The sequence below is a fragment of the Mycobacteroides sp. LB1 genome (genome assembly GCF_013449725.1).
In the GTDB taxonomy this organism is placed as follows: domain Bacteria; phylum Actinomycetota; class Actinomycetes; order Mycobacteriales; family Mycobacteriaceae; genus Mycobacterium.
Genome location: NZ_JACCFF010000002.1, coordinates 57,672 through 288,357, shown reverse-complemented (window position 1 = coordinate 288,357; position 230,686 = coordinate 57,672). Strand labels below are relative to the sequence as shown.

General features: G+C 63.8%; 220 protein-coding genes, 2 tRNA genes, 4 pseudogenes and 1 riboswitch (2 of these 227 only partly in view). Of the genes and pseudogenes, 92 read left to right on the top strand and 134 right to left on the bottom strand.

Annotation, left to right across the window (positions count from 1 at the left end):
- Positions 1-868, bottom strand: the 5' end (the start) of a protein-coding gene (gene pheT / locus MLB1_RS12130; protein WP_180750063.1) for a phenylalanine--tRNA ligase subunit beta. Its footprint begins 1,628 nt before the window's first position; the window shows 868 of its 2,496 coding nt (coding positions 1-868); it begins with the start codon at positions 866-868; the stop codon falls past the left edge of the window.
- Positions 868-1,899: a phenylalanine--tRNA ligase subunit alpha gene (pheS, locus tag MLB1_RS12125; RefSeq protein WP_180750062.1), complete on the bottom strand. Its 1,032-nt coding sequence runs from the start codon at positions 1,897-1,899 to the stop codon at positions 868-870. Before pheS ends, pheT begins: the two co-directional genes overlap by 1 nt.
- A gap of 83 nt (positions 1,900-1,982) precedes the next feature.
- Here pheS and MLB1_RS12120 point away from each other — a divergent pair, with 83 nt between their 5' ends.
- Genes MLB1_RS12120 through MLB1_RS12110 form a run of 3 tightly spaced genes read left to right on the top strand, consistent with a single transcriptional unit; the run spans position 1,983 to position 4,439 of the window.
- On the top strand, positions 1,983-2,408 hold the full coding sequence (locus MLB1_RS12120; protein ID WP_180750061.1) for a DUF6653 family protein: 426 nt from the start codon (positions 1,983-1,985) through the stop codon (positions 2,406-2,408).
- Between the two features lie 49 nt (positions 2,409-2,457).
- The gene (locus MLB1_RS12115) at positions 2,458-3,939 is read left to right on the top strand and encodes an Ada metal-binding domain-containing protein (RefSeq protein ID WP_180750060.1); all 1,482 of its coding nucleotides are present in this window, start codon (positions 2,458-2,460) and stop codon (positions 3,937-3,939) included.
- The gene (locus MLB1_RS12110; RefSeq protein WP_180750059.1) at positions 3,936-4,439 is read left to right on the top strand and encodes a methylated-DNA--[protein]-cysteine S-methyltransferase; all 504 of its coding nucleotides are present in this window, start codon (positions 3,936-3,938) and stop codon (positions 4,437-4,439) included. The genes MLB1_RS12115 and MLB1_RS12110 overlap by 4 nt, the downstream gene beginning before the upstream one ends.
- Here MLB1_RS12110 and MLB1_RS12105 read toward each other — a convergent pair.
- On the bottom strand, positions 4,396-5,175 hold the full coding sequence (locus MLB1_RS12105) for a rhomboid-like protein (RefSeq protein ID WP_219602986.1): 780 nt from the start codon (positions 5,173-5,175) through the stop codon (positions 4,396-4,398). The genes MLB1_RS12110 and MLB1_RS12105 overlap by 44 nt on opposite strands.
- 18 nt (positions 5,176-5,193) lie before the next feature.
- Complete coding sequence (locus tag MLB1_RS12100) at positions 5,194-6,195, bottom strand: adenylate/guanylate cyclase domain-containing protein (protein ID WP_180750058.1); 1,002 nt, start codon at positions 6,193-6,195, stop codon at positions 5,194-5,196.
- Positions 6,196-6,425: 230 nt separating this feature from the next.
- Between MLB1_RS12100 and MLB1_RS12095 the strand changes: the two genes are divergently transcribed.
- The 3 genes from MLB1_RS12095 (at position 6,426) to MLB1_RS12085 (ending at position 9,182) form a co-directional block, all read left to right on the top strand.
- Positions 6,426-7,541, top strand: a complete 1,116-nt coding sequence (locus MLB1_RS12095; protein ID WP_180750057.1) for an oxygenase MpaB family protein — start codon at positions 6,426-6,428, stop codon at positions 7,539-7,541.
- 472 nt (positions 7,542-8,013) lie between these two features.
- On the top strand, positions 8,014-8,616 hold the full coding sequence (locus MLB1_RS12090; protein WP_255485922.1) for an MspA family porin: 603 nt from the start codon (positions 8,014-8,016) through the stop codon (positions 8,614-8,616).
- Between the two features lie 11 nt (positions 8,617-8,627).
- On the top strand, positions 8,628-9,182 hold the full coding sequence (locus MLB1_RS12085; RefSeq protein WP_180750055.1) for a hypothetical protein: 555 nt from the start codon (positions 8,628-8,630) through the stop codon (positions 9,180-9,182).
- Between the two features lie 75 nt (positions 9,183-9,257).
- Here the strand turns inward: MLB1_RS12085 and MLB1_RS12080 are convergent.
- The 6 genes from MLB1_RS12080 to infC all read right to left on the bottom strand — a co-directional run bounded on the left by MLB1_RS12080 (position 9,258) and on the right by infC (position 12,542).
- Positions 9,258-9,331, bottom strand: a tRNA-Cys gene (locus MLB1_RS12080).
- A 70-nt stretch (positions 9,332-9,401) separates the two neighbouring features.
- Positions 9,402-10,358, bottom strand: coding sequence for an oxidoreductase (locus MLB1_RS12075; RefSeq protein ID WP_180750054.1), 957 nt, complete (start codon positions 10,356-10,358; stop codon positions 9,402-9,404).
- A 66-nt stretch (positions 10,359-10,424) separates the two neighbouring features.
- The gene (locus MLB1_RS12070; protein WP_180750053.1) at positions 10,425-11,177 is read right to left on the bottom strand and encodes an RNA methyltransferase; all 753 of its coding nucleotides are present in this window, start codon (positions 11,175-11,177) and stop codon (positions 10,425-10,427) included.
- Between the two features lie 32 nt (positions 11,178-11,209).
- Positions 11,210-11,599 (bottom strand): 50S ribosomal protein L20, encoded by a 390-nt coding sequence (gene rplT, locus MLB1_RS12065; protein ID WP_180750052.1) that lies wholly within the window; start codon positions 11,597-11,599, stop codon positions 11,210-11,212.
- 63 nt (positions 11,600-11,662) lie between these two features.
- Positions 11,663-11,857, bottom strand: a complete 195-nt coding sequence (rpmI, locus tag MLB1_RS12060; RefSeq protein WP_180750051.1) for a 50S ribosomal protein L35 — start codon at positions 11,855-11,857, stop codon at positions 11,663-11,665.
- Between the two features lie 40 nt (positions 11,858-11,897).
- Positions 11,898-12,542, bottom strand: a complete 645-nt coding sequence (gene infC / locus MLB1_RS12055) for a translation initiation factor IF-3 (protein WP_180750358.1) — start codon at positions 12,540-12,542, stop codon at positions 11,898-11,900.
- Positions 12,543-12,858: 316 nt separating this feature from the next.
- On the opposite strand from infC, the gene MLB1_RS12050 reads away from it, so the two are divergent.
- The 4 genes from MLB1_RS12050 to MLB1_RS12035 are packed head-to-tail and all read left to right on the top strand — an operon-like array spanning position 12,859 to position 18,291.
- Entirely contained in the window at positions 12,859-13,230 is a 372-nt protein-coding gene (locus tag MLB1_RS12050; RefSeq protein WP_180750050.1) for a DUF1844 domain-containing protein, read from the top strand.
- Positions 13,231-13,287: 57 nt separating this feature from the next.
- Complete coding sequence (gene lysX, locus MLB1_RS12045) at positions 13,288-16,620, top strand: bifunctional lysylphosphatidylglycerol synthetase/lysine--tRNA ligase LysX (RefSeq protein ID WP_180750049.1); 3,333 nt, start codon at positions 13,288-13,290, stop codon at positions 16,618-16,620.
- 48 nt (positions 16,621-16,668) lie between these two features.
- Positions 16,669-18,045 carry an alpha/beta hydrolase-fold protein gene (locus tag MLB1_RS12040; RefSeq protein WP_180750357.1) on the top strand — a complete coding sequence of 459 codons (1,377 nt, stop codon included), beginning with the start codon at positions 16,669-16,671 and terminating at the stop codon, positions 18,043-18,045.
- A 24-nt stretch (positions 18,046-18,069) separates the two neighbouring features.
- The gene (locus MLB1_RS12035) at positions 18,070-18,291 is read left to right on the top strand and encodes a hypothetical protein (protein ID WP_180750048.1); all 222 of its coding nucleotides are present in this window, start codon (positions 18,070-18,072) and stop codon (positions 18,289-18,291) included.
- On the opposite strand, the gene MLB1_RS12030 is transcribed toward MLB1_RS12035, so the two are convergent.
- Both MLB1_RS12030 and uvrA read right to left on the bottom strand, forming a co-directional pair.
- Positions 18,288-19,769: an AMP-binding protein gene (locus tag MLB1_RS12030; protein WP_180750047.1), complete on the bottom strand. Its 1,482-nt coding sequence runs from the start codon at positions 19,767-19,769 to the stop codon at positions 18,288-18,290. The two genes, MLB1_RS12035 and MLB1_RS12030, sit on opposite strands and share 4 nt — an antisense overlap.
- A 10-nt stretch (positions 19,770-19,779) precedes the next feature.
- Positions 19,780-22,722 (bottom strand): excinuclease ABC subunit UvrA, encoded by a 2,943-nt coding sequence (gene uvrA, locus MLB1_RS12025; RefSeq protein WP_180750046.1) that lies wholly within the window; start codon positions 22,720-22,722, stop codon positions 19,780-19,782.
- Between the two features lie 185 nt (positions 22,723-22,907).
- On the opposite strand from uvrA, the gene MLB1_RS12020 reads away from it, so the two are divergent.
- Entirely contained in the window at positions 22,908-23,585 is a 678-nt protein-coding gene (locus MLB1_RS12020; RefSeq protein ID WP_180750045.1) for an MBL fold metallo-hydrolase, read from the top strand.
- A gap of 26 nt (positions 23,586-23,611) precedes the next feature.
- Here the strand turns inward: MLB1_RS12020 and MLB1_RS12015 are convergent, their stop codons facing one another.
- The 3 genes from MLB1_RS12015 to MLB1_RS12005 all read right to left on the bottom strand — a co-directional run bounded on the left by MLB1_RS12015 (position 23,612) and on the right by MLB1_RS12005 (position 27,146).
- On the bottom strand, positions 23,612-24,052 hold the full coding sequence (locus tag MLB1_RS12015; protein WP_180750044.1) for a universal stress protein: 441 nt from the start codon (positions 24,050-24,052) through the stop codon (positions 23,612-23,614).
- 175 nt (positions 24,053-24,227) lie between these two features.
- Entirely contained in the window at positions 24,228-25,697 is a 1,470-nt protein-coding gene (locus MLB1_RS12010; RefSeq protein ID WP_180750043.1) for a M20/M25/M40 family metallo-hydrolase, read from the bottom strand.
- Positions 25,698-25,709: 12 nt separating this feature from the next.
- Positions 25,710-27,146, bottom strand: a complete 1,437-nt coding sequence (locus MLB1_RS12005; RefSeq protein ID WP_180750042.1) for an MFS transporter — start codon at positions 27,144-27,146, stop codon at positions 25,710-25,712.
- Positions 27,147-27,225: 79 nt separating this feature from the next.
- Between MLB1_RS12005 and soxR the strand changes: the two genes are divergently transcribed.
- Positions 27,226-27,678 carry a redox-sensitive transcriptional activator SoxR gene (soxR, locus tag MLB1_RS12000; protein WP_180750356.1) on the top strand — a complete coding sequence of 151 codons (453 nt, stop codon included), beginning with the start codon at positions 27,226-27,228 and terminating at the stop codon, positions 27,676-27,678.
- Here the strand turns inward: soxR and uvrB are convergent, their stop codons facing one another.
- Entirely contained in the window at positions 27,679-29,847 is a 2,169-nt protein-coding gene (uvrB, locus tag MLB1_RS11995) for an excinuclease ABC subunit UvrB (RefSeq protein WP_180750041.1), read from the bottom strand.
- A gap of 79 nt (positions 29,848-29,926) precedes the next feature.
- Here uvrB and MLB1_RS11990 point away from each other — a divergent pair, with 79 nt between their 5' ends.
- From MLB1_RS11990 to MLB1_RS11975, 4 genes are all read left to right on the top strand, one after another.
- Positions 29,927-30,451 (top strand): DUF402 domain-containing protein, encoded by a 525-nt coding sequence (locus tag MLB1_RS11990; protein ID WP_180750040.1) that lies wholly within the window; start codon positions 29,927-29,929, stop codon positions 30,449-30,451.
- On the top strand, positions 30,444-31,442 hold the full coding sequence (locus tag MLB1_RS11985) for a Gfo/Idh/MocA family protein (RefSeq protein ID WP_180750039.1): 999 nt from the start codon (positions 30,444-30,446) through the stop codon (positions 31,440-31,442). Before MLB1_RS11990 ends, MLB1_RS11985 begins: the two co-directional genes overlap by 8 nt.
- Positions 31,443-31,483: 41 nt before the next feature.
- Positions 31,484-31,894, top strand: a complete 411-nt coding sequence (locus MLB1_RS11980) for a hypothetical protein (RefSeq protein ID WP_180750038.1) — start codon at positions 31,484-31,486, stop codon at positions 31,892-31,894.
- A gap of 62 nt (positions 31,895-31,956) precedes the next feature.
- Positions 31,957-32,421, top strand: a complete 465-nt coding sequence (locus MLB1_RS11975) for a DUF5078 domain-containing protein (protein ID WP_180750037.1) — start codon at positions 31,957-31,959, stop codon at positions 32,419-32,421.
- A gap of 140 nt (positions 32,422-32,561) precedes the next feature.
- Here the strand turns inward: MLB1_RS11975 and MLB1_RS11970 are convergent, their stop codons facing one another.
- From MLB1_RS11970 to MLB1_RS11955, 4 genes are all read right to left on the bottom strand, one after another.
- Entirely contained in the window at positions 32,562-35,555 is a 2,994-nt protein-coding gene (locus MLB1_RS11970) for an MMPL family RND transporter (RefSeq protein ID WP_180750036.1), read from the bottom strand.
- Positions 35,552-35,980, bottom strand: coding sequence for an MmpS family transport accessory protein (locus MLB1_RS11965; protein ID WP_180750355.1), 429 nt, complete (start codon positions 35,978-35,980; stop codon positions 35,552-35,554). The genes MLB1_RS11970 and MLB1_RS11965 overlap by 4 nt, the downstream gene beginning before the upstream one ends.
- 867 nt (positions 35,981-36,847) lie before the next feature.
- Positions 36,848-39,793 (bottom strand): RND family transporter, encoded by a 2,946-nt coding sequence (locus MLB1_RS11960; RefSeq protein ID WP_180750035.1) that lies wholly within the window; start codon positions 39,791-39,793, stop codon positions 36,848-36,850.
- The gene (locus MLB1_RS11955) at positions 39,790-40,212 is read right to left on the bottom strand and encodes an MmpS family protein (RefSeq protein WP_255485831.1); all 423 of its coding nucleotides are present in this window, start codon (positions 40,210-40,212) and stop codon (positions 39,790-39,792) included. The genes MLB1_RS11960 and MLB1_RS11955 overlap by 4 nt, the downstream gene beginning before the upstream one ends.
- A 335-nt stretch (positions 40,213-40,547) precedes the next feature.
- Between MLB1_RS11955 and MLB1_RS11950 the strand changes: the two genes are divergently transcribed.
- Complete coding sequence (locus MLB1_RS11950; RefSeq protein ID WP_180750034.1) at positions 40,548-41,213, top strand: TetR family transcriptional regulator; 666 nt, start codon at positions 40,548-40,550, stop codon at positions 41,211-41,213.
- 10 nt (positions 41,214-41,223) lie between these two features.
- On the opposite strand, the gene coaE is transcribed toward MLB1_RS11950, so the two are convergent.
- Together coaE and rpsA are read right to left on the bottom strand one after the other, a co-directional pair.
- Positions 41,224-42,411: a dephospho-CoA kinase gene (gene coaE / locus MLB1_RS11945; RefSeq protein WP_180750033.1), complete on the bottom strand. Its 1,188-nt coding sequence runs from the start codon at positions 42,409-42,411 to the stop codon at positions 41,224-41,226.
- 167 nt (positions 42,412-42,578) lie between these two features.
- Positions 42,579-44,024, bottom strand: coding sequence for a 30S ribosomal protein S1 (gene rpsA, locus MLB1_RS11940; protein ID WP_180750032.1), 1,446 nt, complete (start codon positions 44,022-44,024; stop codon positions 42,579-42,581).
- Between the two features lie 209 nt (positions 44,025-44,233).
- Between rpsA and MLB1_RS11935 the strand changes: the two genes are divergently transcribed.
- Both MLB1_RS11935 and MLB1_RS11930 read left to right on the top strand, forming a co-directional pair.
- Positions 44,234-45,397: a PrsW family intramembrane metalloprotease gene (locus MLB1_RS11935; protein WP_180750031.1), complete on the top strand. Its 1,164-nt coding sequence runs from the start codon at positions 44,234-44,236 to the stop codon at positions 45,395-45,397.
- Positions 45,398-45,430: 33 nt separating this feature from the next.
- A complete protein-coding gene (locus tag MLB1_RS11930) occupies positions 45,431-46,912 on the top strand; it encodes an NAD(P)/FAD-dependent oxidoreductase (RefSeq protein WP_180750030.1) in 1,482 nt (493 codons plus the stop codon).
- Between the two features lie 12 nt (positions 46,913-46,924).
- Here the strand turns inward: MLB1_RS11930 and MLB1_RS11925 are convergent, their stop codons facing one another.
- Positions 46,925-47,380 (bottom strand): MarR family transcriptional regulator, encoded by a 456-nt coding sequence (locus MLB1_RS11925; protein ID WP_358148765.1) that lies wholly within the window; start codon positions 47,378-47,380, stop codon positions 46,925-46,927.
- A 72-nt stretch (positions 47,381-47,452) separates the two neighbouring features.
- On the opposite strand from MLB1_RS11925, the gene MLB1_RS11920 reads away from it, so the two are divergent.
- The 4 genes from MLB1_RS11920 to MLB1_RS11905 all read left to right on the top strand — a co-directional run bounded on the left by MLB1_RS11920 (position 47,453) and on the right by MLB1_RS11905 (position 50,952).
- On the top strand, positions 47,453-47,956 hold the full coding sequence (locus MLB1_RS11920; protein ID WP_219602984.1) for an SRPBCC family protein: 504 nt from the start codon (positions 47,453-47,455) through the stop codon (positions 47,954-47,956).
- A gap of 117 nt (positions 47,957-48,073) precedes the next feature.
- The gene (locus tag MLB1_RS11915; RefSeq protein WP_371750611.1) at positions 48,074-48,310 is read left to right on the top strand and encodes a VOC family protein; all 237 of its coding nucleotides are present in this window, start codon (positions 48,074-48,076) and stop codon (positions 48,308-48,310) included.
- A gap of 74 nt (positions 48,311-48,384) precedes the next feature.
- Positions 48,385-49,713 carry an HNH endonuclease signature motif containing protein gene (locus MLB1_RS11910; protein WP_180750029.1) on the top strand — a complete coding sequence of 443 codons (1,329 nt, stop codon included), beginning with the start codon at positions 48,385-48,387 and terminating at the stop codon, positions 49,711-49,713.
- Between the two features lie 30 nt (positions 49,714-49,743).
- Positions 49,744-50,952 (top strand): FAD-dependent oxidoreductase, encoded by a 1,209-nt coding sequence (locus tag MLB1_RS11905; protein WP_180750028.1) that lies wholly within the window; start codon positions 49,744-49,746, stop codon positions 50,950-50,952.
- Here MLB1_RS11905 and polA read toward each other — a convergent pair whose 3' ends face one another.
- The 3 genes from polA to MLB1_RS11890 are packed head-to-tail and all read right to left on the bottom strand — an operon-like array spanning position 50,953 to position 54,517.
- Entirely contained in the window at positions 50,953-53,673 is a 2,721-nt protein-coding gene (polA, locus tag MLB1_RS11900; RefSeq protein WP_180750027.1) for a DNA polymerase I, read from the bottom strand.
- A gap of 32 nt (positions 53,674-53,705) precedes the next feature.
- Positions 53,706-54,104 (bottom strand): VOC family protein, encoded by a 399-nt coding sequence (locus tag MLB1_RS11895; protein ID WP_180750026.1) that lies wholly within the window; start codon positions 54,102-54,104, stop codon positions 53,706-53,708.
- Positions 54,105-54,112: 8 nt separating this feature from the next.
- Positions 54,113-54,517 (bottom strand): helix-turn-helix domain-containing protein, encoded by a 405-nt coding sequence (locus MLB1_RS11890; protein WP_180750025.1) that lies wholly within the window; start codon positions 54,515-54,517, stop codon positions 54,113-54,115.
- A gap of 116 nt (positions 54,518-54,633) precedes the next feature.
- Between MLB1_RS11890 and MLB1_RS11885 the strand changes: the two genes are divergently transcribed.
- From MLB1_RS11885 to MLB1_RS11870, 4 genes are all read left to right on the top strand, one after another.
- Positions 54,634-55,344, top strand: a complete 711-nt coding sequence (locus MLB1_RS11885; protein ID WP_180750024.1) for an SDR family NAD(P)-dependent oxidoreductase — start codon at positions 54,634-54,636, stop codon at positions 55,342-55,344.
- A gap of 69 nt (positions 55,345-55,413) precedes the next feature.
- On the top strand, positions 55,414-55,854 hold the full coding sequence (locus tag MLB1_RS11880) for an OB-fold domain-containing protein (RefSeq protein ID WP_180750023.1): 441 nt from the start codon (positions 55,414-55,416) through the stop codon (positions 55,852-55,854).
- Positions 55,851-57,065, top strand: a complete 1,215-nt coding sequence (locus tag MLB1_RS11875; protein WP_180750022.1) for a lipid-transfer protein — start codon at positions 55,851-55,853, stop codon at positions 57,063-57,065. Before MLB1_RS11880 ends, MLB1_RS11875 begins: the two co-directional genes overlap by 4 nt.
- Before the next feature lie 39 nt (positions 57,066-57,104).
- Positions 57,105-57,803, top strand: a complete 699-nt coding sequence (locus tag MLB1_RS11870; protein ID WP_180750021.1) for a TIGR02206 family membrane protein — start codon at positions 57,105-57,107, stop codon at positions 57,801-57,803.
- Here the strand turns inward: MLB1_RS11870 and MLB1_RS11865 are convergent.
- The 6 genes from MLB1_RS11865 to MLB1_RS11840 form a co-directional block, all read right to left on the bottom strand.
- A complete protein-coding gene (locus tag MLB1_RS11865) occupies positions 57,785-58,510 on the bottom strand; it encodes an ABC transporter ATP-binding protein (RefSeq protein WP_180750020.1) in 726 nt (241 codons plus the stop codon). The genes MLB1_RS11870 and MLB1_RS11865 overlap by 19 nt on opposite strands.
- Positions 58,511-59,425, bottom strand: coding sequence for an ABC transporter ATP-binding protein (locus MLB1_RS11860; protein WP_180750019.1), 915 nt, complete (start codon positions 59,423-59,425; stop codon positions 58,511-58,513).
- Complete coding sequence (locus MLB1_RS11855) at positions 59,422-60,591, bottom strand: branched-chain amino acid ABC transporter permease (protein WP_180750018.1); 1,170 nt, start codon at positions 60,589-60,591, stop codon at positions 59,422-59,424. The genes MLB1_RS11860 and MLB1_RS11855 overlap by 4 nt, the downstream gene beginning before the upstream one ends.
- Positions 60,588-61,658 (bottom strand): branched-chain amino acid ABC transporter permease, encoded by a 1,071-nt coding sequence (locus MLB1_RS11850; RefSeq protein ID WP_180750017.1) that lies wholly within the window; start codon positions 61,656-61,658, stop codon positions 60,588-60,590. Before MLB1_RS11850 ends, MLB1_RS11855 begins: the two co-directional genes overlap by 4 nt.
- Positions 61,659-61,699: 41 nt before the next feature.
- Positions 61,700-62,884, bottom strand: a complete 1,185-nt coding sequence (locus tag MLB1_RS11845; protein WP_180750016.1) for a branched-chain amino acid ABC transporter substrate-binding protein — start codon at positions 62,882-62,884, stop codon at positions 61,700-61,702.
- An 84-nt stretch (positions 62,885-62,968) separates the two neighbouring features.
- Positions 62,969-63,586 (bottom strand): ANTAR domain-containing response regulator, encoded by a 618-nt coding sequence (locus tag MLB1_RS11840; protein ID WP_180750015.1) that lies wholly within the window; start codon positions 63,584-63,586, stop codon positions 62,969-62,971.
- 114 nt (positions 63,587-63,700) lie between these two features.
- On the opposite strand from MLB1_RS11840, the gene MLB1_RS11835 reads away from it, so the two are divergent.
- Both MLB1_RS11835 and MLB1_RS11830 read left to right on the top strand, forming a co-directional pair.
- Positions 63,701-63,777: transfer RNA gene (locus MLB1_RS11835), tRNA-Leu, on the top strand.
- A complete protein-coding gene (locus tag MLB1_RS11830) occupies positions 63,750-64,376 on the top strand; it encodes a hypothetical protein (RefSeq protein ID WP_180750014.1) in 627 nt (208 codons plus the stop codon). The genes MLB1_RS11835 and MLB1_RS11830 overlap by 28 nt, the downstream gene beginning before the upstream one ends.
- Here the strand turns inward: MLB1_RS11830 and MLB1_RS11825 are convergent.
- Positions 64,373-64,744, bottom strand: a complete 372-nt coding sequence (locus tag MLB1_RS11825) for a hypothetical protein (protein ID WP_180750013.1) — start codon at positions 64,742-64,744, stop codon at positions 64,373-64,375. The two genes, MLB1_RS11830 and MLB1_RS11825, sit on opposite strands and share 4 nt — an antisense overlap.
- Before the next feature lie 145 nt (positions 64,745-64,889).
- Here MLB1_RS11825 and MLB1_RS11820 point away from each other — a divergent pair, with 145 nt between their 5' ends.
- From MLB1_RS11820 to MLB1_RS11800, 5 genes are all read left to right on the top strand, one after another.
- Positions 64,890-65,375 carry a nuclear transport factor 2 family protein gene (locus MLB1_RS11820; protein ID WP_180750012.1) on the top strand — a complete coding sequence of 162 codons (486 nt, stop codon included), beginning with the start codon at positions 64,890-64,892 and terminating at the stop codon, positions 65,373-65,375.
- 73 nt (positions 65,376-65,448) lie between these two features.
- Positions 65,449-66,711, top strand: coding sequence for a class I SAM-dependent methyltransferase (locus tag MLB1_RS11815; RefSeq protein ID WP_180750011.1), 1,263 nt, complete (start codon positions 65,449-65,451; stop codon positions 66,709-66,711).
- The gene (locus MLB1_RS11810) at positions 66,708-67,496 is read left to right on the top strand and encodes a glucose-1-phosphate cytidylyltransferase (RefSeq protein ID WP_180750010.1); all 789 of its coding nucleotides are present in this window, start codon (positions 66,708-66,710) and stop codon (positions 67,494-67,496) included. Before MLB1_RS11815 ends, MLB1_RS11810 begins: the two co-directional genes overlap by 4 nt.
- Positions 67,493-68,176 carry a PIG-L family deacetylase gene (locus MLB1_RS11805; protein WP_180750009.1) on the top strand — a complete coding sequence of 228 codons (684 nt, stop codon included), beginning with the start codon at positions 67,493-67,495 and terminating at the stop codon, positions 68,174-68,176. The genes MLB1_RS11810 and MLB1_RS11805 overlap by 4 nt, the downstream gene beginning before the upstream one ends.
- Complete coding sequence (locus MLB1_RS11800) at positions 68,173-69,198, top strand: SDR family oxidoreductase (protein WP_180750008.1); 1,026 nt, start codon at positions 68,173-68,175, stop codon at positions 69,196-69,198. Before MLB1_RS11805 ends, MLB1_RS11800 begins: the two co-directional genes overlap by 4 nt.
- 5 nt (positions 69,199-69,203) lie before the next feature.
- Here the strand turns inward: MLB1_RS11800 and MLB1_RS11795 are convergent, their stop codons facing one another.
- Entirely contained in the window at positions 69,204-69,761 is a 558-nt protein-coding gene (locus MLB1_RS11795; protein ID WP_180750007.1) for a dTDP-4-dehydrorhamnose 3,5-epimerase family protein, read from the bottom strand.
- On the opposite strand from MLB1_RS11795, the gene MLB1_RS11790 reads away from it, so the two are divergent.
- Complete coding sequence (locus MLB1_RS11790) at positions 69,750-70,889, top strand: methyltransferase domain-containing protein (protein WP_358148729.1); 1,140 nt, start codon at positions 69,750-69,752, stop codon at positions 70,887-70,889. The genes MLB1_RS11795 and MLB1_RS11790 overlap by 12 nt on opposite strands.
- On the opposite strand, the gene MLB1_RS11785 is transcribed toward MLB1_RS11790, so the two are convergent.
- The gene (locus MLB1_RS11785; RefSeq protein WP_180750005.1) at positions 70,886-71,920 is read right to left on the bottom strand and encodes a glycoside hydrolase family 6 protein; all 1,035 of its coding nucleotides are present in this window, start codon (positions 71,918-71,920) and stop codon (positions 70,886-70,888) included. The two genes, MLB1_RS11790 and MLB1_RS11785, sit on opposite strands and share 4 nt — an antisense overlap.
- Before the next feature lie 42 nt (positions 71,921-71,962).
- Here MLB1_RS11785 and MLB1_RS11780 point away from each other — a divergent pair, with 42 nt between their 5' ends.
- The gene (locus MLB1_RS11780) at positions 71,963-73,057 is read left to right on the top strand and encodes a glycosyltransferase family 4 protein (RefSeq protein ID WP_180750004.1); all 1,095 of its coding nucleotides are present in this window, start codon (positions 71,963-71,965) and stop codon (positions 73,055-73,057) included.
- On the opposite strand, the gene MLB1_RS11775 is transcribed toward MLB1_RS11780, so the two are convergent.
- The 3 genes from MLB1_RS11775 to MLB1_RS11765 are packed head-to-tail and all read right to left on the bottom strand — an operon-like array spanning position 73,022 to position 77,515.
- Positions 73,022-74,050 carry a glycosyltransferase family 4 protein gene (locus tag MLB1_RS11775; protein WP_371750619.1) on the bottom strand — a complete coding sequence of 343 codons (1,029 nt, stop codon included), beginning with the start codon at positions 74,048-74,050 and terminating at the stop codon, positions 73,022-73,024. The genes MLB1_RS11780 and MLB1_RS11775 overlap by 36 nt on opposite strands.
- A 14-nt stretch (positions 74,051-74,064) precedes the next feature.
- Positions 74,065-76,047: a glycosyltransferase gene (locus MLB1_RS11770; RefSeq protein WP_371750610.1), complete on the bottom strand. Its 1,983-nt coding sequence runs from the start codon at positions 76,045-76,047 to the stop codon at positions 74,065-74,067.
- On the bottom strand, positions 76,040-77,515 hold the full coding sequence (locus MLB1_RS11765; protein ID WP_180750002.1) for a flippase: 1,476 nt from the start codon (positions 77,513-77,515) through the stop codon (positions 76,040-76,042). The genes MLB1_RS11770 and MLB1_RS11765 overlap by 8 nt, the downstream gene beginning before the upstream one ends.
- 32 nt (positions 77,516-77,547) lie before the next feature.
- Here MLB1_RS11765 and MLB1_RS11760 point away from each other — a divergent pair, with 32 nt between their 5' ends.
- Entirely contained in the window at positions 77,548-78,630 is a 1,083-nt protein-coding gene (locus MLB1_RS11760) for a glycosyltransferase family 4 protein (protein WP_180750001.1), read from the top strand.
- On the opposite strand, the gene MLB1_RS11755 is transcribed toward MLB1_RS11760, so the two are convergent.
- The gene (locus MLB1_RS11755; protein WP_180750000.1) at positions 78,614-79,426 is read right to left on the bottom strand and encodes a WecB/TagA/CpsF family glycosyltransferase; all 813 of its coding nucleotides are present in this window, start codon (positions 79,424-79,426) and stop codon (positions 78,614-78,616) included. The genes MLB1_RS11760 and MLB1_RS11755 overlap by 17 nt on opposite strands.
- Before the next feature lie 131 nt (positions 79,427-79,557).
- Between MLB1_RS11755 and MLB1_RS11750 the strand changes: the two genes are divergently transcribed.
- The 8 genes from MLB1_RS11750 to MLB1_RS11715 all read left to right on the top strand — a co-directional run bounded on the left by MLB1_RS11750 (position 79,558) and on the right by MLB1_RS11715 (position 89,649).
- Positions 79,558-80,520 (top strand): hypothetical protein, encoded by a 963-nt coding sequence (locus MLB1_RS11750; RefSeq protein WP_180749999.1) that lies wholly within the window; start codon positions 79,558-79,560, stop codon positions 80,518-80,520.
- A gap of 12 nt (positions 80,521-80,532) precedes the next feature.
- A complete protein-coding gene (locus tag MLB1_RS11745) occupies positions 80,533-81,891 on the top strand; it encodes an O-antigen ligase family protein (RefSeq protein ID WP_180749998.1) in 1,359 nt (452 codons plus the stop codon).
- On the top strand, positions 81,888-83,225 hold the full coding sequence (locus MLB1_RS11740) for a glutamate-1-semialdehyde 2,1-aminomutase (protein ID WP_180749997.1): 1,338 nt from the start codon (positions 81,888-81,890) through the stop codon (positions 83,223-83,225). The genes MLB1_RS11745 and MLB1_RS11740 overlap by 4 nt, the downstream gene beginning before the upstream one ends.
- A 129-nt stretch (positions 83,226-83,354) precedes the next feature.
- On the top strand, positions 83,355-84,809 hold the full coding sequence (locus tag MLB1_RS11735; RefSeq protein WP_180749996.1) for a cytochrome ubiquinol oxidase subunit I: 1,455 nt from the start codon (positions 83,355-83,357) through the stop codon (positions 84,807-84,809).
- A 35-nt stretch (positions 84,810-84,844) separates the two neighbouring features.
- Positions 84,845-85,873 (top strand): cytochrome d ubiquinol oxidase subunit II, encoded by a 1,029-nt coding sequence (cydB, locus tag MLB1_RS11730; protein ID WP_180749995.1) that lies wholly within the window; start codon positions 84,845-84,847, stop codon positions 85,871-85,873.
- Positions 85,870-87,543 carry a thiol reductant ABC exporter subunit CydD gene (gene cydD, locus MLB1_RS11725; protein WP_180749994.1) on the top strand — a complete coding sequence of 558 codons (1,674 nt, stop codon included), beginning with the start codon at positions 85,870-85,872 and terminating at the stop codon, positions 87,541-87,543. The genes cydB and cydD overlap by 4 nt, the downstream gene beginning before the upstream one ends.
- Entirely contained in the window at positions 87,527-89,179 is a 1,653-nt protein-coding gene (cydC, locus tag MLB1_RS11720; RefSeq protein WP_180749993.1) for a thiol reductant ABC exporter subunit CydC, read from the top strand. The genes cydD and cydC overlap by 17 nt, the downstream gene beginning before the upstream one ends.
- Positions 89,176-89,649, top strand: coding sequence for a DUF4190 domain-containing protein (locus MLB1_RS11715; RefSeq protein ID WP_180749992.1), 474 nt, complete (start codon positions 89,176-89,178; stop codon positions 89,647-89,649). Before cydC ends, MLB1_RS11715 begins: the two co-directional genes overlap by 4 nt.
- Before the next feature lie 3 nt (positions 89,650-89,652).
- On the opposite strand, the gene MLB1_RS11710 is transcribed toward MLB1_RS11715, so the two are convergent.
- The 15 genes and pseudogenes from MLB1_RS11710 to MLB1_RS11640 form a co-directional block, all read right to left on the bottom strand.
- Positions 89,653-91,347 (bottom strand): hypothetical protein, encoded by a 1,695-nt coding sequence (locus tag MLB1_RS11710; RefSeq protein WP_180749991.1) that lies wholly within the window; start codon positions 91,345-91,347, stop codon positions 89,653-89,655.
- 56 nt (positions 91,348-91,403) lie between these two features.
- Complete coding sequence (locus MLB1_RS11705) at positions 91,404-92,813, bottom strand: phosphatidylglycerol lysyltransferase domain-containing protein (protein WP_180749990.1); 1,410 nt, start codon at positions 92,811-92,813, stop codon at positions 91,404-91,406.
- Positions 92,814-92,874: 61 nt separating this feature from the next.
- A complete protein-coding gene (locus MLB1_RS11700) occupies positions 92,875-93,060 on the bottom strand; it encodes a PLD nuclease N-terminal domain-containing protein (protein ID WP_180749989.1) in 186 nt (61 codons plus the stop codon).
- On the bottom strand, positions 93,057-93,926 hold the full coding sequence (locus MLB1_RS11695; protein WP_180750350.1) for an acyl-CoA thioesterase II: 870 nt from the start codon (positions 93,924-93,926) through the stop codon (positions 93,057-93,059). Before MLB1_RS11695 ends, MLB1_RS11700 begins: the two co-directional genes overlap by 4 nt.
- 14 nt (positions 93,927-93,940) lie before the next feature.
- Positions 93,941-95,359: a pyruvate kinase gene (gene pyk, locus MLB1_RS11690; RefSeq protein WP_180749988.1), complete on the bottom strand. Its 1,419-nt coding sequence runs from the start codon at positions 95,357-95,359 to the stop codon at positions 93,941-93,943.
- A gap of 81 nt (positions 95,360-95,440) precedes the next feature.
- Positions 95,441-95,755, bottom strand: coding sequence for a quaternary ammonium compound efflux SMR transporter SugE (gene sugE, locus MLB1_RS11685; protein WP_180749987.1), 315 nt, complete (start codon positions 95,753-95,755; stop codon positions 95,441-95,443).
- 110 nt (positions 95,756-95,865) lie between these two features.
- Positions 95,866-96,234 carry an NINE protein gene (locus MLB1_RS11680; RefSeq protein ID WP_180749986.1) on the bottom strand — a complete coding sequence of 123 codons (369 nt, stop codon included), beginning with the start codon at positions 96,232-96,234 and terminating at the stop codon, positions 95,866-95,868.
- Between the two features lie 18 nt (positions 96,235-96,252).
- Positions 96,253-97,287, bottom strand: coding sequence for a prolipoprotein diacylglyceryl transferase (gene lgt / locus MLB1_RS11675; RefSeq protein ID WP_371750609.1), 1,035 nt, complete (start codon positions 97,285-97,287; stop codon positions 96,253-96,255).
- The gene (gene trpA, locus MLB1_RS11670; RefSeq protein WP_180749985.1) at positions 97,284-98,114 is read right to left on the bottom strand and encodes a tryptophan synthase subunit alpha; all 831 of its coding nucleotides are present in this window, start codon (positions 98,112-98,114) and stop codon (positions 97,284-97,286) included. Before trpA ends, lgt begins: the two co-directional genes overlap by 4 nt.
- Complete coding sequence (gene trpB, locus MLB1_RS11665) at positions 98,111-99,370, bottom strand: tryptophan synthase subunit beta (RefSeq protein WP_180749984.1); 1,260 nt, start codon at positions 99,368-99,370, stop codon at positions 98,111-98,113. Before trpB ends, trpA begins: the two co-directional genes overlap by 4 nt.
- Before the next feature lie 39 nt (positions 99,371-99,409).
- Complete coding sequence (trpC, locus tag MLB1_RS11660) at positions 99,410-100,228, bottom strand: indole-3-glycerol phosphate synthase TrpC (RefSeq protein ID WP_180749983.1); 819 nt, start codon at positions 100,226-100,228, stop codon at positions 99,410-99,412.
- 94 nt (positions 100,229-100,322) lie between these two features.
- Positions 100,323-100,955, bottom strand: a complete 633-nt coding sequence (locus MLB1_RS11655) for a TIGR02234 family membrane protein (RefSeq protein ID WP_219602980.1) — start codon at positions 100,953-100,955, stop codon at positions 100,323-100,325.
- Positions 100,948-102,483, bottom strand: coding sequence for an anthranilate synthase component I (locus tag MLB1_RS11650; RefSeq protein WP_180749982.1), 1,536 nt, complete (start codon positions 102,481-102,483; stop codon positions 100,948-100,950). The genes MLB1_RS11655 and MLB1_RS11650 overlap by 8 nt, the downstream gene beginning before the upstream one ends.
- Positions 102,484-102,520: 37 nt before the next feature.
- Positions 102,521-103,714: pseudogene (locus tag MLB1_RS11645) on the bottom strand (HNH endonuclease).
- A 64-nt stretch (positions 103,715-103,778) separates the two neighbouring features.
- Positions 103,779-104,270, bottom strand: a complete 492-nt coding sequence (locus tag MLB1_RS11640) for a MarR family transcriptional regulator (protein WP_180749981.1) — start codon at positions 104,268-104,270, stop codon at positions 103,779-103,781.
- A 359-nt stretch (positions 104,271-104,629) separates the two neighbouring features.
- Between MLB1_RS11640 and MLB1_RS11635 the strand changes: the two genes are divergently transcribed.
- Genes MLB1_RS11635 through MLB1_RS11625 form a run of 3 tightly spaced genes read left to right on the top strand, consistent with a single transcriptional unit; the run spans position 104,630 to position 108,391 of the window.
- The gene (locus MLB1_RS11635) at positions 104,630-105,073 is read left to right on the top strand and encodes an MmpS family transport accessory protein (protein WP_180749980.1); all 444 of its coding nucleotides are present in this window, start codon (positions 104,630-104,632) and stop codon (positions 105,071-105,073) included.
- Positions 105,070-107,889 carry an MMPL family RND transporter gene (locus tag MLB1_RS11630; RefSeq protein WP_180749979.1) on the top strand — a complete coding sequence of 940 codons (2,820 nt, stop codon included), beginning with the start codon at positions 105,070-105,072 and terminating at the stop codon, positions 107,887-107,889. Before MLB1_RS11635 ends, MLB1_RS11630 begins: the two co-directional genes overlap by 4 nt.
- A 43-nt stretch (positions 107,890-107,932) precedes the next feature.
- A complete protein-coding gene (locus tag MLB1_RS11625) occupies positions 107,933-108,391 on the top strand; it encodes a peroxiredoxin (RefSeq protein WP_180749978.1) in 459 nt (152 codons plus the stop codon).
- On the opposite strand, the gene hisI is transcribed toward MLB1_RS11625, so the two are convergent.
- Genes hisI through hisD form a run of 8 tightly spaced genes read right to left on the bottom strand, consistent with a single transcriptional unit; the run spans position 108,365 to position 114,812 of the window.
- Positions 108,365-108,721: a phosphoribosyl-AMP cyclohydrolase gene (hisI, locus tag MLB1_RS11620; protein ID WP_180749977.1), complete on the bottom strand. Its 357-nt coding sequence runs from the start codon at positions 108,719-108,721 to the stop codon at positions 108,365-108,367. The two genes, MLB1_RS11625 and hisI, sit on opposite strands and share 27 nt — an antisense overlap.
- The gene (gene hisF / locus MLB1_RS11615; RefSeq protein ID WP_180749976.1) at positions 108,718-109,491 is read right to left on the bottom strand and encodes an imidazole glycerol phosphate synthase subunit HisF; all 774 of its coding nucleotides are present in this window, start codon (positions 109,489-109,491) and stop codon (positions 108,718-108,720) included. The genes hisI and hisF overlap by 4 nt, the downstream gene beginning before the upstream one ends.
- Positions 109,488-110,303, bottom strand: coding sequence for an inositol monophosphatase (locus MLB1_RS11610; RefSeq protein WP_180749975.1), 816 nt, complete (start codon positions 110,301-110,303; stop codon positions 109,488-109,490). Before MLB1_RS11610 ends, hisF begins: the two co-directional genes overlap by 4 nt.
- Position 110,304: 1 nt before the next feature.
- Positions 110,305-111,036 carry a bifunctional 1-(5-phosphoribosyl)-5-((5-phosphoribosylamino)methylideneamino)imidazole-4-carboxamide isomerase/phosphoribosylanthranilate isomerase PriA gene (gene priA, locus MLB1_RS11605; protein ID WP_180749974.1) on the bottom strand — a complete coding sequence of 244 codons (732 nt, stop codon included), beginning with the start codon at positions 111,034-111,036 and terminating at the stop codon, positions 110,305-110,307.
- Positions 111,033-111,680, bottom strand: a complete 648-nt coding sequence (gene hisH / locus MLB1_RS11600; RefSeq protein ID WP_180749973.1) for an imidazole glycerol phosphate synthase subunit HisH — start codon at positions 111,678-111,680, stop codon at positions 111,033-111,035. The genes priA and hisH overlap by 4 nt, the downstream gene beginning before the upstream one ends.
- Entirely contained in the window at positions 111,677-112,300 is a 624-nt protein-coding gene (gene hisB, locus MLB1_RS11595; protein WP_180749972.1) for an imidazoleglycerol-phosphate dehydratase HisB, read from the bottom strand. The genes hisH and hisB overlap by 4 nt, the downstream gene beginning before the upstream one ends.
- A complete protein-coding gene (locus tag MLB1_RS11590; protein ID WP_180749971.1) occupies positions 112,297-113,466 on the bottom strand; it encodes a histidinol-phosphate transaminase in 1,170 nt (389 codons plus the stop codon). The genes hisB and MLB1_RS11590 overlap by 4 nt, the downstream gene beginning before the upstream one ends.
- Complete coding sequence (gene hisD, locus MLB1_RS11585; protein WP_180749970.1) at positions 113,463-114,812, bottom strand: histidinol dehydrogenase; 1,350 nt, start codon at positions 114,810-114,812, stop codon at positions 113,463-113,465. Before hisD ends, MLB1_RS11590 begins: the two co-directional genes overlap by 4 nt.
- Before the next feature lie 143 nt (positions 114,813-114,955).
- Between hisD and MLB1_RS11580 the strand changes: the two genes are divergently transcribed.
- Positions 114,956-115,330 carry a nitroreductase family deazaflavin-dependent oxidoreductase gene (locus tag MLB1_RS11580; protein WP_180750348.1) on the top strand — a complete coding sequence of 125 codons (375 nt, stop codon included), beginning with the start codon at positions 114,956-114,958 and terminating at the stop codon, positions 115,328-115,330.
- A gap of 49 nt (positions 115,331-115,379) precedes the next feature.
- A complete protein-coding gene (locus MLB1_RS11575; protein WP_180749969.1) occupies positions 115,380-115,628 on the top strand; it encodes a nitroreductase family protein in 249 nt (82 codons plus the stop codon).
- On the opposite strand, the gene MLB1_RS11570 is transcribed toward MLB1_RS11575, so the two are convergent.
- Both MLB1_RS11570 and MLB1_RS11565 read right to left on the bottom strand, forming a co-directional pair.
- A complete protein-coding gene (locus MLB1_RS11570; RefSeq protein ID WP_180749968.1) occupies positions 115,612-116,280 on the bottom strand; it encodes a response regulator in 669 nt (222 codons plus the stop codon). The two genes, MLB1_RS11575 and MLB1_RS11570, sit on opposite strands and share 17 nt — an antisense overlap.
- The gene (locus tag MLB1_RS11565; protein WP_255485828.1) at positions 116,277-117,959 is read right to left on the bottom strand and encodes a sensor histidine kinase; all 1,683 of its coding nucleotides are present in this window, start codon (positions 117,957-117,959) and stop codon (positions 116,277-116,279) included. The genes MLB1_RS11570 and MLB1_RS11565 overlap by 4 nt, the downstream gene beginning before the upstream one ends.
- Before the next feature lie 142 nt (positions 117,960-118,101).
- On the opposite strand from MLB1_RS11565, the gene MLB1_RS11560 reads away from it, so the two are divergent.
- From MLB1_RS11560 to MLB1_RS11550, 3 genes are read left to right on the top strand one after another with little or no spacing between them, the layout of a single operon-like run.
- Positions 118,102-118,911, top strand: a complete 810-nt coding sequence (locus MLB1_RS11560) for an ABC transporter ATP-binding protein (protein ID WP_180749967.1) — start codon at positions 118,102-118,104, stop codon at positions 118,909-118,911.
- Entirely contained in the window at positions 118,901-119,767 is an 867-nt protein-coding gene (locus MLB1_RS11555) for an ABC transporter permease (RefSeq protein ID WP_180749966.1), read from the top strand. Before MLB1_RS11560 ends, MLB1_RS11555 begins: the two co-directional genes overlap by 11 nt.
- A 2-nt stretch (positions 119,768-119,769) precedes the next feature.
- Complete coding sequence (locus MLB1_RS11550) at positions 119,770-120,804, top strand: ABC transporter substrate-binding protein (RefSeq protein WP_180749965.1); 1,035 nt, start codon at positions 119,770-119,772, stop codon at positions 120,802-120,804.
- Between the two features lie 3 nt (positions 120,805-120,807).
- Here the strand turns inward: MLB1_RS11550 and nadC are convergent, their stop codons facing one another.
- From nadC to nadA, 3 genes are read right to left on the bottom strand one after another with little or no spacing between them, the layout of a single operon-like run.
- Positions 120,808-121,674: a carboxylating nicotinate-nucleotide diphosphorylase gene (nadC, locus tag MLB1_RS11545; protein ID WP_180749964.1), complete on the bottom strand. Its 867-nt coding sequence runs from the start codon at positions 121,672-121,674 to the stop codon at positions 120,808-120,810.
- Positions 121,668-123,221 (bottom strand): L-aspartate oxidase, encoded by a 1,554-nt coding sequence (locus MLB1_RS11540; RefSeq protein ID WP_180749963.1) that lies wholly within the window; start codon positions 123,219-123,221, stop codon positions 121,668-121,670. Before MLB1_RS11540 ends, nadC begins: the two co-directional genes overlap by 7 nt.
- Before the next feature lie 2 nt (positions 123,222-123,223).
- On the bottom strand, positions 123,224-124,252 hold the full coding sequence (nadA, locus tag MLB1_RS11535; protein WP_180749962.1) for a quinolinate synthase NadA: 1,029 nt from the start codon (positions 124,250-124,252) through the stop codon (positions 123,224-123,226).
- 83 nt (positions 124,253-124,335) lie between these two features.
- Between nadA and MLB1_RS11530 the strand changes: the two genes are divergently transcribed.
- Both MLB1_RS11530 and MLB1_RS11525 read left to right on the top strand, forming a co-directional pair.
- Complete coding sequence (locus MLB1_RS11530) at positions 124,336-125,043, top strand: NUDIX domain-containing protein (protein ID WP_180749961.1); 708 nt, start codon at positions 124,336-124,338, stop codon at positions 125,041-125,043.
- Between the two features lie 64 nt (positions 125,044-125,107).
- Positions 125,108-126,430, top strand: a complete 1,323-nt coding sequence (locus MLB1_RS11525; RefSeq protein ID WP_180749960.1) for a lipase family protein — start codon at positions 125,108-125,110, stop codon at positions 126,428-126,430.
- Between the two features lie 7 nt (positions 126,431-126,437).
- Here MLB1_RS11525 and MLB1_RS11520 read toward each other — a convergent pair whose 3' ends face one another.
- Positions 126,438-126,974 carry a TetR/AcrR family transcriptional regulator gene (locus MLB1_RS11520; protein WP_180749959.1) on the bottom strand — a complete coding sequence of 179 codons (537 nt, stop codon included), beginning with the start codon at positions 126,972-126,974 and terminating at the stop codon, positions 126,438-126,440.
- 81 nt (positions 126,975-127,055) lie between these two features.
- Between MLB1_RS11520 and MLB1_RS11515 the strand changes: the two genes are divergently transcribed.
- Together MLB1_RS11515 and MLB1_RS11510 are read left to right on the top strand one after the other, a co-directional pair.
- Positions 127,056-128,279, top strand: coding sequence for an FAD-dependent monooxygenase (locus MLB1_RS11515; RefSeq protein WP_180749958.1), 1,224 nt, complete (start codon positions 127,056-127,058; stop codon positions 128,277-128,279).
- Between the two features lie 144 nt (positions 128,280-128,423).
- Positions 128,424-130,055, top strand: a complete 1,632-nt coding sequence (locus MLB1_RS11510; protein WP_180749957.1) for a hypothetical protein — start codon at positions 128,424-128,426, stop codon at positions 130,053-130,055.
- Here MLB1_RS11510 and MLB1_RS11505 read toward each other — a convergent pair.
- Entirely contained in the window at positions 130,052-130,972 is a 921-nt protein-coding gene (locus tag MLB1_RS11505) for a LysR family transcriptional regulator (RefSeq protein WP_180749956.1), read from the bottom strand. The two genes, MLB1_RS11510 and MLB1_RS11505, sit on opposite strands and share 4 nt — an antisense overlap.
- 6 nt (positions 130,973-130,978) lie before the next feature.
- Between MLB1_RS11505 and MLB1_RS11500 the strand changes: the two are divergent.
- Positions 130,979-132,535 (top strand): annotated as a pseudogene (locus tag MLB1_RS11500) (malate:quinone oxidoreductase).
- On the opposite strand, the gene MLB1_RS11495 reads toward MLB1_RS11500, so the two are convergent.
- From MLB1_RS11495 to bioB, 3 genes are read right to left on the bottom strand one after another with little or no spacing between them, the layout of a single operon-like run.
- Complete coding sequence (locus MLB1_RS11495) at positions 132,519-133,226, bottom strand: DUF2567 domain-containing protein (protein ID WP_180749954.1); 708 nt, start codon at positions 133,224-133,226, stop codon at positions 132,519-132,521. The pseudogene MLB1_RS11500 and the gene MLB1_RS11495 sit on opposite strands and share 17 nt — an antisense overlap.
- Positions 133,223-133,450, bottom strand: coding sequence for a hypothetical protein (locus MLB1_RS11490; RefSeq protein ID WP_180749953.1), 228 nt, complete (start codon positions 133,448-133,450; stop codon positions 133,223-133,225). The genes MLB1_RS11495 and MLB1_RS11490 overlap by 4 nt, the downstream gene beginning before the upstream one ends.
- Before the next feature lie 17 nt (positions 133,451-133,467).
- A complete protein-coding gene (gene bioB / locus MLB1_RS11485; protein ID WP_180750346.1) occupies positions 133,468-134,478 on the bottom strand; it encodes a biotin synthase BioB in 1,011 nt (336 codons plus the stop codon).
- Positions 134,479-134,554: 76 nt separating this feature from the next.
- On the opposite strand from bioB, the gene MLB1_RS11480 reads away from it, so the two are divergent.
- On the top strand, positions 134,555-135,199 hold the full coding sequence (locus MLB1_RS11480) for a TetR family transcriptional regulator (RefSeq protein WP_180749952.1): 645 nt from the start codon (positions 134,555-134,557) through the stop codon (positions 135,197-135,199).
- On the opposite strand, the gene bioD is transcribed toward MLB1_RS11480, so the two are convergent.
- Genes bioD through MLB1_RS11465 form a run of 3 tightly spaced genes read right to left on the bottom strand, consistent with a single transcriptional unit; the run spans position 135,192 to position 138,392 of the window.
- A complete protein-coding gene (bioD, locus tag MLB1_RS11475) occupies positions 135,192-135,875 on the bottom strand; it encodes a dethiobiotin synthase (protein ID WP_180749951.1) in 684 nt (227 codons plus the stop codon). The two genes, MLB1_RS11480 and bioD, sit on opposite strands and share 8 nt — an antisense overlap.
- Complete coding sequence (locus tag MLB1_RS11470; RefSeq protein ID WP_180749950.1) at positions 135,872-137,014, bottom strand: 8-amino-7-oxononanoate synthase; 1,143 nt, start codon at positions 137,012-137,014, stop codon at positions 135,872-135,874. Before MLB1_RS11470 ends, bioD begins: the two co-directional genes overlap by 4 nt.
- A gap of 43 nt (positions 137,015-137,057) precedes the next feature.
- Positions 137,058-138,392, bottom strand: a complete 1,335-nt coding sequence (locus MLB1_RS11465) for an adenosylmethionine--8-amino-7-oxononanoate transaminase (RefSeq protein WP_180750345.1) — start codon at positions 138,390-138,392, stop codon at positions 137,058-137,060.
- Between the two features lie 123 nt (positions 138,393-138,515).
- Between MLB1_RS11465 and MLB1_RS11460 the strand changes: the two genes are divergently transcribed.
- Both MLB1_RS11460 and glgX read left to right on the top strand, forming a co-directional pair.
- A complete protein-coding gene (locus tag MLB1_RS11460) occupies positions 138,516-140,696 on the top strand; it encodes an acyltransferase family protein (RefSeq protein WP_180750344.1) in 2,181 nt (726 codons plus the stop codon).
- Between the two features lie 40 nt (positions 140,697-140,736).
- Complete coding sequence (gene glgX / locus MLB1_RS11455) at positions 140,737-142,878, top strand: glycogen debranching protein GlgX (protein ID WP_180749949.1); 2,142 nt, start codon at positions 140,737-140,739, stop codon at positions 142,876-142,878.
- A 9-nt stretch (positions 142,879-142,887) separates the two neighbouring features.
- On the opposite strand, the gene ilvA is transcribed toward glgX, so the two are convergent.
- Together ilvA and MLB1_RS11445 are read right to left on the bottom strand one after the other, a co-directional pair.
- A complete protein-coding gene (gene ilvA / locus MLB1_RS11450; RefSeq protein WP_180750343.1) occupies positions 142,888-144,132 on the bottom strand; it encodes a threonine ammonia-lyase IlvA in 1,245 nt (414 codons plus the stop codon).
- An 11-nt stretch (positions 144,133-144,143) separates the two neighbouring features.
- Positions 144,144-144,581, bottom strand: coding sequence for a nitroreductase family deazaflavin-dependent oxidoreductase (locus tag MLB1_RS11445; protein ID WP_180749948.1), 438 nt, complete (start codon positions 144,579-144,581; stop codon positions 144,144-144,146).
- Positions 144,582-144,739: 158 nt separating this feature from the next.
- Here MLB1_RS11445 and MLB1_RS11440 point away from each other — a divergent pair, with 158 nt between their 5' ends.
- From MLB1_RS11440 to MLB1_RS11430, 3 genes are read left to right on the top strand one after another with little or no spacing between them, the layout of a single operon-like run.
- Entirely contained in the window at positions 144,740-144,946 is a 207-nt protein-coding gene (locus MLB1_RS11440) for a hypothetical protein (RefSeq protein ID WP_180749947.1), read from the top strand.
- Between the two features lie 33 nt (positions 144,947-144,979).
- Entirely contained in the window at positions 144,980-145,738 is a 759-nt protein-coding gene (locus MLB1_RS11435) for a hypothetical protein (protein WP_180749946.1), read from the top strand.
- A 47-nt stretch (positions 145,739-145,785) separates the two neighbouring features.
- Positions 145,786-146,568, top strand: coding sequence for a DUF6498-containing protein (locus tag MLB1_RS11430; protein ID WP_180749945.1), 783 nt, complete (start codon positions 145,786-145,788; stop codon positions 146,566-146,568).
- Positions 146,569-146,584: 16 nt separating this feature from the next.
- Here the strand turns inward: MLB1_RS11430 and dnaE are convergent, their stop codons facing one another.
- The 4 genes from dnaE to lspA form a co-directional block, all read right to left on the bottom strand.
- Positions 146,585-150,142 (bottom strand): DNA polymerase III subunit alpha, encoded by a 3,558-nt coding sequence (dnaE, locus tag MLB1_RS11425; RefSeq protein ID WP_180749944.1) that lies wholly within the window; start codon positions 150,140-150,142, stop codon positions 146,585-146,587.
- A gap of 335 nt (positions 150,143-150,477) precedes the next feature.
- Positions 150,478-151,419, bottom strand: coding sequence for an EamA family transporter RarD (gene rarD, locus MLB1_RS11420; RefSeq protein ID WP_180749943.1), 942 nt, complete (start codon positions 151,417-151,419; stop codon positions 150,478-150,480).
- The gene (locus MLB1_RS11415; protein WP_180749942.1) at positions 151,416-152,333 is read right to left on the bottom strand and encodes an RluA family pseudouridine synthase; all 918 of its coding nucleotides are present in this window, start codon (positions 152,331-152,333) and stop codon (positions 151,416-151,418) included. The genes rarD and MLB1_RS11415 overlap by 4 nt, the downstream gene beginning before the upstream one ends.
- Positions 152,330-152,956: a signal peptidase II gene (gene lspA, locus MLB1_RS11410; protein ID WP_180749941.1), complete on the bottom strand. Its 627-nt coding sequence runs from the start codon at positions 152,954-152,956 to the stop codon at positions 152,330-152,332. The genes MLB1_RS11415 and lspA overlap by 4 nt, the downstream gene beginning before the upstream one ends.
- Positions 152,957-153,054: 98 nt before the next feature.
- Here lspA and MLB1_RS11405 point away from each other — a divergent pair, with 98 nt between their 5' ends.
- Positions 153,055-153,972 (top strand): asparaginase, encoded by a 918-nt coding sequence (locus MLB1_RS11405; protein ID WP_180750342.1) that lies wholly within the window; start codon positions 153,055-153,057, stop codon positions 153,970-153,972.
- Here the strand turns inward: MLB1_RS11405 and MLB1_RS11400 are convergent.
- On the bottom strand, positions 153,937-155,304 hold the full coding sequence (locus tag MLB1_RS11400; RefSeq protein WP_180749940.1) for a DNA polymerase IV: 1,368 nt from the start codon (positions 155,302-155,304) through the stop codon (positions 153,937-153,939). The genes MLB1_RS11405 and MLB1_RS11400 overlap by 36 nt on opposite strands.
- A 127-nt stretch (positions 155,305-155,431) precedes the next feature.
- Between MLB1_RS11400 and MLB1_RS11395 the strand changes: the two genes are divergently transcribed.
- Positions 155,432-156,001 carry a class I SAM-dependent methyltransferase gene (locus MLB1_RS11395; protein WP_180749939.1) on the top strand — a complete coding sequence of 190 codons (570 nt, stop codon included), beginning with the start codon at positions 155,432-155,434 and terminating at the stop codon, positions 155,999-156,001.
- 283 nt (positions 156,002-156,284) lie between these two features.
- Here MLB1_RS11395 and ileS read toward each other — a convergent pair.
- Together ileS and MLB1_RS11385 are read right to left on the bottom strand one after the other, a co-directional pair.
- Positions 156,285-159,362 (bottom strand): annotated as a pseudogene (ileS, locus tag MLB1_RS11390) (isoleucine--tRNA ligase); the annotation flags it as partial.
- Between the two features lie 216 nt (positions 159,363-159,578).
- Positions 159,579-160,826, bottom strand: a complete 1,248-nt coding sequence (locus MLB1_RS11385; protein WP_180749937.1) for an MFS transporter — start codon at positions 160,824-160,826, stop codon at positions 159,579-159,581.
- Between the two features lie 90 nt (positions 160,827-160,916).
- Here MLB1_RS11385 and MLB1_RS11380 point away from each other — a divergent pair, with 90 nt between their 5' ends.
- Positions 160,917-161,789 carry a LysR family transcriptional regulator gene (locus MLB1_RS11380; RefSeq protein ID WP_180749936.1) on the top strand — a complete coding sequence of 291 codons (873 nt, stop codon included), beginning with the start codon at positions 160,917-160,919 and terminating at the stop codon, positions 161,787-161,789.
- A gap of 15 nt (positions 161,790-161,804) precedes the next feature.
- On the top strand, positions 161,805-162,857 hold the full coding sequence (locus MLB1_RS11375; protein WP_180749935.1) for a putative nucleotidyltransferase substrate binding domain-containing protein: 1,053 nt from the start codon (positions 161,805-161,807) through the stop codon (positions 162,855-162,857).
- Between the two features lie 12 nt (positions 162,858-162,869).
- On the opposite strand, the gene MLB1_RS11370 is transcribed toward MLB1_RS11375, so the two are convergent.
- Entirely contained in the window at positions 162,870-163,235 is a 366-nt protein-coding gene (locus MLB1_RS11370) for a VOC family protein (protein WP_255485902.1), read from the bottom strand.
- 18 nt (positions 163,236-163,253) lie between these two features.
- A complete protein-coding gene (locus MLB1_RS11365; RefSeq protein ID WP_180749933.1) occupies positions 163,254-163,856 on the bottom strand; it encodes a hypothetical protein in 603 nt (200 codons plus the stop codon).
- A gap of 24 nt (positions 163,857-163,880) precedes the next feature.
- Here MLB1_RS11365 and MLB1_RS11360 point away from each other — a divergent pair, with 24 nt between their 5' ends.
- Positions 163,881-164,207 carry a hypothetical protein gene (locus tag MLB1_RS11360; RefSeq protein WP_180749932.1) on the top strand — a complete coding sequence of 109 codons (327 nt, stop codon included), beginning with the start codon at positions 163,881-163,883 and terminating at the stop codon, positions 164,205-164,207.
- 27 nt (positions 164,208-164,234) lie between these two features.
- On the opposite strand, the gene meaB is transcribed toward MLB1_RS11360, so the two are convergent.
- Genes meaB through mutA form a run of 3 tightly spaced genes read right to left on the bottom strand, consistent with a single transcriptional unit; the run spans position 164,235 to position 169,407 of the window.
- Positions 164,235-165,206, bottom strand: a complete 972-nt coding sequence (gene meaB / locus MLB1_RS11355; protein WP_180749931.1) for a methylmalonyl Co-A mutase-associated GTPase MeaB — start codon at positions 165,204-165,206, stop codon at positions 164,235-164,237.
- Between the two features lie 36 nt (positions 165,207-165,242).
- The gene (gene scpA / locus MLB1_RS11350; RefSeq protein ID WP_180749930.1) at positions 165,243-167,510 is read right to left on the bottom strand and encodes a methylmalonyl-CoA mutase; all 2,268 of its coding nucleotides are present in this window, start codon (positions 167,508-167,510) and stop codon (positions 165,243-165,245) included.
- A 1-nt stretch (position 167,511) separates the two neighbouring features.
- On the bottom strand, positions 167,512-169,407 hold the full coding sequence (gene mutA, locus MLB1_RS11345) for a methylmalonyl-CoA mutase small subunit (protein WP_180749929.1): 1,896 nt from the start codon (positions 169,405-169,407) through the stop codon (positions 167,512-167,514).
- A gap of 182 nt (positions 169,408-169,589) precedes the next feature.
- Here mutA and MLB1_RS11340 point away from each other — a divergent pair, with 182 nt between their 5' ends.
- A complete protein-coding gene (locus MLB1_RS11340; protein ID WP_180749928.1) occupies positions 169,590-170,321 on the top strand; it encodes a TVP38/TMEM64 family protein in 732 nt (243 codons plus the stop codon).
- Here the strand turns inward: MLB1_RS11340 and MLB1_RS11335 are convergent.
- The 6 genes from MLB1_RS11335 to MLB1_RS11315 all read right to left on the bottom strand — a co-directional run bounded on the left by MLB1_RS11335 (position 170,318) and on the right by MLB1_RS11315 (position 173,493).
- Positions 170,318-170,695 (bottom strand): DoxX family protein, encoded by a 378-nt coding sequence (locus MLB1_RS11335; RefSeq protein ID WP_180749927.1) that lies wholly within the window; start codon positions 170,693-170,695, stop codon positions 170,318-170,320. The two genes, MLB1_RS11340 and MLB1_RS11335, sit on opposite strands and share 4 nt — an antisense overlap.
- A complete protein-coding gene (locus MLB1_RS11330; protein WP_180749926.1) occupies positions 170,692-171,060 on the bottom strand; it encodes a DoxX family protein in 369 nt (122 codons plus the stop codon). The genes MLB1_RS11335 and MLB1_RS11330 overlap by 4 nt, the downstream gene beginning before the upstream one ends.
- Before the next feature lie 53 nt (positions 171,061-171,113).
- On the bottom strand, positions 171,114-171,245 hold the full coding sequence (locus MLB1_RS24070; RefSeq protein WP_255485825.1) for a hypothetical protein: 132 nt from the start codon (positions 171,243-171,245) through the stop codon (positions 171,114-171,116).
- 83 nt (positions 171,246-171,328) lie between these two features.
- The gene (locus tag MLB1_RS11325) at positions 171,329-171,466 is read right to left on the bottom strand and encodes a hypothetical protein (RefSeq protein ID WP_180749925.1); all 138 of its coding nucleotides are present in this window, start codon (positions 171,464-171,466) and stop codon (positions 171,329-171,331) included.
- A gap of 233 nt (positions 171,467-171,699) precedes the next feature.
- A riboswitch (M-box (ykoK) riboswitch) is annotated at positions 171,700-171,868 on the bottom strand.
- A gap of 11 nt (positions 171,869-171,879) precedes the next feature.
- Positions 171,880-173,037 (bottom strand): SPFH domain-containing protein, encoded by a 1,158-nt coding sequence (locus MLB1_RS11320; RefSeq protein ID WP_180749924.1) that lies wholly within the window; start codon positions 173,035-173,037, stop codon positions 171,880-171,882.
- A 30-nt stretch (positions 173,038-173,067) separates the two neighbouring features.
- Positions 173,068-173,493, bottom strand: coding sequence for an NfeD family protein (locus MLB1_RS11315; RefSeq protein ID WP_180749923.1), 426 nt, complete (start codon positions 173,491-173,493; stop codon positions 173,068-173,070).
- A gap of 65 nt (positions 173,494-173,558) precedes the next feature.
- Here MLB1_RS11315 and MLB1_RS11310 point away from each other — a divergent pair, with 65 nt between their 5' ends.
- Positions 173,559-174,386 carry a hypothetical protein gene (locus MLB1_RS11310; RefSeq protein ID WP_180749922.1) on the top strand — a complete coding sequence of 276 codons (828 nt, stop codon included), beginning with the start codon at positions 173,559-173,561 and terminating at the stop codon, positions 174,384-174,386.
- On the opposite strand, the gene MLB1_RS11305 is transcribed toward MLB1_RS11310, so the two are convergent.
- From MLB1_RS11305 to MLB1_RS11265, 9 genes are all read right to left on the bottom strand, one after another.
- Complete coding sequence (locus MLB1_RS11305; RefSeq protein WP_180749921.1) at positions 174,383-175,405, bottom strand: ferrochelatase; 1,023 nt, start codon at positions 175,403-175,405, stop codon at positions 174,383-174,385. The genes MLB1_RS11310 and MLB1_RS11305 overlap by 4 nt on opposite strands.
- A gap of 16 nt (positions 175,406-175,421) precedes the next feature.
- The gene (gene inhA, locus MLB1_RS11300) at positions 175,422-176,231 is read right to left on the bottom strand and encodes an NADH-dependent enoyl-ACP reductase InhA (protein ID WP_180749920.1); all 810 of its coding nucleotides are present in this window, start codon (positions 176,229-176,231) and stop codon (positions 175,422-175,424) included.
- 104 nt (positions 176,232-176,335) lie between these two features.
- Positions 176,336-177,073: a 3-oxoacyl-ACP reductase FabG1 gene (gene fabG1, locus MLB1_RS11295; protein WP_180749919.1), complete on the bottom strand. Its 738-nt coding sequence runs from the start codon at positions 177,071-177,073 to the stop codon at positions 176,336-176,338.
- Between the two features lie 76 nt (positions 177,074-177,149).
- The gene (locus MLB1_RS11290) at positions 177,150-178,160 is read right to left on the bottom strand and encodes a VWA domain-containing protein (protein ID WP_180749918.1); all 1,011 of its coding nucleotides are present in this window, start codon (positions 178,158-178,160) and stop codon (positions 177,150-177,152) included.
- Positions 178,157-179,116 (bottom strand): DUF58 domain-containing protein, encoded by a 960-nt coding sequence (locus tag MLB1_RS11285; RefSeq protein ID WP_180749917.1) that lies wholly within the window; start codon positions 179,114-179,116, stop codon positions 178,157-178,159. Before MLB1_RS11285 ends, MLB1_RS11290 begins: the two co-directional genes overlap by 4 nt.
- The gene (locus MLB1_RS11280; RefSeq protein WP_371750608.1) at positions 179,113-180,258 is read right to left on the bottom strand and encodes an AAA family ATPase; all 1,146 of its coding nucleotides are present in this window, start codon (positions 180,256-180,258) and stop codon (positions 179,113-179,115) included. The genes MLB1_RS11285 and MLB1_RS11280 overlap by 4 nt, the downstream gene beginning before the upstream one ends.
- Before the next feature lie 173 nt (positions 180,259-180,431).
- Entirely contained in the window at positions 180,432-181,118 is a 687-nt protein-coding gene (locus tag MLB1_RS11275; RefSeq protein ID WP_358148784.1) for an NlpC/P60 family protein, read from the bottom strand.
- A gap of 74 nt (positions 181,119-181,192) precedes the next feature.
- Positions 181,193-182,629 carry an NlpC/P60 family protein gene (locus MLB1_RS11270; protein ID WP_180749915.1) on the bottom strand — a complete coding sequence of 479 codons (1,437 nt, stop codon included), beginning with the start codon at positions 182,627-182,629 and terminating at the stop codon, positions 181,193-181,195.
- A gap of 316 nt (positions 182,630-182,945) precedes the next feature.
- Positions 182,946-183,503: a DUF6676 family protein gene (locus MLB1_RS11265; protein ID WP_180749914.1), complete on the bottom strand. Its 558-nt coding sequence runs from the start codon at positions 183,501-183,503 to the stop codon at positions 182,946-182,948.
- A 259-nt stretch (positions 183,504-183,762) separates the two neighbouring features.
- Here MLB1_RS11265 and MLB1_RS11260 point away from each other — a divergent pair, with 259 nt between their 5' ends.
- From MLB1_RS11260 to MLB1_RS11250, 3 genes are read left to right on the top strand one after another with little or no spacing between them, the layout of a single operon-like run.
- Positions 183,763-186,567: an aconitate hydratase gene (locus MLB1_RS11260; protein ID WP_180750340.1), complete on the top strand. Its 2,805-nt coding sequence runs from the start codon at positions 183,763-183,765 to the stop codon at positions 186,565-186,567.
- 25 nt (positions 186,568-186,592) lie between these two features.
- Entirely contained in the window at positions 186,593-187,165 is a 573-nt protein-coding gene (locus tag MLB1_RS11255) for a TetR/AcrR family transcriptional regulator (protein ID WP_180749913.1), read from the top strand.
- Complete coding sequence (locus MLB1_RS11250; protein ID WP_180749912.1) at positions 187,149-187,679, top strand: DinB family protein; 531 nt, start codon at positions 187,149-187,151, stop codon at positions 187,677-187,679. Before MLB1_RS11255 ends, MLB1_RS11250 begins: the two co-directional genes overlap by 17 nt.
- Here the strand turns inward: MLB1_RS11250 and MLB1_RS11245 are convergent.
- From MLB1_RS11245 to MLB1_RS11215, 7 genes are all read right to left on the bottom strand, one after another.
- Positions 187,676-188,290 carry a hypothetical protein gene (locus MLB1_RS11245; RefSeq protein WP_180749911.1) on the bottom strand — a complete coding sequence of 205 codons (615 nt, stop codon included), beginning with the start codon at positions 188,288-188,290 and terminating at the stop codon, positions 187,676-187,678. The genes MLB1_RS11250 and MLB1_RS11245 overlap by 4 nt on opposite strands.
- A gap of 33 nt (positions 188,291-188,323) precedes the next feature.
- The gene (locus MLB1_RS11240; protein ID WP_180749910.1) at positions 188,324-188,956 is read right to left on the bottom strand and encodes a hypothetical protein; all 633 of its coding nucleotides are present in this window, start codon (positions 188,954-188,956) and stop codon (positions 188,324-188,326) included.
- Positions 188,957-189,021: 65 nt separating this feature from the next.
- Positions 189,022-189,204, bottom strand: a complete 183-nt coding sequence (locus tag MLB1_RS11235; protein WP_180749909.1) for a helix-turn-helix domain-containing protein — start codon at positions 189,202-189,204, stop codon at positions 189,022-189,024.
- A 116-nt stretch (positions 189,205-189,320) separates the two neighbouring features.
- The gene (locus MLB1_RS11230; protein ID WP_180749908.1) at positions 189,321-190,952 is read right to left on the bottom strand and encodes an ABC-F family ATP-binding cassette domain-containing protein; all 1,632 of its coding nucleotides are present in this window, start codon (positions 190,950-190,952) and stop codon (positions 189,321-189,323) included.
- Between the two features lie 18 nt (positions 190,953-190,970).
- Complete coding sequence (locus MLB1_RS11225; protein WP_180749907.1) at positions 190,971-191,780, bottom strand: enoyl-CoA hydratase; 810 nt, start codon at positions 191,778-191,780, stop codon at positions 190,971-190,973.
- A gap of 74 nt (positions 191,781-191,854) precedes the next feature.
- Complete coding sequence (trxA, locus tag MLB1_RS11220; RefSeq protein WP_180749906.1) at positions 191,855-192,208, bottom strand: thioredoxin; 354 nt, start codon at positions 192,206-192,208, stop codon at positions 191,855-191,857.
- A 43-nt stretch (positions 192,209-192,251) separates the two neighbouring features.
- Entirely contained in the window at positions 192,252-193,379 is a 1,128-nt protein-coding gene (locus MLB1_RS11215; protein ID WP_180749905.1) for an NADH:flavin oxidoreductase, read from the bottom strand.
- A 106-nt stretch (positions 193,380-193,485) separates the two neighbouring features.
- On the opposite strand from MLB1_RS11215, the gene MLB1_RS11210 reads away from it, so the two are divergent.
- Together MLB1_RS11210 and MLB1_RS11205 are read left to right on the top strand one after the other, a co-directional pair.
- Positions 193,486-194,187: a hypothetical protein gene (locus MLB1_RS11210; RefSeq protein WP_371750607.1), complete on the top strand. Its 702-nt coding sequence runs from the start codon at positions 193,486-193,488 to the stop codon at positions 194,185-194,187.
- A gap of 141 nt (positions 194,188-194,328) precedes the next feature.
- Complete coding sequence (locus MLB1_RS11205) at positions 194,329-195,105, top strand: DUF5666 domain-containing protein (protein ID WP_180749904.1); 777 nt, start codon at positions 194,329-194,331, stop codon at positions 195,103-195,105.
- Here the strand turns inward: MLB1_RS11205 and MLB1_RS11200 are convergent.
- The 7 genes from MLB1_RS11200 to MLB1_RS11170 are packed head-to-tail and all read right to left on the bottom strand — an operon-like array spanning position 195,102 to position 201,326.
- Positions 195,102-195,446: a metal-sulfur cluster assembly factor gene (locus MLB1_RS11200; protein WP_180749903.1), complete on the bottom strand. Its 345-nt coding sequence runs from the start codon at positions 195,444-195,446 to the stop codon at positions 195,102-195,104. The genes MLB1_RS11205 and MLB1_RS11200 overlap by 4 nt on opposite strands.
- Positions 195,443-195,895 (bottom strand): Fe-S cluster assembly sulfur transfer protein SufU, encoded by a 453-nt coding sequence (gene sufU, locus MLB1_RS11195; protein ID WP_180749902.1) that lies wholly within the window; start codon positions 195,893-195,895, stop codon positions 195,443-195,445. The genes MLB1_RS11200 and sufU overlap by 4 nt, the downstream gene beginning before the upstream one ends.
- Positions 195,896-195,926: 31 nt before the next feature.
- Positions 195,927-197,183: a cysteine desulfurase gene (locus tag MLB1_RS11190; RefSeq protein ID WP_180749901.1), complete on the bottom strand. Its 1,257-nt coding sequence runs from the start codon at positions 197,181-197,183 to the stop codon at positions 195,927-195,929.
- 2 nt (positions 197,184-197,185) lie between these two features.
- The gene (gene sufC, locus MLB1_RS11185) at positions 197,186-197,953 is read right to left on the bottom strand and encodes a Fe-S cluster assembly ATPase SufC (protein ID WP_180749900.1); all 768 of its coding nucleotides are present in this window, start codon (positions 197,951-197,953) and stop codon (positions 197,186-197,188) included.
- A gap of 36 nt (positions 197,954-197,989) precedes the next feature.
- Positions 197,990-199,150 carry a Fe-S cluster assembly protein SufD gene (gene sufD / locus MLB1_RS11180; protein ID WP_180749899.1) on the bottom strand — a complete coding sequence of 387 codons (1,161 nt, stop codon included), beginning with the start codon at positions 199,148-199,150 and terminating at the stop codon, positions 197,990-197,992.
- The gene (gene sufB / locus MLB1_RS11175) at positions 199,150-200,577 is read right to left on the bottom strand and encodes a Fe-S cluster assembly protein SufB (protein WP_180749898.1); all 1,428 of its coding nucleotides are present in this window, start codon (positions 200,575-200,577) and stop codon (positions 199,150-199,152) included. Before sufB ends, sufD begins: the two co-directional genes overlap by 1 nt.
- Positions 200,574-201,326 carry a metalloregulator ArsR/SmtB family transcription factor gene (locus MLB1_RS11170; protein ID WP_180750338.1) on the bottom strand — a complete coding sequence of 251 codons (753 nt, stop codon included), beginning with the start codon at positions 201,324-201,326 and terminating at the stop codon, positions 200,574-200,576. Before MLB1_RS11170 ends, sufB begins: the two co-directional genes overlap by 4 nt.
- Before the next feature lie 154 nt (positions 201,327-201,480).
- Here MLB1_RS11170 and mptB point away from each other — a divergent pair, with 154 nt between their 5' ends.
- The 8 genes and pseudogenes from mptB (at position 201,481) to MLB1_RS11130 (ending at position 207,229) form a co-directional block, all read left to right on the top strand.
- On the top strand, positions 201,481-203,307 hold the full coding sequence (gene mptB / locus MLB1_RS11165) for a polyprenol phosphomannose-dependent alpha 1,6 mannosyltransferase MptB (RefSeq protein ID WP_180749897.1): 1,827 nt from the start codon (positions 201,481-201,483) through the stop codon (positions 203,305-203,307).
- Complete coding sequence (locus MLB1_RS11160) at positions 203,249-204,148, top strand: ABC transporter ATP-binding protein (protein WP_180749896.1); 900 nt, start codon at positions 203,249-203,251, stop codon at positions 204,146-204,148. Before mptB ends, MLB1_RS11160 begins: the two co-directional genes overlap by 59 nt.
- Entirely contained in the window at positions 204,145-204,939 is a 795-nt protein-coding gene (locus MLB1_RS11155; RefSeq protein WP_180749895.1) for an ABC transporter permease, read from the top strand. The genes MLB1_RS11160 and MLB1_RS11155 overlap by 4 nt, the downstream gene beginning before the upstream one ends.
- Positions 204,940-204,957: 18 nt before the next feature.
- Positions 204,958-205,048, top strand: a pseudogene (locus MLB1_RS24265) (DUF899 domain-containing protein); the annotation flags it as partial.
- A gap of 76 nt (positions 205,049-205,124) precedes the next feature.
- Positions 205,125-205,850 carry a hypothetical protein gene (locus MLB1_RS11145; RefSeq protein ID WP_255485824.1) on the top strand — a complete coding sequence of 242 codons (726 nt, stop codon included), beginning with the start codon at positions 205,125-205,127 and terminating at the stop codon, positions 205,848-205,850.
- On the top strand, positions 205,847-206,437 hold the full coding sequence (locus MLB1_RS11140; protein ID WP_219602976.1) for a cytochrome c oxidase subunit 3: 591 nt from the start codon (positions 205,847-205,849) through the stop codon (positions 206,435-206,437). The genes MLB1_RS11145 and MLB1_RS11140 overlap by 4 nt, the downstream gene beginning before the upstream one ends.
- A 7-nt stretch (positions 206,438-206,444) precedes the next feature.
- Positions 206,445-206,756 carry a cytochrome C oxidase subunit IV family protein gene (locus tag MLB1_RS11135; protein WP_180749894.1) on the top strand — a complete coding sequence of 104 codons (312 nt, stop codon included), beginning with the start codon at positions 206,445-206,447 and terminating at the stop codon, positions 206,754-206,756.
- A gap of 29 nt (positions 206,757-206,785) precedes the next feature.
- Positions 206,786-207,229, top strand: a complete 444-nt coding sequence (locus MLB1_RS11130) for a nuclear transport factor 2 family protein (protein ID WP_180749893.1) — start codon at positions 206,786-206,788, stop codon at positions 207,227-207,229.
- Positions 207,230-207,238: 9 nt separating this feature from the next.
- On the opposite strand, the gene MLB1_RS11125 is transcribed toward MLB1_RS11130, so the two are convergent.
- From MLB1_RS11125 to MLB1_RS11115, 3 genes are all read right to left on the bottom strand, one after another.
- Positions 207,239-207,802, bottom strand: a complete 564-nt coding sequence (locus MLB1_RS11125; RefSeq protein ID WP_180749892.1) for a TetR/AcrR family transcriptional regulator — start codon at positions 207,800-207,802, stop codon at positions 207,239-207,241.
- 100 nt (positions 207,803-207,902) lie between these two features.
- Complete coding sequence (locus MLB1_RS11120; RefSeq protein WP_358148526.1) at positions 207,903-208,118, bottom strand: hypothetical protein; 216 nt, start codon at positions 208,116-208,118, stop codon at positions 207,903-207,905.
- 17 nt (positions 208,119-208,135) lie between these two features.
- The gene (locus MLB1_RS11115; protein WP_180749890.1) at positions 208,136-209,209 is read right to left on the bottom strand and encodes an oxygenase MpaB family protein; all 1,074 of its coding nucleotides are present in this window, start codon (positions 209,207-209,209) and stop codon (positions 208,136-208,138) included.
- A 192-nt stretch (positions 209,210-209,401) separates the two neighbouring features.
- Here MLB1_RS11115 and MLB1_RS11110 point away from each other — a divergent pair, with 192 nt between their 5' ends.
- Complete coding sequence (locus MLB1_RS11110) at positions 209,402-210,388, top strand: COX15/CtaA family protein (RefSeq protein ID WP_180749889.1); 987 nt, start codon at positions 209,402-209,404, stop codon at positions 210,386-210,388.
- Here MLB1_RS11110 and MLB1_RS11105 read toward each other — a convergent pair.
- Together MLB1_RS11105 and MLB1_RS11100 are read right to left on the bottom strand one after the other, a co-directional pair.
- Entirely contained in the window at positions 210,341-211,306 is a 966-nt protein-coding gene (locus tag MLB1_RS11105; protein WP_180749888.1) for a hypothetical protein, read from the bottom strand. The two genes, MLB1_RS11110 and MLB1_RS11105, sit on opposite strands and share 48 nt — an antisense overlap.
- Positions 211,288-211,611 carry a hypothetical protein gene (locus MLB1_RS11100; protein ID WP_180749887.1) on the bottom strand — a complete coding sequence of 108 codons (324 nt, stop codon included), beginning with the start codon at positions 211,609-211,611 and terminating at the stop codon, positions 211,288-211,290. The genes MLB1_RS11105 and MLB1_RS11100 overlap by 19 nt, the downstream gene beginning before the upstream one ends.
- A 133-nt stretch (positions 211,612-211,744) precedes the next feature.
- Here MLB1_RS11100 and MLB1_RS11095 point away from each other — a divergent pair, with 133 nt between their 5' ends.
- Positions 211,745-212,722: a quinone oxidoreductase gene (locus MLB1_RS11095; protein ID WP_180749886.1), complete on the top strand. Its 978-nt coding sequence runs from the start codon at positions 211,745-211,747 to the stop codon at positions 212,720-212,722.
- Here the strand turns inward: MLB1_RS11095 and MLB1_RS11090 are convergent.
- Positions 212,719-213,642 carry a heme o synthase gene (locus tag MLB1_RS11090; RefSeq protein WP_180749885.1) on the bottom strand — a complete coding sequence of 308 codons (924 nt, stop codon included), beginning with the start codon at positions 213,640-213,642 and terminating at the stop codon, positions 212,719-212,721. The genes MLB1_RS11095 and MLB1_RS11090 overlap by 4 nt on opposite strands.
- 158 nt (positions 213,643-213,800) lie before the next feature.
- Between MLB1_RS11090 and tkt the strand changes: the two genes are divergently transcribed.
- Genes tkt through pgl form a run of 5 tightly spaced genes read left to right on the top strand, consistent with a single transcriptional unit; the run spans position 213,801 to position 220,317 of the window.
- Positions 213,801-215,984 carry a transketolase gene (gene tkt, locus MLB1_RS11085; RefSeq protein ID WP_219602975.1) on the top strand — a complete coding sequence of 728 codons (2,184 nt, stop codon included), beginning with the start codon at positions 213,801-213,803 and terminating at the stop codon, positions 215,982-215,984.
- A gap of 12 nt (positions 215,985-215,996) precedes the next feature.
- Positions 215,997-217,124, top strand: coding sequence for a transaldolase (tal, locus tag MLB1_RS11080; RefSeq protein ID WP_180749883.1), 1,128 nt, complete (start codon positions 215,997-215,999; stop codon positions 217,122-217,124).
- 3 nt (positions 217,125-217,127) lie between these two features.
- Positions 217,128-218,672 (top strand): glucose-6-phosphate dehydrogenase, encoded by a 1,545-nt coding sequence (zwf, locus tag MLB1_RS11075; protein ID WP_180749882.1) that lies wholly within the window; start codon positions 217,128-217,130, stop codon positions 218,670-218,672.
- Entirely contained in the window at positions 218,669-219,577 is a 909-nt protein-coding gene (gene opcA / locus MLB1_RS11070; RefSeq protein WP_180749881.1) for a glucose-6-phosphate dehydrogenase assembly protein OpcA, read from the top strand. The genes zwf and opcA overlap by 4 nt, the downstream gene beginning before the upstream one ends.
- Entirely contained in the window at positions 219,574-220,317 is a 744-nt protein-coding gene (gene pgl / locus MLB1_RS11065; RefSeq protein WP_180749880.1) for a 6-phosphogluconolactonase, read from the top strand. The genes opcA and pgl overlap by 4 nt, the downstream gene beginning before the upstream one ends.
- Here the strand turns inward: pgl and MLB1_RS11060 are convergent.
- The 5 genes from MLB1_RS11060 to MLB1_RS11040 form a co-directional block, all read right to left on the bottom strand.
- A complete protein-coding gene (locus tag MLB1_RS11060; protein WP_180749879.1) occupies positions 220,314-221,066 on the bottom strand; it encodes a hypothetical protein in 753 nt (250 codons plus the stop codon). The genes pgl and MLB1_RS11060 overlap by 4 nt on opposite strands.
- On the bottom strand, positions 221,053-221,388 hold the full coding sequence (locus tag MLB1_RS11055; protein ID WP_255485823.1) for a hypothetical protein: 336 nt from the start codon (positions 221,386-221,388) through the stop codon (positions 221,053-221,055). The genes MLB1_RS11060 and MLB1_RS11055 overlap by 14 nt, the downstream gene beginning before the upstream one ends.
- The gene (locus tag MLB1_RS11050) at positions 221,385-221,771 is read right to left on the bottom strand and encodes a hypothetical protein (protein ID WP_180749878.1); all 387 of its coding nucleotides are present in this window, start codon (positions 221,769-221,771) and stop codon (positions 221,385-221,387) included. Before MLB1_RS11050 ends, MLB1_RS11055 begins: the two co-directional genes overlap by 4 nt.
- Before the next feature lie 266 nt (positions 221,772-222,037).
- Positions 222,038-222,274 carry a preprotein translocase subunit SecG gene (gene secG, locus MLB1_RS11045; RefSeq protein ID WP_180749877.1) on the bottom strand — a complete coding sequence of 79 codons (237 nt, stop codon included), beginning with the start codon at positions 222,272-222,274 and terminating at the stop codon, positions 222,038-222,040.
- Between the two features lie 49 nt (positions 222,275-222,323).
- Positions 222,324-223,484 (bottom strand): neutral zinc metallopeptidase, encoded by a 1,161-nt coding sequence (locus tag MLB1_RS11040; protein ID WP_371750618.1) that lies wholly within the window; start codon positions 223,482-223,484, stop codon positions 222,324-222,326.
- 192 nt (positions 223,485-223,676) lie between these two features.
- Between MLB1_RS11040 and MLB1_RS11035 the strand changes: the two genes are divergently transcribed.
- Positions 223,677-225,332, top strand: coding sequence for a DUF2207 domain-containing protein (locus MLB1_RS11035; protein WP_180750334.1), 1,656 nt, complete (start codon positions 223,677-223,679; stop codon positions 225,330-225,332).
- 1 nt (position 225,333) lies between these two features.
- Here the strand turns inward: MLB1_RS11035 and tpiA are convergent, their stop codons facing one another.
- From tpiA to whiA, 5 genes are all read right to left on the bottom strand, one after another.
- Entirely contained in the window at positions 225,334-226,119 is a 786-nt protein-coding gene (gene tpiA / locus MLB1_RS11030; protein ID WP_180749875.1) for a triose-phosphate isomerase, read from the bottom strand.
- A 4-nt stretch (positions 226,120-226,123) separates the two neighbouring features.
- The gene (pgk, locus tag MLB1_RS11025) at positions 226,124-227,350 is read right to left on the bottom strand and encodes a phosphoglycerate kinase (protein ID WP_180749874.1); all 1,227 of its coding nucleotides are present in this window, start codon (positions 227,348-227,350) and stop codon (positions 226,124-226,126) included.
- Positions 227,351-227,354: 4 nt separating this feature from the next.
- Positions 227,355-228,377 (bottom strand): type I glyceraldehyde-3-phosphate dehydrogenase, encoded by a 1,023-nt coding sequence (gap, locus tag MLB1_RS11020; protein ID WP_180749873.1) that lies wholly within the window; start codon positions 228,375-228,377, stop codon positions 227,355-227,357.
- A 56-nt stretch (positions 228,378-228,433) separates the two neighbouring features.
- A complete protein-coding gene (locus MLB1_RS11015; RefSeq protein ID WP_180750333.1) occupies positions 228,434-229,678 on the bottom strand; it encodes an MFS transporter in 1,245 nt (414 codons plus the stop codon).
- A gap of 147 nt (positions 229,679-229,825) precedes the next feature.
- Positions 229,826-230,686, bottom strand: the 3' portion of a protein-coding gene (gene whiA / locus MLB1_RS11010) for a DNA-binding protein WhiA (RefSeq protein ID WP_180750332.1). It continues 117 nt past the right edge of the window; the window shows 861 of its 978 coding nt (coding positions 118-978); the start codon falls outside the window, past its right edge; its stop codon occupies positions 229,826-229,828.

The window sequence follows — 230,686 nt, the reverse complement described above, 5'->3', positions numbered from 1 at the left end:
GGGTCGCGAACCGCACCCGGAAATCGCCCTTGATCCGCGCCTTGTCATGAGCATGCATCGGGTGCCCGATTTCGAGCATCACGTAGTTGGTGACGTCGACGGCGGGCGAGATCGCACGGATACCGCAGAGCATGAGCCGCCGCTGCAACCACCATGGCGATACCGCCGACGGATCGATACCGATGACCGGGCGCAACCCGAAGCGCTTGACCCCGGTTCCGGTATCGATATGTACGGGCAGAGACGGCCTATCGGCCGCAAGTGGCGTTACCGCAGCGGGATCGGCGAATTCGAGGTCGTACGCGCACGCTAGATCGCGTGCCAGCCCGCGAACGGATAGGCAATATCCCCGATCGGGGGTGATCGACAGATCGAAGACCGCGTCGTCCAGCCCGACCACCTCGGTGGCGTCGGCGCCGGGCTCGGCGGTGCCCGGTGGCAACACCAGAATTCCAGAGGATTCAGCGCCCAAACCCAGCTCCGTCGTCGAGCAGATCATCCCGTCGGATGTGTGTCCGTAGGTCTTGCGGGTCGCAATGGTGAAGTCGCCGGGCAGGGTGGCACCCGGAAGTGCCACCACCACGAGGTCGTCGACAACGAAGTTGGTAGCACCACAGACGATTTCACGCGGCTGGGACTCTCCCACATCCACCAGGCAGAAGCGGATCGGCTTCTTGAACTCGGCAAGTTCGGTGATCTCGGCGACCCGTCCCACCACGAGCGGTCCCTTCACAGGGCCGGGAACGATCACCTCTTCGACCTCGTGGCCGATGCGAATCAGGGTTTCCTCGATACCGGCCGGGGGGGCCGAGAATTCCGGAGCGCCGACGCGGAGGACCTCGATCAGCCAGCTGTAGGGAATGCGCATCAGGCACTCACCCCGAACGGGAGGCTGAAGCGCACGTCACCCTCGATCATGTCGCGCATATCGGGTAAGCCGTTGCGGAACTGCAGGGTGCGCTCCAGGCCCATGCCGAACGCGAAACCGCTGTATTCAACGGGGTCAATACCGCTGGCCCGCAGGACATTTGGATTGACCATCCCGCAACCACCCCATTCGACCCAGCCGGCGCCGCCCTTCTTGTTCTCGAACCAGACGTCAACTTCGGCGGAGGGTTCGGTGAAGGGGAAGAAGTGCGGCCGCATCCGGGTGTGTGCCTGTGCCCCGAACATCGCCCGGGCGAAGGCGTCAAGGGTGCCCTTGAGGTTGGCCAGGGTCAGCCCGCGGTCCACGGCGATCCCCTCTACCTGATGGAAGGCCGGCAGATGGGTGGCGTCGATTTCGTCGGTCCGGAAGGCGCGCCCCAGGGAGATCACGTACACGGGCAGGTCGCGCGCCAACAGGGTGCGTACCTGAACCGGTGAGGTGTGCGTGCGCAGCACCTGTCGGGAGTCCTCGGGTGCGACGTAGAAGGTGTCCTGGGTACTGCGTGCCGGGTGATCCGGCAGAAAGTTCAGGGCGTCGAAATTGAAATGTTCGGTCTCGACCTCGGGGCCATCGGCCACCTCCCACCCCATCGCGACGAAGGTGTCGGCGATGTGTTCGGACAGAATAGTGATGGGATGGCGCGCTCCGATGGCCTGACGCGTCGAGGGCAGCGTCACGTCGACGCGTTCTGCCACGAGCACAGCAGCATCGCGCTCGGCGCGCAGCGCCTCCAGTCTGTCGTCATACGCTTGTTGTGCCTGTGTGCGTGCGGTGTTGACGAGCTTTCCGGCCTCGGACCGTTGATCCTTCGGCAGCGCGCCCAATGCCTGGCGGGCCAGCGCTAGCGGGGACTTCTCCCCCAGATGGTCGATCTTCGCCTGCGCGAGGGCGTCTAGGTCGCCTGCGGCGTCGAATGCGGCGCGAGCAGCACCAACGGCGCTGTTCAAGGATTCCTCAGAGTGATCAGCCACGGATGCCGATCATAGGGTAAGGCGAGTTAACCACCTTCCGGTCATACCGGAAGGGCACCATGGCAGTCGCCTAATGTCGAGATGTGAATGGCGCCGCAGTACGCCGCTGGATCTTCGACAGGCATTGCCACCCGGTGAGCGCGTGGTCACGCTGGGCGACAACACCGCTGTTGCTCTTCCCGGTGTGGACCCGGCGGTGGCGCTGGTCGCTCCCCATCATTGTCTGGCTGGTGATCAACCCCATCGTCACGCCACCGCCCCGCGATGGCAGCTCCTTCGCCACCCGAGCGATACGTGGCGAGGAAATCTGGATGACCAAACCCACATCGGATGCCGCACTCACCGGTTTGAGCGTCCTCGGAGGTATTGCGCTGTTATCGGCGCTTGCGGCCGCCTGGCGGCGCTCGGCGATCGGTGCGATAGCGGGAACAGCGATGTCGATGACGATCACCTTGCTGGCGTGGCGCCGCTACGCCCTGATCTGGGACGAGAACCAGTCCCAACGGTAATGTCCGATTTCCGCTAGCACTCCGCCGTGGGCGCGGGCATGCTCAAAGCATGGAGCTTGAAGCGGAGGCCTGTTATCGGGCAGTTCAGTCCCGCGATACCCGATTCGACGGACAGTTCTACACAGCGGTTCGCACCACCGGTATCTACTGCCGACCGTCCTGCCCGGCCATCACACCGAAACGTCAGAACGTCTCCTTCCATCCCACCGCGGCCTCCGCACAAGCCGCCGGATATCGCGCTTGCCGGCGGTGCCTACCGGATGCGGCGCCTGGATCTCCACTGTGGAACATCAAGTCCGACTTGGCTATCCGCGCGATGCGCCTCATCGGCGACGGCGTGGTTGAGCGTGATGGAGTCGACGGATTGTCGCGTGCGCTCGGATACTCGAGTCGCCAGCTCAACCGGGTACTGCTCGGCGAGCTGGGCGCGGGCCCACTGGCGCTGGCGCGGGCGAACCGGGCCACCACGGCTCGTTTGCTGATTCAGCGCACCGATCTGTCTATGTCTGATATCGCATTCGCCGCAGGCTTTTCCAGCATTCGGCAGTTCAACGACACGATCGCGGCCGTTTTCGCGACGACACCCTCGAAGCTGCGTACTGAAGTCCCCCGCAAAGACACTGCCGCGGCGGCGCCAATCCCTGGTGGAGTCAGCCTCAAACTCCCACTGCGGCTGCCCCATAACGTCGCATGGTCAACGTGGCTGTTGGAACATCATTGCGCTCGTGGGGTCGAGGATTTCTCCGACGGGCGGTACACGCGAGCGCTGCGGATGCCGCATGGCCCGGTCATCGCGACCTTGACGGTGTCGACGGATCAGGTGCGGGCGGACCTGCAGCTCACCGATATGCGGGACCTTGCTCCCTCGGTGGCGCGACTGCGTCACCTCCTCGACCTCGATGCCGATCCTGCCGCCGTCGACGACGCTCTGCTGTCCAATCCCGCACTGGCGCCCCTCGTCGCCGATGCGCCCGGTGTCAGGGTTCCCGGCACCGTCGATGGGTCAGAACTGCTGTTGCGCACCATGATCGGTCAGCAAATCTCCGTAGCCGCGGCCAATACCGCGACGGGATCTCTGGTTGCCGCGCTCGGTGAGCAGGTGACCGACACGACGGGTCGGGTGACGCACCTCTTTCCCACAGCCGACGCCGTCGCCGCGGCTGGAGCTGGGGTGATGGCGGGTCCCGCCGCGCGGATCGAGGCTGTCATACGGGCCGCCGAGAGTCTCGCGGCAGGCAAGCTGGAGCTGCATCACGGGATGACCGCCACAGATCTGCGTCGGCAGCTGTTGGACATCAAGGGAATTGGGCCGTGGACTGCCGACTACGTGGTGATGCGTCAACTCGCGGATCCGGACGTGCTGCTAGAACACGATCTGGTGTTGCGCCGCGGCGCAGCCGCCGAGGGTATCGACATCGCAGCCGCCCGCGGCTGCTCGCCGTGGCGGTCCTATGTGTCCATGCACCTGTGGCGCAAGGGAATCGCGGCCCAAGCTCGTCCACGCATCCGTAAGCCGAAAGGAACCTCATGAGCGACTACGCGACCCTTACCACCCCGGTGGGGCCATTCACCGCCATCGTCGACGGTGCGGGGACCGTTCTCGCATCGGGATGGACGGACTCCCCCGAACTGCTGCGCTCGCTGATTCATCCGACGTTGCGGCCGCAGACCCTGAGCCACAGGCGTGACCTCGGAAAGGTCACCAAGGCGGTCACCGACTACCACGCGGGCGATCTGACGGCCATCGACCCGATCCCCGTCGCCCAGCATTCCGGGGACTTTCTCGTGCATGCCTGGGACGTGCTGCGGATGGTCGGCCCGGAAGCGCCCATCACCTACAGCGAGTTCGCGGTGCGCGCCGGGCGGCCCGCCGCCATCCGCGCCGCCGCTAGCGCCTGTGCGCGCAACGCCGCAGCGTTGTTCGTCCCGTGCCACCGGGTCTTACGTATCGGCGGTGCACTGGGCGGCTTCCGCTACGGCCTTCCCGTCAAGCGATGGCTACTTGATCACGAGGCCGCCGCCGCGCGTTGACCCACTGGGTGACGAGCACGGCGGCAATAGCGGTGGGTGCCGCCGCCGCCAGCGTCGGGCCGTCCTCCGCGAACATCATCAGAGCAAACAGGCCGCCGAAAGCCAGCAGCGACAAGCGAAGTGCGGTCCAGTGCGGGGCGCGCCGCGGAAGAGGCGGCAGGGTCCTTGCGGCCAGCATCCCGAGGATCAGCGCTATCAGGTGTCCGACCTCGGTGAACATCTGGTTGCACGCGATGGACACCACGCCCACTGTGATCCATCCGATCACCCAGGACGCACGCCATCGCGATGGAATCGACGGCGTCAACGCCCCGAGGACTGCCGCGGTGCCGTAGCTCATCCCCACATCGCTGACCCGCGCGATGGATACCGGAGCCCAATGCAACCAGATCGCCAGGGCCAACCCGAGGCTGACGATGAGGGTTGTTCCGATATGCCCCAGCGCGAAGGTCAGTGCCAATCGTCCACTGTGCCATTGCAGTTCAGCGAGGGCGAGGATGCAGACAAGGCCTGGAAGCCACAGGTAGATCGGTCCGGCGTCGGTGACAAACGCGCTGCCGATAAGAGTGCCCAGGCGTCCCTGATGGAGATTGTGCAGATTGGTGCTCGCGTGCGCGACGACACGGTCCTGCATCCGCGGCCCCTCCAGGACCAGCACGGTGGCGACCGCGACCAGGGCGGCCGCATAACCGATGGTCACTCGTAGCCGGACTAGCGCGGCCCAGACTCTCCGCATGACCCATGATCGCACCGGCTAGACGCGACCGTCATCCCCCGCGGCTGGCAGTTCCCTGCGAGTTTCGAGCAGGTACATCTTCATGTTCTCGGGCACTCCGGCCGGCCTACTGGAGAACAGGGGGCGTCGTACGGGCGTCGGTGTGAGTCCCAGGTGATCGAGAAGCGCCAGGGGCACCTTGGCCAGCGCGGGTTGCGAGATGGCCAGCCCGCCCTTCGCGGCACTCTCCATGACACGGGCCGCGATGTTCACGTCGACTCCAAGCCAGTCCGAACCGATCCGCTGGGGCGTGCCCGAGTGGATACCAATCCGCATCACCGGCGTATATCCCTGGATCTCAACGTTTCTCAATGCCTCGCGGGCGGGAATGATTGCGCGCAGGGCGGTCACCGGGTCGTCGAAGACCGCCATGATGCCGTCGCCCATGCGCTTGACGACCTGGCCACCGGCATTGAGGATGGGCGGCTCGGCGACGGATGCGACGCGGCGCAGCAATTTGAGTGTCGCGTCGTCACCGGCTTCGAGTGCCCACCCCGAGAACCCGACGAGATCGGTGAAGACCAGCGTGACCTCGCGATTCGCCGGTTGCTTGCTGACCCTCTCGGTGAGGGCCTGCCAGAGCTGTAGGGCACCGAACCCGAACTCTCGGACCGCGGTATCCCTGTCGGTCACCAGCCGGTCCGCGGCGCGCGCGACGGCACTCGCCCCGCCAAAACCGCTGGTGGACAGCGGATCACCGAAATACGGATCGCCAGGCAGTGAACGCCGGGCACGACGTACCGCCGCCACCACCGCGGGGTCCCGATCCATCTTGCGAAACCAGATACCGGCTCGTGCGATATGGCGGGACGTGGGCTCCCCGGGGGTAACGGAGCCGTCCTCGGCCTCATCTGCATCTGGCGAGTCCAGGACGTGGTCATGCCGCACAGGCCCACGGGTGCGACCTCGCCTGCGCTTACGGACCTCAGAGTCATGCTCTCGGTCCGGTTCGGCATCGAGGCCTGACGGCTCGACATCCACGGGATCAGCCTATGTGCTGGGGTGGGTAGCGGCAATCTTGTAGTTGCCAGTGTCGCTATGTCCGCGCGCGTCTCCTCAACCACCCGGTTGCTATCTGTCGGTGCTGGTAGCGGCGACGTGGAGCTTTGGACACGGTTAACAAACGGTTCTCACCACCGTTGACGTACTCATTGACAACGTCAGTTGTCACCAATAACGTGCGTGATAGGCACCACAAAGGAGGGTCAACGATGACATCCGCCACTGCCGATCGGGGTACCCACAGGTCCGCGCCTGCGCGCTCGCCCGGCAGGCGTTCGATCGCAGAACCGTTGCGCGAAATCGATCAGGACGATGTTCCGCAACCACTTGGTCCAGATTCGCTAACGTGGAAGTACTTTGCGGATCTGCGCACCGGATTGCTCGGTGTGTGGATCGGGTCCATCCAGAACATGTATCCGGAGCTGGGTGCCGGTGTGGAGAACCATTCGATACTGCTCCGCGAACCCTTGCAGCGAGTGACACGCTCCGTCTTCCCCATTATGGGCGTGGTCTACGACGGTGATCGTGCCGCGGACACCGGACGTCAGATTCGCGGCTACCACGACACCATCAAGGGCGTCGATACGAAGGGGCGGCGATACCACGCCCTCAACCCCGAGACCTTCTACTGGGCGCACGCGACGTTCTTCATGCTCATCATCAACACCGCGGAGTACTTCTGCGGCGGGCTCACCGAGGCCGAGAAACGTCAGCTCTTTGCCGAGCACGTCCAGTGGTACCGGATGTACGGCATGAGCATGCGACCGGTGCCGAAATCGTGGGAGGAGTTCCAGGAGTATTGGGAGCGGGTTTGCATCGACGAACTGGAGATCAACCGCGCGACGCTGGATATCTTCCAGATCCAGATCCCCAAGCCGAGATACGTACTGATGCCGGACTTCCTCTGGCATCAGATGTGGGCGCCGGCCCGAGCATTCCAAAACTGGGTTGCCGCCGGGGTGTTCAATCCGTCGGTGCGTGAGAAGGCCGGAATGCGTTGGACACCAGGTGACGAAGTGCTGCTACGGCTGTTCGGTAAGGCGGTGCAGCTGGCGTTCAGCCCGCTGCCCGACGATATCCGGCTGCACCCCCGCGCGGTATCGGCATACAAGCGCTCCCGCGGCGAGTTGCCTCCCGATGCGCCCCTCGTAGAGGCGCCGAAGATCACCGCGCCGCCCAGGGACCGACGAGGGCTGCCGATGCACTACCTGCCGCAGTCAGCCCAGCCCAGGTCACTCATGGCACGCGCGGGCGAGTTATTACATGCCACCTTTTCGCTGGCATCTCCCCCGTGGGCAATTCGGGGTGCTCGCGAAGTCCCGTAACACCTGTTTACGCAGCTTTTACAGGGCCAAACTATGGCGTAGACCACATTTTCGCGGTAGGTATTTCTGTCGCCTGACAGACGAAATTAGCTCGTCCGGACAAGGGGTTTACTCCCCTGTGGGCGGTTCGACACGCGCCGTTCACTGGGTGATTGACGCAGCATAAGAACACATTCGGACAGCCTGTCCTTTGTTGATTGCCGGCGTCCAGCAACGCGTCATCAACTCACAATGAACGAAACTAGAAAGTGAGCACGAGTGTTCCCGACGGCGATTCCTGTGAGTGGCCTGTGAAAAACGATCTGCGGCGCCGTTTGAGCAGGCGTATCTTTCCGTCAGCTCACATAACGGACTCATCACACCGACACGTAATCGACGACGCTGCGATAGCTCCCAAACTCAGGTACCGGTCCATATCCGCAAGGGGAAACGAGGCACTCACATGGCAGTACTCCCACGCACGGCCGCCGTCATGGCGCTGTTCACCGCGATCTGCACTCTGGGAACGGCAACCGCGCACGCCGATCCGGTGACGATGGCGCCCCAGACCTACACCAAGGTAACTCGTGACGGGTGGACTCTGGTTATCCGAAGCGACCACGAGACGATCAACTCGGTGCCCAACCTGGCCGAGGCCTCCAACTCTCGGGAGGCGTTCGTGACCTTCGACGCGACCGCAATCGCCACCGGTGGGTCCGCGCCGATCACCGACAGCCTCTTTATCGCGGGATATCAACTCGGTTGTCAGACAGACGTTTCCAGTGGTCTGCAGATCGGTGGCACCGGAGGCCTGGCGGGATCGGCGGGCTATAGCGGCGGCCCGAGCGTCGGCGGCTCCGGCGGTGTGGCTGGTTTCGTGCAGACCATCCTGCAGCCCGGTGTGATCACCGATCTCCCCTTGGCCAATATGGCTCTGAGCGACGGTGGCAAGGCTATGCTCGATGTCGATAACCTGCACATCAAGGCGGATGCCTGCGGCGGCGATGTCACCATCCGGTCGTACGTCTACTTGCGGATCTCGACAGCCTCCGCCCACACCTCGTTCGCCGTTTACGGCGACCCGATGAAGATCTAGGGAGGGCTCTCGTGCCGAAACGAAAGATTATCGTCACTGCGGCCGGTGTGGCCGGGGCCCTGGCGCTGGCAGGGCTCACCGCGCCGATGGCGGCGGCCGACCCGCCAGGCATCCCATTTGTGCCTGGCGTCCCCGCTCCCCTGCCCGCCACTCCGGGAAGTTATACGTACATCTATAACAACTTCCCGGCCGTCGCTCCTGCCGCCGTGGACGCACGCGGTGTGAAGATCGCGGCCAACGCCGATCCTGCGGCGGGCGCTACTGGGCTCCCCGGGAGCAAGCTGGGCAATAGTGCCCACCCCGCCAACGTGTTGACCTCGTCCAGTACGCGATACGGAATCCAGGGCGGCGCAACGCCGGCCGCGCCGGCAAGCACCACGGGCGTCCAATTCGGCGCAGGGAACGAGAATCCGGCTTTGGAGGATCCGCATGGCCAGGCGCCAGAGAGCGCCGCAGCGGTCGAGCCCACGGCTCCCACAGTGATGCCAGGGGCACCAGCCGCTCCAACGCTGGAGTCCGCTGACGGACAGCCGCCGAAAGCGGCGGAAGCGCCCGCCGGCGGTTAGATCTTTAGATCTGGAGCCAGTGACCAACAGTTACGAATCATCGGGTCAGCCTTATCGGCTGACCCGATGATTCGTTGGAGCGAGTGACGGGACTCGAACCCGTGTGAACGGCTTTGCAGGCCGGTGCCTAGCCTCTCAGCCACACCCGCGTCGAGCAACGATGATGCCGAACTGCGGTGCGCGACACGAGTGTTGGACTCAGGGTGATCCCAGTGCGTCCTATCCGGTGAGGCGGGAGTAATCCGCGCCGGTGAGCTCCACCGACTTCTCCCATAACCGGGCCGCCAGCTGCGCGTCGCGTGACTCACCGGAACGGGGCGCGCGCCTCACCGGTCCACGCATACCTTGAAGCTGCGTGGGTCCGAGGTAATCGTCGGGCCGAACATCGGGCATGGACGCCGCGTACAGCTCGGACTCGGCGCCCTGGCGCTCGTCCTGCAGCACCACGCCCATGCCGAAGTAGAAGGCCTTCTGCAGCCCCGGAATCTTCGGGATCATGGAATCGAACAGGTTCGTCGCGGCCACACCGGGGTGCACATTCACCGACACCAGCGAGGACCCGGCGGTCGCGGCCTTGCGGGCCAACTCGGAGCCGAACAGCATGCACGCGAGCTTCGAGGCCCGGTAGGCCGTCATCCGGTTGTACCGACGCTTGGTGAAGTTCAGGTCATCGACCTTCAGGTTGTTGCGCCCTTGCGCGTGTGCGACGCTGCCCAGCGAGATGACCCGCGGTGCGTCAGCGGCCAGCAGCGAGGGCAGCAGCGCGTCCGTCAGCACGAAATGACCGAGGTGATTGACACCGATCTGCATCTCGAATCCTTCGGCGGTGCGCCGCAGCGGGATCGCCATGACGCCGGCGTTGTTGAGCAGCACGTCAATTGTGGGTGCCTGCGTGCGGATTGCATCCGCGGCGGAGCGCACGGACGCAAGGCTGGTGAGGTCCAGCTCCACGAGCGCATGGTCGGCATTCGGTCCGAGGGCGCGCACCTTGTCCAGGGCGGCTTTACCGGTCTCCTGGTTGCGGCAGGCCAGCACCACGCGGGCGCCGGCGCGGGCCAGGGCCTCGGCGGCCACGAGTCCCAGGCCGTTATTGGCGCCGGTGATGACGTGGGTCTTGCCGGACTGGTTGGGGACGTCCGACTCGCGGAAGCGCGTGATCTTCAGGGGCTCCGACATCAACATTCCTCAATCCATGGAAGTTACTAGTACTGGTTGTTACGGCTTTGTGGATAGTACTGGAGGCTATTGACCGCGGTGCATCCGAGCCGTGGCGTACAGGCAAATCGACGCAGCGCTGGCCAGATTGAGGCTCTCAGCTCCCCCGCGCATCGGGATGGTGATTCGGTGTGTGGCCAATGCGACCGTCCCCGCGTCCAATCCGTGCGCCTCATTCCCGAAGATCCACGCGCACGGGCCGGACAGGACGGTTTCGGCATCGTCGAGGGAGAGATCACCGTCGAGCGTGGTGGCTAGAATCGAAATATCCTGCCCCGAAAGCTCTTTGAGGATGCTGTCGACGCTGTCTTCGGCCACCACGGGGATATTGAAGATGCTGCCTGCCGAGGCGCGCAGGGTCTTGCCGTTGAACGGGTCGACGCTGTTTCCTGCGAGAATGACCGCGTCGGCGCCCATCGCGTCGGCAACCCTGATCAGCGTGCCTGCGTTGCCTGGTTCTGAAATATCAACCGCGACAACGATTAGTCGCGGGGAAAGTGCCGCGATCTCGGGCCATTGCCTCGCAATGGAGTGGCACACCGCCACCAACCCGACTGGGGTAACGGTGTCGGACAACGCCTTGGCGGCCCGATCGGTGACGAGACGGATGGGAGCTGCGGACAGCAGGTCTGCAAATCGATCTGCCGCGGACTCGGTGACGAAGACCTGTTCGACCGCGCCGGACCGCAGCGCGGCCTCAATGAGGTTCGGCCCTTCCGCCAGAAAAAGACCGGCCCGCCGACGCGCGGCGGGCCGGTGCAATTTGACCGCGTCGATCACTGTCTGTGATCGCTCGGTCAGAAGTGCGTCGCTCAGGCGGCTTCCCCGGCCGGAGCATTGACATCCTCGGGCAGCGCAGCCTTGGCGACCTCGACCAGCGCGGTGAACGCGGCCGCATCGCTGACGGCCAGCTCGGCGAGGATCTTGCGGTCGACCTCGACACCGGCGATCTTCAGGCCCTGAATGAAGCGGTTGTAGGTGATGTCGTTGGCGCGGGCCCCGGCGTTGATGCGCGAGATCCACAGCTTGCGGAACTCACCCTTGCGGGCGCGACGGTCCCGGTAGGCGTAGGTCAGCGAATGGAGCTGCTGCTCCTTGGCCTTCCGGTACAGGCGTGACCGCTGACCGCGGTAGCCCTTGGAGGCCTTCAGGATTGTCCGGCGCTTCTTCTGGGCGTTGACGGCCCTTTTCACGCGTGCCATATGTTTGTTCCTTCTAGTGATGCAGTGTGGTGCTGTGTGTTGGGGTGGTCGTGAACGCGACTGCTAGCCGGTCAGCATCTTCTTGACACGCTTGGTGTCGTTCGCCGCTACCACGGCACGGCCGTCGAGACGGCGGGTGCGAGTGGTGGACTTGTGCTCCATCAGGTGGCGACGGTTCGCCTTCTGGCGCACGATCTTTCCGCTGCCGGTAGTGCGGAAGCGCTTCGACGCACCGCTGTGGGTCTTGGCCTTAGGCATCTTGGTGTTCCCTGTTCTTCGTTGTGTCGGTACTTAGGTACTACGCCTGTTGAGTGGGCGCCTGGTCAACAGGCGTTTGCTCGACGGGCGCTTGCTCAGCCGGCGGGGCCGCCTGAGCCGGGGCCGGCCCTGCAGGAGCCTCTGCTTGCTGAGCCGCCTTGGCCCGGGTCTTCGCGCCCCGGTGCGGCGCCAGCACCATCGTCATATTGCGGCCGTCCTGCTTCGCGGAGGTCTCGACGAAGCCGAAGTCGGCGACGTCCGCGCCGAGCCGCTGCAGCAGCCGGTAGCCCAGCTCGGGCCGCGACTGCTCGCGTCCGCGGAACATGATCGTCACCTTGACCTTAGATCCGGCTTCCAAGAAGCGGACCACATGGCCCTTCTTGGTTTCGTAGTCGTGATCGTCGATCTTCGGCCGAAGCTTTTGTTCCTTGACGACTGTCTGCTGCTGGTTCTTGCGAGACTCGCGCTCCTTCAGAGCCGTCTCGTACTTGAACTTGCCGTAGTCCATGATCTTGCAGACCGGAGGCCTGGCGTCTGGGGCTACCTCGACAAGGTCGAGATCGGCGTCTGCGGCGACGCGAAGCGCATCTTCGATCCGAACGATTCCGACCTGCTCGCCTTTAGGGCCGATCAAGCGGACTTCGGGTACGCGGATGCGTTCGTTAATGCGGGTCTCAGTGCTGATGTGGCCTCCCTGGCTCGTCCTCTACTGTCTTAACCGAAACACAGGTCGACGGGGACAAAAAGCGGGTCCATCAGCACTCTGCTCATATTGAACAGACTCTGCTCCTATAGAACAGAGAAGCCCTGCGCATGGCAGGGCCCGTAGCCGACCGGTCACGACGAAAAACGCCGTTCTGCACCCCAAATGTTGAGGCAGAACAATCACCCGAGAGTGATTGCGACCGGACCGCGAGACCTTATGGTCAGCGGTGGGAGCGGGACTCCACTTGGTGTCCCCGGCGTTACCGGGAACGGTCGTGCATGGAAGTCTAGCAGCCGTGACCGATGACCTCGAAATTCACGACACCTCGTCCCGAGATGACGCCCCGAATGACGGCTCCGTGCGGGACCTGGCAGATATCCCTGCAATCGAGGTGATCACCAAGGCCATCGTGATGCTGATGAGCTCCAGTGCCGAAAAACTGGGACTGTCCTCCCCCGATCCCGACGAAAGTCCTCACCGCGACCTGGACGAGGCACGTCGGCTGATCACCGCGCTTGCCGGGCTGGTGGCCGCCTCGGTGGAGTACCTGGGCCCGCATGCCGCGCCGATCCGCGACGGGTTGCAGAGCCTGCAAAAGGCGTTCCGTGAAGCCAGCGCCGTCCCGGACGAACCGGGCCAAGGCCCCGGTGAGAAGTACCTGAGATAAACGCCCGGAACTCGTAACTCGCAGGGAACGTCAAGGCATGCCACTTATTCTCGCAAGGTGACATCCACCAAACCGGCAGCTGAACCACCCGCCCCGGAGCAATCCGCTGTCACAGCGCTCCCGGGTATAGGCGCGCGCCCAGCGGCGCGACCACCTATAACGTCGAGGTGGCGGTGGGTTCCGCCCTTCTTCGGCTGGCTCGTCGGCGTTTTGGCGATCCTGAATTTCCTCTCGAGCTTCTCCCCATTTGTTCGTATGGCGACCAGGCTGCCCCGGGAGTTCGTTGATGAGTATCTGTTCGGGTGGCCCGATAGCAGCCTGTCGTGGGCATGTGTGCTTGCGCTGCTGGCTGCTGCCCTCGCAGTGCGCAAGAGCATCGCGTGGTGGGTGCTGCTGATCGACTTGGTAGGTCGGTCGGCATTGAATGTCGGCGGCTTTATCGAGCACCGCGACACCGTGGAACTGATGGGCCTCGTCGTGCACGGCGCATTCATCCTGCTGCTGTTGCTTGCTCGAAAGGAGTTCTACGCGAAAGTACGACGGGGTGCGATCGTCAAGGCGGCGGTGGTGCTGGTCAGCGGGATGGCGGCGGGGACGCTGGTCGCGTGGGGCCTGCTGGAGCTCTTCCCCCGCACCCTGGTTCCTGACGATCGATTCTGGTGGGCGCTCAACCGTGTCGCGGGCTTCTCCATCGCATCACATCGCGATTTTGACGGCGTTCCACCGCATTTCCTGAACTGGTTGTTCGGATTGTTCGGCGCACTCGCGCTGATCACCGCGGCCATCGTGTTGTTCCGCTCACAACGAGCCGTCAACGCGTTGACAGGTGATGACGAATCACTGATCCGGGGTCTCCTGGAGCGTTATGGACAGGACGACTCCCTCGGATACTTCGCGACGCGCCGAGACAAGGCGGTCATCTTCGCGCCCAACGGTCGTGCGGCCGTCACCTATCGGGTTGAGGTTGGCGTCTGCCTCGTCAGCGCGGATCCCATCGGGGACAAATCGGCCTGGAGCCAAGCAATTTCGGCGTGGCTGCGGGTCTGCCAGGCCTACGGCTGGGCGCCGGCGGTGATGGGCGCGAGCGCCGAGGGTGCGCTGGCCTATCGCGAACATGGCCTGAACGCACTGGAACTCGGTGACGAGGCAATCCTGTACCCGCGCACCTTCTCGATCTCAGGTCCGCACATGGCGACAGTCCGCCAAGCCGTCAACCGTGCCCGGCGGTCCGGGCTCTCGGTGCGTATCCGCCGCCATCGCGAACTGTCGGCGGAGGAGACCAAACAAATCATCACCAACACCGACCTGTGGCGCGATGGCAATACCGAGCGTGGGTTCTCCATGGCGCTGGGCAGACTGGGTGACTCCACCGATGGCGACTGCCTGCTGGTAGAGGCGGTCGACCCCGATGGCAACGCCGTCGCCATGCTCTCGCTCGTGCCCTGGGGTCCCAATGGCGTGTCGCTCGAACTCATGCGCAGATCACGTCAGTCACCCAACGGCACAATCGAATTCATGGTTACCGAGCTGCTTACCCAGGCAGAAGGTATGGGCATTACCCGGGTCTCGTTGAACTTCGTGATGTTCCGCTCGGTGTACGCCGATGGCTCCCGGATTGGAGCCGGACCGGTGTTGCGGCTGTGGCGCTCGGTGTTGATGTTCGCTTCACGGTTCTGGCAGTTTGAGCAGTTGTACCGCTCGAACGTCAAATACCAGCCCGAATGGGTGCCCCGGTTCGTCTGCTACGAGGATGCTCGTCTCATCCCCCGAATCGGCATTGCGTCCGTGATCGCCGAGGGCTTCCTGGTGCTGCCCTTTGGCAACCGCGCCGAACCGCGGCACACCGGCCAATACAGCGCGGTGCCCCAATCGATCGTGGCGACCGGACTGCTGCACCACGACGGAAGCACCCCCGACCTGCTTCCACACGAGAAGCCGCAACAGCGGGTGCCCGAGCAGGTCAAGGTGCGACTGGGCAAGCTCGCCGCCTTGCAGGAACGGGGAATCGACGCATACCCGGTGGGTTCACCGCCGTCTCACACGGTCACCGAGGCGCTGGTGGCCGCCGACGGTACCGAGGTGATCATCAGTGGCCGCCTGCTGCGGATCCGCGACTACGGCGGCGTGCTGTTCGCGCAACTACGCGATTGGTCGGGAGAGGTGCAGCTGCTTATCGACGATCCGCTGCTGCACGACGAGTTCACCGCGACAATCGATCTGGGCGACCTGGTAGAGGCTAGTGGAGTCATGGGCCAGTCGCAGAACGGCACCCGGTCTGTGCTGGTGCGGTCCTGGCGAATCATCGGCAAGTGCCTGCACCCGCTACCCGACAAGCGCAAGGGTCTCATCGACCCGGAGGCCAGGGTCCGCGCCCGGTACCTCGACCTGGCGATCAATCCCGAGGCCCGCGATCAGATCGCGGCGCGTAGCGCGATCGTCACATCGCTGCGCAGTACCCTGCTCTCTCAAGGATTTCTGGAGGTCGAGACACCCATCCTGCAGCAGGTGCACGGCGGGGCCAATGCGCGTCCTTTCCTCACGCATATCAACGCGTACAACTTGGACCTATATCTGCGTATCGCGCCCGAGCTGTACCTCAAGAGGCTCTGCGTGGGTGGCGTGGAGAGGGTCTTCGAGCTCGGCCGAGCCTTCCGCAACGAGGGGGTCGACTTCAGTCATAACCCCGAATTCACGCTGCTGGAGGCCTACCAGGCCCACGCCGACTACCTGGTCTGGGCCAAGACGACCCAACGCCTCATCCAGAACGCCGCCAAGGCGGCGCACGGCAGCGAGGTGGTGATGCGGCAGGGTGAGGACGGGAAACTGGCGCCGATTGACATCAGCGGCGAATGGCCGATCATCCCTGTGCACGAGGCGGTCTCACGCGCACTCGGTCAACCGGTCGACTCGACAACGGAAGTACCTGCGTTGCGACGGCTCTGTGAATCGGTGGAGGTGCAGTTCAATCCACGATGGGACGCAGGCCATTTGGTGCTCGAACTTTACGAGCGGCTTGTCGAGAAGCGCACCACGACGCCCACCTTCTACAGCGACTTTCCAGTCTCGGTATCCCCGCTGACCCGCCCGCACCGAAGCACGCCAGGGCTTGCCGAACGGTGGGACCTGGTGGCCTGGGGTGTCGAACTTGGCACCGCCTACACCGAATTGACCGATCCGGTAGAGCAGCGTCGACGTCTGTACGAGCAGTCGCTACTCGCAGCGGGCGGCGACGCCGAGGCCATGGAACTCGACGAGGATTTCCTGCGCGCCATGGAGTACGCGATGGCGCCCACGGGTGGGATGGGCATGGGTGTCGACCGTGTGGTCATGCTCATTACCGGGCGCAGCATTCGTGAGACGCTGCCATTCCCGCTAGCCAAACCGCGGTAACCGACACGTCGGAAGCCTGACAGACAATTCACAGGAACCTACTCCATCATAGGTGTCGTGTCCGGACATGACATCTCCCTGTTACATGGGACTTTTCCCGTCTCCATGCAGGTCATTGCCGGTTTCGCGCTCGTCATCGCCATCGGGCTACGCACCCGGCGGTGGTTTCTGCGCTGGTTACCCATGGCGGTAGGCGTTGGTGCCGCGCTGGCCGGTTGGGCCTACTGGTACATCCAGTCAGAGGGCTGGGCCGACGGCGGAAACCCGGCTCCGCCGATGCTGTGGGTATGGATCGCGCTCATCGGCGTGGCCGCCACGGTCCTGGTGGTCGGCTGGGGATCGGCGCGCTGGTGGCGTCGCGCGATCGCGCTCAGCGCGGTGCCGCTCACGATCCTGTCCGGGGCACTGATGCTGAATCAGTGGACTGGATATGTGCGCAGCATCCAGTCCGGATGGGCACAGTTGACCGCAGGCCCGCTGCCCAACCAGGCCGATATGGCCACAGTGACGGCCGCCCGCGAGGAGCGCCGCGGACCGGCGATGACCAAGGGCAAGCTCGTACCCGTGGATATCCCGGCCGACGCCAGCGGATTCCGCCATCGCCAGGAGATCGTCTACCTGCCGCCGGCCTGGTTCGACTCCACCCGTACAGAGCTGCCGACGATCATGATGATCGGCGGCGAATTCAACACACCGAGCGACTGGATCCGTAGCGGAAACGCGGTCGATGTGGCCGATACCTTCGCGAGTCAGCACGGTGGAAACGCGCCGGTGATGGTGTTCGTCGACGCCGGTGGTTCGTTCAACAACGACACCGAATGCGTGAACGGTCCGCGCGGCAACTCCGCCGACCATCTGACCAAGGACGTCATCCCGTTCATGGTGTCGCGCTTCGGGGTTAGTCCCCGGCCGCAGAACTGGGGCGTCGTGGGCTGGTCGATGGGTGGCACCTGTGCGGTGACGCTGGCCGTCAAACACCCGGAGTCATTCAGCGCCTTCGAGGACATCGCCGGTGATATGTCACCGAACTCCGGTAACAAGACCCAGACCATCGCTCGGCTTTTTGGCGGCGACGCTGCCGCGTGGGAACAATTCGATCCGGCGACGCTGATGTCGCGCCACGGGCGGTACACGAACACCACCGGCTGGTTCGATGTCAACGGTCTGCACCGAGCGGGGTCCGGAGCCATCACCAGCACGGGTGCCGCGCCGGGCGCCGCGGCAGCCGCGCCGTTGAGCGACCAGGACCGCGCTGCCCACCGATTGTGTGAGCTTGGTGCGGCACAAGGAATCTCATGCACGGTGCAGCATAAGCCGGGTGAGCACAAATGGCCCTTCGCGCAGACGGCGTTCACCTCGGCGCTGCCATGGATGGCAGGACGGATCGGCACACCGACGGTGCCGGATATCCCGTTGCCGCGCTAGTCGACCGGAGTAGCGTCGACCGGTATGTCCGACAGACCTGATCCGGGATACACCGACGGTGGTGTGCCGACATTCGAATCGGTACGCGAGAAGATCGAAACCCGGTCCGGCACGGCCGCCGGGTCCGCCGAGTTGGACGCCGAAAGCGATGAGGGTCGCCAGCTCGACGAGCAATTCGAGGCGCGAGCCCGGGCGGCGGCCGAGCGGCTCGAAGAAATCCGCAAGTCGATGCGCGAGGAAACCTAGCGAGCACCGGTCCGGCGGGCGATCGCCTGCTCGCGGACGAGGCTGCGCCGCACCTTTCCGGAGTCCTCACGCAGGGGCTCTGCCACGAATTCCACCGCGCGTGGAACCTTGTACCGGACAATCTGGTCGAGCAGGTAGTCGCGCAGCTGATCCTCGGTCACGTTCGAGTCGGCTTGGACCACGGCGTGCACAATCTGTCCGAGGTCATCGTCTGGTAGGCCGACGACGACGCTGTCGATCACGCCGGGGTATCCATTGATGATCGATTCCACTTCTGCGGGAAACACATTCGCGCCACCGGTCACGATCATGTCGGTGCGGCGGTCGCTCATGTAGAGGTAGCCGTCGTCGTCTAGCCAGCCGAGATCGCCGATGGATTCCCAGGTACCGACCCGCTTGATCTCGGCGCCGAGGTACTTATACGGCTTGGGCATCCCCTCCCATGGGCGCATGAAGATCTCCCCCACCTCGCCGGGAGGCAACGGGTTTCCTTCATCGTCGAGGATCGTCAGTTCACCCAGGGCCGGCTTGCCGACGGAGCCGCGATGGGCCAGCCATTCCGGTCCGGTGATGATGGTGCCACCGATGGCCTCGGTGCCCGCGTACAGCTCCCAAATCACATTCGGGCCCAGCAGGTCGATCCATGCTTGTTTCAGCCATACCGGGCACGGAGCGGCCATATGCCAGAGCACTCGAATGGTGGACAGATCGAATCGTCCGGGGTGTTGCCGGAACTCGCGCAACATCCGCGACATCATCGTCGGCACCACCTGCAACCAGGTGACCTTATGCGAGTCGATGAGCTCAAGTGCCTGTAGGGCGTCGAACTTCGGCTGGACCACGAGGTGATGCCCCATGAGCAGGCCATACGACGAAAACATCAGTGGCGCATTGTGATACAGCGGACCGGCAACGAGTTGGGCATCCTCGGACTGCATGCCCATGACCTCACCCGCGGCGGTGCCGGTGATCGCCGCGGGGCTGGGTGCGAGGATGATCTTGGGTCGGCCGGTGCTGCCCCCGGATGTGGGCGCCTTCCAGGCGGGCGATACCAGCTCTGGCAGCGGCGGAGCGGCGATGTCTGCAGCCGTAGGCTCGAATCCCGCTGGGAGACATACCCGATCCGGATGGTCGGCCGCCTCCACCCCCACTACAAGCGCTGAATCGGCAAGCTCGACGATCGCGCGACGTTCGGCAAGCGGCAGCCGCCATGACACGGGCTGTGGAGTGGCGCCGACCTTCCACACCGCGATCTGCGCGGCGAAGAATTCCACCGAGTTGGGTAGTCCGATGGTGACGAGGTCACCCTGCCGCACGCCGAGACGCTGATAGGCATGCGCCAAAGCCGTGGCACGTCGCTCTAGTTCGGCCCTGGTCACCGACTCGGTACCGCAGGTGACCGCCGGGGCGTCGGGTGCGGCTTTCGCGAGGTTGGCGAGGATACGAACAAACGGTTCACCAACAGCCGCGTCATTCATGAGTGCCACCCTAGACCGGCGCAACAACCTTCCTGGTCCGCGACTTGGTGGGAGTCTTTCCGGTGGCCTTGCCGGGAGTCTTTCCGTTCCGGACCGGCTTGGGCAGTAAACCCACCAGGAACTCGCCGGTGTAGCTGCCCGGCGTCTGGGCCACCGTTTCGGGCGTGCCCTGTGCCACCACTGTGCCGCCACCGGAACCGCCCTCCGGCCCCATGTCGATGACCCAGTCCGAGGTCTTGACGACGTCCAGGTTGTGCTCGATGACGATGACGGTGTTGCCCTTGTCGATCAGGCCGTTGATCACGGTAAGCAGCTTGCGGATGTCCTCGAAATGCAGCCCGGTGGTGGGTTCGTCGAGGATGTAGACCGTCTTGCCGGTGGATCTCTTCTGCAGTTCGGCAGCGAGCTTGACGCGTTGTGCCTCACCACCGGAGAGCGTCGGGGCGGGCTGGCCCAGTCGCACGTAACCCAGGCCGACCTCGACCAAGGTCTTGAGGTAGCGGTGGATCGAGGTGATGGCTTCGAAGAATTCGGCGGCCTCCTCGATGGGCATATCGAGCACCTGGGCGATGGTCTTGCCCTTGTAGTGCACCTCGAGTGTTTCCCTGTTGTAGCGGGCCCCGTGGCACACCTCGCAAGGCACGTACACATCCGGCAGGAAGTTCATCTCGATCTTGATCGTGCCGTCGCCGGTGCAGGCCTCGCACCGTCCGCCCTTGACGTTGAACGAGAACCGGCCCGGCTGGTATCCGCGGACCTTCGCCTCGGTGGTCGCCGCGAAAAGTGTGCGGATCTTGTCGAAAACCCCGGTGTAGGTGGCCGCGTTGGACCGCGGGGTGCGGCCGATCGGCGACTGGTCCACCCGCACCAACTTGTCGACCTTGTCCAGACCTGTCACTCGGGTGTGTCGGCCGGGCACCTGCCGTGCACCGTTGAGCTTGTTGGCCAGCACCGTCGCCAGGATGTCGTTGACGAGCGTCGACTTTCCCGAGCCGGAGACACCGGTAACAGAGGTCAGCACGCCGAGCGGGAACGCGACGTCGATGTCCTTGAGGTTGTGCTCGCGCGCACCGACCACGATGACTTCACGCTTGGCGTCAACCGTGCGGCGCATCAAGGGCAGCGGGATGCTCTCCACCCCAGACAGATAGGCACCGGTGATGGACTTCTTGTTCTTGAGTAGTTCGGCGTAGGTGCCGCTGTGCACCACCTGGCCGCCGTGCTCCCCCGCAGCCGGGCCGATGTCGACGACCCAGTCGGCATGCTTGATGGTGTCCTCGTCGTGCTCGACCACGATCAGGGTGTTACCGAGATCCCTTAGTCGAGTAAGAGTTTCGATGAGTCTGCGGTTATCGCGCTGATGCAGGCCGATCGACGGCTCATCGAGCACGTACAGCACGCCCACCAGTCCCGATCCGATCTGGGTGGCGAGCCGGATGCGCTGTGCCTCACCGCCGGACAGTGTGCCCGCCGCTCGCGCCAGCGACAGGTACTGCAGACCGACATCGAGCAGGAAGCCAAGCCGAAACTGGACCTCCTTGAGAACCTGCCCGGCAATGGCCTGCTCGCGGTGGCCCAGCGTCAGCGAGTTCAAGAACTGAGCGCAGTCGGCGATCGACAGGTCACACACCTGCGCGATCGACTTGGTGCCGTGCTCCCCGGCGGTCAACGTGACGGAGAGGATCTCCGGCTTGAGGCGGGTGCCGTTGCACTCAGGACACGGGATGTCCCGCATGAAGCCCTCGTACCGCTCCTTGGCCCACTCGGACTCGGTCTGCTCCATGCGACGCTGCAGGAAGGCCAGTACGCCCTCGAATTCGGCGTAGTACGAGCGGGTGCGGCCATACCTGTTCTTGTATCTGACATGGACCTGCTCGGAGGACCCGTCCAGGATCGCCTTCTTGGCGGCCGTCGGGAGCTTCTTCCACGGGGTGTCCACATCGAAGCCGAGGGCATCCCCCAGCCCAGCCATGAGCCGGACGAAGTAGTCGGCGTTCTGTCCCATCGACCAGGGCGCGATGGCGCCCTCCGCGAGCGTCATATCCGGGTCGGGGACCACCAGCTCGGGGTCGACTTCCTTCTTGATCCCCAGACCGGTGCACTCGGGGCAGGCGCCGTAGGGTGAGTTGAACGAAAACGACCGCGGTTCAAGATCATCCACGGCGAGCGGGTGACCATTGGGGCAGGCGAGTTTCTCGGAGAACCTGCGCTCGCGCTGCGGGGAATCCTCGTCGGCGTCCACGAACTCCAGCACCACGATGCCGTCGGCGAGCCGCAGTGCGGTTTCCACCGAGTCCGTCAGCCGCTGTTTGGAGCTGGCCTTGACGGCGAGGCGGTCGATCACGACCTCGATATCGTGTTTTTCCTGCTTCTTGAGCTTGGGTGGGTCGGTGAGCGAATGCACCACACCGTCAACCCGAATACGGCTGTATCCCTGCGAGTTCAGCTGCTCGAACAGGTCGACGAACTCACCCTTGCGCGTGCGCACCACGGGAGCGAGCACCTGGAACCGCAGGCCCTCCTCCATGTCCAGCACCTGGTCGACGATCTGCTGCGGCGTCTGCTTGGCGATCTTCTCCCCGCACACCGGGCAGTGCGGGGTTCCGGCACGGGCGTACAGCAGACGCAAGTAGTCGTAGACCTCGGTGATGGTGCCTACCGTGGACCGGGGGTTGCGGTTGGTCGACTTCTGGTCGATCGACACCGCGGGCGAGAGACCCTCGATGAAATCGACATCGGGCTTGTCCATTTGCCCCAGGAACTGGCGGGCGTACGCCGAGAGCGATTCGACGTATCGCCGTTGGCCCTCGGCGAAAATGGTGTCAAAGGCAAGGCTCGATTTCCCGGAACCCGAGAGGCCCGTGAAGACGATAAGGCTGTCCCGGGGCAGGTCAAGGTCGATACCACGCAGGTTGTGCTCACGCGCGCCTCGCACGATCAGACGGTCGGCCACCTGTGTCCTTTCACGCTGCACCTTCCGGGTGTTTTCGCAAAGCTCAGCGGCTGTGTTCCCAAGCAGGAACCACGCCGGTTGAGTCGTCGACTCCATGCTAGGGCGAGGCACCGACAACCCTCGCGTCGATGTGCCCGGCCGACGCTCTTCGCGCCGAGCGCACATCACAACTACGGTGTGGACCTATGACCTCCATCACCATCGACGACAACTACTCCGGTCACATCGAACCCGGTTCCGGCGTGGCACGTCGCACCGTGGACGGCGCGACCATCATCAAGGCCTCGGTGGGGCCGATGGACAACAACGCATACATCGTGACCTGCACGAACACCGGAAAGTCGCTGCTGATCGACGCAGCCAACGACGCCGAGCGGTTGGCCACCCTGCTGGACGAGAACGCCCCGAACATCGATCTCATCGTCACCACACATCAGCATTTCGATCACTGGCAGGCCCTTGAGGCGATCGTCGACAAGACCCAATCCGCGAGTGCCGCACATGATTTGGACGCTGGACCGCTACCTGTGCAGCCCACGACGCTACTGGCCGGAGGCGACAGCTTCGATATCGGTGACCTGCACTTCGACGTGATCCACCTGCGCGGACACACACCGGGCTCAGTGGCGCTGGCGTTCACGGCAGGTGGTGTCACACACCTGTTCACCGGGGATTCGCTGTTCCCCGGCGGCGTCGGCAAGACATTCAATCCCGGAGACTTCGACCAGCTGCTCGACGATGTGAGCGAGCGGCTGTTCGGCGCGTATCCCGATTCCGCGATCGTGTACCCCGGACACGGTGATGACACCACTGTGGGCACCGAACGTGGATCGCTCGGCGAATGGCGCGAACGAGGCTGGTGAGCTCGCCCCGTTCGCGCTGGCCGGATTTACGTGGTGTGAACGATCAGCACATCGCACTTGGAGCGACGCGCCACATCTGAAGGAACCGATCCCAGAAGACGTCCGGCGATGGTGTTCAGACCGACATTGCCGACTACCAGCAAATCGGCCTTGGAATCCACCACCAGCTGCAGCAGCGCATCCACCGGCGCTCCCTCGATCGAGCGTTCTTCCACGCTCGTCGCACCCGCGGTCGCCGCGCGCTCGCGGGCGGTGCGCAGGATGTCGTAGACGGGTGCCTTGCCGGTGACCTTGTAGGCGTCATCCTTCAGGACATCGGCCGTTTGGGCGTTGTTCTCCGGGAAATACGCGGTTGCGACGATGAGCTTGGCGCCCGCCGCACCCGCGATGGCTCCAGCGCGGGCGACCGCCCGGTACGACGAATCCGATCCGTCAGTACCGACAACGACAGTGCTGTATGCGCTCATGAAAGGTCCTCCAGTTCCGTTTGACCAGGCCACGTGAGATTAGCCGGGAAGGACCCCGGCCATGCGCCATTTGGCTGATTGTGTCTGGCTATGCCCGTGATTTTCCCTTGTCGACTGCGCGGGTCAGTATGGCCTGCGCCTCAATCTGGTTATGAGCACCGTCACTCGGCGAGCATCAGGAACCGTTCGCGTACAGCTTGATGACTTGATAGAGAAATGCCCGACCGTCGTACAGCGACTTCACCTGGATGCGTTCGTCCAGGCCGTGTGCATGCGTCTCTCCCGGCTTGGCGAATATCCCACTGAGGCCGTAGACCGGGGTTTTCCCGAAGTAGATGGCATCGGTCGCTCCGGTCGACATGGTGGGTACAAGCGGCACACCCGGCCAGATTGATCCGGCGACGGCCTTGATGGGATCGACGATCTGTGGGGTCAAGGGCGGGACACTCGCGACGTTGGTGCGGAACGGTTCGGTGGGCTTCACCGCGATCTTGGGGTCGTTGATGGCCTTCACGATGGTCTCTTGAACGGCCGCTTGAACAGCCCCGGCGCTGCTGTCGGGCAGTATCCGGCAGTTCACATTCGCGGTAGCGCGCTGCGGCAGCGCATTGTTGGCATGCCCGCCTTCGATTTTCGTGGGGACACAGGTGGTTCGGAGCATCGCGTTGTACAGCGGGTTCTTGGACAGCACCGACGTCGCGGCCGGATCTTGCGGATTGGCGACGATTGCCGACATGGCCCGACCCACTTCACCCGGCTGCAGCGGAGCCTGCGCCGTGAAATATGCGCGGGTGACGTCGTTGAGCTGAACCGGGAACGGTGCGGCGGCGAGCCGGTCCAGACCGGCACCGAGTGCCCGTATTGCGTTGAACGGGCCGGGCTGGCTGCTGTGTCCGCCCTCGTCGGTGACCTCGAGGGTGAAGTCTTGATAAATCTTCTGGCCTGCCTGAATTTCGAGCAGGATGGGTTTGTTGTCTTCGCTCAGATCGCCGCCCGCGCCTTCGTTGACGACGAACTCGGCATCGACGAGCTCGGGTCGGTTTTGGTGCAGCCACTCGGCGCCGTTGACCTGCCCGCCGCCTTCTTCACCGCAGGTGAGCGCGACTCGGATCGGGCGCTTCGGGACGAACTTCTCTACGCGGTAACGAATGAGGTTATCGATGAAAATCGCGGCCATGGCCTTGTCGTCCTCGGCCCCGCGCGCGTAGAAGTATCCATTCTCCTCGACGAGGGCGAACGGATCGCGCTTCCAGTCCTCACGTTTGGCTTCGACCACGTCGATATGCGCCAGCAGCAGAATGGGTTTGGTTATCTGGCCCCCGGCATTACTCGCCCCGTCGAGTGTCGCTACCAGGCCGCCATCCTTGGGGCGATCAGGTGGGCTGAAAAGCACTAGGTCTTTGTCGGAGTACCCGGCGGCCTTGAGGCGATTGGCCATCTTCTGTGCGGCCTCGGTGCAACTCCCCTGCGACGCGGTCGTATTGGTCTCGATGAGTTCCCGATATACGTCACGAAACGCGCCACGATCATCAGTGCCCGACGGGGTGCCGGTGGCCGGCGAGCTGTGGTTCTCGGTTGTCCCACAGGCGGCGAGGGTAAGCACGGCGGCGGTAAGCGCGAGGATACGTTGCATGGTTTCGTTCATACACCGCGACCGTTACAAGGGAGCGCGAACTGTGTCTTCCTTGAACCCATCTGTCATCTCGGCCGCGGTGCCGGCGCGGAACACTCTGGAGGACACGAGAACACCCAGTACCACGACGGCGGCGAACCCCAGGAACAGCAGATGTGCGCCGTGCGTGGAGGATCCACCGAGATTGACGAGCACTCCCGCCAGTCCCGCACCGAATGCTCCCGCGATCAGTTGCACCGTGCTGATGGCAGCGGCGGCTGCCCCGCTCTCGGCCGGGTCGGAAGACACCGACATTGCCGCGGATGCCAGGTGTGGCCAGGCCATCCCGATACCGGCACCGGTGACTGCGAAACCGAGCGCCCACATGCCGATCTCGAGGCCAGTCGCGCCGTCGCGCTGCAATGTGCCGGCGAGGACCAGTCCCGCAGCCACCACGATGGGAGCGAACGTCACCACGCGTGCCACGCTCCTCGCGTCCGCCGACGCGCTAACCATCTCGCCGGCGGTCCACCCGAATGCCAACGTGGCGCCGAGGAATCCGGCGGCGACCGGGACCAGGTGGCCGAGGTGCTGGCCGAAGAACGGAATGAACGTCTCAACCATCGAGGCCAGCGCCAGCACAGCGATCGTCAGGTAGATCCACTTCAGGGGATTGCGCGCGAATACCGCCTTGGGCAGTACCCACGCCGACGAGCGGCGATCGAGGGCGACAAACACGACGACCAGAGCGGCCGCGCCGACGATCAACCCCACCATGATCGGCAGTGTCGATTGGACCGCGGCCACGGCCACCATGCCGGTCGCCGTCGTGAGCACGAGCAATGACCGCACGGGAATGCGGTGCCGAGCAGCATCGGAGTTCATGCCCTCGGCTCGCGTCAACACCATGGGCACCATCATGGCGATACCCACGGTGATCAGCGTCAGCGAGACGAATGCCCACCGCCAGAGTCCGAACTGAGCGAACAGCCCGCCGGCCGCGGGACCCACAAAGGTTCCGACACCCCACATGGCCGAGGTGAGTGCTGAGGCACGCGTCCATAGTCTTTGTGGCAGTGCAAGATTGATAACCGCATAGGCGAGGCCGGCCAGCAGCCCGCCCGCCGCGCCTTGCACCGCACGTCCGGCAAGCATGACCTGCATGCCCGGTGACACCGCGCACATCAGGGTGCCCGCGGCGAATGCGCCGAACGCGAAGAGGTATGCACGCCGCGGACCTGCCCAGCCGAGCAGTGGGCTCACCACCGTGGCCGTGCTCACCGAGGCGATCAGGTACACCGTTGTCACCCATGCGTAGAAACGCTCCCCACCAATGTCTGCGACCGCACTCGGCAGCAGACTGGTGGTGAGATACACATTGGTCGCGTACAGCGCCACCCCGCCTGCGAGCACCGTGATGATGCCGAGCTGCCTCCCGCCCAACAGATCCCGCCAACTGCCGGATTCCAGGTCGTCTGTCATGCCGACACGGTACGATCTAAAGTCCACTTGAGATCAACTCAGTATGGATCAACTCAGTGCGGCGATCGGAGGAGGCCTGGTGAAAGACAAGGCCGAGCTGCTGCCGATAGGTGAGGTGGCCAGACGTACCGGGATCGCGGTGTCCGCGGTTCGCTACTACGCCGATATCGGTCTGATCCCCGCCGAACGCACGTCGGGTAATGCGCGGGTGTTCCGCCGTCACGCGTTGCGCCGCATCTCGCTGATCCGTGTCGCCACCGGATTCGGCATCCCATTGTCGGAAGTCGCGGACGTACTGTCGAGCCTCCCGGACGGACGGACGCCCAATACCCGTGACTGGCAACGAATCTCCCGGCAGTGGCACGCACATCTGGAAGCCCGGAAGAACGCCATCGCCGACATGCAGGAGAAGCTCACCGGGTGTATCGGCTGCGGTTGCCTGTCGATGACGAAATGCACGCTGTTCAACCCCGGCGACGTCCTCGCCGAGGATGGCTCCACAGGTGCGCGACTGCTCGCCGATCCGGACTGACTACTTGAGGCCCGCCGCGTCCATGCCGCGCAGCTCCTTCTTGAGATCAGCGATCTCGTCACGGAACCGGGCGGCCAGCTCGAACTGCAGATCGCGCGCCGCCGTCATCATCTGCTCGGTCATGTTCTTGATCAAATCCGCCAGCTCCGCCCGCGGCATGCTCTTGGCATCGCGGCCCTCGAACACCCCTGCGCTGACCGCGCGACCGGGCTCTCCCTGTGCCCGCCGGCCGCGACTGGAGTTGCGGCCGGATCCGCCGATTTGGATCGCCTCACTGCTCTCCGTGTCAGAGGCTTCGCGGTACACCTGATCGAGAATGTCGGCGATCTTCTTGCGCAAAGGCTTTGGGTCGATACCGTTCGCCTCGTTGTAGGCGACCTGTTTGGCACGCCGTCGGTCGGTCTCGTCGATCGCTTCCCTCATGGAGTCCGTGATCTTGTCGGCGTACATGTGCACTTCGCCCGACACGTTGCGCGCGGCACGGCCGATGGTCTGGATAAGGCTGCGACTGGAGCGCAGAAACCCCTCCTTGTCGGCGTCGAGGATGGCGACAAGCGATACCTCGGGCAGGTCTAGGCCCTCACGGAGCAGGTTGATGCCCACGAGCACGTCATACTCGCCGAGCCGAAGCTGACGCAGCAGCTCCACGCGCCGCAGGGTGTCCACCTCGGAGTGCAGGTACCGGACCCGGATTCCCATCTCGAGCAGGTAATCGGTGAGATCTTCGGCCATCTTCTTGGTCAGCGTCGTCACCAGCACGCGCTCATCGACCTCGGTGCGCTGCCGGATCGAGGCGATGAGATCGTCGATCTGCCCCTTGGTCGGCTTGACGACGACCTGCGGATCCACCAGACCGGTAGGCCTGATCACCTGCTCGACGAACTCGCCTCCCGCCGCGCTGCGTTCATAGTTCCCAGGTGTCGCCGACAGATACAGGGTCTGCCCGATCCTCCCGGAGAACTCCTCCCAGGTGAGAGGCCGGTTATCGACCGCAGAGGGCAGCCGGAAACCGAAGTCCACGAGATTGCGCTTGCGGGACATGTCCCCCTCGTACATGGCGCCGATCTGCGGGACCGTCACATGCGACTCGTCGATGACAAGCAGGAAATCGTCGGGGAAATAGTCCAACAGGGTGGCAGGTGGCGTTCCCGCGCCTCGCCCGTCGATATGCCGTGAATAGTTTTCGATACCCGAGCAGAAGCCCACATTGCGCATCATCTCGATGTCGTAGTTGGTGCGCATGCGCAGCCGCTGAGCCTCCAGCAGCTTGCCGTGGCTCTCCAGGTCCGACAGCCGGTCCTCGAGCTCCTGCTCGATACCGACGAGAGCCTTCTCCATCCGGTCCGGACCCGCCACATAGTGAGTGGCAGGGAAGATCCGCAGGGAATTGGTCTGCCGGACAACGTCTCCGGTCAACGGATGCAGGTAATACAGCGCCTCGACCTCATCGCCGAAGAACTCGATGCGGACCGCCAGCTCCTCATACGACGGGATGATCTCGACGGTGTCGCCGCGCACCCGGAAGGTGCCCCGAGTGAACGACAGGTCGTTGCGGTTGTACTGCATTTCCACCAGCAGCCGCAGCAATGCGTCCCGCGGCACTTCAAGACCGACGTCGAGCTGCACGGACCGATCCATATACGACTGCGGGGTGCCGAGGCCGTAGATGCAGGACACGGATGCGACCACCACGACGTCACGCCGGGAGAGCAGATTCGACGTCGCCGAATGCCGTAGGCGTTCCACATCGTCGTTGATCGAGCTGTCCTTCTCGATATAGGTATCGGTCTGCGCGATGTACGCTTCCGGCTGGTAGTAGTCGTAGTACGACACGAAGTACTCGACAGCATTGTGCGGCAACATCTCCCGAAGCTCATTGGCGAGCTGCGCGGCGAGCGTCTTGTTGGGTGCCATCACCAGCGTCGGCCGCTGCAGCCGTTCGATCAGCCATGCTGTGGTCGCCGACTTGCCGGTACCCGTGGCGCCCAGCAGCACCACATCCTTCTCCCCCGCCCGGATCCTGCGCTCGAGGTCATCGATCGCGCCGGGTTGGTCCCCCGCGGGTTCGTATTCGCTGACCACCTCGAACCGCCCGTCGGTCCGCAGCACGTCGGTCACCGGGCGGTACTCGGAATGCGCAACGATGGGGTGTTCTGTTGCGAAAGCCATGCGCTCAGGGTAAGCCGAGGGTCTGACACGCGCCCGAAACCAACCCGGGAACCAACAAGGAAAGGGCGACTTAGACACGGTGCACCCACCCAAACGCGAGATCTTCGACGTCGACGCCATGACCAACACCGATCCCAAGGGGATTGTGCGGTCGGTGGACGAATACCGGGTAGAGCCGTGGGGGCTGTACATGGCCCGCTCGACGCCGGGGCGGGCACAGTTCCGTTACCTGGAGTCGTGGCTGCTCCCCACGCTGGGGCTGCGAGCGAATATCTTTCACTTCAACCCGGGGCATGAACGTGATCAGGACTTCTACCTGGACGTCGGTGAGTTCGTCGCCGGGCCATCGCAATGGACAGCCGTCGACCACTATCTTGACCTGGTGGTGCGCTGCGGACACGAAACCGAACTGGCGGATGTCGACGAGTTGCTCGACGCGCACAAGGACGGTCTGTTATCCACTGCCGCAACGGAACTCGCCATCCGTCGCGCAGCCGGTGCCATCGACGAGCTCGCCCAGCACGGACATGACTTGAACTCATGGCTCGCCGATGCCGGAATGCCGTTGACCTGGCGCGACCCGAACGGAGACGCCCATGTCTGAGACCATCCGCTGGGGAATCATCGGACCCGGCCGCATCGCCGGCAATGTGGCCCGCGACTTCCCGCTCACACCGGGTGCGGAGCTCGTCGCGGTCGCGTCCCGTTCGGCCGAACGGGCCCAGGCCTTCGCGGCGACACATGGGATTCCCGATGCCTACGGCTCCTATCGGGAGGTGCTCGCCGCCCCGGACGTCGATGCCGTGTACATCGCGACCCCGCATCCCCAGCATCGACAGATTGCCATCGCGGCGCTCACCGCCGGGAAAGCCATCCTGGTCGAGAAGGCCTTCACCGCAACGGTATCCGGGGCGCAAGAGGTCATCGATATTGCTAGGGCTCGTGGAGTTTTCGCGATGGAGGCGATGTGGACGCGATTTCAGCCCGCCATCGTCGCGGCCAAGGCCCTTGTCGACGACGGCGTTATCGGCGAGGTCCGGCAGGTCCAGGCAGACCTCGGTGTAGACCGCCCGTTCGATCCCGACGACCGATTGTTCAACCCCGCGCTAGGAGGCGGAGCGCTGCTGGATCTCGGTGTCTACGTCGTCTCGCTGGCCCAATACTTTCTGGGGGATCCGGCGGCGGTGGTGGCCCACGGTTCGTTGTTTCCCACCAATGTGGACGCCGAGGCCGGGTTGCTGCTGCGGTACGACGATGGTCGCGCCGCGACATTGCTGTGCTCGCTCTTGCATCCCACCCCCGGCCAGGCGCGCATATTCGGCACCGAGGGCTGGATCGACATCCTTCCCCGTTTCCATCACCCCCGCGAGATCGTGCTGCACCGCAAGGGATCTGATCCCGAGCCGATGGTGAAGCCACCCGTCGGCGGGGGCTACAGCCACGAACTCGCCGAGGTCACCCAATGCCTGCTCGGCGGCAGAGCACAGAGCGCGGTGATGCCGCTCGCCGACACATTGGCGGTACAGCGGGTGCTCAACACGGCCTGCGAACAACTAGGGGTGCATCACACCGAAGACCCCATTGACCTGGACTAATCGTGTTGCCGCCGTGTTCAGGGCACCGGTAGGATGCCGGTATGCGCCCCCACCTCCGCGGGCTAGGGGCTGCCGGGACAGCGGCGATAACTCTCGCGCTTCTGGCAGCACCAGCCTCCGCAGCCGAGCTGCACAACATCAGCTACATCGCCCGTGTCGACGGACTCGGCCGCGGTATCTCCGTCACGTTCAAAACCGATCCGGTGGAACGGCGGACCGAACAACCTCGCCTCTCCCCGGGTGAGACCTGGGAAGTGGACCTGGTGATGGACGACGCCCAGCAGGCCGGGATGACCGTTCGTGTGCTGCCTCCGTACGGTGTCGGATTGCACTGCGAGGTACAGGTCGACGATGTGGTGGTCGACTCCCAAGACCTGACCGTCCCGCCCGCCCTCGGGATCTTCAACGGGCCCGTCAACGACACCGTCACCTGCGGTCACTTCAACTCGTAACCGCGAGTCAAATTAGTCACTTCTGCACCCCGGACCTGCACGAAAACCGCTACAATAGCGCCATGCGCCTGAACTCCATTCGCCGTCCAATTCGCGCGGCGGGAATTGCGATAGTCACCGCGGGAATCGCCGCGAGCACCTTCCCCGCGATTGCCTCCGCCGACTCCACCGATGACTACCCAATTCCCCGGCGAATGCTGAAGACCACGTGTACCGCCGAGCAGTACCTCGCCGCGGTCCGCGATTATGACCCGATCTACTACACGCGGTACATGATCGACAAGAACAACAAGCCCGATTATGTGCAGCAGTCGACGATCGACCGGATCCACGAGTTCTTCGCCAAGGACTACACCGGCCGTCGTGCGGAGTCCGAGGTCTTTGCGGTGAACTACCCGCCGGAGGCATTGACATCGCAATGGCCCAACTGGGGCAAGATCTTCTTCAACAACAAGGGTGTCGTTGCCAAGGGCACCGAGAATTGCAGCAAGTACCCGTCCGATATGTCGGTCTGGGACGGGCCCTAACCAGGACAACAGAGAAACGCCCCGCGGTGACCACACACCGGCGGGGCGTTTTTTTTGCGCTGTTCACCGTGCGGCACGGAACACCCCACTAACGAGTTCGGCCCCCATGCACCAGGCATGGGGGCCGAACTCGTTAGTTGCTAGACCGAGGGTCTCGGGAACTCCGCGGTCACCGCGTCGTCATGCGCGGGACCTGGAGCGGGGCCGACCGGAACGGGTGCCGGAGGCGGCGGAACCGGTTGCTGTGCCGGGACCGGAGGTGCCGGCGGATCTGTGGCGTACTTGCTGACCTTCATGGGCCACCAGAACCACCGACCCATAAGCGCGGCGATCGCGGGTGTCATGAATGCCCGGATGATGAAGGTGTCGAAGAGCAGACCGAGACAGATCGCCGATCCCGCCTGGCCGATCGCGATCAGATCGCTGGTGATCATCGATCCCATCGTGAACGCGAACACGAGACCGGCCTGGGTGGCCACGCTCCCGGATCCACCGACACCTCGAAGGATCGCGGTGTTCAGACCACCGTGTAGCTCTTCCTTGAATCTGGACACGAGCAGCAGGTTGTAGTCCGATCCGACCGCCAACAGGATGATGACGGTGAACGGCAGCACGAACCAGTGCAGCTGCAACCCGAGGATGTGCTGCCACAACAACACCGACAGACCGAAGGATGCTCCGAGCGATATCGCGATGGTCCCGACGATCGTGAACGCCGCCACGATGCTTCGCGTGATGACCAGCATGATGACGAAGATCAGGCACAGCGATGCGATGACCGCGATCATCAGGTCGTACTTCACCATCTCGCCGATGTCGTGATACGTCGGTGCCGTGCCGCCGAGATAGAGCTTGGCCTCGTCCAGCGGGGTGCCCTTGATGGCGTTCTTGGCGGCCTTGAGCTCGACCTCCGTATTGGCCAGGGAATCTTTGCTGGCGTAGTCGCCCTCATGCGTGATGATGAACTGCGCGGCCTTACCGTCCGGCGCCATCATCAGCTTGACGCCCTTTTTGAAGTCCTCGTTATCGAAGGCTTCCGGCGGAAGGTAGAAGAAGTCGTCGTTCTTCGCCTCATCGAACGCTTGACCCATCACCGTTGCGGTGTCGGTCATGCGATCCATCTGGGTGATCATGCCGTTCATCGTGCTGTACATGGTCAGCATGGTGTTTCGCATGTTCTTGGTGATGGCGATCATGGGCGGCAGCTGTTCCACCATCTGCGGCATCAGCTTGTCCATGTTGTTCATGTCCTTGAGCAATCCCTGCATGCTCTCGGCAAGTTTGTCGATGCCATCGATGGTGTCGAATAGCGAGCGCATGGACCAGCACATTGGGATGTCGAAGCAGTGCTTATCCCAATAGAAGTAGTTGCGTAACGGACGGAATTGATCGTCGAAATTGGCGATGTTGTCCCGCATTTGATTGGTGACACTGATCATGTCAGGAGTGGTCACGGTCGCCATATTGTGCGTCACCGCGACAAGCTCTTTCATGATGCTGTACATGCGTTCCATGATCGCGATCATGGAACCCATATCGTCGGCCATTTTCAACATGTCCGACATGCTGTTCTTCAGGTAATTCATGTTCTCGGTCATCGACACCGATTGCATACTCACCTGGAACGGCACGGAACTGTGATCGATGGGTGCGCCCATCGGTCGGGTCATGCTCTGCACCTTGTTGATGCCCTCGGTGCGGAAGACGTTCTTGGCGATCCGGTCCAGCACCAACATGTTTGCCGGAGTGCGAAGATCCTTGTCCGCCTCGACGATCAGGATGTCGGGGTTCATTCTGGCCTTCGAGAAGTGCCTGTCGGAGGCCTGGAAGCCTTGAATCGACGGCAGGCCAGTCGGGATGTAATACCGGTCGTTGTAGTTCACCGAGTACGTCGGCAGGATGCCCAAGCCGACAATCGCGATGATCATCGTGACCGCCAGAATCGGTCCCGGCCAGCGCACGATGGCGGTGCCGATCTTGCGCCATCCCCGGCTCTTGATGGTGCGCTTGGATTCGAGCAGCCCGAACTTCGTCGCTATCAGGATCACCGAGGGGCCGATGGTGAGCGAGGCGGCCACCACCACCAGCATGCCGATCGCACACGGCACACCCAGAGATTCGAAATACGGCAGTCGCGTGAACTTCAGGCAGAACGTGGCGCCCGCGATGGTGAGACCCGAACCCAAGATCACGTGCGAGACACTGTGATACATGATGTAGAAGGATTCGAGCCGGTCCTTACCCTCGGCCCGCAATTCGTGATAGCGCCCGATTTGGAAGATCGCATAGTCGGTACCCGCGGCGATCGCCAGCGAGGTCAGCAGGTTCACCGCGAATGTCGACAGACCGATGATCTGGGCGTTGCCGAGGATCGCGACCACCCCGCGAGCGGCCCCCAATTCGACAAAGACCATGAACAGGATGAGCAGCACCGTGGTGATGGAGCGGTAGATGATCAACAGCATCACGGCAATGACCACGAACGTGATTGCCGTCATCTTGAGCATGCTCTTGTCGCCGGCGTCGTTCATGTCCATCGTCAGGGCGGCCTGGCCGGTGACGAAGACCTTGAGTCCGTCGGGGTAGGTCCCGGCCTTCTTGCTCTCGTCGATGAGCTTGCTGACGAGATCCTGGACCGCCGTGACGGATTCCTTACCCTCCGTCGTGCCTTGGTCTCCACGGAGATTCAGCTGAACGTAGGCGGATTTCTCATCGACGCTCTGCGCGCCGCCGGCGGTGATGCGGTCGCCCCAGAAGTCCTGGGCGTATTCCACATGCTTGGTCTCTGCCCGTAGGCGCTTGACCATCTCGCGGTAGAACGTGTGCGCCTTGTCGTTCATGTCGGTGGAGAACTTGGTGTCGCTCTCCATCAGGACCATGACCATGCTGTCGTCCTTGAACTGCTGGAACAGTTCACCTTGACGCTTGATGGCCTGATATGACGGTGCATCCTTGGAAGCCAGCGATACCGAGTGCGCTTTACCGACCTCTTCGAGCTGCGGCACCACCACGTTGACGATGACGGTCAGCACCAACCAGCCGAGAATGATCGGCACGGAGAACGTGTGGATGAATCGCGCTATGCGCGAGGGCTTCTGGGGAGCGCCGGGCGTAGGGGCGCTATGTGTACTCATGCGGATTTCACCATGCAGAAGACTTGGGCGTTGCGGTTGGACACGGTTTGTTCGTCCTTGACTTCGCCGTTGGACAGGATGCGGCAGCCGATTTCGTCGCTATCCCCCATTGCGACGACATTGGCGAAAACCGAGGTCATGGTCGTCGTGATGGTCAGTGACCACGGGAGGGTGGTGAACTGGGCGCGCTGCGGCTGCGCCCTGTCATCGAGGTAGTTGACTTCACCCTTTGTCCCTGCGGGACCGAAGATCTCGTAAACGATGTCCTTCGGGATGATGTTCTTCGAATCATCCTTGATGCCGATCGCCTGATTGATATTGGTGGAGCCAAACACGCCATGAAGTCGATAGACCCCGAAACCAGCGGCCGAGATGACCACTAGAACGACGAGCGGGACCCATACCCGCGCTAAGACCTTGAAAATCGTCCAACCCCTTCACCCGTGTGGCCCGGAGGCCAACAACTCGACTCTGACTATTTGTGTGCGGCGACACGTGACCGCGATCCACGCGCAAATAGTTACCGGCCAGTACGACACTGTCTTGTTTTTGCGGAGTCAGCGCGCATATGGGGTGTCCGCTCACATCGTCGGTTCATCCCACTTGGCTCCGCTCATGCCCGTTTTCTTAGTAATTCGTAAGGGATACTACATATGTTTGTCAGGGAACCGTACATGTGTTGTCAGTCACAACTTGCACATTTGTTCGCATGAACACCTGCAATAGCCTAGTTAGCTACAAGAAAATGTCAACAACCGATGACACGGTTCTATTCCCCGGTTCTTTTCGGGCATGTTACGAAACTGCCAGCTCGCACACCTAAGTTGGTGACTGATCGGAGAATCGCACCAGCTACCGGACCTACCCGGTATTTGCCATCGCTATCTTTTGACAGACTCCTGCATTGCGGCTTCCGTGCCTGAATGACCGTCACCCTCGCGTGCGCCGTGGCGATCAAAAGTGATGCACGTCCACAGGCTCCTCCGGGCGTGTCCTTCGCCACAATATGAGACATTTGTTCAGTAGTGGCGGGCGGCTGAGGGTCGCACACCGTGGGCGACATCAGCTCCAGCAAACAATTTGGCACGTCATTCAGCGCCCGCCGCCCGGTGATGTCGGCGATGCGTCGAGAAGTCCGAGTATTCGCATAGGGCGAATTACTCAAGCGCCTTTACTTATTCTGGTAAACACCAGTCTAGTGGGCCTCGGCGCCCGGGCAACGGTGTTTGAATCGCCCGTGAACGACCGATCGCCGCACCTCAGACGGAGGTACGGCGATCGGCATCACGCAATTAGACCGAGGGCCTAGGGAATTCGGTCGTCACCGGATCATCCCCAGGTCCTGAGCCGACCGGCACCGGACCAGGTGGGACGGGCTCCGAGGCCGTTGACACGCGGGGCGGCGGCACCGGCCTGGTCCGCACGTTCAGTGGCCACCAGAACCAACGACCGAGGATGGTCGCGATAGCCGGTGTCATGAAGGACCGCACGATCAGGGTGTCGAATAGCAGGCCGAGCGCGATCGTCGTACCGACCTGCCCGATGATGCGCAGGTCGCTGACCACCATCACCGCCATGGTGAAGGCGAACACCAGGCCTGCCGAGGTCACCACACTGCCCGTGCCACCCATCGACCGGATGATGCCCGTCTTCAGGCCGCCGTGCAGCTCCTCCTTGAGGCGGGATACCAGCAGCAGGTTGTAGTCGGACCCCACCGCCAGCAGCACGATGATCGCCATCTGCATGACGAGCCAGTGCAGTTCGATGCCCAGGATGTATTGCCAGATAATGACCGATAGGCCGAACGATGCACCCAGGGACAGCGCCACCGTGCCCACGATCACCAGCGATGCCACAAAGCTACGGGTGATGAGCAGCATGATCAGGAAGATCAGGCACAGCGCGGAAATGCCGGCGATCATTAGGTCATATCGAGCACCGTCGGACATGTCTTTGAACACGGCCGCAGTGCCGCCAAGTTCGATCTTGGCGTTCTCCAGTGGGGTGCCCTTGACCGCCTCGATCGCTGCTTGCTTGATCGGCTCCACATGCGCGAGCCCTTCGGGCGTAGCGGGATCCCCGCGATGCGAGATGATCATCCGGACCGCCTTACCGTCCGGTGAAAGGAACGACTTAAGGCCGCGCTTGAAGTCGGCATTGTCGAAGATCTCGGGTGGCAGATAGAACGAGTCATCATTCTTCGCGGCATCGAACGCCTTGCCCATGGCGGTCGAGTCCTTGCTCATCTCGTCCATCTGGTTATAGAACCCAGACATGGTGCTGTACTGCGTCAGCATCATCTTCTGCATGTCTTCCATGATCGGAATCATCTGCGACATGTCCGACACCATCTTGGGCATCAGCTGATCCATCCGCTCCATATTGACGACCATGCCGTCCATGGTTTCGGTCATCTCGTCGATCTTGTCCAGCACATCAAAGATTGATCGAATGGACCAGCACATCGGGATGTCGAAGCAGTGCTTCTCCCAATACAGATAGTTACGGATCGGCCGGAACCAGTCATCGAAATTCTCGATACTGTCCCGCATTTCGTGAATGGTGCCCTGCAAGGTGTGCATATCGCCGACCAGTGAGTGCGTGATACCCGCCATCGCGCTCATGTTGGCGAGGGTTCGCTTCATGATGACGACGTTCTCGCCCATCTTGTCGGACTGAACCTTCATATCGGCCATGCGGTCCTTCATCAGCTTCATGTTCTGTAGCTGGCCGACGCTCTGCATGCTGATGAGGAATGGGATGGAGCTGTGCTCGATCGGTGTGCCCTGCGGGCGGGTGATCGCTTGCACGCGAGCAATTCCCGGTACGCGGAACACCGCCTTGGCCACCTTGTCGATGACCAGGAAATCCGCCGAGTTCCGCATATCGTGATCGGCTTGGATGAGCAGCATCTCGGGGCTCATGCGGGCCTGCGAGAAATGCCGTCCCGCGGCCTCGAATCCGGCATTGGCGGGGATGTCCTTGGGGATGTACTTCTTGTCGTCGTAACTGGTCCGGTATCCGGGAAGTGCCGCCAGGCCGATGATGGCGATCGACAACGCGGCCGCGAGCACCGGGCCCGGCCACCGCACGATGGTGGTCCCGATCTTTCGCCAGGCGCGAATTCGCATGGCGCGCTTGGGCTCGAACAACCCGAATCGACTTCCAATGGTGACCAGCGCGGGCCCCAGGGTCAGCGACACCAGCACACCGGAGAGCAGACCGACGGAGCAAGGCACACCCAGGCTTTGGAAATACGGCATGCGCGTAAAACTGAGGCAGTACATAGCGCCGGCGATCGTCAGGCCGGAGCCCAGAATGACATGGGCCGTGCCGTGGAACATCTCGTAGTACGCGGCCTCTTTGTCGGCACCCATCGACCGGGCCTCTTGATATCGGCCGATGAGGAAGATGGCGTAGTCGGTGCCGGCGGCGATGGAAAGCATCACGAGCAGGTTCACGGCGAATGTCGACAGACCGATGATCTGGTGATCACCCAGGAACGCGATGACACCTCGTGCCACGCTCAACTGGACGCCCACGAAGAGGAACACCATCAGCACCGTGAAGATCGACCGATAGAAGAACAACAGCATCACCACGATGACCAGGAAGGTCAGTGCGGTGATCAGCTTGAGGCTGCCGTCACCCGCGTGGTTCATATCGGTCTGCAACGCGCCCGGGCCGGTGACGTAGACCGTGAGACCGTCCGGGAGCTTCGTGCCGTCCTTCGTCCAGTCCGCTTCGATCTTCTTGACGATGTCGCGAACCGCTTCGGTGGACTCGTTGGACAACGTCTCGCCCATGTTTCCGGCGAGGTTTACCTGAACGTAGGTGGCCTTGCCGTCGGTGCTCTGCGCACCTGCCTCGGTGAGCGGGTCACCCCAGAAGTCCTGGACGTGTTGAACATGTTTGGTGTCGGCGCGCAGCCGCACCATCAATTCGTCGTAGAACTTGTGCGAGCCGGGGCCGAGGCGCTCCTGGCCCTCGAGCACGATCATGGCGACGCTGTCGGAATCGGACTCTTTGAACATCGAGCCCATGGTCTTCATCGCCTGCATCGACGGCGCGCTCTGCGGGCTTAGTGAGACGGTTTGTTCTTTCGCCACCGTGTCGAGAGATTTCTGGGCGCCAAAGGCAACTACCAGCAGCACCCAGATGATGATGATGGGGATGGAGAGTCGTCGGATCCATTTGGCCAGGAAGGTGGGCTCCCCGCTGCCGTGTGCCCCGCTCATGCGGACTTCACAAAGCAGTAGACGTAGGCGCTCACTTCGTTGGAGGTCCTCTCGTCTTTGATTTCGTCGTTGGCGGTGATACGGCAACTGAGCGAATTGGCATTACGTGTCTGCGCCAAGATGTTTCCCGTCATTGCCGGCGCCGTGGTGACGATCTCAATCGACCAAGGCAGTGCTGCCCCGTTGATCTGGTGGGGCTCCCCTTCTTTGTCGATGTAGTTGATATCGGCGACGGTTCCCGGCGGACCGTAGATTTCGTACATCACACGTTTGGGCTTGGAGTTGTTTTTGTCGTCGGTCATGCTGCCGGCATAGGTGGGCAACTGTTGTGAACCGAAAATGCCGCGAATTCGCCATACCGCAAAGCCGGCAATGGCGATGACAAGCACCATCACCACCGGGATCCAAGCCCGCTTCAAAACGCTGAGAATCGTAAAACCCCTTCACCCGTTGGCGTTTCGCGAGGCGACGCCGTTCACTGGCCCGAACCTGGCTCAACTACTGATCGGATTCCGCACCCATCCGCCCGCTCGGCAGGGCGACGCAGCAATCGCCGCGCGGCGGCTCCTTCGAGCGTGCGATACCCGGGCGCAAGAGACCGGACATTTGTCGAAGTAAACCATGCCTAAGGTCGGAACAGTTGGCTCCCTTCCAGCGCGTTTATCGGGATCTTTAACGCATACCACGTGCGTAACGCACGCTACCGGGTGGTTCGCAACGTCGCAAATCACACGCCGTGCGTTATCCTCAGCGAGTGGCGCAACTGACATTCCAGCGCGCCCGCACCGACGAAAAGAAGCGTCAGCGGGCGGCGGCGATTGTGGAAGCCGCACGCTCGATGGCTGTGGAATCCGGTGTCACCTCGGTGACGCTGACCGCGGTCGCCAATCGCGCCGGGGTGCACTACTCCGCGGTTCGGCGCTACTTCAGCTCCCACAAGGAAGTGCTGCTGCACCTGGCCGCCGAAGGTTGGACCCGCTGGTCAGACACGGTGCGTGCCTCGCTTGATGTACCAGGACGCGGCTCCGCTGCCGGTGTCGCCGAAGCGCTCGCTCACGGCCTGGTAGACGATCCCCTGTTTTGTGATCTGCTGGCGAACCTGCATCTGCACCTCGAACACGAGGTAGATGTCGAGCGCGTCGCCGAGGTCAAGCAGATCAGCAACGCCGCCGTGATTTCGATCGCCGAATCGATCGAACGCAGCCTCCCCGAAATCGGTCGTACGGGTTCACTGGACATCCTGGTGGCCGCCTTCTCGCTCGCTGCGATGCTCTGGCAGGTATCCCATCCTCCGGAGGGGCTCGAGCACGACTACCAGAGTGAACCCGGTGTCCCGCCAGACTGGAATCTCGACTTCGAACCGGCGTTGACCAGGCTCTTGACAGCGACGTGTATCGGAATCGTCGCGCAGGCGCGCTGAAGCCGGCCGCTCAGGCGGTCCATCCGGTCTCGGCCGCCCACGCCAGTGCGCGCGGATACGCCCGTGCGAACCAGGGTTCCTTGGCATCCACGTAGGCGGCGGGATCACCGTCGACCGCAGCAGCTGCGTGCTCGGCCGCTTGTTTGACTGAAAGGTATTCGGCCCGCGCCTGTTGATCCGCGCGCAGCCAATCCCGGAAAATCAGAGCGAATCGCTGACCCGGCCACCCGTCCACTCGTACATGCACCAGCGCCGCACGCCCCGGATCGGCGGCGGCGTGAATTCGCTTGCCCCATTTGGCGGTCTCGGTGTCATGCGGGTCATCTGTGGTGATACCCGCAATCGGCGGCAGCCCGATATCGGCCAAGGGATCAGCCAGTGCATCGGCCACCTCGAGGGACTCGACGGTTACCTGGATATCGATAACATCCTTGGCATCCAATCCGGGCACGGCGGTCGAGCCGACATGATCTATCCGCAGCGCCTTCGAACCGCAGGCCACTGCGATCCGGTTTATTGCACGCTGTGCCTGTGTCGGCCAACTGGGATCGGCGGGCGCCAGCACCGGTTCCCACTGTGCCCGCTGCCGTGTGCGTAGGTTGTGCGCATACGGCAAGAGCCGCTCGGCCCACAGGCCGCGTACCGTCTGCGCCAATGTCTCGGGGTCACCCGAATTGTCCAGCCACACATCGGCGATGGCGCGGCGTTGTTCCTCGGTGGCTTGGGCGCCAATACGTGCACGGGCGTCCTTCTCGTCCATCCCACGGTGAGCGACCAGGCGCCGCACTCGCGTTTCCGCATCCGCATGCGCCATCAGGACCAGGTGATAGAACGGCGCGAGCGAGTTCTCGGTGAGCAGCGGAATATCCTCCACCACAACGGTGTCAGCCCCCGCCGAGGCCATCAACTCTGCCCGACGTGCACCCACCAACGGGTGCACAATCCCGTTGAGCGTGGCTCGATGCTCATCATCGCTGAAGGCAATCGCTGCAAGCGCGGGGCGATCGAGAGCACCGTCGGGTCGCAGGATCGAATCCCCGAATGCCTCGACCAGCGCCGCCAGCCCGCGGGTTCCCGGTTCCACCACCTCACGCGCGATGACATCGCTGTCGACGATGAAGGCACCGCATTCGGCGAGTGTCCGTGACACCGTGGACTTCCCCGCACCGATCCCGCCGGTCAGACCGATCCGCAACATGTGGGGCAGTCTGTCACAGCGTCCGCGTCGCCTGATCACCAGCACCGGCGAGTCCACCTGTGGTCATGGGTGGAAAGCGCTTCGCGGCAACGTGATTCCGGGCTTTTGGTGCATAGGAAAGGGGCCCCGGTCGCAATGACCGGGGCCCCTCTTTGTCTACAGCTGAATTACGCGTTGCCTGCCAGCTTCTCGCGCAGCGCAGCGAGCTGCGCGTCGCCGGCGAGCGAGCCACCCTGCGGAGCCGAATCCTCGGACCGCGAGGAGCTGCTCGAGGACGCTGCCGAGGCCTCTGCCTCGGCAGCGGCAGCGGACTTCTCCATCTGAGTGGTGTGCATCTTGTGACGACGCTCGGCCTCGGCGTACCGGGCCTCCCATTCGGAGCGCTCCTTGTCGTGACCCTCGAGCCATTCGTTGGTCTCGGCGTCGAAGCCCTCCGGGAAGATGTAGTTGCCCGCGTCGTCGTAGCTGTCGGCCATGCCGTACTTCGACGGGTCGAACTCCTCGGTGTAGTCCTCGTTGGCCTGCTTGAGGCTCAGCGAGATGCGGCGACGCTCCAGGTCGATGTCGATGACCTTGACCATCGCGTCATCGCCGACGCCGACAACCTGATCCGGCACCTCGACGTGGCGCTCGGACAGCTCGGAGATGTGCACCAGACCTTCGATGCCCTCTTCGACGCGGACGAAGGCGCCGAACGGCACCAGCTTGGTGACCTTGCCCGGCACAATCTGGCCGATCGCGTGGGTGCGCGCGAAGTGGCGCCACGGATCTTCCTGAGTTGCCTTGAGTGACAAGGAAACCCGCTCGCGATCCATATCGACGTCGAGCACCTCGACGGTGACCTCGTCGCCCACCGTGACGACCTCGGACGGGTGGTCGATGTGCTTCCAGGACAGCTCCGAAACGTGCACCAGGCCGTCAACCCCACCGAGATCGACGAAGGCGCCGAAGTTGACGATCGAGGACACGACACCCTTGCGGATGGCTCCCTTGGTGAGCTGGTTCAGGAACTCGCTGCGCACCTCGGACTGGGTCTGCTCCAGCCAGGCGCGGCGGCTCAGCACCACGTTGTTTCGGTTACGGTCGAGCTCGATGATCTTGGCCTCGATCTCCTTGCCGATGTACGGCTGCAGATCGCGGACACGACGCATCTCGACCAGCGACGCGGGCAGGAAGCCGCGCAGGCCGATGTCGAGGATCAGGCCGCCCTTGACGACCTCGATGACGGTGCCCTTGACGGCCTCGTCCTTCTCCTTGAGTTCCTCGATCGTGCCCCACGCGCGCTCGTACTGAGCACGCTTCTTGGACAGGATCAGGCGACCTTCCTTGTCCTCCTTGGTGAGGACCAGGGCCTCGATCTCATCGCCCACGGAAACGACCTCGTTGGGGTCGACATCGTGCTTGATCGAGAGCTCGCGGGAGGGGATGACACCTTCGGTCTTGTAACCGATGTCTAGAAGAACTTCGTCGCGGTCAACCTTGACGATGGTGCCTTCGACGATGTCGCCATCGTTGAAGTACTTGATCGTCTTGTCGATAGCAGCGAGAAAATCCTCGGCCGAGCCAATGTCGTTGATGGCTACTTGGGGCGAGGTGACGGTAGGACTTGGCATGTGTGGGGTTGCTCCGGACAAGTTGTGTAGTAGGGACAGATCTGGCACAGCTAGCTTTAGCTGTGGGCGTGCTGGTACCTCCGCATGTTGCGGCAGAGATGCGCTTTACCTTACTCGACTGCCCTCCACCAGCACAAACCCGGTCGTCGCGGTAGGTGTTTACACCAGCTGGTTACCGCTCCCGAGCGTGCACTCGCCGCTACTCTTCGGTGGTGTCCTACGCACCCGCGCCTGCACCCATGCCGCCCATGCCCGGATTCCCCCAGCGGATCAGGAAGGTGGGGGCACCGATCGCTCTCATTATCGTGCTTGCCCTGGTGACGGGGTTGATCATCATCGGACTGCTGGCCTCCAACGTTGTCGGCGCGACGATCGGGCTGGTCCTCTCGAGCATCGCGATCGGTGTCGTCGTCCTCTCCTATCTCTGGCTGGATCGGTGGGAACCGGAGCCCTCAAGACTGCTCGTGCTCGCCTTCGTCTGGGGCGCGTCACTGGCCGTCGTCGTCTCGGTCGCGCTCGAACTGGCCTTCGGCTCTGTCCTCGACCCACAAGGCGGTACCAGCTTTTCGTCGATCGCAATCCGCGCACCATTCATCGAAGAGGCCGCCAAGGGCGCATTTTTGCTGCTCATGTTGACAGGCAGCCGCCGCCGGGAACTCAACTCGCTCACCGATTGCCTGGTTTACGCGGGCATCACGGCCGCCGGGTTCGCATGGCTGGAAGACATCGCTTACATCGGCAGCGGCAACACTGTCGGTCAATCGCTCCTCACCGCGATACTGCGGCTGGGCTTAGGCCCATTCGCCCACTCGCTGTTCACCACCATGACCGGAATCGGCATCTACTACGCCCTGCAGCAACGCAGTGCTTTCGCCAAGTTCTTCTGCATCGCGGTCGGCTACCTCGCGGCGGTGTTCATGCACGGCCTCTGGAACGGCTCGTCCTTCCTCGGGTTCGAGGGGTACCTCGCGGTGTACGCGCTATGGATGGTGCCGATATTTGTGCTGATGATCGTGGTCGGAGTACGCAGCCGCCGTAAGGAGCAGCGCGTTGTCGCAGAGAAGCTGCCCGGCATGGTGGCTGCCGGACTGGTCACTCCCAATGAGGCCACCTGGCTGGGCTCACTCAAGGATCGCAAGCACGCCATTGCCGAGGCCAAACGAATCGGTGGGCCTCCCAGTGGATCCGCGGTGAAGAACTTCGCGGCGCAGGTTGTGGAGCTGGCATTCGTCCGCGATCGCATCGAACGCGGTTCCCGCGACCCGCGAGACGTCGAAATGCAGACCGAGGAGGCGTATGGGGTCATGGCCGCTCGGGCTGGCGCGCCGGTCTTGCAAGCACTCTCGGGATACCGCGCACCCTTCACGGGGTAGCGTGATCAGAGGTCAACGGCGATCAGGAGAATCATGTCCGACACTGCAGAAAACGCCCTGCTAGACGTCCTCATCGTGGGTGCTGGGATATCCGGCGTCAATGCCGCCGTCCGGCTGAGCGCGGCGGGCCGCAGCTTCCACATCGTCGAAGGCCGCGAACGTATCGGAGGAACCTGGGATCTGTTCCGATACCCGGGAATTCGCTCCGATAGCGATATCTACACGCTCAGCTTCGGATATCACCCCTGGCATGAACGCAACACCATCGCCGACGGGGCCGATATCCGCGACTACCTTGAGCATGCCGCCCGGGATTACGGCATCGACAGCCAGATCACCTTCTCCGCCAAGGTCACCGGCGCCGATTTCCGTACCGATACCGATACCTGGACGGTGCGGGTGGACACCCCGACGGGACCGACGACCTATCAAGCCCGATTCCTGTATCTGTGCACCGGCTACTACAACTACGACGACGGCTACACCCCCGAATTCCCGGGGATCGACGACTTCTCCGGGCAGCTGATCCATCCCCAGCATTGGCCGGAGGATCTGGACTGCGCGGGTAAACAGATAACGGTTATCGGCAGCGGCGCGACGGCCATCACCCTGGTGCCCTCATTGGCGCGCGCGGGCGCGAAGGTGAGCATGTTGCAGCGCTCCCCGAGCTACGTCTACCCCATCAGTCGGGCTGATCCGATCGTTAGCGTCGTCCGAAAAGTGTTACCGGCCAATACTGTTCAGCACTTTGCGCGCATCTGGCTGGGCGGATTCAGCTGGATGATGTATCACGTCTGTCGTCGGGCGCCCGGATTTGCCAAATGGTTCATCAGACGGCGGATCTCCAAGTTGCTACCCGCCGACTACCCGGTAGACGTTCATTTCAAGCCGCGCTACAACCCCTGGGATCAACGCGTATGCGCCGATACCGACGGGGATCTCTTTGAGGCCATCAGTGCCGGCGGTGTCCGCATGGTCACCGACACCATCGACTCCTTCACACCATCGGGCATCCGGTTAGGATCCGGCGAGGAACTGCGCGCCGATGTGATCATTACCGCAACCGGTCTCAACCTTCAGATATTCGGCGGTATCGCATTGAGCGTGGACGGCACCCCGGTCGATTCTCCGAATCGGTTCATCTACAAGGGATATCTGATCGAGGGGGTGCCGAACGCCGCATGGAGCGTCGGCTACACCAATGCGTCGTGGACTCTGCGCGCCGATCTGAGCGCACGGGCCGTCGTGCGGCTTCTCGACTATATGGACAGCCGTGGTTACACCCATGCGTATCCAGACCGACATGGCGAGGAGCTTGAAGCGCGCCCGTTCTTCAACCTGTCATCGGGCTATGTCAGCCGCGGCGAGGACCACATGCCCCGTTCGGGAGTGAAGGGTCCATGGGCCATCCGACACAACTATGTGCTGGATGTCCTTGCGTTCCACCGTGACCGAATGGATGAAAACATGCGATTCGGCGCAGCCAAGTCGAAGGCCGTGTCCTCGGCCGCCTGAACCCTGGCCGCCTTAAACTGTCGGGGCGATCTCCGAATCGCCAAGCTCTGCTAGGTGTCTCAGGACCCGAAGGAACGCATCGCGATCCGCCGAAGACACTCCGGCCAGTATTCGCTTTTCGTTGTCTTGAATCGCTTTCTGTGCCGCCGCAACGGTTTTCCGACCGCTGGCGGTCAACGACAACAGATTGCTTCGCCGGTCACCGGGGTCGGGCTGGCGATTGATCATCTTTCGATTCTGCAGATCGTCGAACACTGCGATGATGCGCGTGCGGTCGGCGCCGATGGCGTCGGCCAGACTGGCTTGGCTGCTCGCCTCGTTGTCCCTCAGTGCCGTCAACACGATGTAGGCCCACATGGTCAGGCCGTGCTTCTCCAGGTGCGGTAGTTCCGCACGCGTCAACGATCGGCCGAGCGGGACCACTAATGCCGCGAGGTCCGGCCGGCCTTCTGGTGTCTGTTGCGCCACGGACAACACAATAGCCGACCATCGCTGATCATATTCTTGATAAATCATATGCATGTGCATATGATTTATCGCATGATGCAAGCCAGGGACCGCAAGGTAGTCGTCGAGCGGGTCATCGACGCCAACGCGCAACGGATTTTCGACCTGCTCGCCGATCCGGCGGGCCATACCGTGATAGACGGCACCGGTGCGGTGCAGGATCCCGTGCTTGACGCGCCCGCTCGGCTCTATCTCGGCGCGAAGTTCACCATGGGCATGCGTACACGGCTGCCCAATCTGGCTCCCTCCTCCCTCGTTCAGGTGATGGTTGCGCTCACGCATCACGGTCGGCTCACCAACGTCGTGAGAGAGTTCGAAGAGCCACGCCGTATCGCCTGGCGAAACTTCGGCAGGCACATATGGCGTTACGAGCTGGAACCATTGACGGACGAGCGAACGTTGGTGCGCGAAACCTTCGACTACTCAACGAATATCGCGCCATGGCTGCTCGAATTGGCCCGGTTCCCCGCCGTCAACCGCCGCGCCATGGAGGAAACGTTGGACAGGCTCGCCGATGCTGTCAGTATGAAGGTATGACGGACCTCTGTATCGGTGCGATCGTGCTGCGGGTCGACGACCTACAGCGCCAGATGGCGTTCTGGTCGACGGCGTTGGACTACAACGCCGCGGGAAGCGCCGAGTGAGGACTGGGTGGTGCTGAGACCGCGTACCGGCGCTGGTCCCAATCTCTCACTGGATGAGCGCCACTCGGTAGTACCAACACCGCCGCGCACTCACCTGGACCTCTACACGCATGACCAGCCCGGCGAAGTGGAACGGCTCATAGAACTCGGGGCGACTCGGATCGACTGGACACGCCCGGACGGTGCCGATTTCGTCACCTTGGAGGATCCCGAAGGGAATCGGTTCGACGTCGTGCAGTTGCGCTGAATCACTTGTGCCACTTTGGCTTCTGGTGTCACAGGCATTGAGGACTTGTCGGTGGGTGCCGTTACTATTCGAACATGAGTTCGATTGGGGTGTTGGAGGCGGCGGCCGATGCCTTTTGTGCTGAGTCGGTTGAGGAGCTGACTGCCGTTGAGGCGTTGGCGGTGATGGCGCGGTTGGAGGTGGTGCAGCGTCGGTTGTCTGCCAAGGGGTTGGGTTTGGTTCCCGCGGTGACAATCCAGGCCTCCCCGGTGCAGCTGGGCGGCACTTCGTATTCGGAGGTGATTGCGCGACGGCTGCATATCGGCAGGGGTGCGGCCCGGCGCCGGATCGCCGACGCGCAGCAACTGGCCCCGCGGCGTGCGTTGACCGGGGAGCGGCTAGAACCGGTGCTACCGAATGTGGCCGAGGCTTTCGGTCGGGGTGAGGTCGGTGAGGAACACGTCCGGATTGTGCGCTCGTTTTTTGATCGGCTGCCGGTGCTGGTCGACATGCCGACCCGCGAGGCCGCCGAAGAACAGCTCGCCGTGTTGGCGGCCCGGTTCGGTCCCGAGTCGTTGCGGATCGCGGCCGAGCGGATGATGGCGTTGTTGAATCCCGACGGCGAGTTCTCCGATGTGGACCGCGCCCGGCGCCGCGGGGTGACGATCGGGCGACAGGGCTTTGACGGGATGTCGGCGATCTCGGGTCTGTTGGATCCGGAAACCCGCGCCTACCTCGATGCCGTGTTCTCCAAGCTCGCCGCCCCCGGCATGTGCAACCCCACCGATGAAAGCCCCCTCGTGGACGGGGAACCCGCACCCGAGGCTGCCGAACAAGATCGCCGCACCAACGCCCAACGCAGCCACGACGCCCTGCGCGCGGTGCTGCGATCCACCCTCGCCTCCGGAGCACTCGGCTCCCACCACGGCTTACCGGTCACCGTCGTGGTCACCACCACCTTGACCGAACTGGAATCAGCAGCAGGTGTTGGCGTTAGCGGCGGCGGCACCCTGCTACCGATGCGCGATGTGATCCGGATGGCTACTCACGCCCACCACTACCTGAGCATCGTCGACGACGACGGACGACCGTTGTATCTCGGACGCACCAAACGCATCGCATCGGCCGATCAGCGGATCGTGCTGCACGCCAAAGACCGCGGCTGCACCCACCCCGAATGCACTATCCCCGGCTACCTGTGCCAGGTCCACCACATCAACGAATGGGCCACCGGCGGCCCCACCAACATCGACAACCTCACCTTCGCCTGCGCACCACACCACCGACTCCTCAACAACGGCTGGACCACCCAAAAACAACGCGACGGCACCACCAAATGGACACCACCACCACACCTCCAATTCGGAGAGCCAACCACCAACACCCACCACCACCCCGACCGGCTCATCCCAGACCTAGTCTGAATGCGCGCACCCGGGCGTACCGTCTGGCTCATGACGCAAGTTCTGCAGACTCAGGTCTGCGTCGCCGGGGGCGGCCCGGCCGGACTAGTGCACGCGCTCCTGCTGGCACGCTCCGGTGTCAACGTTGTCGTTCTGGAGAAGCACGGGGATTTCCTGCGTGACTTCCGTGGTGACACAGTGCACCCCACCACCATGCGAATCATGGACGACCTGGGTTTCATCGACGAGTTTCTCCAGCTGCCGCACCAGAAGGTCGATCACATCGCATTCGACGGCGACGGCCGGTTGCGCACCTTCGGCGACTTCCGTGTCCTTAAATGGTTGGGATACAAGCAGCCGTATATCGCGTTCATGCCGCAGTGGGACTTCCTCGACTTCTTGGCCGAAAAGGCCGAGCAATACCCGGAATTCACCCTCATTCGCAACGCCGAGGTTACCGATGTGATCTTCGACGGAGCGCGAGTGGTCGGCGTACGCACGCCGGACCTGGAAGTGCGAGCAGACCTGGTGGTCGCCGCGGACGGACGCAAGTCCGCCGTGCGCGCCGCCTCTGGACTTGAGACGGCCAATGAGAGCTCGCCGATGGATGTGCTGTGGTTCCGGCTGAATCGCCGGCCGGGCGACCCGGAAGAGACGTTCGCAATCCTTCGCCGGGGCTTGTTGCTCGCGATGATCCATCGCGGTGACTATTGGCAGGTCGCCCATCTGATGCCGAAAGGCGCAGGGCCACAGAATAGCTCGCTGGAGGCATTCAAGGAGCGCTTGATCAGGGCGCGCCCCCAGCTGCGTGAGCACGTAAACGATCTGAACTCCTGGGATGACACGAGCCATCTCGATGTCCGGGTCGACCGGCTCAAGACCTGGTGGCGTCCTGGCCTTCTCTGCATCGGTGATGCCGCGCACGCCATGTCACCCGCAGGTGGGGTAGGAATCAACCTGGCGGTCGCCGACGCGGTGGCGGCCGCCAATATCCTCGCGGGCCCGCTGCACGCGGGATGTCTGTCTGAAGCGGACCTCGCCAAGGTGCAGCGACGACGCGAACTGCCGACCAGAGTGGTGCAGGCCTTTCAGGTGTTCGTGCAGAACAACGTGATCAAGCCGGTTCTTACCGGCGACCTGTCCCCCATCAAGCTGCCATTCTTCGTCGGACGCGGCCCCCTCAAGTTCGTTCCGCCGATCGCGGTCGGCAGGGGTCTGCGTCCGGAGCGCGTGCGCACCCACGACGTGCATGCAGCCTGACTAATGCGCCGCGGCATCCCAGCTACGGCCATACCCCACCGAAACCTCAAGCGGCACATCGAGCGGATACGCCGAGCCCATGGTCTCGCGGACCAACGCTTCCAGGGTGTCCCGTTCGCCCTCGGCCACCTCGAAGAGGAGTTCGTCGTGCACCTGCAGGAGCATTCGCGACCGTAAGCCCTTGTCTTGCAATGCCTTGTCGGTAGTGATCATCGCGACCTTGATGATGTCTGCCGCACTGCCCTGGATCGGCGCATTGAGCGCGGCCCGCTCGGCCGCCTCACGCCGCAACCGATCGCTACTGTCCAAGTCCGGCAGATACCGGCGCCGGCCGAACACCGTCGAGGTGTATCCGTCCTTGCGGGCCTGATCCACCACGGCGTGCAGGTAGTCGCGAACACCGCCGAACCGCGAGAAGTACTGGTCCATCTGCTCTTTGGCCTCATCATTGGAGATCTTGAGCTGGGTGGCCAGGCCATAGGCCGACAGCCCATAGGCCAGGCCATAAGACATCGCCTTGACCCGTCGGCGCAGCTCCGCGTTAACCTCGTCGATCGGCACCCCGAATGCCCGTGCAGCCACGAATGAGTGCAGATCCTCACCGGTGTTGAACGCCTCGATGAGGCCCTCATCGGCCGATAGGTGCGCCATGATGCGCATCTCGATCTGGCTGTAGTCGACGGTCATCAGCTCGGAGAAACCGGTCGAACCACTCGAGCCGACGACGAAGCCGTCCCGGATCTCCCGCCCCGCCTCGGTGCGCACCGGGATGTTCTGCAGGTTCGGCTCGGTAGACGAGAGTCGGCCCGTCGCGGCGATCGTCTGGTTGAACGTCGTGTGGATACGTCCGTCCGCAGCAACGGATTTCAGTAACCCATCAACGGTAACCTTGAGCCTGGTGACATCGCGATGCCTGAGCAGGTGCTCCAGGAACGGGTGGCCGGTCTTGTCGAACAGTGTCTGCAGAGCGTCGGCATCGGTCGTGTAACCGGTCTTCGTCTTCTTGGTCTTCGGCATGCCGAGCTCGTCGAACAGCACCACCTGCAGTTGTTTGGGCGAGCCCAGGTTGATCTGCTTGCCGATCACCGCATAAGCGGCGTCGGCGGCCTCGCGGATGCCGCTGGCAAACTCATTCTGCAGCGAGGTCAGATGGTCGCTATCAATCGCGATACCAACCGATTCCAATCCCGCCAGCACCCGCTGGACAGGCAGCTCCATATCGGCGAGCAGCGCCGCCGATTCAATGCGTTCGAGCTCGACATCGAGGGCATCGGCAAGGTCGACGACCGCGCGGGCGCGCAGCATCTGCGCCTGAGCAGCCTTGGCGCCGTCTGCTCCCTCTTCATCGAGAAGTGAAAGCTGCTGTTGCCCATCGTCTTCAGCGCGCAACTCGCGCCGAAGGTACCGCAGTGACAAATCGTCGAGCGCGAAGCTGCGCTGACCGGGTCGCACCAGATAGGCGGCAAGCGCCGTGTCGGAGGTGACGCCCTCCAGCTGCCAGCCACGTCCGGAGAGCGCATGCATGGCTTGTTTGGCCTCGTGGAGTGCCTTGGGGCGGGCCGGATCGGCCAGCCACTGTGCCAGCGCGGTCTCGTCCTCCGGGGTCACCGTGGTGGTGTCGATGTAGGCGCCGTCGCCATCGGCTGCGGCGATCGCCACGGCGGTCGCATCACCGTCATAGGGCGTGTACGTTCCGACCACCGCGAGACCGCCGCGGCGGCCGTCGCTGGTGTGCGTGGTCAGCCATTCGGCCACCGTTCCAGGCTCCAGCGTCTCACCGGCAAGCTGAAATCCCTCATCCACCTCGGGTTCTACGGCCGCAAGGGTGTCGAACAATCGGTCGCGCAGCACGCGGAATTCCAGGTCGTCAAAGAGGCGGTGGATCTGGTCGCGATCCCAGGGAGCCAAGGCGAGCTGGCCGGGCACATAGGGAAGCGGCACCGACCGCACCAGGTCGGTGAGCTCGCGGTTGAGGATCACCGCGCCAAGATGTGCGCGTAGCGCATCGCCGACCTTGCCGCGCACGGTGTCGGCCTTGTCGATCAGCTCCTGGAGTGTTCCGTATTCGATGATCCATTTGGTGGCGGTCTTCTCGCCTACACCGGGGATTCCCGGCAGGTTGTCGCTGGGGTCGCCACGCAGCGCCGCGAAATCCGGGTACTGGGTTGGTGTCAGCCCGTACTTTTCGACGACCGCTTCCGGCGTGAACCGGGTGAGGTCGCTGACACCCTTACGCGGGTACAGCACGGTGACGTCCTCGGTGACCAGTTGCAATGCGTCACGGTCGCCGGTGACCACGAGAACCTTGAAACCCTCGGCCTCCCCCTGCGTGGCGAGGGTGGCGATGATGTCGTCGGCCTCGAATCCCTCCTCGGCGAGCACCGTGATGCCGAGGGCCTGCAGCACTTCCTTCGCGATGTCGATCTGACCGCGGAACTCGTCGGGTGTAGCCGATCGAGTGGCCTTGTATTCGGGGTACCGCTCGGAGCGGAATGTCTTGCGGGATACGTCGAAGGCGGCCGCCACGTGAGTGGGCGCCTCATCGCGCAACAGGTTGATAAGCATCGAGGTGAACCCGTACACCGCGTTGGTGGTCAGGCCTGACTGTGTCTTGAAATTCTCGGCCGGGAGCGCATAGAACGCCCGGAACGCCAACGAGTTGCCGTCGAGCAGGAGGAGAGTCGGCTGTTTAGTCCCGGTCTTGGTTACTGGCGCGGTCACGCTCCTACCCTAGGCAACGAGTGCGACAGTGTTTACGACCCCGACGCTTCCGCTGATCCATAGGGCCGGGTGATGATTTCTAAGTAGTGCCCGGACGGATCCCGGAAGTACACGCCCCGGCCGCCGTCGTTGTGGTTGATCTCGCCGGGGTGTTGTCCGCGGGGATCTGCCCAGTGTTCGATGCCGCGATCGGTGATGCGGCCGTAAATGGCGTCGAAATCCTCATCGGTGGTCAGGAAGGCGTAATGCTGCGGGGTGATCGTCTCCGCGTCGACGGTGGCGAAATCGAGGTTCCCGCCGTGCTCCAGCTCGACGTTGAGAAAAGGGCCGACCTCCACCGCGTCGGACAACCCGAAGATCTCCGCGAAGAACCGGGCAGACTCTTCACGGTCCTGCGAATGAACAATCGTGTGGTTGAACGCGATACCCATGGTTCTTTTTACCGTATGCCCTCGGCATCGAAAAAGGTTCTGTGGCTGCGGATCTGCTCGTGATGGGTGCGAGCCCACCCAATCAGCGCGCTGGCAACTCCGTGCAGATCCTTCCCGAGCTCAGTCAACGCGTACTCCACCCGCGGCGGCACCTCGGCGTATGCGGTGCGCGTGATAAGTCCGTCACGACGCAGCAGCATCAGCGTGCGGGTCAGCATGCGCTGCGAGACGCCGGGGATGGCGTCGTGCAGCTCGGTGTACCGCAATGGGCCATCGCGCAGTGTCCCGATCACCAGCAGGCTCCACTTATCGCCGATGCGGTCGAGGACGTCCCGGATGAATTCACTTTCGCGCAGCGGCAGCCCCGCGCAGATATTTGGGAGCGCGAGTGCAGGCGCTGTCAGCTCGGTCATGACGCACATCCTTGTTCGGTAGCGCACATGTATGTGCCTTTTGTACGGAGTTTAAAACTTCTCCATCATGGGGTTACGCACAGATCGTAAGAAATGGCATAACCAGGAGGTTAACGATGGACAGAACCATGCTCGTGCTGGGCGCAGGTAGTGGGACCGGTGCGGCGGCGGCGCGGCGCTTCGGCCGTGAGGGTTTCCAGGTGGCGGTGGTGGGGCGCCGACGCGAACCTTTGGACTCGCTGGTGGCAGATCTCCGCGACGACGACGTACCGGCTGCCGCGTTTCCGGCGGACCTCACCGACGACGGCGGCGTGGAGCAGCTCATTGCAGCAGTCACCTCCTCGCTGCCGCCGATTGAAGCCGTCTACTACGGTCCCTCATCCCCTGTCGCCTTCACCGCTGCCCGTGAACTCACCTCGGCGGAGGCGGACCGCTTCTGGGCGCTGCTGGTGCGTCCCCTGATCCACACGGTGTCCGCGGTGCTTCCCGGAATGATCGAACGAGGGCGCGGGACGATCCTGGCCACCATCGGCGGAACAGGAGCCAGGGCAATGCCCGAGATGAGCGGACCCGGGCCGGCTGCGGCCGCAGCTCGAAACTATCTGCAGGGTTTGCATTCTGAAGTGGCGCCGCAGGGTGTGTATGTCGGGTTGATGACCATCGGTGCACTCATCCTCGGTAGCGAAATGGTAGCAGTGGCACCTCAAGCCGCCCACGAATTCCCAACGGTCGAGTCAGCGGCGCTGGCCGAGATCCTGTGGAGCATGTCGACCGATCGGGATACCTTCGAGAGGTTCGTGCCAGAGAACTCGCCATTCCGGTCATGACCTTCGCCACGGACGGCGCAAAACTGACACACGTTTCAATTCGCTAACGAGCATGGGTAATCTGTCGAGGTGCCTACAACCTCAGCGCCGGCAGTCGACGGCTGGTTCGACACCGACGACGCCGGCTTGCCGCATTTGATCGGCGGCAAGTGCACCCAGTGCGCCACGATCGTGTTTCCGCCGCGTGCCAACAACTGCCCCAACCCCGCCTGCGACTGCGATGTTCTGGATCAGGTGCCGCTCTCGCGCCGCGGCACGGTGTGGAGCTACACCGAGAACCAGTACGCGCCGCCGCCGCCGTACCCGCCTTCCGACCCATATCAGCCGTACGCGATCGCCGCTGTCGAGCTGGCCGACGAGGGCATCATCGTCCTCGGCAAGGTGGTGGCCGGAACCGGCGCGGCCGATCTGAAGGTGGGTCAGACCATGGAGCTGGCACTGGAACCGCTCTACACCGACGACGAGGGCGTCGACCGTCTGGTCTACGCATGGAAGAAGGTCTCGGTATGAGCCGCACCGCTGCGACCCCGGATCCCGTCTACATCCTCGGCGCGGGTATGCACCCGTGGGGCAAATGGGGACGGGACTTCACCGAGTACGGCGTCGCAGCCGCCCGCACTGCGCTGCAAGACGCCGCATTGGATTGGCGCCAAATTCAATTCGTCGCCGGCGCGGATACCATCCGCAATGGCTACCCGGGCTTCATCGCCGGATCGACGTTCGCGCAAAAGCTCGGCTGGAACGGTGTGCCCATCAGCTCCACCTATGCGGCCTGCGCCAGCGGATCGCAGGCCCTGCAGAGTGCTCGCGCCCAGATCCTCGCCGGATTCTGCGATGTGGCGTTGGTCATCGGTGCAGACACCACCCCGAAGGGTTTCTTCGCCCCGGTCGGCGGTGAACGCAAGGAAGATCCGGACTGGCAGCGCTTCCACCTCATCGGCGCCACCAACCCCGTGTACTTCGCGATGCTCGCGCGCCGTCGGATGGACCTTTACGGCGCGACGGCCGAGGACTTCGCTCAGGTGAAGGTCAAGAACGCCCGACACGGCCTGAACAACCCGAACGCCCGGTTCCGTAAGGAAGCATCCGTCGCGGACGTGCTGGCCAGCCCGGTCGTGTCGGATCCCTTGCGCCTGTTGGACATCTGCGCAACCAGTGACGGCGCCGCCGCCCTCATCGTGGCCAGTGCCGAGTTCGCGAAGAAGCATCTCGGTTCGGTCGAGGGCGTGCCGTCGGTGCGCGCGGTGGCCACCATCACCCCCAAGTACCCACAGCATCTTCCCGAATTGCCAGATATTGCAACCGATTCCACTGCCGTAGTGCCGGCGCCCGAGCGGGTGTTCAAGGACCAGATCGTCGACGCCGCCTACGCCGAGGCCGGTATCGGACCCGAGGACTTGAGCCTTGCCGAGGTGTACGACCTGTCGACGGCACTGGAGCTGGACTGGTACGAGCACTTGGGCTTGTGCGCCAAGGGTGAGGGTGAGCAGCTGCTGCGTAGCGGTGCCACCACCGTCGGCGGGCGGGTTCCGGTGAACGCCTCCGGCGGCCTTGCCTCGTTCGGTGAGGCCATCCCCGCCCAGGCCATCGCCCAGGTGTGCGAGCTGACGTGGCAGCTGCGGGGGCAGGCAGGCGACCGACAGGTAGAGGGTGCCCGCGTGGGCATCACCGCCAACCAGGGCCTGTTCGGCAACGGCTCGTCGGTTATCGTCGCGCGGTAACTGCGCTCCGTGGTCTTCATCGGACGCTAGCCTCAAGCGATGGAACAACAGTTCCACGCATACGGCCCATCCCACTGGGCAGTGCTGGCCGTATTCGTGCTCGGCGCAGCACTGTTGGCATGGCAGGGGCGCCGGCTCACCGATACCCGGGCCCGAGTGCTGGGATGTGTGCTGGGGGCGGTCACCGGCATCATCTATGCGGCGATCCTGATCTCCGGGTGCATCCCACCGCGCCTGGCCGTCTCGGTTCCCCTCCGGTTGACTGACCTGGCGACCGCTGTCGCGGCGTATGCGCTGTGGTCACAGCGACATTGGGCGTACGTGCTGACGTACTACTGGGGGCTCGTGCTCAGCAGCCAGGCGTTGGTCTCGCCGGTGCTGACCGGACCAGACTTCCCCGGATACGAGTTTCTTGCGTTCTGGTCGATACATCTGCTCGTCGTGTGGGCGGCCATCTATCTCACGTGGGGACGGGGCATGCGACCGACCTGGCGTAGTTATCGCATGGCCGCCACCGTCACCGTGTCCTGGGTGGTTATCACTATGGCGTTCAATGCCATTGCCGGGTCGAACTACGGTTTCCTCAACCGGAAACCGGCAACCAAAAGTCTTCTCGACGTGATGGGACCGTGGCCGTGGTACATCGTTACGGCGACTGCGCTGGTGCTGACGGTCTGGGCCTTGATGACCTGGCCGTGGGAACGTTCGACGACGAAATCTCAGACGACGCCAAGATAGGCGTTGCGAATGCTCTCATCCTGCAACAGCTCTCGGCCGGAACCGGATCGCACGACCGATCCCGTCTCCAGAATGTAGGCGTGATCAGAACGGCTCAGCGCCTGCTGTGCATTCTGCTCGACCAGCACCACCGTCGTCCCGGCGGCGTTGATCTCTTCGATGATGTTGAAGATCTTCGTGATCAACAGCGGTGCCAATCCCATCGACGGCTCGTCGAGCAACAAGATCTTGGGCCTGGCCATCAGGGCACGTCCGATGGACAGCATCTGCTGCTCTCCACCGGAGAGCGTTCCACCTTCTTGGCCGCGGCGTTCGGCGAGTCGTGGGAACAAAGCGTTGATCCAGTCGAGGCGTTCCCGGCGCTCGGCTCGTGATTTGAATGTTCTTCCATAACAACCCATTTCGAGATTGTCCGCGACGGTCATGCCGGGGAAAATCCCGCGCCCTTCAGGCGCCTGCACGATCCCCGCCTTGACGCGCTTGTGCGCTTTCATCTTGGAGATGTCCTGACCTTCAAAGAAGATCGAACCTGAGCTGAGCGGGCACAATCCGGAAATGGCGCGCATCGTGGTGGACTTCCCGGCGCCGTTGGAACCGAGCAGGGTAACCAACTCGCCCTCGCGGACGTCGAGCGATAACGTACTCACCGCCTGGATCGGTCCGTAGTGGACCCCGATGTTGTTGAGTTTCAGCTGTACGGGAGGCACTTACCCCTCGCTTTCCCTGTCAGGAACAGCAGAGTCGAGCCAACCGGGTCCATGGAACTCCTCCTCGGCCACTCCTAGGTACGCCTCGATCACTGCGGGGTCGTTCCGGACCTCGACGGGCAGGCCGTCGGCGATCTTCCTGCCGAATTCGAGCACAACGATGCGGTCGGTGACCCCCATGACCAGCTTCATATCGTGTTCGATGAGCAGCACGGTGTATCCATAATCGCGGATGCGCTGGATGAGCTCGATGAGCGAATCCTTCTCGCTGGGGGTGAAGCCGGCGGCCGGCTCATCCAGGCACAGCAGCTTGGGTTCGGTAGCCAACGCCCGCGCGATCTCGAGTCTGCGCTGACTGCCGTACGGAAGGTTCTTCGCCTTGATGTCGGCGACATCGCCGATGCCGACGAAGTCGAGCAGGCCCATCCCCACGTCGACGGCATAGTGTTCCTCGCGTCGGTGCCGAGGTGTGCGCAACAGAGCGCCCAGGACCGAAGTCTTATGGCGGGCATCGGTTCCCACTGCAACGTTTTCCAACGCCGTCATCTCACCGAAGAGCCGAATGTTCTGGAAGGTCCGGGCGATCCCGCGGCGGGTGATCTGGTGCCGCCGCAATCTGCGTAAGGGCTTCCCGTCGAACACGATGCTGCCCGATGTCGGCTTGTACACACCGGTGATGGCGTTGAAGCAGGTGGTCTTGCCCGCACCGTTCGGGCCGACGAGGCCGAGGATCTCCCCACGACGAATGTCGAAGCTGACCCCATCGAGCGCCTGTAGACCGCCGAATTTCAGCGTCAGTTCCTTGACCTCAAGCAGTACCTCGGGCTCGGCGGCGCCGGTCTCGCCATCGACGGCCTCGGTCAGTTCGACGGCGGCGGACTCGTCTTCGGAGGTGGTGTCCACGCGCTCGGTCATGCCGGTGCCTCGGCTTCCTCTGACTTCTTGGCGCCGATACGCTCAGATGCCTTGCGCCAGTAAGCCATCAGCTTCTGTTGCGCCGGGAATAGGCCCTGCGGGCGGAAGACCATCAGCACGACCAGCGCCAACCCGAAGAACAGATACTTCAGATTGCCCAGGTCGACGCCCTGCACCTGCACGCCGAGAAGCCGGTTCGGCAGGTAGACGATGATGAACGCGCCGAAGATCACACCGAGCTTGTTGCCTTGGCCACCCAACACGACGGCACATAGGAACAACATCGAGTTGATGATGTTGAAGGTCGGCGATGCCACGTATTGGACCTGACCTGCATACAGGGCACCGGACAGCCCTCCGATGCCCGCGCCAATTACGAAGGCCCACAGCTTGAACCGAAAGGTCGGGACGCCCATCATCTCGGCGGCGTCCTCATCCTCGCGAATGGCCACCCACGAGCGGCCCACCCGGCTGCGCTCGAGATTGCCCATCAAAACCAGCACCACGGCGATCAGGCACAGCCCCAGCCAGTACCACCACACGCCATAGTTCAGATGACCGCCCGCATTGCCGCTGGAGAAGACTCCGCCATGTACGTACTGCTCCCCCACATGCGGGTAAGCGATCTTGTGCAGACCGCGGGGACCGTTCGTGACTTCCAGGTTGTCTGCGAGCAATCGGATGATCTCGCCGAATCCCAGCGTGACGATGGCCAGATAGTCACCCCGAAGCCGCAGCGTGGGCGTGCCGAGCACGAGACCGAAGAAGGCTGTGATCGCGACGGCGATCGGCAAGCAGGACAACCATGCCCAGCTCGAACTGAAGAATGCCGAGGTGCCCATCCGGTTCCACGGACTGTCGGGGCTAGTGAGCAAGGCCACCGTGTACGCGCCGATCGCATAGAACCCGACATATCCCAGATCGAGTAACCCCGCTTGCCCCACAACGACATTGAGGCCGACCGCAATGAGGGCCACCATTGCGAACTGGGCCATCACTCCGCCGAAGCTCGTGTTGGGAGTGTCCAGGAACGGAATCTTCCACACCGGCAGCAGCGCCATGAGCGCAAACCCGATGATTCCGTAGACCCATTGCACAGGACGGGCAAGCTCCGACCACCACCGGCGCACCGAATCGCCGGGCGCCAACGCGCGCGCGGCGGTCACGCCTTCGCCCTTCCCAGACTTTCGCCGAGAATGCCGGTGGGCCGGAACATGAGCACCAGCACGAGCAGTACGAATGCCACGACATCGCGCCATTGGGTGCCGAATACCGCTTGGCCGTAGTTCTCCATCACTCCGAGGAGCAGACCGCCCAGCAGTGCGCCGCGAAGATTACCGATACCGCCGAGCACCGCGGCCGAGAATGCCTTGATACCCAAAAGGAATCCGCCGGAGTAGATGATGCCCTGTGGCACCTTCAGCGTGTACAGCAGCGCCGCCGCCCCAGCGAGGAGCCCGCCGATGACGAACGTGGTCATGATGATGCGCTCGCGAGACACGCCCATCAGCGTCGCCGTCGTCGGATCCTGCGCCACCGCCCGAATACCGCGTCCGAACTTGGTGTGATTGATCGCGATATCCGTTATGAAGGCCAGCACCAACGCCGCCGCCACGACGACGATGGTGACATTGGTGAGCGTGGCCTGGAACGGGATTCGGTGACCGCCCACGTCGAAAGGACCGAAGCTCCACACCGGTCTGGGCGTCACCAGCCGGATCGGCTGCTGTGCATTGCTGCCCCCGTAGCCCTTCAGGATCTTCGGCAGTACGAAGTGCACGAATTCCTGGATGACGAAGGACATCCCGATGGCGGTGATGAGGAAGGTCAGTGGACGTGCGCCGCGACGGCGCAGCGGGCGATACGCCACCGTTTCAAGTCCCAGCGCCGTGGCGGCCGACACCGCCATGGCGATGAGCATCGCAACGCCGAGATACAGCACCGTCAGCGATACGCCCTTGTTGTAGGCATTACCGCCGGGCGCAAAGCCGAGCACCACGTCCAGAGCGAAGTACGCCCCGAACATGCCCAACATGAAGACCTCGGAGTGCGCGAAGTTGATGAGTCGCAACACCCCGAAGACCAGCGTGTATCCAACCGCGACCAACGCATAGATGGCGCCCCACGCCAAACCGTCGATCGTCAGCTGACCGATGCTGCTCCACAGTCCATGCAGATCGAATGAAATTGTGCTGGCCTGCACACCAGTCTGTGCCATCCACCCCGAAACCATTTGCGGCTGAGCCTAGTCCCTCGCTTGTTCCTTGTGATCTTTTACGTGACCTTATATACCCAGATAAGTGTTGACGTTAGCTCACCGGTCTCGGTCCACTTGTATTCGCGCGCAACGCCCTGTCCCTGGTAGGTACGAACCCAATCGAGCAATCCGGCCCGCGTGGTCTTTCCCGCGTCAATCCCCTTGACCAGGATCGTCCCCAGGTCATACCCCTCGGTGCTGTACGTCCCGGGTTCCTGATTGAACTTGGCGGTGTACTCCTTGGCGAAGGTATCCGAGGCAGGACCGCACGGGCAGGACAACAGCGCGTCCTTCGAGGAATCGCCCGCCTGCTTGACGAACTCGATGTCCTTGGTGCCGTCCGCGGATACGAACGTCGCGTTCACTCCGGCGTTGCGGAGCTGTTGCACCAGGGGCGCCGCCTCGGCGTAGTAGCCGCCGAAGAACACCGCGTCCGGAGTGGCGTTCTTGAGTTGTGTGACCGCCGCCGAAAAGTCCTTGTCGCCCTTCTTGACCGAGGCGTTGCAGTCGTTTCCGAGTGTCCCGCGTACCGCGTTGGCCAACCCCGAGCCGTAGTCGGTGCTGTCGTCGACGACACAGACCTTGTGGTACCCGAGGGTTTTCTTGAGGTAGTTGGCGACGGCGGGGCCCTGTACCCCGTCGTTGGCCAGGCCGCGGAAGAAGGTTTTCCAGCCCTGCTGCGTGAGCGTCACGTTCGTGGCCGAGGCGGTCGTGGAAACCAATCCGGCCTCGCTGAAGATCTGCCCGGTCGATTTGGTTTCCCCAGAGAATCCCGGACCGATGAGCCCGATGATGGCCGGGTCCCCGATGATCTGTGGGGCGATATTGCTCGCGTTCTGCGGCAGCCCCTCGGTGTCGAACTCGCGGAGTCTGATCTGGCATCCGGGATTGGCGGCGTTGTGCTTGTCGACGGCCAGCTTCGCCCCGTTGAGGATATTGATTCCCAGGGCCGCGTCGGGACCGTTGAGCGCACCGGCCATGGCCAGAGAAACGTTGTCGCACTGCGCTTTTCCGTCGCCAGCGGGATCGGCCGGCGATTTCGCGTTGGACGCGGGTACCTCGGTCCCGTCCTGAGCGATCTGCACCAACGGCGAGATCTTCAGGTTGGTCTGATTGGACTCGTCCGACTGAGAGCCGTTATGACAACCGGCGAGGGCGAGGGTTACCGCGCCCAGCATGATCACACTCGCGCGTACACGCACGATTACCTCCGGATGAGTTGGGCGAACCAGGTTGATCAGAAAACATAGCCAACTGGGAGGCAACGCGCAGTGCTTACCCGACTTTCAACTCGTAGTGTCGGTATCGAGTGTTTCCAGTACCACTTCGGCAACGCGTTTCATGGTGGTGCGACGGTCCATCGCGGCCCGCTGAATCCACTTGAACGCGTCGGGTTCGGTGAGTCCCTGGGTGGACTGCAGGACACCCTTGGCGCGCTCGACGAGCTTGCGGGTCTCCAGCCGGTCGGACAGGGTCTGCACTTCCTTCTCCAGCGCTGCGAGCTCGCCGAACCGGCTGACCGCCACCTCGATGGCCGGGACGAGGTCGGTCTTGGAGAACGGCTTGACCAGGTAGGCCATGGCACCGGCGTCGCGGGCCTTCTCCACCAGATCACGCTGGCTGAAAGCGGTGAGGATGACGATCGGGGCGATGCGCTTGGCGGCGATCTCGGACGCGGCGTCGATACCGTCGCGGCGCGGCATCTTGACGTCCATGATCACGAGATCGGGTTTGAGCTGCACGGCGAGATCCACAGCCTCCTGCCCGTCGCCGGCCTGACCCACCACGTCGTAGCCCTCCTCCTGGAGCATTTCCACCAGGTCGAGGCGGATCAGGGCTTCGTCTTCGGCGACGAGCACGCGGTGCGCGTGCGCCGCCGGTTCGGGGTTCTGTGGGCCGGTCATGGCGACCATTGTGACGTATGAGGTGGTGTGAACGGCGTTACCCTGGTGAAAGTGACGGATGTGATCCTTTAAGGTAGGAATCCGACGGCAGGCCCCGGGCCGCCGAAACGCCAGGCCCTCGTATCCCAACTGGCAGAGGAAACGGATTCAAAACCCGTGCAGTGTGAGTTCGAATCTCACCGAGGGCACCACGTACCAGCCTCCCGTCGACGGTGAGGCGTGTTTCTATCTACGGATGACTCGAACCTGTACGGGTGCATTGGCGCTCATGGCATGCGCCGTGGTCGTGGCCGGCTGCCAGAGTGGTCCAGGCATCACCCGGATCTCAGAGACATCCGCCGCCGCGTCGAGTTCGCGTCCGTCGACGTCGCGGTCCACCGCGGCGAACACGCCCCCCACATCGAAGCCCAGTAGTGCCGACTCATCAGCGGGGTCTGAGGACGCGGTCACGCGCCTACATGACGGCCTCGGCGCCCTCAAGGATCCCGTTGTCGCCGCCACCAAGGACGGCACCGGAAGGTATGAGGTGAAGGTGCCGCCGCAGACGAAGACGACCGTTCACGGCGGGTTCATTGCGGCGCTCTGCACCGGCGGTCCCGACCTGCCGATGGACCTTGACGGGCACACCATGAAATACACGGCCATATGTGGGGACACTCCGGGAAAACCGGGGATCATTGTCGCCCTGCTGCCGTTCAACGTCGATCCCGCTGTTGAGCACACCTTGAAGATCAACGGTGCCGACGGCCAGCACAGTTGGGTGTCACTGGCATACGGCGAGATGTATTAACCGACGTCGGTGCAGGTGACTCCGGGGTTCTCGCAGTCGGCACCGGTCTCACCGGGTGCGCTGACCCAGCCACCAGCATCATCATGTCCGGGGGCGATGTTGGATTCGGGTGGGTTGTTATCGGAACCGCAGACCACCCAGGCGTTCTCACACTGAGAGCCCGCACCGCCCGGCAGGTAGCCCCAGCCGCTGTTGCCGTCGTTGCTCGGCTGATCGACCAAGGATCCATGCGAAGGCGAGTTCGGGGCACCCGGAACAGGAGGCGGCGGGGTCGGCTCAGCGGAGGCCACCACTCCTCCGAATCCGACGAATGCAGCCGCTACGACGCCAACGGCGGGCGCCACGACAAGACGAGTGATTGTGTTCATGGGGCACCTTTTCGGCAGCGGCGGACAATACCGGACAAATGTACTCCCACGTACAGCATCCTCGGATGATCTTGAAAGGAAGCGCGCATGTTCTGCGCGTGCACATTTGGCAACACCGCGCGGGCGACGTGCTAACAATGGCTTCATGGAACGCCCCACCCCCGCCACCCTCGTCGACATCCACGAAATCACCGAGCTCAAGTACCGCTACGCACGCACCCTCGACAACAAATTGTGGGATGAGTTCGCCGACACCCTCACCGAAGACGTCCAGGCGACATACGGCACCGCGGTGCACGGTGCACCGCTTGAGTTCACCTCGCGCGCAGGCGTGGTCGACTACATGCGGTCGTCACTGACGACCGATATCACCAGCGTGCACACCATGAGCCATCCGGAGATCCAGGTCGATGGTGATACGGCGACCGGCAGCTGGGCCATGAGCGATGTCGTGATCGTGCCCGCGCACAGCGTCCTGATCACCGGAACGTCCTACTACACGGACCGGTACCGCCGAGATGCGGACGGAAAATGGCGTATCAGCTACATCTCGTACTACCGCCTGTATGAGGCCATGCAGAACACCAAGGACATCGGTTTCAACCTGATCGCCAACCGCTGGTCGCAGTAGACGTCAGAACCGGGTAGCCTATCGCCGGGTTTGGGGAACACATGTCTCCACATAGCTGGCCAAGGAGTATCCGGTGCGCTGTCGACTATGTCACGCAACACAGCTGTTCAGCGTGGTCGACCTGGGTGCGACGCCACCCTGCCAGAAGTTTCTCCGTGCGGACGAGCTCGATCTGCCGGAGGCCACGTATCCCCTGCACCTGAGGCTCTGCCAGAGTTGCATGTTGCTGCAGATTCCGGCGCTGATTAGCCCCGAAGACAACTTCACCGAGTACGCATACTTTTCGTCGTATTCGGACAGCTGGGTAGATCACGCTCGTGAGTACATCAGCGATTCCGTTGCGCGACTCGGGCTTTCCCCGGACAACCCCGAGGACTTCATCGTGGAGGTGGCCAGCAACGACGGCTACCTGCTCCAGCACGCCGTCGCCGCAGGCATCCGCTGCCTCGGCATCGAACCGTCGGTGAATGTCGGACAAGCCGCCCGCGACAAGGGAGTTCCGACCCTGACGGCCTTCCTCGACGAGGACACCGCCGCCCGCGTCCGAGCGGAGCACGGTCCCGCGCGTTTGGTCGCCGCGAACAACGTGTACGCCCACATCCCCGACCTACGCGGGTTCACGCATGCGCTTCGGGAGCTGGTCTCCGATGACGGCTGGGTGAGCATCGAGGTGCATCACGCACTCAACCTCATCGAGCTCGGTCAGTTCGACACCATTTACCATGAACATTTCCAGTACTACACCGTGCTGGCAGCTCAAAAAGCCCTCGCCGTAGGTGATCTGGAGGTTGTCGACGTCGAGCTCCTTGAGACGCACGGTGGCTCGATCAGGCTTTGGGCACGACCACGGGAATGCCGGCCCGAGATCGCGCCCTCGGTGGCCGAGGTCTTGGAACTGGAACGACGCGCAGGTTTGCACGAACTCTCCGGATACGAAAGATTCCGCGCGAAGACCGAACGAATCCGCTTGGAACTCCTACAGTTTCTGCTCACCTGCAAGGCAGAGGGCAAGACCGTCGTCGGCTACGGCGCGCCCGGCAAGGGCAATACCCTGCTGAACTACTGCGGTATCCGTACCGACCTGATGGCGTACACCGTCGATCGGAATCCCTACAAACAGGGCATGTTCAGCCCGGGCACCCGGATTCCGGTGCACTCTCCCGACCGCATCGACGAGGACAAACCCGATGTGGTGCTGGTGTTGCCATGGAACCTGGAAACCGAGATCACGCAGCAATTGCGGCATATCGGCGAGTGGGGCGGCAGGCTCGTCTATCCCCTCCCGCGGCTGCATGTCGTTGAACCTCACGTTGAGCCCGAAGGAGCATCGGTATGAAGGTCGTGCTGTTCTGCGGGGGCTTCGGCATGCGCATGCGCAATGACGCCGGCGATGTGATCCCCAAACCCCTACAGATGGTCGGACCACGTCCGCTCATCTGGCACGTGATGAAATACTATGCGTACCACGGTCATAAGGAGTTCATCCTGTGTCTGGGCTACGGCGCCGAAGCGATCAAGGACTTCTTTCTCAGCTACAACGAGGCGCAGTCCAATGATTTCATCCTGGCCGACGGCAAGGTGCGGTTGTTGAAATCCGATATTGCCGATTGGACCATCACTTTTGCGGACACCGGGACCGAATCGCCCATCGGCGAGCGGTTGCGTCGCGTCCGCCACCATCTCGGCGACGACCCCCACTTCCTGGCCAACTACGCCGATGTTCTCACCAACGCTCCCCTGGACGATCTGGTGACCAAATTCCACGATTCCGGCGCCGCCGCGTCCATGCTGCTGGTTCCTCCGCAATCGTCGTTCCACACGGTGGACGTGGACGACGGCGGGTCCGTTACCGAGATCACCGCAGTCTCTAAACTCGATATGTGGGAGAACGGCGGCTATTTCGTGCTCTCCCAAGACGTATTCGACTATCTGCCCGCCGGAGGGGACCTCGTCGAGGATGCCTGCGGCTCATTGGCCAAGGAGGGCAGGATGTTCGGCTACAAGTTCAGCGGATTCTGGAAGCCCGCCGACACCTTTAAGGAACGCGCCGAGCTCGATGAGGGTTACCGCAAGGGCGTGCGCCCGTGGATGGTCTGGGAGCAGGAGTCGGTCACCACGTGATTGAGCTAGGCACCGGATCCGTCGACGAAATCGCGCTGCTGGCAGCACATTGCGACGATATCGCCATCGGCATGGGTGGCACACTGCTGACCATAGCCCGCGGCCGACCCGGTCTGCGAGTGCGAGCACTCGTGCTCAGCGGCGGCGGTACCGAACGTGAGGCCGAGGAGCGAGCGGCGTTGGCAGCCCTGTGCCCCGGAGCTGACCTCGCTGTCGACGTCCTCGACTTCCCCGACGGACGGGCACCCGCACACTGGAACGAGATCAAGGAAGCGCTGGTGGCCTTTCGTCGTGATTCGGCGGCCACCGTGGTGTTCGGCCCTCAGCGCCACGACGCTCATCAAGACCACCGAATGCTGGCGACGTTGGCGCCCACCGAGTTTCGCGATCACCTGATCCTCGGCTACGAGATTGTCAAATGGGAGACCGACACCCCGACCCCCACTGTCTTTCAGCCATTAGGCGATGACATCGCCTGCAGCAAGGCCGATCTCATCTACACGCATTATCCGTCGCAGCAGGCGCACGATTGGTTCGACAAGGAGACCTTTCTCGCCTTGGCGCGGGTGCGCGGTGTGCAATGCCGTCACCGGTACGCGGAGGCATTCGTGCTGGAAAAGGCCACCATCGCTCTCGGAGCCGCACCGTCGGCGACATCGCATCTAGGAGCAACGCAGTGAAGGTTCTGATCACCGGCCATCAGGGGTATCTCGGCACTGTGATGTCCCAGATGGCAGCGGAGGCCGGCCACGAGATCGTGGGTCTGGACTCGGGTCTATTCGCCGACTGCGTCCTGGGTCCGCCGCTTGTGGATCCCCCGTCGATTGCCGTCGACCTTCGTGACGTGACGATCGATCAGCTGGCCGGATTCGATGCGGTGATCCACTTGGCGGCCTTGTCGAATGACCCGCTCGGCGCGCTGGCGCCCGATCTCACCTACGACATCAATCACTACGCCTCCGTACGGTTGGCTCAGCTGGCCAAGGATGCAGGAGTAAGCCGGTACCTGTACGCCTCGACATGCTCTGTGTACGGGTCCGCGGGCGAAGACCTGGTCAGCGAGAGCGCTCCACTCAAACCCTTGACCCCGTACGCGGAAAGCAAGGTTCGCGTCGAGGACGATGTCGCGGCCATCGCCGACTCCGGGTTCTCGCCGGTGTTCCTGCGTAACGCCACTGCATTCGGATACTCGCCCCGGCTCCGCGCCGATATCGTGCTGAACAACCTTGTCGGCCACGCGGTTCTCACCGGAGAGGTCCGGGTTCTCTCCGACGGAACGCCGTGGCGCCCATTGGTGCACGCCCGGGATATCGCGGGCGCCTTCCTCGAATGTCTCACGGCACCACAGGAGGTGATTCATTGCGCGGCGTTCAACGTCGGCACCGAGGAGAACAACCAGACGGTGGCACAGATCGCAGAGTCCGCCGTAGCCGCGGTTCCCGACTCCACCCTGACCATCACCGGGGAAACGGGTGCCGATCCACGCTCCTACCGGGTCGACTTTTCCGCGATCCGTGAAGCACTACCGGGATACCGCGCCGAATGGTCGATCGCGGCGGGCGCCAAGGAGCTCTACGAGCAGTGCGTCGCCGGAAGTCTCACCGAATCGATGTTCCGCCAATCCTTCACCCGGCTCGCCCACCTGAAGAAACTGCGCGAATCCGGGGCCGTAGACGACAGTCTGCGACCGGTCGCGCGGTGAGCCCGTCACCGTCCGGTCAACGCCGCCCAACTGCCCGCGGCGGCGTCCTTGGCACTGATGGCGGCGACCGCAAGCGGCCAGTCGATACCGAGATCGGGATCGTCATGGGCGACCGAGACATCCTCGGCGGGGTCGTGGGGCCGGTCGATGCGGTAGCAGAGGTCGGCCCACTCTGTCAGCGCTTGATGGCCATGCAGTATGCCGGCCGGTACGAATAGGTGCCCAAAGGTGGAATCGTCGAGAGTGAAGCTCTGCCAACGCCCAAAGGTCGGTGATCCGGGGCGCGCGTCGACCAGCACATCGAAGACGGAGCCGCGCGCACACCTGATGAGCTTGCTTTCGCCGCGCCCCGAACGGCCGTGCAGACCGCGCAATACGCCCTGGCGCGACCGCGATTGGGAGTCCTGCAGGAAGTCGGCGGCGCGCACCGCACCGTCCGCTGTGCGGTGGTACTCGTCGAATAGCGCGGAATCGAATGTCCGGGTGAAGAACCCACGGTCGTCATGGTGTGGTGTGGGTTCCATCAACAGCACGCCGTCGATTTCGGTGGTGTGGATGCGCACGACGCCATCCTGCCGTACCGCGGAACGATTGGGGCGCCAACGGTGATCACATGCCGGTATTGCCGTGGCCACAGGTTGTCTCGGGTGCTGGATCTGGGCGCCGTACCCGCGGCCGATCACTTCCCCACCGCTGGCGGCCCGCCCACCGCGGATGCGGTGCACCCCCTGGCGATGACGGTATGTGCGGACTGTGCGCTTGCGCAGCTCGAGGTCGACGACACCGAGACCGACGAGCCGCGCGCGGTGGAGCCGCAGGCCCTGCGCGACCAGGCCGCCGATGCGGTTGCCCGAGTGGAAGGTGCCGGGCTCCTCATCGGACGCACCGTGTACGAGTTCACCAGTCCGCACGGTGGCAGCTGGCTGAACCTCGTTGTTTCCAAGGGTTTTCAGAGTACTGAGCAGACCCTGGACGCTCCCGCGGACCTGGTACTGGACAGCTTCGGCATGATGCACGACCCTGATCAGGCCGAAGCGATCAGGACACGCGCCCGCCGCACCGCTGCCGACGGGGTACTACTTCTTCAATTCCACTCGATCGCAACGATCCTGGCGCTGGGCCAGTGGAACTCGCTGCGGCATGGGCATTTTGCCTACTATTCCCTGACGGCTTTGCGTCGAATGCTCGCCGATGTGGGTATGTCCGTGGTCGCGGTATGGGAGTTCGACCTCTACGGTGGCACCCTGCTTCTCGCCGCACGCCATGGTGATCACCCCGAGCCGCCGCCGGTGGAGCAGCTGATCGAACGTGAGAAGGCAAGCGGCGCCGTGGATGCCGAAGGATTCGTGCGGCTGCAGCATGCGGTGGACGAGCAGGTGCAGCGCCTCACCCAATGGCTGAGCGACAGGCGTTCATCCGGACAAACCGTGTACGCCTACGGCGCACCCTCGCGCGCAGTGGCACTGTTCGCCCGCGCGGGGCTGACGACGGAATCGGTGGTGGCCGTCGCCGATGCCTCTCCCGCCAAACAGGGCCGACGCATGCCCGGCACAGATATCCCTATCATCGCGCCTGCCGATCTCGTGACCGCCGACCCGGACCAGGTTCTGCTCACCCTGCCCGATCTGTACCCGGAGGTTCGTCAACGCTTTCCGGAGTTGGAAGGTCGTTGGATGACGGGGCTCTGCTAACGCAGGAGCGCGGTCGCGAGAGCTGGGCTGAACTCTCCACCGGGCGCATCGGGGGCGACGCCACAGGGGCCGTTGGAGGCGCCCGGCGCAAGAATCCACAGATTCATATCCAGCCCGTCGGACTGGCCCAGTACGGTAGGCGGCATACCGAGCATGCGCCCCGAGGGGTTGCACCAGTCGAAGTTCCATGTCGGGCTGCCGTTCTGCGACGTATCGACGATGTAGCGAGGATCGGATACGCCGAACCACTGTTGCAATGACGCCCTGATGCGTTGGGCGTACGCGGTGATCTCGTAAGTCGGGGCGAACGACGACACGTTGACGGCGTATCCCACTCGATCGGACACACCCGCCATGGCAAGGAGCGCCGCCATCCGCTCGGGAGTCACCGAGCCGGACGAGGTTCCGGCCTCGAGGTAAACGCGGGCATTGACGTTCCGCGCCGAGAAGGTGTCCACCGCGTAGCGAATAGATCCGATGCGACCGTCGAAATCAGTGCCCTCCAAGGATTGCCGGTCGGCGAACCACAAGGCGTCGGGTTCGACGATCACCACCATCCGGGTGTCCCCCACCAGTGCTGACACCCGGTCGATCCACGCTCGGTACACGGCGGGGGTGACCACGTGGTTGGGCCCGGAGAAACCGTCGTCCCGGTCCGGAACGTTGTACAGCACCAACTGCGCGGTGCCGTCGGCGCGCCGCGCCCGCTGGACGATATCGGAGATATTGCGGCTGTCGTCCTCATCGCTACCGGTGGCCCACATCGCAATCGGGTACCGCGCGATCTGGTCCCGGATGGCCGCCGCGCGTGGGTCATCGGGGTGATCTCGCACCCACCACTCGACGACAAGGGCACCGGCTACCAGCGGCCCGGTGTCGAGCCGGTGCGATGCGGTCTCTGCGGCATGGAGGTGGACGAACTTGCTGGAGTCGCGTGCCAGCACCATCGCAGCTATCAACGCCAGCCCGGCGAGCGCTATCGCACCTACCACCGCCGGATGACGCTGTCTCACGGCTTGCGCACCGGTCACAGCGCGCAACGATACCTAGCCACTGAGCTCTACACTTGGCGCGTGCCCCACTCCGTCCCCACGCCGACGCCTGTGCGCGTGTTGGCGATAGGACCGGCCCCGGCAGGTCCCGAAAGCCGCGGCGGCATGGCAACCGTCATGTCGCATATGGCGGCGTTGACTGACTCGTCCGTGACAGTGCATGTGGTGCCCACCTATGTGGACGCCTCCCGGTGGCGCTGGTTGTGGGTCGGCGTCCGCGGAATGCTGGTGTCGTCGTGGTTGGTCCTCGCGGGACGGGTCGACGTCCTGCACGTCCATCTTGGTCACGGTGGGAGCGTGGCCCGCAAGGCGCTGCCCTTATGGTCTGCGCGCATCCGCGGGGTGCCCGCACTTATCCATGCCCACAGCTTCGATTTCGCCGGGTGGTACCGGGAACAGCGGCCCACAGTGCAGCGCGGTGTGCGGTGGGGATTGCGTGCCAACCGGTGGATCATCTTGGGGCGCAACCTCGCCGACGAGTACATCGTCTGTCTGCGACTCGACCCGAATCGGGTGGCGGTGCTGCAGAATCCGGTCCGCATCCCCGAGCGGACGGCTTCCTCTCATGGCGACACCCTTACGGTGATCAGCCTGGGCCGGCTCGGACGCCGCAAGGGCACATACGACATCATCCGGGCGGCATCCGCACTCACACCGGAGATCCGCACGATGCTGCATATCCACCTTGCCGGTGATGGCGAGGTGGAACAGGCACGCGCCGCCGTCGTTTCGGCCGACGTCGCCGATGTGATCACCGTGCACGGTTGGCTGGATGCGGCCGCAAGTTCCCAATTGCTCAGCGGTGCAGATATTTTCGTGCTCCCAAGCTACGCCGAGGGCCTTCCGATGGCACTACTGGAGGCCATGGCCTCGGCGGTCGCGGTGATCACCGCACCCGTCGGTTCCATCGCCGAGGTGGTGCGTGACGGCGAGAACGGTGTGTTGATCGCACCCGGCGATATCGACGCGCTGGTAGCGGCCCTTACCCGGCTGACCACCGATCACGACGAACGCCGCCGACTGGGGACCGCCGGACGGGAGACGGTGCGCGGCCTTGACATCGCCGAGTGGGAGGCACAGCTAGTGCGGACGTGGAAGTCGCTCGCAGATCGTTAGCAGCCGGCCGGCTGCGTGATCGGCGGTGAAGTTCTGCAGATAATGCTCGCGTGCCACCGCACCGAAGCTCGCCGCGGCGACGGGGTCGGCATGCCGATCGAAAGCCGCGGTCAGCCCAGCCACATCGTCGCGGCCCAAGGCGATCTCCCCGTGCGGCTGAAACTCCGGCAATGCCCCCTCGGTTGAGACGATGACGTTCACCCCGAGCTGCATCGACAATGTCTGTACGCCGCTCTGCGAGGCCTGCCGGTAATGCACGACTGAGGCCTTGGCGGTGGAAAGTGGTTGCAGCACGTCGTCATAGCTGTATGGCCCACGAATCCACCGCACCGACTCCGGCAGTGCACCCCTGAATTCGCCGTTACCGATGAGCACCAGATGGTCTCCGTGCCAGGCCGGACCCGCGACGTGCGCCTCCCACGCACGCAGGATGACGTCAACGTTCTTGTAGCCGTTGAGTCGCCCGACCAGGACGAAGTCACGACGACCGCTTGCGGGCACGAAGGGCGGCACCCGCTGCGGGTCGAGGTCACTCGTCAGCGGAACCACTCCGACCGGCGATAACGCGTGCGGGGCGATCTGTCGCGCGACGTAATCGCTGAACGCCACGCGTTGAACTGCGCCCGACTCCCATCGACGGAACGCGATGTCTTTCCACCGCGGCCGTTCTTCGGAGGCGTCGTGCGGTCGATCATCGTGGACGAGCAGCACGCGCGGACGGCCCGCCCCGAATGCCTGCCAACGCGGATCGCGGACCAGCTCGGTGATCACCACATCGGGCCGGAACGCACGGACTTTCGGTACAGCACGTGCCCATGACGCCCAACCGGCAGGATGTTTGAGCGAGGGCTCCAGGACCATCTCATGGTCCCGTGCCGGACCAGACTCGGGGTGCTGGTCGGTGGTCACTAACAACACCGAAGCGCCTCGGCCCATCAATGCTTCGGTGTGCACGCGAGCAAGCGGACGCATCCAGGGTGACAACCAGAGAATTCTCATCGCAGACATCAGCCCTTGAGCACCGCGGTGAAGGCTTCCTCGTACGAGTCCGCCATCGTCTCGATCGTATAGAGATCACGCATCCGCTTAAACCCATTGCACCCCAAAGCCGTCAAGCGCTCAGGGGCGGACAGGGCATCCTTGAGCGCGTCGCGCCAGGACTGCACATCTATCGGATCCACCACGACACCGCTGCCGTCGTCGAGCATGTCCGGTACCGAGCAGACCGCCGACCCGATGACCGGTACGGCACGTGCCATCGCCTCGAGGATCACCAGCGGGAAGGCCTCGCTGCGGCTCGGCACACAGAGCACATCGCAGTCGGCCAGCGCATGATCCGGACCGGGCGACCAACCGCGCCAGTGCACCCGGTCACGCACCGAATCGGGCGTAAGAGCCTCCAGTCGTTGGCGGTCGGGCCCGTCTCCGAAGATGGAGAGCCGCCAGTCGTATTCGGCCAATCCGCTCAGCGCCTCCACCAGCAGATGTGGATTCTTGTGCTCGACAATGCGCGACAGCATCACGAAATGCAATGGGCCACTCAGATCACGGCGGCGCGGCACAGTCTCGGGTAGATCGCGTCGGCTCACCACCCCATTAGGGGCGGTGAAGAATCGTGTGCCGACGCGCTGATGCGCCGAAACCTCGTCCCAGTGGCGTCGCGATAGCGCAATAAAGCCGTCGGCCCGGCTCATCGCCGCCGCGAGCGGCGCCGAGTAGGTTCCCGTGTTCAGTTCGGGTGGGATATGTGCCGCCACCAGCCATCTGCGATGTCGTCCGGATGCGCGCCACAGTGTCCCGCAACCGGTCTCGGTGTTGGTGTCCCCCGACACGAGGATTGTGGGACCGTCGCCGATTTCGAATGTGGGGCACCACCAGGGCTGACGCACCACCCGCACCGTCGCGGGGATCTCGGCAACCAACGGGCCGAAACGCTGCATGCACGCGATGGTCACGGCATATCCGCGCCGATCCAATTCGGTTGCCAACAAGACGTGTTGGCGTTCGGCACCCCCGTACACCAGCCGGTTGGTGGTCAGGATTATCTGTGGGCGCCCGGTGCCCGGCCTGAGTCGCGTCTTGCGGACGCGGCGAGCCGAACGCTGCACGCGGTCCAGCGCGGATGTCCCGGCCAGATAGAGGTCGGCGGTGCGCGCACCTTTCGAATGTTCGAGGGTGAGGGCGATATTGGCTCTCAGTAGATCGTCGGAGCGGATAGCGCGCTGGTGATCTCCGGTGACAGTCCCCTTGGCACTGTGCGTGACACCGGGCTCGTCGATGAAAACCAGCCGCCGGCCCGCCGCCCGGGCACGCAGCTGCCAGTCGGCTTCCTCGCCGTACAGGAAGAACTCCTCGTCGAAACCACCGATCTCATTCCAGACCTGCCGGTTGATCAATAGGCAGGCGCCGGTGAGGTACCCGTCCACTTCGGTGGGCGCTGTCCGGTACAGCTCCGAGATCGCGCGGCCGCGTAGCGCAGGCGCGTAGCCCGCGTGCGACACCAGCGCCCGGAGCATGTTCGGGGCGCGATGTCCGTTGTCCCAGGGGAGCTCGCCGAGATGCGGTGTGGTCGGGTCTATCTGTGGCGCCGCCGCGGCCACCATGGGATCGATAGCCATCTGGGCGCGTGTCCGCGTGAGTGGGCTCTTCACGATCGCATCGGGGTTCACGAGCAGCAGGTGCGCACCCGCCACGAGATCCGCCAATCTGTTGACGGCCGCGGCGAATCCGAGATTGTCCCCCGTACCGTGCCAGCTCACGTCAGGAAATGACGCTCGAACTGCGCCCATCCCCGGATAGTCCGGTCCCGAGTTGTCCCACACGTGTACCGGCAGCTCGCCGAGGTGTTCGTGGCACGACCGCAGACAGTCGGCGAGCAGATCCGGACGTCCGTACGCGACGACGAACACCGCGATACCCCCATGTACCTCACCGCCCTGAGGTGACGGGAGATAGGCCCTGTTCAGCTCCTTGAGCCTATTGCTACCCACCAGAATCCTCCTTGCGGAGTACGTCCCGGACGTCCCGCAGATGCACCGGGCCCGCCCAAAGATTCACCCCCACATACACACCGGCAGCGATCGCCGCCGCCATCAACTGCGGCATCCACTGTTCGGCAAGAAGGAGCGCGCCGACAGCCGCCAATGTCGGTATGGCCAAGCGCAGGAGGAACATCCAGGGCGTGCGATAGGCGCTACAGGTGGTCAACTTGGTGGCGGCGATGGTCAAGCCCACCACCTCGCTGGCCACCAGCGCGATCGCCGCGCCCAGTGCGCCCAGGTGCGGGATCAGCAGTACGTTGAGAACGATATTGCCGACGAGATTGCACACATTGAGCCGCAACAGAAATACCTGGCGATGCGCGGCAAACAGAGCCTGGCTCACGATGCCGGTCAGGAAGGTGAGGCCAACCGCGACGAGCAGCAACGGCATCACCAGGTTCGACTTGTCCACGAACTCTTCGGAACCCAAAAGCGCGATGAGATCGCGGCCCACAAAGAAGCCGACCACGGAGATCGGTACTGCCACCGCGAGCATGAGCCCGACGGATCGCTGAATGAAGTAGCCGAACCGCGCTGAATCGGTGGCATAAAGCGTCGACATGGTGGACAGCGTCGCCCACAGGAAGAAGCTGCCCATGACCGACAAGGTGAATGCCGTCTGATACGCCAGCCCATAATGGCCGACCTCGACCGGTGTGCTCAGCAGACTCAGGATCACGCCGTCGATTCGCCAGTACAAAACACCGACTACCAGAACCGCTGTCTGCGGCAGGCTTTCGCGTACCAGGTCCCATGACTCGCGTGTGGACATCACGATGCGTAGCGGAATGATCCGATGTGCGGCAATACCTTGCACGAGAAGCAATACCGCCGGCGGTATGAGCTGCGCCACCGCGTACCAGACCGGTGTGGCATCGACCGTGACGAGAATCCACGTGAAGCCCAGAACCGCCACGCGCGACATGACGTCCGCGATCGCCACCGCCGGGAAGCGGACCGATTGGACGAACACAGGGCCAAGGCAGCTCGCCAAAGTGCTCAGCGTGAGGCTCCCGCTCATGATAAGCAACATCGAGTCGACTTCAGGCTGGTCGCGATAGACCAACAAACCCGACACCGCGGCGAGCACGGTGAGGGGCACGCAATAGGCAATGGAGAGACCAAGGTTGACCCCGACCAACCGTTCGAGACTGCCGCTGCCGCTGGAGACGCGTCTGACGATGACCGCGCCGATGCCGAGTTCGGTCAAACTCGTCCACAGCCCGATGAAGAAGAGCGCGGTATTGAGATGCCCGTAGGCCAGCGGACCGACAGCACGTGTAGTCAGCGCGATCGCCGCTATGGAAGCGACTACTCCCAGGACACGACCGCCTAGTTGCCAGGCCACGGCGTTGGCAATCCGTCGTCCGGATGCCGGTTGGGCACCCGCGGAACCGTCGGCACGTTCCGAGGTCATGTGCTACCTTGCGCCGATATGGGATGGGAATAATGCAACCGAGTCAACAACTGCACGCGTATGTGGCCTTGCCGCATGGCGTTTCGGCCTCGCAATGGGAGATCAGGAACCGGGCTGATGAGGTGCCGGATCGGGCACCCTACGGTCTGCATCGGTTGTCGCGCTACGGCGTGACACCCGCATTCAGCGAGTTTTCGTTCGGCCGCCGCGCTGCGCGAATCGCCGGTCACATTCGTTATCGCACGGGGGATCTCGAAATTCTGGAGACCGTTGCTGACAGAGCGGCTCGACGCGCGAGCGATATCGTGTTCTGCTACGACGAACGCACTGGAGTGCCGGCAGCGGTTGCGACGGCAATCCGGATGAGTCCGCCGGTGGTGACCGGAATCGGTTGGCTTACCGAGCCCGCCGAGTCTCCCCCGGTGCCGCGCGGACTCGCCCGCTACGCATTGGCCCGCAGCGCAGCGGTCTTTTCGCAGTCCCCTCCCCAGGTCGAACTGCTGTCGCGCGCCTGGGGTGTCGAGGACTCGCGGCTGCATTTCGCTCCGGTGGGAATCGATACCGATTTCTACCGGGTGCAGCCGTGGGCGAATGCTGGCACTCCGTTGGTGGTCAGCGCCGGCGAGGATGTCCACCGGGACCACGCGCTTCTCGTCCAGGCCGTTCTTACCGCCCGCGAACAATGCCACGGCCTCACACTCGAACTGGCTACTGCGCTGCCGGTCAGCTCGCCACCCGGTATTGTCACCCTGCACACTGAACGGCTCTACGGACGAATGCGGGATCTGTATCGCCGATCCACGCTCGTGGCGATTGCGGTGCGCCCCAACGTAATTACCGGTTCGGGACTTACGGTCGCGCTGGAGGCAATGGCCAGTGGGCGCCCGGTGGTCATGACCGACAATCCGGGGATTGCGCACTACATCCGCCATGATGTCGACGGCGTGTTGGTTCCACCCGGCGACCCCGACGCCTTCGCCCGCGCGATCGCCGAGCTGGCGCGCGACCCCGATCGCGCCCGCGCCCTCGGACAGTCTGGGGCGCAGCGGGTGCGGGCGGAGTTCAGCTCCGAACGAATGGCTGAGCATTTCGCGAGCATTATGCATGGGGTTTAGCTGACTGTGCCGGCCCAACCTCGGCCTTACGTAACCGCGCCAGGGACGCCGGCCCCTGTATCAGGTACCGCCGGGCCATTCGCCGCGGTTCGCGACCCAATCGGTACGACCATTCCAGTCCGCTGCGTTGCATCCATTCCGGAGCGCGCGTTGCGGCACCGGCAAGGAAATCGGCGGACGCACCGAAAGCCAGCAGCACCATGGCGCCGGTAGCGACCCCGTGGCGCGCAATCCATAACTCCTGTAATGGTTTTCCTAGGCCAACTACCAGAATATGGGCGCCGGCGGCGGCAATCTCGCGTGCGAGGGCATCGCTGCGGGTCGGGTCGGTGATATCGCTACGATCGGGCGCCCACAGACCGACGACCTGCAGGCCGGGATAGCGTTCGCCGAGAATCGTGCGCAGCTGGTCATGCACCTTCGGCAGTCCGCCCAAGAACCCGACCCGGCGACCGGTCCTGGTTGCCAGCTCGAGAACCTGCGGTAGCAGGTCCGCGCCGGTGATCCGTGGCCAGTTTTGCCGCGTCTTGAGCCGGGCACGCGCCGCGATCGGCGCCCCGTCGGCGAGCATCAACCAATCCAGCTGTGGCCCCAGCTCGGCGCAGTCCCGATACGCGCGCCCCTTGCCGAAATGGTGCAAATGGTCCAAGTTCACCGAGCCGATAACAAGCGGGCACTCATCGGCCGCTGCCGGGCGCCGGGCGACCGCATCGAGCACGTCCTGCACGCAGCAAAGGTCAACCACCACGTGGGAGATCGTCACCCGAACCGGCGGGCCCAGCGATTCTGTCGACACGGCGGTTAGCCTAGCCATCGTTCATTCTCTGGGGCGAGCAAGTGTGGGTTATGCTCGTGACCAATAAGGCTGGTTATGGGACGGCGCGCCTATCGCGAATAGTCCGGACGATAGCAAGAGTCGGAGCGCCCGTGAACGTCAACGACCTGGTCAAGCGGATCTTGAACCGGCGGATTGCGCTTGTCCTCGTGGCCCTGATGGTGTGCAGCGCAGGCGCATACGGCTACACCAAGGGTGTCACCATCCGGGCATCTACGGCCTCTGCAGTGGTTGTCCCACCTCCCACTTTCTCCTCGACCGGTGACACGCTGGGCGCCAACCCGATGTTGAACTTGTCGCCGCAAATGGCGCAGCTCGTCGGCATCCTCGCCACCTCGATATCCAGCCAGCCCGCACAGACTTCGATTGCCGCGGCCGCGCCCGGTGTGGACTACACGGTCTCCAACAGCATTGACCTGGGACCCAACAATCAACAACCGTCCTCTCAGCTGTCGATTCTGGTGCTCTGCGGCGAGACTTCGGACTGCAAGGCAGGAGCGGGAGCAGTCCTTGACGTCGCACGCGACAACCTGGTGAAACTGCAGGTGGGGGCCTCGGTAGCACCCGAGAACTGGGCAACTCTCACTATCCTCCAGGAACCCACAGCCCCCGTCGTAATGTCCAACAGCGCGGTGAAATCCGCGGGTTCCATGGCCGTCGCGGCGCTGCTCGCCGCGACCATCCTGCTGCTGGCCTACGACGCACTCGCGATGCGGCGCCGCAAAGAAAGGCGCGCCGATCGACAGCCTGGGAACAAGGTCAAGGCTAAAACCGAGACTCCACGCGTAGCCAATGAGCCATCGGCGGCCGCCGAGGCCCCCACCGATCCGGTTGAGGCAGACGCGGGCGGCAATGGCCAGATCCTGGCAAAGAATTCGGCAACCAATGGACGCCAAGCCTCCGGTACCGCGGACGCTCCCACCATCGTCGACGACGACCTGGACAATCTCGAGATCGACGACGAGGCGCTGGCCCAAGCGGTATTGAACTGGACCCCGCCCCGCCTGACCGATTTCCGTACCTGGCCTGGCGACAAGCCTTCTCCAGACCGGTAGTCGGGCACTGTGATGACCGACCGCGGTCTGGGTACCGTCAAGTTCGCCGCGCTCGCATGCATCGTGCTGTTGAGCACCCGGCAGGTCTACGCGGTGTATGCCCTGAAAGGGCTCAGCCCCGCTCAGGTCGCCTTGATCATCGTCGGTGTGCTGGGCGGATATTGGGTGCTGTCGGGGCACCGGCTCTCGCTCGGAGCGCGCGGAGTTACCCTCGTGATCCTCGCCTCTGTGCTGGCAACCGTGGTGTCCTTCAATGCCGTCACCACCCGTCTCCTGCCGCATATCGCCGTGGTGCAGGCCGGGCAGGGCATGTCCGCATACGCGGTGACGGTGGCCGCGCTCATCGGATTCGTCTTTCTGTTCGCCGCCCATCCCGAAAGCTCCGCGCGAATCATTGAGATCTTCTTGAAGGCGCTTCTCATTGGCGGTGCCATCACAGCGATCCTCGCCCTGGCGCAATTCGCCACCGGCGTCGACATCGCGGCGATGATCCGGATTCCCGGGCTCATGAAATTCGGCGATACGGGTGTCGCTCATGGGATTGTTCGTGAAGGCGTCGTCCGAGCACAGGGCGCCGCAGCGCATGCCCTGGAACTGAGCGCGGTATTGACCACGATCGCACCTATCGGCGTCGCGCTCGTGTACAACGCCAAGGCCTCGAATAGCGGGGCCGACGGGACTGCCAGAAAGATATGGCCATGGGCAGTGCTGACCGGCATTGTGATGGCGGGCTCGGTGGTGACTGTTTCTCGATCGGCGTTCGTGGGATTCGCGGCGGCAATCCTCGTGATGTCGTGGCGCTGGCCGGTGCGTCGGCTTGCCGGGTTGTTATGCGCCGCGCTCGGTGCTGCGGCAGTCGCCGCGGTGAGTGGACTGGGTGTTTTCGAGGCGATCATCAAAACCTTTATGAGTAGCTCGGACGACCCGTCGCTGCAATCCCGTGCGCGTGGAATCGACTACGTGATGTCGCATTGGACCGAGAACTTTTGGTTGGGGCAGGGATCATTCACCTATCCACTAGGACCGGAACAGCCGGTTCTCGACAACGAATACCTCAGCCGCCTCATCGAAGGCGGCATCGTGGGCCTGTTGACCTTGGTGGTCCTGATGATCACAGCGATCGTGTACGCGGGTAACGCGCGCAATCGCTGCGAGGATGCGGCCACCACGGAGCTGATCAATGGCGTGCTCGGCGGGCTCGTCGCGCTCACCGTCGTCAGTTCTGTGCTGGATGTCTCCGCTTTCCAACAGATTTCGATGATTCGGTGGCTCTTGATCGTGCTTGCGGGTGCGGCGTGGGCACTGGTCAGACGCGACCAGAACCCGTCACCTGCCGCAGCTCCGCTCCTTCGTGAGGAAGCGCGAACATGACACATCGGGGTTTTGAACAGTCGAATACCTGGCAGGCCCGGCTCCACGACGCGGTGCCCGGCGGGGCGCATACCTACGCGCGCGGCGCCGACCAGTACCCGCTAGGCATGGCGCCGGTGCTGACGCACGGGTCGGGCGCGCGGGTGTGGGATGTTGACGACAACTGCTATGTGGAATACGGCATGGGGCTGCGTGCGATTACCCTCGGCCATGCATACGGGCCCGTCATCGAGGCCGTCCGCGACACGCTGAGCCGAGGGGTAAGTTTCAGTCGCCCAACGGTATTAGAAGCCGAAGCCGCCGAGGATTTCCTGCGGACCGTGCCAACCGCCGAGATGGTCAAGTTCGCCAAGAACGGATCGGATGTCACCACCGCCGCCATTCGCCTCGCCCGCGCCGTGACCGGACGCACGATGGTCGCGGCCTGTCGGCAGCCGTTCTTCTCCGCCGACGACTGGTTCATCGGCACCACCGAGATGAACGCGGGTATCCCGAAAACCGCAACCGAGGACGTGGCCAGGTTCAACTACAACGATCTCCATTCTCTGACAACGCTTTTTGATCATTACCCCGGCGAAATCGCTTGTGTCATCATGGAGGTCGCCAGCGCGGCCGCCGAGCCCGAATCCGGATTCCTCGAATCCGTGAGGGCGCTGTGCACCCGTCATGGTGCGCTACTGGTTTTCGACGAGATCATCACCGGATTTCGGTGGTCCTGCGCGGGTGCCCAGGCCGTGTACGGGGTGACCCCGGATCTGTCGTGCTGGGGCAAGGCGATGGGCAATGGTTTCGCGATCGCCGCGCTTGCGGGCAAGCGGGACTATATGGAACGCGGCGGCCTGCGGACCGACGATCCGCGGACGTTTCTGCTGTCCACCACAAACGGGCCGGAAGCGGTGGGATTGGCGGCCTTCCGCGCAGTGGTGCAGGCCTATCGAGATGATGCCCCGGTACGGGCCATGGAGGCCTCGGGCCGGGATCTCGCCGACGGCATTGCCGCCATTACCGCGGAACTAGGCGTGGGCGAACATATCCGGACAATAGGCCGACCATCGTGTCTCACCTTTACCAGTCTCGGCCCAGACGGGCAGCCCTCGCAGGCCTACCGTGCACTGCTGCTGCAGGAACTGCTGCGTCGCGGTGTACTGGGACAGTCTTTCGTGATCTCCGCGGCACACACGCCCACCGATATCGAATTGACCATCGACGCACTGCGAGGTGCCGCCGAGGTATACCGACGCGCCATCGACGCCGGAACCACCGACGGATTCCTCACGGGCCCTCCCGTCGCGCCGGCACTGCGCTCGTCGGCCGCGCCCCGACGCATCCCCTGACGCGGTCCACTTTCTGGGTTCACGCGATTACCGCGCCACGTTCGCGCTGTTGGCGTATTAGTAAATGTGGCCCGTATCGCGTTGAACTTAGCGTGCAACTACTACTACGCTGCGTCGTAGGAGGTGGCGATGAACGCCCTGGACGTATCTCGTTGGCAATTCGGGATCACCACCGTGTACCACTTCATCCTGGTGCCGCTGACCATTGGGCTCGCACCTCTGCTGGCCATCATGCAGACGGCCTGGGTCATCACCGGAAACAACTCCTGGTACCGGCTCACCAGATTCTTCGGAAAGCTCTTTCTCATCAATTTCGCACTGGGCGTCGCCACCGGCATCGTGCAGGAATTCCAGTTCGGGATGAACTGGAGCGAATACTCCCGGTTCGTCGGCGACGTGTTCGGCGCTCCCCTTGCTCTCGAAGGGCTTGTAGCGTTCTTCCTGGAGTCAACCTTCCTGGGCCTGTGGATATTTGGGTGGACCCGTCTGCACAAGCTGGTGCACCTGGCGTGCATCTGGGTGGTCGCGATCGGTGTCAATGCCTCGGCCTTCTTCATCGTCGCCGCCAACTCGTTCATGCAGCACCCGGTCGGTGCCATCTACAACCCGGAAAACGGCCGCGCAGAGCTGACCAGCATCACCGAGCTCCTCACCAACAACACGGCATTGGCCGCCTTCCCGCACACCGTTGCCGGATCCTTGCTCACTGCAGGCACATTCGTTGCCGGTATCTGCGGCTGGTGGATGGTCCGCTCTCACAAACTTGGCACCCTCGAAGACGCGCGCACGATGTATCGCCCGGCCGCCATCGGCGCCTGCGCCGTGATGATCCTCGCCGGGGGCGCCCTGGCGGCGACTGGTGACGTTCAGGGCAAGCTGATGTTTCAGCAACAGCCGATGAAAATGGCGTCGGCTGAATCCCTGTGTCATACCGAGAAAGACCCCAAGTTCTCGGTGCTGACGGTGGGGACCCACAATGACTGCGGCAGCGTCACGCACGCGATTTCGGTGCCCTATGTGCTGCCCTTCCTGGCCGAGGGCAAGTTCACCGATGTCACCCTCAAGGGCGTCGAAGACCTCCAGAAGGAGTACGAGCAGAAGTTCGGTCCGCGTAACTACCGGCCCAACCTCTTCGTCACCTACTGGTCCTTTCGCGCCATGATCGGACTCGCCGCTGGATCTGCCCTGCTGGCGTTGGCGGGGCTGTGGGTGACACGGCGCGGACGAATTCCTTCTCAGCGCTGGTTCGCCTGGCTCTCAATCCTGGCCATCCCCACGCCCTTCCTGGCGAACAGCGCCGGGTGGGTGTTCACCGAGATGGGCCGACAACCCTGGGTGGTTGCCCCCAATCCCACAGGAGTGGAACAGATTCGGCTCACCGTGGACATGGCGGTCTCGCACCACTCCGCCGCAACGGTATGGGTGTCGCTCATCACCTTCACGCTGCTGTACGGCGCGCTGGGCGTGGTGTGGTTCTGGCTCATCCGCCGCTACACCATCGAAGGGCCTCTCGAACACGACACCGAACCCGCACCAGTTCTCACCGATGAGGACAGCCCCAAGCCGCTGTCCTTCGCCTACTAATAGCCCTATCTATCAGCCTGCAAGGAGGTCCGAACATGAATCCGACGACATTACAACAGCTCTGGTTCATCGTCGTAGCGGCGCTGTTCCTCGGCTTCCTCGTGCTCGAAGGCTTCGACTTCGGTGTCGGGATGCTGATGCATCCACTCGGCCGCGGCGACGACCGCAGGCGACGAGCGGTGCTCAACACCATCGGGCCCGTATGGGACGGCAACGAGGTCTGGCTCATCACCGCGGGCGGCGCCATGTTCGCGGCATTCCCTCACTGGTATGCCACGGTGTTTTCCGGCCTATACCTTCCGCTGCTACTGATCCTGGTCGCCATGATCCTGCGGATCGTGGCCATTGAGTGGCGCGGCAAGATCAACGACCCCCGCTGGCGTGCTCGCTGCGATCTGGGAATCGGCATCGGATCCTGGATTCCCGCGCTGCTGTGGGGTGTGGCGTTCTCGTCGCTCTTGGCCGGGCTCCCGGTCGATTCCGCCAAACAGCTCAGTCTGGGGATCGGGGATGTGCTGCGACCGTACGTACTTCTTGGTGGCGTGGTCTTCGTGGGACTCTTCGCCTTCCACGGTGCACTGTTCATCGCGCTGAAGACCGCGGGAGTGGTCCGCGAGGACGCCGTCTCGATAGCGCACAAGCTGGCGATTCCGGTCATCATCGCTGCCGGCGGATACGGGCTGTGGACGCAGCTTGCCTATGGCAAGGGATGGACCTGGATCGCGCTCGCGGTGGCCGCTTTGTCCTTGGTCGGTGCCGCCGCCGCGTCACGGATATCCCGTGACGGATGGGCATTTGCCTGCACCTGTCTGACGGTGGTCGCCGTGGTGGCCCTGCTGTTCGGCTCCCTGTATCCCAATCTGGTTGTGTCCAGCTTGAATCCGGCCTACAACTTGACGATTGTCAACGCCTCATCCAGTCCCTACACACTACGCATCATGAGCTGGGCCGCGGCGATTACCGCCCCGCTGGTGCTGCTCTACCAGGGCTGGACGTATTGGGTATTCCGGCAACGCATCTCGGCCGATCAGATCCCCGATCCCGTCGGGCTGCCCGTGCGATGACACGATCGCGCAGCGCCCCGGTCGATCCGCGGTTGTGGCGCCGCAGCGCACCCGCCCGTCGCTACTTGATGCTGACAGTGCTCTGCGAGTTGGTGATCACGGCGGCCACACTGCTTATCGCCATAGTGCTGGCGCATACACTCGCCCGGCTCATCACCGATCCGGCCGCACGCGACATTGTCCATATGGGACAGCCGCTGGCTGTTCTTGCCGCGCTCTGGATTGTTCGGGCGGGTGCCCAAGGTGTGCAGGTCCGCTTCAGTGAGCGCGGCGCGACAGGAGTCATCGCCGACCTCGACGACCAACTGTTGTCGACCATCGCGCAGGCACAGCCTCGCGACCTTGCACAGAGTCGGGAATCGGCCACGACGATATTGACCCGGGGACTGGACGACCTGCGCCCCTACTTCGCCGGGTATCTGCCCGCGGTGCTCAGTGCCGCGATCGTGACACCTACCGCGGCCTTGGTGATCGCGGTATCCGATATCCGATCGGCCGTGATCGTCGTGGCAACCCTGCCACTGATACCCATCTTCATGATCCTCATCGGTCTTCTCACCCGGGATCGCGCGGCGGCCGCATTGAATGCCTCGACCGTGGTCACCGGTCAGATTCTCGATTTGATCGCGGGTATTCCCACCCTCCGCGCGCTGGGACGTACCGCGACACCGCTTCGTCGGATAACCGAACTCGGGACCGCCCAGCGGCGTTCGGTCATGGCCACGCTGCGGGTCGCGTTCCTGTCGGCCATGGTGCTGGAAATGATCGCAACGCTCAGTGTCGCGCTCATCGCGGTGAGTATCGGTATGCGGCTGGTGTTCGGGCACCTCGATCTCACCACCGCACTGACGGTCCTGATTCTGGCCCCTGAGGTCTATTGGCCGTTGCGTCGCGTCGGGATTCAGTTCCACAGCGCCGCCGATGGAAAAGCGGCTGCGGACAAGGCCTTCGAACTCCTCGACGCCATCAGCGCTCAAGCAGCCCCCACCGCCGTCGGTGGGACGCTACCTCCGCTCCGACAGCCGACGATCCAGCTGGACGCGATCAGCGTGCCGGATCGAAGCGGTTACGCACCATGGGAATTGACGGCGACAATCCGGCCCGGCGCAGTCACCGTGCTCACCGGCCACAACGGTGCAGGGAAGTCGACGGCACTGCACGCGATAACCGGCCTCACCACGCCAACGGAAGGCCTGGTTCTCGCGGACGGGGTGGGTCTGGACCAGATCCACCGCGACAGTTGGTGGTCAATGATCGGATGGCTGCCCCAACGACCTGTATTGGTGCCGGGCACCATCCGCGAGAACCTCGAAATGTTCGGGCCGCTGGACGATCTCGAAGCGGCGCTGGCCGAGAGCCAGTTCGATAGTACGGTGTCGACGTTGCAGGACGGGTTGGATACCCGCCTCGGTGCCGGTGGCGCCGGGCTTTCACTGGGTGAAAGGCAGCGACTGTGCCTGGCACGTGTGCTCGCTACCAATCGCCCGATCTTGCTTCTCGACGAGCCCACGGCACACCTCGATGGCGATACCGAGGCCGCCGCGCTGGCCGCACTGGTCACGCGGGCCCGTCGTGGCGCCACGGTGGTGCTGGTGGGGCACCGTGCCCCGGTACTGGCTGCCGCCGACGAGATATTCACCGTTGAGGCCAGACATGCTGCGCACTTCTGACCCGCTGCAGCACTGGCTGATCGCGCTTCGTGTGCGGCCGGCACGGCTGGCTTTAGCCGTGGCGTGTGGAGTGCTGGCATTGGGAAGTGCACTAGCGTTGGCCGGTCTGTCGGCGTGGCTCATCACCCGGGCCTGGCAGATGCCACCGGTTCTCGATCTGTCCGTTGCCGTGGTTGCCGTACGCGCACTGGGTATTTCGCGCGGCATCTGGCGGTACTGCGAACGGCTCGCCAGTCACGAAATCGCACTACGCGGGGCTGCCGCCGTCCGTGCGCAGGTGTACGCACGTCTGGTCGGCGGCTCGGTCGGAGCGCTCCGCAGGGGCGCGGTGCTGGATCGCATCGGAACAGACATTGACGAGCTCGCCGAGACCGTCGTACGCAGCGTCATTCCCGCTGCGGTCGCCGCGGTGCTCGGGGTCGCGGCCACGGTGACCATCGCGCTGATATCGCTACCTGCCGCAGCCATGCTGGCGTGTGCCTTGCTGGTTGCCGATGTGCTGGCGCCCGTGTTGGCGGCCCGCGCATCCAGGTCGCGGGAGACGCACGGCGCGCAGGCGCGCGCCCTGCAAGCGGAAACGGCCGTTGAGATCCTCGACCACGCTCCGGAGCTCCGGGTGGGAGGCTGTCTACCGCATCAGCTCGATATGGCGCGGCGACGACGCCGTGACTGGGCGCTGGCTCAGGACGCTGCCGCCGGTCCCGCCGCATGGGCGGCCGCGGCCCCCACCTTGGCGGTAGGAGCCGCGGTGGTCGGCGCCTTGGCAGCCGCTGTCGAGCTCGCCGGACATATCGCACCCACGACCCTTGCCGTCCTGGTGTTGTTGCCGCTTGCCGCCTTCGAGGCCTCCACAGCTCTGCCCGCTGCGGCCATCGGCATCGCCCGCTCACGGGCATCGGCGCGGCACTTGGAGCAGCTTGCGGGCGGAGGTGTCGAAGTTCCCGCTCCTGCCGACGTGATGCCGAACGGCGAGGTTTCCGCCGTGACGCTCGAATGTTCCGAACTGTATTGGCGGACCGGCCGTTCGATATCGGGTCCGCTGTCGTTCCGGCTGCCGGCGGGTGCACGGATGGCCATTACCGGTGCCAGTGGTATAGGCAAGACATCACTGCTGATGGCGCTCGCCGGGCTCGCACCACCGGTCGCCGGCAGCATCCGACTCGGCGATGACGCACCCGCCGAGAACCAGACCGCCGAGATGACTTCACCCATCAGGTTTTTCGCCGAGGACGCACACCTATTCGCCACCACGGTGCGCGACAACCTTCTTGTCGCGCGGGGTGACGCCACCGATGGCAAACTGGCCGACGCGTTATCGGAAGTCGGTCTCGGTCCTTGGATCGAATCGCTACCGCAGGGGCTGGACACGGTGTTGACCGCGGGTGCGGCCTCGGTATCGGGCGGCCAGCGCCGACGGCTCCTGCTTGCGCGAGCGCTGCTGTCCGAGGTACCCGTGTTACTGCTCGACGAGCCGACCGAACACCTCGATGGCCACGCTGCGGAGACGATCCTTCGGGAATTGCTGGACAGCAACAGTCCACTGTTGGCTGGGCGGACTGTTCTGGTGGCGACCCACCATCTGCCGGAATCGGTGAACTGCCTTCGCGTCCAACTCGGCGATACAGTGCAGGTATGACGGAAACACCCCCGCCGTACCAACCGCCCGGCGGGTACCCGGCCTACCCCGCTTACCCATACCCGTACGGCGCTCCCGGCGCCCCGCTTCCTCCGCCGGTCCGAAAGAACGGCGTCGGCGTGGGCGCGCTTATCGTCGGAATCATTGCGATTCTGTTGTCGTGCACAGTCTTTGGTGGATTTATCGGCGGCATCGTGGCGATCATCCTCGGTATCGTGGGCTTGCGCAGGGCCAAGCGAGCCGAGGCCGACAATCGTGGCGTGGCGATCTCGGGCATCGCGCTCGGGGGCTTGGCCGTGCTGCTGTCCACGCTCATTCTCGTGTTCATGCTGGTTTTCATGAAGTCAGCCGGTTTGACCGATTTCATCACCTGCATGTCCGATGTCAAGGGTGATCAAGCCAAGGCCACCCAATGCCAGAACGATTTCGAGAAGCGGATGAACGAGAAGGCCGGTAACCCCGCGCCCTGATCCCTACCGAGTGGGCGGGTCGGCGGGCAACACGTGTTCACCGGTCCGGTCGGTTGCCAGGCTGAGCGATGAGATGTACTGCTTCTCACCGTCGGGACCGGGCTTGGCCGAGGCGATCATGTCGGGACGCTCGAACTCGATTCCACTGACCGCGCACCGAAGCAACTCATCCGACGGGTTTCCGTACTCGTCGTACATGGGCAGATCGATACCGTCATCGGTGCGGCGCAGGTAGTACTTGCCACGAGTGGCCACGGCCAGGATCGGCGGCATCACAAACGCAATGGCAACGGCCACGATCGGCGAGTAGGGGCGGATCGCCTCCCCGAACACTCCGAAGAACACCAGGATCGAGATGCCCGCCGAAAGCAGCATCGAGACGAATCCGACCGGGTTGACGTTGTAGAGCATGCCGCGGCGGAATTCGGGTTCCATGGGCGACAGTTTGAGCAGGTACTTGTTGACCGCGATATCGGTCGCCACCGTCACCACCCATGCCATACCGCAGTTGGCGTAGAACCCCAGGATCGTGTTCAGGAAGTCGAACATGTTGGCTTCCATGAGCACAAGCGCGATCAGCAGATTGAACAGCACGAAGATCAAACGGCCCGGGTAGTGCGTGGTGATGCGGGTGAAGGAGTTGGTCCACGCCAACGAGCCCGAGTAGGCATTGGTGACGTTGATCTTGATTTGGCTGATCACCACCAGGATCACGGCCAAGGTGATGGCCAGCCAATGCGGCATCATGTTCTGGTAGATCTCCAGGAACTGGTGCACCGGTTGGTTGGCCACCGCGGCACCGTCTGCCACATTGGCGATGAGATACACCGCCAGGAAGAGCCCGATAACCTGTTTGATGGCTCCGAACAGCACCCAGCCGGGCCCCGCCAGCAGCATCGCGGTCCACCAGCGGCGGCTGTTCTCGGGGGTCTTGGGCGGCATGAACCGCAGGTAGTCGATCTGCTCGGCGATCTGTGCGATCAACGACAGACACACACCCGCGGCGAGCATGATCGACCCGAGGTTTACGCCCTGCGCGTCCTTGCCTCCGTAGGCAAAGAAGGTTCCTATTGAATCGGGATGGCGCACAACCAGATAGACGAACGGGATGACCATCATGACGAGCCACAACGGGGTGGTCCACACCTGGAGCACCGATAACGCCTTCATCCCGTAGATGACCAACGGAATGATGATGATGGTGGATGCCGCATATCCGATGGGTACGGGTACGCCGAGCCCGAGTTTAAGTCCCTGGGCCATGATTGAGCCCTCGAGCGCAAAGAATATGAACGTGAACGTCGCGTAGATGATGTTCGTGACGATGCTGCCGTAATACCCGAATCCACTACCGCGCGTGATCAAGTCCAGATCGATGTTGTAGCGGGCCGCGTAGTAGGACAACGGGATTCCGGTGAGGATAATGATGACCGCGAAAACCGCTATACCCCAGAGCGCATTTCCGGTGCCGTAGGAGATACCGATATTCGCTCCGATTGCGAAGTCTGCGAGGTAGGCGATACCGCCCAGTGCAGTCACACCGACGACAGCGGGACTCCACCGCCGAAAACGCCTGGGGGCGAATCGGAGGGTGTAGTCCTCCAGCGTCTCCCGCAGTGCCGCGCTCTCCGTGGCATCGTGTGCGGATGGGTCGACGGGAACGCGCGCGGCAGCAGTTGTGTCGAGGGTGTCGGTCACGCCCACAGACTGGCGAGCGCCCAATTCGTGCGCGTTTTCCCGACGTTAATGTCCTGTTACGCAGCTGCTCCAGTAGGTAGTTTGGGGCGCAGCCGGGGTGTGAATTCCAGGCTTAGCAACGCGACCGCGACCAGCGGCACGGCCGACATCTGCACGAGAACATAGCGCCTATCGCTCAGCGCGTGGAATTTGCGTAGATACCGGTACAAAGACTCCAGAGCAATCAGCGGATCGAGCGTGTGAATCGCCGAGTAGCAGATCTCCTGCCCCCGGGTGCGATCCTTCTCGGCGAAGATCTCCGGGAACGCCGCGAACGCCAGTGACAGCCGGCGGGCCCCCTCGGTCTTCGCCAGCGTGATCATGTCAATCGCCAGTCGCTCGTCGATCCCGTTGGGTGCACCGGGGCGCCGCCAGGGAACGTCGAGAGAGATATCGGTCCCCCGCCCGGTGCTGGCGTATCGGTGAAATCCTTGAACCACACCGGATTTGTCTCGGGCGATGATCAGCCGGATACCGGGGTAGCGGCCGAGTAGCGCGCCGTCGAGAATCATCGAGAACCCCCGTTCGAATCGACCTCCGTGCGAAAGTTCCATCACCTGTTGGAGTTCGGCACGCAACGCATCGTCTAGACCTCGTTCGTCGACGACCTCGGTGGTGACCCCCGAGTTGTGGGTGCGTTGCATCCCCTGGCGCAGGTTCCGGTATTTGCGGCCCACCAGGTCGAAGGTTTGTACGTCGACGATGACGTCGCGGCCCACCGCGATCGCGTGCAGCGGGTGACCGATGACGCGGGGGTCATTCCAGAGCAGCAGACGGCGTTCACTGCAGCCCAGGATCGCGATGCGCCAACCATGGGAACGGCACATGGCTGCGAAGCCCCGGACCAGGGATGGGAAACGGGTTTCGTCACCGATCGGGTCTCCCCCGACCACGGCGAAACCCGCCCGAGTGCGATACGCGATCGCCGCCGTCCGGTCGGCATTGAAGTAATAGGACTTCAGTGAGTGCATGGCGAAGGCCGCCAGTGGGTCGTCGCTGGTCTTGCCCACTAGGGCACCGACTTCAGCCAGCGCCTCGGGCTGCGCCGGCGACGACTTCGGCCACATCAGGATGAGCCCGGCAGCCACCACCAGCACGTCGCTGATGTGCTCGAACTGCAGCACACCGACACCCAACGCCACCACGATGGCGACCCCTGCCCACGCCGAGTGACCGTATGTCACCGGCCGACCCAGGAAGATGCCGCGGGCAATGAACCCTACGGATAGCAGAACAGTGAGCGGCCAAAGGATTTCATCGAAATCCGGTCGTAGCGGGTAACCGGAGTGGGCGACCAACAGCACCACCCACCCTGCCGCCAGCAATACGGCGGCAGCGGTCATGAAACGCGCGAGTCGCGAATCGCTATGGACCACAACGCGTTCGGCAATGCGTACATGAGCGGTAGCCGCTGACGGCTCGAGCATTCAGCCACCTCCACAGTCGCCGAAACGTTTCCTCGATCTCTACTGCAGGATACTCCCGCAGCTACCAGCGGTCGGCAGGACCGCTCTTCCCGATGGCAAACCAAAGAATAGGGCCGAAGATCGGGAAGACCAACACGATGACGGCCCACGGCAGCTTCTCGCCGTTCGGCTTCACTGGGTCCTGAATGATGGAAATGATGGTGATCACGGTAAGAACCACCACCAGCAGAGAAAGAATACGAATCATGACCGCCCCGGGAAGTATTTGACAATGCCTTCCTGGATAGTACTTGCCAGCAATGTTCCTTCGCGGTCAAAAAAGCGTCCGGCCCCCGTGCCACGCCCCGCGGACGCAACCGGCGACTCGGTGGCATAGAGCACCCAGTCATCGAACCGCAGCGGACGGTGGAACCAGACGCTGTGGTTGATGGTGGCGGCGAAAATCCGGTCGTAACCCCAGGACAGCCCGTGGGTGGTGATGATCGAATCCAGCACTGTGGTGTCCGATGAGTAAACCAGTGCCGCACTGTGCAGCACCGGGTCATCGGGCAGCGGCCCGTGGCTCTTCATCCACACCCGATTATGTTCCAGCCGTTGAGATTTCGCCTTGAGAACCCATGCCGGGTCGTTGTCGTAACGCCATTCGATGGGCTTGAGGGCGGCCACGAACATCGGCACGGTCTCCTCGTAGCCGACTAGATGCTCATCGATGGTCGGCAGTGTTTCCGGATCGGCCACCGCCGGCGGCCGCACTGCATGTTCGAGACCTGGGGAGTCCTTCAGGTACGACACCAGCGCCGAGGACAGCAGCAGGTCGCCCTGGACCGCGTCGACCCGGCGATTGGCGAAGCTGCGCTCATCCCGCAATCGCAGTACCCGAAATTCGATGTCCTGCTCGGGGTTGCCGCCGTTGATGAAATGGGTCGAGACGGCCGCGAGCGAGAGCTTCTCAGACACGGTACGGCCGGAGGCCACCACGGACTGCGCCATCAGCTGACCGCCGAATGTGCGGGGCGGGTTGACCGTGGGATGGCCGCCGATGAACAGGTCGGTCTCGGGATTCTTCAGCTCCAGCAGCGCGAGTAGCTGTGCAAAATCAGGTGCGTTGCTGATGCTGGATCCTCCGTTTAGTGGTCGTCCTCGCCGATCCGGTGCACGTGGATCAGATTGGTCGAGCCTACTGTCCCCGGCGGCGCGCCCGCGACGATGATCACGAGGTCGCCCCGCTGGTAGCGCTCCATAGCCAGCAACGAGGCGTCGACCTGCTGAATCATCCCGTCGGTGCTGTCCATCTGCGGGACGATGAAAGTCTCGGTACCCCAGGTCAGCGCCAGCTGGCTACGCACCTCGGGCAGGGCGGTGAAGGCCAGCAGCGGCAGCGGAGTGTGCAGGCGAGCCAAGCGGCGCACCGTGTCGCCGGACTGGGTGAACGCCACCAGGGCTTTGGCGTCCAGCCGCTCTCCGATATCCCGCGCGGCATACGAAATCACGCCGCGCTTGGTGCGCGGCACATGCGTCAACGGCGGTGCACTCACCGAGTGACCCTCCACCGCCGACACGATGCGGGCCATCGTCCGCACCGCCTCCAACGGGTACTTGCCGACCGAGGTCTCCCCCGACAGCATCACGGCATCGGCACCGTCCAAAACGGCATTGGCGACATCGGAGGCCTCGGCGCGGGTGGGCCGGGAGTTCTCGATCATCGATTCGAGCATCTGGGTGGCGACGATGACCGGCCGGGCGTTCTCGCGAGCGATCTGGATGGCCCGCTTCTGGACCAGCGGCACCTCTTCGAGCGGCAGCTCCACGCCGAGGTCACCGCGGGCGACCATGATCGCATCGAAGGCCAGCACGATGGCTTCGAGGTTGGCGACCGCTTCGGGCTTCTCCAGCTTGGCGATAACCGGTACGCGGCGTCCGACCCGGTCCATTATCGCGCGCACCAGCTCGACATCGGCGGGTGAACGCACGAACGACAGCGCAATCAGGTCCACCCCGATCCGCAGCGCGAATTCGAGGTCGGCGATGTCCTTTTCGGACAGGGCGGGGACCGAGACGTTCATTCCCGGCAACGACAAACCCTTGTTATTGCTGACCGGACCACCCTCGGTGACCAGGCAGACCACATCGTTGCCCTCGATGGCCTCTACCGTCAGACCCACCTTGCCGTCGTCGACAAGGAGCCTGTCCCCGACGGACGCATCGGCGGCCAGCTGCTTGTATGTGGTGGAAACCCGGTCAGGGGTGCCCACCACATCGTCGACGGTGATCCTGACCTTTTCGCCCGTCGCCCACTCGGTGGAGCCGGTGGCGAACCGGCCCAGTCGGATCTTGGGGCCCTGCAGGTCGGCGAGAATGCCGACCGCGCGCCCGGTCTCGTCGGAGGCCCGACGCACCCAGCGATAGTTCTGTTCGTGATCGGCATGGTCGCCGTGGCTGAAGTTGAGCCGCGCCACGTCCATCCCGGATTCGACGAGCTCACGCACAAGCTCGGCAGAACCGGTCGCAGGACCGAGGGTGCAAACAATCTTTCCGCGTCTCGTCACGGCTCTGAGCATAGTCGGGGTGACCTGTACTCACGAGTCAGTCGCACACGCGTAACCGCCCGCTTACCTCGATTTTCGTTGTCAGGACGCCAGTTTCAGCCCGATGATGCCGGCGAGAATCAACCCCAAGCTGAGCAGTCGCCAGACGTTGGCCGAATCGCCGAACAGCACGATGCCCAGGATCGCCGTGCCCACGGCACCTATGCCCACCCAGATCGCGTACGCGGTACCGACTGGCAGGCTCTTCATCGCGATGCCGAGCAGCGCGATGCTGATGATCATCGATCCGATGGTGCCAACGGTCGGCCACAGGCGGGTGAAACCTTCGGTGTATTTGAGACCGATGGCCCAACCCACCTCAAGCAGACCCGCGAAGATGAGAACCAGCCAAACCATGAGAGATACCTCCGAAATTCGGTGAGGCCGTCCCCTGGCGAAGAATGACCGGGCCGTCCCGGTCATCTCGATTCTCTCACATCCGGCGAAGGGCCGTCTCAGCCTCGAGATCAGTCACGCAGTGCCCTGCCCGCTTTGTCGTCGACCTTCCCGCCGAAAATCAGAACAGCGTCGACGATCGCCCAAATGACCGCGACGATTCCGAACGTCACCAAGCCAACCACCAGCTGAATGACACCCAGCAGCGTCTGGCCCAGATAGATGCGGCCGAAGCCCAGGAATCCGACCAGGCCCAGGAGTTGCAACAGACCCGCGACAAGCTTCGATTTGTCCGAGTACGGCTGGCCGGTGGCCGGATTCCGTCCAAAGGGCGCGGCAGGGTCGACATATCCGGGCGGCGGGTACAGCGCGCCTCCCGGCGGCGGATACGGAGTGCCGGGGGGCGGCGTTCCGAAGGGAGGCGGAGTGCTCTCGGTCATTTCTCCACCATGCCAGATCTACGGGGACGCCGTGGGATCCGGAGACCCCGGGTCCTTCTCGGGTTCCTTCGCTGCGGCCTGCTCGGTATCGGGCTGCTCGGAAGTGTCGTCTGTCTCCACCGGAGCGTCATCGGTCTCGGCTTCGCTCGTATCCGCGTCTGCGTCTGCGCCCTCCACAAGGGCCGCAGTGCCACCCAGCGTCGCCGGATCCTCACGCCCCTTGGGAGCCAGCAGGATGTAGGCGACCGCGCCAAGGAACACCAGTGTCGACGTGAAGGAGTTGACGCGAATTCCGCCGAACTGAGTGGCTGGGTCCACGCGCATCAACTCGACCCAGAAGCGTCCCAGGCAATACCCGGCGACGTACAACGCGAACAGCCGCCCATGCCCGATCTTGAAACGCCGATCCACCAGGATCAGTACCGCGAAAATCAGGACGTTCCATAGCAATTCGTACAGAAAGGTCGGGTGGACGACCTGCGCCACCTCGCCGGTGGATACTCCGTTGAGGTTGAGGACGTCGACCGTGCCGTCGGCAGAGCGACGGTAGAACAGCTCCAGCCCCCACGGCAGCGTGGTGGGCCCGCCGGTGAGCTCCTGGTTGAAGTAATTACCCAGCCGACCGATCGCCTGGGCCAGCACGAGGCCGGGAGCGATCGCGTCGCCGAAGGCGGGAAGGGGGATTCCCCGACGGCGACAGGCGATCCAGGCTCCGACCGCGCCGAGGGCGACGGCACCCCAGATGCCGAGACCGCCTTCCCAGACTGCGATGGCCTTGGCGATGCCTTTACCGTGCGGGCCGAAGTAGGTCTGCCAGTCGGTCATCACGTGGTAGAGCCGACCGCCGACCAGTCCGAAAGGCACCGCCCACAACGCGATGTCGTAGATAACGCCGCGCTCGCCGCCGCGTTCCTCCCATCGGCGATCACCGATGACCAGCGCGACGATGATGCCCGCGATGATGCACAGCGCGTAGGCGCGGATCGGGATAGGTCCCAAATGCCAGACCCCTTGGGGCGGGCTGGGGATGTACGCCAGATTCACGACTGTCACAGTGTTTTCCTTGTTGTCCCCGAGGTTGTCCTCGAGCTGATGCCCTTCCGCACGCCGGTAGCCAACTCTTCAGTCAGGGTACGCACGGCGGCTACGCCTTGCGGGGCGGCCGCGACCAACGCCGAGCCGACGATGACACCGTCGGCGTACGACGCGATCTCGGCGGCCTGCGTGCCGGATCGCACACCAAGGCCGACACCCACCGCGATATCGGAGACTTCGCGAACCCTGCTCACCAGGGCCGGGGCGGCGTTCGATACCGCATCACGTGCACCGGTGACGCCCATCGTGGATGCCGCATATACGAATCCCCGGCAGGCGCCGACGGTCATCTCCAGCCGTTCCGGCGTGGATGAGGGCGCGACAAGGAAGATGCGGTCCAGGTCGTGAGCGTCGGAGGCGGCGATCCAGTCTTCTGCCTCGTCGGGGATCAGGTCGGGGGTGATGATGCCAAGGCCTCCGGCCGCGGCGAGGTCACGCGCGAAGGCGTCAACTCCATACCGCAGCACCGGATTCCAGTAGGACATGACGACTGCATGTCCGCCGGCATCGGTGATGGCGCGGACCGTGGTGAAGACATCGGCCACCCGAACTCCGTTGGCGAGCGCCGTCTCCGCTGCGGCGGCGATCGTGGGGCCGTCCATCATCGGATCCGAGTAGGCGATCCCGACCTCGATGATGTCGCATCCGCCCTGCACCAGGGTCGTCATGAGCTCAAGTGAGGTGTCGAGGTCCGGGTATCCGTTGGGCAGGTATCCGATCAGCGCGGCACGTTCTTCGCTCCGACACTTGTCGAAAACCTCGGTGAGACGACCGGGCTGGGTCATGACTGCACGCCGCTCTTGTCCAGCAGGTCGAACCACTTGGCGGCGGTTTCGACGTCCTTGTCTCCGCGGCCCGACAGGTTCACCACCATGACGGCGCCCTCACCCAACTCAACTCCGAGTTTGAGCGCGCCCGCGACGGCGTGTGCCGATTCGATGGCTGGGATGATCCCCTCGGCGCGGGACAGCAGCAGGAAGGCGTCCATGGCCTCGGTGTCGGTGATGGGCCGATAATCGGCACGCCCGGATTCGCGCAGCCAGGCATGCTCGGGACCCACTCCCGGATAATCCAAACCCGCTGAGATCGAATGGGATTCGATGGTCTGACCGTCCTCGTCCTGCAAGAGATAGGAGTAGGAACCCTGGAAGGCGCCGGGTGTCCCGCCGGTGAATGTGGCCGCATGCCTTCCGGTTTCGACACCATCGCCGGCAGCCTCGTATCCGACCAACCGCACCGCCGGATCGTCGATAAAGGCATGGAAAAGACCGATCGCGTTCGAACCGCCGCCGACGCACGCGACGGCCGCATCCGGCAGCCTGCCCACCTGATCGAGCACCTGAGCCCGCGCTTCCATGCCGATGATGCGCTGGAAATCGCGCACCATCACCGGGAAAGGATGGGGGCCGGCCGCGGTACCAAAGCAGTAATAGGTGTTGTGCGCATTGGTCACCCAGTCGCGCATGGCGTCGTTGATGGCGTCCTTGAGGGTTTTCGACCCTGACTCCACAGACACGACCGTCGATCCGAGCAGCCGCATTCTGGCGACATTGAGCGCTTGGCGCGCGGTGTCGACTGCACCCATGTAGATCACGCATTCGATACCCAGGAGTGCGCACGCGGTGGCGGTGGCAACCCCGTGCTGCCCCGCGCCCGTCTCGGCGATGACCCGGGTCTTCCCCATCTTCTTGGCCAGGAGTACCTGACCGAGAACATTGTTGATCTTGTGAGAACCGGTGTGGTTCAGGTCTTCTCGCTTGAGAAAGACTCGTGCCCCACCGGCATGGGAGCTGAGCCGCTCGGCCTCATACAGCGGGGACGGGCGGCCTACATAGTGCGTCTGCAGCCGGTCGAGCTCGGCGAGAAACGAATGATCGGATCTGATCTTCTCGTAGGCGGCGGTCACTTCCTCGATGACCGCCATGAGCGCCTCGGCGACGTAGCGACCCCCGTACGGACCGAAATGCCCACGGGCATCCGGATCGTGCGCGGTGGCCTCGGCGATGGCAGCGCTCATCTGCGGGAGGCCGGTGTTCTTCATGGATGAGCCGCTTGTGTGAAGACCGTCGGACATCGTCGTCTAGCGAGCCGGTTTGGGGCAGGACGGATGCGTACCCGCCGTCACCAAATCGGCGACAGCTCCCCGCGGATCACCGCTGGTGACCAGCCCCTCGCCGACCAGTACGCCATCGGCTCCGGCACCGGCATAGGCCAGCAGATCGGCAGTGCCGCGAATACCGGATTCGGCGATACGGATCACGCCGCTGGGCAGCCCGGGCGCGATACGGGAGAAGCAATCCCGGTCGATCTCAAGAGTTTTCAGGTCGCGGGCGTTGACTCCGATGACCGACGCACCGGCAGACAGCGCGCGGTCGGCTTCTTCCTCGGTGTGTACCTCTACCAACGCGGTCATGCCAAGCGATTCGGTGCGATCGAGCAGCGATACCAGCGCGGTCTGTTCGAGCGCCGCGACGATCAGCAGGACGAGGTCGGCGCCATGCGCTCGTGCCTCGTGAATCTGGTACGGACCGACCACAAAGTCCTTGCGCAGCACCGGAACTGACACAGCTGCGCGGACCGAGTCCAGATCGTCGAGACTTCCGTTGAATCGCCTGCCCTCGGTGAGCACGCTGATGATCCGCGCTCCCCCATCCTCATAGGCCTTCGCGAGCTTGGCGGGATCACTGATATCGGCAAGCTCGCCACGCGACGGGCTGGCCCGCTTGACCTCGGCGATCACGGCGATACCTGGCTCGCGCAGCGCGGCCATGACATTGAGTGGCTTGGGTGCTGCTTTGGCGGCCGCTTTCACGGTGGCGAGATCGACAACGGCTTCGCGCGCGGCGACATCAGCGCGCACGCCATCGAGGATCGAATCGAGTACGGTTCCCGAACTCATGACCTCGACGATTCCCTTCTTGCGGCGCCCCCGCGCCTGCGCACTCGAACTTCTGAGAAGGGTAGCCGTTCACGGGTCAAGTGAGAAAACCGGGTCAGGTAGGGCCGGACTGAGGCTGAGTCGGACCGATGGTGGGGTCGTGCCCGTCGTCCAAGCTGTCCCACATAACCCGCTCGCTCTGGTTCTTATCGGCCGCATCTGTGCCGTCAGACCGTCGCGCGGCCGGGGTCTGGTATTTGGTGGCGGCGGAGCCCCGTGCGGCCCTCAGCAGCGTTATCGCGGCCAATACCGCCAGTGCCGCGGCGATGACCGTGGCCGCGGCACCACCGGAGAGCCGGTCGGCGCCAACCAGGGTGGATATCGGGATGTTCTTGACATCCGCGGCGCGGGGTCCGATATCGCGGACCGCCCAGAGACTGACGCCTAGATAGGCCGCGCCGGCGCCGATCACCGCCGCCAGTCCGGCCAAGACCCGCAGCGCCCATCCGCGGATCGCGAGGGTGGCGATGGCGGCGGCGACCAAGGCAACAGCCATCGGAACCAGGGCCGCCGACCAGTCGGTGCCAGATACCACGATCGTTCTGGGCTCACCAAGACCGTCAAAGGAGCGCAGGCGTACCCAGGTGAACTTCGAGGCCGCCCACAGTCCGCCCGCTGCAATCACGAGTAACCCGGCACCCACGAGGAGCTGTTTTCGGCCCGGATTCCTCTGGGCCGGATTAGACATCCGCGGCGCCCGTGAGGGTTTCGGCGGCGGCGATGGCATTGAGCACCGCGGTGGCCTTGTTCCGAGCCTCGTTGTATTCGTATTCGCCCGTGGAGTCGGCCACCACACCCCCGCCTGCCTGCACATAGGCACGACCGTCCTTGAACAGTGCGGTGCGGATCGCGATAGCGAAATCGGCGTTCCCGGCGAAATCCAGGTATCCCAGGACTCCCCCGTACAGTCCGCGGCGGGTGAGCTCGACCTCTTCGATGAGTTCCATGGCGCGCACCTTCGGTGCCCCCGACAGCGTTCCGGCGGGGAAACACGCGGTGATGGCATCCAATGCCGTCTTGCCGTCCGCGAGCGACCCGGACACGGTCGACACCAGGTGCATGACGTGGCTGTAGCGCTCGATATGGCTGTAGTCGCTGACCTTCACGGTGCCCGGGGTGCAGACACGCCCGAGATCGTTGCGACCCAGGTCCACCAGCATGAGGTGCTCGGAAAGCTCTTTTTCGTCGGCGAGTAGATCCTTGGCGAGCAGGATGTCTTCCTCGTCGGTCACGCCACGCCAGCGGGTTCCTGCGATCGGATGCGTGGTTGCCACCCCGTCTTTGACGGTGACGAGTGCCTCCGGACTCGATCCGACGATCGAAAACGCCGTTCCGCCATCGGCATCCGGAGCGTGCAGCAGATACATGTACGGGCTCGGGTTGGTAACCCGCAGGATCCGGTACACGTCCAGCGGGTCGACATCGGTCTCCATTTCGAAGCGCATGCTCGGCACCACCTGGAATGCCTCGCCTGCTTCGATATCGCCGACCAGCTTGTCGACGATCGCGCTGTACTCCTCCACGGTGCGCTGGCTGCGATAGTTGGGCTTCGGACGATCGAAGTGCGCCACCGTGGAGGGCAGCGGCTGGCTCAGCGCCGCCGTCATCACATCCAGCCGTTCGACGGCGCCGTCGTAGGCCTCAGCCACGCGTTCCGGGGTGTCATCCCAGTTCACCGCGTTGGCGATGAGCGTGATGGTGCCCTCATGGTGGTCGACGGCCGCCATATCGGTGGCGAGCAATAGCAGCAGATCCGGCAGGCCGAGGTCATCGGTGGCTTTCTCGGGCAACCGCTCCAGACGTCGCACGATGTCGTAGGCCAGGAAGCCCACCATCCCTCCCGACAGCGGCGGGAGATCCGAGAGCGACTCGCCGGCGAGCAGGTCCATGGTGGCCCGCAGCGCGGCGAGAGGGTCGCCTCCGACGGGCGCGCCCTCCGGGGTGGCGCCCAGCCAGGCGGCATGACCGTCCCGGACCGTCAACGCCGAGGGTGATCCCGCACCGATGAACGACCAACGGGACCATGACCGGCCATTCTCCGCCGATTCGAGCAGGAATGTACCCGGGCGATTGGCACCCAATTTACGATAGGCGGAGACGGGAGTCTCGCTATCCGCCAGTACCTTTCGCGTCACCGGCACGACCCGGTGCACTGCCGCCAGGGCATTGAACTCTTCCCTGGTCGTGGTGGCGGCGCCGCTGACGGTGCTATTCATGACCACCATTCTCCCAGACCCCCGCCAGCCGATTTGGCTATGCCACCAGCGGAGGGGCGGTCGAATGGTGTGTTACCCCGGTCGGGGTGATGTATCTGACTGTGTGGCAATCGGTTCCATCGACGAGGTAGACGGTCCAACCGTTGGCCTCTTTGATGAAGTTGCAGCGTTCACACAGGCCCAACGCGTTTCCAAGACTGGTCGCGCCACCACGGGCATGGCTCATCGCGTGGCCATGATGGCGAATAGGCGCATCGCGATATGGGGTTCGGCAGGTTTGATCTCGTAGGTCGATGAGCTCGGCCAGCCCCTTGGGAAACGCCCGGCTCCGGGAACTCCAATGCCACCAGCGCGCCGGTGCCCACCTTTCGGTATATCCGTCGCGCCGTGGCCTGCGCTCCCGCGCTAACCGCTCTGGAGATCAGATTGCGGCCTACCGCCGCGGGAATGGGGCCATAGCCTGCCACCGTCGCCGGCTCGTCGCCCTCACCTAGCAGCGCCGAGTCGGAAATCATGATGTTCACGCCAATCGGCACCGACTCGGCCGTCGCCACTCCCGTCAGCCGCTCGACGAGGGTGTCGGCCATGATCTGCCCACGACCGCGGTGGGGTCGGCCGAGGTGTCGGCGGCTCGCTTCAGGGCCGCATATGCGGCCACGCCCTGTTTCACCGGCAGCAGCGCCGTCGGATAGGTCATGGTGTCCGGGGCGGGACGGATCGTGACCCGCCGATCGTTCTCTGCCCGACGCGCACGGTGCACCACGGCCAGGGGGTCGAGGCGGTACGCCAGTTTCTTGGCCTCCGCCGCGAGTCGCTGGTCGCCGAGTCCGTGAAGCCGCGCCGGATCGGCGCACATCTCGACGTCGACCTTCTGACGATCCTCCAGGGCGAGGTAGGCCGTCTCGCGAACCAGGATGGTCGCGCGCCATTCCGAGAGAGCTCCGCATTCCAAGGCAGCGAGGGTATGCGGCATTTCGTTGACAAGCGCCTTAGCGAATCCCAGATGCCGGGAGCCGCGCGCCGGAGAATCCTGGCGCGCCAGTGCAACTTCCAATGCAACTCCAACACCGCGCCGCCTGGCAGGAACACCGTCACGTTCTTCGATGGCACGCCGCACCTCATCAAGTCGAACCGATATGCGGGCCTGTTCGGCCGCATCGTGAGCCTTGTGCCGCTCCAGCTCGGACAGACGCGTCACCAGTGACGCCGCCTCCCCGTCGAGGTCTGCCATGAATTGATGGTATCGAACACCTGTTCGAAAAACAAGAAGTCTGGCTCCGGGTGTCGCCCTCCGCCTAACCTTCGTATGCCCTGAGAGACGCAACGAGGCGCTCCAGGCTTGCGACCACTGCCGCCCGCTCGTCACCCAGACCGGCAAGCGCTTCACGTTCGATTCGCAACTGCTCCGGGAAGAATTCGTCCACCACGGCGCGCCCACTGTCGGTCATGCTGATGATGGCGGCCCGCCTGTCGTTGGCATTGGCCTGCCGCTGCACATATCCGCGCTCCTCCAGCCGGCGGAGCGTTCTACTCACCCAGGCTTGCGATACGCCGAGTTCTTCGGCGACGTGGCGAGCGATCACCGGACCCTTGCGGTGGCGCAGCACAACCAGAATGTCGTGCTCGGGTTCGGCGATGGGTGCAGTCGCATAAAGAGGCTCGAGCGCCCGTGCGAGCAATCCGGTCGCCCGCTTCAACGAGCCGATCACTTCCATTGCGGATGTATCGAGTTCTGGCCTGCTCAGCGTCCAGTCACGTGTGGTAATCGAGCTCTCGTGGACGGCCATCGTGCCTCTCGATCCGGGAATGACAGGTAAACGCGTGTCGCGCCCAGGCTATCGAAACCTTGACGCCACCACCGGGAGCTCGACGATTTGTTTGCCAAACCCCCGCGCCACTCCCCTGAGACGAGCATCTCACCGGAGAGATCGACACCTAATACATAACTTGTATAGTATCTGTCACGCATGACTCGCGCCTCGATCGCCGCAAACCTCCGAAGGGTTGGAGTGAATCGAAGAGCGGGCTCGACCGCCGTCAATGGTGACGATCACGTTTCGCATCGCCCGGTAAGCAACAAAGCCAGCCGGTGCCGCAACCCGGACATCGCGGGTCCCGCAGGCCTTGAACCTCGAAAGGTACAGCCATGAGCGTCTCCAGAAGCCGTCGCCTGGTCAACAAGATCTGGTTGCCGGCCATATTTGTCGCGGTACTGCTCACTGCGGGGCTGGCCATCAAGTTCGCGCACGGGGTTTTCGGCTCGCAGGACCGAACACATAGCCCTGGAGGCAATTTCGCCGTCGTCCAATTCAATCCCAAGAGCATCGTTTACGAGATCTATGGCGACTACGGCGGCTGGGCGCGCGTGAGCTACTGGGATACCAACAACAAACCGGTCGACGTCGAGCCCACCGCATTGCCCTGGTCGCACACGGAGACCACCGTCCTGACTACCGCGACCGGGGACATCACGGCACAAGTGGCGGGCCAAAATGTTGGCTGCCGCATCACCGTTGACGGGTTGGTGCGCTCAGAGCACACCGCAACCGGCGAGCACGCGGGTGTCTGGTGCCAGGTGCTGTCCGCATGAGCAGGCACGACACGGGAAAGCCCTTCTTCGCGAGGACAATTCGGAAGTTCTCGATACTGGTAGTCCTGGTGTGGGTTGCGTTCACCATTCTTGTCAACACCATCGTTCCGCAGCTCGAACCCGTCACCGACGCGAACCAGGGCCCGCTGGTGCCGCTCGACGCACCCTCCTCGAAAGCCCTTATTCACATTGGCGAATCGTTCAAGGAATCCGACAGCAACAGCTTGGTGATGGTCATTCTCGAAGGTGACCACGCACTCAACGATGCCGATCACAAGTTCTATGACGAGCTGGCGGGCAAGCTAGAGAACGACAAAAAGCACGTTCAGTACGTGATGAACCTGTGGGGTCAGGGGACGACTGCCGCAGGCGTACAGAGTGCAGATGGAAAGGCCGCGTACACGCTTGTGCGTGTCGCGGGTGATCAAGGTTCGACTGTCTCCGATGAATCCATCAAAGCGATTCGCGAGCTCGTCGCCGAGGTCCAACCCTCCAATGGCGTCAAGGTGTACGTCTCGGGCTCGGCACCACTGTCCACGGACATGCTCCAAGTGGGCAACCAAAGCATGATCCGCTTGATGTACGTGACGATCGCCATCATCACCGTGATGCTGCTCATCGTCTACCGGTCCGTCGCCACGGCGTTCCTGACGTTACTCATGGTGATGGTGGAATTGTCCTGTGGGCGAGGCGTTGTCGCGTTCCTCGCTTATCACAAGATAATCGGTATCTCCGTCTTCGCCTCGAACATCCTGGTCTCGTTGATTCTCGGCGCGGGCACCGACTATGCGATCTTCTTGATCGGCAGATACCAAGAGGCCCGGCATGCGGGCGAAGACCGGGAATCCGCGTATTACTCTGCGGTGAAAGGCGTCTCCCACGTCATCCTCGGGTCGGGTCTGGCCATCGCGGGCGCCACATTCTGCCTTCAGTTCACTCGCCTCAACTATTTCAACACGATGGGCGTGCCGTGCGCGGCGGCAACGCTTGTTGCGGTCGCGGCATCCCTCACCTTCGGGCCCGCCGTACTGGCACTGGGTAGCCGCTTCGGGGTATTTGAGCCGAAAGTCAAGGCAAGCGCCGGTATTTGGCGCAAGGTCGGCACCGTTACCGTGCGTTGGCCCGGGCGAATTCTTGTGGTGAGCAGTGTCGTGGTGTTGATCGGTTCGATCACGCTCCCGTCATACCGCCCGCAATATGATGATCGAATCTTCGTATCCGCCGATACTCCGGCGAATCAGGGATATGCCGCAGCAGACAGGCATTTCCCGGTGAGCAAGCTCAATAGCGACATGCTCATGGTCGAATCCGAGCACGATATGCGTAATTCCACGGACATGATCGCTCTGGACAAGGTGGCACGCAGCGTGTTCCACACACCAGGCGTCGCGATGATTCAGAGCGTCACCAGACCGCTGGGCACCCCGCTGGAACATTCCTCGTTCACCTACACCATGGGAACTATGGGAACCAAGATCAACGAATTGATCCCATTCCTCACGGATCTCACCGATCGGTTCACCCAAATGGCCGATATCACCGAGCGGATGTCTGGCCTGATGCGCCAACAACAAGAGCTCACCGGGCAGCAGGCGGGCGCCGCGCATATCACCGTCAAGGGTGCACAGGAGCTCAAAGACGTCACGGTCACCATGCGGGACACCCTCGGCAATTTCGACGACCAGTTCCGGCCGCTCCGGAATTACTTTTACTGGGAACCCCACTGCGCCGACATCCCGATGTGCTGGGCACTGAGATCGCTGTTCGATATGACCGACCAAATCGACTCGATGACCGATGCCGTGGACGACACCCTCAAGGCCGCGCTGATACAGGACGCTGTCACACCACAACTGGTCGAGGTCATCGGGAAAAGCGCCAACGAACTGGACAGTATGAGAAAAGTGATCCTCACCGAGCAGAGCACCATGCGGCCGCTGCTGACCCAGCTGAACGAGCTGGGCCGCCAAATGATGGACCTCGGATACGCATTCGACAGTTCCAAGAACGACGAGTTCTTCTACCTACCGCCCGAGGCCTTCGACAATCCGTACTTCCAGATCGACCTGAAGTACTTCATCTCACCGGACGGGAAATCCGCGCGCTACATGATCTACCACGACGGAGAGGCGTTGAGCCCGGAAGGCATTGCGCACGCCCAGGCCTACCTGCCCGCGGCCAAGGAAGCGCTGAAGGGCACGACGCTAGCGGGGGCGCGGGTCTACCTCGGCGGTGCCGCAGCAACATACTGGGACATCCAGGACGCCACGAAGACAGATCTCCTGATCGCGGCGATCGCGGCATTTGCCCTGATTTTCCTGGTGATGCTGCTCATCACCAGGAGCGTGGTGGCAGCACTGGTCATCGTCGGCACCGTGGCGTTCTCTTACTCGGGCGCCTTCGGATTATCGGTGCTGGTTTGGCAGCACTTCCTTGGGATACCGCTGAGCTGGCTAAACCTGCCCATCACCTTCATCATCCTGGTGGCGGTGGGCTCGGACTACAACCTGCTGCTCATTTCCCGCTATCTGGAGGAAAGCAAGGCGGGGCTGAACACGGGCTTGATCAGGGCGGTAGCCAATTCCGGAAAGGTTGTCACTACTGCGGGCATCGTCTTCGCCACCACGATGATGGCCATGCTGTCGAGCGACCTACTCTCGGTCGGCCAATTGGGGTCCATCATCGGTCTCGGCCTCCTGCTCGACACACTCGTCGTGCGTTCGTTCATCACGCCGGCGATCGCCCGCCTCCTCGGGCCGCTGTTCTGGTGGCCTCGGCTGATCCGTTCACGCCCGGCGCGCGCGGTGCACACATGAGGCCCGGTGCCGGAGACGCGGCGCTGCGGGTAGCGTTCGACTCATGAAACCTGGTGATCGCGTCGCCGACTTCGAGCTCCCGGATCAGACCGGAACCGCCCGCAGTCTCTCCGCACTCCTGGCCGACGGACCCGTCGTGCTGTTCTTCTATCCGGCCGCCAACACCCCAGGCTGCACCGCCGAGGCTTGCCATTTTCGGGATCTGGCAACCGAATTCAAGGAAGCCGGCGCCTCGCGGGTGGGTATCAGCGTCGACTCGGTGGAGAAGCAGGCCGACTTCGCCGACAAGCGCAAGTTCGACTACCCACTGCTCTCGGATACCGGCGGGAAGGTTTCGTCAGCCTTCGGCGTCAAGCGCGGTCTGTTGGGCAAGCTGGCTCCGGTCAAGCGGACCACGTTCATCATCGGCACCGATAAGACGATCCTGGAGGTCTTCGCGAGCGAGCTCAACATGAACGCGCACGCCGACAAGGCCCTAGAGTTCCTCCGCGCCCGCAAGTAGCACATCGGCATCGAAGCAGCTGTGCGCGCCGGTGTGGCATGCCGGTCCGGTCTGGTCGACTTCGAGAACCAGCGTGTCACCGTCGCAGTCCAACCGCACCGAATGCACATATTGGGTGTGACCTGACGTCTCACCCTTGACCCACAGACGCTGACGCGAACGTGAGAAGTAAGTCCCGCGCCGCGTCTCGAGGGTCTGCGCCAAGGCCTCGTCGTTCATCCACGCCACCATCAGCACCGTGCCGGTGCCGCGCTCCTGTACGACCGCGGTTACCAGGCCTGCGGCGTCACGCTTCAAACGATCGGCGATCGCCGGATCCAGCTCAGTCATCGCACGGTGATCCCTTCTGCCGCCATCGCCGCTTTAACCTCACCGATGGTCAGCTCTCGGAAATGGAAGACGCTGGCGGCCAGCACCGCATCGGCACCGGCCTGGACCGCCGGGGCGAAATGCTCCACAGCACCGGCTCCGCCGCTGGCGATCACCGGGACATCGACCGCGGCGCGTGCGGCCGCGATCATCGGAAGGTCGAATCCCGCTTTGGTGCCGTCGGCGTCCATCGAATTGAGCAGGATTTCCCCCACCCCCAATTCGGCTCCACGCCTTGCCCATTCGATTGCATCGAGCCCGGTGCCCGTACGCCCGCCGTGTGTGGTGACCTCCCATCCGGACGGGGTGGGCGCGTCCGGTTCGCGGACCCGGCGCGCATCGACGCTCAGTACGATGCACTGCGATCCGAACCGCTGTGCCAACTCGGCTAGCAGCTCCGGGCGAGCGATCGCCGCGGTGTTGACGCCCACCTTGTCCGCACCGGCCCGCAGCAGCACGTTGACGTCTTCCACCGACCGCACACCGCCTCCCACAGTCAACGGAATGAAGACCTGCTCGGCGGTACGCCGCACAACATCCAGCATGGTGGCCCGGCCTGAGGAGGACGCCGTGACATCAAGGAAGGTCAGCTCGTCCACACCCTCGGCGTCATAGGCGGCGGCGAGCTCCACCGGATCGCCGGCGTCACGCAGGTTTTCGAAGTTCACACCTTTGACCACTCGGCCGTCGTCGACGTCGAGGCAGGCGATGACCCTTGTCGCAACACTCATCGGTAGTCCTCCGGGTCTCCCACTTCAGCCAGCACTTCCAGGATCTGTTCGTGCACACCCGGCGCGGCCACCAGCACCGACGGCGATTCGGGCGTCCACGGATTGCCGCGGAGATCCGTCGCGTGCCCGCCCGCCGACTGAACCAACGCGATACCGGCCGCGTGATCCCACACGTGCGCGCCGAAACTCACCGCACCGCCGAGTATCCCGCCCGCAGTGAAGGCCAAATCGATCCCGGTGCTGCCATGCATCCGCAGACGGGACGTGATGCGGCTCAGGTTCTCCAGCACCGCCAACCGATAACGGCCCGGCACTCGCCCCTTCCAGTCGACGTTGAAGGTGCCCAGACCCACCGCAACATCGGCGAGGTCGGCTCGTGGCAGCGGGGGCATCGCCACACCGTTACGCATCAGCGGGCCACCAGTGACTGCGGTGTACTTCTCCCCCATAAACGGTAACCAAGTCAACCCCGCTACCGGCACTCCGTCGGAGAGCAGCCCCAGAAGGATGGCGGCCATCGGGGACCCTGCCGCGTAGTTCACCGTGCCGTCGATAGGGTCGACAACCCATACCAGATCGGAATCCACTGCCGGGCCGCCGAATTCCTCACCGTGCACGGCGATACCGGTGCGCTCGGTGAGCGCCGCGACCACCATCCGCTCGATGGCCAGATCTTCCTCGGTGGCGAAGTCCTTGCCACCCTTGAACACCACGCCATCGGCCCCGTGCCCGGCCACGAAGCGCTGAGCCGCGACGTCCAGAATCGCGGACGCCTCAGAAACCAGAGTTACGAGCTCCGCAGTCGTGGGCATGTCAGGAAACGGCAGCCAGTGCGTCGGGCAGGGTGAATCGGCCTGCGTAGAGGGCCTTTCCGACGATCGCACCCTCGATACCGGCCCCGGTCAGCTCCGCGATGGCGCGCAAGTCATCGAGGCTCGATACCCCGCCCGAAGCGATTACGGGAGCATTGGCCACACCCGCAACCTGTGCGAGCAGTTCCAGGTTCGGTCCCGTGAGGGTGCCATCCTTTGTCACGTCGGTGACGACGTAGCGCGAACATCCTTGTGCGCGCAGTCGTTCCATTACCTCCCAGAGGTCGCCGCCGTCGCTGACCCAGCCGCGGCCGCGCAGCCGGTGTGCGCCGTCGACGATTTCCACGTCGAGCCCCACGGCAACCCGCTCGCCGTGTCGGGCGATGGCCGAGGCACACCACTCCGGGTCCTCGAGTGCTGCGGTCCCGAGATTGACTCGAGCGCAACCGGTTGCGAGCGCAGCCTTCAACGAATCGTCATCGCGGATGCCGCCGGAGAGCTCAACCTTGACATCGAGCTCGCCAACCACCTGAGCGAGCAGCTCGCGATTGGAGCCACGACCGAAGGCTGCGTCCAGATCCACCAGGTGCACCCATTCGGCGCCGTCGTTCTGCCATGCCAGGGCGGCGTCACGCGGTGAGCCGTAAGTGGTTTCGCTGCCTGCCTTGCCCTGTACGAGGCGGACGGCCTGACCGTCGGCGACATCGACCGCCGGTAATAGAACGAGACTCACGAGATTCCCTTCACCCAATTGCTCAACAACACGGCCCCCGCATCGCCACTTTTCTCCGGATGGAACTGAGTGGCTGCCAATGGACCATTCTCCACCGCTGCCACGAACGGCACATGATGGGTAGCCCAGGTCACCAGCGGCCGCACGATTGGCGACTCGCTCAGTGTTTCCAGCTCCCACTTCTGCACCGCGTACGAGTGCACGAAATAGAAGCGGGTCTCGGCGTCCAGTCCGGCGAACAATTCGGATCCGGTCGCGGCATCGACCGTATTCCAACCCATATGCGGGATCACCGGTGCGTCGAGCCGACTGACCACACCGGGCCACTGACCGCATCCGTCCGTATCGACACCGAATTCGACGCCGTGGCTGAACAGAATCTGCATACCAACGCATACGCCAAGCACCGGACGCCCGCCCGCCAGGCGCACGTCGATGATGCGCTCGCCGCCGATACTCCGCAGTCCCTCCATACACGCAGCGAACGCACCCACCCCCGGTACCACCAGCCCATCGGCATTAAGGGCCGCATCGGCGTCGGAGGTCACTGTGACGTCGGCGCCGACCCGTTCCAGCGCGCGCTGAGCGGATCTAAGATTGCCCGAACCATAATCGAGGACAACAACTTTCGCCTTAGCCGTCACAGACTGCCTTTAGTAGAGGGCACTCCGGTGACGCGCGGGTCAGGTTCGACGGCCTGACGCAGCGCCCTGGCCACGGCCTTGTACTGGGCCTCGGTGATGTGGTGGGGGTCGCGGCCGTACAGGGTGCGTACATGCAGCGCGATACGCGCGTTGAGTGCCAACGACTCGAACACGTGCGCATTGATGACGGTGTGGTAGGGCACAGAGCTGCCCGCAATCGTGGTGTGCAGCAGATGTTCCGGCTCGCCGGTGTGCACACAGTACGGACGGCCCGAGACGTCCACCGCGGCGTGCGCCAGGGTTTCGTCCATCGGAATGAACGCGTCGCCGAACCGGCGAATACCCTTCTTGTCCCCAAGAGCCTCAGCCAGCGCTTGCCCCAGGGTGATTGCGGTGTCCTCCACCGTGTGGTGTGCCTCGATCTCGGTGTCGCCCTTGGCCGTGATCTTCAGATCGAAACTGGCATGGGTGCCCAATGCGGTGAGCATGTGGTCGTAGAACGGCACACCGGTGTCGATGCGCACCTGACCGGTGCCGTCGAGGTTCAGTTCGACCACGATGTCCGACTCACGGGTAGCCCGCGCCACCCGGGCAATGCGTGGCTGAATGGGATCCGTCATGATTCCGCACCCTTCTCGAGGTCGGTTGCAGCGAGGCTGTCGCTGACTTTCAAGAACATGTCATTCTCACTCGCCAACCCGATGGTGACACGCAAATAACCCGGGATTCCGACATCCCGGATGAGCACGCCCGCATCGAGATACCGCTGCCAGCTCGCCGCCGAATCGGCGAACCTGCCGAACAGTATGAAATTGGCATCGCTGGGGATCACCCGGAATCCGCTGGCCGACAACGTCTCCGATACCCGGATGCGTTCGGCAACCAATGTCGCGACGCTGCCGAGGGTCTCTACGCGGTGTTTCACCGCGGCTCGGGCCGCCGCCTGGGTGAGCACCGAGAGGTGATATGGCAGGCGCACCAACAGCAGCGCCTCTACGACCGCCGGCGCGGCCACCAGATAGCCGAGCCGTCCACCCGCGAAGGCGAAGGCCTTGCTCATGGTGCGGCTCACGATCAGCTTCGTCGGATACTCGTCGATCAGACCGATACCACTGGGGCCCGCCGAGAACTCCGCATATGCCTCATCCAGGATCACCACTCCCGGAGCCGCATCGAGGATCCTGCGCAGATCCTGCAGCGGAACCGACTGACCCGTCGGGTTGTTGGGACTCGTCACGAAGATGACGTCGGGGCGACGATCGCGTACCGCCGCGACGGCGGCGTCCGCATCCAGCGAAAAGTCTTCTAAACGCTGCGCCTGCATCCATTCGGTCTGCGTCCCATCGGAGATGATGGGGTGCATCGAGTAGGACGGCGTGAACCCCAATGCGGTACGCCCCGGCCCGCCGAAGGCCTGCAGCAGCTGCTGCAATACCTCGTTGGAACCGTTTGCCGCCCAAACGTTCTCCGTGGCGACAGGCACGCCCGTTTGTTCCGTCAGGTACCCGGCCAGATCGGCGCGCAGAGCCACCGCGTCCCGGTCGGGATACCGGTGCAGTTCCGCCGCCACCTCGCGGACGGCGACCGCGATGTCCGCGACGAGACCCTCAGTGGGGCCGTGCGGGTTCTCGTTGGTGTTCAGCCGTACCGGGACAACCAATTGCGGTGCACCATAAGGACTCTTACCGCGCAAGCTATCCCGCATCGGCAGGTCTTCAAGACGTGCGGAAGCGCCAGGCACGGATGCACCGCTTGCACGAACACCGTTAGGCACGATGGAGCTCATGATCGCTCGAATCGGCGTCGGACCGCCTCGCCGTGAGCGGGCAGGTTCTCGGCGTTTGCCAGCGTAATCACGTGTCCAGACACCTCTTTAAGAGCAGCCTCCGTGTAATCCACGATATGGATCCCGCGCAGGAACGTCTGCACCGAGAGCCCACTGGAATGCCGCGCGCATCCCGCAGTGGGGAGCACGTGATTGGATCCGGCGCAATAGTCACCCAGGCTCACCGGCGACCACGGTCCCAGGAAGATCGCACCGGCACTGCGTACGCGCGCGGCTACTGCGGTGGGAGCATGCGTCTGAATTTCCAAGTGCTCAGCCGCATAGGCATTCACGACCTTGATTCCCGCACTGATGTCATCGACGAGGACGATCCCGGACTGGGTACCGGTCAGCGCGGCGGTGACCCGCTCGGCATGCACAGTCGTCTCAAGCTGTGCGACAGTCTCTTTCACCACGGCATCGGCCAGCGCCACACTGGTGGTGACAAGCACACTCGCCGCTAACACGTCGTGCTCGGCCTGGCTGATCAGGTCGGCCGCCACGTGCACCGGATCGGCCGTCTCATCGGCGAGGATCGCGATTTCGGTCGGACCGGCCTCGGCGTCGATGCCCACCAGCGAGCGGCACATCCGCTTGGCTGCGGTCACGTAGATATTGCCGGGCCCGGTGATCATGTCCACCGCCGCGAGCTCGGCACCATCGGTATCGATGCCGCCATGCGCCAGCAGGGCCACACCTTGTGCTCCACCGACCGCCCAGATTTCCTCGACGCCCAGCATCCGTGCCGCAGCGAGAATCGTCGGGTGCGGCAGCCCGCCGAACTGAGCCTGTGGCGGCGAGGTAATCACGAGAGATCCCACCCCGGCCGTCTGCGCGGGTACGACGTTCATGACGACGCTCGACGGATAGACGGCGTTGCCGCCCGGAACGTACAAACCCACCCGCTCGACGGGTACCCACCGCTCAGTGACGGTGGCGCCGTCCGCAACGGTGGTCACGGTGTCCTGACGGCGCTGATCCGCGTGCACGGCGCGCGCCCGCAGAATGGCCACCTCGAGCGCGTCGCGTACCGCCGGGTCAAGTTCAGCGAGGGCGCGTTCCAGCTCCGCGGTGGGCACCCGCACGGTTTCGGGGCGAACACCGTCGAACTCGGCGCAGAACTCCAGCGCGGCCTCCGCGCCACGGTCCCGGACGGCCTCCACGACGGGCCGCACCCTGGGCAGCACGGCGTCAACGTCGGTGCCGCCGCGCGGCAGTGCCGAACGCAGATGGGACGGGGACAAGCTCGCACCACGCATGTCGATACGGCGAAGCAGAACAGGTCCGGCGTCATTCACATGTGCCATTGTCCCAGAGCTGTTCAAGGGCATTTACCTCGCAGTGGCCGCTTGCATGTGACGCCAGTCTCATTAGACTCGCGTCCAGTAGACCCCACTGCCACGCGACGATCGGAAACCCCATGTCAGCAAATCATCAGCCCGGTGTGCCCATGCTCATGCCCGATTGGCTCGAACGGGCGCAGATCAAATACATGAATCCGCTGATGGCGCCCATCGCACGCTTCCTGCCGTCCTTCGCCACCGTCACGCACTATGGCCGCACATCGGGCACCAAGTACGAAACCACCGTGAACGCGTTCCGCAAGGGCAATGCCATCTCCATCGGCCTGATCCACGGCAAGACCAACTGGACCAAGAATGTGATCGCCGCCGGCCGCGCCGACATCACGCTGTTCCGCGGAAAGCAGATCCACGTCATCAACCCGCGCATCGTGGAGCAGGGCCAGGGTGATCCGGCGCTGACCAGGTCCACCCGCGTCGCCAACAAGCGTGCCGGGGTCTTCGTCGCCGATATTGCGAACTAGTTATTCATCAGCTGTTGAAATCCTAGGTTGATGATGCCCATACCGTGGCGTGACTGATTTCGAACAGCTGGTCCGCGACCGATCCTCGATCCGTGATTCCCTGCAGACGCCGGTCCCCCGCGACGCCCTGAACGCCGCTCTGGAGACCGCACAGCAGGCGCCATCGAACTCGAATATCCAGCCGTGGCGGGTTGTCATCGCCGAGGGGGTGACGCGGGAGCACCTGAGTGACGCACCGATGAATGCGGTACGCGCCCCACGCGACCCGGTCGGCGCCAACGTCACTTTTCTGGGATAAGAAACTCCTGCTCGGGACGGCCGGCGGTGCCATACCGCAACCGCATCTCCAACTCCGAGCTGCCAACCAGTGAGGCTAGATAGCGTTGCGCCGTCGCGCGGGAAATCCCCACCGCCACCGCGACTTCCGCAGAGGACATGGGGGACGGCGTATTCCCGATGGCCTGCAGGACGATCTGCTTGGTCGGCGACGACGGAGCGGCCGAACGTGGCGCACTTGCGACCGGGCGCAAGGAGTCCAACGCCGAATCCACCTCGGCGGAGCTGAGCTCGTCGCTGCGCAGGATGCTGCGATAACGCGCATAAGCGGTCAGCCGAGCGACCAGCGCGGCATTCCCGAACGGCTTCACCAGGTAGCTCAGCGCGCCCGCGGCCAGCGCCCGCCGGACGGCCTCTCCCTCGACCGCAGCCGACAAGACCATTGCATCACAACGTAATTCGCGCACGAAGTCGATACCAGAGCCGTCAGGCAAATACACGTCGACCAGCGCCAGATCGATATCGGTAGATATCACCGCATCATGCGCCGCTCCCACGGTGTGCGCGATCGCTGCCACCGTGAAACCGGGTATCGCACCGACGATCCCGGCGTGCAGGTTGGCTACTCGAAAGTCGTCGTCGACGATCAGAACCCGCAGCTCGGATTCACTCATTTCGGCTCATTCCCTTCGCCTTCCGCCATTACCGACGGTATCCGCGCGATGAACTCCGCTCCGGGGAGCCCTGGGCCGGCCGCCGATGCCGTGGCCAACCACACGTCACCGCCGAGACCCCGAGCGATCTGACGGGTCAACGCCAGACCCACCCCTCGACCGCCCGGGGCACCACCATCGTCCTTGGTCGAGACGCCCTCGACGAACAGCCCGTCCGCCATGGATTCCGCGACCCCATCCCCACTGTCGGCGACGGTGATATGCAGTGTTGTGCCGTCCTGAACCACCCCGACCTCGACCCTGCGCTGCGAATCCGATCCGGTTCGTGCCGCGTCGATAGCGTTGTCGATCAGGTTGCCCAGCACCGTTGTGACGTCCACCGGTTGCACGAGGGTGCCGGAAACCCAGGTGTTGTCCCCGAGCGTTAGCGTCACACCCGCTTCTCGGGCATTCGCCATTTTCGCAGCGACGAAGGCCTGAAGATATGGATCGCCCAGCGTCTCGATCTCCGGAAGCGCGGCACCCAACGGGCCCGTGCCGAGCAGCTCGTCCAGGTAGTGCGCGGCCTCCTGCGTCCGGTCTCCGTGTACCAATCCACTCAACAGGTGCAGACGGTTCGCGAATTCATGCCGCTGGGCCCGCAGCACGGTGCTCATCGACTGCACCGCGTCCAGTTGTCGGGTCAGCAGTTCCACATCCGTTCGATCGCGCACAGTGAGCACCGCGCCCAACGCACGGCCTGCCCGTGTCACCGCACGCGCCGTGACCACAACGACTCGGTCACCCACTGTCGCCAGGACAGGCGCCGCGGACATTTCGTGAAGCACCGAGAGAACCCTTGGCGTCAAACCGATATCACCTACCTGCCGCCCTGTTGCATCATCCAAACCCAACAGGCGTGCCGCTTCGTCGTTGACGACGGTGGTTCTTCCTTCGACGTCGATGGCCAGTACCCCCTCCCCGATGCCATGCAGAACCGCCGCCTGTTCCCGCACCAGCTCGGTCAGCTCCGCAGGTTCTAGGCCGAGGGTGAGGCGTCTCCACCGGCGCGCAAGCAGTACCGAACCCGCGATTCCAAACAGGAATGCGGCGCCCACGATCCATCCGGCGACCCGCAGATCTAGGAACAAGCGGTCGCGCACCGCCGTCGTAGAGACCCCGACGCTGACCTCTCCCACCACCGCCGATGTACCAGGTTGCCGTACAGGAACTTTGGCGCGTACGGAATCTCCCAAGGTGCCGGCTTCCTCGACAACGACATCGCGCCCGGCCAGGGCGGCCGAAGGGTCGGTGCTTACCGGGTATCCCAGCCGGTCCTCGGTGGGATGGGCCAACCGGATCCCATGCTCGTCGGTGATCACCACGAACAACGCGTCGCTACGCTTTTGCACCGCGCTGGCGATGTGTTGCAACTGGCCGTCCGAAAGCTCATCGGTGAGAACGGAGCCCGATGTGAGCGTGCCCTGTGCATATTCGGTCACCCGGGCACGCACCTCAGGCATCGCGGCGACCGTTCGCGCGATCGCCATTGCCCGCTGCCCGTACTCGGCGGAAAGCCGCCGGTCACCCACCACGGCGAGGACGGCGAACGCCACACCCAGCGCGAGGAAGACGACGGCAACCTGCAGCAGAAGCACTTGCGTACTCAATCGCAGCACGGTGCGCTTCCCGGAACCCATGCGTCAGAGCGTAGGCAGGTCCGTGCGCAGAATGCGCAAAACTGACGAAAAGTGCGATTTGCGCGGGTAGTGCGTACAAGCGGAAAACTGTGACACCCACCACTTATCGTCGGACTCCGGCGGCTAGCGAAGGAGATCTGCAATGGCGCATCCACTCATCGAACTTCGGGGAGCAACCAAACGGTTCCCCTCCAATCGCGGTGACGGCATCCACACCGCGGTCCGCGATCTCGACATCAATATCGACGCCGGGGAATTCGTCGCCGTCGTCGGCCCCACCGGGTGCGGCAAGTCGACCACCCTGTCACTGGTTTCCGGGCTGGAGCCGCCCTCGGCGGGACGTGTCCTGGTGCGCGGCAAGGACGTATCGGGGATTCCTGCAGGAGTCGGCTATATGTTCCAGCAGGATGCCGTGCTGCCCTGGAAGAACGTCATCGATAACGTTGCCCTGGGTCCCCTCTACCGCGGCGTACCAAAGTACGAGGCCCACGAGAAGGCCGCCGCCTGGGTCCGCACCGTCGGCCTCGGCGGGTTCGAGAAGTACTACCCCCACCAACTATCGGGTGGCATGCGCAAGCGTGTGGCGCTGGCACAGACCCTGGTCAACGAGCCCGAAATCCTGCTCATGGATGAGCCATTCAGCGCCCTGGACGTACAGACCCGCCAGCTCATGCAGGACGAACTGCTGCGGGTGTGGTCCGGTACCGGTGCCGCTGCCATCTTCGTCACCCATGACCTTGAAGAGGCGATCGCACTGGCCGACCGAGTGGTGGTGATGACCGCCAGCCCCGCCACGGTGTGCGGAGACTTCCCGATCACGCTGCCGCGCCCCCGGGATGTCGAGGAAGTCCGACTCACCGATGAATTCCGCAGCATCTACCGCGAGATCTGGGAAACACTGCGCGATCACGTGGAGGCCGCCCGCGCGAAGGGAGAAGCCAATGTCGCATAGCCTGCTTGACCTGCCGGTTCTCGAGACCGACGAGTCGATCCTCCAACGTGCACGTAAGAACAAGCGCCGCAGCATGATACGTATCTGGGGACTGCGAACCCTGCTTGTGGTGATCTGGTTGGCCTCGTGGGAGCTCGCGGCCACGGTATGGCTGGACCCGTTCTTCTACTCGAAGCCCTCGCTGATCTGGGCACGATTGGTCGAGTGGTTCACCATCGGAACCCAGTTCGGTTCGGTATGGCTGCAGATCTTCACCACCGTCGAAGAGGCCGTCCTGGGCTTCCTCATCGGCACCGTCGCGGGTGTGACGTTGGGCGTGTTGCTGGGCCGCAGCCGTTACTGGTCGGAGGTACTGGCACCGTTCATCAAGGCGCTCAACGCCGTTCCACGCATCGTCCTTGCCTCCTTGTTCATCATCTGGTTCGGCCTGGGACTGAGCTCCAAGGTCGCCACCGTGGTGGTGCTGGTGTTCTTCGCGGTGTTCTTCAACGCATTCACCGGGGCGCGTGAGGTCGACGGCAATGTGATCAACAATGCCCGAATCCTAGGCGCCAGCCCTACCCGCATCCTGACCTCGATCGTGCTGCCCAGCGCGACAAGCTGGATCCTGTCGAGTCTGCACACCGCATTCGGGTTCGCACTCATCGGCGCAGTCGTCGGTGAATATGCCGGCGCAAGCAAGGGATTGGGCCTGTTGATCAGCAATGCTCAAGGCACGTTCGACTCCGCGGGAATCTATGCGGGCATGATCATCATCACGGTCGTCGCCCTACTCGCCGAATGGCTCATCGGTATCGCCGAATCCCGGTTGCTCAAATGGCGTCCTTCGCAGTCGAACTCGGGCCACGGGGTGTGAAGATGAGAAAACCTGCACTTGTGCTGATTCTCCTCGCCGCGGCGTTCCTCGGTGCCGGATGCCGCGACTCCCGACACATCCCCATGGCCAATGGCAGACCGCAGGTCACCATCATGGTGGGCGGGCTGGAGAAGATCATCTACCTACCGGCGATGCTCACCCAGCAGCTCGGTTACTTCAAGAGCAACGATATCGACGTCACACTGCTCAGCGAGCAGTCCGGGGCCACCGCCGAGACCGCGCTCCTGACCGGTGATGTGCAGGCGGTGGTCGGGTTCTACGACCACACCATCGACCTGCAGGCCAAGGAGCAGTGCATCACCTCGGTGGTTCAGATGGCGGACGTTCCGGGCGAGGTGGAGCTGGTGTCTGCCAAGGACGCCGCCGTCATCACCTCGCCCGCCGACTTCCGCGGCAAGAACCTCGGCGTCACCTCGCTGGGATCTTCCACCGACTTCTTGACGCAGACCCTGGCCGGACAGGCAGCACTGAACACCGCCGACTACAACCGCGTGAAGGTGGGCGCCGGCCAGACATTCATCGCCGGTATGAATCACGACGGAATCGATGCGGGAATGACCACCGATCCAACGGTGGCGCAGATGGTGAACTCGGGCCAGGCGAAGGTCCTCGTCGACATGCGCACCGAAGCTGGGACCCGTAAGGCCCTCGGCGGCCTGTACCCGTCGACTTCCCTCTACATGCGGTGTGACACGGTGCAGGCGCATCCGGAGATCGTGCAGAAGCTGGTGACGTCGTTCGTCCAGACGCTGAGGTGGATCAAACAGCATTCGCCCGCGCAGATCGCGGACAACATGCCACGTCAGTACGCCAGCGCAAACAGGGACCTGTATCTCCAGTCGATCGCCGATTCCATCGGCATGTTCAACGGCGACGGGATGATGAAATCCGAAGGCGCACAAAACGCACTGCGTATTCTTGGCATGTACTCCAAGAACGTGGCTCCCGTGAAGCACCGGATCGACATCAAGGCGACCTACACGACGAAGTTCGCGGAAGCCGCACCCCGAGACTGAGGCTTACATATCCAAACCGATGTCGAGGACTCGCGCGGAGTGCGTCAACGCACCCACCGCCAGGTAGTCGACACCCGTCTTGGCGTACGCGGCAGCGGTTTCCAACGAAAGCCCGCCGGAGGACTCCAACCTGAGCTGTGGTGCGTAGGCGTCCCGGCGCTGCGCCGCCACCTGGGTCTGCCAGACGGGAAAGTTATCAAGAAGCACCAACTCCGCGCCCTCGGTCATCACCTCGTCGAGCTGTTCCAACGAGTCGACCTCGACCTCGACCTCGATATTCGGTGCGACCGCGCGCACGGCCCGCAACGCGGACACCACCGAGCCTGCGGCCGCCACATGGTTGTCTTTGATGAGTGCCGCATCACCGAGGCCCATCCGGTGGTTTACCCCACCTCCGGTGCGGACGGCGTATTTCTGTAGGAGGCGCAGTCCCGGAAGGGTTTTGCGAGTGTCGCGGATCTGCGCAGCCGTACCGTCGACCGCATCAACCCAGGCCGCGGTGGTGGTGGCGATACCCGAGAGGTGGCACACCAGGTTGAGCATGGTGCGCTCGGCAGTCAACAGATCGCGTGTGGGCGCGGTGACTGTGAGCAGTGCCGTTCCGGTACCCACGCGCGCGCCATCCGAGAGACGGCTCTCGACCCGGTAATTCCCGGCGCCGATAACCTCGTCCAGCACGATGAGGGCGATATCGACTCCGGCGATGACCCCGCCTTCACGTGTCACCATCGCTGCGGTGCATTCGGCGTCGACGGGTACGGTCGCCTGGCTCGTGATATCCGGTCCGTAACGCAGATCCTCCACAAGGGCACGCTCTACTATCGAACGCGCTTCGGCGAGTTCGGTTTCCGTCAAATTTCCGATCAACATGGCACCCCAGACGGTAGCGCAACTTCGCAGCCGTCGGCATCAGGCCGCACCGAAAGGCTCACGGCAAAAGCGGGATCGGGGTCCGGCCAGTCCGAGCGGGCGTGACACCCGCGAGATTCCGTGCGCGCCGAGGCGGCAGCGACCACAGCCTGCGCGGTGAGGGTCAGCGCGGCGTCCTCCACATCACGCGGTGTCGAGGTCGGCGCCTCGGCACAGGAGCGTAGTTCGGCGTCGAGCATTCTGAGCCCGTCGCCATCGCGGAGCACTGACGCCCACCGGGTCATTGCCGCCTGGAGCCGCCGACGATCGAGGCGCGGCTGTGCGCGATGGCCTTCCCCGGCAATGGCCGACCGATCAGCCACCTGTGCAGCGGCCTCACCCGCACGCCTGCCCACCACAAGGCCTTCCAATAAGCTGTTGGAAGCCAACCGATTTGCACCGTGCATGCCGGTGCGCGCGACCTCCCCAGCGGCGAACAAGCCGGGCACCGCGGTCTGGCCGTACGCATCGGTGACGACCCCGCCACAACTGTAATGCGCCCCCGGCACCACAGGGATGCGTTGGACGGTCGGATCGATCCCAGCGGCCGCACACGCAGCGGTGATGGTCGGGAATCGGCCGGCGAAGTCGTCGATGGTGCGCGCGTCGAGATAGACGCAACGATCTCCGGTCTCGCGCAGCCGCCGGGCGATTGCACCGGCCACCACATCACGGGGAGCCAGGTCACCCATCGGATGTACCCCGCCGGTTACCGAATCCCCACGCGCATCAACCAGAATGGCGCCCTCCCCGCGGACCGCCTCACTGATGAGCGGTCGGCATCCGGTGGACTGCGGGGTATGCAACATGGTCGGGTGGAACTGGATGAACTCGATATCGGCCACCGGGACACCCGCACGCAACGCCAGCGCGATCCCGTCCCCAGTGGATCCGTCGGGATTGGTGGTTGCCGAATACAGATGCCCGAGACCGCCGGTGGCAAGCACCACGGCGCCGGTACGGATCAGACCCAACCCATCGCCGTTGCCGACGATCACACCGCCCACGCCGCCAGGCCCGGTGAGGACGTCGTACACCACATGACTGCGCCGGATGTCCAGCGTCACCGCGGCGTGATCGAGCGCCCGTTGCACTTCCGCACCGGTCGCATCGCCGCCCGCATGAATGATCCGACGGGTACTGTGCCCGCCCTCGCGCGTCAACGCCCACTGGCCCGAACGTGTTTCGTCGAATCGGGCACCGTCAGCCACCAGGTCGCGCACCGCCCGGTAACCATCCGACACGATCGACCGCACCACATCGGCGTCGCAGAGACCGGCTCCGGCCGCTAGCGTGTCGCGGACATGAGCCTCCACCGAATCGTCGGTGTCGGGTAGCACCACCGCGATACCACCCTGCGCGAAATACGTGGCGGTTGAACCGATTTTGCTCAGCACCACGACCGTCCGGCCGCTTCGGTGCGCAGCCAGCGCGGCCGCCAACCCGGCTACACCCGCACCGACGACGACCACATCGGCATCAGCACTCCAAGTGGTCCCCGCCGGCATCGTCACTCTCCGCCGCCAGGCTGTCCGATCTCGATCATCCGCTGAACACTGCGCCGCGCCAACCGTGCGGTATCCGGATCGACGTGCACCTCATCGCGACCTTCGACGAGGCAGCGCAGCATCGCCGCCGGGGTGATCATCTTCATGTACTTGCATGAGGCCCGGTCGTTGACCGCCAGAAAATTCACGTCGGGTGCCGCCTTACGCAGCTGATGCAGCATGCCAACCTCGGTGGCCACCAGCACTTCTCGTGCACTCGTCGCGCGGGCGGCGTCGAGCATTCCGCCCGTCGAGAGGATCTTCACCCGGTCCTCGGGCACGGCACCCTCACCAGCGAGGTACAGAGCAGATGTCGCGCAACCGCATTCGGGGTGCACGAACAGCTCGGCGTCCGGGTGTGCGCGTGCCTGTCCCGCAAGTTCGTCACCGTTGATTCCAGCGTGCACGTGGCATTCGCCCGCCCAGATGTGCAGGTTTTGGCGGCCGGTCACCCGCCTGACGTGTGCACCCAGGAACTGGTCCGGGCAGAACAGCACCTCGCGGTCCGGGTCGATCGACGCAACCACGTCGACCGCGTTCGAGGAGGTGCAGCAGATATCGGTGAGCGCCTTCACGGCCGCTGTGGTGTTGACGTACGAGACCACGACGGCGTCGGGAAATTCGGCCTTCCAGTCCCGCAGCTCGTCAGCGGTAATGGAGTCGGCAAGCGAGCACCCGGCGCGTTGATCCGGGATGAGCACCGTCTTATCCGGGCTGAGGATCTTGGCCGTCTCGGCCATGAAATGAACACCGCAGAACACGATGGTGTCTTCGGGCGCCTCCGCGGCGATGCGCGAGAGCGCCAGCGAGTCGCCGACATGGTCCGCCACGTCCTGGATTTCCGGGAGCTGGTAGTTGTGCGCAAGCAATGTGGCACCGCGCTGATCGGCCAGCCGGCGCACCTGCTCGGCCCAGCGTGCATCGCCTTCCACGCCGGTGTATCCACCGGGGCCGTCGATCACACCGTCAAGTACCACGTCAGCTGCCGTCATGGCCGCCTCCTCGCGTTCTCGGGTCTCGGTCCGCCGTCGGGCTGGGTTTGGTCGACCGAGGTTTTCGACTTATGATCGAAAACATGGTCCATACTAGCACCGAACACGAAGTGTTAGCCGTGGTGTTCCAAGTACGTCACTTCAGAGACAACACAGCCAGCACAGACAATCCCGAGCTCGCCGTGCTGCTGTGGCAACGTGCACGCGAACCGCACCGCGGTGCCTGGGCACTCCCCGGCGGCCAGGTCCGCACCGACGAGGACCTTCCCTCATCGATTCGGCGACAACTGGCCGAGAAGGTGGACGTGCGTGAGTTAGCACACCTCGAACAACTGGCCGTGTTTTCTGAACCGAACCGCGTGCCCGGTCCACGCACGATTGCCTCGACATTCCTCGGGCTTGTCCCCTTCCCCGCCACCCCCGAGCTGCCCGCCGATACCCAGTGGCATCGAGTGAGCAATCTGCCCGAGATGGCTTTCGATCACCACGTGATGGTCGCGCACGCGCATACCCGCCTGGCGGCTAAAATGTCCTACACGAACATCGGATTTACGTTGGCACCACAGGAATTCACGCTTTCGACACTTCGTGACATCTACTGCGCCACGCTGGGATATCCGGTGGACGCCACCAACCTGCAACGCGTGCTGGTGCGACGCGGGGTGCTCACCCCCACCGGGACCACCGCGCGATCGGGGCGCAGCGGAGGTCGTCCGGCCGCCCTCTATCGATTCACCGATGACCGGTACCGAGTCACCGATGAGTTTGCTGCACTACGCCCTCCCAGCTGACCCGACTAGCCTCTTAAAGTCTCCTTAGGGTATGAATGCCGAGGACCTTGAAGGGAGCGCAGGCATGGCACCCCATGAACTGGCGACATCCGGTGACGTCAAGTGGATCGGCGAGCCGCCCCACCAGGTGATCGAGCGCAGCGGGCGCCCTCTCCTACCCACTGAGGACCCGTTCTATCTCCCGCCGCGCGGATTCGAGCACGCCGCCCCGGGCACGGTGCTGCGCACTCGTGAAGTCGAAATCGCATTCCTCGGCGTGATTCCCCAGCGGTTCACCGCAACACAGCTGCTGCACCGCAGCAATGACCTCAATCGGCACGCGGATGCCGCAGTCACCACCGTGCTCACACCGACTGGCACCGATCCGATGACACCAGTGCCGATCGTGTCGTACCAATGCGCCATCGATGCTGTCACCGACCGCTGTTTTCCCTCGTATGCCTTGCGCCGCGGCGCGCACGCTCTGGGCTCCTTCGCGCAGTTCGAACTGCTACTGATCGCGGCGATCCTCGATCGGGGCTGGGCGGTATCGGTGCCCGATCACGAAGGCGTCGACGGAATCTGGGGTGCACCTGAAGAACCCGGATACCGGACCCTCGACGGAATTCGGGCAGCCCTGAACTGCGACCGGCTCGGCCTGTCCCGACAGGCGCCCATCGGACTGTGGGGCTATTCCGGCGGAGGGCTCGCCACTGCCTGGGCAGCGGAGGTCAGCGCTGATTACGCACCCGATCTCGACATCGTCGGTGCGGTGCTCGGCTCACCCGTGGGCGACTTGGGACATACCTTTCGCCGACTCAACGGTGGACTTTTCGCCGCGCTGCCGGGCCTCGTGGTCACGGCGCTATCGCATGTCTACCCCGGCCTCGAGCGAGTGATCGACGAGCACGCGACACCCCAGGGCAAGGAGTTCCTCGCGCGACTCGAGGAAATGCCGACTTTGAAGGCCATCGTCGCCATGGCCTTCAAAGACATGGACGATCTGGTGGACCAGCCGCTGGACCAGCTCCTCGAGACACCCGAGGTGCAGCATGTCTTCGAGAGCATCAAGCTCGGTAAGACGGTGCCCACCCCGCCTGTCCTCATCATTCAGGCAGCGCATGACGAGATCATCTCGGCGTCGTGCATCGACGAGCTCGCCGATACCTACTGCGGCGGCGGCGCCAACGTCACCTACCACCGCGATCTGCTCAATGAGCACATGCTGCTGCATCCCATGTCCGCGCCCATGTCGCTGGCGTGGTTGGGTGCACGGTTCACCGGTGAAACTCTGCCCTCGGGCCCGCGCCGGACGAGCTGGCCGCTGGCGTTCAAGCCCTCGACCTACTTCGGCCTACTCAAGCTCGGCTGGCTCAGCGCCAAGGTGATCAGCGGACGTTCTCTCTAACGCCCGTTCAGCTTTCCAGCGCGGCAATGGCCGCGTCCACCGCAGCCTTCTTGACCTGCCGATGCGACCGGTCCGCGTACTCGATGGTGCAATCAGATAAGCCGCCGAGCGCAACGGTGGCGCGGATCATCTGCACCACCGACGGCTTACTGCCCGCAAGCAGCGCGATCAGCTTGCGTCGCCATTCGATCATCCACTCGCCCAGTTCGAACTGCCCCATGGTGGCCAAATCACGAACGATGATGCCCATGACCACTCGATGCTTCCACAGCACGTCGAAGTAGCCCTCAAGCAGTTGGCGCGTGTCCCCGGAACCACTGGTGGCCAGAAAGGCATCCAGATCATCCACCATGGGCTGAACGATGCTCCTGACCAGCTCGTCCCGTGATGAGAAGTGGTAGTACAGAGCGGGTTTGGTGATCTCCAGACATGCCGCGATGTCCTGCAGGCTGGTATTGCGCAATCCGCGTTCGGCGAAGAGATCTCGCGCGACCTCCTGGATGCGCTCCCGGGTGTTTGTCGCCACGGATGCTTCTGGGGCCATCTCCCGATGATAGCCCCTGACTTTCCGGTCGGTAAGCAGTATGCTCGATTTTACTTACCGATCGTTAAGTAAGGAGAAGCCATGCGGATACTCATTTCCGGGGCTAGCGTCGCCGGCCCCACACTGGCCTTTTGGCTGGCCCGCTACGGATTTGACGTAGCGGTCGTCGAACGTGCGCCAACGCTCCGGAAGACCGGTGGGCACGCCGTCGATCTCTTCAAGCCGGCCATGGACATTGTCGAGAAGATGGGCGTCCTCGAATCGATTATGGCCCACGAGACAGGCGCCGCGATCATCGCGATGCATCGGGAAGGTCACCCAGGTGTGGTTGAGATCCCCCAAGGAGGGATATTCGCCTCGGTGTCGCAACGTCACGTGGAAATCATGCGCGACGAACTCAGCGAGATCCTTTACAACGCTAGCCTTTCCACTGCGGAGTACATCTTCGATGACTCCATAACCTCGCTATCGCAGGACGGTACCGGAGTCGACGTCACCTTCGAGAAGGGATCCGATCGTCGGTTCGACCTTGTCATCGGCGCAGATGGCTTGCACTCGAACGTTCGGAGCTTGGTCTTTGGCCCCGAATCCACCTACGCACATTGGCTTGGCGAGTACCTGGCAGTCGCATCGATACCCAACTACCTCGGCCTACGCGACCGTTCGTTAATGTCCTTGCAGGTCAACCGGATTGCAGGCATGTATAGCGCCGCCCAGCTTCCCGATGCCCGAGCGATCTTCCTTTTCCGGCCACCCGAACCACTGGAGTACCACCACCGCGATTTCGATCGACAAAAGACGCTCCTACATGCGGTTTACCAGAACTTTGGCTGGGAAGTGCCACGGCTACTCGCCGCGGTCAGCGAGTCCGAAGTGTTCTACATGGACTCCATCACCCAGCTCCGAATGGACACCTGGTCAAAGGGTCGAGTGACACTCGTCGGCGATGCCGGTTACTGCCCCGGCCCTGCGGTGGGTGGCAGCACCAGCCTCGCGGTCGTCGGTGCATATGTGCTGGCTGGAGAAATCGCCACCGCCGCAGGCGATCACACACTGGCCTATCCAGCGTATGAATCCGCGTTGGCCGAATACGTACGGGGCAGTCGCCGAATGGCACTCACCGCAGCCAAGACCATAGTCCCAAGCAGCCGGTTTGGTGTGTGGGCAGTTATACAGGGCGCCCGAGCTATCGGACATTTGCCAGAATCCGTGGCCCACATGCTTTCCCGGGCAGGCTCCACGACGCGATTCAGCATCCACGATAACGTTCATACCAAGGACTATCAGGGCATGCTGCGAAGGTAGCGACGAAAATTGCACCAGCTACACAGCCCTGCAACGCAATTGGACACCATCGTTGTCACATTGCTGGCCGACACCGGGTCACACGGGTTCGCGATTCGTCCGCCGCTGCCACGTACGCTGCTTCGATACCTACAGAGGAGTGAGATGGACCGGACTGCCAATCCATTGTTCAAGGCGGGCATGGCCGCTATCGCCGTTACTACCTTGGTCGTCGCACCGACGGTCATCCGGCCCGCACCGCACGCAATCTCACTGCCCGATATCCGATCCGCTTCGATTCGGCTGAGCTCGTTCGCATTCACGCCGCGGGTCGCCGACACCTCACCGAGCGCGGTCAGGGCGCTGAGATTCGCGCTGCCATCCGTCGCCTCCGAGGCGGCGAACGTGTCGACAAACCCACATGGGCTTGCCCCGATCACCCAGCTCGCACCCTCGGTGTCGCCGCGTACAGCAGCGGCCCAGTCCCCTGCCGCCATCGGTGCGCCGTCGCGATCCGGCATTTCTGCCGCGGTCGCGCCCGTACCCGGTGTCGCGAACTCGATCACCAACGGCATCGATCAGGCCTACCAGTTCATCCAATACTGGGTGGATTACGGCGTAGACCTGGCGCAGTGGGGCGCCGGATTTGTTCCCGTGATCGGCGGACTGGTCAGTGCACAGATCGGCATCGTCTACGACAATCTCGTTCGCCCCATCGCGAACAGCTTCGTCTACAACCTCGTCAACCCGATCATCAACGACCCCAGCTTCTCCAACATCGTCAATTCGTTCGGGCAGTTCGGCGGCGCCATCGTCAACTCCGTCATCAATTTCGCGTGGGCAGAAGCGCGTTATTTCCTGCCGCCACTGCCACCGCTTCCCGGTCTCGCCGCCCAGGCAGCGCCGAACGCCGTCAGCGCTCTGCCCGCCGACATTCATGAGGCATTGGCGCCGATCACCAAGGCCATCAAGGATGCGCAGGCACACTTCGCCGATGCACTGGGTCTGCCCAAACTCGAGCACGCGCTGGTGAGCGCCGAAAAGCCCGCTACCGAAGCAGAAACCACTACAGAACCGGGCACGGAATCTGCGAAGGATTCAACCAAAGAAGACGTTAAGAACACCGCAACGAGTGTCGCTTCCGACACCAGGACACCCTCAGACACTCAGGCCGCGAAGGATTCCGCCGAGGCCACGGCACACGTCAAGGACAAGAACACAGGTGCCGTCGCCAAGGAAGAGAAGACCAAAGAGGCGGACAAAGAGGACGTCAAGGATGCCGCTGCCGACGGTACGCAGAACTCCCCCAAAGACGGCGCACCATCCGGAGCGGTGATTGGCGCGAAGGGATCGCCCGGCGAAACGACCAAGGGCACCACGCCGACGAAAGACACCGGGGATGCTAAGGATTCAGGGAAGGACGCCAAGCCATCCGCCGGAGTCGTGACCAAGGTCAAGCCGAAGGTCCCCGCCCCTAGCACCACTGAGCATGGCACCGTCAGCGCGCAGGGCACCGTCCGCGGTTCAGCGTCACAATCGACGACCGGGCAATCCACTACGGGCAAGAGTGACTCACCCGGGACCACATCGTCCGGGCCCTCTTCGTCAGCGTCCAAATCTTCGGCGGCCACGACGCCGGATACCACGACAAAGGTTTCCGACACGAAGACCTCAGATACGAAGTCAGCGGGCACCACATCAACGCACGACTCTACGAGCAAGCCCTCGGGCGCCGCGAGTAGCTCGCCCAAATCCGGTGGCGACGGTTCCAAGTCGGGAGCGGGCAGCCACGATTAGTCGTTGGTTGTCACTACATTGTTGACGGCGCTCGGCGAGAAGTGTTGGAGTAGAAAGTCGTTCAGTCGACAGGTGGATGCTGCGCGGGTGGTTGTTCCCCACGCCAGAGCGATAGAACGGCGATAACCACTGCCGGCGAGCGGTACTTCGGTAATACCGGGTGGAGTGCGGTCGTCATGAGGCAACAGCGCAATACCAAGGCCACGACTGATGAGTTCACGGATGGTGCCGAATTCGCTGACTTCGATGGCGATATTCGGGGTGTATCCCGCTTCACGGCACCATGTTTCGGTGAGTTGGCGAAGGTTGTAGCTGGGCGGGTTGGCGATGAAGGTTTCGCCCACCAACTCGTCCAGATGTAGTTCGGTGGCGACGGCAAGTCGGTGGTCTGCGGGCACCGCGACATGGATGTGTTGGGTGCCGATTGTGGTGTGGTGCAGGCGCTCGGGTGCCGGAATCACGATGGCCAGGTCGAGGTGGCCGGTCAGCAGCTCTGCGCCGAGTTCGGTGCCGTGTGCCTGCTTGAGGCGTACTCGGATGCCTGGGTGTCGATGCCGGAAGGCGGCGAGAAGGTCGGGGACGTGACCCGAGCCCATCGTGAGGGGGAACCCGAAGCGCACAGTGCCGTGCTCCGGATCCGCGTCGCCGCTGAGCTCGGCAAGTGTCTGGTCTAGTTCGGCAAGTGGTTCACGCGCACGCAAAGCCAGACGTTGCGCCTCGGGTGTGAGGCGCACTGTTCTGCCGTCATGAATGAGCAGTGGCACTCCCAGAGCCGTCTGCAACGCGTGAATCCGTCGACTCATCGATGACTGCGGAATATCGAGTGCGACCGCCGCCTGAGTCATATGCCCGTCATGGGCAGCCAGCTCAACCAGGGCCCGCAACTGTGGTGCGAGCTGCGATGTCCAACTATCCATTATCGGATGCTACTCCTCCAATCATTCATTGGACGGAACGAATGTCGGCGGTAGATGGTGGCTGTATGACCAGATCCCGGAAGGCTCCCCGCGTATCTCACGAAGATGCCGATGTCGTGCTGATCGGCGGCGGCATCATGTCTGCCACCTTGGGCTCGATGCTGTCGATACTGGCACCCGAGTGGCGAATTGTGCTGTTGGAGAGGGCCGATGCGCTGGCCACCGAAAGCAGCGATCCCTGGAACAATGCGGGCACCGGGCACACCGGATTCTGCGAGCTCAACTACATGCCAGATCCCGCAGACGGTGCGAAGCCCACGGCGATCGCTCGACAATTTCATCTCAGCCGCCAGTGGTGGTCCTACCTTGCCGACAACGCGCTGCTGGATCCGGATGCGTACATTCACTCCGCCGCGCATATGGCGGTGGTCTTCGGACGCGACGATGTCGACTATCTGCGACGACGATACGAAACGCTGTCCGCTGATCCGATGTTCACCGGCATGCAGTTCACCGAGGATCCCACCACCATCGACCAATGGGCACCACTGGTGATGCGCGGACGCGTACCGGGTGAGCCCATCGCCGCCACCCACCACCCCGACGGGACTGATATCGACTTCGGTGCGCTCACCCGGGGACTTACTCGGATCATCACCGACCGCGGCGGTCACGTACACCTGGGCCACGAGGTCCGCGCCCTCAACCGGACCGGCAACGGTTCCTGGATCGTGACTGGTCGAAACTGCGACGGCGACTACATGATCCGTGGGCGCACAGTGTTCGTCGGCGCTGGCGGACAGGCGCTGCGATTACTACAACGAGCACGCCTTCCCGAGGTGCGCGGATACGCGGTTTTGCCCGTCGGCGCCGCATTCCTGCGGTGCGAGGACCCCATCGTTGCCGGCCAGCACCGGACCAAGGTGTACGGGCAAGCCCCCGTCGGGGCACCACCGATGTCGGTACCGCACCTAGACAAACGCATTGTCGAGGGTCTGCCGTATCTCATGTTCGGGCCGTATGCGACGTTCAGCACCAGGCTGCTGAAACACGGGCGATGGACCGAGTTCTTCACGACCGTGCGCTGGCACAACGTGCACGTAATCGCGGCCGCACTCATCCAGAATCTGGCACTGATCAGATATCTCATCGCCCAACTCGCGGCGGGCTCACGACAACGGCTAGCGCAGTTGCGTCGGTACTACCCGGACGCCAATCCTGGCGATTGGGAACTTATCCCAGCAGGTCAACGAGCGCAGCTCATTACCCCCGATCCCCGACGTGTCGGAGTGCTTCAACAAGGCACCGAACTCGTCGTCGGCGCCGATGACACCATCGCGGGACTACTCGGTGCATCTCCGGGCGCATCCACCGCAGTCCCCATCATGCTTAACCTCCTGCAACGCTGCTTTCCCGATCAATGGCGGACGTCGTGGCAGACCACGATGATCAAGGCAATCCCCAGCATCGGAGATGTCGACTGGGATACAGCGGCGGTTAGTGATTCAGTTCGGGCGACCGCGCGCTCACTGCACCTCGAAACAACCTAGGCCGTCGAGTTAGCGCCTTCCACGGGCGGCAAGGTCACCGGGGCCCGATAGAGGGGCGTCGGTGCGGGTGGCCAGGCGTCGAGATCGTCACGCGCACAGGCGGCTACACAGAACATGTAGATGACCGCCGCGAGGCACGGGGCCAGCGCGAGCGTGACGGCAATTTGGGTCGGCGTGTGACCGTAGAACACCGCGGGAGCTTCCACGACGTACTTGATCCGGTGCCCCTCTTCGAGCTGAGCGGCTGCGATATCGAATGCGCCATAACGCAATCGGACCAGTGCGGCGCCGACTCCCGCCGCCACCGCCGAGGATGCCAAGGCACCCAAGGTAATCGCACACGCCATCATCGGGCCGCGATGCGCCCTCCATTGCCAGGCGGCAGCCGACACGATTACGGCCACCACCGCGGACATCCCGGTCAGCATGGTGGTGGCAATAAAGAAATTGTCTGCCTGGTTGCCCAGATGCACAAACACCCGGCCGTTATCGCGGGTGTCGGCGATGGCTCCGTGTGCGCCCGGAGCGATTACGCTCCACAACGCCCCCACCAACGCGCCGGCAGCGGTAAGTCCGCCGAAGACGAGTGCTGCGGCGCGAAGATGCGAAAGGCGCGGAGCGGCAGCCTGATCCACGACGCTCATCGGGACCTGATGCTCTTCGCTCGCGCTCATCGAAACCTGATGCTCTTCGCTCGCGCTCATCGCTGCTCGAGCTGCTTGGAGTCCGCCTCGCCGTGACGCGAACATTTGGCGCGCCAGCCGTCGGGACGAACCTGCACGATCATCCGTCGTCCGCATGCCGCACAGAACCGAGGAGGCTCCAAGCCCAACTGTGCGGCCGTCGGCATGGACAACCCGGTCGAGCCCTCGATTTTCGCCCCGGTGTACACGTTGTACTCACCGGCGTTCACCGGTTCGGTACCCATCACATAGAGAGTATTGGTCACAGGCTGCTGTTGAGTGCCTTGATCGGCATCTGCAGATCAACGAGCAGCTCCAGGTCCGCCTCGGCCGGACGGCCCAGTGTCGTCAGGTAGTTGCCGACGATGACGGCGTTGATACCGCCCAGAATGCCCTGCTTGGCGCCCAGATCACCCAGGGTGATCTCACGCCCGCCGGCGAACCGCAGTATGGTTCGCGGCAGCGCCAGACGGAATGCGGCGACGGCACGCAACGCGTCCGAGGCCGGGAGCACCTCCAGATCGCCGAAAGGCGTTCCGGGGCGCGGGTTCAGGAAGTTCAGCGGAACCTCGTCGGGTTCCAGCTCCGCCAGGTTCGCGGCGAATTCGGCGCGCTGCTCCAAGGTTTCACCCATGCCGAGAATGCCGCCGCAGCAGACCTCCATGCCGGCTTCGCGGACCATCCTGAGGGTGTCCCAGCGCTCCTCCCAGCTGTGGGTGGTCACCACATTCGGGAAGTGCGACTTGGCGGTTTCAAGGTTGTGGTTGTACCGGTGCACGCCCATCGCCGACAGGCGGTCTACCTGCTCCTGGGTAAGCATGCCCAGCGAGCAGGCGATCTGGATGTCGACCTCGTTGCGAATGGCTTCGATACCGGCCGCAACCTGAGCGAGCAGCCGCTCGTCGGGTCCGCGGACGGCCGCCACGATGCAGAACTCGGTCGCGCCGGACTTCGCGGTCTGCTTGGCGGCCTCGACCAGGCTCGGAATATCGAGCCAGGCACTGCGTACAGGGGATGCGAATAGACCGGACTGCGAACAGAAATGGCAGTCCTCGGGGCAACCACCGGTTTTGAGGCTGATGATGCCCTCGACCTCGACCTCCGGGCCGCACCACTGCATCCGGACGTCGTGAGCGAGAGCGAGCAGCTCTTCCAGCCGGTCGTCGGGAAGCTGGAGCACCCTCAGCACCTGGTCCTGGGTCAGGCCAACGCCTTGCTCGAGGACCTGCTCACGGGCGATCGCCAGTATGTCGCGGTCGGTACCCTCCGCCACGGTGCCTACTTCGGCTGCTTGCGTCACGCAGCGCTCCTCACGTCGATCTCATCCTGAACGGTGTTCAGGTTAGAGTATGGCCATCAGTGAGCCAAACAAGGCGGGGCGTTCGTCCCCGCTGAACCGACACGACCTGGTCCACAGGGCGACCGCGATCCTCGACGATTACGGGATCGCGGACCTGACCATGCGCCGACTGGCCCGCGAGCTCGATATCGCGCCCAGCGCCCTGTACTGGCATTTCGCGAATAAGCAGCAGTTGCTCGGCGCTGTCGCCGACCACGTGCTGGCGCCACTGGCCGAAACAGATCGCCGTGACTCGGCCTGGCAGCTGCGCATTGAGTTTCTATGCACCGCGCTGCGCGATGCGCTGCTCTCGCACAAGGACGGGGCCGAACTGGTGTCGGCGAGTTTCGCCTCCGGGCAGACGTCCCACATGATCACGGTGCTCGGACGCCTTGCCGATGCCGCCGTGACCGCGGGGCTGGAAGTGATTCCTGCCAAACTCGCCGCCCGCAGCATCACCTACTACGTGCTGGGGTATGTCGCCGACGAACAGTCCAGACTGCAATGGGACTCGGCCGGGGCACTCGAAGACGGCCAATCATTTCTCGCGGACGGCACAGGCCTCGCCGACCCCACCGCACAGTTCGGTTTCGGGGTCCGCCTTCTGGTCGACGGAATCGGTCAACTGGCCCGTCAGTCCAGCACGATCAGTTAGAGGCCACGAGCTCGGCCACCCACTGAGGATCGAAGAGCGCAACGCTCATCTCGCTAAACACCGCAGGCATCAAACGTGATGCCCCCTCCGGAACCACGGCGCGCACAGGCGTCTTGAAGTGGCTCGCCAAGTCGTCACGATTGAGCCGTTGCGCCAAATCGGGCTCCGCCGGGAAACTCCCCACCACCAGCCCCGCACAAGGAACCGACTGTGCTGCAAGGGCTTCCATTGTCAAGGCGGTGTGGTTGAGGGTGCCGAGATCTGCCGTAGTGACCACCAGTACCGGCGCGTCGAGATAAATCGCCAGATCGCGCAGGGTCACCCCGTCGGCGCCCAGCTCGACCAACAGTCCCCCGGCGCCCTCGACGAGCGTGAGTGCACCCGGACGATCCAACCGATAGATCGCCTGCGCCATCTCCACCCGATCCAGCAGCCGCATACCGGCCCGATTGGCCGCAACGACCGGCGTGAGCGGCTCGGGATAGGACGCGAACGTCTCGACCCGGGTCACACCCGACAATCGGGCAACCTCGTCGGCGTCACGGTCGTCGCCGGTCTGAACCGGCTTGCAGACCGTCACCGTGATTCCCTGGCTCACCGCCGCGGCGGCCAACGCCGCCGTCGCCACGGTCTTCCCCACCCCGGTCGATGTCCCGGTGACCAGCAGGACGGTCACTGTCGGGCCAGTGCCAGCACGTCGGCGAGCACCTCGCGCACGCGGTCCATATCGGCCTCGGTGAGCGAGGCACGGGCCGTCAGGCGCAGCAGCGACTGCCCCTCGGGAACTGATGGCGGGCGGAAGCAGCCCACCCGAACACCTTGCTCAAGACATGCTTTGGCCGCGTTGAACGCGATCTCGGGATCACCGAGAATCACCGGCACCACTGCCGATTCCGGCCGATGCGCCAACCCGCACCAATCGCCCAACGTGGCGGCGTGATCGAGGACGGCTTGCACTCGCTCGGGTTCCACAGCCATCAACCGCAAAGCCGCCAGTGCCGCTCCGGCCGCGGCCGGAGCCAGCCCGGTATCAAATATGAACGGGCGAGCAGCGTCGATGAGGTGGGCACGAATCGCCTCGGGTCCCAGGACTGCCCCGCCCTGGCTGCCCAGCGCCTTGGAGAGTGTGACGGTCACGACGAGATCGTCGGCACCTGAAAGACCGGCCTCGGCCACCAGGCCACGTCCCCCGACTCCGCGCACCCCCAGCCCGTGCGCCTCGTCAACCAGTAGGACCGCGCCATGGCTGTGGCTCACCGCGTGAAGCTCGTTTAACGGCGCCAGCGCACCGTCCGCACTGAAGACCGAGTCGGTGAGCACCAACGCGCGCTTCTCGGGGCGCTGCGCCAGGGCTTGAGCGACCGCCTGCACGTCGCGGTGCGGGGTCACGACCACCCGCGCCCGCGACAGCCGACACGCGTCGATCAACGAGGCGTGGGTGCGCGCGTCGGAAACAATGAGCGTTCCAGGTCCTGAAAGTGCCACCACCGCACCGAGATTGGCGGTGTATCCGGATGAGAACACCAGCGCAGACTCGGCGCCCATGAAGGTCGCCAGTTCGTGCTCGAGCTCCTCGTGCAGCTCGGTATTGCCGGTGACCAGGCGCGATCCTGTGGATCCGGCGCCCCACAGCCGCAATGCCTCGATGCCGGCGTCGATGACCTGCGGGTGTCGCGCCAGGCCCAGGTAATCATTGGATGCCAGGTCAATCTCGGGCTCGGCCGCACTGCGGGTACGGAGCCGTCGACGCAATCCCGCGGCTTCACGCTGACGCTCGACCTCGGCCAGCCAGGCAAGCGGTGATGTCGGACCCACCGGGCCTCCTCTCCTGAACGGTGTTCAGGTTAGCGCACGGGGTTCATTTTCCGGTCACTGCGCTCGCCCCCTGCGATGCAACCCCGACAGCGGTCGCCGCGCTCACCATCGCATCGGTGATCCGGCGGATCTCGTCATCACCGCAGATGTAGGGCGGCATGGTGTAGATCAAGGTCCGGAAGGGGCGCAGCCACACCCCCGCATCCAGCGCCGCGTCCGTAGCGATCTGCATGCCGCGCGTCCCCAACGGGAGCTCCATGTCGATGACGCCGATCGCCCCGCAGACCCGCACATCGGCGACACCGTCGAGATCGGCGGCAGGTGCCAGGCCCTCACGTAGTCCCGCGGAGATCTCCGCGATTCGTGACTTCCAATCCCCGGAGAGCAGCAGCTCGATCGATGCGACCGCCACCGAACACGCCAAGGGGTTGGCCATGAAAGTCGGGCCGTGCATGAGCGCGCCCACCGGGCCGTCGCTGATAGTGCGTGCGATCTTGCCGGTACACAGCGTGGCGGCCAAGGTGAGATAGCCGCCGGTCATCGCCTTGCCGACGCACATGATGTCGGGGCTTACGTCCGCGTGATCGGCGGCGAACAGCTCGCCGGTGCGCCCGAATCCGGTCGCGATCTCATCGAAAATGAGCAGTACGCCGTGCCTGTCACAGATGGCGCGCAGGTCCGACAGATAGCGCGGATCGTGGAACCGCATGCCACCGGCGCCCTGGACCACCGGTTCCACGATGACGGCGGCAAGTTCTGCGGCGTGCTCCGACAGCTCCGCTTCGAAGCGCGTCATGTACACGTCGTCGTATGCACTGGGAACCTGGTCGGCGAAGATCTGCTTGGCCAGCACCGAATACTCGCCGGACCACAGCGAATGCATACCGCCGTCTGGGTCGCACACGCTCATCGGGGTGAAGGTGTCGCCGTGATAACCCCCACGCCAGGTCATCAGACGGTGTTTGGCGGGCAGTCCCAGGCTGCGCCAGTACTGCAGCGCCATCTTGATCGCCACTTCCACCGACACGGATCCGGAGTCACTGAAGAACACCGTTTCCAGGCCGGGCGGCGTGAGCTCCACGAGCAGCTGCGCCAGCCGCGCGGCGGGTTCGTGGGTGAGCCCACCGAACATGACATGACTCATCGAGGCCAACTGCGCGGTCACCGCCTGGTCCAGTGCCGGGTGTCCGTGGCCATGGATACACGCCCACCATGAGCTCATCCCGTCGAGCACCTCGACCTGTTCGCCGGCGCGCACCACGGTCATGTTCGGCCCGCGTGCGCCGGTCACCACCAGCGGTCGCATCGGGTCGCCAATCCTGCTGTACGGATGCCATACATGCGCAGCATCGACGGCTCCGACCTCATCTGGTGTCAACCTCGGCACAGTTGTCGAGCCTGTCACAGGCGAGCGATATGCAGCCATCCGCCTCGGGGCGCACACGCCGTAAGTGCACAACTGACGAGACTCTCGGCAACCATGGGTACATTGGGGGCGAAAATGTTCTTCGTCTCAGCAACCAAACCAATGACCGATCCCGAGGTGCCACCCGCCGCGGCGATAGACGCCACCCCAAAACCCAAGGTCAACAAGGCATTTCATCGCTACGACCTTGACGGCCTGCGCGGCGTGGCAATCTTCTTAGTCGCGGTATTTCACGTGTGGTTCGGCCGGGTATCAGGTGGAGTTGACGTTTTCTTAACCCTCTCCGGCTTTTTTTACGGCAGCAAGCTACTTCGCACAGCGACCACACAGGGAGCGTCACTCAACCCGGTGCCGGTCTTGAAACGACTGGTCCGGCGCCTGCTCCCGGCTCTCATCCTGGTGCTGGCGGCCTGCGCCGTACTCACCGTCCTGGTGCAACCGGAAACCAGATGGGAGACGTTCGCCGAACAGAGTTTGGCCAGTCTCGGCTACTACCAGAACTGGGAGCTCGCCAACACCGCCGCCGACTATCTGGCGGCCAGCGAGTCGGTGAGCCCGCTGCAACACCTCTGGTCGATGTCGGTGCAGGGACAGTTCTACGTCGGCTTTCTGGCGGTGGTGTATCTGCTGGCCGTCATTCTGCGCAAACCGCTCGGCCGATTCATCCGCCCGGTGCTCATCACTGTGATCGCGGGTCTGGCCGTCGCATCCTTCGCGTACGCGATCTACGCCCATATCGACTTTCAGTCGCTCGCCTACTACAACACGTTCGCGCGGGCTTGGGAGTTGCTGCTGGGCGTGCTGGTTGGCGCGTTGGTAGCGGGTACGCGCTGGCCGATGTGGCTTCGCCAGGTCCTCAGCATCGCGGCCCTCGCGGCGATCCTGTCCTGCGGCGCGTTCATCAACGGCGTCCGCGAATTCCCGGGCCCACTAGCGCTGGTGCCCGTCGTCGCCACGCTGATCCTCATCTTGTCGGCGGCGAACTTGCCGGCCGACACCTCTCCACCGGTGATCAATCGATTCCTCGCCACCCGGCCACCGGTCGAGCTGGGCTCGCTGGCCTACTCGCTGTACCTGTGGCACTGGCCACTGCTGGTGTACTGGATGGTCTTCAGCGGCGAACCCAAGGTGTCGCTGTGGGAGGGTGCGGCCATTCTCGGTGTGTCGCTGGCGCTGGCATATCTGACGAACAAGTTCGTCGAGACGCCCCTGCGCTACCCGAGGGTCTCGCCCAAATCCTCGACGGTGTGGGTCCGATTGCGTCGCCCCACGCTGGCGCTCGGCACGTCGATCGTCCTGATGGCTGTCGCACTCACCGCGACCTCGTTCACGTGGCTCGAACACGTCACGGTGCAACGCTCGAACGGCAAGGAACTCTCCGGTCTACGCCCGCGCGACTATCCGGGCGCGGGGGCGCTGCTATACGGCGACCGTGTGCCCGATCTGCCGATGCGGCCTACCACGCTGGAAGCCTCCGACGACTTGCCGATCACCACCGAGCAGGACTGCATCAGCGATTTCCGAAACCGTGCGGTAATCAGCTGTACCTACGGCAATCCGCATGCCACCCGAACCATCGCTCTTGCCGGTGGATCACACGCCGAACACTGGATCACCGCGCTAGACGTCTTGGGGCGGCAACACAACTTCAAGGTCACCACCTATCTCAAGATGGGCTGCCCGCTCAGCACCGAAGAGGTCCCCCGTATCGCCGGATCCAACGATCCCTACCCCGATTGCAAGAAGTGGGTCGACGAGGTCATGTCGCGGCTGATCAAGGAACACCCCGCGTACGTCTTCACCACCACTACCCGTCCGCGCTCGGCATTCGGCGACGGTGACGTGATGCCCGATAGCTACTTAGGTATCTGGTCGGCCTTCGACGAGGCCGGGATCCCGGTTCTCGGCATGCGCGACACCCCCTGGCTCATCGACAAGGACGGCACCACCTACGCCGCCGCAGACTGCATTTCCGCGGGTGGAAACTCTGATTCATGTGCCATGGATCGCAACCGCGCGCTCGACGACGTGAATCCGACGCTCGCCATCGCGAACCAGTTCCCGCTGCTGAAGATCCTCGACATGACCCGCGCCGTGTGCCGACCCGACAAGTGCCGGGTTGTAGAGGGAAACGTGTTGGTATATCACGATTCTCACCACATCTCGGCCACCTATATGCGCACCATGACCAAAGAGCTGGGGCGGCAGATCGCCATCGCCACCGGGTGGTGGCGGCCGATTCCGCCGGGCCAGTGAGCCGCGCGATCCCGGCGGGCGACCGATAGGGTCTATGAGTATGACCCTGCCACCACTTCAGGTATGGCCGGGCAACCCCTATCCGCTGGGTGCCACCTATGACGGAGCAGGCACCAACTTCTCCTTGTTCTCCGAGGTCGCGAGCGCCGTCGAGCTGTGCCTAGTCGCCAAGGACGGCACCGAAACCCGAATATCCCTCGACGAGGTCGACGGGTACGTCTGGCACTGCTACCTGCCGACCATCTCCCCCGGCCAGCGTTACGGATTCCGGGTACACGGCCCCTGGGATCCTACGAGCGGGCACCGCTGCGACCCGAGCAAGCTGCTGCTCGACCCCTACGGCAAGGCCTTCCACGGCGAATTCGACTATGCGCCCGCCGTCTCGCCGCCACTAATCTCCTACCAGACCGAACCGCTCGACACCGAGGTACTTCTCGCGCGAGATTCCCTGGGTCACACCATGACCACCGTGGTCATCAATCCGTACTTCGACTGGGGTTCTGATCGCCGCCCCCGTACTCCCTACCACGAGACGGTCATCTACGAGGCCCACGTCAAGGGCATGACGCAGACGCATCCCGGCGTTCCCGAAGAGCTCAGAGGCACCTACGCCGGTCTGGCACATCCGGTGGTAATCGACCATCTGCATTCCCTCGGCATTACTGCCATCGAGCTGATGCCCGTGCACCAGTTCTTCCACGACAGCCGACTGATCGCTCTCGGGCTGCGAAACTACTGGGGGTACAACACCTTCGGATTCCTGGCCCCGCATGCCGGATACGCGTCCTCACCGCACGCCGGTGGCTCCGTCGCGGAGTTCAAGGCGATGGTGCGCGCACTGCACGAGGCGGATATCGAGGTCATTCTCGACGTTGTCTACAACCACACCGCCGAGGGCGACCATATCGGCCCGACACTGGGCTTCCGGGGCATCGACAATCGCGCCTATTACAAGCTCAACGATGACAACCTCGCCCGGTACACCGACTACACCGGCACCGGTAACAGCCTCAATGCCCGCAATCCACACACGCTGCAGCTCATCATGGACTCGCTGCGCTACTGGGTCACCGAGATGCATGTCGACGGGTTTCGCTTTGATCTGGCCTCCACCCTGGCCCGCGAGCTACACGATGTCGACCGGCTCTCGGCGTTCTTCGATCTGGTGCAGCAGGATCCGATCGTCAGTCAGGTCAAGTTGATCGCCGAGCCCTGGGATATCGGCGAGGGCGGATACCAGGTCGGGAACTTCCCCGGGCTGTGGACCGAATGGAACGGCAAGTTCCGCGATACCGTCCGCGACTATTGGCGTGGGCAGCCCGCCACCCTCGGGGAGTTCGCCTCCCGGCTCACCGGCTCGTCCGACCTGTACGAGGCCACCGGGCGCCGACCCAGCGCGAGCATCAACTTCGTCACCGCGCACGATGGTTTCCCGCTGCGGGACTTGGTGTCCTACAACGAGAAACATAACGAGGCCAACGGCGAGAACAATAAGGACGGGGAAACCTACAACCGCTCATGGAACTGCGGTGTGGAGGGGCCCACCGATGACCCGCAAGTCCTCGCACTGCGGGCCCGCCAGATGCGCAACATCCTGGCGACCCTGGTGCTGAGCCAGGGCACACCCATGCTCTCGCACGGCGATGAGATCGGCCGGACCCAGCTGGGCAACAACAACGTCTACTGCCAGGACTCCCCGCTGTCCTGGATGGATTGGGAACTAGCCCAGACCAACGCCGACCTCCTGCAATTCGCCACGTCGGTGATCGCGCTGCGCAAACAACACCCAGTGTTCCGGCGCCGCCGGTTCTTCGCGGGTCGACCGATTCGGGAGGGCGAGGAAGTACGCGATATCGCCTGGCTGACACCCGCCGGCGAGGAAATGACCACCGCCGATTGGGACAGCGGCTTCGGCAAGAGCCTCGCCGTCTTCCTCAACGGCGAGGCCATTCCCGAACCCAACGCGCGCGGTGAGCGCGTGTCCGGCGACTCTTTCTTGTTGTGTTTCAACGCCTATGACGAACCGTTGGATTTTGTGACGCCCGACGGCGACTACGCCAACCAATGGACCGCGGTACTGGACACCGCTGAACCGACCGGCAAGTGCTCTGCCCTCATCGACGCGGGCCAGGCCGTGCGGGTGCAGGATCGCGCCCTCATCGTGCTGCGTAAAAGCGGGTAGTCGGTCCCGCTACGTCAGGTAGCGGAAAGCCGGCGAATCGGGTTCCAGCCGTTCGATATCCAAATCGGAATCGCTCATCCGCGCCACCAGGCCCGGCAGGTCGTCGGCGTTACTGAGCTCGATGCCCACCAGCGCGGCACCCATCTCGCGGTTGTTCCGCTTGACGTACTCGAACAGTGTGATGTCGTCATTCGGACCGAGTATCTCTCCCAGGAAACGCCGCAGCGCACCGGGCTCCTGCGGGAAATCAACCAGGAAGTAATGCTTGAGCCCCAGGTGCACCAGCGAGCGTTCCAGGATCTCGCCGTACCGCGAAACATCGTTGTTACCACCGGAAATCAGGCACACCACAGTGGATCCCGGCTCGATCGACATCTCCGACAGCGCGGCAACCGACAGCGCACCGGCGGGCTCAGCGATGATCCCCTCGTTCTGATAGAGCTCCAGCATCGCGGTGCAGGCCGCACCTTCGTCGACGGTCATCAACGTGAGAGCCTCCCCCGCCGAGGCCAGCAACCGATACGGAATCGTCCCGGCCACCTTTACCGCACAGCCGTCGACGAAGGGGTCCACATGCTCGAGTGGAACCGGCCCGCCCGCACGCATGGCCGCAGCCATACACGCGGCACCCGCCGGTTCAACGCCCACGACCCGCACCTGTGGTGCCCGCTCGCGCAAGTACGTGACGATCCCGGAGATACACCCGCCACCGCCTACCGGGACCACCACAACATCCGGTTGGACATCAAGCTGGTCGAGGATCTCCGCAGCGATGGTGCCCTGCCCTGCGATGGTCCGCACGTCGTCAAATGCCGGTACCAAGGTGGCCCCGGTACGTTCGGCATCGGCCTTGGCCGCGGCGGCCGCTTCGTCATAGCCGTGGCCGACCGCGATCAGCTCCACGAATCCGTTGCCGTGGTAAATGATTCGTTGCCGCTTCTGCTTGGGCGTCTTGCTCGGGATATAGACGCGCCCGTGCACGCCCATCGACTTGCACGCCAGCGCGAAGCCCTGGGCATGGTTACCGGCACTGGAGCACACCACGCCGGCGGCCTTCTCCTCGTCGCTGAGCTGCATCAGGAGATTGAAAGCTCCGCGCAATTTGTACGACCGAACCGATTGCAGGTCTTCGCGTTTGAGATACACGTTGGCGCCCGTGAGCATCGAGAGCCGATCGGCATGTTGAACGGGAGTCGGGTGCACCACTTCATCGATGCGCTTGGCCGCGGCGTCGATATCGGCGGCGGTCACCATCTGGTTGGCACTCAAGAGACAGGCGTCAGCACGAAAACCGGGATCTGACGGTCGGTCTTGGTCTGGTATTCGGCGTAGGGCGGGTAGGCCTCGACGGCACGATCCCACCACTGCGTCTTCTCGTCGCCGGACACCTCGTGTGCTTGGTAGTCCTTCGTGGTGCTGCCGTCCTGCAACTCGACGAGCGGGTTTTCCTTCACGTTGTAGTACCAGACGGGGTTCTTGGGGGCGCCGCCGAGCGAGGCGACGATGGCGTACTCGCCGTCGTGCTCCACCCGCATCAGCGCGATCTTGCGCAGCTTGCCCGACTTGGCACCGAGCGTGGTCAGGAGGATCACCGGCATGTCCGCAATGGTGATGCCGTCGGTCGTCCCGCTCTCGAGAATCTTGGCCACCTGCTTCTGCGACCAATCGAGTCCACTGGGTTCGTATTCACCGGTTACTGGCATGCGGACAACTGTATCGCTCTACCTATCGAGAATTCACGCCGATAACGCCGAACACCGGGGACGCGACCTGCGTCGAACCTACCCAAGGACTTTGTTTCATAACCCACGATGTGCGTGTTCGGTTGACCAAACTTCCCGATAAGGCTTATCCTTTATTCATGACAACCTTCGAGCGCGCGGCACATGAGGTGCGGTCGGTGGATGTCGCCGGGGTGGCGTGGCCCGTCTACAAGCTGTCCGCACTCGGAGCCGGTGCGATGGTCTTCGTGATCGGCCTGTTGCTCATGGCCTCGATGTCGACCGCGGTGCTCTCCGCCGCCGCCGTAGCCAGCATCGTCTGGCTCACAGGCTCGCTCATTCACTGAACGGATTCTCACCGCGGGGTGTATTACATCCCCATGTCTTCGCCAAGCGAACCGGCCGCCGAATATCCCGGAGGGCACCGTATGGAGCGGCTTGCCCACGAGGTGACCGACGACGTGCTTGCCGCCGAACAGCGCCTGCCATCTTGGCTGCGTCCTGGTGCGCCCGAAAGTCGGATACCAGTTCTCATCGCGCTCCTTGCGGCGATCGGGCTCCAACTGTCCATACCCCCGCAGTTCAACCTGACACCACGTTGGCCATTACCCGCGCTTGAGTTCGCACTCCTGGTGGTGCTGGTGATCCTGAACCCGGTAAGGCTCACCCGATCGACAACCATCGGGCGGTGGGCCACGTACTTGCTGATTGCCGCGATTACCGCCGACAACACCATCTCGGCGGCACTGCTGAACTACAAGATCGTCAGCGGGCAGATGGGCGATAACCCACGGGTGCTCCTCGGCAGCGGGCTGGCGATCTTCATCACCAACGTGATCGTGTTCGGCATGTGGTACTGGGAGTTCGATCGCGGCGGGCCGTTCGCACGCCACACCACCAAACGGCCATACCCGGACTTCATGTTTCCGCAGATGGCCAATCCTGAACTCGCACCGCCCGATTGGCGCCCAAAATTCCCCGATTACCTGTACGTGAGCTTCACCAACGTCGTCGCGTTCTCCCCTACCGACACCATGCCACTGTCACGCTGGGCCAAGATGCTGATGACCTTGCAATCCATGGTGGCCCTCTCCACAGTCGCGCTGGTGCTCGCCCGTGCGGTGAACATACTGAGCTAGCGGTGGCCCCACATAACGATGTCCCGACGTTAGACGACCCCGGGACCATGAATCGGATCCTTCATCTGGTCACGATGATCGCGGTCAATGCCATTCCTCTGGCCGGCTGGTTCGTCGGTGGGTGGTCGCCGGGCACCACGCTCGCGGTGTACTGGTTCGAAACCGTCGCCGCCTCCCTGTTCGTCGGGCTCCGGGCCGTCCTCCACAAACGGTGGAGCCCGCGTCGCGGACATTTCAAGTACGAGGCGCCGGGTCCGGACCGGAGTTACTCCCGAACCTCCTTCATCAAGGGGTTCCTCTTCACCACCCTCGTCTTCTCTGCGGCGCACGGATTCTTCCTCGCGGTCATCCTGCTCTTGCTCACCCACAACGGCCAAGCAGCCATGATCGGTATCGACTGGCGCAGCGTGGGATTCGGGTGTCTGCAGGTGCTGATAGCCCTGGCGGTCGACTTTCTGGTGGATCTTCCCGGCCTGCGTCGATGGTCGTTCTGGCAGCTCGAGGTTATGGCCAGTCGCGGGTTCATGCGAGTGGGCGTCGTGCACCTCACCTTGATCTTCGGCATGCTCGCCGTCGCGGTGACCGATGCACCCTCAGCGTTGTTCGGGGTCTTCGTCGTCCTCAAAACCATGTACTCACTGAGCACCACATTCCCGCAATGGGAGCCGAGCACGCCGCCGCGCTGGCTCAGCCGCGCGATGAATCGCGTCCCGAGCGCGCGCCCCGGACTGACATTCGAGGAACAGTGGGCCAAGGACCGCATCGATGAAGCCAAGCGACGCAAGGAAAACGAACAACCATGGACAGGACGGAAAGGGACGCGGCGGTAGCCGCGCGCCCATCCGATCAGCCGCCCAGGCAGCCAGGCCCGAGCAGCGCCTTGAGATCCCCCATCAGCGCCGAGGACGGTGTCACCCGAAGCGACTGATCGAGCTCCAGCGTGGTGACGCGTTCCCCACTGATCAACCGCAGATGTACCTGATTGGTACCGGGGTGCCTCGCCAATACCTGCTTGAGCGCGGTGACCTTGTCGATGGTGCACTGCCTCGTCGGGAGCGTCACGGCAACCGGACGGTCGTCGGAAGCTTGCGAGAAGTCAGGCACCACAAGGTCATTGGCGATCAGTGATATTCGGTCGTCACGAATCGCCACCTTCGCGTTCACCAGAACCACCGCGTCGTCGGCTATCTCGGCGCCGTATACCGAGTAGGCCTGCGGGAAGAAGAGCACCTCGATGCCACCCGTGAGGTCCTCGAGCTGTGCCGAGGCCCACGGCATCCCGTTCTTGTTCACGCGACGGTTGACGGAGGCCAAGATGCCACCCACACGTACCTGGGTGTCGTTGGCGATATCGCCTTCGAGGATCGTGGGGATCTGGGTGTCGGTCTGACGGCCCAGTAGGTGTGCCACCCCATTGAGCGGATGCCCGGATACATACAGGCCCAGCATTTCTCGCTCGAGGGCGAGCTTGTGCTTCTCTTCCCACTCATCGTCGGGCACCTTGATGGCGAAAACATTGACGGCATCGGCATCGTCGTCCCCCGCGCCGCCGAACAGGTCGAACTGCCCCATCGCCTCGGCCTTCTTGGTGCCCAGCACCGAGTCGACGGCATCGGACTGGACCAAGAACAGCCCCTTGCGGGAATGCCCAAGGGAGTCAAAGGCTCCCGCCTTCACCAGCGATTCGGTGACCTTCTTGTTGCAGGCCGCGATATCGATCTTGTGCAGATAATCGGAGAAGTCGGTGAACGCGCCCTTCGCCTCACGGGTCGCAATGAGCGACTGGACCACATTGGCGCCGACATTGCGGACACCGCCAAGCCCATAACGGATGTCCACGCCCACGGACGCGAAGTTATGCACCGACTCGTTGACGTCCGGCGGCAACACCGTGATGCCCAGACGGCGGCAATCGGCAAGGTAGACGGCGGCCTTGTCCTTGTCGTCACCCACGGACGTGAGCAGGCCTGCCATGTATTCGCCCGGGTAGTTGGCCTTGAGGTAGGCGGTCCAGAAAGACACCAAACCGTAGCCGGCGGCGTGCGACTTGTTGAACGCGTACCCGGCGAACGGAAGAATGGTGTCCCACAACGCCTTCACGGCCTTTTCGGAGAAGCCGTTATTGGTCATGCCTTCGTAGAAGCCCTTGTACTCGGCTTCCAGTACTTCGAGCTTCTTCTTGCCCATGGCCTTGCGGAGCGCATCGGCCTTACCCATTGAGTACGAGGCGACCTTCTGCGCGATGAGCATGATCTGCTCTTGGTAGACGATCAGGCCGTAGGTCTCGGAAAGGATCTCCTTGAGCGGCTCCTCCAGCTCGGGATGGATCGGCTTGATCGGCTGGCGGCCGTTCTTACGGTCTGCGTAGTCGTTATGCGCGTTCATGCCCATCGGACCGGGGCGGTACAGCGCCAGCACCGCGACGATGTCGTTGAATCCGGTGGGCTGCATGCGGCGCAGCAGATCCCGCATCGGTCCACCATCAAGCTGGAAGACGCCGAGAGTGTCACCGCGGGAAAGCAATTCGTAGGTCGGGGTGTCTTCCAGAGGCAGGTGATCCAAATCGAGGTCGATGCCGCGGTTGGCCTTGATGTTGTCCAGCGCGTCACCGATGACGGTGAGGTTGCGCAGCCCCAGGAAGTCCATCTTCAGCAGGCCGATGGCCTCACAGGACGGGTAGTCCCAGCCGGTGATGATGGCGCCGTCCTGCGGCCGACGCCACAACGGGATCGCGTCGGTCAGCGGCTCCGAGCTCATGATGACCGCACAGGCGTGCACGCCCGCGTTGCGGATCAAGCCCTCCAGACCACGCGCGGTCTGGTAGATGGTCCGCACATCCGGATCGGTGTCGATGAGGGTGCGAACCTCGGCGGCTTCCTTGTACCGCTCATGTTGGGGGTCGGTGATACCCGAGAGCGGGATGTCCTTGGCCATGATCGGCGGCGGCAGCGCCTTGGTGATGCGGTCCGCCATCGCGAACCCGGGCTGCCCGTAGTGGATACGCGCCGAGTCCTTCAGTGCCGCCTTGGTCTTAATGGTGCCGAAGGTGATGACCTGCGCCACCCGGTCGCTGCCCCACTTGTCGGTGGCGTACCGAACCATCTCGCCGCGGCGACGATCGTCGAAGTCGATATCGATATCTGGCGCTGACGGCCGTTCCGGATTGAGGAAGCGCTCGAACAGCAGTCCGTGCGGGATCGGGTCGATATTCGTGATGCCCAGTGAATAGGCGACAAGCGAACCGGCGGCCGAACCGCGGCCCGGGCCCACCCGGATGCCGACCTCCTTGGCGTGTGTGATGAGGTCACCGACAACGAGAAAGTATGCGGGGAAACCTTTTTGCTTGATGACGTCCAACTCGTAGTGCGCGCGGGTGAAGTACTCGTCGGGCACTCCGCCGGGAATACCGTGGAACCGGTTCGCTAGTCCGCGGTCGACTTCCTTGCGCAGCCAGGAGTCCTGGTCTTCGCCCTCCGGCACCGGAAACACCGGCATCCGGTCCTTGAAGCTCCAGACATCGTCATAGGACTGCACACGCTCGGCGATGAGCAGCGTGTTGTCACACGCTCCAGGCACCGAGTCGTCCCACAAGTCCCGCATCTCGGACGCCGGCTTCAGGAAGTAGCCGTCGCCGTCGAACTTGAAGCGCGTGGGGTCCGACATGGTCTTGCCGGTCTGCACGCACAGCAGTGCCTCGTGGTTGTGCGAGTGGTCCTTGGTGACGTAGTGGCAGTCGTTGGTTGCCAGTGGCGGAATCCCGAGCTCGCGGCCCACCTCAAGCAACCCATCGCGCACGCGCCGTTCGATGGACAGTCCATGGTCCATCAGCTCCAGGAAGAAGTTGTCCTTACCGAAGATCTCCTGCCATTTGGCGGCGGCAGCAATTGCCTCGTCCTTCTGCCCCAGCCGCAGCCGGGTCTGCACCTCACCGGACGGACAGCCCGTGGTGGCGATGATGCCGCTGGAGTGTTCGGCGATGAGCTCCGCATCCATCCGTGCCCACTTGCCCAGCTGGCCCTCGAAGGAAGCCAGCGAAGACAGCTTGAACAGGTTGCGCAGGCCCGTCGCGTTCTCGGCCACCATCGTCATATGGGTGTAGGAACCCGAACCGGACACGTCGTCTGACTTCTGGCCGGGATCACCCCAGAACACGCGCTTGGTGTCGAATCGCGACGCCGGGGCGATGTAGGCCTCGATACCGATGATCGGCTTGACCCCGGTGGCGCTGGCGACGTTGTAGAACTCGCTGGCGCCGTACATGTTTCCGTGGTCGGTCATGCCGACCGCGGTCATGCCCAGGCGCTCGACCTCGGCGAGCATCGGCTTGATCTTCGCCGCACCATCGAGCATCGAGTACTCGGTGTGGTTGTGCAGATGCACGAACGAAGAATTCGAGGAGCTCACACGTGCCTTTCGTACTGACCCATGACGGTCATCAATCACTAGAGGGGTCAGTTTATTGCGAGGGTCCGACAGACCCGGGCGTGTCGGGGGTGTGTCGCCAGCCTCATCCAGCTATCGGCTTCACAGCGGCCACAACCGCCCCGCCAGCAACGGCTACGAACCGCTCCCGCGTGTTGCCGGGCACGTGGCGTCGACCGTGAAGGGCACCTCGTTGATACCGGCCTCGATGTCCCTCATGTCGACTTTTTGTGCGGCGCCTGTGATCAGGTAGTTCGCCCGCCTCGGCGGCAATCCGCCGGGGCAATGTTCAGTGTGTGTCAGGTCGCACTGAGCGGCTAGAGCGGAAGACGCTCGGCAGGTTCGACCGGAGTGCCACTGCGGGCACGGCGCGCCCTCAAGACGGTATCGACGGTGAAGATCGCCAGCGCCACCCAGATCAGCACGAAACCCACCCACCGCTCCGACGGCATCGCCTCATGCTTGACCAGCACACCCCAGAGCATTTGCAACGTCGGTGTCAGATACTGCAACAGCCCGAGGGTTACCAGCGGAATGCGCTGTGCCGCAATGCCGAACAACAACAGCGGCAATGCGGTCACCACACCGCTCAGCACCATCAGCGCGGTGTGGCCGTGGGCGTAGCCGAAGAAATGCTGCTGACCGGTCGCCCCGAGGAAGACCAGGTAGGCGATCGCGAACGGCGCCGCGACGATTCCCTCAGCGGTCAGGCTCACGCGTGGATCGACGGTCACGGTCTTCTTGATAGCCCCGTATCCGGCGAACGAGACCGCCAGTATCAGCGTGATCACCGGGAGCTGCCCGTAGTTGATCGTCAACACCGCCACCGCGGTGAAGGCCAGCACAAGAGCCAGCAGCTGCCATCGGCTGAGCGGCTCCCGGAAAATCAGTACACCCAGCAGCACCGTGACCAACGGATTGATGAAGTACCCGAGCGCCGCGTCGAGCACATGTCCGGAGTTGACGGCGTAAATGTAGACACCCCAGTTGAGGGCGATAAGCACCGAGGCGCCGACGAGGAGGCCCCAGTTGCGCAGTCCCATGGTGATGAGGTCTCGCATCCGTCGAGAGACGGCGACGACGACCGCCATCAGCAGTAACGTCCAGACCATCCGGTGGGCGAGAATCTCCAGCGCACTCGCGGGTTCCAGCAGGGGAAAGAAGGCCGGAAACATCCCCCACATCAGATAGGCGGCAGCGCCGAACAGGTATCCGGACCTCAGGCGGTTCTGTTCAGGAGCCGTGACGGCGCCACTCATCGCAAAACGTCGAGGGCATGCGCCAGATCCTTGGGGTATTCGCTGGTGATTTCCATCCAGCGACCGTCCCCCGGGTGCGCGAAGGCCAGCGATTTCGCATGCAGCCATTGACGTTCCAGCCCTAGCTTGGCCGCCAGCGTCGGATCGGCGCCATAGGTGAGATCACCACAGCATGGGTGTTTGATCGCCGAGAAATGCACCCTGATCTGATGCGTGCGACCGGTTTCCAGGTGTACGTCCAGCAGACTGGCCGCCACGAACGCCTCAAGGGTGTCGTAGTGGGTAATGGAATGACGTCCGTCCTCAACGACGGCGAACTTCCAGTCATGCCCGCGGTGCCTGCCGATAGGCGCGTCGATAGTGCCACTGGATGGATCCGGATGTCCTTGCACGAGAGCGTGATAGCGCTTCTCGATGCGACGATATTTGAAGGCGCGTTTGAGCTCGGTGTAGGCCTTCTCCGACAGCGCCACGACCATCACCCCGGAGGTTCCGACATCGAGGCGGTGCACGATGCCCTTGCGTTCCGGCACGCCGGATGTGGTCATGCGGAACCCGGCGGCGGCAAGCCCGCCGAGCACGGTGGGACCGGTCCAACCAACAGAGGCGTGTGCCGCGACGCCCACCGGTTTGTCGACGGCGACCAGGTCGTCGTCGGCGTAGAGGATCGTCATGCCCTCAACGGTCTCGACCCGATTCTCCGGCGGCGCCTTGGGTTCGGGGAGTGTGACTTCCAGCCAGGTGCCCGCGATGAGTTTCTCGGATTTGGCGACCGCGACCCCATCAAGCAGTACCGCGCCCTCCTCGGCGAGGGTGGCCGCGGCGGTCCGAGACAGCCCAAGCAAGCGTGCAAGCCCGGCGTCGACTCGCAAGCCCGACAAGCCCTCGGGCACCGGCAGTGAACGCGAGGTCATGCCGGCTTGGTCTGGGACGTCTGCGCGTCCGCGCTTTCTGTGTCCTCTTTGTCGCTCCCCGAGGGTTCCTGGTCGTCCTGGTCCGCGGCTGCTCCTCGGGTCGAGCGTTCGTCGCTGTCGTAGTCGTAACCGAATACCGACAGCGCCACCAGCGTGATCGCCCCACCCACCACCGCTGGGTCGGCAACGTTGAAGACCGGCCACCATCCCACCGACAGAAAGTCGACCACATGGCCGCGCAGCGGTCCGGGTCCGCGGAAAAATCTGTCGACGAGATTGCCCAGTGCGCCGCCGAGAATCATGCCCAAGCCGATTGCCCACCATGTCGAAACCAACCGACGGCCGATGAGCAGGATTCCCACCACCACCGATATCGCGATGAGGGTCAGCACCCAGGTGTAGCCGGTGGCGAACGAGAACGCGGCACCAGAGTTGCGCACCAATGTCCAGGTGACGGTGTCGCCGATGATGGAAACGGGTTTGCCCGGCTGCAGCAGTTTGACGGCCAGGACCTTGGTGACGATGTCCAGCACGAGCACCACTGCCGCCACGATGAGCAGCAGTCTTATCCGCCGTTGGGGCTTCGGGGCGGTTACGGGCTCGTCACTCACGCCACCCATCATCCCTTACCGGGCGGGGCGCTTTGCGCAGCGCGTCTGCGATGATCGCGGCTGTGCCCGATGTTCTTCGCCCAAATGGCTCATCACCGACCCTCGTGCTGCTGACCACCGGCGGAACCATTGCCACCGCGGTGGGCAGTGATGGCATCGCCCGGCACGCCAGTTCAGGCGATGCCCTGCTCGCAGCCTCCGGGCACGGAGACATCGCGGTCGACGATCTGATGACGGTCGACAGCTCCGATATGACCCCGCGGCGCTGGCAGCAGATCGCCGCCTCGATCCGCGGACATGTCGCGGCCGGCGCCACCGGGATCGTCATCGCGCACGGTACGGACACCTTGGAGGAGACGGCGCTCTGGCTCGCGCTCACCTGCGCGGTACCGGTACCTGTCGTGCTCACGGGGGCACAACGCAGTGGGGACCACCCTGAATCCGACGGTCCGGTCAATCTGCACGATGCGTTGACCGTGGCCGCGGGCGGCGATGCCCTGGGTGTCGTGGTGTGCTTCGCGGGGCAGGTGTACCCGGCGGCCGGGATTCGCAAGGTCGATCTGGTGACACCGGCGGGATTCGCCGGTGTCGCACCTATCGGGCATGTGCGCGACGGGGTATTTACTCGAGGCGGCGACGCGCACTCACCATTTCTCGGCACCGTGACGCACGCTGCGCTGCCACGCGTCGACGTCGTCAGCCTTTACCCGGGTGCCGACGCGACAGCTCTCGAAGCTTACGTGCGGGTCGGCGCACAAGGGCTCGTGCTGGAGTCGATGGGGGCCGGCAACGCCAATGACGTTGTCATCGAATCTGTTTCCCGCCACATCGACAACGGTATTGAGGTCCTGGTCACTACCCGGGTGCCGTGTGGAGTGCTGGCGCCCGGGTACCCACCGGGCCAGAAGCTGGTGGACGCCGGCGCAGTGATGGTGCCCAGACTTCGTTCCGGGCAGGCCCGCGTGCTGTTGATGGCGGCCCTGGCCACCGGCTCAGACCTCGCCGCCGTCGTCGAGCGGCTCGGCTGACTCCTCGAGCCAGTCCAGACTCGCTACCGGGTCGGCGCGGCTGATACCCGGATCGTCGACGCTGAAGGTGCGTGCGATTCCCGGTCCGCTGCTTCGCGTCTCGAATCTGACGGTCATGACGCCGTGGCCCGTGCCCTGAATCCACCCGTGGCCGAAGTCAAGATGGTTGACGTCGTCACCGACATGCCAGCTCGCGGTCTCTGGAGCACGCTCGGCGCTGGACGGAGTCTCGTCGGTTTCAGCGACGTGTTCTGCCTGATCCAGGTCGGGGAAGAGCGAGGTCTGCTGGACATCGGAGAATCCGGAGAATCCCACGCCGACAAGCCGAATGGGACCGATCTCGACGGGGTCGAGTAGCAGCCGTCGGGCCGCCGACATCAGCACGGCGCGCTCCGTGGTGGCATAGGGCAGCGTCGCCGACCTGGTCAGGATGCTCATATCCGAGCGCCGCAGCTTCACGGTGACGGTGCGTACGCCGCGACCGTGCTTGATGAGCCGCCGATGGGCGTGCGCGCCAATGGGTTCGATGGCCTCGCGAAGTTGGCCAAGGGTCGTGAGGTCGTCGGCGAAGGTGGACTCTGCACTGATCTGCTTCGTTTCGGCGCGTTCGGCTACCGGCCGCTCGTCGATACCGCGTGCAAGCTGGTGCAAGGCGGGCCCGATGGTGCCCCCGAGTACCGAGGCCACCTCACTGGTCTGCAGTGCCGCGAACTGGCCAATAGTGTTGATTCCCAGACGGTTCAGCCGTTCTTCGGCAACAGGCCCTATCCCCCACAGTTTACGCACCGGGAGATCGTCGAGCATCCCCCGTTCCGCATCGGGTGCGATGATTTGCACCCCGTCAGGTTTGGCGAGTCCCGATGCGATCTTGGCGATCTGTTTCCCGGATCCCGCGCCGACGGATGCGATGAGCCCTGTCTCGGCGAGCACCCGAGCGCGAAGCTCGTCGATGTATCTGGCGACTGATTCAGATGTGGCCCCCGCCAATTCGTCGGGTTCACCGAATGCTTCGTCAAAGGACAGCTGTTCGAGAACCGGGATCATCGACCGCACCGTCGCGAATACGCGGCGGCTGGCGACTCCGTATACGGCACCGCGAGGCGGCAGGACAACGGCATTGATGCCGACCAGGCGTCGAGCCTGATGCATCGGCATCGCCGAGCGGGCGCCGAAAACCCTGGCCTCATAGCTCGCGCCGGCAACGACGCCGCGCCCTCCGGCACCGCCGACGAGGACCGGCCGGTCACGCAGGGTTGGCCGGGTCAGCTGCTCGACAGAGGCGAAGAAGGCATCCATGTCGAGGTGCAGAACCCATCGACCGACCGCACACACGTGCTCATCGTATTGCGGAGGGCAGACGTCCTCGTACCGTGAACACCGAGCCGCGGGTGGCTGAACCCCGATATGAATTGGCCGAATCACGGTACTCGGACAGCCGGCCCGCCCCTAGCCTGGTGATATGGCAATGAATTTGGTGCATCGCTGGTGTTGTAGCTCGGAGCTGTGGGCGCGCAAGACCGAGTCGCAGCTCCTCCCGTGGGCGTTGCAGGGCGTCGAGCTCGGTGCGGACGCCCTGGAGATTGGGCCCGGCTACGGCGCGAACCTGCGGGTGCTGACCAAGCGAACACCCAAGCTCACCGCTGTAGAGATCGACGAGCCCATGGCATCACGCCTGCAGCGGCTCTACGGCGACGAGGCCACCGTCATCCAGGGCGATGGCACTCGACTGGTGTTCGACGACGACCGGTTCAGCTCCGTCGTGTGCTTCACGATGCTGCATCACGTCCCCACCCCGGATCTGCAGGACGCGCTGTTCGCCCAAGCACATCGAGTGCTGGCCCCGGGCGGTGTCTTCGCGGGCAGCGACGGTGTCCATTCCACCGTGTTCCGGCTGCTGCACATCGGCGACACCTACAACCCAGTACCGACAGCATCGCTACCGGATCGCTTGCGGGCAGCGGGTTTCACCGATATCGAGCATCATCTGGATGGTGGAAACCAACGCTGGCGCGCCGTAAAGGCCGCCTAATCCGCCGTCTTCTTCAAGGACACCCGGACCCCAGCTCGACTGGCGCCCTTCGAATCGAGTGTGCGGATACGGTCGGTTTTCCAACGAATTTCGACTAGATCCGCACACTCGATCGGCGGCGTCATTCACCCACTACGGTCATGCGCACACGGTAGCCGGGCCCAACCTCGCCGCCCATGACACCGTCAGCGCCGATTTTCCGTACCCCTCGCTGCATATCGACGTCTGGAAAATCCCGACCAAGCTGGATATTCGGGTCAACTTCGACCTGAAAGCCCCCAACTGCCAATACTTCCCTCGCGATGAGCTGGTCGAACTCAGGACGCCAACTTGCCGGCAGTTCCGGAACGGAGACCGTCAGGTGGATCCGGTCGCCGACGTTCAGATCCCACTGCCGGCGATACTCCTGCAGCTCACGGATCAGGTCACGGGCCCAGCCCTCGGCCTCCAGCTCCTCGGTAAGGGTGTCATCGAGGATGACCAGCCCGCCGCCCTCGGGAAGCGCCGCGGTGGAATCCGGTTCCGCGGCTACCAGTTTCGAATCAAACTCACCCTCGTGCAGGATGATCCCGGCGGCTGTAATGACACCGTCGGCGCTCTGCTCCCAGTCGCCGGCCTTGACCGCACGAATGACCGTCTGCACGTCCTTGCCCAACCGCGGGCCTGCGGCACGCGCGTTGACGGACAGCTCGAACTTTCCGTAGGCGGCGATATCGTCGGTCAGTTCAACGGATTTGACGTTGAGCTCATCGGCGATGAGTGCCGTGTACGGCTCCAGCCGCTTAGGGTCGGGCACCGCCACCGTCAGCTTGAGTAGCGGCAGACGCACCCGCAGCTTCTTGGCCTTGCGCAGGGAAGACCCCGTGGAGGCCACCTTTCGCACCTCGTCCATGGCCGCCACCAAATCCGGATCGGCGGGCAGAGCCGAGTCGGACACCCAATCGGTCAGGTGCACCGACCGCTCCCCCGTCAATCCCCGCCAGATGACCTCGGTGGTCAGCGGTAGCAGCGGCGCCGCCAGGCGACATGTCGTCTCCAGGACGGTGTGCAGGGTGTCGATCGCGTCCGCGTCCTCATCCCAGAACCGCGAACGTGACCGCCGCACATACCAGTTGGTGAGCGCGTCGGTGAACTGCCGCAGCTGATCGCAGGCTCCCGAGACATCACAGTCGTCCATGGACTTGGTGAGGTCGTCACGCAGCTGCGCCAGTTTGGCCAGGATGTACTTGTCGAGCACCTGGGTGGAATCGGTGCGCCAGGTGCCGGGTGTGGGCGCGTACAGCTGCAGGAAGCTCCATGCATTCCACAGCGGCAGGATGACCTGCCGTACGCCTTCACGGATGCCCTGCTCGGTGACGATCAGGTTGCCACCGCGCAGGATCGGTGAGGCCATCAGGAACCAGCGCATCGCGTCGGAGCCATCACGGTCGAAGACCTCGTTGACATCCGGGTAGTTCCGCAGCGATTTGCTCATCTTCTGGCCGTCATTGCCCAGCACGATGCCGTGCGATATGCATGTCCTGAACGCCGGGCGGTCGAATAGCGCGGTGGCCAGCACGTGCATCACGTAGAACCAGCCGCGGGTCTGGCCGATGTACTCGACGATGAAATCTGCCGGGAAGTGGTTCTCGAACCATTCGGAGTTTTCGAACGGGTAGTGCACCTGCGCGTAAGGCATTGAGCCCGAGTCGAACCAGACGTCGAAGATGTCGGAGATGCGGCGCATGGTGGACTTGCCGGTCGGGTCGTCAGGGTTGGGCCGGGTCAGCTCGTCGATGTACGGCCGGTGCAGGTTCGCGGGCCGGACCCCGAAGTCGCGTTCCAGCTCATCGAGGCTTCCGTATACATCGATGCGCGGATACGCCGGGTCGTCGGACTTCCACACCGGAATGGGGCTGCCCCAGTATCGGTTTCGAGAAACCGACCAGTCACGTGCGCCTTCCAGCCACTTGCCGAACTGACCGTGCTTGACATGCTCTGGATACCAGGTGATCTGCTCGTTGAGCTCAACCATCCGGTCCCGGATGTCGGTCACCTTGATGAACCAGGACGACACGGCGCGGTAGATCAACGGGTTTCGGCAGCGCCAGCAGTGCGGGTACGAGTGGTCATACGTCTCGTGACGCAACAGAACGGCACCGTTCGCGGCCGCGGGGCCGGTGCCGTTCTTGAGGTCCTTGATGATCTGCGAGTTGGCGTCGAAGACCTGCTGGCCCTCGTAATCGGGCACGGTGGCGTCGAAGCGGCCCTTGGAGTCGACGGGCGTGACCGGAGTGATCCCGGCCTTATCGGTGACGTTTTTGTCCTCTTCACCGTAGGCGGGTGCCATGTGCACGATGCCGGTGCCGTCTTCGGTGGTGACGTAATCGGCGGGCAGCACAGTAAAAGCGGTGGACGCGTTGCCTTCCTGGAAGTACGGGAAGGGCGGGACATACCGCATGCCCAGCAGATCGGCGCCGGTGTAGGTATCCAGCACGGTGGGTTCTTCACCCAGCTCCCGGGCATAGGCACCCAACCTCGCCTGCGCCAGCAGATAACGGTCCTCGGAACCTTCGCCCTTCACAACGGCGTAGGTCACCTCGGGATTGACCGCGACGGCCAGGTTCGATGGCAGCGTCCAGGGCGTGGTGGTCCAGATCAGCAGCCGAGCCCCTTCGAGGACCGCCCACTGCGTGTCTTCGTTCCCAGCGATCCGATAGCCGACGGTGACGGCGGGATCCTGCCGGTTCTGGTACACATCGTCGTCCATGCGCAGCTCGTGGTTGGACAGCGGCGTCTCATCACGCCAGCAGTACGGCAGCACGCGATAGCCCTCGTACGCCAAACCCTTGTCCCACAACTGTTTGAACGCCCAGATGACCGATTCCATAAAGGTCAAGTCGAGCGTCTTGTAATCGTTGTCGAAGTCCACCCAGCGCGCCTGCCGGGTCACGTAGTCGCGCCATTCCTTGGTGTATCGCAGTACCGATTCGCGGCAGACGTCGTTGAATTCGGCAATGCCCATATCGTCGATCTGGGACTTGTCGGTGATACCGAGCTGCCGTTCTGCTTCCAGCTCTGCGGGCAGACCGTGGGTGTCCCAACCGAATCGGCGGTCCACCTGGTATCCGCGCATGGTCTGATAGCGCGGCACGAGGTCCTTGACGTATCCGGTGAGCAGATGCCCGTAATGCGGGAGCCCGTTCGCGAACGGTGGCCCGTCGTAGAAGACGTATTCCGGGGAGCCCTCACGATTCGCGATGCTGGCGCGGAACGTGTCGTCCTCGTCCCAGTAGCGCAGCACCTGCTCTTCGAGCGCAGGAAGATTCGGCGATCCGCTGCGCTGATCGGCACCTAGATCGGTGCGTGGGTACGCGTCCATCAACACTCCCTGTGCTCGCCGGCACGGGGACGATGAGACGCCGTCGGCGTACCTCCGCGGTACCACCCCGCTTGCCCTGCGATGTACCGCGGGGCCGCTTGTTCTGGCTGTGACGGGCCTACCCGTCCGGTTCTACTGGGTTATCCGCGCTCGGCACGGAACTTTTCTTCCGGAGACTCCCCGGTGATGGCCGGATCGATGTCTGTGGTGGGAATTCTATTCGGGTGTGTTGATATGGCCAAACCGGTTTCGAAGCACCATTACCGCCGCCAGGACCAGGGCAAGCGTCAACAAGGCACCGACGAAGGTCACCGTCATCGGCCATCCCCCGGCTTGGTACGCCAGTCCGCCCGCGGCACCCGCCACTGAGCTGCCCAGGTAGTAGCTGAACAGGTAGAGCGCCGATGCCTCGGCACGATCGCGCTGCGCGACGGCGCCGACCCACCCGCTGGCGACAGTATGGGCACCGAAAAACCCTGCCGTGAAGATGCCAACCCCGATGATCACCGTGATCAACGAGTTCGGAACCGTCAGCGCAAGCCCCACGGCGGTGACGGCGACCGCACCGATCAAGACCAGTCCACGACCCCGCCGGTCCGCCAGCCGTCCGGCCATCGCCGACGACACCGTTCCGGCGAGGTACAGCAGGAACAACAGCCCTGCGATCGCCGTAGGAAGCCCGAACGGAGCCGCAACAAGCCGATAGCCCAGGTAGTTGTACACGGTGACGAACCCACCCATGAGCAGGAATCCGAGGCCGAACATGATGAGCAGGACCGGGTTTCGCAGGTGTGTACCGAGAATCCGCACCGTGGTACCCACCCTGACGCTCTTGGGCACGAAGAACTGCGACCGCGGAAGCAGCACGGCGAAAAGCACCGTGCACACCAAAGTCATTACCCCGCTGCCCAGTAACGCAATGCGCCAGTTGCTCACGTCTAGCACCGAGGACGCCACCAGCCGCCCGGCGAGCCCGCCCACCGTGGTTCCTGCGACATATCTGCCCATCGCCGAGCCGAGCGAACCCGGATGCACCTCCTCTGCCAGGAACGCCATGGCTACTGCCGGAATCCCAGCGAGTGCAACACCTTCGGCGGCACGCCCCACCAGCAGCACCGTGAAGTTGGGGCTCGCGGGCAGCAACAGCCCGATGATCGTGGTGGCGATCGCCGAAACCAGCATCACCCGCGTACGCCCGAACCGTTCCGAGAGCGCACTTGCCGGAATGATCGACAGCGCGAGCATCCCGGTGGTCACCGAGACCGTCAGCGCGGCGGCCGCAGGGGCGACTCCCAGATCCGCAGAAAGCGCCGGGAGCACAGCCTGCGCCCCGTAGAGAGCCGCGAAGGTCGCCAACCCGGCGGCGAAGAGCGCCCCGGTGAGACGTCGATATCCAGGAGTCCCCGTCAGGTGAGGCGTGGGACGTGCACCGGAGATCGCCGGGGTGCTCGTCCTTATCGCCATGGATTGAGATGCTGCCCCGAACAGGCATATTGCGGAAATGAGTATTCTATCGATTTATAATTCATCTAACACATAAAGCGAGGTGACAGCATGACCGACGGCGACTACGAGTGGTACATCACACTCGCCGAGCGACAAAACGTCACCGCGGCCGCCGAGCAGCTCCAACTCGCCCAGCCCACGCTCACCCGAATGCTCGCCAGATTGGAGCGTCGGCTTGGCGTTCAACTCTTCGACCGGCACGGTAAGCGGCTCACGTTGAACCCGTCCGGGCGGATCTTCTATCAGCACGCCCGGCGCGCCCAGATGGAACTGGACTCAGCTCGTCGAACCATCAACGACCTCGCCAACCCCGCCGAGGGTGAGATTCGGCTCGGGTTCCTGCACACCTTCGGGCCCACGCTGGTCGCCGGTCTGATCGCGGGGTTCGCCACGACGTCGCCACACGTGCGGTTCGTCCTGGAGCAGGGCGCGGCGGGCAGCCTCGACGACCTCGTCGTGAACGGCGATCTCGATGTCGCGATCGTCTCACCCCGTCCTCGTCGCCCGAATCTTGGCTGGCGCAACCTCTTCCGGCAACGTCTCGGGGTCGCCGTACCGGCCGATCATCGGCTGTCACGCGCCGAAGAGGTATCGATGCTCGATCTTGCCGATGAGTCGTTCATCGGCATGCATCCCGGTTTCGGTATGCGTCGGATCCTCGAAGAGCTTTGCGCCGCTGCTCAATTCCAGCCGCGCATCGTTCTCGAATCGAGCAATCTAACGACGGTGGCAGGCCTGGTCGCGGCCGGGCTCGGCATCACTGTGCTCCCTGTCGACGACAGCGCCTACCCGCCAGAGCTCAGGATGCTGCGCCTCCTGGATGCCGACGCCCACCGGGATGTCGGCATCATCTGGAGTTCCGGGCAGCCGCTCTCGCGCCCGGTCCGGGATTTCATATCCCACGCCATTGCGTCGACATAAGTAAGAATCATCTCCATGCCCGCCGACGTGCCGCCCGAGAACGGGATCGCCGAGGTCATTGCGCAGATCGATACGGCTGATGACGAAGCGGCGTTCTGCACGGCGTTGGGGGCGGCGCGGATGGTGATTGCGCTTGAGGTGCGGGCACGCACACCCGAACTTGCCCTTGCGGCCGCCTGGTCTGAGGCGTTGCGGCACAGTGTTCGCACGGCGGCCCGACTGGTCACCGATGGGATGAACCCAGGCTGGACCTGGTTCGTATCCGGAAGTGTGGCGCGCGGTGAGGCGGCACCCGGCTCCGATATCGAAACGCTGATCGCCGTCGACGACTCGGTGGACGCCGACGGCAAGACCCACATCATGGATCTGGCTGCGCGCGTGCACGCCATGCTCGAACGCGGCGGCGTCGGCAGCGATTCCAACGGAGTCCTGGCCAGCCGAGGTCGATTCTGCCGCCGGACCACCAGCTGGTCCGAAGGAATCGAGCGCTGGTGCGCCAACCCGCCTGAAGACCGCGGGGTTGTGATGGCGGGGCTGATGGCCGACTCCCAAGGAGTCGGCAATGAATCATCGATATCGGACAACGCCCTTCGTGCCGAAAATGCCCGCTGCGCACACCGCCACTACCCCATCCGGCTGGCCATGCTCCAAGATGCGGTGGCCGTGCGTGCCGGATTCCCCTCGCGGCTAAGGATATTCGCCACCCAATCCGATACCGTCGACCTCAAGGTCGCCGCGATCGACCCGGTGGTCAAGATGGCCCGCTGGGCGGCACTGTCCGCGGGATCGGAGGCGCTCTCAACGCTGGACCGTCTCGATACCGCCTCTGCTGCCAATGTTCTGGACACCGATGACGCCTCGACACTGCGGGAATGCTTCAGCTGGCTGCTGCGATTCCGGTGGCGGTCACGTGCCACGGCGTGGCAGGACGGACAGCACATGTCCGATACCGTCTCGCTGTCAGCCCTGGCGCCGCAGGAACGTGCCGTGCTGCGCAACATCGCCCGCGAGATCGCCGGGATCCGACGCAAGCTGATCTACCTGTCGTCGACATCCTCGTTCCAGTAATCGGGTGGTCCGTTACATGTCGCTGACGGCGATCCGGTTTCCTTCGCTGTCGGAAAATTCGGCGACAACCTGGCCATCCGCCAACTTCGTCGGGGGATACAACTCTCGTGAGCCATTCTCGATAGCGCGCGCCAGCGCACCTTCGACACTCGGCACCGAAATGTAAACCCGGATGCCGTCTACGGAAGGCACATACGAGGCGCCCTGCATCAGCGCGATGACGGCGCCCTCTGCTTCTGCCGTGTCATCGAGAAGGCACGCCGGGTGGCCATCGATCACGGTATGCCTGCTCGTCACATCGAAGACGTTCGTGTAGAAGGCAGCTGCTCGGTGGATATCTGTAACGGGTACCTCAACGTATGTCACCCGCGCCCGCATCGCACCCACGGCCCTAACTTAGTCCCGGCCGGCTTGTCGATCGAATAACCGGTCATACCAACGCATTGCCCAGCGAGCATCGCCGACTGCCGTATGCCGTTGACCCGCGCCCGGAAGTTTCACACCGTATTGGACAGAGAGGTTGGAGTAGTCGGCGTCGGGCACCAATCCGCGCTCGCGGATCCGTGCTCTGGTGAGGGCGACCACATCGACAAGAGCAGGCTGCCACGTGGGGCTGACTTCCTGGCGGAGAAACATCTGCGTCAAACACTCAGCATCAAACTGAGGTATTACCCCGACAATGGTCGCTCCCGCCGTCCATTGTCGGACCAGCGACACCGCCTCGTCCGCGCGAAAGACGCGCGGGAACTGCAGGGGCCTAAGCCGAACTTGCGGATGACGCTTGTGGAAACCGCTGATCTGAAGCCCCGCCGGATCCGCGGAAGCCAGATCTAAATCCCGGACGTCTACACACAAGTGCAACTGCCGTTGTCCAGCATCCGTGCGACGGATAATCGCTATTTCCCATGGCTCGCGCTCTCGGTGCAGCCCGGTGGTCTCGGTATCGAGAAAGACCAACGGGCTTGAAGATTCACCTCGTTCACGTGCATCACCAGCCATACGGAACGTAGTGTCGCACATCGGGTGATCGGATTAGGCGTGTCCTTCGAGGATCCGGACGGCACATTCGTGGTCCTCAACTATGGGTCTGCAGAGGCATTGGAGACTGGCGTCCTGCTCGCCGTTGAGCATTGGGACAAAATCTCCGGATACGCCGGCCGCGGACCGGCAAATGGGTTCCGCATCGCCTTCCATGCCGCCGACGTCCCTGCCGCGTATGAAAATGCGATCGCAGCAGGCGCAGCCGGCGTGCTAGATCCGGTATACCGTCCGTGGAATCAATGGGTTGCCGCAGTTCGAGACCCTAACGGCGCGATTATCGAGATCGCTGGCCCCACCGAGTACAAATAAACGCGGGCGCCCGGTTGAGCGATGCGCTTACGGACCGAGCGACAGAATCCGCTCGGCGGCCAGCACGGGCGTCAACGTGCCATCGCGAACTTGTTGTTCGATGTCGGCCCGCATCGTCTTGACGCCCGGTGCGTTGAGCACCCGGTCGAGCACCGCGTGCCGCACCATCGCCCACATCCAGTCCACCTGCTGCCGGCGCCGTTTGGCCTCGAACTCCCCTGCCTCCGCCAACACATCCCGGTGCCGCAGCACGGTGTCCCACATCTCGGACACCCCGGCGTTCTCCAGCGCACTCATGGTGAGAACCGGTGGGCGCCAGAAGGTGTCGTGCGGGTAGATCAGACGGAGTGCCCCCGACAGTTCCCGCGCGGCCTTTTGGGCCTCGATGGTGTGCGCACCATCGGCCTTGTTCACCACGACGATATCGGCGAGCTCCAGCACGCCCTTCTTGATGCCTTGTAACTGATCACCGGTGCGTGCCAACGTCAGAAACACAAAGGTGTCAACCATGTTGGCGACCGTGACCTCGGACTGCCCAACGCCCACGGTTTCGATGAGGATGACATCGAACCCGGCCGCCTCCAGCAATACCACCGTCTCGCGGGTCGCCTTGGCCACGCCGCCCAGCGTCCCCGAGGTAGGCGATGGCCGGATGTACGCATCGGGATGCACCGAGAGCCGACCCATCCGGGTCTTATCACCGAGGATCGATCCGCCGGTGCGGGTGGACGACGGGTCAACCGCCAGTACGGCCACCCGGTGCCCCTGTTCGATGAGGTACATACCGAGGGCTTCGATCGTGGTCGACTTCCCCACGCCCGGCACGCCGGTGATCCCTACGCGCAGCGCTTCCCCGGCATCGGGAGACATTGCCAGCAGTAACTGCTGGGCCTGCGCGCGGTGGTCCGGGCGCGTCGATTCGACCAAGGTGATAGCCCGGGCGAGCCCCGAGCGGTCGCCCGAACGAATCGCCGCGGCTAGATCATCAGGTGCTGACATCAGGCCAGCCTCAACGGTCTTCGCGCAAGCGGCTCATCAAAGGTCGTACCCGAGCCGATCAGCAAGCTTGTGTAACAAGCCAATTGCCGCCTCGGAGATAACGGTGCCCGGTGGGAAGATGGCCGCGGCGCCGGCCGCGTACAGCTCGTCGAAATCGCCGGGCGGGATGACGCCGCCGACAACGATCATGATGTCCGGGCGCCCCACCTCTGCCAGCGCCTCGCGCAGTGCCGGTACGAGCGTGAGGTGGCCCGCCGCCAGCGAGGACACACCAACCACATGCACGTCGTTATCGGCCGCCTGGCGCGCAACTTCCTCGGGCGTCTGGAACAGCGGACCCACGTCGACATCGAAACCGATATCGGCAAAGGCCGTTGCGATCACCTTCTGCCCGCGGTCATGCCCGTCCTGCCCCATCTTGGCGACCAGCACACGAGGCCGGCGGCCATCGGAGTCGGCGAACTTTTGCACCAGCTCGGTCGCTTGCGTCACGCTGCTAACGGCGCCGCCCCTTCCCACCTCGTCGCGGTATACCCCGCTGATGGTACGGATTTCGGCCTGGTGCCGCCCATAGACCTTCTCCAGCGCGTCGGAGATCTCCCCGACGGTCGCTTTGTGGCGGGCGGCGTTGATGGCCAGCGCCATCAGGTTGTTACCCATTCCGTCTTCGCCGGCATGACCGGAATCGTCTGCCGCCCGGGTCAACTCCGCCAGGGCAGCCTGTACGGCATCGTTGTCGCGCTCGGCGCGCAGCTGCTGCAACTTGGCAAGCTGCTCGGTGCGCACGCGCGAGTTCTCGACCTTGAGGACCTCGATCTGCTGGTCCTCGGCCACCTGGTACTTGTTGACGCCGATCACCGGCTGGCGGCCCGAGTCGATACGCGCCTGGGTACGCGCGGCGGCCTCTTCAATGCGAAGTTTCGGGATGCCCTGATCGATGGCCTGCGCCATACCTCCGGCCTCGGTGACCTCCCGAATGTGCTCACGCGCACGGGAAGCGAGCTGGTGCGTCAGCCATTCCACGTAATACGAGCCACCCCAGGGGTCGATCGGACGACACGTACCGGACTCTTGCTGGATGAGTAGCTGAGTGTTGCGGGCGATGCGCGCCGAGAAGTCGGTGGGCAACGCCAGCGCCTCGTCGAGTGCATTGGTATGCAGCGACTGGGTGTGTCCCTGGGTCGCGGCCATCGCTTCGATGCACGTGCGTGCCACGTTGTTGAATACATCCTGCGCGGTGAGCGACCAGCCGGAGGTCTGTGAATGTGTGCGCAGGGACTGCGATTTGGCGCTCTTCGGATCAAACTGCGCGACCAGCTCGCTCCACAGCAAGCGCCCGGCACGCAGCTTGGCCACCTCCATGAAGAAGTTCATCCCGATAGCCCAGAAGAACGACAGACGCGGGGCGAAGACGTCGATGCCCAGGCCACCCTCCAACCCAGCCTTGATGTACTCGACACCGTCGGCGAGGGTATACGCCAGCTCCAGATCTGCTGTGGCACCGGCTTCTTGGATGTGATAACCCGAGATCGAGATCGAGTTGAACTTCGGCATCTTGGCACTGGTGTAGGAGAAGATGTCCGAGATGATCCGCATCGACGGCTTCGGCGGGTAGATGTAGGTGTTGCGAACCATGAACTCTTTGAGGATGTCGTTCTGGATGGTCCCGGCCAGCTGTTGTGGCGAGACACCTTGTTCCTCGGCAGCCACCACATAGAGCGCCAGAATCGGCAGTACCGCGCCGTTCATGGTCATCGACACCGACACCGAGCCCAGATCGATACCGTCGAAGAGCTGACGCATATCGAGGATGGAATCGATGGCCACACCGGCCATTCCGACGTCGCCCTGCACGCGCGGATGATCCGAGTCGTATCCACGGTGAGTCGCCAGATCGAACGCCACCGAGAGACCCTTCTGGCCCGCGGCAAGGTTTCGGCGGTAAAACGCGTTGGATTCGGCGGCGGTCGAGAAACCCGCGTACTGGCGGATGGTCCACGGCTGATTGACGTACATAGTCGGGTACGGACCGCGCAGGAACGGCACCTGGCCCGGGAAGGTATCCAATGGATATCCCTCGGCGCGCACGGCTTCTCGGTCCGCGGCGGTATAGATCGGTTTGACGGTGATCGCCTCGGGCGTCTCCCAGTCCAACTGTTCCGGTGTGTACCCGTGAGCATCGGCGGCAGCCGCCACCGCGGCATCGACGGCGCCGGTATCTGGCACCGTGGGCGCGCCGTCACCGTGCAATGGCACGTCGGCAAAGCTGCCCAAAATATCAGTGGATGCAGCGAGGTCAGTCATGTCACGCTCCCAACTTGGCCAGCATGGCCGAAAGCACTTCGACAGCATTGATTTTCATGGTCAGATAGCCATCGGGTCGCGACGCCTCTGCCACCTCCGCGACGGCCTTCTCCGGCCCCGCGAGATAGATGTCCGTGACGCCGGCCACCTTGGCCGCGTCGACGACAGCACCTGCTTCGGTGGCGTATCGGGCATCGGTTCCGCAGATGACCGCGATGCTCGCCTGCGTCTCGGCGACCGCCTTCGCCACCGACCCGACATCCAGGGTGCCGGGGTTAACGGCCTCGATACCTCCCGACGCCAACAGGTTCGACGCGAACGTAGTCCGCACATTGTGCTCAGCCAAGGGGCCCACCGGAAGCAGCAGTGCCACGGGACGCGCACCCGAAGAGGCCAAGAACGCGTCCGAGCGATCGCGTAGTGCCTCGAAGTCGGCCGCGTAGCGGAACGTTGAGTCGGTTGCGCGAGGAGCATTAGACGAGCCGGCGGCAGAATGCTGCGGCAGCGGCTCCTCTGCCAGGTTCGGGAACTCGTTCACACCCGTGACCGCGCTACGCCGATGCGCGATATCGTCGGCGCGCTGGGCGCGCGTCGCGGCGACGCGTTCCCGAATCAAGTCGGCGGCCGCCTGGAAACCGCCCACACCCTCGATCTCGGTGAACAGCGACCATGCCTGCTGTGCAAGGGTTTCCGTGAGGTCTTCGATGTACCAGGAGCCGCCGCCGGGGTCAAGAACCCGTCCGACATGGGACTCCTCGATGAGCAGCAGCTGGGTGTTTCGGGCAATCCGCGCGGCGAACGCCGGAGATGCCGAGGCCAGTCCACCGGCGATTGCGTCGTCGAACTGCCGGACCCGAACGCTGTCCGCGCCACCCACCCCGGCCCCGAAGGCCGCAAGGGTGGTGCGCAGCATGTTCACCCACGGGTCACGTTGGGCCATCATCGGTTCGGAGGTCACCGCGTGCATGACGGCGCCACCGCGCTCCGGCGCGCCCGCCACCTCGGCGACCCTGGCCCAGAGCACCCGGGCGGCGCGGAATTTCGCGATCGACAGGAACTGGTCGTCGGTCGCAGCGAAGCGGAAGCTGATCTGCCGCAGTGCTTCCGCGATGTTCAGACCGGCGTTCTGCAGCAGACGCAAGTACGCGACCCCGGCGGCCACCGCGACCGCGAGTTCCTGGCTGTCGCTTGCTCCCAATTCGTGCGCGATCGTCCCGTCGACGGTGATCGCACGAATCTGCTCGGCCCGTGCACTTCCCTGCCGGGCCAGCGCCACCGCCTCATCGACCGATACGCCGGAACGGCCGGAGAACGAATCACCGAGCGGATCGGCACCGAGGTCGATAACAACCCCGTCGGCATTTCCCTCATGGGCATCCAGGACCGCAAAGATCGCCTCGGCCACCCCGGCCAGCTCGGCGCCGGCCTCCACCTGAATGGGCGCCAAGTCGAGGTATACCTCCTGCAGGGCACGTCCCACCGCCTCGGGCCGAAGGCCGGCCAGCACGATCGCGCTGGCACCCTGCCCCAGCGCATCGAGAATGGCCTCGTTGACGGCGGCCGCATCGATGCTGCCTGAACCGTCAAAGCGTTCGGCGACCTTCCACCCGCTGGTCACATCGCGACGTGGATCGCGACCGCGTACAAACGGCCACTGTCCGGGCAACGAGGGCTCGGGACGCTCATCCAATGCCGTGTACAGCGGACGGATCGCGATCCCGTCATACGTGGGCGAGTCGAGCAGGCGCTCGGGGTCGGCGGGCAGATCCTCGACCGCCTTGCGGGTGGTCTTGGCCAAAACCCCGGCGACGTTCTTCTGCCATCGCGCGAAGTCGCGCTGGATCTCGGGTACCTCAACAGCGCTCGACCCTCTTCGCGCAAGCGGCTCATCGGTCACAAAACTGCTCCCTGCTGCTCGTCGACGAGCCACATATATGGCACTCCATGCCGAAATGCCTATCACACTTACTCATCAGGCTAAATGACGCCATCTGCTACTGCCCAGTACGGGGGCGTGGGCACCGCAGCCCCCGTGTCCTACCCCCCGTCGTTCATCGGGGCTCCGTAGGCTTGATGATCATGGGATACCGGCAGGTCTTGCGCGCATGCGGCGCGGCGGTGCGACGGATCCCGCGACGCCAGTTGCTCTGGACCGGTGTGGCCATTCTTATTGTGGCCGCAACCCTGCTGTTCCTTCCGCTGCCCACCGCCCTACAGATGCGGGATTGGGCGCGCCAGCTGGGCCCGTGGTTCCCACTCGCCTTCCTCGGAGCGCACACGATCGTGACGGTGCTGCCATTCCCGCGCACTGCCTTCACCCTGGCCGCCGGACTGCTGTTCGGAACGCAGCTCGGCGTCTTGCTTGCCGTCGTCGCCAGTACCGCGAGCGCGGTACTGGCGCTGTGGGGCGTGCGGGCGCTGGGATGGAAGCTCAGCGCGCTGCATCACCGTCCGGCGGTGAAGAACGTGGACGACCAATTGCGCCTCCGCGGATGGATCGCGGTGATGTCGATGCGGCTCATTCCGGCCGTACCGTTCTCGGTTCTCAATTACGCGGCCGGCGCCTCCGCGGTGCGGGTGGTGCCGTACACGCTGGCCAGCTTCATCGGCCTGCTCCCGGGCACTCTCGCAGTCGTCGTACTCGGCGACGCGCTCACCGGCCACATCAGTCCGACGCTCTTCGCGGTCTCGCTGGCCACTTCCATGATCGGCGTGCTGGGCATCCTCTACGAGATCCGTCGGTACAAGCGCACTCATATCGAGATCCCCGGTGCCGAAACCTCCGACGAACCAGAACGGGTCGGCGGCTAGGCCCGCGTCGAGTCCCGCTCCTTAAATCCCTTGCCGGCAAGGACCGCGAACCACATCAGTAGTCCCGCCGCTGGAAGGGCGTTGAGCACCTTGTCGCGGACACGGATATGTGCGCCGACCGCCAGCGTGAAATACACGGCCAGCATGAACGCCGTCAGTCGGCCCAACGCAGGCCACCGGATGCCGCCGACGAGCCCCACCGCCGAGGCCGACTTAACGACCGGCAGGACCCACCAGATCCGTTGTGGCAGACCCACTTTCTCCAAGGATTGTTTGATGGGCCCGCTCGGGCGGACGCACACCGCAGCATCCGCGGCTTGGATGGCCGCCAGCGCGGCCAGTACCTTGGGATTCGCCAAAAGCCGCTCCGTCATGATGATTTCGCCGCCAACCCCTTGGCCGCCAACACGCCGTAGGTGGCGAGCAGCGTCGACGCCGACACCGCGTTTAAGCCGATATCGCGCACCCGCAGGTGCGCACCGACGGCCAGGCTGAAATAGATGGTGAGCATGACCAGTGTCAGCTTGGCCAGCCATGGGACCCGGATACCACCCAGCAGCCCGACCGCGGATGCGGCCTTGATCGGCGCGAAGATCCAGCGGTTCCGCTGTGGGTAACGCACGTCATCGAGGCATTTGGCCACATAGGGAACCGGCTGAACACATATGGCGGCATCGACAGCCTGAAATGCGGCCAGCAGCGCTAAGACCCGGGGAGATGCAAAAGCGTCATTGCTCATCACTCCAGTGAACCACTACTACACCACGTAGTCGATGGGTTGACCGATTCTCGCTAGCGAGGCGCGTGGGCGCCGAGGGACGCGGAGATGACGGCCAATGGTGACAGGGCCAGCTGCATGTTGGCACGCTCCTGCGGAGTCAATTGACGCCGTTCCCAGAAGCGACGTAACGCGCGAATACTCATGTATCCATGAGACGCGGTCGCGCCGACGGAATCCAGCGCGACCGCGTCTTCTAGACACTTTCATTACGAGATCGAGGCCTGCCTTAACGCGGCGGATGCGCGCCGAGAGAAGCCGAGACCACAGCCAACGGCGAGTAGGTCAGTTGCATGTTGGCCCGCTCCTGCGGGGTCAGCCGACGCCGGCCCCAAAAACGACGTACTGCTCCAATGGTCAAGCTCATGATCGGACTCCTTTTCGTGGGAGCCGCCGACCCGGCACACGCCAAATGAATTGGTTACGTGAAGAATTCACCGATAAGGGATGGCAGGGTGGGCGGCATCGATTGTCTAGCCGGACTATCGCCAGGTTTCACTTCGTGCCTCACCTCCTTGCCTCCAGGACGCACGCGGGCGTCATCAATCGGCGCAACGACCATATGTGAGAGAGACTGCCCGAACGGTGATATCCGTTGGGCGCGCACCTCTCTCGACAGGGCTTCGGCACTGCGCGACGTGTCCGTATCCGGAAGCCACTTTGGGTCATCCCTTAGTCCGGGAAGACCTGTCCTAACCTTGGGCGTCTCTCGACGTCGTCAGATCAGTGGCCTGTGTTCGCGCAGGAGCCTCACCTAGCAAGGTGCTGAACCGACTGCCATCATACCCCGGGAAGCCCATGGCGGCTTGCGGGGTCGATCACTGGATCCACCGCCGCGATTTCCTTGGCCGCGGATTGCGCCGCGGCAACTGCTGCAGCGACTTCGGGGGTAGTCCTGGAATCGAACCACCCGGCGACCTCGTCGGAGTCATCCTCGGGGCGCTCGTTTGGTTCGGCGTCAGCCGGGGACGGCTGATAGCGGAATACGCCGTCCTCCCCCGGCGCACCCAACAGCTTGGTGAATCCCTGTAGCGCGGAACCGAAGTCGCTGGGGATAAGCCATACCTTGTTGGCTTCACCCTGGGCCATCTTCGGCAGTGTCTGTATGTACTGGTACGCCAACAACTCTGGCGTGGGCTTACCAGATTTTACTGCGGCAAAGACCTTTTCGATGGCCTTGGCCTGACCCTGCGCCTGCAGATACTGGGCGGCACGCTCACCTTCGGCACGCAGAATGCGGGACTGGCGTTCACCTTCGGCGGCCAGGATCACGGATTGTCGGGCACCTTCAGCGGCGAGGATCTGTGACTGCTTCTGCCCCTCAGCCGACAGGATCGCCGCTTGTCGGGCACCTTCGGCAGAGAGAATCATCGCCCGCTTCTCACGGTCGGCCTTCATCTGCTTTTCCATCGATTCCTGCACCGACGGCGGCGGATCGATGGATCGCAGCTCGACCCGCGCCACCCGCAGGCCCCAGCGGCCGGTGGCTTCGTCGAGCACACCACGCAGCTGACCGTTGATCTGATCGCGTGAGGTCAGCGTCTGCTCCAGGGTCATACCACCGACCACGTTGCGCAGGGTGGTAGTGGTGAGCTGCTCGACGCCGACGATGTAGTTACTGATCTCGTACACCGCGGCCTGCGGGTTGGTGACCTGGAAATAGACCACAGTGTCAATATTCACCGTCAGGTTGTCCTCGGTAATCACCGGTTGCGGCGGGAAGGACACCACCCGTTCGCGCAGATCAACCTTCGCCCGGATGCGGTCGACGAACGGCACCAAGATGGTCAACTGCCCGCTCACGGTCTTCGAATACCGCCCTAGACGCTCGACAACCGCGGCCTCGGCCTGCGGGACGAGTGCCACGGACTTCAGCACGATGGTGACGCCCAGGATGATCAAGACGATCAGCACAAAGGCTCCGGCAGCTACTCCCATACCCGTTCTCTCCTCACTGAGATTCTTGCGCTAGATCTTCTCGACAACCGCGGTGGCACCGTCGATCTGAACGACCGTCACCGTCTCTCCCTGATCGAATCGACCTGATTTCTCCAGGCTACGAGCAGACCACACCTCACCACCCAGTCGAACCAGCCCATGGACATCGTCGACGGGTTCAATCACAATGGCGCTCTTGCCCTCCAACGCCCTGGCGTTGGTATGCAGGATGGGGCCGGCGGTGAGCCGCTTGCGCAAAGCAGGCCGCACACCGACCAGCAGCACCAACGCACTGATGACGAAGACCAGCCCCTCCGCCCACAGCGGCATGTCGAATACCCACCCGGCACCGGCCGTGACCAGGGCCGAACCGCCCAGCATCAACAGGAACATGTCACCTGTCATCAGCTCGGCGGCCGCGAGCAAGATGCCCGCGACGAGCCACACAATCGGCATGTGTCCACATTAGCCCGCGTGGGCAACTGGTGGGGGCGGATGCGGCGCCTTACACTGCCAACATCATGGCGAATCCGAGTGTGTCCCTGGCGGTGTGGGCAAGCGCGTGGCTGGCAGGCCGCGCGGCGCCCGACGACGTCATCGATGCCCTTATCGCCTGGGCCCCACGGCATTTAGTGACGGCCTACGACGCCGTAGCGGCCGGTCACACGGGACTCTCGTGGCCGGATATGGACGATAACGGCCCCATCGGCCTGCTTCAGACGATCCGTACCGGCACCGGCCAGCCACACGGCTCACCCGATATCCACGTGATCCTGCCCGCTCCGGGCGACCCCCGAGGCCTGCCCGCCGGCACCCAGTTCCAGCGCGATGCGATAGAGGCCAGCGAGGCGATCGTACTCAGCGATCGCCAAAATGATTCCACCGCAATAGGATTGGTTCCCGCCGTAGAGTACGACGAGGACAGCGGGGAGACCATCGGCCTGTCCTGGACCGTGTACTCGCTACCCGGCCGGATCCCACCACAAGCGGGACCGGACCTCGGGGAAGCCGAATATCAACTACGCCAGGCGGTCCGGACCGCCACCGCGACACTCAATCGCCTGGACCGAGCTGTGGGCGCCCCAGATGCCGACCCCCGCTCCCTGGTCGAGGAGGTGCTGTCCACGCTACGCGGGCACCGTCTGCCTGACCACGCGCCGCCCCGTGCAGTTAGGGTGCTCGATTCGGCCAATCAGGTCGAGGCCATCGCCACAGCGGCGGCCGAGATCATGGAGTCACCCGGGGCGCTCGACGACGGCGCGGTCGCCGAGGTGCTGCGCCCCCTCGTCATTCTGGTGCGCGAGGCGCGGATGGCTGCGGCGGCCGCCATCATCGAGTCCGCGCGCTAAGCGTCCAGTCGGCCACAACACAGTGGTGAGCATGCGGCGCCGTTCACGCTGAATCCGTATCCGGGGACGGGGCTTCCCTCTTCGGCACGCAGCGGCGGCCTCCCGTCCACAAGCTCGTCGATCAGGTCGACCGCAAGCCCCGCGAATGCCGCGTCAGCACCGGGCGTCGCCGCTCGCGCGAACTCGATGTCATGTTCGGCCGCGTAGACGGACGCCTCGTTGTCCAGGTCCCACACCACCTCCAGGTGGTCCGACACGAAACCGATCGGCGCCACCACCACTGATCGCACTCCCCGATCTTTCAGTGCCGCAAGATGATCGACAATATCCGGTTCGAGCCACGGCACCTGGGGCGGACCCGAGCGGGACTGCCACACCACGTCGTAGTCCTGGTGTCCCGCCGCGGCGGCCACCAACTGCGCGAGATAGCGCACCTGGCGGCTGTACAGCTCCGGGCCGTGCCGTCGGTCGGCTGCGACGGGGATGGAGTGCGCGGTGAACACCAGCCGTGGTGCACCCCGCAGACCCGAAACCGCCTGGACGACGGCGTCGGCGTACAGCCGCACCAATGCCGGGTGGTCGAAGTACTGACGGAGCTTCACCAACTCCGGTGCCCCGTCCCCCACCGCGGCACGCGCACGGGCGATGTCCTCCACGTACTGCGTGCATCCCGAGTATCCGCCCCAGGCAGAGGTAGTGAACACGGCGGCACGCCGGATCCCCTTATCCCGCATATCGGCGACGGTGTCTTCCACCATGGGGTACCAGTTGCGGTTGCCGAAGAAAACCGGCAGCGGGCGCCCGGCGAGTTCTAGCTGCTGTTCAATCTGAGTGATGAGCGCACGGTTGATGCCGTTGATGGGTGAGACGCCGCCGAAATGGAAGTAGTGCTCGGCGACCTCGTCGAGACGCTCAGGCGGGACCCCGCGCCCGCGCGTCACATTCTCAAGAAACGGCCGGACCTCCTGCGGCCCCTCGGGACCCCCGAAGGACAGCAGCAGGACAGCATCGAACAACACAGCCGAGTTCCTGCCGTTAGAGCAGCTGGGTGTGGGCGCCGCCGTCGGCGAAGATGATGTCGCCGGTGGTGGCGGGCAGCCAATCGGACAGCAGGGCGCACACCGTCTTGGCGACCGGTGTCGGGTCCTTCATATCCCAGCCGATCGGGGCACGCTGGTCCCAGCCATCCTCGAGCACGCTCATCTGCTTGCCGGCCTCATCGCCCAGCGCACCACCGACGATGGCACTCATGGCCAAGGTTCGGACCGGACCGGCCGCAACAAGATTCGAACGAATACCGGCCGCACCCGCCTCGCGCGCGACGAACCGGTTGACCGATTCCAGTGCGCTCTTGGCCACGGTCATCCAGTTGTAGAACGGCATCGCGCGGGTCGGGTCGAAGTCCATACCCACGATGCTGCCGCCGCGGTTCATGATCGGCAGCACTGCCTTGGCCAGCGATGCGTAGGAGAACGCCGAGATGTGGAAGCCCTTGGACACGTCCTCGAACGGCGCCTCGAAAAACGGATTCAACCCCATACCGGTCTGCGGCATGAAACCGATCGAGTGAACGACGCCGTCCAGCTTGTTGCCCTCCCCGATCACCTCGGTGACACGGTCGGCGAGGCTGTCCAGGTGCTTCTCGTCCTGCACATTGAGCTCCAGCAGCGGTGCCGGCTGTGGCAGGCGCTGGGTGATGCGCTCAATGAGGCGCAACCGGTCGAAGCCGGTGAGCACCAGCTGCGCACCCTGTTCCTGCGCGACCTTTGCGATGTGGAATGCGATCGAGGAATCGGTGATGATGCCCGTCACCAGGATCCGCTTGCCTTCGAGTAAACCTGTCATGTCTATTCCTAATTCTTCGTTGGACGTTCCGCGTGAACGTTTCCGCGTGGACTTTCCTGGTGGGCAGAGTCAGTGACCCGTTGCTTCTTCGCGCAAGCGGCTCATCAGTGACCCATACCCATGCCGCCGTCAACCGGGATCACTGCGCCGGAGATATAGCTGGCATCCTCGGACGCCAGAAAGCTGACCACCCCGGCGACCTCGGCGGCGGTACCGACCCGCTTCGCCGGGATGAATTCCAAGGCGCCCTCCTGGATCCGCTCGTCGAGCGCGCGAGTCATATCGGTGTCGATGTAGCCCGGGGCCACCACATTGGCGGTGACTCCGGCCTTTGACAGCTCCCGAGCGATCGAGCGGGCCATACCGATCACACCGGCCTTGGAGGCCGCGTAATTGGCCTGGTTGCCGATTCCCCAGGTACCGGAGACCGAACCGATGAAAATCATCCGGCCGAATCGCTTGCGCTGCATGCTGCGCGCTGCCCGCTGGGCCACCCGGAATGCTCCGGTCAGGTTGGCGTCGATGACTGTTTCGAATTTCTCCTCAGTCATCCGCATGAGGAACGCATCCGCGGCGACACCGGCATTGGACACCAGCACCTCGACGGGGCCCTGGTGCTCCTCGACCTCCGTGAAGGCGCGATCGACGGCGTCACTGTCGGTGACGTCGCACTGCACTCCGAACAACCCGTCAGGCGACCCGGATCCGCGGTGAGTCACCGCCACCTTGTGTCCGTCGGCGGCAAGACGTTGCGCGATGGCCAAGCCGATGCCCCGGTTACCACCGGTCACGAGAACAGAGCGAGGGACGAAGTCGGGACGGGCGCCAGAAGCATCAGACATGGGAGCCAACTTATCGTCTCCTTAGACTTCTGCCCAAAACGACTGGCCCAAGGAAACCCGTCAAGCGGACAACAACTCAGTTGGGCAGTCGCCTGTTGACCAGCAGCCCCACGAAGGAAGCCGCCAGCACGAGCAGAGCCCCCAGTCGCAGCCAGCCGACGCTGGCGTCGCCCCTGATCGTCTCGTAGCCGATCTGCTGCTGCAGATTGCCGTACACCTGTTTGAGCTGGTCCAGACTCGACGCGGTATACGCCTCGCCGCCGGAAAGCTTGGCTATCTTCTCCGTCATATCGGGCGCATACGGAACGGCCTGACGCTGCCCGTTGATCTCGACGTACCCATCCTTGGTCCCAAAGGCGATGGTCGAGATCGGTACGCCCTGGTCCTTGGCGGTCCTGGCCGCGGTGTAGGCGCCCTTGGGGTTGTCCGGGTTCGACGGCACCGTCTCCTTACCGTCCGACATCAGCACGATGCGCGCCGGCGGCGCCTTGTCGCCGCCACCGATGACCGCGCCCACCGTGGCGATGGCCTGCAGCGCGGTGAAGATGCCCTCACCGGTGGCCGTGCGATCGGCCAGCTGCAGTCTGTCAATGGCACTGATGGTGGCATCGCGGTTGGTGGTCGGCGACACCAACACCGTCGCGGTACCCGCGAACGCGATGAGACCTAGGTTGATGCCCGGGGTGAGGTTCCGCGCAAACTCCTTGCCGGCGTCCTTGGCTGCGCCGATCCGGTTCGGGGCGACGTCGGTGGATTCCATGGACCGGGAAACGTCGATGACAAGCATCACCACGGCCCGGTTACGGGGAATCCGCACGTCATGGCTGGGGCCGGCCAACGCGATGCTCAACACCACAAGGCCCACCACCAGCAGCGCCGTCGCCGCATGGCGCCAGGTACGCGGTCGTTTGGGGGCAACCGAGTCCAGTAGCTCGGTGTTCGCGAATCGCAGTACCCGCTTCTCCCGCAGATACTGCGCAAACACATATAGCCCGACCAACCCGGCCACCAGCAGCAGCACCAGGAAGAACCACGGGTGGGTGAATCCCGTGAGAGTCATCGGCCCGAAGAACGGCAGATCACTCATCGAGCCACCGCCACCGCACCGCGGCGCTGCTTGGAGACGAATCTCACGATGTCATCAATCCAGTCACGGTCCGTCCGCAGGCTCAAAATCGGAGCGCCACAACGTCGCAATGTGCGTGCCACCTCGTCATGATGCTGGGCCGCCGCCTGCTCGAAGTCGCGCCGCAGGTTCTCATCGATCCGGTACTCCTTGGTGACCCCGGTCTCGGCGTCCTGCAACAGCACCTCGCCGACATCGGGCAGTTCCACGTCGCGCGGATCGAGCACCTCGATCCCGAGCACCTCGTGCCGGGCACCGATGGCGCGCAACGGCCGCATCCAGTTGATGGGACCGAGAAAGTCACTGATGACGACGGCCATTCCGCGGCGGCGCTCCGGCCTGCGGAGAGCGTCGATGGCCACCGACAGGTCCCCGCGCACCCCTTGCGGCGCCTTGGGCATGGTGGCGATGCTGCGCAGAATGTCCTGCTCGTGGGCCCGGCCCGATCGCGCAGGCAAGCGAACAATCTTGTCCCCGTTGGCAATTATCGCGCCGAGCCGGTTCCCGCCGCCGCTGTTCAAGAAGATGACGGCTGCGGCGGCGGCCACCGCGAGATCGCGTTTCTCGCAGTTGGTGGTGCCGAAGTCCAGGCTCGCGGACATATCGACCACCAACCAGGTCTCCAGTTCGCGATCGGCAATCATCTGGCGCACGTGCGGGCTGGTGGTCCGGGCGGTCACCGACCAGTCCATCCGGCGCACGTCATCACCGGGCTGATAAAGCGTGGATTCCCCTGGTTCCGATCCCGGGCCGGGAATCAGACCAAGGTGATTGCCGTGCAGCACCCCGTCCAGCTTGCGTCGTACTTTCAACTCCAATGTCCGCAGTGCCGCCGACAGCTGCGGGTCACGGATCTCGCCACGGCGCAGCGACGGGATGTCTACCGGCCGGGCAGAGCCAGGACTGGGAGTGCTCACCTGGGCGCGGCGTTATGGGTGGCCGGGACCGGGCTGCTGCTCCCGACCATCGCCGGCGGCACCGAATGTCCTTGCTGCTGCACTGCATTCACCTGCGGCAGGCCCACCGTTTGCAGAATGCGGTTGATCGCGGTGTCGGCGGAGACGTCATCGGCGAGAGCGTCGTAACTCATCACCAGGCGGTGGCGGAGCACATCCGGGATGACCTCGATGACGTCCTGCGGGATCACATAGTCACGCCCGCGCACCAGAGCCAGCGCACGGGACGCCGCGATAATGCCCAGCGAGGCACGGGGGCTGGCACCATAGGAAATCCAGTTGGCGACGTCGCCGAGACCGAACTGCGCCGGGTTACGGGTGGCGGAGATCACCCGGACCACATAGTCGACGAGGGCGTGGTGCACGAAGTTCCTGGCCGCCAGCTCCTGCAGGCCCAGCAGCGTCTCCGCCGACAGGATCTGCTTGGGCTCGGGCGGCGTGACGCCCATCCGGTAGATGATCTCCCGCTCTTCTTCGACGGTCGGGTAATCGACGTTGATCTTGAACAGGAAACGGTCGCGCTGCGCCTCCGGTAGCGGGTACACACCCTCGTTCTCGATCGGGTTCTGCGTCGCCATCACCAGGAACGGCTTGGGCATCGGATAGGTCTTGCCGCCGATCGAGACGTGTCGTTCCGCCATGACTTCAAGTAGCGCGGACTGCACCTTCGCGGGAGCGCGGTTGATCTCGTCCGCCAGCAGGAAGTTGGCGACCACGGGACCGAGTTCGGTGTCGAACTCCTCCTTGCCCTGCCGGTAGATGCGGGTACCGATGATGTCGGTGGGCACCAGGTCGGGGGTGAACTGGATGCGCGAGAACGTACCGCCCACGACCTTGGCGAACGTCTCCACTGCCAGCGTCTTGGCGACACCGGGCACGCCCTCGAGCAGCACATGCCCCTTGGCCAGCAGGCCGACCAGAATTCGCTCAACGAGCCGATCCTGGCCCACGATGATGCGCTTGACCTCGAAGATGGCGCGCTCGAGGTTCTGCACATCGGCCGCCAGAGCCGGTGATGTCGCACTCTGCGGCGCGTGCGGCGCGGGGCCGACACTTCCGCCGGGGTACCCGGCACCTCCCCCTGGTGACCCTGGTGATGACATCAACTTCCCTCCGGCTCTGCCTGACGATTTCATGCCTTGTTGGTGGCGCGATCCATACGAGCGGCACCCAACCCTGGGCGGCGCCTCCGGTCCACTATTCCAGCATCCCTGGATTTGGTCCACGTACCCGTTCGCTGGCGCGCCCTTTTAGGCCGCTGGAAACACCAGATCGGTTACCAGGCGACGATACGGACCGCGTAAGGAGTCATACCACCGGTACGCACCGGGGACACGGTCACCTTCTCCGCGCTGCCGCTGGCTTCCAGCATCTGGCCGTTGCCTAGATAAATGACCACGTGTTGCGAACCACCCGGCCCGTAAAACAGGAGGTCACCACGTTTTGCCTGGGAAACCGGAACCTTCATACCCGCGTTGTACTGGTCACCCGAGTACTTGGGCAGTTTCACGCCCGCGGCCGCATAGGAAAACATGGTGAAACCGGAGCAGTCGTACCCGACCTTCCCCGCGTCGTAGTCCACGCCGCCGCTGGGACCACGCACAGTTCCTCCACCCCACGAGTACGGAACCCCGAGCTGGGTACCGCCCCGCTGGATGGCGGCTTCCACCGCCTGACGGCCGTACACGAGTGGACGGCCGGCCCCCGCCGACGCGCGATTCCCGCCGATGCCCAATGCACCCAATGCGGTCTGGCCGACCCCCATGACCCCGTTCATGATCTTCGTGGGGTCGGCACCCTGACTCGGCCCCGCGAAGGGCAGGGTGTTGTCCCAGTCGCCGCCCGACGGGTTCAGTCCGAGGGCGTTGAGGAACGCCGTACCAACATTCGGGCTGATCGGGTTGTCGTCGGCAGTGGCTCGCGGCACACCCATGAACAGCACCAGCGCGACAGCGATTCCCACTGCAAGGGCCGCACGTAATACGAAGAGGCCCTGAACTTTGAGCAATTTCGTCGTTTTCGCTGTGTTCACAGGTTCTACCACTCAATCAATCGGGTTACGAAAGGCGTCATGCCGCTGGTCCGCACCGGCGACACCTTGACCACATCGCCGGTGTTCGGCGCTTCGAGCATCTGACCATTGCCGAGGTACAGCGCAACGTGCTGACTTGCGTTGGGGCCGTAGAAGATCATGTCGCCGCGCTTCATTTGAGCACTGGGTACCTGACGCCCGGAGGTGTACTGGTACCCGGTGTAGTGCCTGAGTCTGATGCCAACCGCGGCAAAGCCGTACATCATCAGCCCGGAGCAGTCGTATCCGACGGTTCCTGCGCCGGAGTCGATTCCGCGAGTCGGCCCGTTGTAGGAGCCACCGCCCCACGAGTACGGCGTGCCCATCGCGCTACCGGCGCGGGCAATCACCCGCTCCACATTCTCCCGGCCGTAGACCTTGGGAATGTATTCGCCACCCGAGGTAGAAGACGCCGCCGGCGCGGGCTTGGGGCAGAACATGCCGATGACACCGCATACGGCGGACTGACCGACATTGGCCGCGGTGTTGCCGATGCCCAACACCATGTTGATGGTCTGCGTCGGATCGGTAGGCATGTTGGCGCTCGCGATCATCGGAAGCGTCGTATCCCACTGACCACCCGACCCATCCGAGGCCACAGCCGCCGGGGCTGACGTCCACTCGTTGCCGTTACCGGCGATGGCGGCATCGGGGTTGATCACCCGCGCGGTCGCGGTTGTTGCCGCATAGGCCGGGCCACGCGCGGCGGCGAGCTGTGCCTCCGCACTCTTCTTCTTGGAGGCGAGCTCCGACGCGGCTCCGCGCTGTGCTTCCAGCTTCTTCTGCACATCCTTCATCGCGGACACCAGGTCGTCCTGCTGTTGCTGTGCGTCCGCGGAGGCCTGATCGGCCTTTTCCTGGATGGCCCGCGCCTGCGACTGCTTGTTGACCTGTTCGGTGCGGGCGCGGCGCAGGTTGTCCATGACGATCTGCGAGCTTGTCTCCACACTCTTGGTCACCGAGGCCAGACGCACCACGTCGTCGGGGTTGGTCGCGGTCAGATATGAACCCGACGGGCCTGCCATGTAGGTGGCCGCGGCCATCCGGTCGAATTTGCCCTGCGCTTCGGTGATCGCACCGTTGGCCACGTCGACTGAGCGTTGCCCCTCGTCGACCGCCTGGGCGGCACCTGCCGCATTGTCGCGTGCGGTCTGCAGGTCGACCAATCCCTTGTTAATGGACTCCTGCTGGGTCTGCACGTCGGCGGTGAGCTGTTCGATCTGCTGATTGGTGTCGGCCAAACCGCTTATCAGCGAGGCCAGGTCGTTGGGTTCTGCCGAGGTGACGGCAATGGTCGGGGATGCAAACATCAGACTGGCGGCGACGAGTGGGGGCACCACCAGAGCGACCGCCACGGATCGTTTGCCACGCGCCGCGAAACGGCCATTGACTGTCCGCTTCATTCGGTCTGCCGCCTCCTCGGTCCTAGGCGCTCGACGAGCCTTCTTGGTCATAGCGGCCCTTCCCCGACGCGCTCCCAGTTGTCACATAAGACGCACTAACAACATTGGCGCCTCTTGCACCGTACGTCACTTTTGCCCCTAATGAAACTTTAGTCACAAATTACAGATGTGTAATTAATTGGCCACTGACGGGCAATTGATGAGACGTCTTCTGACGGTTAATTGATGTGAATTGAAAACCGGCAGTTCATCCGGGTTCCATAGTGCGCGCGGCTATTTCGCGACGGAACAGACTGCGCGAATGGTATGCAAATCGTTACTTAACCGAGTCATTCGCGAACCGGCCGCGAACGAACGTAATTCCGGCACAGGCCGCTGCGACAAGCAGAACGAGCACAATGGTCAGCGCCGTCCACGAGAAGTGGTCGCGCCCGACCTCGTCCACGAAGTTGTTGGCCGACAGCACGGGGTTGCCGGTCTTGGCGACGTCCTGCCCCGCTTCCAGCGTCACCCGGTCGAACGTGGCGCTGTAGGTGCCCGCGAAAGACGGACTGATGACGAGGATCGTCGCGTCGGGATGGTCCTTGCCGATCTCGGTGGCGATATCGCGCAGCGGGGTGTCGATACCCGGGTTGTTCGGAAGCGCGATGACCTTCAGGTCGATGTTCTTGGCGTGCGCCTTCGCGACGACATCTTTCAATCCCGGGACATCCGCCGACGGGGCGGCGACCCCATCCTCGTTGACATCCGCACGCGTCATCTCCAGGCACTTGGCCGACCAGCCCAGCGGGTCCGTCCCCGCGGTCTGGACTGACACCCCCACCGTCTGGCACAGCTCGGCGGGGATGAAGGTCGGCAGGTGCTGCGGCGTCACGCGATCAATCTAACCTGCCGAAAAGGTACTTATGCAGGACGCTTCTCGCGTTTCGTCTGCATCAGTAACTTCGCGCAAGGAAACTCAAAGTGAAATTCGAGGATCCGCGCACTCACAGGACAAGCGTACTGTTAGAGTAGCGATGGGCTTGGAACTGCCGCGGCCCGCCCGCGGCACATCCTCCCGGAACCCCGCCTGGCACAGCCCGCCGGCGGGTGGCCTTTCGAGCTTTGGAGCTGATGTGACTAGCAATGAATCGGTGAATTCCTTCGGCGCCCGCGGCACGCTGCAGGTAGGCGACGAGTCGTATGAGATCTTCCGCCTGAATGCCGTGCCCGGTACCGAGAAACTGCCCTACAGCCTGAAGGTGTTGGCGGAGAACCTATTACGCACCGAGGACGGCGCGAACATCACCAAGGACCATGTCCTGGCGCTGGCCAACTGGGATCCCTCGGCAGAGCCGAGCGTGGAAATCCAGTTCACCCCGGCCCGGGTGATCATGCAGGACTTCACCGGTGTGCCCTGTGTTGTCGACCTGGCCACCATGCGTGAGGCCGTCTCGGCCCTCGGTGGCGACCCCGACAAGGTGAACCCGCTCTCCCCCGCCGAAATGGTCATCGACCACTCGGTCATCCTCGACGTCTTCGGCCGGGCCGACGCCTTCGAGCGCAACGTAGCGCTGGAATACGAAAGAAATGCCGAGCGTTACCAGTTCTTGCGTTGGGGCCAAGGCGCTTTCGACGATTTCAAGGTCGTCCCGCCGGGCACCGGCATTGTGCACCAGGTGAACATCGAGTACCTGGCACGCACCATCTTCACGAGAAACGGGCAGGCGTACCCCGACACCTGTGTGGGCACCGACTCGCACACCACGATGGTCAACGGCCTCGGCGTCCTCGGCTGGGGTGTCGGCGGCATCGAGGCAGAGGCCGCGATGTTGGGCCAGCCCGTGTCAATGCTGATCCCGCGCGTCGTCGGCTTCAAGCTCACCGGTGAGATCCAGCCGGGCGTGACCGCCACCGACGTCGTGCTGACCGTCACCGATATGCTGCGCAAGCACGGCGTAGTCGGCAAGTTCGTCGAGTTCTACGGCAAGGGCGTGGCCGAGGTGCCACTGGCCAACCGCGCCACGCTGGGTAACATGAGCCCCGAATTCGGTTCTACCGCAGCGATTTTCCCGATCGACGACGAGACCATCAAGTACCTGCGCCTGACCGGCCGCGACGATCAGCAGCTGGCGCTGGTCGAGGCGTACGCCAAGGAACAGGGCATGTGGCACGACGCCGACCACGAGCCCGCCTTCTCGGAGTACCTGGAACTCGACCTCTCCACCGTCGTGCCCTCCATCGCCGGACCCAAGCGCCCGCAGGACCGCATCGAGTTGACCGATGCCAAGAACGCGTTCCGCAAGGACATCCACAACTACACCAACGATGCCGAGAGCGGCCCGGCCGCTGCCACGCCGCACACCCAACTCGACGAAGCGATCGAAGAATCCTTCCCCGCCTCCGATGTGGCGGTGCTGTCGTTCGCCGAAGATGACGCCGTCATCCCGTCGGCAGCCAACGGCGGCGAGGGCCGACCGTCCAAGCCGGTCAAGGTGACATCCGCCGAGCGCGGCAACTTCGTTCTCGACCACGGCGCGGTCGTGGTCGCGGGCATCACCTCGTGCACCAACACCTCCAACCCGTCGGTGATGCTGGGTGCCGCCCTGCTGGCCAAGAAGGCCGTCGAAAAGGGCCTCACCACCAAGCCGTGGGTCAAGACGAACATGGCCCCCGGGTCGCAGGTCGTCACCGATTACTACAACAAGGCCAACGTGTGGCCATATCTGGAGAAGCTGGGCTACTACCTGGGCGGCTACGGCTGCACCACGTGTATCGGCAACACCGGCCCGCTGCCCGACGAGATCTCTAAGGCCATCAACGACAACGACCTGTCGGTGACCGCGGTGCTGTCGGGTAACCGTAACTTCGAGGGCCGCATCTCCCCCGACGTCAAGATGAACTACCTGGCCTCACCGCCGCTGGTCATCGCCTACGGCATCGCGGGCACCATGGACTTCGACTTCGAGACCGACCCGCTGGGGCAGGACCACGACGGAAACGACGTCTTCCTCAAGGACATCTGGCCCACCGCCTCCGAGATCGAAGAGACCATCGCGTCATCGATCAACCGCGAGATGTTCACCGACTCCTACGCAGATGTGTTCAAGGGCGACGAGCGCTGGCGTAGCCTGCCCACCCCGGAGGGCAACACCTTCGACTGGGTCGACACGTCGACCTATGTGCGCAAGGCGCCGTACTTCGACGGCATGCCGCTGGAGCCGACACCGGTCACCGATATCGCGGGTGCCCGTGTGCTCGCGCTGCTCGGTGACTCGGTGACCACCGACCACATCTCACCGGCCGGTGCCATCAAGTCGGGCACGCCGGCCGCGCAGTATCTCGACGAGCACGGCGTGGACCGCAAGGACTACAACTCGCTGGGCTCGCGCCGCGGTAACCACGAGGTGATGGTGCGCGGCACCTTCGCGAACATCCGCCTGCGTAACCAGCTCTTGGAAGATGTCTCGGGCGGTTACACCCGCGACTTCACCCAGCCCGGTGGCCCGCAGGCGTTCATCTATGACGCCTCGGTGAACTACCAGAAGGCCGGTATTCCGCTGGTCGTGCTGGGCGGCAAGGAGTACGGCTCCGGATCCTCGCGTGACTGGGCCGCCAAGGGCACCCGCCTGCTGGGCGTCAAGGCCGTGATCACCGAGTCGTTCGAGCGTATTCACCGGTCGAATCTCATTGGTATGGGCGTTATTCCGCTGCAGTTCCCGGTCAGAGAGTCGGCGGCCTCGCTCAAGCTCGATGGCACCGAGACCTACGACATCAGCGGTATCGAGAAGCTGAACGAGGGCTCGACGCCGAAGACTGTGCATGTGACGGCGACCCGTGAGAACGGCGAGACGGTTCAGTTCGACGCCGTGGTCCGGATCGACACCCCCGGTGAGGCCGACTACTTCCGCAACGGTGGCATCCTGCAGTACGTGCTGCGGAACATGCTGAGCCAGTAAGAGCCGGACCTAGGAGAGCCAGACAGTGCCGCGCGTTAGCGAGGATCACCTCGCGGCTCGTCGCCGCCAGATCCTCGATGGCGCGCGGCGCTGTTTTGCCGAGTACGGGTACGACGGCGCGACCGTGCGCCGCCTGGAGCACACCATCGGCATGTCGCGGGGTGCGATCTTCCACCATTTCCGCGATAAGGACACCTTGTTCTTCGCGCTGGCCCGTGAGGACGCCGAGCGGATGGCGAACGTCGCCAGCCGCGAGGGCCTGGTACAGGTGATGCGCGACATGCTGGCCGACCCGGATCAATTCGATTGGCTGGCAACCCGTTTAGAGATTGCCCGCAAGCTACGCAACGATCCCGAGTTCCGGCGGGGATGGAACCAACGCTCCGAAGAACTCAATACCGCCACCCTGGCACGGTTACAACGCCAGAAGAAGGCAGGCCGGTTGCGCGAGGATGTGCCGAGCGAGGTGATCCTCGGCTATCTGGATTTGGTGCTCGATGGTCTGGTGGCCCGCCTCGCTTCCGGCGAATCCACTGAAAGCCTCAGCCGTGTGCTGGATCTCGTCGAGGATTCGGTGCGCCGTGCCGATCACGCCTGACACCAAGGACTGGACCTGGGTTCTGGAAACCCCATGTGCAGACTGCGGATTTGATTCCGCCACAACACCATTCGCCCGGATAGCGGAGATGGTGCGCGAAAACCTCGCAGCATGGCAGCCCGTGCTGGCCCGACCGCAGGTACGACAGCGCCCAGATGAGCGGACGTGGTCGCCACTGGAGTACGGGGCGCACGTGCGGGACGTGTTTCGGATCTTCCTGACGCGTCTGCAGCTGATGCTGGATGAGGACAATCCACTGTTCGAGAACTGGGATCAGGACCGGACGGCCATTGAGGATCGTTACTCCGACCAGAATCCCGCGACAGTCGCCGCCGAGCTCGCCGCCGCGGGTGAGGCCATCGCGGCCGCCTTCGCCAAGGTTCCTCAGAGCTCGCTATCGCGGCACGGACGGCGAAGCAACGGTTCGGTATTCACCGTCGAGACATTGGGCCTCTACTTCATGCACGATCCCGTACATCACCTACACGATGTATCCCGCCTGCCGGCGGATTAGTGCGGGAAGTCGATGACGGCCCGTGCGGGCGTGTCAGCGATGTACACCACCGGGCATTTGGACGCCTGTGCCGCGACCTTCCACGCCATCACACCGTTCTTGTTTTTGAAGATGTCCGCGTCCTGAATGAGACGAGCCGATCGGACCACCGGAGAGCCGGGAGGGGCTCCGAGGTCATTGGGCTCCGGAAATGACTTCACCTGCCGGTTCTCGGGACGGTCGACGGTCCCCATGATGGTGTCGTGCGCCGCCGCGCCGCGGAATGCCACCGCATATCCCCCGTCGACCGGTGTGACCGAGAATGGCGGAGCCTGCCAATAAGTCACCGGCCCCACCGGCGGCGCCAGCCTGTCCGCTCCGAAGCTGAACGTCACTCTGTCGAGGTCATCGAGGGTTTCGATGCGCACATCGTGCAGGATATTGGCGTAGTTCTCGGCGCCGCCGTCGGTCACCGTCGGGCATGCCGGGGCGGCCGTCGCATATGGTGCGCCCACGAGCGAGCCGACTACTAGTACAACCGGTACCAGGTATCGAGTCATGGTTAGCGAATGTACGGCGCGGGAGGCCGCTCCGCTGGCATTCGGAGAGGGATTGTTCCCAGCGCATAACAACGCACCGGCCTGTGGTGCGCAGTCACAAACGAATTAGTGCGGCAGATCCACCACAAGTCGCGGTGGATTGGTCAGCGTGCTCACCTCGGGGCAGCGTTGCTTGTTCAACCCGAGGGCCCACCGCACGTGTCCCTCGAAATCCTCTCCCTGCTCGGCCTCGGCCAGAATCGCAAAATCCTTCGGTTTGATTTCACTAGGGCCCGGATATGACCGGGTGGGCTTGTCGACCTCGTGTGCGGAGGCACCGTCGAAAAGCACCCCGAGCAATGCGGTCCCGGAGACGATGACGTTATCCCCCTTCGGACCCGCGGAGACGCTCGCCGGGCTGTCCACCGAGTACTTGGGCACCACTAACTGATCCAGCGGCACCTTCGTCTTCGCGTCCGGCCCGAACTCGAAGGTCACCCTGTCGTAGTCGTCCTGCTTACCAACGCGCACGTCGCGCAATAGCGTGGCCACATTCTTGCCTCCGCCGCCGCTCACCGTCTCGCATGCCTTCACACGGAAAGTCTCGGGGGCGGGAGTCGAGGTCTGTGGCAACTCCGTCGTGGTGGCCACCGGCGATACCGAATCGCCGTTGAGGTGCATCGGACCAGCACAGCCGGAAATCGTCGCTACCGCCATCGTCACCACTCCGATGCGCCGGATACCGTGTTGTCCTTGCATCGCATCACGGTAGCAATATTCGTGGCCCGAAAGCTCAACGGGCACACTGCGTGTCGGAGGACTACCTAGGCCTTGCGTCCCCGCCTATTCGGACCGCCGCGCCCGCGCAGGGTGGCGCCCGATTCCACGAGAGCGCGATGGACGTAGCCATACGATCGGCTGGTCTCCGCAGCGAGCGCACGGATGCTCGCGCCTTTCTCGTATGCCGTCTTCAATTCGGCACGCTCTTCGTCGCGTGTTTTAGCCATCGCGATCTCTCTCCCGACTCCATACCGCAGCCCCGATGGGGCGGCTCGACCCGTTTGCACCATAGCGCAAATGTGATCACGCAGATGCGCGAGACAGAAGCAGGGCGAGAAAAAGGTCAGGCCAGCTCGATAAGGTCCCGATACTCCTGGGACCAGTAGTCTTCGGTGCCATCGGGCAACAACACGACGCGCTGCGGATCGAGTGCTTCAGCGGCCCCCGGGTCGTGTGTGACGAGCACGACAGCCCCTAGATAACTGCGCAACGCGTCCAAAACCTGTTCGCGCGAGGCGGGGTCCAGGTTGTTGGTCGGTTCATCGAGAAGCAACACATTCGCCGTCGAGGCCACCAATCCCGCGAGGGCCAGACGGGTCTTCTCGCCACCGGAGAGCGTCCCCGCCGGCTGATCGAGCTGCGGGCCGGTGAACATGAACGCGCCCAGGATGCCGCGTAGCTCCTGCTCCCCCGTGTCTGGAGCGGCGTGGCGGATGTTTTCCCATACCGTCGCGTGATCGTCGAGAGTGTCGTGCTCCTGCGCGAAGTACCCGAGCTTGAGGCCGTGACCAGGTTCCAGCACGCCGGCGTCTGCCGTCTCCGCACCCGCCAGCAGCCGCAGTAGCGTCGTCTTCCCCGCGCCGTTGAGCCCCAGCACTACGACCCGCGAACCCCTGTCGATGGCCAGGTCGACTCCGGTGAATATCTCCAGAGACCCATAGTTCTTGGTCAACCCCTTGGCCACCAGGGGAACCCGACCGCACGCCGCAGGGGTCGGGAACTTGATACGCGCCACCTTGTCTGCGACGCGTTCCTCGGCGAGTCCGGACAGCATCCTGTCGGCGCGACGTAACATGTTCTGCGCCGCAACGGCTTTGGTCGCCTTGGCACCCATCTTGGCGGCCTGGGTACGCAGGGCCGAGGCCTTCTTCTCCGCGTTGGCCCGCTCGCGGCGGCGGCGCTGTTCGTCCAGCGACCGCGCATCCACGTACTTCTGCCAGCCCATGTTGTAGACGTCGACCTCGCCGCGCACGGCATCGAGGAACCACACCTTGTTGACCACATCGGCCAACAGCTCGACGTTGTGGCTGATCACCACGAGACCACCGTCGTGTCCTTGCAAGAACCCCCGCAGCCAGCCGATCGAGTCCGCGTCGAGGTGGTTGGTCGGTTCGTCGAGCAACAGCGTCATATTCGACGACCCAGTACCGCCCTCGGACGCACCGAAGAGAATCCGGGCCAGCTCAACACGGCGGCGCTGGCCGCCCGAGAGCGTCTCCAGCTGCTGCGTCAGCACCCGTTCGGGCAGACCAAGGCTCGAACAGATACGCGCGGCTTCGCTTTCGGCGACATAACCGCCCAGAGACGAGAACCGCTCCTCCAGCTGGCCGTACTTGCGTATCGCCTTATCGCGCTGATCCTCGTCCGCGAGCTCGGCCATCAGCGTCTGCTGCTTTTCCATGTCGCTGACGATGGTGTCCAGGCCACGCGCCGACAGCACTCGATCTCGTGCCAGCATCTCCAGGTTGCCCTCTTTGGGATCCTGTGGCAGGTAACCGATTTCACCAATGCGGGCGACCGAGCCGGCATACGGTTCACCCTCGCCGGCCAGAATCCGCATCGAGGTTGTCTTGCCGGCACCATTGCGGCCGACCAGTCCTATGCGGTCGCCGGGCTGGATGCGCAAGGCGGGGCCTGGCGCATACACGAGCGTGCGGGCGCCGGCGCGGACCTCAAGGTCCGTCGCGGTAATCACTACGTTCTCCCTTTGCGCCTAGCGCTTATCGCGGAACTCCGCCGGCCGTTTTTCTTTCCGGGCGGCGGTTGCTTCTTCGAAGTTATCGGTGAGCAGCCTGACGTACAGCTGACCCAAGCCTTCCTGATGCATATGGCTTTCCAGGCTAGCCGCGTCCATTCCGCTCCAGATGGTGCGCTTGGTTAACTCGATCCCTGGGCGGGAGAACCCGGCAATGCGTTCCCCGATCGCGTAGCACTCATCTAACAGCTTATCGTCCGCTACCGCCCGGGATACCAAGCCGATCCTTTCGGCCTCCTCGGCGCCTACATCACGGCCGGTCAGCATGATGTCCGCGGCCCGGGACGTACCGATGGCACGGGGCAGCAGATAGCTCAGTCCCAGCTCGCTGGCGGTCAGTCCATTGTTGATACCGGCGGCCCGGAAGTAGGCGGACTCGGATGCCACCCGGATGTCGCAGACCAACGCCAGGCACAGCCCACCGCCGATGGCCGCACCGTTCACCGCCGCGATGACCGGCTGATGCATGCGACGCACGGTGAGGATGACCTCGTCAAGCAGCTCCATCGATCGCAGCGCGACCGTAGGCTGGGTGAGCCCCGCGATATGTGGGATGGGTCCGGCGGATTTTTGGTCGGCACCCGAGCAAAATCCGTTACCGGCCCCGGTGATGACGACGGCACGCACATCGTTGTCGTGGCTGATATCCACCAGCATCTGCTTGAACGGCAGCATCACGTCGAATGCCATGGCGTTCATCCGCTCGGGCCGGTTCAAGGTGATCAGGGCAATACCCGGACGCGGACGATCCACCAGGACGAAACTCATACGTCCATATAACCGACACCGCCGAGCTGCACCAAATCGTTTGACAATGCCGTCGCGGCCGGACAGGGACGGAGCTACGCCTCCTGCTCGCGCAGTGCCACCTCCACGTCGAGATCGCGGACCTTCTGCACCAGGTCAGCCAACGACGCGGGGGGCAGTGCGCCGGCCTGGTTGAACACCAGCTCGCCCTTCTTGAACGCCATCAGCGTAGGAATCGAGCGGATATTGGCGGCTGAGGCCAATGCCTGCTCGGCCTCGGTGTCCACCTTGGCGTAGACGACATCGGGGTTCTCCTCCGATGAGGCCTCGAAGACGGGACCGAACTGGCGGCACGGGCCACACCACGACGCCCAGAAGTCGACCAGCACGATGTCGTTGTCGTGGATTAGGTCATTGAATGCGTCAGCGGTGATGTCACGTATTGCCATGCTGTCCTCAACGTTGCCGGGATGCGTGATGTTCCGTCGGTTCTCAGTACAGCGAGGCCAGGGCCTTGCCGATATTGAATCCTACGAACTCGGTATGTCGTCCGGTCCGCAGCTTGTTCACCCACTCGGGATCCGACAGCAGGGCACGGCCGACCGCGATGACGTCGAACTCCTTGTTGGCGAATTGCCGCAGCACGGCTTCGACGGTCGCAGGCTCGATATCCCGGATCTCGGTGGGCTTGAACTCGGTCTGCAACCCCACCGAGCCAACGGCGATGGCCGGAAGCCCCGTGACACGCTTAGTCCAGCCCGCCAGACTCAGCTCGCCATCGGCACCGGCCACGTCAGGGAACGCGGGCACGTAGTGCCGACGCGTGGACGGGTGGAAGACGTCCACGCCCGCCTCAACCAGCGGTGCGAGCAGACGCTCCAGTTCGGCCGGACTGTCCGCCAGCGTGGCCGTGTAATCAGCCTGCTTCCATTGCGAAAACCGGTACAGGATAGGGAAATCCGTGCCGACGGCGGCGCGTACCGCCCGTACCACCTCGACCGGGAACCGCAGCCGGTCGGCCGCCGACCCGCCATACCCGTCGGCCCGCACGTTGGTGCGTTCCCACAGGAACTGGTCGAGCAGATAACCGTGGGCGCCATGCAACTCGACAGCGTCGAATCCTGCGGCCTTGGCGTTCCGGGCGGCCGTCGCGTACCGCTCCGCAAGCGGGGCAAGCTCACCGGTCTGCAGCGCGCGGCCCGTCGGAGAAGCGTCCCCGGCCAGACCGGACGGACTCACCGACTCGACCTGAGGATTGAATTCGGGGTCGACACCGCGCTCGACGCCCTGGTGCCACAGCTGGGCGGCTATCACCGATCCCTCGTCGTGCACGGCATCGGTGACGGCAGACCATCCGGCGAGCGAGTCAGAGCCGATCAGCCGCGGAACACTGGACTGACCGCCCGCCGCATCATCCGGAATGAAGACGCCCTCGGTGATGATCAACCCCACGCCACCGGCGGCTCGGCGCCGGTAGTACGCGGCCACATTGTCGCCGGGCACACCACCCGGCGACGCCGACCGCGTCATCGGCGCCATCGCGAACCGGTTGGGGGCGGTCAGCGATTTGACGGTGAATGGTTCAAAGAGGGGCGATACGTCCAAGCTCGCGTCGGTCACGAGATGTCAAACTACGCCGTAGCCGTATCCATTCCGGATAACGTGGTCAACCATGTCACCAAATCTCTGGCCACGGCCCACGTTGCTAGTGATCGCCGGAGCCGTCGTGTTGGCCGGCACGGCATGCGGCGGGTCCGGGGACAAGCCCACCGAGTCGTCGCCGGGCCCCGCCTCGACCACCGTCACGCGGCACGCGGGTGGACAAGACAGAGCCGGCGGACTGATCTCCTCGGTGTCGGGTCACACCGTCCAGGTGACCAACCCCGTCGGCAGCGCCGATATCGACTTCAACACCATGACAAAGCTCACCGAGATCCAACCCGCGGAACTTTCGGATGTGGTCGTCGGCAGCTGCGTCAGCATGCTGGCGACGACCGGCGCAGATGCTTCGGACCAGGCCACCGCGCAGCGGGTGCTGATCAGTGCGGCCGAGGACGACAAATGTGCCGTGGACACACCGCCCGGGAGCGCACCACCTCCCGGCATACCCCAGGGGCCGCCGCCCGGTGGTCCCGAGGGGCCACCGCCATTCGGCGGCCCGAGCGTCCAGGGTGCGGTCGCCTCAGTCAACGGCAGCACCATCGTGGTCGCCAATACCGATCCCAGTGGGACATCGGAGATCCAGACCAATGTCACGGTGACTACTGACACCGCCTACGACAAACGGCAACCCACCGAGGCCACCGCAATCATCACCGGCAAATGCGCGGACGCGCGCGGCACGAAGGACGCCAACGGGGTGCTTCAGGCCACCAAGATCGATTTGGGTCCCGCCACCGACGGGCGATGCGGACCACCCCCGCGGTAGATCCCGATACGGCTTCGTGCCACGGATTGTCTCGAAGCTTGACATCCGCAACACACAGCAACTTCGCACATACACCGGAGCGCAACCTCAGCCAGCACAAGCACGCTGAGGTGTCCCATTCGCCAACCATGGAGAACATCGATGTCCCCAACCCAGATACTCGCCCAACCACGGTTCGCCCGCGGTGCCCTGTTCGCACTCGCCGGACTGACCGCGCTGTCGGTGGCCGCGTGCGGCTCGCCTGCCGAGACCAATGGCGCCTCCACAAACTCATCGGCCCCGACCACGTCTGCGGCTGCGCACCAGGGTGAGCACAACGATAAGGACCACGTCATGGGACTTATCGCCTCGGTGTCGGGCAACACCATTCAGGTGACCAAGAAGGACGGCACCGCGGCTATCGGCTTCAGCCAGTCGACGAAGGTCTCCGAGATCACTGCCGCACAGTTGCCGGACGTCACCGCCGGGAGCTGTATTGCCGCCATGTCACAACAGGACTCGAACCCGCCGACGGCCCGGCGAGTGATGATCTGGCCGGCCGCGGACGGTAATTGCACGAGGTCACACTCCAAGGACCCACAGGAGTCCGCTTCCCCCACCCCAACATCCGGTAAACGCGCCGAGCATCAGGCCGTTCACGGGACAGTCACCTCGGTCAGTGGGAACACGATCACGGTAAGCAGCACCGATCCGAATGGCGGGGCCGCCACCCAGACCACTGTGACCGTGAATAACGACACCACTTACGCCAAGCGTGCCCCGGCGGACCAGAGTGCCATCGCCGCGGGCAAGTGCATTGCCGCGCACGGTGGCGATGACGCATCGGGCAATCTTCAGGCCTCGACGATCACCCTTCGTGCGGCCAAGGACGGCTCATGCGGTGGGCCTGGCGGCCACGAAGGCCACCACGAGCGCTAGACCGTGAAGCCGAGGGCCCGGAGCTGCTCCCGACCATCGTCGGTGATCTTGTCCGGGCCCCACGGCGGCACCCAGACCCAGTTGATCTTGATCTCCTTGACCAGCCCGGCGCCGACCAGTGCGTTGCGCGACTGATCTTCGATGACGTCGGTGAGCGGGCACGCCGCCGAGGTAAGCGTCATGTCGATTGTGGCTACCTTGCCGCTCTCGTCCTCGTCGACACTGAGCCCGTAGACAAGCCCCAGATCGACGACGTTGATGCCGAGCTCGGGGTCGACAACATCACGCATCGCCTCCTCGAGATCTTCGAGAAGCTTTACGTCTTCTGATACTTCGGTCATCGCTTCACCTCTTGGTGTTCTGTTGCCTGAACAAGAGCGTCCTTGAATGCCATCCATCCTAGGAGCGCACACTTAACGCGAGCCGGGTACCGCGAAACCCCGACGAAAGCAATGCCATCGCCGATGACATCCTCGTCACCGTCGATGGTGCCGCGGGAGGAAATCATCTCGTTGAACGATGCCACCGTCTTGAGTGCCTCATCCACCGTCAGCCCGATCACCTGATCCGTGAGCACCGAGGTGGCGGCCTGGCTGATGGAACAGCCCTGCCCGTCATAGGACACATCGGCAATACGGTTGTCATCCAAGGTAACTCGCAACGTCACCTCGTCACCACAGGTGGGGTTCACGTGGTGCACCTCGGCCGCGAAGGGCTCACGCAGCCCGCGATGATGCGGGTGCTTGTAGTGATCCAGGATAACTTCCTGGTACATCTGCTCAAGACGCATCAGACGGCGACATTCTCTTCGCGCAAGCGGCTCATCGGAAGAACTCCTGGGCGCGGCGGACTCCGGCGACCAGACGGTCGACTTCGTCCAGAGTGTTGTAGACGGCGAAGGATGCCCGCGCCGACGCCGCGATACCGAACCGGCGATGCAGCGGCCAGGCACAGTGATGTCCGACCCGCACCGCGACGCCCTCGTCATCGAGCACCTGTCCGAGGTCATGCGCGTGGATACCGTCCACCACAAAGGAGACCGCCCCACCGCGGTCGACGTTCTCGGTGGGGCCGATGATCCGGACACCCTCAATGCCCTGCAGCCCGGAAAGTGCCGCCGACACCAGCTGATGCTCGTGGGCGGCAATGGCTTCCATACCCACCGCGTTGAGGTATTCGACGGCGGCACCCAGTCCGACCACCTGGGAGGTCATCGGGACACCGGCCTCGAACCGCTGCGGCGGCGGCGCGTAGGTACTGACCTCCATGGTGACCGTCTCGATCATGGACCCACCGGTGATGAACGGGGGCATGACCTCCAGCAGTTCACGACGGCCGTACAGCACGCCGACGCCCGAGGGACCCAGCATCTTGTGCCCGGAGAAGGCGGCGTAGTCGACACCCAGCTCGCGGAAGTTCACCGGCATATGCGGAACGGATTGGCAGGCGTCGAGAACTACCAAGGCACCAACAGTTTTGGCGCGACGCACCAGCTCGGCGACCGGCGCGACGGCACCCGTCACATTGGATTGGTGGGTGAAGGCCACCACCTTGACGGCCTCGGTGAGCTCGAGCGAGTCGAGGTCGATGCGACCGTCATCGGTGACACCGAACCAACGCAGGGTGGCGCCGGTGCGGCGGCAGAGCTCTTGCCACGGCACCAGATTGGCGTGATGCTCCAGCTCCGTGATGACTACCTCGTCGCCGGGGCCCACCGCACGATCGAATCGGCCGTCGCCGAGGGTGTAGGCCACCAGGTTGAGCGATTCGGTGGCGTTCTTCGTAAAGACGATCTCGCCGTCATCGACCCCCACGAAGCGGGCGATGGCAGTGCGCGCGCCCTCGTAGGCGTCCGTGGCTTCCTCGGCGAGCTGGTGGGCGCCGCGGTGCACTGCGGCATTGCGCTCGGTGAGGAAGGTGCGCTCGGCGTCGAGAACCTGCAGCGGACGCTGCGAGGTCGCACCGGAATCCAGATACGCCAAGGGTTTACCGCCGCGCACCGTCCGGCCCAGGATCGGGAAGTCCGCCCTGATACGTTCCAGATCCAGTCCGGTCGCCGAGTCCGCAGTGGCCGTCATGGCTAGGCTCCCGCGGTCGCCTGGGTAAAGCGCACGTAGCCGTTCTCCTCCAGCTCGTCGGCCAGCTCGGGACCGCCCGACTCGACGATGCGGCCACCGACGAAGACGTGCACGAACTGCGGCTGGATGTAGCGCAGGATGCGGGTGTAGTGAGTGATGAGCAGAACGCCACCATGCTCACGCTCCGCGTACCGATTCACTCCCTCGGACACGATCCGCAGGGCATCGACATCAAGGCCGGAGTCCGTCTCATCGAGGATGGCGATCTTCGGCTTGAGTAGACCCAGCTGCAGGATCTCGTGACGCTTCTTTTCGCCGCCCGAAAAGCCCTCGTTCACACTGCGCTCGGCGAAGGCGGAGTCGATCTCCAACTCCCCCATGGCTTCCTTGACTTCCTTGATCCAATGACGCAACTTCGGGGCCTCGCCGCGCACGGCAGTCGCGGCGGTACGCAGGAAGTTGGACATCGACACCCCGGGCACCTCAATGGGGTACTGCATGGCCAGGAAGAGCCCCGCCCGTGCGCGTTCGTCCACCGACAGCTCCAGCACGTCCTGCCCGTCCAGGGTGATGGACCCGGAGGTCACCTCGTACTTCGGGTGTCCGGCGATGGCGTAAGACAGTGTGGACTTACCGGATCCGTTGGGGCCCATGACGGCATGGGTCTCCCCCGAGTTCACCGTCAGGTTGACGCCCTTGAGGATCTCGATGGCCTCGCCCTCGTTGGGCGAGATGCTGACGTGCAGGTCCTTGATTTCCAAAGTGGTCATGAGTATTCCGAATGCCTTCTATCCGAGTCTTGCGAATTACGAGTTGGTCTGGGCCAGTTCTTTTTCGACGGCTTCGGTGAGACGGTCTCGCACCGACTCGATCCCGATCCGGCCAATGATGTCCTGGAAGAAGCCGCGTACCACCAGGCGGCGCGCATCCTCCTCGGTGATACCGCGCGAGCGCAGGTAGAACAACTGCTCATCATCGAATCGCCCGGTGGCGCTGGCGTGCCCGGCACCGGCGATCTCGCCGGTCTCGATCTCGAGGTTGGGTACCGAGTCGGCCCGAGCCCCGTCGGTGAGGATCAGGTTGCGGTTCAGCTCGAAGGTGTCGGTTCCGGTGGCCTCGGCGCGGATCAGCACATCACCGATCCAGACCGTGTGCGCATCCGGCTTGTCCGAGGCCGGATCCCCTTGTAGCGCACCCTTGTACGTGACATGTGAACGGCAGTTGGGCTGAGCGTGGTCGACCAGCAGCCGGTGCTCGAAGAACTGGCCGTCATCGGCGTAGTAGAGCCCGAACAGCTCGGCGTCGCCGCCAGGACCCGAAAAGCGAACGGAAGTGTTCAGTCTCACCAGGTCACCACCGAGCGTGACGGCGATGTGGCGCAGGACAGCATCCTTGCCCAGTTTGGCGTGGTGGGCGGTGACATGGACGGCGTCATCGTCCCAGTCGGCGATGGACACGACAGTCAGGCGGGACGCGTCGTCCAGTAAGAATTCGACGTTTTCGGCATAGGTTCCGCTGCCGCGGTAGTCGATGACGACGGCCGACTCGGAGAGCTCACCGGCACGGATCTGGATGTGTCCGTAAGAAACCTGTCCCTGACCGGGGCCGCCGACGGCAACCTCGACCGGTTCGCCGACTACCTCTTGCTTGCCGACAGTGATTATGGTCGCCGCCTGGAAGGACGAGTATGCCTGCGCGGCAATCCGATCCGATGGCACTCCGGCCTGACCGAGACGGGCATCTCCACGGTCCACAGTTTCCACCGTCACACCGTCACGCACGGTCACCTCGACGGACGCTTCGGCGGTTGCGATCGCGGATCCATCGTGCAGACCCCGCAGGCGGCGTAGCGGAGTGAACCGCCACAGCTCGTCCCGGCCGCCGGGAACCTCGAAGGCGCCGACGTCGTAGGAGCTGAACAGTTCGCCCTTGTTGGCCCCTTCGACAGCTTGAGTCAACTGAGTCATTAACCGACCGAGCCTTCCATTTGCAGCTCGATGAGCCGGTTGAGCTCGAGCGCGTATTCCATTGGCAGTTCCTTGGCGATGGGCTCAACGAACCCGCGCACCACCATGGCCATGGCTTCGTCCTCGGTCATACCGCGGCTCATCAGGTAGAACAACTGATCGTCGCTGACCTTCGAGACGGTCGCCTCGTGACCCATGGTGACGTCGTCCTCGCGGATATCGACGTACGGGTAGGTGTCGCTGCGACTGATCGAGTCGACAAGCAGCGCATCGCATTTCACCGTCGAGCGGGAGCCGTACGCGCCCTTGTTGACCTGAACCAGGCCACGATAGGAGGCACGCCCACCGCCACGCGCCACCGACTTAGAGACGATGTTGCTCGACGTGTTCGGTGCCAGGTGCAGCATCTTGGCGCCGGTGTCCTGGTGCTGCCCCTCGCCCGCGAATGCGACCGACAGCACTTCACCCTTCGCATGCTCACCGGTCATCCAGACCGCGGGGTACTTCATGGTGACCTTGGACCCGATATTGCCGTCGACCCATTCCATGGTGGCCCCCGCCTCGGCGCGGGCCCGCTTGGTCACCAGGTTGTAGACGTTGTTCGACCAGTTCTGGATGGTCGTGTAGCGGCAGCGCCCGCCCGGCTTGACGATGATCTCCACCACCGCCGAGTGCAGCGAGTCAGACTTGTAGATGGGTGCAGTACATCCCTCGACGTAGTGCACATACGCACCCTCGTCGACAATGATGAGCGTCCGCTCGAACTGGCCCATGTTCTCGGTGTTGATCCGGAAGTACGCCTGCAGCGGGATGTCGACCTTCACCCCTGGCGGCACGTAGATGAACGAGCCACCGGACCACACCGCAGTGTTGAGCGCGGAGAACTTGTTATCCCCGGCCGGGATGACGCTGCCGAAGTACTCCTTGAACATCTCCGGGTGCTCGCGCAGGCCCGAGTCGGTGTCCAGGAAGATCACGCCCTGGGCCTCCAGATCCTCGCGGATCGAGTGGTAGACGACCTCCGACTCGTACTGCGCGGCAACACCGGACACCAGGCGCTGCTTCTCGGCCTCGGGGATGCCGAGGCGGTCGTACGTGTTCTTGATGTCGGCGGGCAGATCGTCCCAGGTGGCAGCCTGCTTCTCGCTGGACCGCACGAAGTATTTGATGTTGTCGAAGTCGATGCCCTCGAGGTTCGATCCCCAGTTCGGCATCGGCTTCTTGCCGAAGGTACGCAGAGCCTTGAGACGGATGTCGAGCATCCACTCGGGCTCGCTCTTCTTGCCGGAGATATCGCGCACCACAGCCTCGGACAGGCCGCGTTGCGCACTGGCGCCGGCGACGTCGGAGTCGGACCAGCCATAGCCGTAGTTGCCCAGGGACGCGATCGTCTCGTCCTGGGTCAGCACTTCGCGTTCGAGGGTCATAGTGACTCCTTCTCTTGCTCGTTTGTCATCGGGTGCGGGCTGGGCACCGGCGCTATGGGTACATGGGTGGTGCAGGCGCAGTCGCCGTTGGCGATGGTGGCCAACCGCTGTACATGTGTTCCCAACACCTCAGCGAAGGCCTGCTGTTCCGCCTCGCAGAGTTCGGGGAACTCGGCTGCCACGTGCGATACCGGACAGTGATGCTGGCATATCTGCACGCCCTGCATCGGTCCGCCCACCTTCTGGGTGCTGGCCGCGTATCCGGCCTTGGTCAGTGCGGTAGCCACCTGTTCGACGGCGGACTCGGTGTCGTCATGCGGAGCGCCGGCCGTCACATCACGCAAGATCGCGTCGATGCGGCGGCGCGCAAAGGTCCGCACGGCCTGGTCGCCGCCGATCTCGCGCAGCTGGCGCATAGCGGCCGAGGCCAGATCGTCGTAGGCGTGATTGAGCTTGGCGCGACCATCGGCAGTAAGCTGGAACCGCTTAGCGGGGCGGCCTCGGCCGCTGTGCTGCCATGCGGCCGCCGGATTCGCGACGGCGTCACCTGCCTCACTGAGCGCATCCAGGTGACGGCGCACACCGGCAGCCGACAGGCCGAGCTGATCCCCAATCTCACCTGCGGTGATCGGCCCCGACTCCATGAGTAGGCGCACCACGGCCGCACGGGTCTGTCCATCAGGCGACACGGCCGGGGCAGCATCCAGCACCTGCGACGCGGCCATCCCAGATGCCGCCGCAGGCGCCATTGGAGAGGCCTGGCCGAATTTCACAACACCAGTGTGACGCAATTCGGAAGGCCACGTCTAGCAAGGGTTACCTATGTTGGCGTCGCCTTGTCACACGCTGTGCTTCCCGTCCGGGGTCCCGGAGCCGGGCACGACGGGCCGATACGCTGCTGGCGTGTCGGTACGTGGGCAGTGGCTGAGCTCGTCGCTGTCGCATCTGCATGATGACGAGCGTTCGTCGGCTCCGCTGAACGTCCGCGAGCTGACGGCGATGAACAGAACTCGCCTGTTCGGCGCCACCGGAACCGCTCTCATGGCGATCGGCGCACTGGGCGCGGGAGCACGACCCGTCATCCAGGATCCGATATTCGGCGTCCGGCTGCTCAACCTGCCCTCACGTGTCCAGACGGTGTCACTGACCATGACCACCACCGGCGCCGTAATGATGACGTTGGCCTGGCTCATGCTGGGCCGCTTCGCGATCGGCAGCCTGCGAACCAAGGGAGTCAACGGCGAGCGCGGTCCATCGCGCCGGATGTCGCGGGGACAGCTGGACCGCACCCTGCTGCTGTGGATCCTGCCGCTGCTCATCGCGCCCCCGATGTACTCCAAAGACGTGTACTCGTATCTGGCGCAGAGCCAGATCGCGCGGCTCGGCAAGGATCCATACACGGAGGGCCCGTCCGTAGCCCTCGGGCTCGATCACGTATTCACACTGTCGGTGCCCAGCCTGTGGCGAGAAACACCTGCCCCATACGGTCCGCTGTTCCTGTGGATCGGCAAGGGAATCGCCTGGTTCACCGGTGACGACATCGTCGCCGGGGCGTTGTGCCATCGCCTCGTCGAACTCCTCGGGGTACTGCTGATCATCTGGGCCACACCGCGTCTGGCCCAGCGCTGCGGGGTCGCCGAGGTCAGTGCGCTCTGGCTGGGGGCCGCAAATCCACTGCTGCTGATGCATCTGGTCGCGGGGATCCACAACGAGGCACTCATGCTGGGCCTGATGCTGGCCGGCACCGAATTGGCCATGCGAGGTGTCGACTCGGCGCGCTCACTGGCGGGTGTGCGGCCCAGATTGAATCCTTTGGGGCCGCGGACGCGCGCGGAATGGGCCACCTGGGCACCGCTGGGCAATCTCCTTGCCGGCACCGTGCTCATCACCGCATCATCACAGGTCAAGCTGCCTTCCCTGCTGGCCCTCGGTTTCGTCGGAATGGCGCTGGCACGGCGGTGGGGCGGCGGTATCCGTGGCCTCTTCCAGGCCGGGGCGCTCCTCGGTGCCGTCACCGGCGCCGGAATGGTGCTCATCGCCTGGGCAAGCGGCCTCGGATTCGGCTGGGTGTACACACTCGGCACCGCGAACGCCGTCCGCAGCTGGATGTCGCCGCCGACGCTGGTTGCACTGGGCACCGGGCAGGTCGGCATCCTGCTTGGTCTCGGCGACCACACCACCGCGATCCTGTCGCTGACCCGAGGAATCGGTATCGGCATCATCGGCATCGCGGTGTCGTGGCTGCTGTTCGCGGTGCTGCGCGGGCGCCTGCACCCCGTCGGCGGGCTCGGCGTCGCCCTCGGCATCACGGTGCTGCTGTTTCCGGTGGTGCAACCCTGGTACCTGCTCTGGGCGATCATCCCGTTGGCGGCATGGGCCACCCGGCCCGCATTCCGCGGCACCGCGATCGGCATCACCCTGCTCGTAGGCATCTTCGGGCCCACCGCCAATGGCGACAGGTTTGCCTTGTTCCAGATCATCGACGCGACCGTGGCCAGCGCGATCATCGCCCTGTTACTCATCGCTATCACGCACAACTACCTGCCCTGGCGTCGGCTGCCTAACGGTGACGATGACGCGCCGCTTACGCTGACTGACCGTGACACAACCAGAGAGGATGGTCGCTCGGACCAGCCTCACTCCGTCGACCAGGACGGCACCACCGGTGCGGATGCGGTCGGTGACGAAGCGGTACGGGACGACAACAGCGCTGCACAACCTCGACCTTGAGGTCGAGCAGGCCCAGGTATTCGCGCTACTCGGGCCCAACGGCGCCGGGAAGACCACGACCGTCGAATTGTGCGAGGGCTTCCTGCATCCCGACGAAGGCACCGTTGAGGTGCTGGGCATGGATCCGGTCGCAAAGAACTCGGCGGTGCGCGCACGAATCGGCGTCATGCTGCAGGGTGGTGGTGCCTACCCCACCGCCCGGGCCAGCGAGATGCTCGGGCTCGTGGCCTCGTACTCGGCCAATCCCCTTGACCCGCAATGGCTTCTGGACACTCTCGGGCTGACCGACGTCGCCCGCACCCCGTACCGGCGGCTATCCGGAGGGCAGCAACAGCGCCTTGCGCTGGCGTGCGCGCTGGTCGGGCGACCCGAGCTGGTGTTTCTCGACGAGCCGACCGCCGGCATGGACGCGCACGCGAGGCTGGTGGTGTGGGAGCTCATCGACTGCCTGCGCCGTGACGGCGTATCGGTGGTGCTGACCACGCACCACATGAAAGAGGCCGAGGAGCTGGCCGATCAGTTGGTGATCATCGACCATGGTGCGGTCGTCGCCGCGGGCACACCGGCAGAGCTGATGCAGACCGGCGCCGAGAACCAACTGCGCTTCTCCGCTCCTCCCCGACTGAACCTGACCCTGCTCACCTCCGCACTGCCGGAGGGCTACAAGGTGGCCGAGGTGACTCCCGGCGAATACCGGGTCGAGGGTGTTATCGACCCGCAGGTGCTGGCCGCCGTCACCGCCTGGTGTGCCCGGATGGATGTGCTGACCACCGATCTACGCGTGGAGAAACGCAGCCTGGAAGACGTATTCCTCGATCTGACCGGCAGGGAATTGCGATGACTGACGCCACACCCCGTTTCGATCCGGGCACCTTCACGCCCGATCCGCGACCGAGCGCAGTGCACACCATGCTTTTCGCGCAGTTCTGGCTAGAACTCAAGCTGCTGCTCCGCAACGGTGAGCAGCTGCTGCTCACCATGTTCATCCCGATCACCCTGCTGATCGGATTGACACTGCTGCCGCTGGGTCAATTCCCCGGCTCGCGTACCGACATCTTCGTACCCGCGATCATGGCGTTGGCGGTCATTTCCACCGCCTTCACCGGGCAGGCCATCGCCGTCGGATTCGACCGCCGGTACGGTGCGCTGAAACGCTTGGGCGCCACAGCATTACCGGTGTGGGGCATCATCGCCGGCAAGGCACTCGCCGTGGTGGCGGTGGTCGTACTGCAGGCCGGCGTCATCGGCGCGATCGGTGGCGCGCTGGGCTGGCGACCGCATCCGGTGGGATTGTTACTCGGCGCGGTGATCATCGCGATCGGCACCGCGGCATTCGCGGCGATGGGCCTGCTGCTGGGCGGCACGCTGCGCGCGGAAATCGTGCTGGCGCTGGCGAATCTGCTGTGGTTCATCTTCGCCGGGCTGGGGGCGTTGACCCTGCAGGACGGTCGCACCACCGACGCGATCCCGCACGGCGTGGTGCTGCTTGCGCGGCTCTCCCCCTCGGGTGCGCTCTCGGAAGCGTTGGCTGCCGCGATGACATTGTCGGTGGACTGGTTCGCGCTTGTGGTGCTCACGGTGTGGGGTGTGCTCGCCGGGTACGGTGCGCTGCGCTGGTTCAAATTCACCTGAGCCGACGAGTTCGGGCCGTATGGCCGCCAAGAGCTCCGGGAGGACTCCCCCCGCGGGCCGGCCCCAGACTCCGCCATATCAGTGGTGGCGCTTGCACGACGAGTACTAGCCGCTCTCTAGACAGCGCTCCAGCCGATCGCTACAGTAGGCCCGGCTAATTAAACGATCGGTCATATTTTCTCGGTTTGACCGACCACCTCAACGAGGAGGACGTCGTGAAGCACGATCGGTTTCTGATGAGCCTGAGCGTCTGGTCCCCACTGGCGTACTTGCTCACATTTGGGTTCGGATGGCTTGTCCTGGCTCGCTGGTTTCCACCGATAGCGCCGACCAGCAGCCCCCTGCAGGTCGCGGAGATCTTCCGCAACCACCACTTTGTGCTTGAGCTGGCCGCCGTCTCCATCATGGTCTCCACCGTCGTGCTCGTTCCGGTCTCCGCATTGTTGGTTCTCGTGATCCGGAAGATCGAAAAACAGACCAGCCTGCTGACACTCATGGCGGGTTTCACACTTACGTGTTTCTTGGTGCTGAACTTCTACGCAGGCTTCTCGTTCTCCACGGCAGCGTTCCGCGTCGAGCGTTCTCCTGATCTAGTCCAGTTCGCCAGCGACGCCGGCTTCCTGCAATTCATCGGCGGGATACCGATGTTCATCATGGTGTGGATATTGACGGCATACGCCGTCCTCGTCACCGACAGGGGTCCAGAGCCGATCGCTCCCCGCTGGTTCGGCTATCTCAACTTGTGGATTGCGTTGCTATATCTGCCCGAGCTGCTGGTTTTCTTCTTCAAGACCGGCCCATTCGCATGGGACGGCGTCATCGGATTCTGGATTCCCGCAGTCCTGTTCATCGTGTATTTTCTTGTCGCACCGTTTGTGTTGAAACCGATTGTCAAACGCCACTTTTCATGAAGGCGGCTCAGAAGAACACCCGGAAGATCCCGGGCGAGCCTGAATTCTGGATTTTCGTGCTGGGAGACATGGCTCTCTTTGCAGTGTTCTTCATTCTCTGGGGGTGGAACAACGCCCATCAGCTTGAGCTGTTCGATGCGAACCGCGCGACTCTGAGCAAAGAGATCGGCCTCGCGAACACCCTGCTGCTGATCACCAGCTCAGCCCTGGTGGCGGCTGGGCTCACGCGGGCCAGAAACGGCCATGTCCAGGTGGCTCGCCGTCTTTATCAGGGTGCGATGACGCTGGGCGCCGGCTTCCTCGTGCTCAAGGTCGTCGAATACGGGGCGCATATCCGGCACGGGATGAGTGCGCTGAGTAACGACTTCTTCATGCTCTATTTTGTCTTCACCGGCATCCACGCCCTGCACGTAGTCGCCGGACTGGCGGCGCTCGCACTGGGCGCCCGGCAGTGCACCGCACCGGCGGATCCGGATCGCGCGGGCACGGAGCGGCCGAATCTGGTACTCCTCGAATCCGTTGGCGTGTATTGGCACATGGTCGATGTGTTCTGGCTCTTCCTGTTCGCCATCATCTACCTCGTTTAGGAAGCTGGTGAATTCACATATGGCACTGGACATCCGGGCCGATACTTCCGCCCGTGTTATCGCGACGTGGGTGGTACTGGTAGCCGCAAGCCTCGCCTCGGCGTTCTTGAGCCATGAGCACCTGTCAGGGATCGGTATTGCGGGCGTTCTGCTGCTAGCCGCGTTCAAAGCACTCCTGGTGATTGGCGAATACATCGAAATCCGGCGCGCTCCGATATGGCTCATTGCAGTCTGCGGCCTCTGGACCACTGTCGTCTCGTGCTGTCTCATCCTGCTGATCGCCGCACCCGCGTGGACGCTCGCATTGTTGGGACGATGAGCTGAAGCCAAGTCTCGTAGGCTCGCGTTGTGACGGATATCGAAGCGGCGCTGGACCGGTTTCTCATAGCGTTCAACACCAACGACCTCGATATCGTCATGCAGCACTTTGCCGAGGACGCAGAGTACTTACCCGGCGACGGGTCACGCCATGTGGGACTGGCCGCTATTCGCCGCGAATTCGAGCCGCAGTTCAGCGGTCGTTACGGTGCAATGACTTTCGACGAGCACGACCGCCTTGTCGACGAGATCGCGCACAAGGCGACTATTCGATGGACCTGTCGCCACGACATCCGGGCGCGGCAGTCGCCTGGGCGGCTCCTCGGCCTCGCGACACGCGTTGGTGCCGTCGTCTTCCCGCGTTTTGGCTGGGAAGGGCTCGACGTCTTCCACTTCAACGACCAGGGCAAGATCACCGGCAAATACTCATACTCCAATTACGTGCTGCCCCGGATCAGCCGACGACTCGGCTAGATGGTGGATTCAGCGAGGAGTGGCTCGTAATGCCCGGTATGCGGCCCGACCGACGATTTCGGCTAGGTCCGTGGCGGTCCACTGCGGCTCGGGACCAAGCATCAACCGGATGGCTCCTTCGCTGATCGACAGGAGTGTGTCCATCAGCGGGGGCAGAACGAGGTCGATATCGCGGACCTGCCACCGCTGCAGCAGGGGACGCATAACATCGCATATCTGTGCCCGGATCTGCGCCCGGCCCTGCGTAATGGCCTCGGCCAGAACAGGATCTGCCTGCGCTGCGACGATAATCTGCCATGATGCCGGACGCTCGGTGACATCGGCGAGCAGGGCGCCGAATCCGTCGACAAACATCTGCTCAATGGAGCCCGTCCGCTGCGGCGGAAGGATGGCACGCAGGCTCGTGAGGGCCAGATACGTCTCGCGCTCCAGCAGTTGCATCAGCACCTCACCTCGTCCGCTGTAGCAGGCATAGACAACGGGACGGGTCACACCCATACGAGTGGCGATGGCAGCCATCGTCACATTCGCCACACCCTGCTCAGCCGTGATCTCCAGGGCTGTATCCAGCACCTGCGCCCGCCTCCGCTCCGGTCCGAGATGTTCGGCCCGGGCGCGCGGGTTCGTCGAGACTGGCGGTGCAGCGACAGTGACCTCCTAAAAGCTGGCCCGGCTACTGCAGATACACGTTGGCAATGATGAGCACCGGCCAGGCGACGATTTCCCCCAGCATAGAGAAGAGCTTGTCCAATCCGGTGAGCTGTTCGAGATGGTCGTGATGGGTTATTGCCCAAATCAGCCCGATCACGAAGTACGGCACCCCAATGACGAGGGCCAGATAGACAAGCTGGCGGATGCTCAGTTGACGGTCAAGCAGGTCCTTGATCACGGTGTGCTCCTTCTGAATCATCCAACAGTGCCGAGAATCGGCTCGGACTCTCTAATTCCCTCATCGCTGGGGACTTGCCCTTCCCCAAAAACACGGGCTTTCTGCCTTTCCCGGAGTTCTCGGTGCGCCCGGCTGGGCATCTCATAGCCGTAGCGTTCCTGAGCTTGCCTGGGTGTCATGGTGATTGAGCTCTTCGGCGGCACGGACAGCAGAACACGAGCGCCGATCGGCACTGTGCCGGGTGAGATCAGCCGGAGCAGAATCAATTGCAGCCGCTTACTCATGCTGATTGCGGTGAATGACGCGCTCAGGAGTGGGACGATCATTGCGTCCAGCACAGGACCGACGCCTAACCCGGCCATCTCCCGCATCCACCGAGGCATGGTCGCCAGTGTGCCGCGGCGCAGAAACCAGGTGATCACCTTGGTGAATGGCCGCAACAGCAGTGGCATTGGCGGCAGCATCACCTCGGCGCTGAGCAGGTGCCGCATCGCCTGCCGGGCGATATCAGAACCGATGAGATGCGGCCGCATCATTTCGAAGTACTCGCGTACACCCTCACGAGTTCGGGGAACATCGTCTGGGTCGCACGTCTGCAATTCGGCCGCGCGGGCGCATTCAGTCCAGAACTGTTCCTCTTCCCAATCGGAAAGCCGCCCTGGACCGTACTTTTCGTAGGCGAGGAGTATCGAATGCCAGGCCGTGAGGTGAATCCACAACTGCGATGCTGGATTGTTCGCGTCATAGTTCTCGCCGGTGACCGGATCGACGCCGATGGCCTTGGAATGAATTTTTACCAGTACATCGGCCGCCTTGGCCGTCGATCTGCTGTCGTCAAAGGCCACCATCGCGAAATACCGCAAGGTGCGGTCATAACGAGTCCGTGGCCGCGAATAGATCTCATGCGTCTTATCCACGGCAGCAATCAATCCGGGATCGAGTTCCTCGATCACCACGGCGCGCTGAAATCCAATGGACAGGGACGTCGGGTAGCTCCACACACGCCATGACACCGACTCTGGACCGAAGAAGCCGTAGTCCTCAGCGGGTTCAACCTTCGGTAATGACAGCCACTCCCGGATCACGCTCACCAGGCCCGCTCCTTCTGCACCAGTAATCCTACGCGGCGTAGGATTTTCATACACGGAGTAGGATTCACTACCGGACTGCTTACGTCAAGCAATCCAACGTCAAGCAATCCACTCACCCCCAAAAGTGGGCATACGCACGGGATCAACGGTGATTACTACGAGGCGTAGTTGCCGGTGGCCTAGACTCAGCCCGTGTTATATCGGGCGTTCCTGCGGGTAGTCGATCTACTGCCGATGCCGAGCCTGCGGACGCAGCGCCTCATTGCCGCGGCCGTCGTACTCACCCAGGGCGGAATCGCCGTCACCGGCGCCGTGGTCCGCGTCACCGCCTCCGGCCTCGGGTGTCCCACCTGGCCGCAGTGCTTCCCCGGGAGCTTCACCCCCGTCGCCGTCGCCGAAGTCCCCCGCATCCACCAAGCCGTCGAATTCGGCAATCGGATGATCAGCTTCCTGGTGGTTATCACCGCGGCGCTGGCGGTGCTGGCTGTGACGCGCGCGCGCCGCCGCCATGAGGTACTGGTCTACGCCTGGCTGATGCCGGCCTCGACGGTGCTACAGGCGGTTATCGGTGGCATCACCGTGCTGACTGGCTTGCTGTGGTGGACGGTCGCAATCCACCTGCTGGTGTCGATGGGCATGGTGTGGCTGGCCACCTTGCTCTACGTGAAAGTCGGTGAGCCCGATATAGATTCCGATCTCCCCACGGTGCCCCCGCCTCCCGCGCCACTGCGCCGGCTCACCGCCCTGATCGGCGTGATCCTGGCCGCGGTCCTGGTGGTCGGAACGCTGGTGACCGGGGCCGGACCACATGCCGGCGACAAGAGCATTACGCGCGTGGTGCCACGCCTGCAGGTCGAGATCAGCACGCTGGTGCATCTGCACGGCACGCTGCTGATTGCCTACCTGGCGCTGCTGGTGGGCCTGGGATTCGGACTGGCAGCCGTCGGCGCGACGCGACGTGTTTGGATGCGCCTCGCGGTGCTGGTGGCGCTCACGCTGGCGCAGGGACTGGTTGGCGTGGTCCAGTTCTATACCGGTGTGCCCGCGGTGCTCGTCGCAGTTCACGTCGCAGGTGCGGCCGCGTGCACCGCGGCCACCGCGGCCCTGTGGGCGGCGCTGACTACCCCGGCGCTAGCTGCGTCCGTGCTGCCCAAGCGGGCCCAGGCCCAAGCGCTCTAACGCATCTTCGACACCGATCACGAACTTTCGTTGCGCGAGATCACGCTCCTCGGTCTCCAGCTGGCGCCAGCCCAGAGACGGCTCGACCAACTCAAGCTCCAGCAGCCGCGGATCGTCATCGCTCACACCGCCGATCACGTCAACGCGCGCGTACAACAGATCGGTCATCGCGACACGGCACTTCGTCGCGGCCGCGGCCAGCGCCGCCGCACCAAGCTTCCACAACGCCGAGGATGGCTTGACGGGCGCCAACCGCTCGGAATGGAATAGTCCCGACTCGTCGACATCGGCCGCAGTACCCGGCGGAGGCAACAGCGCCCCCTTGGTAAAGGCATGCGACGGTTCGCCATTGAGGAAGACCAGCGCTGTCTCACCGTGGTGATCGACCCGCAAATCGTACGGCTGAATCAGCACGGTGCGGCCTTCATCCTGGAGCCCCTCCGCGTGATTGCGCGCGGCCTCCGGGCAGGTGAAGCGGCCCGCACCGCGGGATCCGCCGGCCACCGCGGGCTTGATCACCAGTTCCCCATCAGGCAGGACGATCGCCTCATCGGGAGCGAAGAATATGCTCGGTACCGTCGGGATACCCACTGCGGCAAGGTCATTCAGGTAGCGCTTATCAGTGTTCCAGCGCACCACCGGCAGCGGGTTGAGTACATTGCGGACCGATCCGACCCATTGCAGAAATTCATCCAGGCGTTCGGGGTAGTCCCACGTCGCACGTAGAATCACCAGATCTGCCTGTGCAATATCGGGATCGTCCCAGGAAAGCCAACGGGCGTGTAGATCACGAGCACGCAGGGCAGCAACAAGTTCGGCGTCGTCACCGTCACCGGAGACGAGCTGCGGGCAACCGGCCAGAACGATGCGCGGATGGAAGATATCCGGCCGTCCCAGCCTTACGTCCGGGCGACCCACCCGGCCATCTTCTTGACGTGACCCGGTGCCGGGTTAGCGGTGCTGACCAGTTCGCGGTCCCACTCCTCGACGGCCTCGATGCCTTCGACGGCCGCCACCGCGGCATGCGCGGTCGCGAGGTCGGTGACCACCTGATCACCAAGAATCCCATCGGCCCCGACGAGGGTAATCCGGACACCCGCCTGCCCGATGCGCTGCAGCACCGCCTTGGTGGGCATGTGGTGCGCCTTCACGAAGGCAGTCAACGCGCGGTGCACGGTCGACGGAACGGACACCTTCGCGTCCAGCTTGGCTTCGTCGGTCATACCCAGAGAGTACGTGGCCACCATCAGATACCTCCGCGAGTGTGAAGCCATGGCGGAATATCGGCTGATTTTTCGCCATGGCTTCACACTCGGCGAAGGCCCGCACACGCGATGCCCAGGGATACTGGTTCCCATGCGTGCCATCGAAGTGCCCGTGACCGGAGGACCCGAGGTCCTCACCCTCGTCGAGAAGAGCGGTCCGACGCCCGGCCCCGGTGAGGTGCTCATCGACGTCGACGCGGTGGGAGTCAACTTCCGCGATATCTACCTACGCAACGGCAGCTACGCCGCCCCGCTCCCCCACATCCCGGGATCCGAGGTCAGCGGGGTGGTGAGCGCCGTCGGCGAGGGTGTCGAGAGCCTGGTCCCCGGAGACCGTGTCACCACACCGGTAGCGGCCTGGGGCTACGCCGAATTGACCACCGCACCAGCTGATTTCACCGCGAAAGTGCCCGAAGCGCTGTCCGCGGAGGTCGCGGCGAGTGCCCTGCTACAGGGCATCACGGCGCATTACCTGCTCACCTCGGTGTACCCCGTCGCCGCCGGTGACACCGTGCTGGTGCACGCCGGCGCCGGCGGTATGGGCCTGCTGCTGACCCAGTGGGCGACCTATCGCGGTGTCCGGGTCATCACCACAGTGTCCAGCGAGGCCAAGGAGAAGCTGTCCCGCGAGGCCGGCGCGGCCGAGGTGCTGCCCTATCCCGATCCGAACGATCCGAGCGAATTCGACGCCCGCATCAAGGAACTGACCTCCGGCGAGGGCGTCGCAGTCGCCTATGACGGTGTAGGCAAGTCAACGTTCGAGGCGAGCCTGGCGGCAGTTCGGGTGCGCGGTCTAATTGCCCTGTACGGCGCGGCGAGCGGTCAGGTGCCACCCTTCGACCCGCAGCGGCTCACCGCCAAGTCGGCGGTGCTGACCCGGCCCACCATGGGCCATTTCATCCGGACCCCCAAGGAATTCGCCTGGCGCGCCGACGATGTCCTGGATCTGGTGTCACGCGGAACGTTGAAGATCACCGTCGGCGCGAGCTACCCACTGGATCAGGCCGCCCAGGCGCATGTCGACCTGGAGGCCCGTAAGACCACCGGGTCGGTTGTGCTGGTGCCCTAGTAGCCCAGCAGCGTCGGCCAGCCGACGACGGAGTCCACGGCCAGCGCGCAGAAGACCACGGCCAGATAGTTGTTCGACTGCAGGAACAGCCGCAGCGGTCTGATCGGCTGCCCCTTGCGCACACCCGAATAGAGCTGGTGTGCCATTGCCAGGAACCACGCCCCGGCCAGGAACGCGACCACGGCATAGATGACACCCGCAGCCAGGGCCAGCGCCAGCGTGGCCAGCACCGTCAGCCAGGTGTAGATGAGGATCAGCTTCGTGACCTTCTCCTCGGTGGCGATCACGGGCAGCATCGGGACACCCGCAGCGCGGTAGTCCTCCTTGTAACGCATGGCCAGCGCCCAGGTATGCGGCGGCGTCCAGAAGAAGATGATGGCGAACATCACCAGTGCCGGCCACTGAATCGTGTTGGTGACCGCTGACCATCCGATCATCACCGGCATGCAGCCAGCGGCCCCGCCCCACACCACGTTCTGCGCGGTTCGCCGCTTGAGCACCATCGTGTAAATGAAGACATAGAACGCGATGGTGGCCACCGCGAGCACACCGGAGAGCAGATTCGAGGTCCACCACAACCATGCGAAGGAGCCAACACCGAGCGCGATCCCGAAGACCAGGGCGTTGCGGGTGGTCACTGAAGCAGTGGCCAGGGGGCGGCGTGCGGTGCGCTTCATCAACTTGTCGATATCGGCGTCCACGACGCAGTTGAGCGTGTTGGCACTCGCCGCAGCCATGACCCCGCCGATGAGGGTGTCCACGATGAGCAGCGGAGCAACCGTTCCGCGGTCCGCGAGCAACATCGCGGGAATCGTGGTGACCAGCAGCAGCTCGATAACCCGCGGCTTCGTCAAGGCGATATACGCGAGGATGGTCGAGAGAAACGGACCGTGAGCACGCGCGCCCTGCGTCACTCGCATCCGCACCGCGCTGATCCTCCTGGGTAATTATCCGGTGAGCCAGCCGTCCCGCGGCACTGAGCGCTCTACTACACACGATGGTAGACCGACAGGGTCTCGTGTCGACAACCAAGGTCGGCCCGGAAGTGAACAGAGGTTGTCCGCCAACGGGCGCTCACATGGCCTGCCAAGCGCGACTCGATGGTGAGGGAGCGACTCGATATCCGCGGCACTACGATGGGCCGGTGACCGCGATCGACGAGATCCCGACCGATATCCCATCTCTCACCCGGGCCGACCACCCGGATGACTGGACAGACCTGGACTCGCGTGCGGTGGACACCGCCCGGGTACTGGCCGCAGATGCCGTGCAGAAGGTCGGTAACGGCCATCCCGGCACCGCGATGAGCCTCGCCCCCGTGGCGTACACGCTGTTCCAGCGCCAATTGCGCCACGACCCCAGTGACACCACCTGGATTGGGCGTGACCGGTTCGTGCTGTCTTGCGGCCACAGCAGCCTGACCCTGTACATACAGCTGTACTTGGGCGGTTTCGGCCTAGAGCTCTCCGATATCGAGGCCCTGCGCACCTGGGGGTCGCTGACCCCGGGGCACCCCGAATGGCACCACACCAAGGGTGTCGAGATCACCACCGGCCCGCTCGGTCAGGGCCTGGCCTCGGCGGTCGGCATGGCAATGGCTTCGCGGTACGAGCGCGGTCTCTTCGACCCCGATGCCGCCCCCGGCACCAGTCCGTTCGACCACCACATCTACGTCATCGCCTCCGACGGCGATATCGAAGAGGGTGTGACCTCGGAAGCATCCTCGCTGGCCGCCACCCAGGAGCTCGGGAACCTCGTCGTCATCTGGGATGACAACAAGATCTCCATCGAGCACGACACCAAGATCGCACTGAGCGAGGACACCGCCGCCCGGTACGAAGCGTATGGCTGGCATGTGCAGACCGTCGTCGGCGGCGAGAACGTCACCGGCATCGAGGAAGCGCTGGCCAACGCGCGCGCCGTCACCGATCGGCCGTCCTTCATCGCGCTCCGCACCATCATCGGCTACCCCGCGCCGACCAAGATGAACACCGGCGGCGTGCACGGCTCGGCCCTTGGCGCCGACGAGGTGGCCGCCACTAAGAAGATTCTCGGCTTCGACCCCGAGAAATCGTTCGAGGTCACCCCGGAGGTCATCGAGCACACCCGTAGCCTGGTGCAGCGCGGCAAGCAGGCACATGCCGAGTGGGACAAAGGCTTTGACGCATGGGCCGCCCGCGAGCCTGAGCGCAAAGCACTGCTGGACCGACTGCAGGCCCGCGCCCTTCCCGAGGGCTGGGATGCCGAGCTGCCGTCGTGGGAGCCGGGCTCCAAGGGGATCGCCACCCGCGCCGCGTCCGGCGACACGCTGTCGGCGCTCGGCGCCAAGCTGCCCGAGCTGTGGGGTGGCTCTGCCGACCTGGCGGGCAGTAACAACACCACCATCAAGGGGGCGGACTCCTTCGGCCCCACGGCCATCGCCACCTCCGACTGGAATGCCCAACCATACGGTCGCACACTGCATTTCGGTATCCGCGAGCACGCGATGGGCTCCATCCTGTCCGGTATCGTGCTGCACGGACCCACCCGCGCGTACGGCGGAACATTCCTGCAGTTCGCCGACTACATGCGTCCCGCGGTGCGGTTGGCCGCGCTGATGAACATCGATCCGATCTACGTGTGGACACACGACTCGATCGGCCTCGGCGAGGACGGCCCCACCCACCAGCCGGTGGAGCATCTCGCCGCGCTGCGTGCCATTCCGAACCTGTCGGTGGTGCGGCCCGGTGACGCGAACGAGACCGCCTACGCCTGGGCGACGGTCCTGGAACGTCGATCCAGCACCGGCCCAGTCGGTTTGGCGCTTACCCGGCAGGGTGTGCCGATCCTGGAAGGCACCAGTCGCGACGGCGTCGCCAAGGGCGCCTACGTACTCGACGCGGCCGACGGCACCCCCGATGTCATCCTCATCGGCACCGGCTCAGAACTGCAGCTTGCCGTCGAGGCAAAGAAGATTCTGGCCGGCAAGGGAATTCAAGCCTCCGTGGTGTCGTTCCCCTGTGTGGAATGGTTCGAGTCGCAGCCACAGCAGTACCGCGACAGCGTGCTGCCCCCGACTGTGCGGGCCCGGGTGGCCGTGGAAGCCGGAATCGCGCAGGGCTGGTACAAGTTCGTCGGCGACGCCGGGCAGATCGTCTCGCTGGAGCATTTCGGAGCTTCCGCCGACGACAAGACGTTGTTCCGTGAGTTCGGTTTCACCCCAGATGCAGTAGCCGCGGCCGCCGAAAGGTCCATCGCGGCGGCCCAATCACCCCGAATCTGAAGGGATCGATCGATGACTGACCAGAACGCTAATCTCGCCGAACTGAGCGAGGCCGGAGTTGCCGTCTGGCTCGACGATCTCTCCAGGGATCGCCTCACCTCCGGCAACCTCGCCGAGCTGATCGCGACCAGGAGCATCGTAGGGGTGACCACCAACCCTGCGATCTTCCAGGCTGCCTTATCCAAGGGGCACGCCTACGATGCGCAGATCGCCGAGCTGGCCGAGCGCGGAGCCGATGTCGACTCGGCAATCCGCACCGCCACCACCGATGATGTGCGCGCCGCCTGCGATGTGTTGGCCCCGCAGTACGAGGCCTCCGAAGGTGTGGATGGTCGGGTGTCCATCGAGGTGGACCCCCGCCTTGCCCACGACACCGACAAGACCATCCTGCAGGCGATTGAGCTGTGGAAGATCGTCGACCGTCCGAACGTGCTGATCAAGATTCCAGCGACCAAGGCCGGTCTGCCCGCGATCACCGCGGTGATCGCCGAGGGAATCTCGGTGAACGTCACGCTGATCTTCTCGGTGGACCGCCACAAGGAGGTCATGGACGCATACCTGGCCGGCCTGGAAGCCGCCAAGGAAGCCGGCCGTGACCTGTCCAAGATCCACTCGGTGGCATCGTTCTTCGTCTCCCGAGTGGACACCGAGATCGACAAGCGCCTCGAAGACATCGGCAATGGCCAAGCCCTGTCCCTGCGTGGCCGGGCCGGGGTCGCCAACGCTCGGCTGGCCTACCAGGCCTACGAGAAGGTCTTCGACCACGGTCATCGTTTCGGTGCACTCAAGGGCGCAGGCGCACGGGTACAGCGGCCGCTGTGGGCGTCGACGGGTGTGAAGAACCCCGACTACGACGACACCATGTACGTAGTGGACCTGGTGGCTCCGCACACCGTCAACACCATGCCCGAGAAGACACTGGAGTCGGTCGCCGACCATGGTGTGGTCACCGGTAACACCATTCACGGGACCTACGACGGTGCACACGCGGTGTTCCACGAGCTGAGCCGCGCCGGGGTCGACCTGGACGACGTGTTCGAGGTGCTCGAAACCGAAGGTGTCGACAAGTTCGAGGTCGCCTGGAACGAGCTCATCGACGCCACCCAAGCTCAGCTCGACGCGGTCTCCGACAAGGGCTGACCGGTGGCAGCCACATCGAGTGCGCCACACGAACTAAACCCGTTGCGGGACAAGCGCGATAAGCGTTTGCCGCGTATCGCGGGACCCTGTTCGCTGGTGATCTTCGGCGTCACCGGCGATCTGGCCCGCAAGAAATTGATGCCGGCCATTTACGACCTCGCCAACCGCGGGCTACTCCCCCCAACCTTCGCATTGGTCGGATTCGCGCGTCGCGACTGGGCCAACGAGGACTTCGGTCAGATCGTGCTCGACGCCGTCAAGGCGCATTCGCGCACGCCGTTCCGCCAGCACGTATGGGACCGGCTCGCCGAGGGAATCCGGTTCGTGCAGGGAAGTTTCGACGACGACGCGGCCTTCGAACAGCTCAAGAAGACGCTGCAGACACTCGATGAGGAACGCGGCACCGGCGGGAATCACGCCTTCTACCTGTCGATTCCGCCGAAGGCCTTCCCCGACGTATGCGAGCAGCTGTCCAAGTCGAGTCTCGCGCAGCCGGTAGACGGCGCCTGGCGCCGGGTGGTGATCGAGAAACCGTTCGGCCACGACCTGCAGAGCGCCCGTGAGCTCAATGCCGTGGTGAACAAGGTGTTCCCGGAGGAGTCGGTGTTCCGCATCGACCACTACCTCGGCAAGGAGACGGTGCAGAACATCCTGGCGCTGCGTTTCGCCAACCAGTTGTTCGACCCGATCTGGAATGCCCACTTCGTGGACCATGTCCAGATCACCATGGCCGAGGACATCGGATTGGGCGGCCGCGCAGGTTATTACGACGGTATCGGCGCGGCCCGCGATGTCATCCAGAATCACCTGCTGCAGCTGCTGGCATTCACCGCGATGGAGGAGCCCATCAATTTCTCCCCCGCCGAACTGCAGGCCGAGAAGATCAAGGTGATGTCGGCCACCCGGCTGGCCGAGCCGCTCGCCGAAACCACCGCCCGCGGGCAGTACGGACCGGGCTGGCAGGGCAGCCAGCAGGTGCCCGGCCTGCTGGAGGAGGAAGGCTTCTCCAAGGAGTCGACCACCGAGACCTTCGCGGCCATCACGCTGGAGGTGGACAGCCGCCGTTGGGCGGGTGTCCCGTTTTACCTCCGGACCGGAAAGCGCCTGGGCCGCAGGGTCACCGAGATCGCGCTGGTGTTCAAGCGGGCACCGCATTTGCCTTTCGACTCCACGATGACGGAGGAACTGGGCGCCAATGCGCTGGTGATCCGCGTCCAGCCGGACGAAGGTGTCACGCTGCGGTTCGGCTCCAAGGTCCCCGGCAATGCCATGGAGGTACGGGACGTCAACATGGACTTCTCGTACGAGCAGGCGTTCACCGAGGAATCACCGGAGGCATACGAGCGGTTGATCCTCGATGTGCTTTTGGGTGAGCCTTCGCTGTTCCCGGTGAACGCCGAGGTCGAATTGTCCTGGCAGATCCTGGATCCGGCACTGGACTTCTGGGCATCGGGCGGCAAGCCCGAGACCTACGAGTCCGGGACCTGGGGCCCGCAGTCGGCATTCGACATGATGGCCCGTACGGGACGCGATTGGAGGCGGCCATGATCGTCGATCTGCCCGATACCACCACCAACGACGTCAACAAGAAGCTGGTGGAGCTGCGCGAGACCGGCGGTGCCGTCACCATGGCTCGGGTGCTGACCCTGGTGGTCATCACCGATGCCGGTGACGATGTCGAAGAGGTCATCGAGGCCGCCAACGGCGCCAGTCACGAGCATCCGTGCCGGGTGATCGTGCTGGAACGCAATCCGCTGGCCTCGGAAAAGGGGCTGGGCGCACAGATCCGGGTCGGTGGCGACGCGGGCGCCGGCGAGGTGGTCGTGCTGCGGCTGCGTGGTCCGCTGGCGGCACACGAACACAGTGTGGTGATCCCCTTCCTGTTGCCCGATACTCCGGTGGTGGCCTGGTGGCCCAACCAGGCACCGGCGGTTCCGGCGAAAGATCCTCTGGGACGCTTGGCGATCCGGCGTATCACCGATGCGACGACGGCTGCCGAACCCATGCATGCCATCAAGAACCGGCTCGCCGGGTACACCCCCGGAGACACCGACCTGTCCTGGAGCCGGATCACCTATTGGCGGGCGCTGCTGGCCTCCGCCCTGGATCAGCCCCCGTATGAGGGCATCAACTCGGCAGTGGTGTCCGGGCTGGCCACCGAGCCGGCGTTGGATGTCATAGCAGGGTGGCTGGCCTCACGCATCGAAGGACCCGTCACCCGAGTGGTCGGCGAGCTCAAGGTGGAACTTCACCGCGACAGCGAGGTTGTCGCGCTGAGCCGCCCACAGAACGGGACAATCGCGACATTGGCCCGGACCGGCCGACCCACGGCATCTCTTCCACTGCCGCGCAGGGAGACACGTGACTGTCTGGCCGAGGATTTGCGCCGCCTCGACCCCGACGAGATCTACCGCACGGCGCTCGAGGGAATCGGGAGAGTTCAGTACACATGAGCGAAACCTTGATCGAAAAGTACTCGGACACCGATGCTTTGGTAACCGCAGCTGGCGACCGGCTGGCGCTGGCGATCGCCGGTGCCCTCACCGAACGCGGTAAGGCTCTGATCGTGCTCACCGGTGGCGGCACCGGAGTTGCGCTGCTCAAACACCTGCGCGATGTCGCCAGTGATCTGGACTGGGACAATGTGCACCTCTTCTGGGGCGATGACCGGTACGTCCCGAAAACCGATCCGGAACGCAATGCGTGGCAGGCCTGGGAGGCATTGCTGGAGCATGTGAACTTTCCGCTGCGCAATATGCACGCGATGCCCAACAGCGAAAGCGAATACGGCACCGATCTGGACGCCGCCGCACTCGGCTACGAGCAGCTGCTGGCGGCCAATGCCGAGCCCGGCCAGGATTGTCCCGAGTTCGACGTCCACTTGCTGGGCATGGGCGGTGAAGGGCACATCAACTCGCTGTTCCCCCACACCGACGCCGTCAAGGAGACGCAACGGCTTGTGGTGGCAGTCCCCGACTCGCCCAAGCCGCCGCCCCAGCGCATCACGTTGACATTGCCCGCCATTCAGCGCTCGCGCGAGGTGTGGCTGATCGTCTCCGGCGAGGCCAAGGCCGAAGCGGTGGCAGCGGCAATCGGCGGGGCCGACCCCATCGATATCCCCGCCGCGGGTGCCAAGGGCACCGAACGTACGGTGTGGCTACTCGACGAGGCCGCGGCGAGCCAGCTGAGCTAGCTCTCGTGGCCCTGACCGGCAGCGAAGAGCGCATCGGGATCTATCGACAGGCCATGCTCGGTCGATGCCGCAGACGCCGGCTGCGGCTGGCTGACGGCCGCCACGGGGATCGGGGCGACGGCCGGTCCTGGCGCCGGGGAGCGCATCCGCTCCACATTCGCCGCGAATTCCGCGACGCCCTCTCGGATCGCGGCCGCATGTTCGTCGAGACGGTCGAGAAGCTGGGACAGGGTGCGCCCCATCTTGTTTCCGAGCTCGGACGCATCGGCCACCGCGGAGGCGATAGTCGTCGCCACGCTGCCACCCTGGGTGATGGGCGAGGCGGCCCGCGCGGCCGTGAACTCGGTGATGATGTCATCCACGTACCCCTCCACCCATTGTCCGAGCATGCTTCGGGTGTGTGTGACCAGATCGGTCACGACATTGATGCGCTGGTTGACGTTCGACGCGACGAGACGCAGCTCTTGTAGCGCATCGTCGATGAGACCAGACGACTCGCCGAATCCCGTTGCCGCCGCGCCACTGTGACCGTCACCGAGCGCACTGAGAACCGCCGACAGCTCCTGCTGAACGTTGGTCACATCGGCAATGCAGTAGCGCCAGAAGGTGGCCTCGGCGGAAGCTGCGGCCGGGTCACCCCGGAGCGCATCGAGTGGTTCTTCGAGGAACTGCACATGCTCGACCAGGAAGCCCAATCCGGCGTCGTGGAGGCGAGTGAGCGGTTTCAGCTCGGCGTCAAGGGTGTCCACCGAACCCTTCACCAATCTTCGTCATCGCGGCCGCCGTCTGATCCTCAGCGTCGGCAATCTGCCGGGCCTGATCGTGCAGACGCTGTCCCGTCTCCACAATGACATCGCCAAGGGTCCGGACCGCGTCCGTCAACTGGTCAATGCTCCCCCGCACGGATATTACAAAATCCGACGACACCGCCCCCAGGTCCTGTTCGCCAAGCCCCTCGCCGTGCTGATCGAGCAGGAGTTGTACCGATCCCCCAACGCCCTCCAGATTTGCCGCCTCGTGCAACACCACATCGCGGTCAAACCGGAAGTTTCCGCTCATCCCCCCGCTCATGACGTCGGTCCCAGATGCTCACCCTCCCCCAGGTGCCCCCCGTCCAGGTAGCCCTTGACGTAATCCATGGCTGGTCCGTCCCCGGTGAGGTCATGCAGCGTGCTGTGGATCTGGCTGGCCGCATTGACCTGCGCCGCGGCAATGGTCCTGGTGATGATCGCCGACAGATCCCGCGCGTCCATCGACAGCGTCGCCTCGTCCAGGTCCAGTGCCTCGATGCGTCCGCCCGACCCAACGGTCACCGCCACGCCCAAATCATCCTTCGCATGGCCGCGAACCAGCCCCACGGTCTGCTGCACATACTGGGCACGCTGCCCAAGAACCTCCAGGCGATCCTGGTATTCACGAATCCATTGGCGGGGGTCACCACGGCACTCCGACATGACGAGGGGCTCCTTTCCGGTGGTCACGGACGGTGAAACGGGAACGTCCCCTCCGCGTCCCCGGTCCACCGACCGCTGCTGGCATCTGTCGATTTCTGTGCCATACATAGAGATTGATGGGTTGAGGACGCCAATCGGTTCCATGAATTTTGAAGAAATTTCTTCGCAAATAAGAGAAACATGGACTACCTGCGACGATATCTGATGCAGAAACAAAACAGCGGACTACCTGTGTAGTAGTCCGCTGCCGGTGAAGCGAGGTGACGCTATCCGCCGAGCTTGATCTCCAAGCCGACGCCGACGATCGAGATCACCCAAATAGCGGCGACGAAGTAGGTGAGCCGGTCTAGGTTCTTCTCCACCACGGTGGAACCGGAGAGACTGGACTGGACGCCACCACCGAACAGTGTGGACAGACCGCCGCCCTTAGCGCGGTGCAGCAGCACCAGCAGCACCAGCAGCAGGCTGCTGACGATCAGGACGATCTGCAACGCAAATTCCATGGGGGTCAGCCTACCGGCTTAGCTCCCGCCGCCTGCGCAGGGACGCCGGTCAGCTCACTTCGGAACTATCGGCCAACCAGGTGTTGCATTGCCACAGGCGATTCTTCAGCGAGCCGTGTCGCCACCATGACTCCGCATGCTGATTGGAACCGTGGTCGCGCTTCGACTGCTGTCCATCACCTCGATCTTGGTCGTTCCACGCGAGGTCGAGTTCATGCTGGGTGATGGTGCCCCCACGTCGAGAGCCGAGAAACATCCCGGAGAAGCATTGCGCTTGTAGCTCTGCACGCCGGGACAGCTCGAGCCCCTGCGGAGAATCCACACCCGCACGCCGTCGCTGATTCCAGTATTCGGACCAAATGCCGCTGAGCTCTTGGCCGTGGTGTCCATACTCGTGCGCATAGACAGCCAGGTAGATGCCGTCATGATTTCCGTACCTACTCGGCGAGGTACCCACGGTCGACATGTAGATCGTGTCGTTCGACGGACAGTAGAAGGCGGCCGTCTGCGTTCCGAAGTTCTTGTCTCCACACGGCGAATCCACATAGTTTCCGGCCACGACCAGTCCGGGCGACGACCATGGCAGATCGTGCCCGTCGAGTAGGCGCCGCCACTCCGGATCCATGCACCCGCGTAAGTCCCGGTAGAACGCGTCCGCGTGGGGAATGTCAAACGGCCAGGTACTCGTCGAGCAGGGCGCGTTGGTGAATCCCCAGTCCCCCTGAAACAACGGGTTGTTGCCGAGCGCAGCGACCGGCTTCGGTCTCGGCGGAGGTGGTGGCGGGGGCAGTGTCCATTGGGTCGTGGTGGACGTTCGCCGCGACGTGGCCGTTGTCGAAGCGCTCGACGAGGCCGCACTGCGCGATGTCGTCAGCGGATACCGGTAGGACGGCGTCTGTGCCCTTGTCGCGGAGGTTCGGGTTGAGCCGCCCTCGCTAACGTCCACGGCTCGTTTGACGAGCACCGCAACCACCGTGACCACCACGAGCCCGAAGGCCACAGCACCGATGATTAGGGCGGTCGCAATACCCCCGCCACCCCGGCCACCAGGGGGCTGCCGTAGCGGCAGCGGGCGATACCCGTAGGCAGCGGGCGGTGGATACACCGGACGCGCCGGCGGCAACTGATACCCGGGCGACATGGGGGGCGGTGGATACCCGGTGAAGGAAGGAGCCTGCGGCGGACGCCAACCACGTTGAGGTGGAGCCATCGGCATCGGGGCGGGGCCCGGTAACGGGGCATTCCATCCGGGCACCGGCCTGGGCCTGCCGTACTGCCGCATTGGCTCCATCGCGTTCCCCCCGCTGTCCCCGACACATCCTGCGAATGCGGGCCAGCATATCGCTGACCTAGGGTTACCGGCGTGGGAGAGATTGCGCGCGGGGCGCCTTTGCGGCTTTTGATGTGTCTGTCGGTTTGTGCCGGATGGCTTATCGCCGCGACACCGGTGCGCGCAGACGACCCGATCGGCACCGTCGCTGTTGCCATGAACCTGGCCGACGACGGCACACTAAATGTCACCGAAACCATCGCTCCCGCTAAAGATCAAGTGCTGCAACGACGTCTCCTGCTCGACGTGGCTGCCGAAGGCAATAGGATTCAGCATTTCGAAGTCGACAAGGTTGCTACCACCGGTGACGCAGAGGCTATCTCGGACGGCAAAGCGCTGACCGTGGTCGCTCATGGCCCGGCCACCGTCGCCTACGCCGTCCGGGGCGCTGTTGCCGATATCGGCGATCGGCAACAGGTGTCGTGGCCCTTCGCATCCGGTTGGGGCTCCGGCCTGCAGAATGTCACAGCATCCTTCGCCTCTCCCACCACCAAACCCGACTCCCCCGAGTGCGCCCTCGGTGCACCCGGTGCTCAAACTCGTTGCACTGCAGCTCAGATCGATCACACCGGGGTTATCCGAGTGCAGCAGGCTGAACTGCCGCCGGAGACGATCACCACCTTCACCGTCATGCTGCCGTCCGGCACTGTCCCCGCGAGTGCCGTCTTCACGACGATCCCGGGTCCGCCAGGTCCCTTTGCCCTGACCTGGCTGTCGATAGCCGCACTGGCGGGTCTTGGCATCATCGCGGCCGCGATGACATGCTGGGTGATAATCGCGCGCCGCCGCGATGCGCACGCCGCCGAAATCCCTGTCGCCCCAGTCGATCCCTTGTTACACGATGAGAACGGAACAAGATTCGCAGCGCCGGACGGGGTGCTCCCCGGGCAGGTCGGCACCGTCGTCGACCTGCGGGTCGATGCCGTGGACCTGACCGCGACGATCGTCGACCTGGCGGTCCGCGGATATCTATGGATCGCCGAAACAACCGGCTCCGGTGGGCAACTCGACTGGCAGATATCTCGTCGTGCACCCGAAGACAGCCTCCTATCCGTCTACGAGACCCGGCTTCTGGGCATCCTGCTTCCCGATGACACAGAGACGGTGTTTCTGTCCAGCCTCCAAACACCGGGCTCTCGACTGGATCTCGGCAGTCTCGCCGAGGCGATGTACGCCGACGCGCAACTCAACCGGTGGTTTCGACGCTCACCCGAACACCTGGGCACACTGACGCGCTGCGGAATCGGCGTGCTGCTCGCCGGTCTCGTGCTGACCACCGTGCTGGCGCTTAGCATCGGCAGCGCCATGATCGGGGTCGCGGTATGCGGCGTGGGCGCCTTTTGTGCGCTGACCGGCATGCTGCTTCCGGTCCGGACCGCACGTGGTCAGTTGCTGGTAGCCCACGTAGCAGCGCTGCGTGGATACCTACGCGAGCTCGACCTTGAGGCTCTGGCCGCCGAGGACCGGGAGATCGTCCTGACCCGGGCCGCGCCCTACGCCGTGGTTCTTGGTCAGCTCGGCGGATGGCTCAAGGCAATCGAGACACTCGACACCACCGCCGACGGTTCACCTGGAATCGACTGGTATGACACCGTTTCCACGGACAAGGAACGCAAGGACCTGACAGCAAGCACGGCCGATATCACCGCGCACCTGCCGGCCTTCCTCACCGCCCTCGACGGAGTGATGGCGCGCGGCGCACACCTGCAGAACCTGTCACAGGGCTGAGCTACAGCAGCGGTCCACCCGCGGCGATCGCCGACATCTGGGCGAACTGCTCACCGTCCAGGGATGCGCCGCCGACCAAGGCACCGTCGACATCCTCTTGCGCGATGAGCTCGCCCACGTTCTTGGCGTTGGCGGAGCCGCCGTACAGGACGCGCACCGATGCGGCCACATCCGCGTTGGCGATCTGCACCAACTCGGCGCGGATCGCTGCACACACTTCCTGCGCGTCGGCGGCACTGGCCACCCGGCCGGTGCCGATGGCCCACACCGGCTCGTAGGCGATGACGACCTGTGCGACCTGCTCGGCGGACAGCCCGGCCAGCGAGCCGCGCAAAGAGTTCACGTTGTATTCGACGTGGTCCCCCGCTTCGCGGATATCGAGGGCTTCACCGATGCAGACGATCGGCGTCAGACCGTGTTTGAGTGCCGCGGCCGCCTTGGCGGCGACCAGAGCATCGTCCTCGGCGTGGAACTGGCGACGCTCGGAGTGCCCCACGACGACATAGGTGGCACCCAGCTTGGCCAGGAACACACCGCTGATCTCACCGGTGTAAGCGCCCGAGTCGTGTACCGACAAGTCCTGTGCGCCATAGGTAAGACGTAGCTTGTCCCCGTCGACCAGGGTCTGCACGCTCCGAATATCGGTGAACGGCGGAATGACCGTCACGTCCACCTTGTCGAAATACTTGTCCGGCAACGAGAATGCGATCTTCTGCACCAAAGCGATGGCCTCATAGTGGTTGAGGTTCATCTTCCAGTTGCCGGCAATCAGCGGCTTACGTGACATGTACCTAGCTCTCTAGTACGTCGATACCCGGAAGGGACTTGCCCTCAAGGTATTCCAGCGAGGCCCCACCGCCGGTGGAAATGTGGGAGAAACCGTCGTCCGGCAGGTCCAGCGCGCGCACCGCGGCTGCCGAATCGCCGCCGCCGACCACACTGAACGCACCCTTTTCGGTGGCCGCGATGATGGCCTCGGCCACACCCCGAGTGCCCTCGGCGAACGCCGGGAACTCGAACACGCCCATCGGTCCGTTCCAAAAGATGGTCTTGGCGTTGGACAGCACAGCGGTGAATCGCTTCACCGACTCCGGTCCGATGTCCAAGCCCATCTTGCCGTCCGGAATAGCATCAGCGGCAACGATTTCCGATGGTGAATCGGCCGAGAACTCGTCGGCCGCCACAATATCCATCGGCAGGTGGATCACATCGGCGTAGGTGTCTAGAAGCTTGCGGCAGACGTCGATCTGGTCCGGTTGTACCAGCGACTTGCCGACCGGCAGCCCCTGTGCGGCCAGGAAGGTAAAGCACATCCCGCCGCCGATCACCAGGCTGTCGGCCTTGGTGGCCAGCGACTCGATAACCGCCAGCTTGTCCGAGACCTTCGACCCGCCGAGTACAACCGCGTACGGACGCTCGGTGGAGGCCGTCAGCACGCGCAGTACTTCCACCTCGGCGGCCACGAGCCCGCCGGCGTAATGCGGCAGCAAGGTCGCTACGTCGTAGACGGAGGCCTGCTTGCGGTGCACCACCCCGAACCCGTCGGAGACGAAGGCGCCACCGGTACCCGTTGGGCCGCTGACTAATTCGGCCAGCTCCTGCGCAAGTGCCAGTCGCTGCGCATCGTCCTTGCTGGTTTCCCGTGGGTCGAACCGGATGTTCTCCAGCAGCAGCACGTCACCATCGGTCAGACCCTCGGCACGCGCGAGTGCATCGGTCCCGACGACATCGCCCGCGACCTGCACGTGCTGACCCAACAGCTCGCTGAGCGCCGCGCCCACCGGAGCCAGGGACAGCTTCGGGTCCGGCTTACCGTCCGGGCGGCCCAGATGCGCGGTCACGATGACCTTGGCCCCGGCACCCGCGAGCGCGCGGATGGTCGGGACCGAGGCCACGATGCGGCCGGGATCCGTGATGTTGAGATTGGCGTCGAGCGGGACGTTGAGGTCCGACCGGACCAGCACGCCCTTGCCCGAAACTCCCTCGGTCAGCAGGTCGTTGAGCGACTTGATGCCCATGCGGCTAGAGCGACTTGCCGACCAGGCCGACCAGGTCGACGAGGCGGTTCGAGTAACCCCACTCGTTGTCGTACCAGGAGACCACCTTGGCCTGGTTGTCGATCACCTTGGTCAGCCCCGCGTCGAAGATCGAGCTATGCGGGTCGGTGACGATGTCCGAGGACACGATCGGCGCGTCGTAGTACTTCAAGATGCCCTTGAGCTTGCCCTCCGCAGCGGCCTTCATGGCGGCGTTGATATCGGCAGCGCTAGCGGCCTTGGCGAGCTCCACGGTGAGGTCGGTCGCCGAGCCCGTGGGGATCGGCACGCGCAGGGCGTAACCGTCCAGCTTGCCCTTGAGCTCGGGCAGCACCAGGCCGATGGCCTTGGCCGCGCCGGTCGAGGTCGGCACGATGTTCAGCGCGGCGGCACGGGCACGACGCAGGTCGCTGTGCGGGCCGTCCTGCAGGTTCTGGTCCTGGGTGTAGGCGTGGATGGTGGTCATCAGGCCCTTGACGATGCCGAACTCGTCGTTGAGCACCTTGGCCAGCGGTCCGAGGCAGTTAGTGGTGCACGAGGCGTTGGAGATGATGTTCTGGCTGCCGTCGTACTTGTCGTCGTTGACGCCGAGCACGATCGTGATGTCCTCGTCGCTGGCGGGCGCGGAGATGATGACCTTCTTGGCGCCGGCGTCCAGGTGACCCTGCGCCTTGGCGCGCGCGGTGAAAATGCCGGTCGATTCGACGACGACGTCAACACCCAGGTCACCCCAGGGCAATGCCGCCGGCCCTTCGCGGACCTCGAGGGCCTTGATCTTGTGGTCGCCGACAACGATGGTGTCGTCGCCCTCCAGGCTGACGTCGTAAGGCAGCCGGCCCAGGATCGAGTCGAACTTCAGCAGGTGGGCCAGGGTGGCGTTATCGGTCAGATCGTTGACCGCGACAATCTCGATGTCGGTGTTGATCCCTTGAGCCTTCTGCGCGTCCAGTGCCCGAAAGAAGTTCCGGCCGATCCGGCCAAACCCGTTTACGCCTACCCGGACAGTCACGTAGCGCTCCCTCTTTGTCGGTTTCTCATGTGGTGTACCCGTTATCGGCACTCACATTAGCCCAGGGGGTGCGCCATTTCGTCCCGGCCCAGTCGGGCGACGATATGGGCGACGACCGCCAGTACCAGAGGCGCGACTCCCGCAATGACGAACACCGTCGTGTTGCCGATGACATGAGCCACTGGGACCACGAGCGCGAAGGAAGCCGGCAGACCGACCAGGGACACAAAGAAGTCCATGCTGGCCGCACGCCCGAGCATCTCCTCGGGTACCCGGCGTTGCATCAGGGTGCCCCAGATGACGTTGGCTGCCTGCATGGTGCCGCCCACGATGATCATCGCGAGGGCAATCATCCAGACATGACCGGTGAACCCGATGAGTACCAGGGGTAGCGAGCCTGCTCCCCACATCAGGATCATCACCGTCAGATATCGGCGAGCCAGCGGCAGCGAGGACACGATGAACGATCCGACCGCACCGGCCAGACCGAAGAACGCCAGCACGGTGGCATGTGTGCCGGGGTCACCGCCGTGGTCACGGATGACGAATGGCAGCAGGATCTCGATGGGGCCGACGACCACCAGTACATAGCCGATCGCGAACAGCAGAGTGGCGAAGAACCAGGTGGTTCGCACCATGTATCGGAACCCGTCCGCCAGGTCGGTAAGTGCCCGGCGCAACGGATGCAGCTTCACTTCCGCCGCGGCGGCCGGCTCGTGGTTGTGCCGGACCAGCAGCAGGCAGCAGAAGCCGGCCGCGGCGAGAACGCCCTCCAGAAGGAACGCACCGCCCGGCGACCACACGCTGACTATGGCCGCGCTGACCGCGGGCCCCGCCGCCAGCTGCATCACCGGCCGTAGTACACCTTCAATTCCGTTGGCGGCCAAAAGTTCATCGGCAGGCAACAGGCTCGGCAACAGCGCGGTGTAGGCGGGTATGTAGAAACCCTCGGCGATACCGAATAGCAGCGAGTTGAGCGCCAGATGCCATATGTGGGCCGTGCCGGTCAGGACGAGCGTCGCGGTGGCGAACATCAGCACGGTCTGCAACGCGAGCGAACACCGCATCACCCACAGCTTGGGCAGTCGGTCGGCGGCGACACCTGCGGGCAGCACACTGACCAGCAGCCCGACGCTGAACGCGGTGCCGACGACTGCCACCTGTGCCGGCCCAAGACCCATCCGAATGACCTGCCAGACGAGGGCCACCGTCCACATTCCGTTGCCCAGCAGCGTGACCGCCAGACCCAGCGTCAACCGTCGATAGTCGCGGTGCCGGAGGGGGCGTAACGCCCGCGGCAGGCGGGAGGATTGCTGGTGTGGCTCCTCGCCCGAAGAGTCCTCAAGGGACTCTTCGGTTTTCAACTGCTTGGAGATCTCCACCGGCCCAGCGTACGAAAGCACCCCGACAATTCGCCAACAGTTTTAGTCGGCGGCTGCCCTGTCGATCTAGGCCTCTTCGAGCAGCTCCGGGGTGACGGCGGATTCGGTGTCGGGGACACCCTCGGTCTTGGCCTTGCGATCGGCCATCGACAACAGTCGTCGGATACGGCCCGCGACAGCATCTTTAGTCATGACCGGATCCGCGAGGCGGCCCAGCTCCTCGAGCGATGCCTGACGGTGCTCCACACGCAGTTTCCCCGCCGCCGAGAGATGGTCGGGCACCGTGTCACCAAGGATTTCGAGCGCCCGCTCCACGCGGGCCGCGGCTGCGACGGCGGCGCGGGCCGACCTGCGCAGGTTCGCGTCGTCGAAGTTGGCGAGCCGATTGGCCGTTGCCCGCACCTCCCGCCGCATTCGGCGTTCTTCCCAGGTCAGCCGGGTGTCCTGGGCGCCCATCCGGGTGAGCAAGGCGCCGATGGCCTCACCATCGCGCACGACCACACGGTCGCTCCCTCGTACTTCACGAGCCTTGGCACTCACCCCGAGCCGCCGAGCCGCACCCACCAGCGCCAGTGCGGCCTCGGGCCCTGGGCAGCTGACCTCCAGCGCCGAAGACCTTCCGGGTTCCGTCAGCGAGCCGTGCGCCAAGAAAGCGCCCCGCCACGCTGCCTCGGCATCGGCGACACTGCCGCCGACCACCTGCGCGGGCAACCCGCGGACCGGGCGACCGCGCAGGTCGAGCAGTCCGGTCTGCCGGGCGAGGGACTCCCCGTCCTTGGCGACGCGCACCACATATCGGGTTGTCTTGCGGATACCGCCCGCCGACAGCACGTGCACAACGGCGCTGTAGCCGTACAGATCAAAGATGTCTTTGCGCAGGCGCCGCGCGATGCTGCCCTGGTCCACCTCCGCCTCGACGACGACCCG

Excerpts from the sequence above, each read along its gene's own strand:
- MLB1_RS11190 (WP_180749901.1), bottom strand. The coding sequence starts at position 197,183 with ATGACGGCCACTGCGGACTCGGCGACCGGACTGGATCTGGAACGTATC.
- MLB1_RS11970 (WP_180750036.1), bottom strand. The coding sequence starts at position 35,555 with ATGAGTACACATAGCGCCCCTACGCCCGGCGCTCCCCAGAAGCCCTCG.
- MLB1_RS11930 (WP_180750030.1), top strand. The coding sequence starts at position 45,431 with ATGTCCGACACTGCAGAAAACGCCCTGCTAGACGTCCTCATCGTGGGT.
- MLB1_RS11560 (WP_180749967.1), top strand. The coding sequence starts at position 118,102 with ATGGCGCATCCACTCATCGAACTTCGGGGAGCAACCAAACGGTTCCCC.
- MLB1_RS11335 (WP_180749927.1), bottom strand. The coding sequence starts at position 170,695 with ATGACGGAGCGGCTTTTGGCGAATCCCAAGGTACTGGCCGCGCTGGCG.
- MLB1_RS11765 (WP_180750002.1), bottom strand. The coding sequence starts at position 77,515 with ATGACCTCGGAACGTGCCGACGGTTCCGCGGGTGCCCAACCGGCATCC.
- MLB1_RS11760 (WP_180750001.1), top strand. The coding sequence starts at position 77,548 with ATGCAACCGAGTCAACAACTGCACGCGTATGTGGCCTTGCCGCATGGC.
- MLB1_RS11095 (WP_180749886.1), top strand. The coding sequence starts at position 211,745 with ATGCGTGCCATCGAAGTGCCCGTGACCGGAGGACCCGAGGTCCTCACC.
- MLB1_RS11240 (WP_180749910.1), bottom strand. The coding sequence starts at position 188,956 with ATGCAAGGACAACACGGTATCCGGCGCATCGGAGTGGTGACGATGGCG.
- sugE (WP_180749987.1), bottom strand. The coding sequence starts at position 95,755 with ATGGTTTGGCTGGTTCTCATCTTCGCGGGTCTGCTTGAGGTGGGTTGG.
- MLB1_RS11960 (WP_180750035.1), bottom strand. The coding sequence starts at position 39,793 with ATGAGCGGGGCACACGGCAGCGGGGAGCCCACCTTCCTGGCCAAATGG.
- MLB1_RS11890 (WP_180750025.1), bottom strand. The coding sequence starts at position 54,517 with ATGACCGAGCTGACAGCGCCTGCACTCGCGCTCCCAAATATCTGCGCG.
- trpA (WP_180749985.1), bottom strand. The coding sequence starts at position 98,114 with ATGACCCAGCCCGGTCGTCTCACCGAGGTTTTCGACAAGTGTCGGAGC.
- MLB1_RS11680 (WP_180749986.1), bottom strand. The coding sequence starts at position 96,234 with ATGACCGAGAGCACTCCGCCTCCCTTCGGAACGCCGCCCCCCGGCACT.
- MLB1_RS11440 (WP_180749947.1), top strand. The coding sequence starts at position 144,740 with ATGACAACCTTCGAGCGCGCGGCACATGAGGTGCGGTCGGTGGATGTC.
- MLB1_RS11385 (WP_180749937.1), bottom strand. The coding sequence starts at position 160,826 with ATGGCGATAAGGACGAGCACCCCGGCGATCTCCGGTGCACGTCCCACG.
- MLB1_RS11050 (WP_180749878.1), bottom strand. The coding sequence starts at position 221,771 with ATGTCGGAGTGCCGTGGTGACCCCCGCCAATGGATTCGTGAATACCAG.
- MLB1_RS24070 (WP_255485825.1), bottom strand. The coding sequence starts at position 171,245 with ATGAGTATTCGCGCGTTACGTCGCTTCTGGGAACGGCGTCAATTGACT.
- MLB1_RS11895 (WP_180750026.1), bottom strand. The coding sequence starts at position 54,104 with ATGGGTATCGCGTTCAACCACACGATTGTTCATTCGCAGGACCGTGAA.
- MLB1_RS11640 (WP_180749981.1), bottom strand. The coding sequence starts at position 104,270 with ATGGCCGTCCACGAGAGCTCGATTACCACACGTGACTGGACGCTGAGC.
- MLB1_RS11320 (WP_180749924.1), bottom strand. The coding sequence starts at position 173,037 with ATGGGAGTAGCTGCCGGAGCCTTTGTGCTGATCGTCTTGATCATCCTG.
- MLB1_RS11430 (WP_180749945.1), top strand. The coding sequence starts at position 145,786 with ATGAATCGGATCCTTCATCTGGTCACGATGATCGCGGTCAATGCCATT.
- MLB1_RS11040 (WP_371750618.1), bottom strand. The coding sequence starts at position 223,484 with ATGGCTCCACCTCAACGTGGTTGGCGTCCGCCGCAGGCTCCTTCCTTC.
- MLB1_RS11205 (WP_180749904.1), top strand. The coding sequence starts at position 194,329 with ATGTCCCCAACCCAGATACTCGCCCAACCACGGTTCGCCCGCGGTGCC.
- coaE (WP_180750033.1), bottom strand. The coding sequence starts at position 42,411 with ATGTTGCGGATCGGTCTGACCGGCGGGATCGGTGCGGGGAAGTCCACG.
- glgX (WP_180749949.1), top strand. The coding sequence starts at position 140,737 with ATGACCCTGCCACCACTTCAGGTATGGCCGGGCAACCCCTATCCGCTG.
- tal (WP_180749883.1), top strand. The coding sequence starts at position 215,997 with ATGACTGACCAGAACGCTAATCTCGCCGAACTGAGCGAGGCCGGAGTT.
- MLB1_RS11735 (WP_180749996.1), top strand. The coding sequence starts at position 83,355 with ATGAACGCCCTGGACGTATCTCGTTGGCAATTCGGGATCACCACCGTG.
- MLB1_RS11445 (WP_180749948.1), bottom strand. The coding sequence starts at position 144,581 with ATGCCAGTAACCGGTGAATACGAACCCAGTGGACTCGATTGGTCGCAG.
- MLB1_RS12095 (WP_180750057.1), top strand. The coding sequence starts at position 6,426 with ATGACATCCGCCACTGCCGATCGGGGTACCCACAGGTCCGCGCCTGCG.
- MLB1_RS11270 (WP_180749915.1), bottom strand. The coding sequence starts at position 182,629 with ATGAAGCGGACAGTCAATGGCCGTTTCGCGGCGCGTGGCAAACGATCC.
- MLB1_RS11980 (WP_180750038.1), top strand. The coding sequence starts at position 31,484 with ATGCGCCCCCACCTCCGCGGGCTAGGGGCTGCCGGGACAGCGGCGATA.
- MLB1_RS11325 (WP_180749925.1), bottom strand. The coding sequence starts at position 171,466 with ATGAGCTTGACCATTGGAGCAGTACGTCGTTTTTGGGGCCGGCGTCGG.
- rpsA (WP_180750032.1), bottom strand. The coding sequence starts at position 44,024 with ATGCCAAGTCCTACCGTCACCTCGCCCCAAGTAGCCATCAACGACATT.
- MLB1_RS11505 (WP_180749956.1), bottom strand. The coding sequence starts at position 130,972 with ATGGATAGTTGGACATCGCAGCTCGCACCACAGTTGCGGGCCCTGGTT.
- inhA (WP_180749920.1), bottom strand. The coding sequence starts at position 176,231 with ATGACAGGTTTACTCGAAGGCAAGCGGATCCTGGTGACGGGCATCATC.
- MLB1_RS11100 (WP_180749887.1), bottom strand. The coding sequence starts at position 211,611 with ATGACCGACGAAGCCAAGCTGGACGCGAAGGTGTCCGTTCCGTCGACC.
- MLB1_RS11870 (WP_180750021.1), top strand. The coding sequence starts at position 57,105 with ATGGAACAACAGTTCCACGCATACGGCCCATCCCACTGGGCAGTGCTG.
- MLB1_RS11630 (WP_180749979.1), top strand. The coding sequence starts at position 105,070 with ATGAGCAGGCACGACACGGGAAAGCCCTTCTTCGCGAGGACAATTCGG.
- rarD (WP_180749943.1), bottom strand. The coding sequence starts at position 151,419 with ATGAGTGGCGCCGTCACGGCTCCTGAACAGAACCGCCTGAGGTCCGGA.
- cydC (WP_180749993.1), top strand. The coding sequence starts at position 87,527 with ATGCTGCGCACTTCTGACCCGCTGCAGCACTGGCTGATCGCGCTTCGT.
- MLB1_RS11155 (WP_180749895.1), top strand. The coding sequence starts at position 204,145 with ATGACTGACGCCACACCCCGTTTCGATCCGGGCACCTTCACGCCCGAT.
- rpmI (WP_180750051.1), bottom strand. The coding sequence starts at position 11,857 with ATGCCTAAGGCCAAGACCCACAGCGGTGCGTCGAAGCGCTTCCGCACT.
- MLB1_RS11920 (WP_219602984.1), top strand. The coding sequence starts at position 47,453 with ATGATGCAAGCCAGGGACCGCAAGGTAGTCGTCGAGCGGGTCATCGAC.
- MLB1_RS11700 (WP_180749989.1), bottom strand. The coding sequence starts at position 93,060 with ATGATTCGTATTCTTTCTCTGCTGGTGGTGGTTCTTACCGTGATCACC.
- MLB1_RS11705 (WP_180749990.1), bottom strand. The coding sequence starts at position 92,813 with ATGCTCGAGCCGTCAGCGGCTACCGCTCATGTACGCATTGCCGAACGC.
- MLB1_RS11515 (WP_180749958.1), top strand. The coding sequence starts at position 127,056 with ATGCGGATACTCATTTCCGGGGCTAGCGTCGCCGGCCCCACACTGGCC.
- MLB1_RS11370 (WP_255485902.1), bottom strand. The coding sequence starts at position 163,235 with ATGCGGGCGCGGGTGACATACGTTGAGGTACCCGTTACAGATATCCAC.
- MLB1_RS11315 (WP_180749923.1), bottom strand. The coding sequence starts at position 173,493 with ATGCCGATTGTGTGGCTCGTCGCGGGCATCTTGCTCGCGGCCGCCGAG.
- MLB1_RS11860 (WP_180750019.1), bottom strand. The coding sequence starts at position 59,425 with ATGACCGAGCGCGTGGACACCACCTCCGAAGACGAGTCCGCCGCCGTC.
- secG (WP_180749877.1), bottom strand. The coding sequence starts at position 222,274 with ATGGAATTTGCGTTGCAGATCGTCCTGATCGTCAGCAGCCTGCTGCTG.
- MLB1_RS11910 (WP_180750029.1), top strand. The coding sequence starts at position 48,385 with ATGAGTTCGATTGGGGTGTTGGAGGCGGCGGCCGATGCCTTTTGTGCT.
- hisI (WP_180749977.1), bottom strand. The coding sequence starts at position 108,721 with ATGACTGAGCTGGATCCGGCGATCGCCGATCGTTTGAAGCGTGACGCC.
- cydB (WP_180749995.1), top strand. The coding sequence starts at position 84,845 with ATGAATCCGACGACATTACAACAGCTCTGGTTCATCGTCGTAGCGGCG.
- MLB1_RS11975 (WP_180750037.1), top strand. The coding sequence starts at position 31,957 with ATGCGCCTGAACTCCATTCGCCGTCCAATTCGCGCGGCGGGAATTGCG.
- scpA (WP_180749930.1), bottom strand. The coding sequence starts at position 167,510 with ATGACTGACCTCGCTGCATCCACTGATATTTTGGGCAGCTTTGCCGAC.
- meaB (WP_180749931.1), bottom strand. The coding sequence starts at position 165,206 with ATGTCAGCACCTGATGATCTAGCCGCGGCGATTCGTTCGGGCGACCGC.
- MLB1_RS11460 (WP_180750344.1), top strand. The coding sequence starts at position 138,516 with ATGTTCTTCGTCTCAGCAACCAAACCAATGACCGATCCCGAGGTGCCA.
- ilvA (WP_180750343.1), bottom strand. The coding sequence starts at position 144,132 with ATGGTGACCGCCGCCGATATCGACGCCGCGGCCAAGCGCATCGATGAA.
- MLB1_RS11905 (WP_180750028.1), top strand. The coding sequence starts at position 49,744 with ATGACGCAAGTTCTGCAGACTCAGGTCTGCGTCGCCGGGGGCGGCCCG.
- MLB1_RS11310 (WP_180749922.1), top strand. The coding sequence starts at position 173,559 with ATGGCGAATCCGAGTGTGTCCCTGGCGGTGTGGGCAAGCGCGTGGCTG.
- MLB1_RS11650 (WP_180749982.1), bottom strand. The coding sequence starts at position 102,483 with ATGAATAGCACCGTCAGCGGCGCCGCCACCACGACCAGGGAAGAGTTC.
- MLB1_RS11375 (WP_180749935.1), top strand. The coding sequence starts at position 161,805 with ATGCCCGCCGACGTGCCGCCCGAGAACGGGATCGCCGAGGTCATTGCG.
- MLB1_RS12075 (WP_180750054.1), bottom strand. The coding sequence starts at position 10,358 with ATGTCGGAGCCCCTGAAGATCACGCGCTTCCGCGAGTCGGACGTCCCC.
- MLB1_RS11565 (WP_255485828.1), bottom strand. The coding sequence starts at position 117,959 with ATGGGTTCCGGGAAGCGCACCGTGCTGCGATTGAGTACGCAAGTGCTT.
- MLB1_RS12020 (WP_180750045.1), top strand. The coding sequence starts at position 22,908 with ATGACCTCCATCACCATCGACGACAACTACTCCGGTCACATCGAACCC.
- MLB1_RS12030 (WP_180750047.1), bottom strand. The coding sequence starts at position 19,769 with ATGAATGACGCGGCTGTTGGTGAACCGTTTGTTCGTATCCTCGCCAAC.
- MLB1_RS11495 (WP_180749954.1), bottom strand. The coding sequence starts at position 133,226 with ATGAGCGCGAGCGAAGAGCATCAGGTTTCGATGAGCGCGAGCGAAGAG.
- MLB1_RS11480 (WP_180749952.1), top strand. The coding sequence starts at position 134,555 with ATGGCCATCAGTGAGCCAAACAAGGCGGGGCGTTCGTCCCCGCTGAAC.
- MLB1_RS11380 (WP_180749936.1), top strand. The coding sequence starts at position 160,917 with ATGACCGACGGCGACTACGAGTGGTACATCACACTCGCCGAGCGACAA.
- MLB1_RS11655 (WP_219602980.1), bottom strand. The coding sequence starts at position 100,955 with ATGTCTAATCCGGCCCAGAGGAATCCGGGCCGAAAACAGCTCCTCGTG.
- MLB1_RS11365 (WP_180749933.1), bottom strand. The coding sequence starts at position 163,856 with ATGGCTGGTGATGCACGTGAACGAGGTGAATCTTCAAGCCCGTTGGTC.
- fabG1 (WP_180749919.1), bottom strand. The coding sequence starts at position 177,073 with ATGTCTGATGCTTCTGGCGCCCGTCCCGACTTCGTCCCTCGCTCTGTT.
- MLB1_RS11810 (WP_180750010.1), top strand. The coding sequence starts at position 66,708 with ATGAAGGTCGTGCTGTTCTGCGGGGGCTTCGGCATGCGCATGCGCAAT.
- MLB1_RS11840 (WP_180750015.1), bottom strand. The coding sequence starts at position 63,586 with ATGACCGGCCCACAGAACCCCGAACCGGCGGCGCACGCGCACCGCGTG.
- MLB1_RS11330 (WP_180749926.1), bottom strand. The coding sequence starts at position 171,060 with ATGAGCAATGACGCTTTTGCATCTCCCCGGGTCTTAGCGCTGCTGGCC.
- MLB1_RS11540 (WP_180749963.1), bottom strand. The coding sequence starts at position 123,221 with ATGCCGGCGGGGACCACTTGGAGTGCTGATGCCGATGTGGTCGTCGTC.
- MLB1_RS11745 (WP_180749998.1), top strand. The coding sequence starts at position 80,533 with ATGACCGACCGCGGTCTGGGTACCGTCAAGTTCGCCGCGCTCGCATGC.
- MLB1_RS12110 (WP_180750059.1), top strand. The coding sequence starts at position 3,936 with ATGAGCGACTACGCGACCCTTACCACCCCGGTGGGGCCATTCACCGCC.
- MLB1_RS11225 (WP_180749907.1), bottom strand. The coding sequence starts at position 191,780 with ATGAGTTTCGTCCTGGTGGATCGTCCGCGTCCGGGTATTGCCCTGATC.
- MLB1_RS11395 (WP_180749939.1), top strand. The coding sequence starts at position 155,432 with ATGGCAATGAATTTGGTGCATCGCTGGTGTTGTAGCTCGGAGCTGTGG.
- MLB1_RS11235 (WP_180749909.1), bottom strand. The coding sequence starts at position 189,204 with ATGGCTAAAACACGCGACGAAGAGCGTGCCGAATTGAAGACGGCATAC.
- MLB1_RS12105 (WP_219602986.1), bottom strand. The coding sequence starts at position 5,175 with ATGCGGAGAGTCTGGGCCGCGCTAGTCCGGCTACGAGTGACCATCGGT.
- trxA (WP_180749906.1), bottom strand. The coding sequence starts at position 192,208 with ATGGCAATACGTGACATCACCGCTGACGCATTCAATGACCTAATCCAC.
- MLB1_RS11415 (WP_180749942.1), bottom strand. The coding sequence starts at position 152,333 with ATGACCTCGCGTTCACTGCCGGTGCCCGAGGGCTTGTCGGGCTTGCGA.
- sufD (WP_180749899.1), bottom strand. The coding sequence starts at position 199,150 with ATGACTCAGTTGACTCAAGCTGTCGAAGGGGCCAACAAGGGCGAACTG.
- MLB1_RS11825 (WP_180750013.1), bottom strand. The coding sequence starts at position 64,744 with ATGAACACAATCACTCGTCTTGTCGTGGCGCCCGCCGTTGGCGTCGTA.
- hisD (WP_180749970.1), bottom strand. The coding sequence starts at position 114,812 with ATGGCACATGTGAATGACGCCGGACCTGTTCTGCTTCGCCGTATCGAC.
- trpB (WP_180749984.1), bottom strand. The coding sequence starts at position 99,370 with ATGAAGAACACCGGCCTCCCGCAGATGAGCGCTGCCATCGCCGAGGCC.
- sufB (WP_180749898.1), bottom strand. The coding sequence starts at position 200,577 with ATGACCCTCGAACGCGAAGTGCTGACCCAGGACGAGACGATCGCGTCC.
- MLB1_RS11035 (WP_180750334.1), top strand. The coding sequence starts at position 223,677 with ATGTGTCTGTCGGTTTGTGCCGGATGGCTTATCGCCGCGACACCGGTG.
- tkt (WP_219602975.1), top strand. The coding sequence starts at position 213,801 with ATGGCCTGCCAAGCGCGACTCGATGGTGAGGGAGCGACTCGATATCCG.
- MLB1_RS11280 (WP_371750608.1), bottom strand. The coding sequence starts at position 180,258 with ATGTCATCACCAGGGTCACCAGGGGGAGGTGCCGGGTACCCCGGCGGA.
- MLB1_RS11550 (WP_180749965.1), top strand. The coding sequence starts at position 119,770 with ATGAGAAAACCTGCACTTGTGCTGATTCTCCTCGCCGCGGCGTTCCTC.
- nadC (WP_180749964.1), bottom strand. The coding sequence starts at position 121,674 with ATGTTGATCGGAAATTTGACGGAAACCGAACTCGCCGAAGCGCGTTCG.
- pgl (WP_180749880.1), top strand. The coding sequence starts at position 219,574 with ATGAGCGAAACCTTGATCGAAAAGTACTCGGACACCGATGCTTTGGTA.
- MLB1_RS11525 (WP_180749960.1), top strand. The coding sequence starts at position 125,108 with ATGGCACCCCATGAACTGGCGACATCCGGTGACGTCAAGTGGATCGGC.
- MLB1_RS12010 (WP_180750043.1), bottom strand. The coding sequence starts at position 25,697 with ATGAACGAAACCATGCAACGTATCCTCGCGCTTACCGCCGCCGTGCTT.
- MLB1_RS12015 (WP_180750044.1), bottom strand. The coding sequence starts at position 24,052 with ATGAGCGCATACAGCACTGTCGTTGTCGGTACTGACGGATCGGATTCG.
- MLB1_RS11530 (WP_180749961.1), top strand. The coding sequence starts at position 124,336 with ATGGTCCATACTAGCACCGAACACGAAGTGTTAGCCGTGGTGTTCCAA.
- uvrB (WP_180750041.1), bottom strand. The coding sequence starts at position 29,847 with ATGGCTTTCGCAACAGAACACCCCATCGTTGCGCATTCCGAGTACCGC.
- MLB1_RS11635 (WP_180749980.1), top strand. The coding sequence starts at position 104,630 with ATGAGCGTCTCCAGAAGCCGTCGCCTGGTCAACAAGATCTGGTTGCCG.
- MLB1_RS11875 (WP_180750022.1), top strand. The coding sequence starts at position 55,851 with ATGAGCCGCACCGCTGCGACCCCGGATCCCGTCTACATCCTCGGCGCG.
- MLB1_RS11160 (WP_180749896.1), top strand. The coding sequence starts at position 203,249 with ATGCGGTCGGTGACGAAGCGGTACGGGACGACAACAGCGCTGCACAAC.
- hisB (WP_180749972.1), bottom strand. The coding sequence starts at position 112,300 with ATGACGGATCCCATTCAGCCACGCATTGCCCGGGTGGCGCGGGCTACC.
- tpiA (WP_180749875.1), bottom strand. The coding sequence starts at position 226,119 with ATGTCACGTAAGCCGCTGATTGCCGGCAACTGGAAGATGAACCTCAAC.
- MLB1_RS11090 (WP_180749885.1), bottom strand. The coding sequence starts at position 213,642 with ATGCGAGTGACGCAGGGCGCGCGTGCTCACGGTCCGTTTCTCTCGACC.
- MLB1_RS11740 (WP_180749997.1), top strand. The coding sequence starts at position 81,888 with ATGACACATCGGGGTTTTGAACAGTCGAATACCTGGCAGGCCCGGCTC.
- MLB1_RS11570 (WP_180749968.1), bottom strand. The coding sequence starts at position 116,280 with ATGAGTGAATCCGAGCTGCGGGTTCTGATCGTCGACGACGACTTTCGA.
- MLB1_RS12090 (WP_255485922.1), top strand. The coding sequence starts at position 8,014 with ATGGCGCTGTTCACCGCGATCTGCACTCTGGGAACGGCAACCGCGCAC.
- MLB1_RS11510 (WP_180749957.1), top strand. The coding sequence starts at position 128,424 with ATGGACCGGACTGCCAATCCATTGTTCAAGGCGGGCATGGCCGCTATC.
- lspA (WP_180749941.1), bottom strand. The coding sequence starts at position 152,956 with ATGATGGGTGGCGTGAGTGACGAGCCCGTAACCGCCCCGAAGCCCCAA.
- pgk (WP_180749874.1), bottom strand. The coding sequence starts at position 227,350 with ATGGGCATCAAGTCGCTCAACGACCTGCTGACCGAGGGAGTTTCGGGC.
- MLB1_RS12115 (WP_180750060.1), top strand. The coding sequence starts at position 2,458 with ATGGAGCTTGAAGCGGAGGCCTGTTATCGGGCAGTTCAGTCCCGCGAT.
- MLB1_RS11985 (WP_180750039.1), top strand. The coding sequence starts at position 30,444 with ATGTCTGAGACCATCCGCTGGGGAATCATCGGACCCGGCCGCATCGCC.
- MLB1_RS11490 (WP_180749953.1), bottom strand. The coding sequence starts at position 133,450 with ATGGGTACCGAACCGGTGAACGCCGGTGAGTACAACGTGTACACCGGG.
- MLB1_RS11140 (WP_219602976.1), top strand. The coding sequence starts at position 205,847 with ATGAAGGCGGCTCAGAAGAACACCCGGAAGATCCCGGGCGAGCCTGAA.
- MLB1_RS11590 (WP_180749971.1), bottom strand. The coding sequence starts at position 113,466 with ATGAGCTCCATCGTGCCTAACGGTGTTCGTGCAAGCGGTGCATCCGTG.
- MLB1_RS11625 (WP_180749978.1), top strand. The coding sequence starts at position 107,933 with ATGAAACCTGGTGATCGCGTCGCCGACTTCGAGCTCCCGGATCAGACC.
- cydD (WP_180749994.1), top strand. The coding sequence starts at position 85,870 with ATGACACGATCGCGCAGCGCCCCGGTCGATCCGCGGTTGTGGCGCCGC.
- MLB1_RS12035 (WP_180750048.1), top strand. The coding sequence starts at position 18,070 with ATGTCCGACAGACCTGATCCGGGATACACCGACGGTGGTGTGCCGACA.
- MLB1_RS11610 (WP_180749975.1), bottom strand. The coding sequence starts at position 110,303 with ATGCCCACGACTGCGGAGCTCGTAACTCTGGTTTCTGAGGCGTCCGCG.
- MLB1_RS11715 (WP_180749992.1), top strand. The coding sequence starts at position 89,176 with ATGACGGAAACACCCCCGCCGTACCAACCGCCCGGCGGGTACCCGGCC.
- MLB1_RS11580 (WP_180750348.1), top strand. The coding sequence starts at position 114,956 with ATGCTCATGCCCGATTGGCTCGAACGGGCGCAGATCAAATACATGAAT.
- sufC (WP_180749900.1), bottom strand. The coding sequence starts at position 197,953 with ATGACCACTTTGGAAATCAAGGACCTGCACGTCAGCATCTCGCCCAAC.
- MLB1_RS11435 (WP_180749946.1), top strand. The coding sequence starts at position 144,980 with ATGTCTTCGCCAAGCGAACCGGCCGCCGAATATCCCGGAGGGCACCGT.
- MLB1_RS11290 (WP_180749918.1), bottom strand. The coding sequence starts at position 178,160 with ATGAGTGATCTGCCGTTCTTCGGGCCGATGACTCTCACGGGATTCACC.
- MLB1_RS11820 (WP_180750012.1), top strand. The coding sequence starts at position 64,890 with ATGGAACGCCCCACCCCCGCCACCCTCGTCGACATCCACGAAATCACC.
- opcA (WP_180749881.1), top strand. The coding sequence starts at position 218,669 with ATGATCGTCGATCTGCCCGATACCACCACCAACGACGTCAACAAGAAG.
- nadA (WP_180749962.1), bottom strand. The coding sequence starts at position 124,252 with ATGACGGCAGCTGACGTGGTACTTGACGGTGTGATCGACGGCCCCGGT.
- MLB1_RS11850 (WP_180750017.1), bottom strand. The coding sequence starts at position 61,658 with ATGGTTTCGGGGTGGATGGCACAGACTGGTGTGCAGGCCAGCACAATT.
- MLB1_RS11885 (WP_180750024.1), top strand. The coding sequence starts at position 54,634 with ATGGACAGAACCATGCTCGTGCTGGGCGCAGGTAGTGGGACCGGTGCG.
- MLB1_RS11555 (WP_180749966.1), top strand. The coding sequence starts at position 118,901 with ATGTCGCATAGCCTGCTTGACCTGCCGGTTCTCGAGACCGACGAGTCG.
- MLB1_RS11520 (WP_180749959.1), bottom strand. The coding sequence starts at position 126,974 with ATGGCCCCAGAAGCATCCGTGGCGACAAACACCCGGGAGCGCATCCAG.
- rplT (WP_180750052.1), bottom strand. The coding sequence starts at position 11,599 with ATGGCACGCGTGAAAAGGGCCGTCAACGCCCAGAAGAAGCGCCGGACA.
- MLB1_RS12005 (WP_180750042.1), bottom strand. The coding sequence starts at position 27,146 with ATGACAGACGACCTGGAATCCGGCAGTTGGCGGGATCTGTTGGGCGGG.
- MLB1_RS11200 (WP_180749903.1), bottom strand. The coding sequence starts at position 195,446 with ATGACCGAAGTATCAGAAGACGTAAAGCTTCTCGAAGATCTCGAGGAG.
- hisF (WP_180749976.1), bottom strand. The coding sequence starts at position 109,491 with ATGAGTGTTGCGACAAGGGTCATCGCCTGCCTCGACGTCGACGACGGC.
- MLB1_RS11340 (WP_180749928.1), top strand. The coding sequence starts at position 169,590 with ATGGGATACCGGCAGGTCTTGCGCGCATGCGGCGCGGCGGTGCGACGG.
- trpC (WP_180749983.1), bottom strand. The coding sequence starts at position 100,228 with ATGAGTTCGGGAACCGTACTCGATTCGATCCTCGATGGCGTGCGCGCT.
- MLB1_RS11170 (WP_180750338.1), bottom strand. The coding sequence starts at position 201,326 with ATGGCGCCTGCGGCGGCATCTGGGATGGCCGCGTCGCAGGTGCTGGAT.
- MLB1_RS11055 (WP_255485823.1), bottom strand. The coding sequence starts at position 221,388 with ATGAGCGGGGGGATGAGCGGAAACTTCCGGTTTGACCGCGATGTGGTG.
- sufU (WP_180749902.1), bottom strand. The coding sequence starts at position 195,895 with ATGCGTCTTGAGCAGATGTACCAGGAAGTTATCCTGGATCACTACAAG.